193 protein-coding genes, 1 tRNA gene and 1 other RNA gene (2 of these 195 cut by a window edge) are annotated in these 230,686 nt (G+C 58.3%); 103 read left to right on the forward strand and 92 right to left on the reverse strand.

Going from position 1 to position 230,686, the window contains the following annotated elements; all coding sequences use genetic code 11:
- The 3 genes from topA to OHL20_RS15245 all read left to right on the forward strand — a co-directional run.
- Nucleotides 1-1,921, forward strand: the 3' portion of a protein-coding gene (gene topA / locus OHL20_RS15235; RefSeq protein WP_263384032.1) for a type I DNA topoisomerase. It extends 1,004 nt beyond the left edge of the window; the window shows 1,921 of its 2,925 coding nt (coding positions 1,005-2,925); its start codon lies beyond the left edge, outside the window; its stop codon occupies nt 1,919-1,921.
- Between the two features lie 172 nt (nt 1,922-2,093).
- Nucleotides 2,094-2,378, forward strand: a complete 285-nt coding sequence (locus OHL20_RS15240; protein ID WP_263384033.1) for a DUF427 domain-containing protein — start codon at nt 2,094-2,096, stop codon at nt 2,376-2,378.
- Nucleotides 2,379-2,615: 237 nt separating this feature from the next.
- Entirely contained in the window at nt 2,616-3,911 is a 1,296-nt protein-coding gene (locus tag OHL20_RS15245; protein ID WP_263384034.1) for an acyltransferase family protein, read from the forward strand.
- A gap of 1 nt (nt 3,912) precedes the next feature.
- On the opposite strand, the gene OHL20_RS15250 is transcribed toward OHL20_RS15245, so the two are convergent.
- Together OHL20_RS15250 and OHL20_RS15255 are read right to left on the reverse strand one after the other, a co-directional pair.
- Nucleotides 3,913-5,403, reverse strand: a complete 1,491-nt coding sequence (locus OHL20_RS15250) for an ATP-binding protein (protein WP_263384035.1) — start codon at nt 5,401-5,403, stop codon at nt 3,913-3,915.
- Between the two features lie 91 nt (nt 5,404-5,494).
- On the reverse strand, nt 5,495-6,280 hold the full coding sequence (locus OHL20_RS15255; RefSeq protein ID WP_263384036.1) for a DeoR/GlpR family DNA-binding transcription regulator: 786 nt from the start codon (nt 6,278-6,280) through the stop codon (nt 5,495-5,497).
- Nucleotides 6,281-6,509: 229 nt separating this feature from the next.
- Between OHL20_RS15255 and OHL20_RS15260 the strand changes: the two genes are divergently transcribed.
- From OHL20_RS15260 to OHL20_RS15275, 4 genes are all read left to right on the forward strand, one after another.
- A complete protein-coding gene (locus tag OHL20_RS15260) occupies nt 6,510-9,917 on the forward strand; it encodes a TonB-dependent receptor (protein ID WP_263384037.1) in 3,408 nt (1,135 codons plus the stop codon).
- A gap of 105 nt (nt 9,918-10,022) precedes the next feature.
- The gene (locus OHL20_RS15265) at nt 10,023-10,763 is read left to right on the forward strand and encodes a copper homeostasis protein CutC (RefSeq protein ID WP_263384038.1); all 741 of its coding nucleotides are present in this window, start codon (nt 10,023-10,025) and stop codon (nt 10,761-10,763) included.
- A gap of 18 nt (nt 10,764-10,781) precedes the next feature.
- Nucleotides 10,782-11,819: a glycosyl hydrolase family 18 protein gene (locus tag OHL20_RS15270; RefSeq protein ID WP_263384039.1), complete on the forward strand. Its 1,038-nt coding sequence runs from the start codon at nt 10,782-10,784 to the stop codon at nt 11,817-11,819.
- 40 nt (nt 11,820-11,859) lie between these two features.
- Complete coding sequence (locus tag OHL20_RS15275; protein WP_263384040.1) at nt 11,860-13,158, forward strand: PQQ-dependent sugar dehydrogenase; 1,299 nt, start codon at nt 11,860-11,862, stop codon at nt 13,156-13,158.
- Between the two features lie 57 nt (nt 13,159-13,215).
- Here the strand turns inward: OHL20_RS15275 and rph are convergent, their stop codons facing one another.
- On the reverse strand, nt 13,216-13,983 hold the full coding sequence (gene rph / locus OHL20_RS15280; RefSeq protein WP_263384041.1) for a ribonuclease PH: 768 nt from the start codon (nt 13,981-13,983) through the stop codon (nt 13,216-13,218).
- 578 nt (nt 13,984-14,561) lie between these two features.
- On the opposite strand from rph, the gene OHL20_RS15285 reads away from it, so the two are divergent.
- From OHL20_RS15285 to OHL20_RS15310, 6 genes are all read left to right on the forward strand, one after another.
- On the forward strand, nt 14,562-15,395 hold the full coding sequence (locus tag OHL20_RS15285; protein WP_263384042.1) for an ATP-binding protein: 834 nt from the start codon (nt 14,562-14,564) through the stop codon (nt 15,393-15,395).
- Complete coding sequence (locus tag OHL20_RS15290; RefSeq protein WP_263384043.1) at nt 15,389-17,014, forward strand: sigma-54-dependent transcriptional regulator; 1,626 nt, start codon at nt 15,389-15,391, stop codon at nt 17,012-17,014. Before OHL20_RS15285 ends, OHL20_RS15290 begins: the two co-directional genes overlap by 7 nt.
- 82 nt (nt 17,015-17,096) lie before the next feature.
- A complete protein-coding gene (locus OHL20_RS15295) occupies nt 17,097-17,351 on the forward strand; it encodes a CDGSH iron-sulfur domain-containing protein (protein WP_263384044.1) in 255 nt (84 codons plus the stop codon).
- A gap of 104 nt (nt 17,352-17,455) precedes the next feature.
- Nucleotides 17,456-19,639 carry a CocE/NonD family hydrolase gene (locus OHL20_RS15300; protein ID WP_263384045.1) on the forward strand — a complete coding sequence of 728 codons (2,184 nt, stop codon included), beginning with the start codon at nt 17,456-17,458 and terminating at the stop codon, nt 19,637-19,639.
- A gap of 4 nt (nt 19,640-19,643) precedes the next feature.
- Nucleotides 19,644-20,210 carry an NUDIX domain-containing protein gene (locus OHL20_RS15305; protein ID WP_263384046.1) on the forward strand — a complete coding sequence of 189 codons (567 nt, stop codon included), beginning with the start codon at nt 19,644-19,646 and terminating at the stop codon, nt 20,208-20,210.
- Between the two features lie 12 nt (nt 20,211-20,222).
- Nucleotides 20,223-21,614, forward strand: coding sequence for a mercuric reductase (locus tag OHL20_RS15310; protein ID WP_263384047.1), 1,392 nt, complete (start codon nt 20,223-20,225; stop codon nt 21,612-21,614).
- Here OHL20_RS15310 and OHL20_RS15315 read toward each other — a convergent pair.
- Nucleotides 21,611-22,402: a HugZ family pyridoxamine 5'-phosphate oxidase gene (locus OHL20_RS15315; protein ID WP_263384048.1), complete on the reverse strand. Its 792-nt coding sequence runs from the start codon at nt 22,400-22,402 to the stop codon at nt 21,611-21,613. The two genes, OHL20_RS15310 and OHL20_RS15315, sit on opposite strands and share 4 nt — an antisense overlap.
- A 560-nt stretch (nt 22,403-22,962) precedes the next feature.
- On the opposite strand from OHL20_RS15315, the gene OHL20_RS15320 reads away from it, so the two are divergent.
- Nucleotides 22,963-25,524, forward strand: coding sequence for a choice-of-anchor D domain-containing protein (locus OHL20_RS15320; RefSeq protein WP_263384049.1), 2,562 nt, complete (start codon nt 22,963-22,965; stop codon nt 25,522-25,524).
- A 181-nt stretch (nt 25,525-25,705) separates the two neighbouring features.
- Nucleotides 25,706-26,974 (forward strand): hypothetical protein, encoded by a 1,269-nt coding sequence (locus tag OHL20_RS15325; protein ID WP_263384050.1) that lies wholly within the window; start codon nt 25,706-25,708, stop codon nt 26,972-26,974.
- Nucleotides 26,975-27,052: 78 nt separating this feature from the next.
- On the opposite strand, the gene OHL20_RS15330 is transcribed toward OHL20_RS15325, so the two are convergent.
- From OHL20_RS15330 to OHL20_RS15345, 4 genes are all read right to left on the reverse strand, one after another.
- The gene (locus OHL20_RS15330; RefSeq protein WP_263384051.1) at nt 27,053-27,493 is read right to left on the reverse strand and encodes a hypothetical protein; all 441 of its coding nucleotides are present in this window, start codon (nt 27,491-27,493) and stop codon (nt 27,053-27,055) included.
- Nucleotides 27,494-27,703: 210 nt separating this feature from the next.
- A complete protein-coding gene (locus tag OHL20_RS15335) occupies nt 27,704-28,948 on the reverse strand; it encodes a vWA domain-containing protein (protein WP_263384052.1) in 1,245 nt (414 codons plus the stop codon).
- Nucleotides 28,945-30,063 carry an alginate lyase family protein gene (locus OHL20_RS15340; RefSeq protein WP_263384053.1) on the reverse strand — a complete coding sequence of 373 codons (1,119 nt, stop codon included), beginning with the start codon at nt 30,061-30,063 and terminating at the stop codon, nt 28,945-28,947. Before OHL20_RS15340 ends, OHL20_RS15335 begins: the two co-directional genes overlap by 4 nt.
- 51 nt (nt 30,064-30,114) lie before the next feature.
- Nucleotides 30,115-31,650 (reverse strand): sigma 54-interacting transcriptional regulator, encoded by a 1,536-nt coding sequence (locus OHL20_RS15345; RefSeq protein WP_263384054.1) that lies wholly within the window; start codon nt 31,648-31,650, stop codon nt 30,115-30,117.
- A gap of 375 nt (nt 31,651-32,025) precedes the next feature.
- Here OHL20_RS15345 and OHL20_RS15350 point away from each other — a divergent pair, with 375 nt between their 5' ends.
- The 7 genes from OHL20_RS15350 to dnaJ all read left to right on the forward strand — a co-directional run bounded on the left by OHL20_RS15350 (nt 32,026) and on the right by dnaJ (nt 37,420).
- The gene (locus OHL20_RS15350; RefSeq protein ID WP_263384055.1) at nt 32,026-32,340 is read left to right on the forward strand and encodes a tetratricopeptide repeat protein; all 315 of its coding nucleotides are present in this window, start codon (nt 32,026-32,028) and stop codon (nt 32,338-32,340) included.
- A gap of 41 nt (nt 32,341-32,381) precedes the next feature.
- Nucleotides 32,382-32,933, forward strand: coding sequence for a hypothetical protein (locus OHL20_RS15355; RefSeq protein WP_263384056.1), 552 nt, complete (start codon nt 32,382-32,384; stop codon nt 32,931-32,933).
- Between the two features lie 48 nt (nt 32,934-32,981).
- Nucleotides 32,982-33,503 (forward strand): acyl-CoA thioesterase, encoded by a 522-nt coding sequence (locus OHL20_RS15360; protein WP_263384057.1) that lies wholly within the window; start codon nt 32,982-32,984, stop codon nt 33,501-33,503.
- Nucleotides 33,504-33,604: 101 nt separating this feature from the next.
- Nucleotides 33,605-34,438 (forward strand): Mrp/NBP35 family ATP-binding protein, encoded by an 834-nt coding sequence (locus tag OHL20_RS15365; RefSeq protein WP_263384058.1) that lies wholly within the window; start codon nt 33,605-33,607, stop codon nt 34,436-34,438.
- A 78-nt stretch (nt 34,439-34,516) separates the two neighbouring features.
- A complete protein-coding gene (gene hrcA, locus OHL20_RS15370; protein ID WP_263384059.1) occupies nt 34,517-35,578 on the forward strand; it encodes a heat-inducible transcriptional repressor HrcA in 1,062 nt (353 codons plus the stop codon).
- Between the two features lie 123 nt (nt 35,579-35,701).
- On the forward strand, nt 35,702-36,241 hold the full coding sequence (locus OHL20_RS15375; RefSeq protein ID WP_263384060.1) for a nucleotide exchange factor GrpE: 540 nt from the start codon (nt 35,702-35,704) through the stop codon (nt 36,239-36,241).
- A gap of 36 nt (nt 36,242-36,277) precedes the next feature.
- Complete coding sequence (gene dnaJ / locus OHL20_RS15380; protein ID WP_263384061.1) at nt 36,278-37,420, forward strand: molecular chaperone DnaJ; 1,143 nt, start codon at nt 36,278-36,280, stop codon at nt 37,418-37,420.
- Between the two features lie 272 nt (nt 37,421-37,692).
- On the opposite strand, the gene OHL20_RS15385 is transcribed toward dnaJ, so the two are convergent.
- Nucleotides 37,693-38,442 carry an RsmE family RNA methyltransferase gene (locus tag OHL20_RS15385; RefSeq protein WP_263384062.1) on the reverse strand — a complete coding sequence of 250 codons (750 nt, stop codon included), beginning with the start codon at nt 38,440-38,442 and terminating at the stop codon, nt 37,693-37,695.
- A 124-nt stretch (nt 38,443-38,566) separates the two neighbouring features.
- On the opposite strand from OHL20_RS15385, the gene OHL20_RS15390 reads away from it, so the two are divergent.
- A complete protein-coding gene (locus OHL20_RS15390; RefSeq protein ID WP_263384063.1) occupies nt 38,567-38,953 on the forward strand; it encodes a hypothetical protein in 387 nt (128 codons plus the stop codon).
- On the opposite strand, the gene OHL20_RS15395 is transcribed toward OHL20_RS15390, so the two are convergent.
- From OHL20_RS15395 to OHL20_RS15420, 6 genes are all read right to left on the reverse strand, one after another.
- On the reverse strand, nt 38,950-39,510 hold the full coding sequence (locus tag OHL20_RS15395; protein ID WP_263384064.1) for a hypothetical protein: 561 nt from the start codon (nt 39,508-39,510) through the stop codon (nt 38,950-38,952). The genes OHL20_RS15390 and OHL20_RS15395 overlap by 4 nt on opposite strands.
- A 77-nt stretch (nt 39,511-39,587) precedes the next feature.
- Nucleotides 39,588-40,652 (reverse strand): AI-2E family transporter, encoded by a 1,065-nt coding sequence (locus OHL20_RS15400; RefSeq protein WP_317890986.1) that lies wholly within the window; start codon nt 40,650-40,652, stop codon nt 39,588-39,590.
- Nucleotides 40,653-40,692: 40 nt separating this feature from the next.
- The gene (locus OHL20_RS15405) at nt 40,693-41,286 is read right to left on the reverse strand and encodes a shikimate kinase (protein WP_263384065.1); all 594 of its coding nucleotides are present in this window, start codon (nt 41,284-41,286) and stop codon (nt 40,693-40,695) included.
- Between the two features lie 241 nt (nt 41,287-41,527).
- Nucleotides 41,528-41,824: a hypothetical protein gene (locus OHL20_RS15410; protein ID WP_263384066.1), complete on the reverse strand. Its 297-nt coding sequence runs from the start codon at nt 41,822-41,824 to the stop codon at nt 41,528-41,530.
- Entirely contained in the window at nt 41,821-42,489 is a 669-nt protein-coding gene (locus OHL20_RS15415) for an RNA polymerase sigma factor (protein ID WP_396272224.1), read from the reverse strand. The genes OHL20_RS15410 and OHL20_RS15415 overlap by 4 nt, the downstream gene beginning before the upstream one ends.
- A 141-nt stretch (nt 42,490-42,630) precedes the next feature.
- Nucleotides 42,631-43,716: a ThiF family adenylyltransferase gene (locus tag OHL20_RS15420; protein WP_263384067.1), complete on the reverse strand. Its 1,086-nt coding sequence runs from the start codon at nt 43,714-43,716 to the stop codon at nt 42,631-42,633.
- A 298-nt stretch (nt 43,717-44,014) separates the two neighbouring features.
- Here OHL20_RS15420 and OHL20_RS15425 point away from each other — a divergent pair, with 298 nt between their 5' ends.
- The 5 genes from OHL20_RS15425 to OHL20_RS15445 all read left to right on the forward strand — a co-directional run bounded on the left by OHL20_RS15425 (nt 44,015) and on the right by OHL20_RS15445 (nt 54,115).
- Nucleotides 44,015-47,248 carry an outer membrane protein assembly factor gene (locus tag OHL20_RS15425; RefSeq protein WP_263384068.1) on the forward strand — a complete coding sequence of 1,078 codons (3,234 nt, stop codon included), beginning with the start codon at nt 44,015-44,017 and terminating at the stop codon, nt 47,246-47,248.
- A 38-nt stretch (nt 47,249-47,286) separates the two neighbouring features.
- Nucleotides 47,287-47,985 carry a peptidylprolyl isomerase gene (locus OHL20_RS15430; RefSeq protein WP_263384069.1) on the forward strand — a complete coding sequence of 233 codons (699 nt, stop codon included), beginning with the start codon at nt 47,287-47,289 and terminating at the stop codon, nt 47,983-47,985.
- Nucleotides 47,982-52,331 carry a translocation/assembly module TamB domain-containing protein gene (locus tag OHL20_RS15435; RefSeq protein WP_263384070.1) on the forward strand — a complete coding sequence of 1,450 codons (4,350 nt, stop codon included), beginning with the start codon at nt 47,982-47,984 and terminating at the stop codon, nt 52,329-52,331. Before OHL20_RS15430 ends, OHL20_RS15435 begins: the two co-directional genes overlap by 4 nt.
- Before the next feature lie 58 nt (nt 52,332-52,389).
- Nucleotides 52,390-53,181 carry a BON domain-containing protein gene (locus OHL20_RS15440; protein ID WP_263384071.1) on the forward strand — a complete coding sequence of 264 codons (792 nt, stop codon included), beginning with the start codon at nt 52,390-52,392 and terminating at the stop codon, nt 53,179-53,181.
- 67 nt (nt 53,182-53,248) lie between these two features.
- On the forward strand, nt 53,249-54,115 hold the full coding sequence (locus OHL20_RS15445) for a UbiA-like polyprenyltransferase (protein ID WP_263384072.1): 867 nt from the start codon (nt 53,249-53,251) through the stop codon (nt 54,113-54,115).
- A gap of 46 nt (nt 54,116-54,161) precedes the next feature.
- On the opposite strand, the gene OHL20_RS15450 is transcribed toward OHL20_RS15445, so the two are convergent.
- Nucleotides 54,162-54,497 (reverse strand): CsbD family protein, encoded by a 336-nt coding sequence (locus OHL20_RS15450; protein WP_263384073.1) that lies wholly within the window; start codon nt 54,495-54,497, stop codon nt 54,162-54,164.
- Nucleotides 54,498-54,566: 69 nt separating this feature from the next.
- Nucleotides 54,567-54,716 carry a lmo0937 family membrane protein gene (locus OHL20_RS15455; RefSeq protein ID WP_263384074.1) on the reverse strand — a complete coding sequence of 50 codons (150 nt, stop codon included), beginning with the start codon at nt 54,714-54,716 and terminating at the stop codon, nt 54,567-54,569.
- Nucleotides 54,717-54,860: 144 nt separating this feature from the next.
- Here OHL20_RS15455 and OHL20_RS15460 point away from each other — a divergent pair, with 144 nt between their 5' ends.
- Nucleotides 54,861-55,691, forward strand: a complete 831-nt coding sequence (locus tag OHL20_RS15460) for a prephenate dehydratase (protein WP_263384075.1) — start codon at nt 54,861-54,863, stop codon at nt 55,689-55,691.
- Here OHL20_RS15460 and OHL20_RS15465 read toward each other — a convergent pair.
- The gene (locus tag OHL20_RS15465; protein WP_263384076.1) at nt 55,676-56,692 is read right to left on the reverse strand and encodes a hypothetical protein; all 1,017 of its coding nucleotides are present in this window, start codon (nt 56,690-56,692) and stop codon (nt 55,676-55,678) included. The genes OHL20_RS15460 and OHL20_RS15465 overlap by 16 nt on opposite strands.
- Before the next feature lie 193 nt (nt 56,693-56,885).
- Here OHL20_RS15465 and lon point away from each other — a divergent pair, with 193 nt between their 5' ends.
- From lon to recO, 9 genes are all read left to right on the forward strand, one after another.
- Complete coding sequence (lon, locus tag OHL20_RS15470) at nt 56,886-59,342, forward strand: endopeptidase La (protein ID WP_263384077.1); 2,457 nt, start codon at nt 56,886-56,888, stop codon at nt 59,340-59,342.
- A 106-nt stretch (nt 59,343-59,448) separates the two neighbouring features.
- The gene (locus tag OHL20_RS15475; RefSeq protein WP_263384078.1) at nt 59,449-59,859 is read left to right on the forward strand and encodes a DUF6321 domain-containing protein; all 411 of its coding nucleotides are present in this window, start codon (nt 59,449-59,451) and stop codon (nt 59,857-59,859) included.
- Nucleotides 59,860-60,052: 193 nt separating this feature from the next.
- A complete protein-coding gene (gene moaD / locus OHL20_RS15480; protein WP_263384079.1) occupies nt 60,053-60,328 on the forward strand; it encodes a molybdopterin converting factor subunit 1 in 276 nt (91 codons plus the stop codon).
- Nucleotides 60,328-60,780, forward strand: coding sequence for a molybdenum cofactor biosynthesis protein MoaE (locus tag OHL20_RS15485; RefSeq protein ID WP_263384080.1), 453 nt, complete (start codon nt 60,328-60,330; stop codon nt 60,778-60,780). The genes moaD and OHL20_RS15485 overlap by 1 nt, the downstream gene beginning before the upstream one ends.
- Entirely contained in the window at nt 60,777-61,733 is a 957-nt protein-coding gene (locus OHL20_RS15490; RefSeq protein ID WP_263384081.1) for a VWA domain-containing protein, read from the forward strand. Before OHL20_RS15485 ends, OHL20_RS15490 begins: the two co-directional genes overlap by 4 nt.
- Before the next feature lie 257 nt (nt 61,734-61,990).
- The gene (locus OHL20_RS15495) at nt 61,991-62,866 is read left to right on the forward strand and encodes an inositol monophosphatase family protein (RefSeq protein WP_263384082.1); all 876 of its coding nucleotides are present in this window, start codon (nt 61,991-61,993) and stop codon (nt 62,864-62,866) included.
- A gap of 139 nt (nt 62,867-63,005) precedes the next feature.
- The gene (locus tag OHL20_RS15500; protein ID WP_263384083.1) at nt 63,006-63,623 is read left to right on the forward strand and encodes a glycoside hydrolase family 25 protein; all 618 of its coding nucleotides are present in this window, start codon (nt 63,006-63,008) and stop codon (nt 63,621-63,623) included.
- A 101-nt stretch (nt 63,624-63,724) separates the two neighbouring features.
- A complete protein-coding gene (locus tag OHL20_RS15505; protein WP_263384084.1) occupies nt 63,725-63,985 on the forward strand; it encodes a 4Fe-4S dicluster domain-containing protein in 261 nt (86 codons plus the stop codon).
- A gap of 72 nt (nt 63,986-64,057) precedes the next feature.
- On the forward strand, nt 64,058-64,795 hold the full coding sequence (gene recO, locus OHL20_RS15510; protein WP_263384085.1) for a DNA repair protein RecO: 738 nt from the start codon (nt 64,058-64,060) through the stop codon (nt 64,793-64,795).
- Here the strand turns inward: recO and OHL20_RS15515 are convergent.
- Nucleotides 64,792-65,298 carry a hypothetical protein gene (locus OHL20_RS15515; protein WP_263384086.1) on the reverse strand — a complete coding sequence of 169 codons (507 nt, stop codon included), beginning with the start codon at nt 65,296-65,298 and terminating at the stop codon, nt 64,792-64,794. The two genes, recO and OHL20_RS15515, sit on opposite strands and share 4 nt — an antisense overlap.
- Nucleotides 65,299-65,372: 74 nt before the next feature.
- Here OHL20_RS15515 and OHL20_RS15520 point away from each other — a divergent pair, with 74 nt between their 5' ends.
- The 3 genes from OHL20_RS15520 to OHL20_RS15530 all read left to right on the forward strand — a co-directional run bounded on the left by OHL20_RS15520 (nt 65,373) and on the right by OHL20_RS15530 (nt 69,559).
- A complete protein-coding gene (locus tag OHL20_RS15520) occupies nt 65,373-66,323 on the forward strand; it encodes a glycine--tRNA ligase subunit alpha (protein WP_263384087.1) in 951 nt (316 codons plus the stop codon).
- 52 nt (nt 66,324-66,375) lie between these two features.
- On the forward strand, nt 66,376-68,466 hold the full coding sequence (gene glyS / locus OHL20_RS15525; RefSeq protein WP_263384088.1) for a glycine--tRNA ligase subunit beta: 2,091 nt from the start codon (nt 66,376-66,378) through the stop codon (nt 68,464-68,466).
- A gap of 130 nt (nt 68,467-68,596) precedes the next feature.
- Nucleotides 68,597-69,559, forward strand: coding sequence for a catalase family peroxidase (locus OHL20_RS15530; protein WP_263384089.1), 963 nt, complete (start codon nt 68,597-68,599; stop codon nt 69,557-69,559).
- A gap of 180 nt (nt 69,560-69,739) precedes the next feature.
- Here the strand turns inward: OHL20_RS15530 and OHL20_RS15535 are convergent, their stop codons facing one another.
- Nucleotides 69,740-70,375, reverse strand: coding sequence for a hypothetical protein (locus OHL20_RS15535; RefSeq protein ID WP_263384090.1), 636 nt, complete (start codon nt 70,373-70,375; stop codon nt 69,740-69,742).
- Between the two features lie 64 nt (nt 70,376-70,439).
- On the opposite strand from OHL20_RS15535, the gene OHL20_RS15540 reads away from it, so the two are divergent.
- The 10 genes from OHL20_RS15540 (at nt 70,440) to OHL20_RS15585 (ending at nt 82,122) form a co-directional block, all read left to right on the forward strand.
- Nucleotides 70,440-72,914 (forward strand): LptA/OstA family protein, encoded by a 2,475-nt coding sequence (locus OHL20_RS15540; protein WP_263384091.1) that lies wholly within the window; start codon nt 70,440-70,442, stop codon nt 72,912-72,914.
- Nucleotides 72,914-73,642 carry an LPS export ABC transporter ATP-binding protein gene (gene lptB / locus OHL20_RS15545; RefSeq protein WP_263385022.1) on the forward strand — a complete coding sequence of 243 codons (729 nt, stop codon included), beginning with the start codon at nt 72,914-72,916 and terminating at the stop codon, nt 73,640-73,642. Before OHL20_RS15540 ends, lptB begins: the two co-directional genes overlap by 1 nt.
- Before the next feature lie 218 nt (nt 73,643-73,860).
- Entirely contained in the window at nt 73,861-75,600 is a 1,740-nt protein-coding gene (locus OHL20_RS15550) for an RNA polymerase factor sigma-54 (protein WP_263384092.1), read from the forward strand.
- A 102-nt stretch (nt 75,601-75,702) separates the two neighbouring features.
- Nucleotides 75,703-76,353 (forward strand): ribosome hibernation-promoting factor, HPF/YfiA family, encoded by a 651-nt coding sequence (hpf, locus tag OHL20_RS15555; RefSeq protein WP_263384093.1) that lies wholly within the window; start codon nt 75,703-75,705, stop codon nt 76,351-76,353.
- 76 nt (nt 76,354-76,429) lie between these two features.
- The gene (rapZ, locus tag OHL20_RS15560; RefSeq protein ID WP_263384094.1) at nt 76,430-77,380 is read left to right on the forward strand and encodes an RNase adapter RapZ; all 951 of its coding nucleotides are present in this window, start codon (nt 76,430-76,432) and stop codon (nt 77,378-77,380) included.
- Between the two features lie 81 nt (nt 77,381-77,461).
- A complete protein-coding gene (locus OHL20_RS15565; RefSeq protein ID WP_263384095.1) occupies nt 77,462-79,324 on the forward strand; it encodes an ABC transporter ATP-binding protein in 1,863 nt (620 codons plus the stop codon).
- Nucleotides 79,321-80,247, forward strand: a complete 927-nt coding sequence (locus tag OHL20_RS15570; protein ID WP_263384096.1) for a YicC/YloC family endoribonuclease — start codon at nt 79,321-79,323, stop codon at nt 80,245-80,247. Before OHL20_RS15565 ends, OHL20_RS15570 begins: the two co-directional genes overlap by 4 nt.
- A 36-nt stretch (nt 80,248-80,283) precedes the next feature.
- Nucleotides 80,284-80,946: a guanylate kinase gene (gene gmk / locus OHL20_RS15575; protein WP_263384097.1), complete on the forward strand. Its 663-nt coding sequence runs from the start codon at nt 80,284-80,286 to the stop codon at nt 80,944-80,946.
- A 57-nt stretch (nt 80,947-81,003) separates the two neighbouring features.
- On the forward strand, nt 81,004-81,216 hold the full coding sequence (gene rpoZ, locus OHL20_RS15580; protein ID WP_263384098.1) for a DNA-directed RNA polymerase subunit omega: 213 nt from the start codon (nt 81,004-81,006) through the stop codon (nt 81,214-81,216).
- Nucleotides 81,217-81,243: 27 nt separating this feature from the next.
- Nucleotides 81,244-82,122, forward strand: coding sequence for a uracil-DNA glycosylase (locus OHL20_RS15585; RefSeq protein ID WP_263384099.1), 879 nt, complete (start codon nt 81,244-81,246; stop codon nt 82,120-82,122).
- A gap of 3 nt (nt 82,123-82,125) precedes the next feature.
- On the opposite strand, the gene OHL20_RS15590 is transcribed toward OHL20_RS15585, so the two are convergent.
- On the reverse strand, nt 82,126-82,989 hold the full coding sequence (locus OHL20_RS15590; protein ID WP_263384100.1) for an energy transducer TonB: 864 nt from the start codon (nt 82,987-82,989) through the stop codon (nt 82,126-82,128).
- Nucleotides 82,990-83,066: 77 nt separating this feature from the next.
- On the opposite strand from OHL20_RS15590, the gene priA reads away from it, so the two are divergent.
- Complete coding sequence (priA, locus tag OHL20_RS15595; protein WP_263384101.1) at nt 83,067-85,550, forward strand: replication restart helicase PriA; 2,484 nt, start codon at nt 83,067-83,069, stop codon at nt 85,548-85,550.
- Between the two features lie 21 nt (nt 85,551-85,571).
- Here the strand turns inward: priA and OHL20_RS15600 are convergent, their stop codons facing one another.
- Nucleotides 85,572-85,865, reverse strand: coding sequence for an HU family DNA-binding protein (locus OHL20_RS15600; RefSeq protein ID WP_263384102.1), 294 nt, complete (start codon nt 85,863-85,865; stop codon nt 85,572-85,574).
- 152 nt (nt 85,866-86,017) lie between these two features.
- On the opposite strand from OHL20_RS15600, the gene dcd reads away from it, so the two are divergent.
- The 6 genes from dcd to OHL20_RS15630 all read left to right on the forward strand — a co-directional run bounded on the left by dcd (nt 86,018) and on the right by OHL20_RS15630 (nt 91,026).
- Nucleotides 86,018-86,572 (forward strand): dCTP deaminase, encoded by a 555-nt coding sequence (dcd, locus tag OHL20_RS15605; protein ID WP_263384103.1) that lies wholly within the window; start codon nt 86,018-86,020, stop codon nt 86,570-86,572.
- An 87-nt stretch (nt 86,573-86,659) separates the two neighbouring features.
- Entirely contained in the window at nt 86,660-87,304 is a 645-nt protein-coding gene (locus OHL20_RS15610; RefSeq protein WP_263384104.1) for a response regulator transcription factor, read from the forward strand.
- A 363-nt stretch (nt 87,305-87,667) separates the two neighbouring features.
- The gene (locus OHL20_RS15615; RefSeq protein ID WP_263384105.1) at nt 87,668-88,366 is read left to right on the forward strand and encodes a lipid-binding SYLF domain-containing protein; all 699 of its coding nucleotides are present in this window, start codon (nt 87,668-87,670) and stop codon (nt 88,364-88,366) included.
- 111 nt (nt 88,367-88,477) lie between these two features.
- Nucleotides 88,478-89,413 (forward strand): lysophospholipid acyltransferase family protein, encoded by a 936-nt coding sequence (locus OHL20_RS15620; protein WP_317890962.1) that lies wholly within the window; start codon nt 88,478-88,480, stop codon nt 89,411-89,413.
- Nucleotides 89,414-89,439: 26 nt separating this feature from the next.
- Nucleotides 89,440-90,396, forward strand: coding sequence for a UDP-3-O-(3-hydroxymyristoyl)glucosamine N-acyltransferase (locus OHL20_RS15625; RefSeq protein WP_263384106.1), 957 nt, complete (start codon nt 89,440-89,442; stop codon nt 90,394-90,396).
- A 9-nt stretch (nt 90,397-90,405) separates the two neighbouring features.
- Nucleotides 90,406-91,026, forward strand: a complete 621-nt coding sequence (locus tag OHL20_RS15630; protein WP_263384107.1) for a hypothetical protein — start codon at nt 90,406-90,408, stop codon at nt 91,024-91,026.
- Here OHL20_RS15630 and bshB1 read toward each other — a convergent pair.
- Nucleotides 91,023-91,739, reverse strand: coding sequence for a bacillithiol biosynthesis deacetylase BshB1 (gene bshB1 / locus OHL20_RS15635; protein ID WP_263385024.1), 717 nt, complete (start codon nt 91,737-91,739; stop codon nt 91,023-91,025). The genes OHL20_RS15630 and bshB1 overlap by 4 nt on opposite strands.
- Before the next feature lie 84 nt (nt 91,740-91,823).
- On the reverse strand, nt 91,824-93,377 hold the full coding sequence (locus tag OHL20_RS15640) for a hypothetical protein (RefSeq protein WP_263384108.1): 1,554 nt from the start codon (nt 93,375-93,377) through the stop codon (nt 91,824-91,826).
- Nucleotides 93,378-93,581: 204 nt separating this feature from the next.
- On the opposite strand from OHL20_RS15640, the gene OHL20_RS15645 reads away from it, so the two are divergent.
- The gene (locus OHL20_RS15645) at nt 93,582-95,468 is read left to right on the forward strand and encodes a bifunctional homocysteine S-methyltransferase/methylenetetrahydrofolate reductase (protein WP_449555758.1); all 1,887 of its coding nucleotides are present in this window, start codon (nt 93,582-93,584) and stop codon (nt 95,466-95,468) included.
- Nucleotides 95,468-95,746, forward strand: a complete 279-nt coding sequence (xseB, locus tag OHL20_RS15650; protein ID WP_263384109.1) for an exodeoxyribonuclease VII small subunit — start codon at nt 95,468-95,470, stop codon at nt 95,744-95,746. Before OHL20_RS15645 ends, xseB begins: the two co-directional genes overlap by 1 nt.
- Before the next feature lie 36 nt (nt 95,747-95,782).
- Here the strand turns inward: xseB and OHL20_RS15655 are convergent, their stop codons facing one another.
- The 3 genes from OHL20_RS15655 to OHL20_RS15665 all read right to left on the reverse strand — a co-directional run bounded on the left by OHL20_RS15655 (nt 95,783) and on the right by OHL20_RS15665 (nt 98,241).
- Nucleotides 95,783-96,772: a polyprenyl synthetase family protein gene (locus tag OHL20_RS15655; RefSeq protein WP_263384110.1), complete on the reverse strand. Its 990-nt coding sequence runs from the start codon at nt 96,770-96,772 to the stop codon at nt 95,783-95,785.
- A 116-nt stretch (nt 96,773-96,888) separates the two neighbouring features.
- On the reverse strand, nt 96,889-97,389 hold the full coding sequence (locus tag OHL20_RS15660) for a YajQ family cyclic di-GMP-binding protein (RefSeq protein ID WP_263384111.1): 501 nt from the start codon (nt 97,387-97,389) through the stop codon (nt 96,889-96,891).
- A 30-nt stretch (nt 97,390-97,419) separates the two neighbouring features.
- The gene (locus OHL20_RS15665; RefSeq protein ID WP_263384112.1) at nt 97,420-98,241 is read right to left on the reverse strand and encodes a TatD family hydrolase; all 822 of its coding nucleotides are present in this window, start codon (nt 98,239-98,241) and stop codon (nt 97,420-97,422) included.
- Between the two features lie 63 nt (nt 98,242-98,304).
- Between OHL20_RS15665 and OHL20_RS15670 the strand changes: the two genes are divergently transcribed.
- The gene (locus OHL20_RS15670) at nt 98,305-98,691 is read left to right on the forward strand and encodes a cupin domain-containing protein (RefSeq protein ID WP_263384113.1); all 387 of its coding nucleotides are present in this window, start codon (nt 98,305-98,307) and stop codon (nt 98,689-98,691) included.
- Between the two features lie 194 nt (nt 98,692-98,885).
- On the opposite strand, the gene metG is transcribed toward OHL20_RS15670, so the two are convergent.
- Nucleotides 98,886-101,204, reverse strand: a complete 2,319-nt coding sequence (gene metG, locus OHL20_RS15675; protein ID WP_263384114.1) for a methionine--tRNA ligase subunit beta — start codon at nt 101,202-101,204, stop codon at nt 98,886-98,888.
- 185 nt (nt 101,205-101,389) lie between these two features.
- Entirely contained in the window at nt 101,390-102,724 is a 1,335-nt protein-coding gene (locus OHL20_RS15680) for an MFS transporter (protein ID WP_263384115.1), read from the reverse strand.
- Between the two features lie 118 nt (nt 102,725-102,842).
- On the opposite strand from OHL20_RS15680, the gene OHL20_RS15685 reads away from it, so the two are divergent.
- Nucleotides 102,843-103,286 carry a DMT family transporter gene (locus OHL20_RS15685; RefSeq protein WP_263384116.1) on the forward strand — a complete coding sequence of 148 codons (444 nt, stop codon included), beginning with the start codon at nt 102,843-102,845 and terminating at the stop codon, nt 103,284-103,286.
- Between the two features lie 161 nt (nt 103,287-103,447).
- Here the strand turns inward: OHL20_RS15685 and OHL20_RS15690 are convergent, their stop codons facing one another.
- Entirely contained in the window at nt 103,448-104,911 is a 1,464-nt protein-coding gene (locus OHL20_RS15690; protein ID WP_263384117.1) for an alpha-L-fucosidase, read from the reverse strand.
- Between the two features lie 277 nt (nt 104,912-105,188).
- Nucleotides 105,189-105,839: an alpha/beta hydrolase family protein gene (locus tag OHL20_RS15695; RefSeq protein WP_263384118.1), complete on the reverse strand. Its 651-nt coding sequence runs from the start codon at nt 105,837-105,839 to the stop codon at nt 105,189-105,191.
- Between the two features lie 29 nt (nt 105,840-105,868).
- Here OHL20_RS15695 and meaB point away from each other — a divergent pair, with 29 nt between their 5' ends.
- The 12 genes from meaB (at nt 105,869) to ssrA (ending at nt 119,842) form a co-directional block, all read left to right on the forward strand.
- Complete coding sequence (meaB, locus tag OHL20_RS15700) at nt 105,869-107,077, forward strand: methylmalonyl Co-A mutase-associated GTPase MeaB (RefSeq protein ID WP_263384119.1); 1,209 nt, start codon at nt 105,869-105,871, stop codon at nt 107,075-107,077.
- Nucleotides 107,077-107,718, forward strand: coding sequence for a tRNA (adenosine(37)-N6)-threonylcarbamoyltransferase complex dimerization subunit type 1 TsaB (gene tsaB / locus OHL20_RS15705; RefSeq protein WP_263384120.1), 642 nt, complete (start codon nt 107,077-107,079; stop codon nt 107,716-107,718). Before meaB ends, tsaB begins: the two co-directional genes overlap by 1 nt.
- Nucleotides 107,715-108,179: a GNAT family N-acetyltransferase gene (locus OHL20_RS15710; RefSeq protein WP_263384121.1), complete on the forward strand. Its 465-nt coding sequence runs from the start codon at nt 107,715-107,717 to the stop codon at nt 108,177-108,179. The genes tsaB and OHL20_RS15710 overlap by 4 nt, the downstream gene beginning before the upstream one ends.
- A gap of 28 nt (nt 108,180-108,207) precedes the next feature.
- Nucleotides 108,208-108,849 (forward strand): phosphatidylserine decarboxylase family protein, encoded by a 642-nt coding sequence (locus OHL20_RS15715; protein WP_263384122.1) that lies wholly within the window; start codon nt 108,208-108,210, stop codon nt 108,847-108,849.
- On the forward strand, nt 108,849-109,709 hold the full coding sequence (pssA, locus tag OHL20_RS15720; RefSeq protein WP_263384123.1) for a CDP-diacylglycerol--serine O-phosphatidyltransferase: 861 nt from the start codon (nt 108,849-108,851) through the stop codon (nt 109,707-109,709). The genes OHL20_RS15715 and pssA overlap by 1 nt, the downstream gene beginning before the upstream one ends.
- A gap of 54 nt (nt 109,710-109,763) precedes the next feature.
- Nucleotides 109,764-110,822, forward strand: a complete 1,059-nt coding sequence (locus OHL20_RS15725) for an Asd/ArgC dimerization domain-containing protein (RefSeq protein WP_263384124.1) — start codon at nt 109,764-109,766, stop codon at nt 110,820-110,822.
- 135 nt (nt 110,823-110,957) lie between these two features.
- A complete protein-coding gene (locus OHL20_RS15730; protein ID WP_263384125.1) occupies nt 110,958-114,188 on the forward strand; it encodes an efflux RND transporter permease subunit in 3,231 nt (1,076 codons plus the stop codon).
- Between the two features lie 11 nt (nt 114,189-114,199).
- Nucleotides 114,200-115,948 carry an efflux RND transporter periplasmic adaptor subunit gene (locus OHL20_RS15735; RefSeq protein ID WP_263384126.1) on the forward strand — a complete coding sequence of 583 codons (1,749 nt, stop codon included), beginning with the start codon at nt 114,200-114,202 and terminating at the stop codon, nt 115,946-115,948.
- On the forward strand, nt 115,945-118,113 hold the full coding sequence (locus OHL20_RS15740) for a TolC family protein (RefSeq protein WP_263384127.1): 2,169 nt from the start codon (nt 115,945-115,947) through the stop codon (nt 118,111-118,113). The genes OHL20_RS15735 and OHL20_RS15740 overlap by 4 nt, the downstream gene beginning before the upstream one ends.
- A gap of 272 nt (nt 118,114-118,385) precedes the next feature.
- Complete coding sequence (locus tag OHL20_RS15745; protein WP_263384128.1) at nt 118,386-118,823, forward strand: CYCXC family (seleno)protein; 438 nt, start codon at nt 118,386-118,388, stop codon at nt 118,821-118,823.
- Between the two features lie 169 nt (nt 118,824-118,992).
- The gene (locus tag OHL20_RS15750) at nt 118,993-119,412 is read left to right on the forward strand and encodes an EamA family transporter (protein ID WP_263384129.1); all 420 of its coding nucleotides are present in this window, start codon (nt 118,993-118,995) and stop codon (nt 119,410-119,412) included.
- 75 nt (nt 119,413-119,487) lie between these two features.
- Nucleotides 119,488-119,842, forward strand: a transfer-messenger RNA (tmRNA) gene (gene ssrA, locus OHL20_RS15755).
- 245 nt (nt 119,843-120,087) lie between these two features.
- Here ssrA and OHL20_RS15760 read toward each other — a convergent pair.
- Both OHL20_RS15760 and OHL20_RS15765 read right to left on the reverse strand, forming a co-directional pair.
- Nucleotides 120,088-121,515, reverse strand: coding sequence for an MATE family efflux transporter (locus tag OHL20_RS15760; RefSeq protein ID WP_263384130.1), 1,428 nt, complete (start codon nt 121,513-121,515; stop codon nt 120,088-120,090).
- Between the two features lie 252 nt (nt 121,516-121,767).
- Complete coding sequence (locus OHL20_RS15765) at nt 121,768-123,717, reverse strand: TPR end-of-group domain-containing protein (RefSeq protein WP_263384131.1); 1,950 nt, start codon at nt 123,715-123,717, stop codon at nt 121,768-121,770.
- 149 nt (nt 123,718-123,866) lie between these two features.
- Between OHL20_RS15765 and OHL20_RS15770 the strand changes: the two genes are divergently transcribed.
- Nucleotides 123,867-125,000 (forward strand): ScyD/ScyE family protein, encoded by a 1,134-nt coding sequence (locus tag OHL20_RS15770; protein ID WP_263384132.1) that lies wholly within the window; start codon nt 123,867-123,869, stop codon nt 124,998-125,000.
- Nucleotides 125,001-125,299: 299 nt separating this feature from the next.
- On the forward strand, nt 125,300-125,749 hold the full coding sequence (locus tag OHL20_RS15775; protein WP_263384133.1) for a group II truncated hemoglobin: 450 nt from the start codon (nt 125,300-125,302) through the stop codon (nt 125,747-125,749).
- Nucleotides 125,750-126,094: 345 nt separating this feature from the next.
- Here the strand turns inward: OHL20_RS15775 and OHL20_RS15780 are convergent, their stop codons facing one another.
- Nucleotides 126,095-126,874 (reverse strand): hypothetical protein, encoded by a 780-nt coding sequence (locus tag OHL20_RS15780; RefSeq protein WP_263384134.1) that lies wholly within the window; start codon nt 126,872-126,874, stop codon nt 126,095-126,097.
- Between the two features lie 1,111 nt (nt 126,875-127,985).
- Between OHL20_RS15780 and OHL20_RS15785 the strand changes: the two genes are divergently transcribed.
- Both OHL20_RS15785 and OHL20_RS15790 read left to right on the forward strand, forming a co-directional pair.
- On the forward strand, nt 127,986-128,465 hold the full coding sequence (locus OHL20_RS15785) for a hypothetical protein (RefSeq protein ID WP_263384135.1): 480 nt from the start codon (nt 127,986-127,988) through the stop codon (nt 128,463-128,465).
- The gene (locus tag OHL20_RS15790; RefSeq protein WP_263384136.1) at nt 128,456-129,877 is read left to right on the forward strand and encodes a S1 family peptidase; all 1,422 of its coding nucleotides are present in this window, start codon (nt 128,456-128,458) and stop codon (nt 129,875-129,877) included. Before OHL20_RS15785 ends, OHL20_RS15790 begins: the two co-directional genes overlap by 10 nt.
- A gap of 155 nt (nt 129,878-130,032) precedes the next feature.
- Here the strand turns inward: OHL20_RS15790 and OHL20_RS15795 are convergent, their stop codons facing one another.
- The 3 genes from OHL20_RS15795 to OHL20_RS15805 are packed head-to-tail and all read right to left on the reverse strand — an operon-like array spanning nt 130,033 to nt 131,581.
- A complete protein-coding gene (locus OHL20_RS15795; protein ID WP_263384137.1) occupies nt 130,033-130,557 on the reverse strand; it encodes a hypothetical protein in 525 nt (174 codons plus the stop codon).
- Nucleotides 130,554-131,327: a hypothetical protein gene (locus tag OHL20_RS15800; protein ID WP_263384138.1), complete on the reverse strand. Its 774-nt coding sequence runs from the start codon at nt 131,325-131,327 to the stop codon at nt 130,554-130,556. The genes OHL20_RS15795 and OHL20_RS15800 overlap by 4 nt, the downstream gene beginning before the upstream one ends.
- A gap of 59 nt (nt 131,328-131,386) precedes the next feature.
- Entirely contained in the window at nt 131,387-131,581 is a 195-nt protein-coding gene (locus OHL20_RS15805) for a hypothetical protein (RefSeq protein WP_263384139.1), read from the reverse strand.
- A gap of 793 nt (nt 131,582-132,374) precedes the next feature.
- On the opposite strand from OHL20_RS15805, the gene OHL20_RS15810 reads away from it, so the two are divergent.
- Nucleotides 132,375-135,053, forward strand: a complete 2,679-nt coding sequence (locus OHL20_RS15810; protein WP_263384140.1) for a beta-glucosidase family protein — start codon at nt 132,375-132,377, stop codon at nt 135,051-135,053.
- A gap of 1,005 nt (nt 135,054-136,058) precedes the next feature.
- On the opposite strand, the gene OHL20_RS15815 is transcribed toward OHL20_RS15810, so the two are convergent.
- Nucleotides 136,059-137,837: a winged helix-turn-helix domain-containing protein gene (locus OHL20_RS15815; RefSeq protein WP_263384141.1), complete on the reverse strand. Its 1,779-nt coding sequence runs from the start codon at nt 137,835-137,837 to the stop codon at nt 136,059-136,061.
- Nucleotides 137,838-138,081: 244 nt separating this feature from the next.
- Here OHL20_RS15815 and OHL20_RS15820 point away from each other — a divergent pair, with 244 nt between their 5' ends.
- The 5 genes from OHL20_RS15820 to OHL20_RS15840 all read left to right on the forward strand — a co-directional run bounded on the left by OHL20_RS15820 (nt 138,082) and on the right by OHL20_RS15840 (nt 143,470).
- Entirely contained in the window at nt 138,082-138,315 is a 234-nt protein-coding gene (locus OHL20_RS15820; RefSeq protein ID WP_263384142.1) for a hypothetical protein, read from the forward strand.
- Nucleotides 138,316-138,376: 61 nt separating this feature from the next.
- On the forward strand, nt 138,377-139,837 hold the full coding sequence (locus OHL20_RS15825; RefSeq protein ID WP_263384143.1) for a radical SAM/SPASM domain-containing protein: 1,461 nt from the start codon (nt 138,377-138,379) through the stop codon (nt 139,835-139,837).
- Nucleotides 139,834-140,784 carry a lysophospholipid acyltransferase family protein gene (locus tag OHL20_RS15830; RefSeq protein ID WP_263384144.1) on the forward strand — a complete coding sequence of 317 codons (951 nt, stop codon included), beginning with the start codon at nt 139,834-139,836 and terminating at the stop codon, nt 140,782-140,784. Before OHL20_RS15825 ends, OHL20_RS15830 begins: the two co-directional genes overlap by 4 nt.
- Nucleotides 140,785-140,884: 100 nt before the next feature.
- The gene (locus OHL20_RS15835; protein WP_263384145.1) at nt 140,885-141,250 is read left to right on the forward strand and encodes a hypothetical protein; all 366 of its coding nucleotides are present in this window, start codon (nt 140,885-140,887) and stop codon (nt 141,248-141,250) included.
- Between the two features lie 642 nt (nt 141,251-141,892).
- Nucleotides 141,893-143,470, forward strand: a complete 1,578-nt coding sequence (locus OHL20_RS15840; protein WP_263384146.1) for an alpha-L-fucosidase — start codon at nt 141,893-141,895, stop codon at nt 143,468-143,470.
- A 326-nt stretch (nt 143,471-143,796) separates the two neighbouring features.
- Here OHL20_RS15840 and OHL20_RS15845 read toward each other — a convergent pair whose 3' ends face one another.
- The 5 genes from OHL20_RS15845 to OHL20_RS15865 form a co-directional block, all read right to left on the reverse strand.
- Nucleotides 143,797-144,876 (reverse strand): 4Fe-4S dicluster domain-containing protein, encoded by a 1,080-nt coding sequence (locus tag OHL20_RS15845; protein ID WP_263384147.1) that lies wholly within the window; start codon nt 144,874-144,876, stop codon nt 143,797-143,799.
- 47 nt (nt 144,877-144,923) lie between these two features.
- On the reverse strand, nt 144,924-148,070 hold the full coding sequence (locus OHL20_RS15850; protein ID WP_263384148.1) for a TonB-dependent receptor: 3,147 nt from the start codon (nt 148,068-148,070) through the stop codon (nt 144,924-144,926).
- A gap of 336 nt (nt 148,071-148,406) precedes the next feature.
- Nucleotides 148,407-148,988 (reverse strand): carboxymuconolactone decarboxylase family protein, encoded by a 582-nt coding sequence (locus OHL20_RS15855; protein WP_263384149.1) that lies wholly within the window; start codon nt 148,986-148,988, stop codon nt 148,407-148,409.
- A gap of 44 nt (nt 148,989-149,032) precedes the next feature.
- Nucleotides 149,033-150,301 carry an MFS transporter gene (locus OHL20_RS15860; protein ID WP_263384150.1) on the reverse strand — a complete coding sequence of 423 codons (1,269 nt, stop codon included), beginning with the start codon at nt 150,299-150,301 and terminating at the stop codon, nt 149,033-149,035.
- Between the two features lie 349 nt (nt 150,302-150,650).
- Complete coding sequence (locus OHL20_RS15865) at nt 150,651-150,881, reverse strand: dihydrofolate reductase family protein (protein ID WP_396272258.1); 231 nt, start codon at nt 150,879-150,881, stop codon at nt 150,651-150,653.
- Between the two features lie 54 nt (nt 150,882-150,935).
- Here OHL20_RS15865 and OHL20_RS15870 point away from each other — a divergent pair, with 54 nt between their 5' ends.
- Complete coding sequence (locus OHL20_RS15870; protein ID WP_263384152.1) at nt 150,936-151,160, forward strand: type VI secretion system tube protein Hcp; 225 nt, start codon at nt 150,936-150,938, stop codon at nt 151,158-151,160.
- 348 nt (nt 151,161-151,508) lie between these two features.
- On the opposite strand, the gene OHL20_RS15875 is transcribed toward OHL20_RS15870, so the two are convergent.
- The 4 genes from OHL20_RS15875 to OHL20_RS15890 all read right to left on the reverse strand — a co-directional run bounded on the left by OHL20_RS15875 (nt 151,509) and on the right by OHL20_RS15890 (nt 156,568).
- Nucleotides 151,509-151,596: transfer RNA gene (locus tag OHL20_RS15875), tRNA-Ser, on the reverse strand.
- Nucleotides 151,597-151,634: 38 nt separating this feature from the next.
- A complete protein-coding gene (locus tag OHL20_RS15880) occupies nt 151,635-153,377 on the reverse strand; it encodes a carboxypeptidase-like regulatory domain-containing protein (RefSeq protein WP_263384153.1) in 1,743 nt (580 codons plus the stop codon).
- Entirely contained in the window at nt 153,377-154,696 is a 1,320-nt protein-coding gene (locus tag OHL20_RS15885) for a carboxypeptidase-like regulatory domain-containing protein (protein ID WP_263384154.1), read from the reverse strand. The genes OHL20_RS15880 and OHL20_RS15885 overlap by 1 nt, the downstream gene beginning before the upstream one ends.
- A 1,188-nt stretch (nt 154,697-155,884) precedes the next feature.
- Nucleotides 155,885-156,568 (reverse strand): hypothetical protein, encoded by a 684-nt coding sequence (locus OHL20_RS15890; RefSeq protein ID WP_263384155.1) that lies wholly within the window; start codon nt 156,566-156,568, stop codon nt 155,885-155,887.
- 265 nt (nt 156,569-156,833) lie between these two features.
- Here OHL20_RS15890 and gnd point away from each other — a divergent pair, with 265 nt between their 5' ends.
- Nucleotides 156,834-157,853 carry a phosphogluconate dehydrogenase (NAD(+)-dependent, decarboxylating) gene (gnd, locus tag OHL20_RS15895; protein ID WP_263384156.1) on the forward strand — a complete coding sequence of 340 codons (1,020 nt, stop codon included), beginning with the start codon at nt 156,834-156,836 and terminating at the stop codon, nt 157,851-157,853.
- 65 nt (nt 157,854-157,918) lie between these two features.
- Here the strand turns inward: gnd and OHL20_RS15900 are convergent, their stop codons facing one another.
- The 8 genes from OHL20_RS15900 to OHL20_RS15935 are packed head-to-tail and all read right to left on the reverse strand — an operon-like array spanning nt 157,919 to nt 168,634.
- The gene (locus OHL20_RS15900) at nt 157,919-158,908 is read right to left on the reverse strand and encodes a radical SAM protein (protein ID WP_263384157.1); all 990 of its coding nucleotides are present in this window, start codon (nt 158,906-158,908) and stop codon (nt 157,919-157,921) included.
- Nucleotides 158,909-158,939: 31 nt separating this feature from the next.
- Nucleotides 158,940-160,886, reverse strand: a complete 1,947-nt coding sequence (locus tag OHL20_RS15905) for a methyltransferase domain-containing protein (RefSeq protein WP_263384158.1) — start codon at nt 160,884-160,886, stop codon at nt 158,940-158,942.
- Nucleotides 160,883-162,352 (reverse strand): B12-binding domain-containing radical SAM protein, encoded by a 1,470-nt coding sequence (locus OHL20_RS15910; RefSeq protein WP_263384159.1) that lies wholly within the window; start codon nt 162,350-162,352, stop codon nt 160,883-160,885. The genes OHL20_RS15905 and OHL20_RS15910 overlap by 4 nt, the downstream gene beginning before the upstream one ends.
- Entirely contained in the window at nt 162,349-163,338 is a 990-nt protein-coding gene (locus OHL20_RS15915) for a class I SAM-dependent methyltransferase (protein WP_263384160.1), read from the reverse strand. The genes OHL20_RS15910 and OHL20_RS15915 overlap by 4 nt, the downstream gene beginning before the upstream one ends.
- Nucleotides 163,335-164,159 (reverse strand): class I SAM-dependent DNA methyltransferase, encoded by an 825-nt coding sequence (locus tag OHL20_RS15920; RefSeq protein WP_263384161.1) that lies wholly within the window; start codon nt 164,157-164,159, stop codon nt 163,335-163,337. Before OHL20_RS15920 ends, OHL20_RS15915 begins: the two co-directional genes overlap by 4 nt.
- Nucleotides 164,156-165,565, reverse strand: coding sequence for a B12-binding domain-containing radical SAM protein (locus OHL20_RS15925; protein ID WP_263384162.1), 1,410 nt, complete (start codon nt 165,563-165,565; stop codon nt 164,156-164,158). The genes OHL20_RS15920 and OHL20_RS15925 overlap by 4 nt, the downstream gene beginning before the upstream one ends.
- Nucleotides 165,565-167,058, reverse strand: a complete 1,494-nt coding sequence (locus tag OHL20_RS15930; protein ID WP_263384163.1) for a B12-binding domain-containing radical SAM protein — start codon at nt 167,056-167,058, stop codon at nt 165,565-165,567. Before OHL20_RS15930 ends, OHL20_RS15925 begins: the two co-directional genes overlap by 1 nt.
- Before the next feature lie 49 nt (nt 167,059-167,107).
- Nucleotides 167,108-168,634, reverse strand: a complete 1,527-nt coding sequence (locus OHL20_RS15935; protein ID WP_263384164.1) for a B12-binding domain-containing radical SAM protein — start codon at nt 168,632-168,634, stop codon at nt 167,108-167,110.
- Nucleotides 168,635-169,025: 391 nt separating this feature from the next.
- On the opposite strand from OHL20_RS15935, the gene OHL20_RS15940 reads away from it, so the two are divergent.
- Nucleotides 169,026-171,041, forward strand: coding sequence for a glycosyltransferase 87 family protein (locus OHL20_RS15940; protein ID WP_263384165.1), 2,016 nt, complete (start codon nt 169,026-169,028; stop codon nt 171,039-171,041).
- A 48-nt stretch (nt 171,042-171,089) separates the two neighbouring features.
- Here the strand turns inward: OHL20_RS15940 and OHL20_RS15945 are convergent, their stop codons facing one another.
- From OHL20_RS15945 to OHL20_RS15975, 7 genes are all read right to left on the reverse strand, one after another.
- Nucleotides 171,090-171,989 carry a sugar phosphate isomerase/epimerase family protein gene (locus tag OHL20_RS15945; protein WP_263384166.1) on the reverse strand — a complete coding sequence of 300 codons (900 nt, stop codon included), beginning with the start codon at nt 171,987-171,989 and terminating at the stop codon, nt 171,090-171,092.
- Between the two features lie 1,080 nt (nt 171,990-173,069).
- Nucleotides 173,070-173,612, reverse strand: a complete 543-nt coding sequence (locus tag OHL20_RS15950) for a DUF4142 domain-containing protein (RefSeq protein ID WP_263384167.1) — start codon at nt 173,610-173,612, stop codon at nt 173,070-173,072.
- A gap of 100 nt (nt 173,613-173,712) precedes the next feature.
- On the reverse strand, nt 173,713-174,795 hold the full coding sequence (gene metX / locus OHL20_RS15955) for a homoserine O-acetyltransferase MetX (protein ID WP_263384168.1): 1,083 nt from the start codon (nt 174,793-174,795) through the stop codon (nt 173,713-173,715).
- A complete protein-coding gene (locus OHL20_RS15960; protein WP_263384169.1) occupies nt 174,792-176,126 on the reverse strand; it encodes a homocysteine synthase in 1,335 nt (444 codons plus the stop codon). Before OHL20_RS15960 ends, metX begins: the two co-directional genes overlap by 4 nt.
- 284 nt (nt 176,127-176,410) lie before the next feature.
- Nucleotides 176,411-177,283, reverse strand: a complete 873-nt coding sequence (locus tag OHL20_RS15965; RefSeq protein WP_263384170.1) for a transglutaminase family protein — start codon at nt 177,281-177,283, stop codon at nt 176,411-176,413.
- Between the two features lie 9 nt (nt 177,284-177,292).
- Nucleotides 177,293-179,779, reverse strand: a complete 2,487-nt coding sequence (locus OHL20_RS15970; protein WP_263384171.1) for a circularly permuted type 2 ATP-grasp protein — start codon at nt 179,777-179,779, stop codon at nt 177,293-177,295.
- The gene (locus tag OHL20_RS15975) at nt 179,776-183,009 is read right to left on the reverse strand and encodes a transglutaminase family protein (protein WP_263384172.1); all 3,234 of its coding nucleotides are present in this window, start codon (nt 183,007-183,009) and stop codon (nt 179,776-179,778) included. Before OHL20_RS15975 ends, OHL20_RS15970 begins: the two co-directional genes overlap by 4 nt.
- A gap of 319 nt (nt 183,010-183,328) precedes the next feature.
- Here OHL20_RS15975 and OHL20_RS15980 point away from each other — a divergent pair, with 319 nt between their 5' ends.
- The 3 genes from OHL20_RS15980 to OHL20_RS15990 all read left to right on the forward strand — a co-directional run bounded on the left by OHL20_RS15980 (nt 183,329) and on the right by OHL20_RS15990 (nt 189,327).
- A complete protein-coding gene (locus OHL20_RS15980) occupies nt 183,329-184,315 on the forward strand; it encodes a transglutaminase-like domain-containing protein (protein ID WP_263384173.1) in 987 nt (328 codons plus the stop codon).
- Between the two features lie 154 nt (nt 184,316-184,469).
- On the forward strand, nt 184,470-185,633 hold the full coding sequence (locus OHL20_RS15985; RefSeq protein ID WP_263384174.1) for a peptidylprolyl isomerase: 1,164 nt from the start codon (nt 184,470-184,472) through the stop codon (nt 185,631-185,633).
- 244 nt (nt 185,634-185,877) lie between these two features.
- The gene (locus OHL20_RS15990) at nt 185,878-189,327 is read left to right on the forward strand and encodes a S53 family serine peptidase (RefSeq protein WP_263384175.1); all 3,450 of its coding nucleotides are present in this window, start codon (nt 185,878-185,880) and stop codon (nt 189,325-189,327) included.
- A 109-nt stretch (nt 189,328-189,436) separates the two neighbouring features.
- Here the strand turns inward: OHL20_RS15990 and OHL20_RS15995 are convergent, their stop codons facing one another.
- From OHL20_RS15995 to uvrA, 3 genes are all read right to left on the reverse strand, one after another.
- Nucleotides 189,437-190,096: an orotate phosphoribosyltransferase gene (locus OHL20_RS15995; protein ID WP_263384176.1), complete on the reverse strand. Its 660-nt coding sequence runs from the start codon at nt 190,094-190,096 to the stop codon at nt 189,437-189,439.
- An 83-nt stretch (nt 190,097-190,179) separates the two neighbouring features.
- Nucleotides 190,180-191,142 (reverse strand): CPBP family intramembrane glutamic endopeptidase, encoded by a 963-nt coding sequence (locus OHL20_RS16000; RefSeq protein ID WP_263384177.1) that lies wholly within the window; start codon nt 191,140-191,142, stop codon nt 190,180-190,182.
- Nucleotides 191,139-194,156 (reverse strand): excinuclease ABC subunit UvrA, encoded by a 3,018-nt coding sequence (uvrA, locus tag OHL20_RS16005; RefSeq protein ID WP_263384178.1) that lies wholly within the window; start codon nt 194,154-194,156, stop codon nt 191,139-191,141. Before uvrA ends, OHL20_RS16000 begins: the two co-directional genes overlap by 4 nt.
- A 239-nt stretch (nt 194,157-194,395) precedes the next feature.
- On the opposite strand from uvrA, the gene OHL20_RS16010 reads away from it, so the two are divergent.
- On the forward strand, nt 194,396-194,569 hold the full coding sequence (locus OHL20_RS16010; RefSeq protein WP_263384179.1) for a hypothetical protein: 174 nt from the start codon (nt 194,396-194,398) through the stop codon (nt 194,567-194,569).
- A gap of 23 nt (nt 194,570-194,592) precedes the next feature.
- Here OHL20_RS16010 and OHL20_RS16015 read toward each other — a convergent pair whose 3' ends face one another.
- Entirely contained in the window at nt 194,593-195,339 is a 747-nt protein-coding gene (locus OHL20_RS16015; RefSeq protein WP_263384180.1) for a hypothetical protein, read from the reverse strand.
- A gap of 186 nt (nt 195,340-195,525) precedes the next feature.
- Between OHL20_RS16015 and OHL20_RS16020 the strand changes: the two genes are divergently transcribed.
- From OHL20_RS16020 to OHL20_RS16030, 3 genes are all read left to right on the forward strand, one after another.
- Nucleotides 195,526-196,554: a hypothetical protein gene (locus OHL20_RS16020; protein WP_263384181.1), complete on the forward strand. Its 1,029-nt coding sequence runs from the start codon at nt 195,526-195,528 to the stop codon at nt 196,552-196,554.
- A 203-nt stretch (nt 196,555-196,757) separates the two neighbouring features.
- A complete protein-coding gene (locus OHL20_RS16025) occupies nt 196,758-197,405 on the forward strand; it encodes a nitroreductase family protein (protein WP_263384182.1) in 648 nt (215 codons plus the stop codon).
- Nucleotides 197,402-198,358, forward strand: a complete 957-nt coding sequence (locus OHL20_RS16030) for an alpha/beta fold hydrolase (RefSeq protein WP_263384183.1) — start codon at nt 197,402-197,404, stop codon at nt 198,356-198,358. The genes OHL20_RS16025 and OHL20_RS16030 overlap by 4 nt, the downstream gene beginning before the upstream one ends.
- 18 nt (nt 198,359-198,376) lie before the next feature.
- Here the strand turns inward: OHL20_RS16030 and OHL20_RS16035 are convergent, their stop codons facing one another.
- From OHL20_RS16035 to OHL20_RS16075, 9 genes are all read right to left on the reverse strand, one after another.
- Nucleotides 198,377-198,976: a UbiX family flavin prenyltransferase gene (locus OHL20_RS16035; RefSeq protein WP_263384184.1), complete on the reverse strand. Its 600-nt coding sequence runs from the start codon at nt 198,974-198,976 to the stop codon at nt 198,377-198,379.
- A 98-nt stretch (nt 198,977-199,074) separates the two neighbouring features.
- On the reverse strand, nt 199,075-199,674 hold the full coding sequence (locus tag OHL20_RS16040) for a YkgJ family cysteine cluster protein (RefSeq protein WP_263384185.1): 600 nt from the start codon (nt 199,672-199,674) through the stop codon (nt 199,075-199,077).
- A 3-nt stretch (nt 199,675-199,677) separates the two neighbouring features.
- Nucleotides 199,678-200,973 carry an adenylosuccinate lyase gene (gene purB, locus OHL20_RS16045; RefSeq protein ID WP_263384186.1) on the reverse strand — a complete coding sequence of 432 codons (1,296 nt, stop codon included), beginning with the start codon at nt 200,971-200,973 and terminating at the stop codon, nt 199,678-199,680.
- 50 nt (nt 200,974-201,023) lie between these two features.
- On the reverse strand, nt 201,024-201,284 hold the full coding sequence (locus tag OHL20_RS16050) for a glutaredoxin family protein (RefSeq protein ID WP_263384187.1): 261 nt from the start codon (nt 201,282-201,284) through the stop codon (nt 201,024-201,026).
- 16 nt (nt 201,285-201,300) lie between these two features.
- Nucleotides 201,301-202,074: an SDR family NAD(P)-dependent oxidoreductase gene (locus OHL20_RS16055; RefSeq protein WP_263384188.1), complete on the reverse strand. Its 774-nt coding sequence runs from the start codon at nt 202,072-202,074 to the stop codon at nt 201,301-201,303.
- A gap of 177 nt (nt 202,075-202,251) precedes the next feature.
- Nucleotides 202,252-202,710: a tRNA adenosine(34) deaminase TadA gene (gene tadA / locus OHL20_RS16060; RefSeq protein WP_263384189.1), complete on the reverse strand. Its 459-nt coding sequence runs from the start codon at nt 202,708-202,710 to the stop codon at nt 202,252-202,254.
- Entirely contained in the window at nt 202,710-203,048 is a 339-nt protein-coding gene (locus OHL20_RS16065; RefSeq protein WP_263384190.1) for a hypothetical protein, read from the reverse strand. The genes tadA and OHL20_RS16065 overlap by 1 nt, the downstream gene beginning before the upstream one ends.
- A complete protein-coding gene (locus OHL20_RS16070; RefSeq protein WP_263384191.1) occupies nt 203,045-204,103 on the reverse strand; it encodes an agmatine deiminase family protein in 1,059 nt (352 codons plus the stop codon). Before OHL20_RS16070 ends, OHL20_RS16065 begins: the two co-directional genes overlap by 4 nt.
- Entirely contained in the window at nt 204,103-205,026 is a 924-nt protein-coding gene (locus OHL20_RS16075) for a carbon-nitrogen hydrolase (protein WP_263384192.1), read from the reverse strand. Before OHL20_RS16075 ends, OHL20_RS16070 begins: the two co-directional genes overlap by 1 nt.
- Nucleotides 205,027-205,357: 331 nt before the next feature.
- Between OHL20_RS16075 and OHL20_RS16080 the strand changes: the two genes are divergently transcribed.
- Complete coding sequence (locus tag OHL20_RS16080) at nt 205,358-206,788, forward strand: glutamine synthetase family protein (protein ID WP_263384193.1); 1,431 nt, start codon at nt 205,358-205,360, stop codon at nt 206,786-206,788.
- A 77-nt stretch (nt 206,789-206,865) separates the two neighbouring features.
- Here the strand turns inward: OHL20_RS16080 and OHL20_RS16085 are convergent, their stop codons facing one another.
- Nucleotides 206,866-207,276 (reverse strand): type II toxin-antitoxin system VapC family toxin, encoded by a 411-nt coding sequence (locus tag OHL20_RS16085; RefSeq protein ID WP_263384194.1) that lies wholly within the window; start codon nt 207,274-207,276, stop codon nt 206,866-206,868.
- Entirely contained in the window at nt 207,276-207,527 is a 252-nt protein-coding gene (locus tag OHL20_RS16090; protein WP_263384195.1) for a type II toxin-antitoxin system Phd/YefM family antitoxin, read from the reverse strand. The genes OHL20_RS16085 and OHL20_RS16090 overlap by 1 nt, the downstream gene beginning before the upstream one ends.
- A 208-nt stretch (nt 207,528-207,735) precedes the next feature.
- Between OHL20_RS16090 and mdh the strand changes: the two genes are divergently transcribed.
- The gene (gene mdh / locus OHL20_RS16095; RefSeq protein WP_263384196.1) at nt 207,736-208,665 is read left to right on the forward strand and encodes a malate dehydrogenase; all 930 of its coding nucleotides are present in this window, start codon (nt 207,736-207,738) and stop codon (nt 208,663-208,665) included.
- A 157-nt stretch (nt 208,666-208,822) separates the two neighbouring features.
- Here mdh and OHL20_RS16100 read toward each other — a convergent pair whose 3' ends face one another.
- Nucleotides 208,823-209,344: a peptidylprolyl isomerase gene (locus OHL20_RS16100; protein ID WP_263384197.1), complete on the reverse strand. Its 522-nt coding sequence runs from the start codon at nt 209,342-209,344 to the stop codon at nt 208,823-208,825.
- 69 nt (nt 209,345-209,413) lie between these two features.
- Nucleotides 209,414-210,193, reverse strand: a complete 780-nt coding sequence (locus tag OHL20_RS16105; RefSeq protein WP_263384198.1) for a peptidylprolyl isomerase — start codon at nt 210,191-210,193, stop codon at nt 209,414-209,416.
- 75 nt (nt 210,194-210,268) lie between these two features.
- Here OHL20_RS16105 and OHL20_RS16110 point away from each other — a divergent pair, with 75 nt between their 5' ends.
- Nucleotides 210,269-211,210, forward strand: a complete 942-nt coding sequence (locus OHL20_RS16110; protein ID WP_263384199.1) for a VWA domain-containing protein — start codon at nt 210,269-210,271, stop codon at nt 211,208-211,210.
- A 72-nt stretch (nt 211,211-211,282) separates the two neighbouring features.
- Nucleotides 211,283-211,582, forward strand: a complete 300-nt coding sequence (locus OHL20_RS16115; protein WP_263384200.1) for a putative quinol monooxygenase — start codon at nt 211,283-211,285, stop codon at nt 211,580-211,582.
- A gap of 69 nt (nt 211,583-211,651) precedes the next feature.
- Here OHL20_RS16115 and OHL20_RS16120 read toward each other — a convergent pair whose 3' ends face one another.
- A complete protein-coding gene (locus tag OHL20_RS16120; RefSeq protein ID WP_263384201.1) occupies nt 211,652-212,800 on the reverse strand; it encodes a dipeptidase in 1,149 nt (382 codons plus the stop codon).
- Between the two features lie 89 nt (nt 212,801-212,889).
- On the opposite strand from OHL20_RS16120, the gene OHL20_RS16125 reads away from it, so the two are divergent.
- Nucleotides 212,890-213,090: a hypothetical protein gene (locus OHL20_RS16125; protein WP_263384202.1), complete on the forward strand. Its 201-nt coding sequence runs from the start codon at nt 212,890-212,892 to the stop codon at nt 213,088-213,090.
- A 60-nt stretch (nt 213,091-213,150) separates the two neighbouring features.
- On the opposite strand, the gene OHL20_RS16130 is transcribed toward OHL20_RS16125, so the two are convergent.
- The 4 genes from OHL20_RS16130 to OHL20_RS16145 form a co-directional block, all read right to left on the reverse strand.
- Complete coding sequence (locus tag OHL20_RS16130; protein ID WP_263384203.1) at nt 213,151-213,603, reverse strand: hypothetical protein; 453 nt, start codon at nt 213,601-213,603, stop codon at nt 213,151-213,153.
- Between the two features lie 141 nt (nt 213,604-213,744).
- Nucleotides 213,745-214,941: a formaldehyde dehydrogenase, glutathione-independent gene (gene fdhA, locus OHL20_RS16135; RefSeq protein WP_263384204.1), complete on the reverse strand. Its 1,197-nt coding sequence runs from the start codon at nt 214,939-214,941 to the stop codon at nt 213,745-213,747.
- A 142-nt stretch (nt 214,942-215,083) separates the two neighbouring features.
- The gene (locus OHL20_RS16140) at nt 215,084-215,479 is read right to left on the reverse strand and encodes a GlcG/HbpS family heme-binding protein (protein WP_263384205.1); all 396 of its coding nucleotides are present in this window, start codon (nt 215,477-215,479) and stop codon (nt 215,084-215,086) included.
- Between the two features lie 46 nt (nt 215,480-215,525).
- On the reverse strand, nt 215,526-217,388 hold the full coding sequence (locus OHL20_RS16145; RefSeq protein WP_263384206.1) for a carboxylesterase/lipase family protein: 1,863 nt from the start codon (nt 217,386-217,388) through the stop codon (nt 215,526-215,528).
- Between the two features lie 621 nt (nt 217,389-218,009).
- On the opposite strand from OHL20_RS16145, the gene OHL20_RS16150 reads away from it, so the two are divergent.
- Nucleotides 218,010-218,234 (forward strand): hypothetical protein, encoded by a 225-nt coding sequence (locus OHL20_RS16150; RefSeq protein ID WP_263384207.1) that lies wholly within the window; start codon nt 218,010-218,012, stop codon nt 218,232-218,234.
- A gap of 64 nt (nt 218,235-218,298) precedes the next feature.
- Here the strand turns inward: OHL20_RS16150 and OHL20_RS16155 are convergent, their stop codons facing one another.
- The 5 genes from OHL20_RS16155 to OHL20_RS16175 form a co-directional block, all read right to left on the reverse strand.
- Nucleotides 218,299-221,223, reverse strand: coding sequence for a ligand-binding sensor domain-containing diguanylate cyclase (locus tag OHL20_RS16155; protein WP_263384208.1), 2,925 nt, complete (start codon nt 221,221-221,223; stop codon nt 218,299-218,301).
- A gap of 297 nt (nt 221,224-221,520) precedes the next feature.
- Nucleotides 221,521-222,276 (reverse strand): succinate dehydrogenase iron-sulfur subunit, encoded by a 756-nt coding sequence (gene sdhB, locus OHL20_RS16160; RefSeq protein WP_263384209.1) that lies wholly within the window; start codon nt 222,274-222,276, stop codon nt 221,521-221,523.
- 88 nt (nt 222,277-222,364) lie between these two features.
- Nucleotides 222,365-224,137: a succinate dehydrogenase flavoprotein subunit gene (sdhA, locus tag OHL20_RS16165; protein ID WP_263384210.1), complete on the reverse strand. Its 1,773-nt coding sequence runs from the start codon at nt 224,135-224,137 to the stop codon at nt 222,365-222,367.
- Between the two features lie 20 nt (nt 224,138-224,157).
- Nucleotides 224,158-224,961 carry a succinate dehydrogenase cytochrome b558 subunit gene (locus OHL20_RS16170; protein WP_263384211.1) on the reverse strand — a complete coding sequence of 268 codons (804 nt, stop codon included), beginning with the start codon at nt 224,959-224,961 and terminating at the stop codon, nt 224,158-224,160.
- Between the two features lie 133 nt (nt 224,962-225,094).
- Entirely contained in the window at nt 225,095-225,733 is a 639-nt protein-coding gene (locus tag OHL20_RS16175; protein ID WP_263384212.1) for a non-canonical purine NTP pyrophosphatase, read from the reverse strand.
- A gap of 83 nt (nt 225,734-225,816) precedes the next feature.
- Here OHL20_RS16175 and OHL20_RS16180 point away from each other — a divergent pair, with 83 nt between their 5' ends.
- The gene (locus OHL20_RS16180; RefSeq protein WP_263384213.1) at nt 225,817-226,248 is read left to right on the forward strand and encodes a secondary thiamine-phosphate synthase enzyme YjbQ; all 432 of its coding nucleotides are present in this window, start codon (nt 225,817-225,819) and stop codon (nt 226,246-226,248) included.
- On the opposite strand, the gene OHL20_RS16185 is transcribed toward OHL20_RS16180, so the two are convergent.
- The 3 genes from OHL20_RS16185 to OHL20_RS16195 are packed head-to-tail and all read right to left on the reverse strand — an operon-like array spanning nt 226,214 to nt 228,077.
- The gene (locus OHL20_RS16185) at nt 226,214-226,957 is read right to left on the reverse strand and encodes a flagellar motor protein MotB (protein ID WP_263384214.1); all 744 of its coding nucleotides are present in this window, start codon (nt 226,955-226,957) and stop codon (nt 226,214-226,216) included. The genes OHL20_RS16180 and OHL20_RS16185 overlap by 35 nt on opposite strands.
- Entirely contained in the window at nt 226,954-227,763 is an 810-nt protein-coding gene (locus OHL20_RS16190) for a flagellar motor protein (RefSeq protein WP_263384215.1), read from the reverse strand. The genes OHL20_RS16185 and OHL20_RS16190 overlap by 4 nt, the downstream gene beginning before the upstream one ends.
- Before the next feature lie 47 nt (nt 227,764-227,810).
- A complete protein-coding gene (locus OHL20_RS16195) occupies nt 227,811-228,077 on the reverse strand; it encodes a flagellar FlbD family protein (protein ID WP_263384216.1) in 267 nt (88 codons plus the stop codon).
- A 258-nt stretch (nt 228,078-228,335) separates the two neighbouring features.
- Between OHL20_RS16195 and OHL20_RS16200 the strand changes: the two genes are divergently transcribed.
- Together OHL20_RS16200 and fliD are read left to right on the forward strand one after the other, a co-directional pair.
- Entirely contained in the window at nt 228,336-229,901 is a 1,566-nt protein-coding gene (locus OHL20_RS16200) for a flagellin N-terminal helical domain-containing protein (protein ID WP_263384217.1), read from the forward strand.
- 141 nt (nt 229,902-230,042) lie between these two features.
- A protein-coding gene (gene fliD, locus OHL20_RS16205; protein WP_263384218.1) for a flagellar filament capping protein FliD crosses the window boundary here: on the forward strand, nt 230,043-230,686 show its beginning. Its footprint extends 727 nt past the window's final position; 644 of the gene's 1,371 nt are visible here — the first part of the coding sequence; the start codon lies at nt 230,043-230,045; the stop codon falls past the right edge of the window.

Consider the following 230,686-nt stretch of genomic DNA (forward strand, 5'->3'; position numbering starts at 1 on the left):
CGAGGCGCGTGAGTATATCGGCAAGCTGGGCGCGGCGTATCTCCCGAAGACGGCGAACGAGTATGCGGGCAAGAAGAAGGAAGTGCAGGCGCAGGATGCCCATGAGGCCATTCGGCCAACACATGTGAGCTTCACGCCGGAGTCGATTCGGAAGCATCTCTCGGACGAGCAGTTCCGCCTGTATCGGTTGATCTGGCAGCGATTTGTGTCGAGCCAGATGACGCCCGCAGTGTTCGACCAAACGACGGTCGATGTGGCGGCAAAGGCTGACCATACGTACGACTTCCGGGTGAGTGGAAGCGTGCTGAAGTTTGAAGGCTTTCTTAAGTTTGAGGAAGAGGACAAGAAGGCTCGGGCGATCGCGAAAGACAAGGCGAGCAAGGAAGAGCAGGCTCTCGTCGACCGCAAGGAAGAGCAGGTTGCGGCGCAGGAAGGTGACGCGGGCGAGAAGGAAGAAAAGGAAGAGTCAGAACGACGGCTGCCGGAGTTGAACCAAGGGCAGGCGCTTGGGCTGACGAAGCTCGATCCGCTCCAAAAGGCGACGGAGCCGCCGCCGCGGTATAACGAGGCCTCGCTGGTGAAGGTGCTGGAGGAGCGTGGGATCGGGCGACCGTCGACGTATGCTTCGATCATCAACACGATTCAGGACCGCGATTATGTGAAGAAGATCGGCGCGAAGTTTGTGCCTACGGAGATTGGAACAGTGGTCACCGGGCTGCTCGTAAAGAACTTCCCGTACATCTTCGATCCGCAATATACGGCGAAGCTTGAGGGCGAGTTGGACGCGGTCGAGGACGGGCAGGAGAAGTGGACGGATCTGCTGAACAGCTTCTATGACCACTTCGAGAAAGAGCTTCTCGTTGCGGGTACGAACATGGAAGACATCAAGCGGATGGAACTGAAGACGGACGAGTTGTGCGACAAGTGCGGCAGTCCGCTGATCATGAAGTGGGGCAAGTTCGGCAGCTTCTACTCGTGCAGCAACTTTACGCGGACGAAGCCGATGACCATCGCGTTGGGGCCTTGGAAGAAGGATCCGAAGGCGGTAACGAAGAAGGTGGTCGACGCGATTGGGTTCCCGATGACGATCAAGGGGATGGTCGAGGACATTACGAACTTCTCGGAGGAGATCGCGGACACGAAGCAGTTGGCCCATGCGGTGGCCGAGGCCGCGAAGTTTGGGAAGAAGGTCGTGGCAGAGCCGTTCTCGTGCGACTTTACGAAGGAGAACTTTGCGGCTAAGCCTGACCTGAGTGCGCCGGGTGCGGATGAGGCTCCTGAGGAGGAGTTCTGCGATAACTGCGGGCGGCAGATGGTGCTGAAGAATGGGCCATGGGGTCCGTTCATGAGCTGCCCGGGGTACAGCGAAGATCCGCCGTGTAAGACGATTCGCAAACTGACGCAGAAGGTACAGCAGAAGCCGCCGGTGCAGTTGGAAGAGGCGTGTCCGAAGTGCGGGAAGCCGCTGCTGCAGCGGGACGGGCAGTATGGTGAGTTCATTGCGTGCTCAGGCTATCCGAAGTGCAAGTATGTGAAGCAGGACCTGCTGGACGTGAAATGTCCTAAGGACGGTGGCGATATTGCCGTGCGGAAGACGAAGCGCGGTGATACGTTCTACGGCTGCGTGAACTATCCGAAGTGTGACTTTGCGAGTAATCTGCGGTTGATCAACGAGCACTGCCCGAAATGCGACAGCACGTATGTACTCGAGGTAACGAACGCTCACGGAACGCGACTGGTATGCCCGAACAACATCGACGGCCTACCGAAGCGTCGGCCGAAGAAGGGTGCACCTGTCGAGGAGCCGGATCACGCTCCATGCAGCTTCGAGCGGGAGATCGACGGGCCGACGGTACTGCCTGCGGAGCTGGTACGTCCAGATCCTGCGGCTACGCGACCGCTGGTGGAGAGTGTGGCTTAGTAGATCCGCCGCTTCCGCTGTGGGATGACAGACGAAGGTCTGTCATTTCCCATGCGGCGGTGCTCTCTGTTACAAATGCGTAATAGGTTCTCAGGTCTCAGGACCTCGACGAGACCAAAATGCGGGCTTGCGTCCGCTGTAACTAATTGAAAAGAATGAGAGTAGTCCGAACATGGCAAAGGCAGTCTGGAATGGGCAAACATTGGCGGAGAGCGAGACATACGAGACCGTAGAGGGAAATGTTTATTTTCCGGACGAGTCGGTCAAGCGGGAGTTCTTCAAGGCCAGCTCCACAACGTCAAGCTGCCCGTGGAAGGGTCAGGCCCGGTATTATACGATTACTGTGGATGGGCAGGAAAATCCGGATGCTGCCTGGTACTACCCTGATCCGAAGCCGGCTGCACGCAATGTCAAGCATCATGTTGCGTTTTGGCGTGGCGTAGAAGTAACGACGTAGACTCTCTCACACAATACAAAGTCGGTCATACGCTTCGTGCTGCTTCAGCAATGACGCCACATCGTTCTTCATTGAGTGAATCAGGTTCTATTTGCGGCTACTTCAAGCATCTCACTGCTGTGTTATGCAGATAGAAGATGATTGGAGCGGATTAGTGTCATCTCATAAGTACTCGGTGCCTGTAGGTTGTCAGTTACACCATGCGCGTGCTGACGAAGCATTGCGCCAGGAGACTATTTGAATACACAGCCGTTGAAACCTGGTGTTCGAGGCAATCGCCAAGCGGCACAGGGACGTCGTGGATTAGAAGCTCTAGATCTCTCGCAACATGGAATCAGCCATTCCGCCACGGTTGAAGTGGTGCGATTTCCAGAAAAGCGTCGGCTATATTTACCTCAATTGGACGTGATGCGGTTCTTTGCATTTCTCAGCGTGTTCTTCTTTCACTCACTGCCAGGCAATGACCTTGCAACGCATGTTGGCAGAGCGCGACTCATTGCGCTCGCCGAGACTACGGTGCATGCCGCAGCAGAGAATGGCGTTGCGCTATTTTTTCTGCTGAGTGCGTTTTTGATCACCGAGTTATTGCGGCGCGAGAAGCTAACTACAGGCACGATTCAGCTCAAGCTTTTCTATGTTCGCCGCTCTCTACGGATTTGGCCGCTTTATTATTTGGCGGTGGTGATTGGCTTATTGGTGCAGCCACTTTCCCCGATATTTCACCTTTCCGGCTTCCAGGTGTTGACGTATCTGTTCTTCATCAAGAATTGGGAGGTCGCACTGCATGGATGGGTATGGAATCCGATCTACATTCTCTGGACAGTTTCGTCGGAGGAGCAGTTCTACCTGCTGTGGCCACTAGCGCAGAAACTGCTGAATGCGCGACGGATGATCGTGATGTGCGTTGTTAGTTTTGTCGCGATCGCGCTGGTATCGTTCTGGCCTGGAGGCGTGTTCTATCGTCACCAGAGTATTCAACAGATCTACCTGTTCCTGTACTTTCCGCTGGGCGCGTTTCTCTCGTTCACGCTACAGGGGCGACGAGGTCAGCAGAGCATGGCACGAAGCCTGGCAATGGCGGGAGCCGGGCTGATGCTGTGGTTACTGGGAACTCGGCTGGGCCTTCCGAATGGGCAGGATAGTGCGACTATTGCCATGCTGGCTACTGGGAAGATGGTGATTCTCGCAGGGACGGTCCTGATCTTCTTCGCGTTTCTCAAGAGCGACCCGGCGCGATCGCCCCAACGCCTGATCTATCTGGGAAAGATCTCTTATGGGCTGTATGTCTTCCACATGATGGCTGTTCTGCTTGCCGCGAAGATGACCGATGAAATGGGATTGCTGCGCCGCGGTATGCACTCGTTTCAGGACTTGGCGCTGGGACTTGGGGTACGGCTGTCGATCGCTATGGCGATCACCATTGTGACGGCTGGCTTTTCATATGAGTTCTTCGAAAAGTACTTCTTGCGATGGAAGGACAAATGGGCAATTGTGCCCTCAGAACCTGTGGAGAGCAGGTCAGCCAGTGCGTGAGCTAGTAAGCCTGCGCCTGATCGATGGGCAGGCGCACCTGTAAACAGGTCGCTCCGGGTTTGGATTCGACGGTGAGAAAGCCGGAGTGCTTGGACACGATGCGCTGAGCGGTATCGAGGCCGAGCCCCAAGCCGCGGCCGGGAGCCTTGGTGGTAAAAAATGGCTCAAAGATTCGGCTTTGCTGGATGGGGTCGATGCCGGGGCCGGTATCCCAGACCTCGACGTAGGCCATCTGGCCGGCGAGGCGCGTGGTCAGGCGAAGGGTGCCATGACCCATCATGGCGTCGAGGGCGTTCTCAATGAGGGCCGTCCAGACCTGGTTGAGTTCGCTGCCGTATGCGCTGATCGGCGGAAGTTCAGGATCGTAGTTTGTCTCGACTTTGATGTTGACAAGGCGCGAACCGAACATGGAGAGCGTGTTTTCAAGAGACTGGGCGAGGTCGATGTCCTGAATCGGCGCCTGGTCCATGTAGGAGTAGTCCTTGATGGCGCTGATCAGGTCGAAGATGCGGACGGTGGAGTCGACGACGGTCTCGGCAAGACGCTCCACGCGAAGGGAGCTGGCGACGGTGGCGAGGGCGATAGGAAGGGTTTCAGGTCGGACCACGGCGGCGAGCTCATCGAGGATGGCTGTGGGCAGCCGAGTCTCAGAAAGTGCCGGGGCGATGGTCCAGGGCGAGGGGATGTTGTGGGACTCGAGCCAGCGGACGAGGACGTCCTCGCGATCGCTGGTGTCGAGAGGACTCGCAGGGGCGACTGCGGCCAGAGAGTAGGCTGCCATGCGATCGCGTGCGCTGGTAACCCAGTTGCGATAGGCCTCAGACTCTGTTTCAGTAAGGCAGAGCTTGCCCAGCTGGTACTTCCAGTCGCCATAGTTGCGAAGTTCACCGAAGAGGCTGGCGGCAGAGCGCTGAGCGGCCGATGCGGGGTTATTGAGTTCGTGAGCAAGGTTGGCGGCCAGCTTCCCGAGGGCAGAGAGCTTCTCGGACTGCTGCTCCATGCGGGTGACTTCGCGGACGCGGTCGAGCAGGGCGGAGACGGAACGCTGGCCCATGGAAGGGATGGCTGCGAGCATGGCTGGGAAGAGCTCTTTATTGATGTCCAGAACCCAGCAGGGGCCAACGGTATAGCCGTCGCCGCCGTAGGCCTTCATGCGCGAGAAGGGCAGGAGGCCGGTCATCTGGCCGGAGCGGCCGATGAAGAAGGCGAGCGGACCGGAGTTGCGACGGCGGACGTGAATTTCACCGCGAAGAATGAAGTTCAGGTGACTGGTGGGCTCGCCCTCGCGGAAGATCATGGAGCCTTCCTCCCCGATGCGCTCTGTCCCGTGAGTGGCGAGCCAAACGTACTCCGGCTCTGTGAGGCCATCGAGCTGCACGATCGTGCGCAGGGCTTCGACAATCTCCGGCAGGGGAGTGGGGTTTTTGGGCGCGTACGAATCTTGATAGGGCCCGTTCTGACTTGGAGGTCGAACGATTGAGGTAGTCGCCATGGTGTTCATTTTACTGCTCTGATGTTTGTGGTGGGGTGTGGATTGTGTCGTAAGCAAAGTATTGCGACGGTAAACGCTTGCCAAACGTTGATTAGACGGTAATTACACGAACGCGCCGATCCTGAAAGAGTTCGATGAGCTCCGGGCTTACGCCATCGTCGGTGATGATGATGTGAATTTGTGTGGTGGTACAGACGTTGTTGGCGCTGATCATGCCGAGCTTGCTTGAGTCGGCTACGGCGATAACCTGACGAGCGTGTTTGACCATCTCGCCGAGGATCAGGGCTTCGTCGGACTCGATGACAGTAAGGCCGTGCTCGGGGTGGATGCCGCATGCACCCATGAAGACCTTATCGAAGTGGAGCTTCTGAAGCGAGTGGAAGGCGGTGGCGCCGACCATCGAAAAGGCGCCGGGCCAGCGAATGGTGCCTCCGGTGAGGGTGACGTTCGTGTTCGGCTGGCTGGAGAGCTCCATGCCGATGTTAACCGCGCTGGTGACGACATGGATGCCTTCGCGGTGGCGGAGACTGCGCGCAACCTGTGTGGTGGTGGTGCCGGGAGACAGGGCGATTGTGTCACCTTCCAGCACCATTTCGGCGGCTGCCAGGGCGATACGGCGCTTCTCATCGGCGAAGCGCTCCTCACGGAGAGGAAAGGCTGCGTCGAACTTGAATGGCTCATAGGTGAGCTTGCCGGCGAGCTCGACGCTGCCATGGGGACGGTTGACGAGGCCGCGCTGCTCCAGCTTGATGAGATCGCGACGGACGCTGGCGGGAGATGCATTGATCTGTGTAGCCAGATCTTCGACGCAGCTCGTTCCTTGCTGCAGCAGCAGGTGAAGGATTTGGGTTGCGCGATCGTCGGTTTTGGTGGCCACGAGAGAACCTTCCTGGGTCGTAGACCAGCTTACGGGAATGTGACGACCTCTGTATTCACTATTGTGAAGAAATTTGAACGGATTGATAAGAAATGTGCAACTTAGTGATTATTTGTATTGACACTAAGCAGGTTGCTTTCTATGCTCGGGCCACAGTTCAGATTTCTACAGTGTGAATGCAATTCAGGATTTCCGAAACGCGGAGAACCGCGTTTACGAAAGAGGACTCATGCGAACCAATCTTTTCTCCAGCGTTGCCCTGGGTACATTTGCCCTTCTGATGGTTCTGCCGACGGCTCTTGGCCAGACGGTGACCGGCTCGGTGACTGGTGAGGTGACTGATCCCAGTGGCGCTCTGGTCCCGAAGGCTCACGTATCTGCCGAGAACATTGCCACAGGCGTGAAGACGCAGGCAGATACGAATGACGCTGGGGTCTATAGCATCCGGTTCCTGCCGATTGGCCGGTACCGCCTGGTGATTGATGCGGCCGGATTTGGTGAATTGACGACGCCGGTGTTCGCGCTCGAGATCAACCAGACGGCAAAGCTGAACGAGAAGCTTGGCATCGGCGCGAGCACTTCGGTTGATGTGCAGGCTGCTGCGCCGATTTTGAACACGAACGATGCTTCGTTAGGCAATACCCTGTCGACAAATGAGATCGCGACAATCCCGCTGAATGGGCGAAACTTCTCGGCTATTACTACGTTTCAGCCGGGCGCGGTGGCTACTGACCCTCAGGGTCTGAGCGGACCGAACGCAATTGAGCGCAATCAGAGTACAAACGGTATCGCTTCGATCAACGGCAATCGCAACCAGGCGAACAACTACACGCTGGATGGCGTGGACCTGAACGAACCGCAGAACAATTACATTGCCTACAATCCGTCGCCTGATGCTCTGGCTGAGATCCGCGTGATCTCGGCGAATGCTCCCGCGTCGTATGGCAACGCGAACGGTGGCGCGATCGTGTCGATTTTGAAGTCGGGTACGAATAGCTTTCACGGCTCTGCGTTCGGCTTTCTTGAAAATTACACGCTGGATGCGAACACATGGTTCAACAAGCATCAGCAGCCGATCATCCCGAAGAATCCATACACCCAGAGCTTGTTTGGAGGCACGCTGGGCGGACCGATCTTCAAGGACAAGCTCTTTTTCTTCATGGACTATGAAGCGGCACGCCGTCACAGCGGAGGATTGAAGAGCGCGAGTGTGCTGACGCAGGCAATGCGGAATGGCGACTTCAGCACGCTATTGGGCCAAGGCAATGGCGGTATTCAGCTCTATGACACGCAGAATGGGTTCGCACCATATGCGAACAACAAGATTCCAGTTCTAAACCCGGTGGTGAAGTATCTGTTCGCCCATCCTGAACTGTATCCGCTGCCGAACGCAGCACCTTCGGATGGTTTGATCGAAAACAACTTTCAGTCCAACCAACGTAGCTTCACCACGAACAACCAGGGCGACATCAAGATCGAGTACGACACGAGCGCGGCGAACAAGTTCACTGCGTTCTATGCGCAGTCGAATGCTAATGATTTCACGACACCGCTTATCCCTGTATCGTTCTCCGGCCCTAATTCCTTTCCAACGAAGCTTGGTGGCGGTAGCTGGATTCATACGTTTTCTTCCGCGCTGGTCAACGAGGCGCGCATTGGTTTTACCCGGGTCCGCTGGGACCAGGGAGTGCCTACCGATCCCTCGGGACTGTTCGGGTTCACGGGAAATCAGAAGGTGGGGATTCCGTTCGGCACCCAGACGTATGTGGGATTCTCGGATCAGAACTTCGGTCAAACTGATGTGGGTACGTCGGCGGACCCGGCGCAGTTTCGGGATAACACCTTCAACTACCAGGACAACCTGACGTGGCAGCGTGGACGTCACCTGATCTCGATTGGGGTTCAGGCTCTTCGCTATCAGCAGAACTATATCAATGCCGTGAACTATGGGTTTCTTGGCTCGCAGATCTACAACGGTGTGTATAGCAGCAACCCGAACGTCGCGACCGGCGGCGGCGGGTACGCGGCTGCTGACTTCCTGCTGGATCGGGTGCTTGAGACGAAGATTGCAGCCTCCGGGCTTGGCGGTGTTGGACAGCGGCAGTGGCGCGATGCCGGATATATCCAGGATGACTTCAAGGCGACCCCAAAGCTGACCGTCAATCTTGGTTTGCGGTATGAGTATGACCAGCCGTGGTATGAGTCGAACAATAAAACAGGGAATGTGTTGCTCGACACCGGAGTGGTGGAGTACGCGGGGTCGGTGCCTGTGGGTGCTCCGGCGGGTTCGACGGTGTGTCCGACGCGTGCCTGCTACAACGCGAACTATGCGCAGTTCATGCCGCGGGTTGGTTTCGCGTTTCAGGCGGCCCCACGGTTTGTGCTGCGTGGCGGTTATGGGGCTACAAGCTTCTTCGAGGGCTACTCGTTCAACCAGCGGCTGACGACCAGCCCGCCGTTCGCAAGCGGTAGCGACGTGGTGGGCAATACGCCTTCGACGACGAGCGCCGGAACTCCGCGACGTGCGGAGGATGGCTTCTCGCAGGTGCTGAACGCAACTGCCGGTTATTACGTGTGGCCGCAGAATACGAAGCCTGCGTACATCCACCAGTTCAACCTGACGACTGAGTTTGAACTCACGAATCATCTGTCATTGAGCGTTGGCTATCTGGGCGAGAGCGGACAGCACCTCGCGGACTATCGCAATGGAAACCAGTTGACCCTGGCGCAGGCGGCGGTTGTTGCGGCGAGCCCTGATCCGAATAATCCGCTGCCGGGTGGCGTGGCTCCGTATACGAAGCTCGTCGGGCAGAGTGGAGCGTTGTTCATCACGGAATCAAACGCGATGATGAACTACAACGGCGGGCAGGCGACGCTGCGCCAACGGGCGAGTCATGGACTTGAGTACACGATCAACTACACGTATTCGAAGTCGATGACGAACTCTGCGGGTAATTACGGACAGCCTGGAGTTTCGGGTCAGAATGGTTCATTTCAGAATGGCTATGATGGCCACGCAGACTATGGTCCTTCGGGATCGGATATCCGGCACAATCTGAATGCGCTTGGCGTGTATGCTGTTCCATTTGGACGCGGACAGACCTATGGAACACACCTGAATCGGCTAGTTGATCTGGTGGCTGGAGGGTGGAAGGTTTCGGGTTCGCTGATCCAGTATTCGGGTCTGCCGATCACGATCAACGGTCCGGGCGGAACGAGCAATACAGGTGCCTATGGGCAGGCGCGGGCGAACCACTACCGGCCGCTTAAGATCGTCAATCGCAGCATCAACAACTGGTGGGGGACTGACCCTTCGGCGCAGGGCTGTACTGGTCCTGACAATGGAGTGTGTGCGTATGGCGCGTCTCTTCCATTTACGTTCGGTACGGCATCTGTGGATAGTGAACGGGCTCCGGGCTATCGGCAGATCGATGGATCTACCTTCAAGGACTTCCACATCACGGAAGGGCATGCGCTTGGTTTTCGCGCAGACTTCTTCAACCTGTTCAACATTGCGAGCTATCAGAACCCTGACAACAACGTGACGGACACGAACTTCGGCAACATCAGCAACCAGGGTACGCCAGTGCGTTCGCCACAACGACAGATCCAGTTCAGCGCACACTACAGCTTTTAGTTGCTACTCTTCTCTTGGCGTTGACTTCTGCAAAGAGTCAACGCCAAGTTGATTGGTGCAAGTTAGAAAGACTGGTATGACTATCTCCGGGCTGGTGTACTGCTGATGCGAACGATTGTGTTTGAGGTGTGTGCTGAGAGTGTGGAAGCGAGCCTGGCAGCTCGCGAGGGTGGCGCGCATCGCATTGAACTCTGCGCAGCATTGAGCGAAGGCGGCGTGACGCCAAGCCATGGATTGATTCGGGAGGTTGTGGAGCGGAGCGGGCTGCCGGTGCATGTGATGATCCGTCCACGTGGCGGCGACTTCGTCTATTCCGACGAAGAGTTCAGGGTGATGCGGCGAGACCTGGAGCACGCCTGCACGCTTGGAGTGGCGGGGTTTGTATTTGGCTTGCTGCATGGTGACCGCAGCGTGGACATGGGCCGGACTGCAGAGCTCGTGCGGATGGCCGGGCTGCGCGAGGTGACCTTTCACCGGGCGTTCGATCATGCGATTGATATCGCCCAGGCACTTGAAGATGTGATCCAGGCTGGATGTGGGCGAGTGCTGACTTCGGGGGGTGCGAGTGATGTGGAGACAGGTGCAAGCTCGCTTGCACGGCTGGTGAAGCAGGCCGCCGGACGAATCGAGATTGCAGTCGGCGGTGGGTTGCGACTGGAGAATGCTGCGGCGCTAGCGCGGTCGACGGGGGCGCGACACTTTCATGGATCGCTGCGACGTTTTCTCACTGAGGCGGCTCCGGAGGGTGAGCACGTGTTATTTGAAGATCCTGATCCAGTCTCAGCCAAGGTATTTGTAGATAGCCGGGATGTCCGGGCGATGATCGAGAACCTGAGTCTAGCCTAAGCGGGCATGTGAGGATTTATGAAGAAGCTGGTCTGTCTCTTTTTATTAAGTGCGCTGAGTGCGTTGGGTCAGAGTCCGAAGACGTTATTCTATATGGGCAATGGGCTGCCTTCTGTGAAGTCGTTTATGGAGCACAAGGACAAGATCGATATCCTGTCGCCCACGTGGTACCAGGTGGATGATGCTGGGCTGGTGACAGGTGAGCCGCAGCCGGACGTGCTGCGTGTGGCGAAGCAGGCACACATCTCCGTTGTGCCGATCTTTGCTTTGTTCGATAAAGACAAGGTGCACAAGCTGATGCTCGATCCCAAGGCGCAGGAGGAAATGAACCGAGCCTTCGTACGGGAGTGCAAAGAGAACGGGTACGACGGTGTGCAGTTCGACTTCGAAGATATTATGTGGACGGACCGGGATGCGCTGTCAGCGATGGTGAAGAACACATCGGAGATCCTGCACAAAGAGCACCTGCAGGTGCAGATTGCGGTGGTTCCGAATGCACCCGGTCATGCAGGCGAGACGGCGTTCGGCAAGTGGATCTTCGAGGAGTGGCGAGCGGCCTTCGATCTTAAGGCGCTTGGTGAATCGGTCGACCTGCTGTGCCTGATGACGTATGACCAGCACACGCGCTGGACGATGCCGGGACCGGTGGGCGGCTGGATGTGGACGAATCAAAATCTTGAGTACGCGTTGAAGGTGGTGCCGAAGGAGAAACTGTCGCTGGGGATCTCGCTCTATGGATACCACTGGTACACGGGTGATCCGGGACTGAACGAGAAGACGAAGAAGCCGAACCCTACGGCTGAGTACATCTCGCAGCCAAATGCGATCTATCTGCGCGATACGTACGGCGGTAAAGAGCAGTGGGACGAGCAGGATCATGCACCCTGGTTCTACTTCTATCGCGACCAGATGCGGGAGTGGATCTTCTATACAGACAAGCGGGCTTTCGGAGATCGATACGAACTGGCGAAGACGAAGGGGCTTGCAGGTGTTTGTTCGTGGGTGCTGGGTGAGGAAGATCCAGCGATCTGGTCGACGCTGCCGATTCGCAAGTAGCTGGTGGCGTGGGTGATGAGAAGTCGGATAGCATCTTGGAATGAAGCTGATGAACCTCCTGCGCTGTGTCGCAGGGTTTTTTCTTACCCTCCCCTTGATTGCTCTTCCTGTTGATGCGCAGTCTCCGTTGTTGCCTCATGCGATTCACCTGTCCGATGGACGTTCACTCACGCTGAATCTGCCTGCTGCGTTTACGATCGATGTTGCGGTCGAGGGCATGCACCGGGTTCGTTTCATGACGAAGTCGCCGGATGATCGGATCTTCGTGACGGATATGTACTCGCTTGCGGATAACACCAAGGGTGCGGTGTACATTCTTGATGGTTGGAATAAAGCTACGCATACGTTCGCGCGACGAGTGGCCTACCTTGAGAACCTGCGCAATCCGAATAACGTGGCGTTTTATACGGACGGTTCCGGGCAAAGCTGGATCTATGTTCCGCTGACCGACAAACTGGTGCGTTACAAGTACCATGCCGGAGACAATGCGCCGACCTCGGCTCCTGAGGTGTTGGTAAGCTATCCAAGCTACGGTCTTAGTTACAAATATGGTGGCTGGCACCTGACGCGTACCGTGGCGTTCGCAAATCTGCATGGGCAGCCAAAGCTGTATGTTGCAGTAGGGTCGTCGTGCAATGCGTGCCAGGAGAAGGAAGAGATTCGGGCTACGTTGTCGGTGATGGACCCGGATGGAAGACATGCGCAGATTGTGGCGCGTGGACTAAGGAACGCAGTTGGGCTCGCAGTAGTTCCTTCCATTGATGGTGGAGCATTGTTCGCGACGAATATGGGTGCGGACCACCTGGGAGACGGAGCGCCGGAGGATACGTTCTTCGAGATGGATAGTGCGGCGCATCCACTGCAGGCCGATGCGAACTATGGGTGGCCAACATGTTATTTCGAGCGTGGGACGCCGCATCCAGATGCGCGGATCTCCGATCCAAAACCGGGAGACCATACGGTACCTGCTCCGCCTGCGGGACCATCTCCTGTCCAGTTTGATTGTCGAAAGGTCCCTGCAGCGTATACGACCTTCGCTTCACATAGCTCACCACTTGGTCTGGCCTGGTTTGGCGACGATTCAAAGTTGCTGAAGGATAGTTTTCTCGTGGCGTTGCATGGTGCGGGCAAGCCGCGTATCGGGGCAGGTTATGAAGTGGTGCGGTTCTCGCCGGACCGGCGGAAACCCGAGGATTTCATAACGGGATTCTTTGCGAAGAGCAATGGCAAGCCTACGGTGGCTGGACGACCGTGCGGGATTTTGCAGGTTGGACCGGACCAGTTTCTGCTCACGGATGATCACGATGGGGCAATCTACTTCATTCATCCAGCAAAGTAGATTGCCCACGTCTCGTCGCGGATTGAGACGGTTTATTTCGTGATTTGGGAAATTGGCCTACTCTGGCTTGAGTGCGGAGGCAAGTGCAGTCTGCTGGGCCACGAGAAGTTTGCGAATGCCTTCCTCGGCGATGTCCAGCATCTGCGTCAGTTCGCTGCGCGTATAGGAGTCCTTCTCGGCGGTAGCCTGCGTCTCAACCAGTCCGCCGTTTGCGAGCATGACGACGTTCATGTCCACGGTGGCGCGCGAGTCTTCTTCATAGCAGAGATCGAGCAGGACGTGACCATCGACGATGCCGACGCTTGTCGCAGCAACCATCTGCTTGAGAGGTGATGTCTTCAAGGTTCCAGCGGCCACCAACTTTCCGAGGGCAATGGCAAGAGCTACGGATGCTCCGGTGATCGCGGCAGTACGGGTTCCGCCATCAGCTTGGAGAACGTCGCAATCGAGGATGATGGTCCGCTCTCCGAGCAGCTTCATATCGACCACAGAACGTAAAGAGCGACCGATCAGGCGCTGAATCTCATGGGTGCGCCCACCAACTTTGCCGCGTTCGCTCTCGCGCGCGGTACGAGTCAAAGTGGCACGAGGCAGCATGCCGTACTCCGCTGTTACCCAACCGCGCCCGGAGTTACGCAGCCATCCGGGCACACCCTGCTCGATCGTGGCATTGCAGAGAACGCGGGTGTTCCCCATCTCAATGAGAACGGAGCCCTCCGGGGTCGAGACGTAGCCTGGAGTAAGTCGAAGGGTGCGCAAGGCATTGGCGGGACGAAGGTCAGGGCGGAAGAGGGTAGCTGCATGGCCGGAAGGCTGAGAAGACATCAGGCGATTATAGCGATCCGCTAGCTGGGCAAAGACGGCCGCCAAATATCTCTTCGAATTCACCTGTCATTTTCGCCCGCATCTGATGTGCCCTTGCGGGGGTCGAAGTCCGCATCGCTCATATCAGGAAGAGGGAGTTGTCTAGGGTTGCAGGGGTTTCTTCCCGGGACATGTACCGATTTGGGAATCTTGTTCCATAATGGGAGACCCCTAGATTTCACAATTCTCGGTGATAATCCCATTTCGGTGCCGACTGCAGTTCCAAACCGGGAATTTGATCAGAAAGGTTCTTTTTCGGAGCTTCCTTTATTAGTTCATTCTTTTGTGTGACTTAGATAACCTTCCCGCTTTGGCACGCAACGTGATTATAGGAATTCACAAGTACTCGGCATCACGGGTGCAAATACAACTCGGAGCACGACACCATGCAGGCACCGCTGAGCAACACCGCCTCGGGAAAGTTCTTTCGTCCTGGATTATTGCTTTCTTCTAAAGCCTTAGTTTCACCAACTGTACTTACGCGTCATGGCAGGCCGGGTTCAGAGCAGCCTGCTAAAACGAGTGGACGAAGAGGAGCCTTGCCAGGACCGTTATCGGACGGTCGGGGTCTGGCCCATGATGCCGGCAACCTGCTGGGAGCGCTTGGGCTTTACTGCGAGTTGCTGGCGCGTCCCGGAGTCTTGCGCGACGAGCACCGCCACTACGCCGCAGAGTTGGGATTGCTCAGTGGTCGAAGCCGCGATCTGATCGATCGGCTTCTGAATCCCGCGACTACAGGCCGTCGCCTTTCCGTCATGCCCGAATTGGTCCAGGTCGGCGATAAAGAGCAAGTGGTCGTTCCGGATGTGATTGAAGGCTGCCGGGGCTTGCTCAATGCTGTGGCACGAAGGGCGGTAGCTGTCGCCTACGAGGCCGGCTCCGCACTACCTGTAGCGATCTCACGCGAGGCGCTGGAGAGGATCCTCGTCAACCTGACAAAGAATGCCGCCGAGGCGATCGATGTTGGGTGTGATCGCTCAATTCTGTTGCGTGTCGTCCACCAGCAGGAGGAAGGTGCGGAACGAATCGTACTGACGATTGAAGATAGAGGGAAAGGGATGAGCAAGGCCGCGGTAAAGGTGCTGATGTCCGAACCACGGAGCATATCCGCGAAGGAGGGGGCACGCGGCATTGGTTTTCAGGTGGTGCGTGAACTCGTGGGCGCCTCAGGTGGCCAGCTTCGCCTGAGAAGCACGGATTGTGGCGAGGCGAGCGGCACGACCGTGGAGATTGCGTGGAGTGTAGCGACACTTGTCCGTCGCTGCGGTGAACTTGCATTTGAAGATACCTCAACTTCGCCCACCGAACGCCTGGCGTTCGTAGTGCCTGCGCAAACAGAGAGCCGCAACGGATCAGGAGGCACGGCATGCTAAGCGCAGATGAGTTTGGAATGAAGCGGCGGCAGACGGCGGCAATCTCGGGCCAGACCATGAGTGACCAACTGGGACCGGCGCTGACTAACTCCCGGCCCTCAGGCGTACTGATCGGCCATACACCAACCCACTTTGCCACACATCCCGGAGCGTTCGATGCCAGGCATGTTGCCGATCAAATTCCCGTTCTGCGCGTCCTTGTCGTCGATGACGATGGGCCGGTGCGTACAGCATGCTGTGAGATCGCTGCGGGTATGGGCTTCCACGTAAGCAGCGCGGAGAGCGTTCCCGAAGCCCGCGCAGTCTTAAGACGCCAAGCGGTCGATATGCTGCTGCTTGACCTGAAGCTTCCAGGCGGTGGGGGGTTGATGCTGCTTGAGGAGGTCAAGGCGCTCCACCCTGAAACGACGGTTGTTGTGATGACGGCCTTTGCTACGGTCTCGTCTGCAGTCGAGGCGATGCGGATCGGGGCGGGAGACTATCTCACCAAACCATTTGCGTTGGAAGAACTGACTACGGTGCTCGATCGGGCGGGACAGCGAAGGAGCTTCGATCTGGAGAGCCGCAAGCTTCGCGATCGCCTGCGGACCCAGAAGGGGATGGGTAATCTGATTGGACGATCGCCGGAGATGGAGAAGCTGTACCGCATCCTCTCAAAGGTCGCCTCGTCGACACATCCGGTGCTGATCCTCGGAGAGAGTGGAACCGGGAAGGAGCTGGTGGCGCGCTCGATCCATTTCAACGGTCCTAACGCTTCGAAGCCGTTCGTGCCCGTAGACTGTGGATCGCTCGTTCCGACGCTCATTGAGAGCGAGTTGTTCGGCTATGTGAAGGGGGCTTTCACTGGAGCGAACCGGTCCAAGGAAGGGCTGCTCGCATCGGCGGAGGGTGGCACGGTCTTCCTTGACGAGATTGGGGAACTGCCGCTTGATCTTCAGGCCAAGCTGCTGCGAGCTCTTCAGGAAAAGGAGGTTCGTCCCGTGGGTGCCACGCACGCTGTGCCGATCTCTGCGCGGGTACTCGCGGCGACGAATCGCGACCTCCTGGCGATGGTCGAGCAGGGACGATTCCGCAAGGATCTTTACTTCCGGCTGAACGTCGTGAACATCAGGATTCCCTCGCTGCGGGATCGGAAGGCGGATGTAGCCGTCCTCGCGGAACATTTCCTCGAAGGGCTGGTGCGCGATTCGGGCATTATGCACACCTTCTCGGATGAAGCGCTGCGCGTGATGACCGAGTACGACTGGCCGGGTAACGTACGCGAGCTTGAGAATGCCATCGAACGCGCGTGCGCTCTTTCGAGCGGTCCAGTGCTGCATATGAGTGATCTGCCAACGCAGCTTCAGGACTTCCGTCTGCAGCACCAGGAGCGGCTGAGGACAGAGTTACCGATTGGCTTGGATGAGCCCAGCGACGTGACCGGGCCAGCCGGAACGGGCCGTGAGTTATCTGAGAATATTGTGTCAATCGCGGCGATGGAGAAGCACGCGATCCTGGTGACGATCCAGCAACTGAAGGGGGATAAGCTCATGGCCGCGAAGCTGCTGGGGATCGGGAAGACGACACTCTACCGGAAGCTGAAGGAGTATGGCATATCCGAGGGCGGTGAACTCGACTGACGAAAGAAGGCAGGTGTCGTGTCTTCGTTGCAGAGGCGAAGTGTTTGCTATTCTGGCTCTATCTAAGAGTTGAGGGAGTTGTATGGCAGACGAAGCAGCAGTTGCGGTTCCAACGGTCAAGATTACGGTTCGTCCGAACGGACCCTTTCGGGTAGAAGGTCTTATCTCCCTGGTGGATGTTGAGGGACGGGAGTGGGACCTGACGGGTAAGCCGGCAATCTCGCTATGTCGCTGTGGCTTGTCGTCGAAGCGTCCTTTCTGCGACGGCACCCACGGCCGTGAGGGATGGAAGTGTGACGCCAGTCCGATTCCACCCGAGCCGGTAGCGCAGGGTTAAGAGACATCCATTAATGAGACCGTCGAGGGCCACCCGCCCTGGACGGTCTTCCAACTTATAGCGCTGCTTTCACAGGCGGCGCGACTTGCAGATCGGGAGAATGCATGAAGCTGCGTACGTCGTGGGTTGCCGGTGTTTCGGCGGTGGTGTTGTCGTGTGGTGTGGCGTTTGGCATGCAGGATGCGACCCCAACTCCGACTAATCCTGTAACGATTACGCTTCCAGCAGGCAAACTCGCGGAGTATGTCGGCACCTACCACGTGAACACCGAACCAGACGTGCTGATCTCGATCTATGTTGAAGGCGGAAAGCTCTATCTTGAGGGCGAGCGATCGCCTCGGGTGGAACTCCAGGCGTCGGCTCCGGATCATCTCTTCTGGGCTGCCAATCCCGCGGGTATCGATTTCGTGCGGGATAGCTCGGGGAAGGTGACGGGTGGCACCGTGAACTCCGGTGGCCGCCGCGGGGGAGCACTGATGGGGCAGGGCATTGCCCGCGTAAGCGATACCGCAACAAAGCTGAACCACTTTCGTGAGTACACGCGGCAGGAGGTCATGATCCCGGTGCGTGATGGAGCGAAGCTGCACGCTATCATCCTGCGGCCGGAAGGATCTGAGAAGGGCGAAAAGCTGCCCTTCCTAATGGAGCGGACGCCGTACGGCGTGGATGGCAGTACCTCGGCCCGTGTCAATGCGGGCAAGCCGGAACTGGCAGCCAGCGGGTACATCTTTGTGTATGAAGATATTCGCGGCAGGTATAAGAGCGAAGGTCAGTTCGTCATGAACCGAGCCATTGTGGCACACACGGCCAAGAACGATGTCGATGAAACCACAGACACACGAGATACCATCACCTGGCTCCTGAAGAACGTTCCAAACAACAGCGGCAAGGTCGGCGTCTTTGGCGTGTCTTATCCGGGCTTTCTCGCGATGAGTGCAGGGATTGATGCGCATCCTGCTGTGAAGGCTGTATCGCCGCAGGCTCCGATGACCGATGTCTGGATGGGTGACGACTTCTTCCACAATGGTGCGTTTCGTGAGACCTACGGGTTCGACTATACCCAGCAGCTTGAGGGTCAGAAGACCGATGTGCCCGTGAACTCAAAGGAAGACACCTTTGACTACTTCCTGAAGAACGTTGACTTTGCAGATGCAGCAAAGACCGCCGGAATGGGCGACCTGCCGACGGCGAAGATGTTTCTGACGCAGCCGAGCTATACGAAGTTCTGGCAGGATATGGCCGTGCAGAAGCGCCTGACGAAGGTCGAAGTGCCGACGCTTGAGGTTGGCGGCTGGTGGGACCAGGAAGATATGTGGGGAACGCAGGCGGAGTACGCCGCACTTGAGCCGCATGACTCGAAACACGAAGTCTTCATGGTGCTTGGCCCCTGGAACCATGGCGGCTGGGGTGGCACAACGCGGCACCTCGGCGTGCTCGACTTCGGCGCAGCCACAGGCGACCAATACCGCAAGACCATTGAGGCACCTTTTTTTGAGAAGTATCTGAAGGGTAAGTCAGGCTTTGAGTTACAGAACACCGCCAGCTTTCGTACAGGTGCAAACACCTGGGAGCGTTATGCAGCGTGGCCGCCGAAGGTCGGCTTCACTCCGGCCAAGCTCTACCTCACCGAGAACAAAGGCTTGAGCTTCAAGGCTCCTGCCGGTGCATACGACACCGTTGCTGGTGCGTATATCGCCGATCCTGCGGACCCGGTTCCATATCGCAATCGCCCCATCCAGCCCACCTATGGCGATGGCTCGAAGTGGCGGACGTGGCTGGTTGAGGATCAGCGCTTTGTAAGCGGTCGCAAGGACCTCGCTAACTTCACGACCCCTGTACTCGATCACGATGTGACCGTGACTGGAGACGTAGTCGCCGACCTGTTTGCTGCTACGACGGGCACGGATGCGGATTGGGTCGTCAAGCTGATTGACGTGTATCCGGATGATGTGCCAATGCCGATGGCTGGGTACCAGTTGATGATCGTAGATGAGATCTTCCGTGGCCGGTATGTGAAGAGCTTCGAGACACCTTCTGCTGTGAAGCCGGGCGAGGTGGTCGAGTATAAGTACAGCCTGCATGGAGCGGACCACACGTTCCTGAAGGGGCACAAGATCATGGTTGAGGTGCAGTCGAGTTGGTTCCCACTCTACGATCGCAATCCGCAGACCTTTGTGCCGAATATCATGTCAGCTCCTGCTAAGACTTATAAGCCGGCAACGCAGACGATCTATGGATCGGCGAAGTATCCCTCGCATCTGGAGTTCCTGATGCCGGAGCAGAAGTAGGCACATGGCTGACGAGAGCTCCATCAAGACGATCAGTAGCCGCGAGGTCTATCGCAATGCGTGGACACGGGTGCGTGAGGATGTGATCGAGCGCGCGGGCGGAGTTCGCGGAATCTATGGCGTCGTCGAGAAGGACCCGGCGTGCATCGTCATTCCCCTCGAGATGACTGCGGAGGGTGAGTTCCTATGGCTGGTGGAGCAATTTCGATATACGGTGCAGGGTCGCTATATCGAGTTCCCGCAAGGTGGATGGGAGACGGCCGATGTTATACCTGAGGAGCTTGCACGCGGCGAACTGCGCGAGGAGACGGGTCTGACTGTCGAACGGATGACACTCCTGGGTGCGCATTGGATTGCCTATGGCGTAATGCGCCAGAAGCAGTTCGTCTTTCTGGCTGAGGGTTTGACCCAGGGGGAGACGGATCGGGACGTTGAAGAGGCAGACCTCACCGTGCGTCGCGTGCGTGTCAGTGAGTTCGAAGATATGCTGATGGACGGCCGCGTGATGGACAACTGTTCTGCGGCGGCGTGGGGCCTGTACAAGGTCTGGCGCGAGCGACAAGACCGGTAATAAGGAGTAGCTATGGCGGCTGAGCGGTTCGATGCGATTGTGATTGGTTCAGGGCAGGGTGGCAACCCGCTCGCTATGGCGATGGCGAAGCAGGGCTGGAAGACCGCCATGGTGGAGCGGCGGTTCGTTGGCGGAACGTGTGTGAACTTCGGCTGCACGCCGACGAAGACCCTGGTTGCGACGGCGCGAGTGGCTTACCTGGCTCGTCGGGCGAAGGACTTTGGTGTTGATACCGGGAGCGTCTCGGTCGATATGGGGGCGGCGATTGCGAGGAAACGGGAGATCGTTGCGAAATCTCGGGGGAGCAACTACAAGGGTTTGACGCAGACTGAGAACCTATCACTGATCGAAGGGCAGGCTGAGTTTACGGGGTCGCATGAAATTCTTATCGCCCTGAACGCGGGGGGATCGCGGACGCTTACGGCGGAGCGGATCTTCATCGATACCGGGGTGCGCAATGCCATTCCGAAGCTTGATGGGCTGAGCGAGGTAGCTGCCCTCGACAACGAGACGATCATGGAGTTGGAGACGCTGCCGAAGCACTTGATCGTGCTTGGCGGCGGCTACATCGCGCTTGAGTTTGCGCAGATGTTTCGACGCTTTGGGAGCGAGGTCACCATCGTTCAGTCGGGTGAGCGGCTGGCTGAGCATGAAGATGAGGATGTGTCGGCGGAGATCCTGAAGATCCTTATAGAGGATGGGATCAGCGTTCATCTGAACGCTCATGCGGAGCGGGTGTCTGGTTCTGCCGAGTTGCGGCTTACTGTTCGCGTTGCTGATGTGGCGCAGGAGATTACTGGAACGCATCTGCTGGTGGCTACGGGGCGCGTGCCGAATACAGAGGCGCTGAAGCTGGCGAAGGCGGGCATCGAAGTGGACGAGCGTGGGTTTCTGAAGGTTGATGAGTGGCTGGAGACGACCGTTGGGGGCGTCTACGGGATTGGCGATGTGAAGGGTGGACCGGAGTTCACGCACATTGCCTATGACGACTACAGGGTGTTGAAGGCCAATCTGCTGGATGGCGGCTATGGGACTACGAAGGGGCGGCCGGTGCCGTACACGATGTTCATCGATCCTGAGCTTGGGCGGATCGGGATGACCGAGGCGCAGGCTCGGAAGGCTGGTAAGAAGATCAAGGTCGCGAAGATGCCGATGACGCGGGTGGCTCGTGGGTTTGAGTCGGCGGAGACGCGTGGGTTTATGAAGGCTGTTGTGGATGCGGAGACGGACCTGATCCTGGGGGCTTCATGTCTTGGGGTGAATGGGGGCGAGGTGGCCACCCAGATCCAGATTGCGATGATGGGTGGGCTTACGGCCTCTGTGCTGCGGGATGGGATCTGGAGCCACCCGACGTGGGCTGAGGCTCTGAACAACCTCTTCTCGAAGTATGAGGCTGAGGGCTAGGTGGTCGGGTTCCTTGCTGCCTGAACCATGGCGACGAGGGCGGTGCGGGTCTCGCCGGGGGTGGTGACCTGGTTGGGGAAGTTGATGCGGGTGCCCTTCATGCCTTCGGCGGTCTTGAGGCGAAGGTGGAAGCCGAGGCGGTCGACGGAGGTCATGGTGGCCTCGGTGGCTTCGAGTTGGGAGTGGGTGTGGGCGAGCAGGATCATGGAGTCGGCGTGATCGGCGTTCATGTGCTCGATGATGCCGGGGGCTGATGTGGCGAGGGGGTCGGGTGTGGCCTCGGCGTAGTCAGGTGCAGTGACCCAGCCCATGACGCCGAAGCCGCCGACGTAGTAGACGTCCAGGATGTCCATGCGGAAGAAGGAGAAGTCCGCGAAATCGACCCAATAGCTGGAGTTCTGATGGCGGGCGAGGTAGAGCTCGCGGACGGCTGGCTTGTCTTGGTCGGGGACCTGGAGGATGTTGCCGACGAGGGTGGCGCGGGCGGCTCCGAGGGGGTCGCCGTCGGCTGAGGGCTGGGTGATGAAGAGGCTAGCCCGGGGGTCACCCTTGATGTTCTGAGTGTGCATGGCCATATTGCTGATGAGGAAGAGAGGCCGTCCGGCGGAGTCGAGGGCGTAGGGCATGAGGGAGCCGAAGGGGAAGCCGGGCTGCTTGCGCGACAGGGTGGAGAGGGTCGCGAGGGAGTTGAGGTGGAGCAGGGTGCGGGTTCGCTCGGCGTGGGTCGGCTCGAGTAGGACGGGGAGGGCTGGACCGGTGTAGGCGTGCTGGCGGGGCGGTGTGGACATGGGCTCTTTTCTTCTGGGGCGGACTTATTGCCCCTTTTTTCCGAATTCGGTGAAGTCCTAAGCTGCTCATTACAGGTCACTTAGATGGATGATTCTATCCAAAGTATTCATTGCAGGCGACTTACAGGCTAAGTCTTCAAAACAGGTGACTTAGCAGGGTATTCTGCCGGCGTGTTTAGGAGTGCTGTACGCGGATTTGCGCCTGTGTACATTCTACCGTTTAGGGCGGGAGTCATTTTCGCTGGTGCTCCAAGGTGTGCAAGAGGTGGGCGGTTTAGCTAGGGGTGGACGCTACGTAGATCGCCTTCGCAGCCCACAGTTTGAGTTCGCAAGGGGTACAACGCTCGTTCGATGACCTTAGTTTTTTGTGCCATGCAATAAACGCATAGCGTATATAGTCGGACCAAGCCCTACAACTCGGATCATTAGATCGGAATATTTTGGAACAGACCTCCGACCTAGCCTCATTTGCGGGCAAAATTCTTCTTGCCTCTAGCTTTTTTCTGCCTTTGATCGGCTGCGCTGTACAAGGGCCTTCGAGCTCCGAAACAGGAAACGTGATGCCGCTGGCGAGCATGACCAGCATGATCTTCTCCGAAGCCTCGCTTCTGCCCATCAGTCAGTCGCTGACGGTTATGGGTCACAATTCAGATGGAATTACGGCGGTGGCCTCGCCCGCTGTATTTACCGTCGCTGCGGTCCAGCCATGTCTTCAAGGTATCGCCGTTTGCCAGCTTGCGATTACCTTCACTCCGAAGGGACCGGGTACCGTTGCAGGATCGCTCTTGTTGACCGACATGGCTACCGGCCTGGTCGCAACTGTTCCCTTGACCGGGACTGATTCCCTTGCGACCTCTGCACCGGTCGTCACTCCGGCGAGTCTTAGCTTTACGGCCCCCATCGGGGGGACCACTCCGCTTCAGTTGGCAATCGTAAACTCCCCCAGCGGTGATCCGATCTCTGCTCAGCTCACTGCTTCTTCGACCAGTTTCCATCTTCCACAGGCGTCGACCTGCGGTTCAGGGGTACCCATTTGTCAGATCCCGGTCCAATTCCGACCGGCGTCTGCAGGGACGTTTGCCGGATCGCTGCTTGTTACAGATACCATCACAGGTCTTTCCAGTGCAGTAAACCTGTCCGGTGTAGGAACGGCACCGCCGCCGCCGCCACCTGTTGCGAAGATTTCGGTTTCGATATCGAGCGTTACGTTCGCCGATACGGGTCTGGGTTCCACGATCGGAGGTCAGCCGATCACGGTGACTTCTTCGGGCACCGCGCCCCTGATCATCTCGGCGATCGTGCTTACGGGGGCTGATGCAGGAGAGTTCGCGGAAAAGGGTAGTTGTCTCGCGACGCTCCAGCCTGGTGCTTCCTGTACGTTGGCTGGATCGTTCTCGCCAGCGGCCTCGGGCACACGTACGGGTGCTATTCAGATCCTCAGCAACGTTGCAGCATCTCCTACGGTCATTCAGCTTACCGGGAACGGAACAGGGGTTCCGACAAACCAGTTGATTCCAGGAGCAATCGCTAACATTCCCTTCACCGAAGGTGCCGGGTCGGTCGCAAGGGATACGAGCGGCTTAGGGAACGACTGCACTTTCTCCCCTGGTGGCAACACGCCTACATGGGTGAACGGCGGCTTGCAGATGAACGACAACCTGGACGGAAACCAGCGATCCTGCGTTTTGCCAGCGAGTTCGACACTAACGGATAGTTCGACCATGAACAGCAGAACGCTGACGATGTGTGCTTACTTCCATCCGCTCGACGCTCCAAACAATGTTGGTTATGCAACCGCCTTCGGAGGAAGCAATCGTCAGAATGTCGGCGCGCTCTGGTTGGCCGGCGCGGCGCACCCTCGAAGTGCTTATTACATGGGAGACTACTTCGGATTTGGCGGTGAACAGACGTACACCAACCAACCTCTTGTCGGTTACAACTGCATCACCTATGCCCTTGGAAGCAACCTGGACGGGACGGTAGATCACTTCTACATCAATGGTGCAGAGGTATCCCAGTATGGAAGCCAACTGAACGTTTGGGATGGGCGCGCGGTTGGAGATTCCTACACCGTCGGAGCGCTGCCATGGGATGGTGGAGGTTTACTCTGGGGGACGGTGTACTACGTTCTGGCTTATCCTACGCAGCTAAACGCGGCGAGCATCGCGCACAACAACCTCATTCTCCAGCAGTCGGCGTTCTACAGTCGCGGACTTGGGGCTCTTCATGTCCAGAGCACCACGACTGCAAATGTATTAGTCGTCGATGGCGACTCGCTCACCAATGAGACGCCAGGGGATGTCACGCCGTACCCATACCTGCTCAACCTAACGACTCCATTTACGGTAACGGATACCGGAGTTGCCGGGAGTCTTCTAGAGACCAATTTTGCAGACGCTCCGCTGGTTGATCTTCCGTTGTACAGCCCGAATTCGAAGTTCGCGATTGTAAGTGATAATGCTGCAATCAATGATCTTGATGTGGGTGGTAGTTCGGCGCCTGCGATTATTGCGAACCGGATGCGGCTCTACGCTCTGTACAAACAGAGTGGGTTCACCGTGATCGCTCCAACCATGTTGTCGTCACTTAATATGGACGTTCCGGTTCAATCCATCAGTGCAGGCGTGAGAGCTATGTCCGTTGCTAACGGATACTACGTCGTGGATTGGCAGAATGAACCGTGCCTTGGTGCAGTGGGAGCTTATGCAAATCCTGTCTGTAATTTCTTCCAAGGCGACGGTATACACCCAAGTCAGGCTGGCGAGAACGAGATGGCTGCCCTGTATTCGAACGTTGTCAACTACATCACGGGAGCAACGGCGGCTGATCCAACCGTCGTAACTGCGGCGACGTACGGTATCGCTCCAGCGGATCGATTCCTGTCGACTCAGGGGACGACCTCACAGGTGCTTACGCTTCCATCGTGCTATGGCTGGAGCACGACGACCCCGTTCACGATCAGCAACGTGAATACCTCTGGAAACGTCACGTTGAGTGCTTCGGGTGGCTTCCTGTTGAACGATGCCTCTGTACCGGTTGTGGTGCCAGGGCGGGGTTCGATCCAGGTGTACGCCGATATTGTCTCGCAGACAGCTTCGGGTTGTGCCTGGCACACGAAGTAAGTCGTCCAGGGCGGAACCAAAGAATGAATAGCCGGGCCTTGTGGCTCGGCTATTCTGCTTTGGATTGACTACGCCGGGCTTGCGATTAATTTGATTTAGGTGAAATCTGGGCTAAGATTGCTGGCGTTCTTTGTGTGTGAAAACTTTTGAGCGGGTTAGCGAAGTTGAATCAAATTTCGATATGACCACGAATACTTTTTCATTTGCGGCGCGATGGAGTCGGACGCAGGTTGTTCTCGGGCTTGTGCTCGTGGTGACTGCGGTGCTCTATGGGATGCGGGTCTCGTCGAGCTTTGGGTTTCCGGATGAGATGGACTACTACAGCATCGCGCTGAACCTGCGGCATCTCCACTTCTTCTCAATCGACGGGGTTGCACCGACGGCGATGCGGCCGCCGGGGTATCCGTGGGTAGTGGCGGCGATCCAGAGTGTGCATGAAGGCGTGAAGTTTGCGAAGTGCGTGAACCTGGTGCTGTGGCTTGCGTGTGCCGGGCTGCTGACGAGCATGACGCGCCGGTTGTTTGGCCAGCGGGCTGCGACGCTTGCGCTGCTGTTCAGCTGGTTCTACATGCTGGAGCTTTATGCTGCCGGGACGCTTTACCCGCAGGCGCTGGTGTCGACGCTGTTTCTGCTGTCGCTGTGGATGCATTTTGTGTGGCGGCGGTCGGGCGAGATGGTCGAGGCGTTGGCGCAGGCGGTGGTGTGGGCGGCGCTGATTCTTACGGTGCCTGTTTTTTTGTTTAATCTTGTCGTCTATGGCCTATGGCTGCTCTGGCGACGGCATCGCGTGAGCGAGGTTGCGGTGATTGCGGTGATCGTTGCGGCTTCGCTGGTGGCGTGGTCGGCGCGGAACAAGGTGGTGTTTCACAGCTTCTTTGTTTCAGATAATGACGGGCTGATGCTGTTGTATGGGAACTCGCCGGAGACGGGGGCGAACACGGGGCCGCGGGTGAAGATCTGGCTGTTTGCGCCGGAGGCTGCGGCGCAGAAGGATGAGCTGGCGCGCGAGAACGGGTATAAGCGCGCGGCGATTGCGTGGATCAAGGCGAATCCAAAGCGCGCGGCTGTGCTGTATGTGGAGAAGACGCTGAACTGGTTCAACTACCAGACGAACCTGGAGACGGCGAAGAAGGACTCCAAGGTGTACCCGCTGCTGATTGCGGGGGTTTATTATCCGCTGCTGTGCGGGGCGCTGGTGGCTCCGTTGCTGCTGCCGGGGAGACGACAGCTTATGCTGCTGTTTGCTGCGCAGTACCTTGTGGCGGCAGGGGCGTATGCGATTTATTTTACGCGGATACGGTATCGGCTGCCGTATGACTACCTTGTGGTGATGCTTGCGGCGGCATCGGCTGCGGCTCTGTATGAACTATGGCGCGAGCGCAGGGGGCGCGGTGGTAAGGTGCATGCCGAACGGGTGGACGCTGTAAGGGCGGAAGGGCTTCGCGGCTAGGGATGATGGGGACGTTGAAATGCCCACCTCCTGCTATGAGGGGTGGGCATTTCGCTGCGGGCGTTGCAGAACCATCGACTAGCGGTGGCCGCCGCCGCCGGGATGGCCGCCGCCCTGGAAGCCGCCGCCGTGCTCGTTGCCAGCGTCATGGCCGGCGTTGCCGATGTGGCCCTGGAAGTCGTGCGCCTCGTTGCCGTGGAAGTGATTGAAGGCCTGCTCTCCACGATTCGGGAAGGGACCGTTATAGCCGTGGTGCGGATCGTAGCGATTGTCGACGTGGCCGTAGAAGCCTCCGCGACCGTGATACCAGGGACCGGCTCCGATGAAGAGGCCGCCGTTGAACCAGTCGGGACCATAGTAGCCGTAGGGCGAACAGTTATACGGGGCGTAGTCGTAGTACCCATAGGGGCATTCGGGCGCTCCCCCACCAACGTTGATGGAAATTTGTGCCGGTGCTGTGCTGACTGCGGCGAGCAGCGCAGCGGCGGAGAGAGCGGAGATTACTTTCCAACGGGACATGTGTCCTCCTCGTGCTTCTTGATTAGAGCAGGTGTGGGTGTGGGAAGTTGTTTTTGGAGGGATTTGACGTTGGAGCACTCCTGGCGAACGCAGGTTCCCTTCGGGAATGACAGAAAGAAGGGTAAGGGCAAACGCAGGTCCTTCAACTCGCTCGATCTCAGTGGATCGTTTTCAGGACGCTGAGCGAGATGACCTTTGTTTCGCTCGATCTCAGTGGATCGTTTTCATGCGGCGGCTCATGAAGTCCATGAGGAGGTAGTTGCCTAGATTTTCGGGGCTGGTGAAGTAGGCCTTGCCGCGGCACATGGCGCTGACCTGCTGGACGAACTGCATGAGGGCGTAGTCCTGGGCGAGCATGAAGGTGTTGATCATGATGTTCGATCGCTTGCAGCGGGCGACCTCTTCGAGGGTTTCGGCGATGACGAGGGGGTCGAGGCCGAAGGCGTTTTTGTAGATGCGGCCATCGGGGAGGGTGAGGGCTGAGGGCTTGCCGTCGGTGATCATGACGATCTGCTTCATGTCCTTGGTCTGACGGGAGAGGATGCGTTGAGCGAGGCGAAGGCCTTCGCGGGTGTTGGTGTAGTGGGGGCCGACCTTGACGCGGGGGAGTTGCGAGATGGGGATCTCTTCGGCGGTGTCGTGGAAGAGGACGAGGTTGAGGGTATCGCCGGGGAACTGGGTGCGGATGAGATGGCTGAGGGCCATGGCGACGCGTTTGGCAGGCGTGAAGCGATCTTCGCCGTAGAGGATCATGGAGTGAGAGCAGTCGAGGAGGACGACGGTGGCGCAGGAGGACTGGTAGTCGGACTGGTGGACGTGGACGTCCGAGTATTCGATGTTGAGGGGCGTGTGCTCTTCGCCTTCTACGGCGGTGGCGATGCCTTCGCGGGCGAAGACGCTGGAGAGGGTGGCGGTGATGTCGAGGTTGAGGGTGTCGCCGAACTCGTAGAGCTTGGAGGAGCCGTTGGTCTCGACCCCGGAGGACTCGTGGCGGGTGTCGTGGCGACCGAGGTTCGATTTGCCGAGCGGGCCGAGCAGTTCGCGAAGAGCCTTGTAGCCGAGGAAGTCCATGCCCTTGTCGGTAACTTCGAACTTGGCGCTTGTCTCACTGTCGCCCTGGTTGCCCTCACCTTCTTTGGGCTGCTCGGCGTTGATGAAGTTCTGCTCCTGCATCTTCTGAATGATCTGGTCGATGAGCTCTTCGACCTGATCGGCGTTGAGGGACTCGTACTTTTCCTGGGCTTCTTCGTCGAAGAGTTCGCCGGAGTCGAGGGCCTGCTTGATGGCTTCGCGGAGGTTCTCCATGGTCTGCTCGCCGTCGAAGTCCTGAAAGCGGGACATGGGGTCCTGAAAGCCGGAGTCGAGGAGGAAGTCGGAGAGGGCCTGCATGAGGTCTTCGAGGCCGAGGGAGTCGGCGAGGTCGCCGGTGAACTTGGTGTAGCGAATGCGTTTCATGAAGTCCTCCGTGGCTGCGATGAGGGTTGGTCAGCCTGGGCAGGCGCGTAGCCGTCGACTACTGTAATGCTGCCGCCGATGCGTGTAGCGACGGTGGGCTGTTCGAGACCCTTGAGCAGGGGAGCGGAGAGCTGCGCGGGACTGACGTGGTGCGCATAGAACTCTGCGAAGGCGAAGAGGTCGGGACCGTCGTTGAGGAGTTGCGGGTCAGGCGTGTAGGCCTTGACGATGTCGGGATTGGCAATGGCTGCTGCGAAGAAGTCGACGGCATCGGCAATTGTGCGACCGGTGGGCGAACGGTACTGATAGAGGGGAACGTGCTGTCGCTCGGCGAACTGTGCGAGTGGAACAAGCGGCTGGAGTGCGAAGGCCTGGTAGTGGGTGGCACGCTCGTGGCGGGCCATCTCCTGCGGAAAGGCGCCGCGCTGGTCAAGCTCGCCGATGGCCTGCTTGTAGACGTCTATGCCCCAGTTGAAGAGGGAGTCGTCGGAGGAGATGATGCCGGTGGAGACGGCCGCAAGGGCTCGCCAGTAGTGATGGTTGTTGGTCTGTGTGCCCGCCTTGTCGAAGTCGACGGTGCGGTGCGCAACCTTGTCCATCCACTGGATGTCGCGCCTGACCAGTGTGGGATCGAGCGAGCTTTCGTTGAGGAGGACAGACTCGCTTATGGCGATGGAGCTGAGAGTCCACTCGACTTGAAACCATGCCTGGGAGCTCTCCCTGGGATCGTAGTCGAGGAGAGTTGCGGCTTGTGCCCAAGCGTCAATCTGCTGCTGGGCACACTGGGCTTCGTCTCTGCTGGAGCTAACGAGCCACTGGTTCATGCCTGCGGTGACGCGGCGCTCGAAGCTGGAGTAGGTGCGCGTGACTTCAGCCTCGGCGGGGTTGATTGGACCATGTCCTCCGCTGATGTAGTGCGGCGGGATGACCATGCGGCCGGTGGGTGGAGGGACAACGGGAAGCTTTGTGCAGAAGCTTAGCGAGGCGATGGCCTTTGCGATACGCGGATCGCTGTTGTGAGCGAGCAGCGCGTGTCGCTGGACGACATCGATGTAAGAGGCTTTGGGATTGGCGACCGACTCTGCATGCGCGACGCATACGAATACCATCGTCATGCACCATGATGAGAGTCTGATCGACATGCGCTTCTGCCTCGTTGGATCGTGCTAGTTAAAGCCGCGGCGGGTGCGGTTCTTGGTGTATTCGTCACGTTCGGATTCGCGTTCCCGTAGCTTTTCGGCGTAGTTGGCGGCTTCGTTGTTGCGCTGCTTCTTTTCGCCTGCGGTGAAGGCGCGCTCCTCGGTGCGGCTGAGACGCTTGTGGGCGTACATGCCTTCGAGGAGGAACTCGGCTGCGCTCACGGCCGTCTCGGGCTTGGACTTGGAGTTAACCTTGAGGGGCGAGAGCTTGTCGAAGAGGCCCTGGATCTGCTGGAGTTCGGCGAGTGAGCCTGCGGAGGGTTGGGCGTCGTTGAGTTGGACGGTGCCGCCGAGGTTGAACCACTGCTCGATCTGTTGGGTGTTGGTCTCTTTGAAGTATTGGTCGAAGACGGTAGCTACGCTGGCGCGGATGATCTCGCGGATGACGGTGTCGGCGCCGCGCATCTCGCCCTCGTACTCAAGCTCGATCTTGCCGGAGATACCGGGGAGGGCAGTGTAGATGTCACCGACTCTTGGGACGACGAGCGTTTCGCCGTGCAGGAAGGCGCGGCGTTCGGCGTTTGAGATGACGAGTTCCATGGTCGAGATGGGGAGGCGCTGGGAGACGCCGGAGCGCTTGTCGACCTTCTTGTCTTCGCGAGCGGAGAAGGCGATCTGCTCGACGATCTGGCGGATGTAGTGGGGGATCTCGATGTTGGAGCTGGGGCGCTTCGACCAGGCTTCCTGGGAGGTGATGCTGATGGCGTCGTCGATCGACTCGGGATAGTGGGTGCGGATCTCGGAGCCGATGCGGTCCTTGAGTGGGGTGACGATCTTGCCGCGCGCGGTGTAGTCCTCGGGGTTTGCCGAGAAGACGATGGCTACGTCGAGCTTGAGGCGGACGGGGTAGCCTTTAATCTGGACGTCGCCCTCCTGCATGATGTTGAAGAGTGCGACCTGGATCTTGCCGGCGAGGTCGGGGATCTCGTTGATGGCGAAGATGCCGCGGTTAGCACGGGGCAGGAGGCCGTAGTGCATGGTGAGCTCGGAGCCGAGGTCCTGGTTGGAGCGTGCGGCCTTGATGGGGTCGATGTCGCCTACGAGGTCGGCCACGGTGACGTCGGGGGTGGCTAGTTTTTCTACGTAGCGGTCGTCGGGGGTGAGCCAGGCGATAGGGGTGTCGTCACCCATCTTCGCGATGAGGTCGCGTGAGAACTTTGAGAGCGGTGTGTAGGGGTTGTCGCGGAGCTCGGAGCCGGCGACGTAGGGGCAGTTGGGGTCGAGGAGGGTAGTGAGGGCGCGAAGGATGCGCGACTTTGCCTGTCCACGGAGGCCGAGCAGGATGAAGTTGTGCTTGGAGAGGACGGCGTTGACGATCTGGGGGACGACGGTGTCTTCGTAGCCGACGATGCCGGGGAAGAGCGGCTCGTCCGAGGTGCCTTTGGCGCGGAGTTTGGCGATGAGATTGTCACGGAGCTCGTCCTTGACGGACCGGGCGAGACGGGCTGGAGTGTATTCGCTGGCGCGTAGGGCGCCGAGGGTGTTCGGAAGAGAGGTCGCCATGTCTAAGTATAGACGGCTGGCGAAGCGGAAGGATTCACGCAGAGGCTTCGGTATGACGCGGTGGAAGTATTGACTTCCCATTTGAGCGCGTCGGTGTGGAGTGCTTGCGGATGCGTTGACCGGAGAGACTCGGACGCTGGTTTCCTTCGGGAAAGAAAGGCAAGGGCAACCGCAGGTCCTTCGACTTCGCCCAGGATGACAATCTTGTGGGCGCGAGGCGAAGGCTGATTACAGGTCAGTGGGAATGCGCGCAAAGCGAGACTGGCGGTCTGACTGCGAACGCATGGGGTGGAATCTCACGTAAGTGTAGCTATGTAAGCAGGGGCGTATTGGCGGCTGGTGGCTGGGCTGGTCGCCAGCCACTAGAATCAATCCATGGACAAGATTGCCGCCTTTCACGAGATTTTGCAGCTCGACCCGAACAACGCTTTTGCACGGTACGGCCTCGCCATGGAGCATATTGCGCAGGGCAGCACGGATCAGGGTCTGGTGGAGTTTACCAGCCTGATCGCTTTGAATCCTGATTACGTTCCGGCGTACCAGATGTCTGCGCAGACGCTTGCCAAGTTGAGCCGGACGGAGGAGGCGCTGGCACGTCTGCACGAAGGGATTGGTGCGGCAAATCGCACTGGCAACCAGCATGCGCTTGCCGAGATGGAAGGGCTGCGCGAAGAGCTGACAAGCTTGTAAGCTTCTACTCTCCAAGCTTCAAGGGTCAGGAGTTTTCGGCTATGGTCAGGTATCTGCTTTTGCTTTGTCTTGCGTTCCCGGCTGGCATTGGTCTTCGGGCTCAGCCGGAACCTGCTTCCTGGCAGGCGAAGGTTGCGGCGACGCTGCCGCTGCTGGGTCATCGGAACTGGATCTTGATTGTCGACTCGGCGTATCCGCTGCAGGTTGCGCCGGGGGTGGAGACGATTGAGACGGGTAGCAGCCAGGTGCAGGTGTTGCGGAACGTGCTTGCGCAGTTGGATCGCGCTCCGCATGTGAGCCCGAATGTGCTGATGGATGCGGAGCTGCCATTTGTGACGGATCAGGCTGCTCCGGGCGTGACGGCATATCGGAGTGATATTCAAGTGATTCTAAGGGGCCGTCCGGTTCAGTCGCTGCCGCACGAGCAGATTCTGAAGACAATTGAGGAGGCCGGGCAAGGTTTCCATGTGCTGGTGCTGAAGACGACGATGACGATTCCGTATACATCGGTGTTTCTGCAGCTTGACTGTAAGTACTGGGGCGCAGATGCGGAGCGGCAGCTTCGCCAGAGTATGGCTGCGGGCCATCCGTAGAGGCCGAGGTCGCGGTGGTTCGTCGTTGTGGGATTTAGACTTGGAAGGATGAGCGAAGAGATCGTATCTCGGACGGTGGTTGAGTCGCAGTCGGAGCGGAGTGAGATCGTGTTTCCGGCAGACTCAAATGCGCTGGGGAACCTGTTCGGCGGACGGCTGATGCAGTATATCGACCTGGTGGGGGCGATGGCGGCGAGTCGTCACGCGCGGGCGATCACGGTGACGGCGAGCATGGATCATCTCGACTTTGTGGCACCGGTGCGGGTTGGGGAGTTGTTGATCCTGAAGGCTAGTGTGAATCGTGCGTTTCGGACCTCCATGGAGGTCGGTGTGCGGGCCATGGTGGAAGATGTGCGCGAGCAGAAGCTGCGGCATGTTTCTTCGGCGTACCTGACGTTTGTGGCCGTGGATCAACATGGGCAGCGCCTGGTGGTGCCGCAGGTTGTTCCGGAGACGGACCACCAGAAGCGGCGATATGAGGATGCGGGGCGGCGGCGCGAGATGCGGTCGGGCGAGACGCAGCGTAAGAAGGAGATGCGGGCGGCGCTGCCGGGCGGATTCCATATTTGAGCTTTGAGGATGTAAGTACAAACGCGGGTCCTTCGACTTCGCTCAAGATGACAATTTTGCTGGCAATCGGCACATAACAGATTCTGTAGAGGAGAAGCACGATGGGACATATGGGAGCAGGAGCGCCGCAGGGACCACAGCCGTTGCCGGGTGTGGCGCATGTTGTGGCGGTTGGTAGCGGTAAGGGTGGCGTTGGCAAGACGACGGTTGCAGTGAACCTAGCCGTTTCGCTGGGCAAGCTGGGGTATAAGGTCGGGCTGATCGACGCGGATATCTACGGGCCGAATGTGCCGATGATGCTGGGCGCGACGCGGCAGCCGAATGTTGTGGGCGAGAACCGGATCGAGCCGCTGCTGGCGCATGGGGTGAAGTTTATTTCGGTTGGGCTGATCTCGCCGGGCGACAAGCCGATGATGATGCGCGGACCGATGCTGCACCAGATCATCAAGCAGTTCCTGACGCAGGTGGAATGGGGCGAGCTGGACTTTCTGGTCGTCGATCTGCCTCCGGGCACGGGTGATGTGGTGATCTCGCTTGTCCAGACGGTTCCGTTGACAGGCGCTGTGGTGGTGTCGACTGGGTCGGGCGTGGCGTTGCAGGACGCGCGAAAGGCGCTTGAGATGTTCCACCAGGTGAAGGTGGAGGTGATCGGGCTGGTGGAGAATATGTCACAGATGACGCTGCCGAACGGTGAGGTGGTTGACGTGTTTGGTGCGGGCGGGACGGAGCGAACGGCTGCCGAATTTGGACTGCCGTTTCTGGGAGCGCTGGATATGGACCCGAAGATTCGGATTGGCGGCGATCGCGGGATGCCGGTGACGCTGGCTGGGCCGGAGTCGGCTTCGGTGAAGGCGTTTTATGATGTGGCACGCAAGGTTGCGGCGAGGTCGATGGAGATCTCGGAGCAGGACGAGGATGTGCTCGAAATTAGCTAGAATATGAGCACAAGTGGCTCAGGTTTGCATCTCAGGGCTTGACGGCTGGCGTATTCTGGATACAGAGGTGGCAAACTGATGGCAGATGCGGAGCGTGTGACGGCGCGGCAGCGGGCTATTTTGACTGCCATTGTCGAGAGCTATATCGATACGGGCGAGCCGGTCGGGTCGGGAACTGTGTCGCGTTTGCCGCAGACGGAGATCTCGGGCCTGAGTCCGGCTACGGTGCGGAACGAGATGGCGGCGCTGGCGGATGAGGGGTTGCTGGAGCAGCCGCATACGTCGGCGGGGCGGATTCCGACGGCGCGGGCGTTTCGGATGTATGTGGAGCAGATCAGCGGGGGCGCGGGGATTTACAAGCTTTCGGCTGGGTCGCGGTCTGAGATTGACTCGAACTTTGCGGGTCTGACGGGAACGCAGGCGGTGCTGGAGCGGACGTCGCATGTGCTGGCTACGCTTACAAGCGGCGTTGGGGTGGCGATTGCGGCGGTTTCGGGTGGGGATGTGCTGGAGCATGTGCATTTCTCCCGGCTGACGGAAGCGCGGGTGCTGGCGGTGGTGGTGACGAAGTCGGGCCTGGTGCGGGATCGTGTGCTGGCACTCGATCGGGATCTGACAGCGCGGGATCTGGAGACGGCTGCAAATTTCCTGAATGAGAACTTTCGGGGATGGAATATTGAAGGAGTTCGGCGGGAGATCGCGCGGCTTGTCGAGCGGGAGCGGAATGAGTATCAGCGGCTGTTGACGTCGGTGCAGCATCTCTGGGCGCATACAGTGCCCGAGAGTGGAGCAACGCGGCAGACGATTTATGTGGAAGGCGTAGCGAACCTGGTGACGAGCCAGGAGGATCGGGAGCGGCTGCGCGAGGTATTGATGGCTCTTGAGGCGAAGCAGCGGCTGGTTGAACTTCTGAATGCGTATATAGATACGCGGCAGGAGTCGGTTCGCGTGGTGTTCGACCTGGAAGAGCAGGCTCCGGAGCTGGCGGGGCTGGTGCTGATCGCGGCTCCGGCAAGGATGGCTGGCGAAAATCGCGGAACGGTTGGGGTGATTGGGCCGAAGCGGATGCAGTATGAGCGGACGATGAGTGCTGTGGGTTATATCGCGCAGGTGTTCGACCGGATGCTGGAGCCACAGTAGTTCTGAAGCAGGAAAAATGCTGGTGGGTGAGGAATGACGAAGGATAACGGGTGGGATCGAGTCGCGCGATGGGCAGGAATCGGCAACAATAGAAGTGAAACCGACATAAGGAGTACTGAAGCAATGCAGGACGAGACGTTAGAGCAGGGATTGCAGGAGCCCGAGATTGTAAGCGGGCAGGATGTTGCGGTGGAGGCTGGGCCTTCCGAGCTGGACCAGGTGCGGGGCGAGCGGGACCAGTTGCAGGATCGACTGGCGCGGCTGCAGGCCGAGTTCGATAATGCGCGTAAGCGTGAGATCAAGGAGCGGTCTGATGCTCGCGACTACACCGTGACGAACACGGTCGAGCCGTTTCTTGGCGTGATGGATAACTTCCAGCTTGCGCTGAAGGCGGATGGAACGGCGGAGCAACTGCGCGGTGGAGTCGAGCTGATCCTGAAGCAGATGGAAGATGCGCTGAAGGGCTTGAATGTGCAGGCCGTGGAGTCAGTGGGAACGCAGTTCGATCCTCGCATCCACGAGGCACTGGGGAACATCGAAACTGCTGAGTTCCCCGATCACCAGGTGCTGGAGGAGATTCGTCGCGGATACAAGATTCGCGAGAAGCTGCTGCGACCTGCATTGGTGCGGATCGCTTCGAACCCGGGACAGGTATCTGAGTAGGGAAGACATTAGGAATAGAAGGCGGAATCCAGAGAGATGGCTACGGCGAACGTGACGAAGATTGATTACTACGAGGTGTTGACGGTTTCGCGGGATGCTTCCGACCAGGAGCTGAAGACCGCGTATCGGAAGCTGGCGATGCAGCATCATCCGGATCGCAACCCGGATAACCCGGCTGCGGAAGAGAAGTTCAAGGAGTGCAGCGAGGCTTATGGCATTCTGAGCGACCCGGAGAAGCGGGCTGCTTACGATCGCTATGGTCATGCGGCGTTTCAGAGCGGCGGTCCAGCGGCTGGCAATCCGTTCCAGGGTGGAGCTGGCGGCGCGCAGGATCTGGGGGACATCTTCGGCGACCTGTTCGGCGAGATGTTCAACATGGGCGGTCAGAAGAAGTCGTCGCGGGTGCAGCGTGGACGCGATCTTCGGTATGACATGACGCTCGAGTTCGAGGAGGCGGTCTTCGGCAGAGAGCAGGAGATCAAGATCCGTCGGGCGGAGATCTGCGACGACTGCAAGGGAAGTGGCGCGGCGAACGGCAAGGCTCCAATTACGTGTACGCAGTGCGGTGGTCGCGGACAGGTTCGCTATCAGCAGGGTTTCTTCTCGGTTGCGCGGACCTGCTCGGTTTGTAACGGAACGGGAACGCTAGTGGTCGATGCATGCAAGACTTGCCGGGGCGAGACGAGGGTGCAGAAGGATCATACGGTCCTGGTGAAAGTGCCTGCGGGTGTTGAGCAGGATACGCGGATTCGGTACCAGGGCGAGGGCGAGACCGGCAAGTTTGGTGGTCCTGCGGGCGACCTTTATGTGGTGCTGAATGTGAAGGCGCATAAGTTCTTCGAGCGCGATGGGGACGATCTGCACTGTGTTCTGCCGATCTCGTTTCCTCAGGCTGCACTTGGAACAGAGTTGGAGATCGAGACGCTGGAAGGAATGGCGACGATCAAGGTTCCGGAGGGAACGCAGAGTGGCAAGGAGTTCAAGCTGCGGGGCAAAGGCGTTCCGCACCTGAATGAGCATGGAAAGGGCGACTTGATTGTTGAGGTTCGGGTTGCTGTTCCGGGCAAGCTGACGAAGTCGCAGCGGGAGCTTTTGAAGCAGCTTGGTGAGACGATGACGGTGGATAATCTGCCTACGTCTCGGGGGCTATTTTCTAAGGTGAAGGATATTTTTAGTTAGTTGTCTAGGTTTTGATATCGAGAGGGGCTCGGACTTTGGTCCGGGCCTTTTTTGTGGGGTACCCCCCTCCCCCATCTAAGTACGAAAGTCTTCATAACATTGGGGTTAGGTGGGTACTTGGGTTGTTGCGCTGTCTGAGTTTTTGCGCGTTGAGGGGTGTTTGGGGTGTGCGTTTGTCAAGTTAGTGGCGGTGGAGAACGGGGCAAGAGCAGCCGCAGGTCCTTCGACTTCGCTCAGGATGACAGTGTTCGGGTGGGGACTGGTGAAGGCAACTACAGTTCGGTGGGTCGGCCGCTAGCTGATGTCAGGTAAGCGGCGGTTATGACTATGGCGGCTATGGCGGCGGTTTCGGCTCGGAGGATGCGGGGGCCGAGGGTTACTGGTTGCCACTGGTGGTGGGTGAAGAGGGACATCTCTTCTGGGGTCCAGCCTCCTTCTGGGCCTATGGCCAGGGCGTAGTCAGGACCGACTGCTGCGGGGACTGCGGCCTTCAAGGCGGCGGTGAGGGTTTGGCTTTGTTCGGTTTCGGAGAGGAGTATGCGGGTGGTGGCGGGTTCGTGTTCGAGGGCTTGCTTGAGGGTTGTCGGGTCGGCGATTTCGGGAATGTCGGTGCGGCGGGATTGTTTTGAAGCTTCGAGGGCGATGCGGCGCCAGCGTTCGACGCGCTTGGTGGCGGCCTGGGCCAGATGCTTTTCGGTGCGGCGGGCGAGGATGGGGGTAATGCGGGCTACGCCGAGTTCGGTTGCTTTCTCGATGGCCCACTCGAGGTGGTCGAACTTGAAGATGGCGATGAGGAGGTGGAGCGGCAGGGCAGAGTCGGCTTCGAGTTCTTCGTGGAGGGTGAAGCGGACCTCGGCGTCGGAGACGGCGGTGATCTCGGAGCGGTGGAGGAAGCCTCCGGCAACGACGTCGTAGATCTGGCCGATCTCGGCGCGGAGGACGTGAGCGAGGTGGTGGGCCTGATCGCCGGTGAGGGTTGCGGTGGTGGGGGTCCAGGTATCGGCGATGAAGCGGCGGCGCATCGTTACAGGATAGAAGATTGCGGGTATAGTGGTGCTCTCGGCGAAGAGATTTGTGTTGTCTTCCTTTGTCCAACAACGGCTGCGCGACGTCTCTGATTGCTGAAGATGAATGGGTGGAGGATCTATGTCGAAATGGATGGTGCGGGTAAGTTTGATGGCGGCGATAGCGTCGGCTGGTATGGCTGCGCATGCCGCGACGCTGGATGGAACATGGCAGGTCAATGGGGACGTGCAGGGTAATCCGGTGGTGACGACCTGTGTGCTGACCGTGGTCGAGAACAAGATCGGTGGGACCTGCCTTGGGACGGATGGCGCGGCGAGGCCGGTCGATGGCACGGTTGCGGATGGCACGATGAAGTGGAGCTATGACTCCGTGTATGACGGCACGAAGATCACGCTGAACTATACGGCAAAGCTGAAGGGTGATGATGGGCTCGAAGGCACGATCTTTGTCGATCCCTATGAGGCAGACGGATCGTTTACGGCCACTCGGAAGAAGGCGACGACCTAGGGTTTCGCAAAGGTGATGGTCTGCGGGGGCTGGTGGTAGAAAGCTACCGTGAGGGTTGCTTCCTTGCGGTGCGTCCAGTCGTCCTGCGTGCCGGGAAAGTGGAGCAGAACCATGCCTTCTGCTGGTTGGGTGGCGGGGATGGTGGTCTCGCGGAGCAGGGGTGGCGAGGCCAGAGGCTTGAGGGCGGGGAAGGTCTCGTAGAGTGGCGGCAGCTCTGTCTTCTGGGCGGCGCTGGTTTCGAGGAGATCGCCGCTGGCGGTGGTGAGGGTGGCGGTGACATCCTTGATGAAGATGGGGATGTGGAGGCGATTGTCTACGTGGAGGGTGGCTAGGACATAGAGATCGTCCTGGGCTTTATCCTGACCGACGACGATGGTGTCGGTTTTGTAGATGGTGTGGGCCTGCCATGTGTTGGTGCGGGTGATGGTGAGGTCCGCGTCGTGGCTTGGCAGACGGTGCAGGATGTAGGCTGCGATGCCAGCTAGTGCCAGGACGGCGATGGCGATGGGTAGGAAGAGGTTGCGGCGCTCGGATTGGGAAAAGTTTAGATCAGCCACCTTTTGAGGATAGCAGTGGTAAAGCAAGACGACCGTGGATCGGCGCGGAGAAGTGCGGACGCTTTGCTACGGCTTTATCAGGCGTGACTGTCTCGTTGGACGGCGTATTCGTCGAGGAGGACGGTGATGAGGGCGGCGGTGGGGACGGCTACGAGGGCTCCTACGATTCCGGCGAGGGCGGTGCCTATGAGGAGGGCTACGAGGACGGTGAGGCCCATGAGGTCTACGCTGCTCTTCATGATGCGCGGGGTGAGCACGGCGTTCTCGATGTTGATGTAGATGGCGTAGAAGATGAGGACACCGAACATCTTGGGCCAGGAATCAAGGGCGGCGACTCCGGCGGCGAGGATGATGGTGATAACACCGCCCGCAATGGGAATGATGTTCAGGATACCCATGAGGACGCCAAGCAGGACGAAGTAGCGGACGTGCAGGATGCCGAAGACGATCACGCTACAGATCCCGAGGATCAGCATGAGGAGACCTTGACCGAGGAGCCATTTGCTCATCTTCAGTTCGGCCTTCTTGAGGGTGGCGTCGAGGCGGCGGCGGGAGTCAAAGCTGAAGAGAGAGAGGAAGAACTCGTACGCATGCTCGCCCTCGAGCATGAAGTAGATGCAGAGGAAGGCGGCGGTGAGGAGGTCGAAGACGTGGGAAAGCCAAAGGGGTAGCGAGGAGAATAGATAGCTGGCGGTCGCGGCGGCGGCGTTTTCGGCGCGGGCGGCGATGCTGTCGATGCCGATCTTGTCGGCCATCGGCACCTTCTTGATCTTAGCGACGATGAGCGGCAGCTTTTGCGGCAGGTCGTCGGAGAAGGATTTGATGTCGCGGAGGACTGGTGGAAGTCCGATGGTGAAGAAGAGGGTGAGAGCGAGAGCGACGGCAGCGATAAGGGCGACTATAGCGACGGGGCGAGAGGGGTGCCAGCCGCGGATGTTGAGCTTCGTAATCTTGACGACGATCGGCATCAAGACGACGGCGAAGAGGGCGCTGACGTAGATAATCTCGAGCTCTTTGCTGAGTTTCCAAGCGAGGGCGAGGAGGAGGAAGACGCCGACGGCGAAGATGATGTTGGCGCGCGCGTTCGTGCGGGTCTGCTCCGGGCTCGGCGTGGGCTGGACAGTGATGGGGGCCAGGGCGATCTCCTATGGGGTACAACCGTGTGATGCGGAGATTTGCCTGTTAGCGGCGGCCTGGAGTGATTTTTTCGAGAGATTGCAGGAGAGAGGTGACTGACTCTTCGGGGGTTAGGGCTTCGGTCTGCAGGGTGAGGCGGGCGAGACGGCGGTATAAGGGCTGGCGTGTGGCGAAGCGCGTGCGGGCGAGTTCGGGGTCGGCGAGGACGGGACGGGAGATGTCCTGAAGGACGCAGCGATCGAAGAGGGTTTCGAAGGAGGCGTCCAGGAAGATGGTAGAGGTGCCGGGCGTCTGCTCGAGGAGAAGGCGGTTGGTGAGGACCTCGGGAGTGCCGCCGCCGAGGGCGATGACGGTGGAGGTGTGGGCGAGGGCAGAGGCGAGGGCGGAGGATTCGAGACGGCGAAAATGAGGCTCGCCGTGGAGAGCGAAGAGGCCAGCGATGGTCGAGTTGGTGCGGGATTCAAGGTGAGCGTCGAGGTCGAGGAAGTCCCAGTTAAGCTGGCGGGCGAGAAGGCGGCCGATGGTGGACTTGCCAGCGCCCATGAAGCCGGTGAGGACGATGCGTTTGAGGTGCAGGGGAAGCTGCGGGACGGGTTTTGGTGGTGCGGCTACTTCGGTGGCGGTCGGGGCGGCAGTCATTGGAGTTCTCCGTGGTGCAAATTGAGGTGGACACGCAAAAGCCGCGACCTTTGGGGTCGCGGCTCGGGAAGTTCGAAGTTCTCTGAAAGGCTTGTATGGTTCTCAGAGATGCATGCGAGTACTCCGCTCGGCCGCGCAATTGCGCCAATAGCGGTAGGTAAACGAAGCGGTCTGGAACGAGTTGCTCATACTTGCTAGACGGTACACCTTGTTGACTGCGGTTGCAAGATATTCCTTGCGCCTATTTTGTTTCGGGTCCTGCTGTCTCTGAGCCCATTTTGTGGACGATTTTGTCCCAGAGACCTTCGCTCGGCTCTTCCACGGTGTTGAACATGCCGCGTGCCTGTTCGGCGATGATCTCCAGATCGCTTACCAATGCTGCTGCGTCTGGATTGTTCGCGAGAAAGCGTTGAAGACGAGGATCAGAGCTTACTTTTCCATTGGAGGAGGCAGCGAAGAAGTCCGGAAGATACTTTTCGAAGTCCGCACGGGTCATTGTGTCGAAATCGGGAAATTCAGGTACGGTAATTTCGGTCATACCGCTACCTCCTTGAGCCCGCCCTGCTGGGAGTTCTGCCCGTTGACTCGGAGCAGTTCGCGGAGCTTGAGTCGTGCTTTGTGCAGTTGGGATTTGCTGTTGCCGGTGGAACACTCGAGCATGGTGGCGATCTCGTTGTGCTCGAAGCCCTCAACGTCATGGAGGACAAAGACCATGCGATAGCCGGGGGGGAGAGAGGCGACGGCACGCTCGAGGGCGACGCGATCGACGGAGCCTGAAAGGATGGGGTCGCGGCTGCCGAAGTCACGCTTCGGTGCGTCCTCTTCGGAGGGGTTGATGGTCTCTTCAAGGGAGACGAGGTTCAGACCCTTCTTGCGGAGGTGCATGAGAACGAGATTGACGGTGAGGCGGTGAAGCCAGGTGGAGAAGGCTGATTCACCTCGGAAGCTGCCGAGCTTGCGGAACAGATGGAGGAAGGCTTCCTGGGTCATGTCTTCGGCTTCGGAGACGTTGCCGAGCATGCGGAGGCAGAGAGTGTAGACACGACGCTTGTGAAGGGAGTAGAGCTTGGAGAATGCTTCAGGATCGCCGTTCTTGGCGGCTTCAATAGCTTCCGCTTCGCCGGCGATCGGAGGATTTCGTTTGAATAAGCCAGAGTTAGGCTTAGCTGGTGCTTGCGTCATCTGAGTGCCTTGGGTGCTCATTGGGCTCGATTCCGGTCTGTATGTTCCTGTTTCGCCGCGTTCTCGCCATTTCCAGCGTATCGCAACCGAGGGTTATTTTCGAATCAGTGCATTAGAGCATTTTGGGTTCAGAAAGGTTGTTCTAGTCGGAGTATGGCGGGATCAAGCGCCGATGAAGCGAGCGTAGAGAGTGCGTGCGACCGTTATGTCTGTCGTGCCCTGGATAACGGCCCGGCCATCAGCGAAAAGAGTAAGGGTGTGGGCACCGCGACGGAAACGCAGCAGGAGATCGTTGAAGCGGAGATCGGCGATGTCGGCATGCTGGGCGAGGCGGGCCTGCATGTAGGTGAAGTTCACAGGGCGGTGGTGCTCGTGGATTTGAACCGAGTTACGACCGCAGAGGGTGATGTGTGGGCGGCCCTCTCCTGCCAGATGGGTGAAGGTGCGCTGCCCGCAGACGGTGCAGGCCGGGTTGGGCCGGGCGTTGCTGATGGCAGAGTGTTCACTGGTCCAGAGGTCGTAGGAGAGCAGGGTGCGGCGCATGGCTTCGGGCTGGCCGGTGAGGAATTTTAGGGCCTCGGTGACCTGGATGGAGGCGGCGAAGTTGACGGCGGTGGAGAGGATTCCTGAGGTGTCGCAGGTTTCTACGGGACCGGTCGGGGGCTTGGGGAAGATGCAGGCGAGGCAGGCGGTGGCGTTTGCGAGCGGGGCGGGAAGGATGTTCATCGTCGCGGCGTAGGCACCGATGGCGGCGGCGTAGATCCAGGGTTTGCCTTGCTGGACGGCGAAGTCGTTGATGAGGTAGCGGGTTTCGAAGTTATCGGTAGCGTCGAGGATGATGTCGGCTGGAGCTAGAAGCTCGGCGATGTTGGCTGGGACGAGATCGGCGATGTGGGGGTTCACGGTTACGTCGGAGTTGAAGAGGGCGATCTTGCGGCGGGCTGCCTCTGCTTTCGGAAGCGAGTTGCGGGCGTCCTCCTCGTCGAAGAGGACCTGGCGCTGGAGGTTAGAGGCTTCGACGAAGTCGCGGTCGATGAGGGTGAGGGTGCCGACGCCAGCGCGGGCGAGGAGCGAGGCCGCTGCGGCTCCCGTCGCTCCAACGCCGACAATCGCGACGTGGGCGGCGGCAAGACGACGCTGGCCAAGGGCTCCGATGGCGGGGAACAGGATCTGGCGAGAGTAGCGATCTTCAGTCGCGATGCCTGAAGAACGCGGTGTATCGAAGGTAGGGGTAGCAGCGTTGGTCATGGGTGGGGAAGCTTCCAAAGCGGAGCTTCATTTCATAGTATAAAGACGGTCGGGGCGACGATTTGTATCCGGGTGACGATGCAGCTACTTTCAGCATCCAAATGCCGAATGACTAAAGCTTGAAGACCAGGCAGCCGTGGTTGCGTTGGCTATGGGTGGGACAGGCCCTGTCACAGGGGCTTTTCGGAAAGAGGAAATAACGGTGGGTGCGCGGTGGTCAGTTGAGAGCGAGCAGGCGGTAGTACCCGTGCGAACTCTTCTGCGTCTTGCGATTGCCTGCTGGTTGGGTTTCCTGTCCTTGTCAATTGCAGCTGGTCAGGGAATTCCAGCGCCATCGAGTCCTGGTCCGGTGGCTCCTGGCGGCCGCCCTGATCTCGTTCCAAACGCTTCTACGCAAGCCCCTGTGCGTCAGGCTGAGCCAGGTGACGCACAGAACACAGCAGCGACTCAAGACGCTCCAGCGGTGCCATCGCTTGCCGCTACGATCTGGCAGTTTAAAGGTCTCCATGTAGATGCGATTCGCTTTGAAGGCGTGACGTTTGATCCGGGCGACACGCTGCCGAACGAGTTAGCGCAGAAGGCGGGCGAGCCGCTTGACCCCCAAAAGGTGCGACTCAGCCTGAGAAGGCTTTTCAAGAGCGGGCGCTACCGGGATATCGATGTTCGGAGTCTTCGGCAGGGTGATTCGGTGACGCTGGTGTTTGGCGGGACCCCGCGCTACTACGTCGGGCGGGTTGTGATTCAGGGGGTCAAAGAAGAGCGGCTGGCGTCGCTGCTGGAGTTTGGAACGAAGCTTGATCCGGGGACGGCGTTTTCTGAAGAGATGATCGATGCTGGCGTCGAAGGGATCAAGCAGGTTCTGCAGCAGAACGGTTTCTTTCAGCCGACGGTCGTGGCCGTATCGACGATCGACGCTGCGAACCAGCAGGTGGATGCGACGTATACGGTGAACATTGGGCCGCAGGCGCGCATTGGCCAGGTAACGCTGCAGGGGAGCGACCCCGGGCTTACGGAGGCCGAGTTCCGCAAGAAGGGTAAGTTGAAGCGTAAGGCGAAGGTGACGCGTGACACGACGAGCAACGCGTTGACGAAGCTGCGAGCGGAGTACCAGAAGAAGGATCGTCTGGAAGCTACGGCGGCGCTCACGAAGTCAACGTATGACCCGACGCGTCGGCAGATTGACTACCAGTTCACAGCGAGCCAAGGGCCGCTGGTGAAGGTTATTACCGAGGGCGCGAAGTTTTCGAAAAGTCGATTGCACCTGCTCGTTCCCGTGTTCGAAGAGGGCACGATCGACAACGATCTGTTGAACGAAGGTACGCACAATATTAAAGATTACCTGCAGCAGCAGGGATTCTTCGATGTGACGGTCGAGGTGAAGGTGATAGGCGGGGGGACGCCGAATGAGCAGGTTGTGTACTCGGTCAATAAGGGCACGAAGCACAAGGTGATGGCCGTTACGCTGAATGGCAATAAATACTTCAACAATGACACCTTGCGGGAACGCATGCGGGTTCAAAAAGCCGATGCCTACATGCCTGCTGGGCGGTTCAGCCCGTCGCTGCTTACGGCCGATGGTAACTCGATTCAATCGCTCTATCGTGCGAATGGATTTAATGAGGCAAAGGTTACTTCGAAGATCGAGGATATTGACGAGGGTCCGCAGGGTAAGCCGCTCAAGGTTGCTGTGATCAAGGTGGCTTTGACGATTGTGGAGGGACCTCAGCAGAAGTTTGGGGTGATTAAGCTTACGGGGGTAGACCCCACGCGCATGAAGGCGGTGACGCCCCTGTTGAATGCACAGGAGGGTCAGCCTTTCTCGCTGATTACGCTTTCGGGTGATCGTGACGAGGTGCTGAGCTATTACGTGAGCAACGGTTTTGACCAGGCACGGATTGAGATCAAGCAACAGAAGGAAGGCGCTGATCCGACGCGGACGGATGTGACGTTGAATGTCACGGAAGGACAGCAAATCTTTATCAATCATGTGCTGCTGTCGGGCGTGATTCGCACGAAGCCCAAGGTGGTGCAGGACCAGTTGCGCGTTCACCCCGGCGACCCTCTGGACGAGAGCGCTCTTCTTCAAACGCAGCGTAATCTTTACAATCTTGCGTTGTTCAACGAGGTTGTTGCAGCTCCGCAGAATCCTGCAGGCGCTGCTCCTGAAAAGAATGTGCTGGTACAGGTTACAGAGGCGAAGCGGTGGGATGTGACGTACGGATTCGGCTTTGAGGCGCAGACGGGAACGCCGACACAAGGCAAAATCTCACCGGCATCCTTGATTCTTCTTTGCGGTGCTAATCCTACTCCGGCCTGCTCAGGGGCGGGACAGCAGGATGGAAGCGCTGGAGTAAGTCCTCGAGTTTCACTCGACGTCTCGCGGATCAATCTTCGAGGCACGGACGAGTCGTTGACGCTCCATACAACGTATGGCCTGCTTGAGAAGGTTGCGACATTGAGCTTCCAGAATCCGCACTTTCTTGGACATCCTCCGCTCAACTTCTCGCTATCGGGTGGGTACTCGAACGTGCAGAATATTACGACCTTCCAAGCGTCGACGCTGCAAGGTGATGTTCGCTTGACGCAAAAGGTTCGTAAGACAGACACGTTTATTTATGACTTTCAGTACAGGCGGGTGTCCGTCAATCCAGCGACTTTGCAGGTTTCTTCGAATCTGATTCCGCAGTTGTCGCAGCCTGTGCGTGTGGGCGGTCCTGGCATTACGTGGTTCCACGATACGCGGCAGCCTAGTCCGCTGGATGCGACAAAGGGTTCGTACACGTCGGTGCAGGAGTTTATTGCTTCTTCGAAGTTTGGGTCGCAGACGGACTTCAACCGGCTGGATATTACTAACTCGACCTACTACCAATTTGGTAAGAAGAAATATGTACTGGCTCGGAACACGCGGCTTGGCTTCGAAAATTCTTTTGGCGTGAATCCAAATATCTCTTCTGATCCAACCTCAGCGTGCTTTGGCATCCTGCTGGCTACGAACGCAAGCTGCAACCCCGTGCCTTTGCCGGAACGGTTGTACGCGGGTGGTGCTACGTCGCATCGCGGATTTGGTATCAATGATGCTGGCCCTCGCGACCTCCAGACCGGGTTTCCGGTTGGTGGATCGGCTGCATTGATTAATACCGTCGAGTTGCGACTGCCTCCACCTACTTTGCCCGTTGTCGGCGACAGTGTTTCGTTCGTGGTCTTCCACGATATGGGTAATGCGTTCAACCATATTGGTGACATGTTCCCCAGCGTGTTGCGTTACCACCAGCCGAATCAGCAGACGTGTGCGAATGTTTCGGGTACGCCTGGCCAGACAAATACCGTCGGAACATGTGACTTTAATTACTTCTCTCATGCTCTTGGCCTTGGCGCGCGATACAAGACGCCGGTCGGACCGATTCGTGTTGACTTTAGTTACAACCTCAATCCGCCGGTTTATCCGGTGATCTTCGACTTCAACGGCAGTAACCCATATGAGGGTAAGGCTGGGCACTTTAACTTCTTCTTCAGTATTGGACAGAGCTTCTAACCATGAGCGTGAGCCGGATCACTTTATCGTGGGTGTCTATGAGTGCAGCGATGCTGTATGCGTTGACGCTCGCGCCTGCTGGCTTTGGTCAAGCTGCCGCTGCGGTGCCGCCGGCGCAGGGAGTGGTCATCGATCAAGTGGTCGCGGTGGTAAATGGCGATCTCGTACTTGAGAGTGATGTGGATGAAGAACGGCGTTTCCAAGCATTCCAACCGTTTCGGGATCAGACCCAAGCCTACTCGCGAGATAAAACGGTAGAGCGATTGGTAGACAGGACACTGATTCTGCAGCAGGAGAAGTTGCAGCCGCAACCTCCGATTACGGACGCAGAGGTTAACGAGCAACTGGCTACGTTGCGTAAGGATATTCCGGCCTGCAAGGAGTACAAGTGCGAGACGGACGCGGGCTGGGATAAGTTTGTCGTGGACCAGGGATTCGTGTTGTCTGAGTTAACGGATCGGTGGCGTGAGCGGATGGAGGTGCTGCGGTTTATTGAGCAGCGCTTCAAGATGGGCATTCGGGTTTCGCCTGCAGAGATCAAGGATTATTACGACAAAACGCTGCTGCCTGAGTATGCGCGGCGGAAGGCGACGCCGCCAAAGCTGGCTACCATCTCGGACCGAATCCAGGAGATATTGCTGCAGCAGCAGGTGGGTGCGTTGCTTGAGGACTGGTTGAAGTCGCTAAAGGCGCAAGGGTCGGTGCGGATGACGACGCCAGGCGAGGTGACTCCATGAGCGTTCCAGAGAACGGTTCGGGTACGACTCGTCATCGGTCGCTGTTGGGCAGGATTACCCGTCCTATTGCCTGGACGCTGCTTGGAATCTTTTTGCTGATCGTTGTGCTTCTTTGTGGTGCTGCCTGGTATACGACAACGGCGGACTTCCAAAGACGTGTGGGCAAGGAAGTCGTTGGTGTTCTCGAGGATGCAACTGGCGGACGCGTCGAGTTGCGGAGTATCAGCTTCAGCCTGCGGCATCTCGCGATTGAGGCGAATGGGTTAGTCATTCACGGGCTTGAGGGTCCGGATGAGCCTCCGTATCTCTCGGCGGATCGCATCCTGGTGCGCGTGCAGATTATCAACTTCTTTGCGCATACTGCGGGTGGGGCGGCAGGGCATATTGGGTTGAATCTGCTGCGCGTCGAACAGCCGCATGTGCATTTGATTATCGACAAGAACGGTAAGACGAACCAGCCGGTGCCGAAGCATCCGAGCACAAGTAATACGCCGGTGATCGATACGCTGCTTGATCTTAAGGCGCACGAGGTTGAACTCGTGAATGGTGTGGCGTTGTTGAACGATCGCGCAATTCCCTTTGACCTGGCTGCGCGGGATCTGAATGCGCAGGTGCAATATCTTTCGGCGTCAGATCACTACGGCGCTACTATCGATTTGAATGATCTTCGGACGAAGATGCAGAAGGAGCCGGAGGCACAGTCGAAGCTGCATATCGAAGCAGAGGTAGGCCGCGATATGGCGGCGTTGAAGAAGTTTGAGTTCAACACGGGTAAGTCTTCGGTGCTGGAGGCTTCGGGGACGATCAATCATTTTGCGCAGCCGGAGTGGCAAGCGAAGGTAAAGGGTGCGCTGGAGCTGACGCAGATCTCTGTGCTCTCGGGTTTTGATGGATTGAAGGCCGGGACGGTAGACATTGACCTGAACGGGCATAACTGCACGACGGCTCCTGCTGTGGCGCAGAAGCATCCGCACTTCTGGGAGTTGCGTCATCGAAAGACAGAGGCGAAGCCAAGTGTGAAGGTGCTGCCGCCTGATCCGGATTGCAAGGCTGGATACCTGCTTGTGGGTTCGGCGAAGCTGCACAATGCGGGCTATGTGGACGAGAATGTACGACTGCACGACATCAACGGTAGTGCACAGCTTCACATCACACCGACAGAGCTGCTGTTCACAGCATTGACCGGCTATCTGCCGGGCGGTGGTAGCGCGGAAGGTGACCTGCGGATTACGAACTGGCTGGGCGAGGTTCCTGCGAATGCGCCTGTGACATCACCTACGGTGGCTGGCGCGACGACTACTGCGAACAAGACTGCCAAGGCTCTGAATGCTGCGCCGGTTGTGACGACGAGTAACAAGTTGCCACCGGTGCAGACGGCGCATGCGTATCTCACCGCTACCGCCTCGAAGATTCCACTGCGGGCGATTATGGAGATTGCCGCTCCTAAGAACTATGGAGATCTTGGATTCGATACGTCGGTCTCGGGACCGATCCAGGTGGAGTGGGGTGGCCCGGCGACGGAGATTGCTGACACGGTTGAGGTTCAGGCTGATCTGAAGCTTGCGCCGACTGGTGTGCGGCGTAAGGGTGCATTGTCGGATATTCCTGTGAGTGGGCAGGTGCTAGGCCACTACACCGGAAAGACAGAGGTTGTGCAGGTGCAGCGGCTTGCGATTCAGACTCCGCAATCGACGCTGACGGCGAGTGGTGTACTGGGCGTAAACAAGGGAGATCCGCTGACAGATTTGCGTGCTGACTTGAATGTGCGAGATCTGTCTGAGTATGACCAGCTCCTGCAGACGCTTGGTGTTGCTTCGAATGGAAAGAAGGGCGTCGCGGCGTTGCCGATTGTGCTGCACGGCGGCGTCTCGTTCAATGGCACTGCCCGGGGGCGGCTTGTTGATCTGGATTTGAAGGGTCACCTCCAGGCTACGCAGCTTGAGGTAAAGCAGGGGACTACAGATGTGCAGGTCGACTCGGTGACGGCGGATGCTGAGTATTCTCCGCAGGCTGGACTAGCGGTCGCGACATCGACGATCAAGCGTGGGACTGCTGTGCTGAATGTGTCGGGCACGGTGCGGCCGCGGCGTGTGGAGCGGCGGCGGGCGGTGACGTATGTCTGGGATGACCAGGTCGCGATTGATGCGAAGGTGCAACTTGCGAACGCGCAGGTTGTGGATGTGCTGACGATTGCTGGACAGCAGGCGATTCCGCTGACGGGTGTGCTGAATGTCAACGCGCATGCTGCGGGAACGATGAAGAACTTGACGGGTTCCGGCCAGGTCTCGCTGGTGAACGGTGTGGCCTATGGCGAGCCGTATGACTCGGTTGCGGTGGACCTGGCGGTGAAGGGGCAGGATATTGAGGCGAGCAACGTCGCCTTGAAGCTGCATGGGATGCAGATCACGGGTAACGGCGGCTACGATATGGCGTCCGAGCATCTGCACGGTCATATCGAAGGTAACTATCTTCAGCTTTCGAAGTTCAAGAGTTTGCAGCAGGCGGGAACGAATGCTGACGGTGTCCTTAGCCTTGTGGCGGATGCAAACGGAACCCTAACGGAGCCTGGGCTTAAGGCCAATGTGAAGCTCGCAAATCTTACTTTTGATAGCCAGCCGCTTGGTGACCTGGCGGCGAACCTTCACAGCGAGGGTAAGGTGCTGACCTTTACGGCGCAGTCGACGCTGGTTGGTGCCAGGCTCGACCTTGCGGGACAGACACAGTTGGTGGGTAACTACGATACGCAGGCGAAGTTGACGCTGACGGGACTCGATATCGGGAAGCCGCTGGTGCTGTTCTCGCCGTCGAGCACGATCAAGGCTAGTTCGGCGATCAGCGGTGTGGTGACGGTAAGTGGGCCGCTGGCTACTCCCAAGGCGTTGAGCGGCAATGCAGAGCTGGATAATGTGGATGTTAAGTTGCAGGGGATTGAGTTAAAGGCGGCAGAGCCGATTCGCGTTAGCCTTCGCGATGGGATCGCGCATCTCGACCAGATTCACATCACCGGGCAGGATACTGACCTCCATGCGAGCGGCACGGCGCAGGTGTTTGGCGCGACCGATCCTAAGGGCGGTGCGTTGGATGTAAAGGCGAACGGCAGCGTGAGTTTCGCGCTGGCGCATACGTTTGACCCCGACATTATTGCGAGTGGTAAAGCGGAGTTCACGGTTGGGGCAGGGGGCCAGGTCAAGAATCCGGCGTTGACCGGCAAGGTGCAGTTCGAAGGTGTCAACCTTGCGATGGATGGTGTTGCCAATGGCTTGACGAATCTGAACGGTACACTTGTCTTCAACGAAGATCGCCTGCAGGTGCAGAACCTGACGGCAACTACCGGTGGTGGGCTGCTGAAGATTGGCGGCTTTCTGACGTACAAGAATGGCATTTTTGCCGATCTGACTGCGACTGGTGACACAGTGCGTGTGCGACTGAACGGGCTTAGTGCTACGGCGAACGTTGCGCTTAAACTGCAGGGTGGACCCGACAATCTCTTGCTGAGTGGCAACGTGTTGCTGACTCGGTTTGGTATCGGCGCCGATGTTGACTTTGCGGCCTTTGCATCGGCGGGTGGTGTGAGTGCGCCGCCTGATCCTGATGCGCCTACGAACAAGATTCGTATGGATGTTCACATCACGAGTTCGCCGCAACTAGACTTCCAGAACTCGTATGCGAAGCTGGCTGGAACGGTTGACCTGACAATTCGCGGGACGGTTGCAGACCCTTCGGTACTTGGTCGGATTCAGATTACGGATGGCAGCGCGACCTTTGCGGGAACGACGTACCAGCTACAGCGTGGTGATATTTATTTCACCAATCCAGTTCGGATCGATCCGGTGATCGACCTGGATGCGACGGCGCGCGTTGAAAACTACGACGTAACCATTGGGCTGCATGGGACGACTACGAATCTGAAACCAACATATCGATCGGAGCCGCCGCTGAGCGAGGCGGATGTGTTTGCGTTGCTGGCACTGGGACGGACGCAGGAAGAGGCGCAGCTTTATCAGGAGCAGCAGGTGCAGGCCGGTACCGACCCGACGACAAGTTCGCTGCTTGGCGGAGCGCTGAATGCAACAGTGAGCAACCGCGTGGAGAAGCTGTTCGGTGTAGGAAGCGTGAAGATCGATCCGGCGTTTGTTGGCACGCTGGGGAACTCATCCGCGAGGATCACGGTGCAGCAGCAGATCTCGAAGCAGATCACGGCGACGTTTGCGACCAATGTGAACCAGTCGGCTCAGCAACTGATCCAGGTGCAGTACAACCTCACTCCGAACAAGTCCGTCGTGGTCACTCGCGATGAGACGGGTGTGTTCAGCATCGTGTATAAGTTGCGTCAGCGCTATCGCTAGATCACTTTTCTTGCCGGTAGCGCGTCTCAAAAAGATGGTGCAACTGCGAGGTGATGTGATGAACGTCGGAATTAGTAAGCGAGTTCTAAGCGCGGGCGTGCTTGGTTTAGTGATGGCATTTGGTGGCATTCGTGTCGCGAAGGCTCAGACCGGTGCGGACATAGCGAGCGGACCTGATGCGCAGATCCAGGCTGATGTGAGTAAAGCGCTCGACAACAAAAAATTCAGGGATGTGAAGGCCAATGTCCAGAACGGCGTGGTGACACTGACTGGTTCTGTTGCCGTGTTCAGCGACAAAGAGGATGCGGATAAGAAGGCACATCACCGCAAGAACGTGAAGGGCATCCAGAACATGATTGAGGTTGCCGGGCCGGTTGTTGAAGATGCGCAGCTGCGAAACAAACTGGGTGAGAAGCTGGCTTATGATCGGGTGGGTTATGGGACGACGGCCTTCAACGCGCTGACGATCGCTGTGCAGAATGGTGTGGTGACACTGGGGGGTACGGCGTATGGACCTACGGACAAGGATTCAGCGCTGAGCCTGGTGGCGAACTATCCGGGTGTGAAGGATGTGGTTGACAACATCGAGGTCGCTCCTACGTCGCCTATGGATGACCGTATTCGGCTGTCGGAGGCTCGCGCGATTTATGGTGCTCCGCAGCTTAACAAGTATGCAATCGATCCGGCTAAGCCGATTCGCATCACAGTGGTGAACGGGAATGTGACACTGTCGGGTGTGGTCGACAACCAGATGGATAAGGACGTCGCAAATATTCGCGCGAATCAGGTTCCGAGTGTGTTCAAGGTCGTCAACAATTTGCAGGTTGCTGGTGGCGGTTCAGATCGATAGCTCCTCAACGGATGAGAAAAGGCCACGCGGCCCGGTTCGCGTGGCCTTTTCAATTTAAGATGGAAGCATGACGAGTGTATGGAAGAACACGGTGGCTACGCTGGAGATGATCAAGTGGGAGCACTCCATCTTTGCTCTTCCGTTTGCACTCACCGGGGCGGTGCTGGCCGCGGGTGGATGGCCACCGTTACGGGCGCTGTTCTGGATTGTGGTGTGCATGGTTGCGGCTCGATCTGCAGCGATGGCGTTCAATCGCCTGGTCGACGCGAAGCTGGATGCGGCCAATCCGCGGACCGCGGCGCGTGCGTTGCCGGCCGGGGCGTTGCAGACGCGCTTCGTTGGTGGATTTGTGGTCGCTTCAGTGCTGCTGTTTCTGCTTGGAGCAGCGATGTTGAATCGGCTTACGCTCGAGCTTGCGCCGATTGCCCTGGCGGTGGTGCTGGCTTATAGCTACATGAAGCGGGTGACACGCTGGTCACACTTCGTGCTGGGGATCGCATTGGGTATTGCGCCGTCGGCGGCGTGGATTGGCGTTCGCGGCTCGCTCGATCCGCGGATTGTGGTGCTGACGTGTGCGGTGCTGCTCTGGGTGGGTGGCTTCGACATTCTGTATGCGTGTCAGGACTTCGAGCACGACCGCAAGGTGGGATTGAACAGTGTGCCGCAGGCATTTGGGCTGACCGGAGCGTTCTGGATGGCGCGCTTGATGCACGTCGGCATGATGGTCCTGCTGGTATGGCTTGTACAGTTGTTCGGATTGGGCTTAATTGCAGAGTCGGGTCTTGCTGTTGTGGCGCTGCTGTTGCTGTACGAGCACAGCATCATTGCTCCGCACGATCTGAAGCGAATGAACGCCGCGTTCTTTACCTTAAACGGCGTGATCTCGGTTGTGTTCTTTCTGTTTATTGCGGCAGCTGAACTGTTCGTCAAATAGCAAGAGCCCGCCTCGGGAGGCGGGCTTCTGCTATCTGGTAGAGAGCCTACCGGCGGTCGTCGCCCTTGAGGTGATCGATACCACGGTTGATGCTGTCCTTTAGGTGCTCGGCAGCAGAGGTAATTGAGTTGCGCGTGTCGTGACCAGCTTGCTCAGCATGTAACTTAGCTTCCTCGGCACGAACATGAGCGTCGGCACTTGTGGAATCATGAGTATCTGAAGCGGCGTCCTTCACATTGCCCCACGCTTCCTTTGCGTGACCCTTGACCTGCTCCGCTGCACCTTCATTGGCAAGCTTTTCGTTGCCAACGGCTTCGCCTACGCCCTGCTTGATCTTGCCTGCAATCTGATCGAACTTTCCGCCTGCGTTGTCCTGATTCATAACCTTCTCCGAAACCTTATGCTGATGGTGTTGATGGAGCCAGCCTGATAATGCCGGGCTGGCAGGTAATCAGAGTGCTCGTCGTCCAGAGAGTAGGTTGAAGATGAGCACGATGATCGCGAGTACGAGGAGGATGTGGATCCATCCGCCAAGGGTGTAGCTGCTGACAAGTCCTACGAGCCAGAGGACGACTAGGATGATCGTGATAGTCCAAAGCATGTTATTTCTCCTGATGAGTCGCCCCGGCATAGGTTCTGCCATAAGCTTGGTAGTTCAGGCTTCTCAGCCTCATGAAGTAGGTTGCGACGCGCAGGAATGAGGTTGCCAATTGTTGATTAAATTTGAAATGGCGGAGAATTCAGGGTGAGAGCTGCAATCCAGGGAGAGCTCGGTTCGAACAGCCACATGGCCGCTCTTGCGATGCTTGGCGATGGGGTCAGACACGTTGAGATCGTGGCGTGTGGTGTGTCGACAGAGGTGTTTGAGCGCGTCGTTGCAGGCGATGTGGATGGCGCGGTGCTGCCGATCGAAAACAGTTTGCACGGTTCGGTTGCCGAGCATTACGATCTGCTGCTGGCGCAACCGGTGCGTATCGATCGGGAGAGCCTGCTGCACATCCGCCACAATGTCATGGCTATGCCGGGCGTGGCTTTCGGCGATATCCGCAGGATCATGTCGCATCCGGTTGCCTTGGCGCAGTGCCGGCACTTTCTCGATCAGCATCGTGATCTGGAGATCGTCCCGTTTTATGACACGGCTGGAAGCGTAAAGCGGGTGATGCAGGATGGTCTGCTGGATGCGGCGGGTATCGCTCCGATACTGGCGGCTGAGCAGTATGGTGCGGCGGTGCTGGTTGCAGGAGTTGAGGATCACGCGGAGAACTTCACACGCTTCCACCTTGTTGTGCGGGATAGTGTTCCTCTGCCGGAGAGCCCGTCCAATCCGGACAAGATGAGCCTGGCATTTGCCATTGAACACAGGCCGGGATCGCTGGTGGCGGCGCTGGAGGTGCTGAACGCTGCCGGGGTCGACTTGACGAAGATCGAGTCGCGGCCGGTGCCGGGAAGCCCGTGGGAGTATGTGTTCTATGTGGACGTACGGTTCGACAGACCAGAGAAGGCTGATGCTGCGGTTGCCGCGCTGCGGGCTCACTGCCGGATGGTGAAAGAGCTTGGTCGCTACACGGCGGCTTGAAGCGGAGGTGGTTCAGTGAAGGCTGTGCGGTGCCGATGGAGCAGCCAGATGAGGTAGCCGTAAAGAATAATCCCGAAGATTCCGTAGATCATGAGTTGCATGTTTGCCTGGTGGATCGCCTGGACGGTGTTCGGGACTGGCAGTGAGAGCCTGGCGCTGAACTGCTCGGTGTAAGCGCGAAAGCGGGCCTGGTACCAAGGTAGGAAGGTCATCAGGGTGTTGATCGTTCCGACCGCGAAGGCGGCCATGGTGGCTATTCGCGCTGCCGGGTTGAGACGGAGAAGGCCGATGCCGATCAGGGCGGAGACGATTGCAAGGCCTGCGTAGAGCGCGTGGCTGGGCATGCCTTCGAAGATGATTCCCATGAAAAAGGCAGGCAGGGGAATAAAAGCCATGATGAGACAGCAGACGGCTCCCATGAGGCTGAGGCACGCGATGATGGTGATGGCAGTTGGGCGGCGGGAGGGATCAGGCGGTGGGAGTATCAAGCCGGTGCTCTCGTCGATGCGGGCGCGATGGACGAAGAGTTCGCGGGTTGTGCGCCGGTTGAAATAGACGAGCCATACGGTGCCGACGGCAGCGACGAAGGCATAGAAGACTGCGATGACGGCAAAGATAAGGTGCGTATAGGCTACAGTCGTTGGCGACTGCGAGCCTGAGGGGGGCAGGAGTTGCCCACTGAGGAGGACGGTAGCAATGCCGAGCAGGGACAGGACTCCGCCTGCGGTCAGCAAACCTCCAAGAATCAGAACGGAATAGCGAGACCAGGGTCGGAGGAAGAGGAGACCGACGACGGTGCAGGTCGACCAGATCGCTACCGCGAGGAAGAAAAAGGCCGCCGCGAGAAGCACAGGCAAGACGAAGGGATGCGGCGCAGGCGTTGTCGGATGGTTGCGCATGAAGAACCCGGACGCGACGATCAGGGCTGTGAAGAGCAGCATGCCGACAGCGAAGATGCCGAGTGTGATTGCGGAGAGTATCAGGCCGGGGGTACGCTTCATGGCGACAAGTGTAGCGTCTGCGGAGTGGACGAAGTGTCTTTTGCGATCGAGCGTCTTGAATCTTGTGGGATGTTCTGTGAAGAGGACCTGTGTGAGGCCGATGATTGAGGGATGGATGGGTCCGGCGATGGGTTTGCGTCCTTCGCTTGACTTGCTGCATCGAATAGCATGAAACTTGATAGAAGGACACTCAATGCCAAACGATTTCGTTAGCGTTATCCAGCCGAAGGCCACCAAAGAATCCACCGGGAGCAGTCAAGGTGAATCCCGCCCAATCCCCGTGCTTCCGGTACGGGATACTGTGTTATTCCCCCATGCCGTCCTGCCTCTAACGGTAGGGCGTGAGAGTTCGATCCAATTGATTCAGTCACTTGGGGAAGAGAAGACGATCCTTGTGGTTGCGCAGCGGGATGCCCGCCAGGACAGTCCTGAGGCGTCCGACCTGCATACGATCGGCACAAAGGCGACAGTTCACAAGGTCGTCAAGATGCCGAACCAGAGTCTCTTCGTGTTTACGGAGGGAAATGAGCGCGTGCGTTTAGGCGAGTTCACGCAGACTTCGCCGTTCATGATTGCCGGAGCCGAGACGATTCCGGAGATTGAGCCGGTCGAGTCGCCTGAGACGGAGGCGCTGCAGCGCAATGTAGTGAGCCAGTTTCAGCAGATTGTGACCTCCTCGCCTACACTCTCGGATGATCTGCAGACGATTGCGATCAACATCGAGGAGCCGGGTCGGCTGGCGGACTTTATCGCCTCTTCGCTGCCATTCCTGACGACGACGGATAAGCAGGAGTTGTTGGAGATGCCCGACATTGCGAAGCGTCTGGAGCGCGTAAACAAGCACTTGGCGAAGGAGCTTGAGGTGCAGCAGTTGCGCAACAAGATCCAGACCGAGGTGCAGGATTCCGTGCAGCAGTCGCAGCGGGATTACTACCTGCGGGAGCAGTTGAAGGCTATCCAGAAGGAGCTTGGCGACGTCGACGATACGCAGAAGGATATTGCGGAGCTGCGGGAGAAGATCGAAAACGCAGGCATGACCGATGAGGTTAAGAAGGATGCGCTGAAGGAGCTTGGACGGCTGAGCCGGATGAATCCTGCGGCTGCGGACTACTCGCTGACGCGGAACTATGTGGAGTGGCTGGCTGTGCTGCCGTGGGGTAAGACCTCGGCGGGCGAGGTTGACATTCTGAAGGCGAAGGAGATTCTCGATGAGGATCACTACGGGCTGAAGAAGGTCAAGGATCGCATTTTGGACTACCTCTCGGCACGGCGCTTGAAGCCGGATATGAAGGGGCCAATCCTGTGCTTTGTTGGACCTCCGGGTGTGGGTAAAACCTCGCTGGGGCGGTCGATCGCAAAGGCACTGGATCGCAAGTTCTCCCGTATCTCGCTGGGGGGTATGCATGACGAGGCGGAGATTCGCGGGCATCGCCGGACGTATATCGGTGCACTGCCAGGCCAGATTATCCAGCACTTGAAGCGGGTCGAGGTGAAGGACCCTGTCTTCATGCTGGATGAGATCGACAAACTGGGGCGCGACTTCCGAGGTGATCCGGCGAGCGCGTTGCTGGAGACACTTGACCCGGAGCAGAACAACACGTTCCGCGACAACTATCTCGATCAGCCGTTCGATTTGAGCAAGGTGCTATTTATTTGCACGGCGAATCAGCTCGATACGATTCCTGGACCGCTGCTCGATCGTATGGAGATCATCGAACTGACTGGCTATACGGAAGAGGAGAAGGTCAACATCGCCATCAAGTACCTCATCCCGCGCCAGATCAAGGAGAACGGGATCGAAGAGGGGCAGATCGAGTTTCCACGGGAGAGCGTGCATCTGATCGCACGGCACTATACCCGGGAGGCTGGCGTTCGTAAGCTGGAGCAGCAGATCGGTACGGTTTGCAGGAAGCTGGCTCGCAAGATTGCAGAGGGTCGCAGCGAGAAGCTAATCATTACGCCGGAGATCATCCATGAGTTCCTTGGTGGCATCAAGGTGCGTGTGGATACGGAGATTGCCGAGCGGACGAAGCGGGCTGGTGTTGTGGTCGGGCTGGCGTGGACGCCTGCTGGCGGCGACATTCTCTTCATCGAGGCGAACAAGATGAAGGGCAAGGGCGGCTTCAACATCACGGGGCAGATCGGCGATGTGATGAAGGAGTCGATGCAGGCTGCGCTGACGTGGGTTCGATCCAATGCTGCTTCGCTGGGGCTCGAGGAGGACTTTACGAAGGATCTCGACCTGCATATCCATGTGCCTGCGGGAGCGATCCCGAAGGATGGTCCTTCGGCTGGTGTGACGATGGCTACGGCTCTCGTTAGCCTGTTGACGAATGTTCCGATTCGGCCGTTTACGGCGATGACGGGCGAGATTACGCTGAGTGGTAATGTGCTGCCGGTTGGTGGGATCAAGGAGAAATTCCTTGCGGCGAAGCGGGCTGGTGTGCGCGACGTGATCCTGCCGAAGGAGTGCAAGCAGCAGGTCGATGAGGACCTGACGCCGGACCAGATCGAGGGCGTGACGATTCACTATGCCACGCATATCGAAGATGTGCTGGCGGTGGCTCTGCCCAAGACGGTTACGGAGGCTGTGGCTGACGAGATCGTTCGGGACGAGGTTTTGAGCGAGGCGGAAGCTGCCATCGCGTAAGTGATGGATGTGGAGGGAAAGGTCCGGGATTGCTCCCGGGCCTTTCTTTTTGGGGGTTGATAAAACCCGGCTGGCTGTCTGCTGCTCCTAGCGTCAGGAGCGTGTGATGACTACAACGAAGAAGAGTGCGGCGAAGAAGATGGCGGCGAATTCGATGCCGGTTAAGGGGAAAGATCCTAAGGGTGGGCTTACGGCTGCAGGTCGGGAGTTCTTCAACGAACGGGATGGGTCGAACCTGAAGCCGGGAGTGACAGGGAAGGCGGACACGCCGCAGAAGATGAAGCGGAAGGGGTCGTTCCTGACGCGGCATTTCACGAATCCTCGGGGGCCTATGGTGAAGGATGGGGAGCCGACGCGGCTGGCTTTGAGCGCGCATGCGTGGGGTGAGCCGGTGCCCAAGACGGAGGCCCAGGCGAAGAAGCTGGCGGCGAAGGGGCGGAAGCTTCTGGAGCAGTTTCATGCGGCTAAAGACAAGGCACCGGCGAAGAAGGCTGCGGCTAAGAAGAAGGCCGGGTGACTTTTGTTTTTTCCCTTCAGGTCCTAAAGTGTTCATAACAATGAACCGAGGTCTGGACTGGTCCGAAGTCTCCGAGGGCGTTCTGGAGGATGGGTGGGGTCTCCGGGGCTGACATTTGTCAACCTGGGTGCTTTTGAAAGTGAGGGTCGTCTAAAGGGTGCGGGCGTTGCTCGCGTATTCTTTAGCGATGTCCATGCGCCTGCGGGTTCTCTATTTCGGAGTATTGAAGGACATCTTCGGACGCGATGGGGAAGAGGTTGAGCTGCCCGCGGGAAGTTCTGTGGAGATGCTGACGAAGATGTTGCGGGAGCGTGCGCGTGGTGGATCGATTGCAGCCGATGATCTCTGGAGATCGGTCGCGGTGGCGGTGAACCAGGAGTATGTTCAGGGTGCGGTGGTGTTGCAGGATCGGGATGAAGTGGCTTTGCTGCCGCCAGTGAGCGGCGGATGGGATGAGGTTTGGGGCTGATGCAGATTGCTATTACGAGAGACGTGATCGAGTCTGCGCGGATCATGGAGGAGATGAAGGCCGGGTCGGATGGGGCGGTCTGCCTCTTCGACGGGATTGTGCGGAATAATACGCGCGGCCGTCAGACGCTGTTCCTCGATTACGAGGCGTATGAGGTGATGGCGCTGCAGCAGATGAAGGGGCTGGCTGCGGAGGCGATTGCGAAGTTCGGCGTGCGGGATGTGGCGCTGGTGCATCGGCTGGGACGGCTGGAGATTGGGGAGTCGAGCGTGCTGATCGTGGTGGCTTCGGCACACCGTGGGGCGGCGTTCGATGCGTGTCGATGGCTGATCGATACGTTGAAGAAGACGGTGCCGATCTGGAAGAAGGAGCAGTTTGTGGACGGCGCGGTGTGGGCGGATGGTGAGCCATTTCCTGAAGAGATCGTACCGGCTGCGGTGGTCGAGGGGTGAAACCTGCCTGTGCTTTTGCGCTGACGTTGGGGTTGGCAGCGACGATGCTGGGGCAGGCTCCGATTGAGCGTCGTGCGCCGCAGAGGTCGACGGAGCAGCCGGTGCAGACGCTTCACGTGGAGACGCGGCTGGTCAACGTTGCGCTGAATGTGGTGGATACGAAGGGTGCGCCGGTGGGCGGACTGCAGAAGGAAGATTTCGAACTGCTTGAGGATGGACATCTGCAGAAGCTTGCGGTGTTCGAGCGGGAGTCGACGACACCGCTGTCGATTGTGCTGGCGATCGATGCAAGTGAGAGTGTGCTGCGCAACGAGCGGCTGGAGAAGGATGCGGCGAAGCACTTCGTGAAGGCGCTGCTGCGGACTCAGGACGAGTTGGACCTGATGGATTTTTCGGATACGGTGCGGGAGATTGTGCCGTTTACGAACGACCCGCGGCGCATCGAGGCCGGACTGAATGAGATTCAGCGGGGCGATGCTACGGCGCTCTATGACGCGATCTACCTTGCAGGGCAGCGGCTGCAGAGTACGAGTGGAGCGAATGGACGGCGGCGGGTGATCGTGCTGATTACGGACGGCGGCGACACGGTGAAGGGCTCGCACTATACGCAGGCGCTGGAGCAGGCACAGCGGGCGGGGGCGATGGTGTTCTCGATCATCATTATCCCGGTGTATGCGGATGCGGGACGGAATACTGGTGGGGAGCATGCGCTGATCCAGATCGCGAACGATACGGGTGGGAAATACTACTACGTGGAAGATCCGAAAGACCTGGAGCCGGCGTTTCGCAAGATCTCGGATGACCTGCGGACGCAGTATCTGCTGGGCTACTACGCTCCGCCACGGGATAGTGAGAGCTCGTTCCGGACGATCAAGATTCGGATGAAGGACCCTGCGATGCAGCAGAAGGTGGATCTGCGGTATCGCACTGGATATTATGGCGACTCGAAGTAAGACAGAGGCTTAACACCGATCAGTGCGGATGACGCCGATTTGCTTGCAATCGCTTATGGGAAGGTGACCACGGAGATTGCGGAGCTACGCGGATCTTCGCGGATAAGGCCAGTACGGGTTTAAATCAAGGACTAAAGGCTAAGAGCTAAGGGGTGGTTTTGATCAGTGTCATCCGCACTGATCGGTGTTAAGCCGCTTCATTTTCTCTGCGGCTGGGATGACGGTAGACTGGGGTTTGTAGAGTGAGGCTGGTCTCCATGAAGAAGTTTGAGTTTGCACATATTGCTGAGGGTATTGCGCGTAAGGCTGGTAGCCTGCTGCGGGGCTTTTACGAAAAGGGTGTGGCGACTGAGTACAAGGGTGATGTGGACCTTGTGACGGAGGCGGATCGGGCCAGTGAGCAGTTGATCAGCGAGCGCCTGAAGGCGGTCTTTCCTGAGCATGGGGTGTATGGGGAAGAGGGAACGCGGGATCGGCTTGAGGGTGAGTATCGGTGGTACATCGATCCGCTGGACGGGACGACGAACTTCGCGCACCAGTTTCCGGTGTTCTGTGTGTCGATGGGTCTGGAGCGGCGTGCGCCGGGGCTGGCTGCCGACCAGGACGGCGAGATGATTGCGGGCGTGATCTACGATCCGCTGCGGGATGAGATGTTTTCGGCGGAGCGGGGGCGGGGTGCATGGCTGAATGGGCGCAAGCTGAAGGTGTCGTCGACGAAGACGCTGGCGGAGTCGCTGACGGCGACGGGCTTTCCGAGCCAGAAGCGGCATAGCAGTCCGAATGTGCATTTTTACCAGCAGATTACGTTGCGATCTCATGGGGTAAGGCGAGCGGGTTCGGCGGCGCTTGACCTGGCGTATGTGGCTTGCGGGCGGCTGGATGGGTATTGGGAGTTCAAGCTGAATCCGTGGGATACGTCGGCTGGCGTGTTGCTGGTGGAGGAGGCGGGCGGCAGTGTGACGCATTTCGACGGCGGGAAGTTTACGCTGGACAGCCGCGAGGTGCTGGCGAGCAATGGTCTGATCAAGGGCGAGCTGGAGCATATCTTCAAGGAGATGTTTGCGGGGCGTAGCCTTGAGCCGATACCGACGCCAGCTGAGTTTGCTGCGCTTCGGGCGGCATCGCAGGGGTAGAAGAAGTTCTGAAGGAATGTCCGGGACAGATGCTACCGTGTCGGATACACTCCTCCCACGTAGAGCAACTTATGGAGGCAGTACGATGGCTTTTCCGAACGACGGGATTCAAGGGATTGATGTGTCTCATTACTAAGGCGTGGTCGAGTGGGCCTCGGTCGCCGCGGCTGGCAAAACATTTGTGTACGCGAAGGCGACGGAGGGCGCGGGTAATACCGACCCATACTTCCATGACAACTGGAACGGGATCAAGCAGGCTGGACTGCTGCGCGGGGCATACCACTTCTTTCATGCGGATCAGGATGCTACGGCACAGGCAAATAACTTTGTGGCGACGCTGGCCAAGGTAAACGGGACGGCGCAGCTGAATCCGGGCGATCTGCCGGCGACGCTTGACCTTGAGATTACGTCGAGCCTTGCGCCACAGGCGATTCTGGAGGCGGCGAAGACGTGGCTGGGGATCGTTGGCGATGCTACGGGGCGAACACCGATTCTGTATACCTATTCGAGCTTCTGGAACCAGACACTTGGGAATCCGAAGAGCATGACGGAGCACCTGTTGTGGGTGGCGCGGTATACGAGCGCGGCGACCCCGGGCCCGGTAGGAGGATGGCCGAGCTGGACGTTGTGGCAGCATGCTTCCGCGGGCAGTGTCGATGGCATTGGCGGGAGTGTCGATCTGAATGTGTTCTGCGGCAGTGCTGACGATCTCAATAGCCTGGCTGGCATAGCGGCTGTTAGTCCGTCTGGATCGTAGGTACACGCGTCGTTCTGCGGACGGACGAAAACCAGAGGACATGGCACAATGGAACTACTGGTAGAATCTGAGTCGCGGAACACATTTTAGGAGAACTGTTTATGGCATATGTAATCGCAGAACCGTGTATTGGAACGAAGGACTCGGCGTGTGTGGACGCCTGCCCGGTCGACTGCATTCACCCGAAGAAGGATGAGAACGGCTACAGCGATGCCGTGCAGCTGTTTATCGATCCTGTTGAGTGCATCGACTGCGGCGCCTGCGTTCCGGTGTGCCCGGTGTCGGCGATCTATGCCGGGGATGATCTGCCCGAGAAGTGGGCGGAGTATTCGGAGAAGAACGCGACGCACTTCGGTCGCTAAATTCAACAGCAGTAGCTTTACAGGACGCGCGGCCAATGAGGCTGCGCGTTTTGTTTTACGCGGGTGCGCGGGATGATGCAGCGACAGGGTGAGGCGATCGTTCTGCGGACCTGGCCCTTTCTAGAGGCCGATCTGCTGGTGAGCCTGTTTACGCGGGACCAGGGACGGGTGAAGGGCGTGGCGCGGCATGCGCTGCGGTCGCGGCGACGCTTTGGTGGAGCGCTTGAGCCGATGACGTATGTGCGGGCGACGTATGCGGAGAGACCGCGACAGGAGCTGGTGCGGCTGGATGCGTTCGAGATACTGTCTTCGCCGCTGGCACGACCGATCGACTATGCGCGGACGGCGGCGCTGCAGTTGATTGCGGAGGTGCTGGAGGAGGCGCTGCCGGAGCAGGCTCCTGAGGATGCGGTGTTCCGGCTGGCGCTGGCGGTGCTGGATGAGTTGCAGGTGGGTCGGGTGTGGATGCCGATTACGTACTTTGCGCTGTGGATGAATCGGCTGATGGGATGGATGCCCGCGCTGGGGCATTGCGTGGTGTGTGGGCTGGATCTGCGCGGCGGGACGGTCTGGCATGCACCGACGGTGGATGGGGTGACGTGCGAGGATGATCGGCGGAACGGGAGTGTGGCGCTTTCGGCGAACGCGGTGATGGAGGCGGACCGGATGTTTCGGGGGACGGTGCGGGGGCTGGCGGAGGAGGAGTGGCCAAAGGGCCGGGCGGCGGATCTGCGGCGGTTTGCTCTGGAGACGCTGGAGCGGCATCTGGAGCGACGGCTGGCGAGTGCGCGGGCGCTGGGGCGGCTTTAGTCTTCCGGCTCTGGCAGGATGCTGACGATATCTGTGTCGTGAATGAGCTTGTTTATGACGGCTTTCATGCTCTCCGGATATTGATAGCGGACGGTGACGGTGAGGTCGTCCCGCTGAATGGTGCGCTGGTAGAGGATCATCCCTTTGCCTGCACCGCTGAGGACGAAGAACGTCGGCTTTAGCAGGCTGTAGCTGACGGTGTAACCATCACTCCTGGCCGCTTCGGTGGCATCCTTCATGGTCTCGGCGAGTGGGGTGGGCTTGCCATCGGGGTCGTTCGAGGCGAACTCACGCCAGACGGCTACGGTGCCTTTGGAGCCTGCGATTTTGAAGGTCTGGCCGTCGCGGCTGCCGGATTCGCCCTGCGGCTTGAGGAGCTTCACGGGATAACAGAAGGCGTAGCTGTAACGTGAGTTGTTGTAGCAGTCCTCGGCAGGTTTTGGCTTCTGAGCGAGGGAGCTGGCGGTCATGAGGCATAGGGTAAGAACGATCGACTGTCTCATCGCTCTCATCTTCTCATTCGGAGAGGTCGCCGGCACCGTTTAGAATCGGTAGATCAGCGAAGAGAAAGAGATGCATGTCCAGTAACGAGAAAAAACCAGCGCTTACCTTTCAAGAGCTTTTATTTACCCTGCAACGCTTCTGGGCGGATCGTGGGTGCGTCTTGCAGCAGCCGTATGACGTTGAGGTGGGTGCGGGAACGATGTCGCCGGATACGTTTCTGCGGGTGCTGGGGCCGAAGCCGGTGCGGATAGCGTATGCGCAGCCGTCGCGTCGGCCTGCGGATGGACGGTATGGGGAGAACCCGAACCGGCTGTTTCGGCATACGCAGTTCCAGGTGATTCTGAAGCCGCCACCGGTGCGGATTCAGGAGATGTATCTTGAGTCGCTGGAGGCGATCGGGATCGACCTGCGAGAGCACGATATCAAGTTCGAGGAAGACAACTGGGAGTGGCCGGTTGGTGGTGCGTGGGGCGTGGGCTGGCAGGTGATGCTGGATGGGTTGGAGATTACGCAGTTTACCTATTTCCAGCAGTGCGGCGGGATGGATCTCGACCCGATCTGCGGGGAGATTACGTATGGGCTGGAGCGGATTGCGGGGTTCCTGCAGGATGTGGATTCGATCTATGACATTGTCTGGGCGGTGGAACCGGATACGGGTAGGAAGGTGACGTATGGCGAGATGCGGCTGGCTGAGGAGGAGCAGTTCTCGGCGTACAGCTTTGATTATGCGGATGTGGGAAGGCTCTGGGAGCATTTGAATTCGTATGAGGCGGAGTGTCTTGCGCTGCTCGACAAGGCCAAGGGCTTTGAGGGCATGGAGGCGCTGGAACTGAAGCGCTTTCCGGTGCTGGGGGCGTATGAGCTGGCGCTGAAGTGTTCGCATATGTTCAATCTGCTGGATGCCCGGGGAGCGATCTCGGTGACGGAGCGGGTTGGGGTGATGGCGCGGATTCGGACGCTGGTGGTTGGTGTGGCGAAGGCGTATGCGGCGCAGGGCGAGGCTCTGCGGACTGTGGCGGCTTAGCGGTTCTAAAGTGATGGACAGGCCGCGTGTGAGCGGGGATTGAGTTGAGCTGATGGCAGAGTTTTTATTTGAGATTGGGTTGGAAGAGATTCCTGCGCGGATGATTGCGGGGGCGCAGGCAGAGTTGGAGCGCCGGGTTGTGGCGCTGCTGGAGCGTGAACGGCTGGTGGCTGCTGGTGTGGCGCATCGGAGTTTCTCAACGCCGCGACGGCTCGCTGTCTGGGTTGGCGAGGTTGCGGAGCGGCAGGAGGATGCTGCCGAGGAGATGCTGGGACCTTCGGCGAAGATTGCGTTCAAGGACGGCGTGGCGACTCCGGCTGCGGTGGCGTTTGCGAAGAAGGCGGGCGTTGCGGTTGAGGCGTTGACGACGGTGACTACGCCCAAGGGCGAGTACCTCCGGGCGACGTCGGTGAGGGCGGGGCGTGGGGCTGCCGAGGTGATTGCGGGTGAGCTGCCGAAGGAGCTTGCGGGTATCTACTGGGCGAAGAATATGTACTGGCGGGCGGGGAAGCCAGAGAAGTTTGTACGGCCGGTGCGGTGGCTGGTGGCGCTGCTGGGGAGTGCGGTGGTGCCGGTGGAGTTCGCCGGGTATACGGCCTCGAATGTGACATATGGGCATCGAGTGCTGTTTGGGGCGAGCGAGACTGTACTGGCTGCTCCTGGAGAGTATGAAGCGCAGTTGAAGGCGGCGTTTGTGATTGTGGATGTTGAGGCGCGGCGGCATACGATCCGCAAGGCGCTTGACCATGTGACGCGGACGGTGGAGGGGATTCGCTGGCGCGAGGACCACGCGCTGGTCGATTCGCTGACGCACCTGGTGGAGTGGGCTTCAGATGCTTCGGTGGTGCTTGGGGGTTTCGAGTCGGAGTATCTTGCGCTGCCCGAAGAGGTGCTGGTGACGGTGATGCGCGATCACCAGAAGTACTTTGCGCTGCAGGATAAGGCAGGCAAGCTGGCTCCGTATTTTCTTGCGGTGTTGAATACGCAGGCGGATGCTGCGGGGCTGGCGGTGATCCGACATGGGAATGCGCGGGTGCTGCGGGCGCGGTTCAACGATGCGCGGTTCTTCTGGGAGTTCGATCAGCGGACGCCGCTGGTGGAGCGGGTGAAGCTGCTGGAGAACGTTACGTTCCAGAAAGATCTGGGGAGCTACGCGGCGAAGTCGGAGCGGGTGCGGCTTGTCTGCGAACGGCTGGGTGATGTTGTGGCGAACCATGGCTTCGCGGTGGATGCGGTGGCGCTTCGCGATGCCGCGCTGCTGGCCAAGACCGATCTGACGGCGGAGTTGGTGAAGGAATTTACCGAGCTACAGGGGCAGGTTGGTGGGCTGTATGCGCGGGCGCAGGGGCTTGGTGCGCAGACCGCAGATGCGATCTACGACCAGTATCGGCCGGAGTCGATGGAGGCTGCGATCGCTCGCACGCCTGAGGGACAGTTGCTGGCGATTGCGGATAAGGCGGATACGATTGCCGGGATGTTCGGGCTGGGTCTCGAGCCGACGGGCTCGAAGGATCCGTTTGCGTTGCGGCGAGCGGCGAACGGGATCGTGAAGACGCTTGCGGAGAGTGCTGTGCCGCTGAAGCTGAGTGAGGTTGCTGCGGCTGCTGGAGCGCCGGAGAAGGTGGCGGGGTTCTTTGGGGAGCGGCTGGAGTTCTATCTTCGCGAGGCGCGTGGGCAGGCTTACGACGTGGTGAAGGCGGTGCTCGCCGTGGGTTCGGACGATGTGCGGGATGCTGTGGCGCGAGCTGAGGCGGTGACTGCGGTTCGTGGGTCGGCTGACTTTGCGGCAGTGTCGGCGGCGTTCAAGCGGATGAAGAATATTCTTGCGCAGGCGGCTGAGAAGGGGATTGCTCCGGCTGCGAGCGTCGAGGCTGGATTGCTGACGGAGCCGACGGAGCAGGTGTTGGCGGAACGGTCGGCTGCGCTTGCGGGTCGTGTTGGTGCGTTGCGAGAGGCGGGGAGTTATGTCGCCGCGCTGGAAGCGATTGCTACGCTGCGGCCGCAGGTGGATGCGTTCTTCGAGGCGGTGATGGTGATGGCTCCGGATGAGGCTGTTCGGGCGAATCGTCTGGCGTTGCTGGCGCGGGTTCTTGGGGACTTTTCGGGGATTGCTGACTTTTCGGAGATTGTGGTGGCGGGGTAGCCAAGGCGCTTCGCCCACGTTCAAAGGTCCTAAAACGGCTCCCGGATTTTTCGGCGGCGGATTGTGTTGAATTAACGATGCCGCGGCTCGTTTGCGGTAAAGTTAGCAACACACCCGAGGAGAACTGACTATGCCCCTTCCGACCGATGAGAAGCTGCTTGCCCTGAGCAGTGACCTGATTGCGCAGTTTGATACGTTGTTTGGCTTGCATCCTTCGTTTCGTCCGGCTCATGCGAAGGGGGTGATGCTGACGGGGACGTTTACGCCTTCGCCCGATGCGGTTGCGCTGACGAATGCGCCGCATGTGATGCGCGCTTCGACTCCGGTTACGGTGCGGTTTTCAAGCTCGACCGGACTGCCGCTGATACCGGACACCGATCCGAATGGGAATCCACGCGGGATGGCGATTCGGTTCCACCTTGCAGAGCATAGCCACACGGATATCGTGGCCCACTCGGCAGATGGATTTCCTACGCGGACGGGTGGCGAGTTTCTGGAGTTTCTGAAGGCGCTGGCGACGAGTGATCTGGCTGCTCCTTCTGATCCTGCTCATCCGAAGCCGGTTGAGATCTTTCTTGGGAGCCATCCTGCGGCGTTGGCGTTTGTGCAGATGCCGAAGCCGTTTCCGGAGAGCTTTGGGCGCGAGGCCTACTTTGGCGTGACGGCGATGCAGTTTATCAACGCCGATGGAGCGGCACGGCATGGGCGATACCGGATTGTTCCGGAGGCCGGTGTGGCTCATCTTGAAGATGCGGGATTGCCTGCGAAGGGGCCGAATTATCTCTTTGATGAGTTGACGGAGCGGCTTGCTGCGGGACCGATTGGATTCCGTGTGGCGGTGCAGTTGGCGAAGGATGGGGATGTGACGGACGACGCGACGATCCACTGGCCGGAGGATCGGACGGTGCTGGAGCTGGGGACGATCTCGCTGACGGCGTTCGTTGCGGATGAGGCGAAGGAGCAGCAGCAGATTATCTTCGATCCGATCCCGCGGGTGGAGGGGATTGCGCCTTCGGATGATCCTTTGCTGGAGTTGCGGGCGGCGATTTATCTGATGAGTGGGCGGCGACGGCGGGCTGCGGTGAGGGAGTAGTTCGGTTGCGTATGGCAGAGGAAGGGGCGTTTTGCGTTCCCATTCCTCTGTCGGGCTATGGCGCACCTTAAGGAAACCGAAGGTCCTTCGACTTCGCTCAGGATGACAGGTCCGGGGGCGCAAGAAGATGCGCGGTTGACGGAACAGCAGTGTGGAATCGAAGAGTTCAGCGCCGAGGTTCTAATTGAGGCGTTGGAGGCGTGCGATTAGTTTTTCGGCGAGGGGTTCACCGGACTCGGTCCAGAGGAGGCGGCTGGAGATGTTGCAGTGCTTCTCGACGGAGAGGGTGAAGGCTAGCAGCATCTCGATATTTTGCTGGATGTGTTTGGTGGCTAGCTCGTCGAGTTCGGCGTCTTCGAGTACCCAGGGGGTGTCGAGGCCGAAGTCGACGCGAATGTGGCCGTTCTGCTCGAAGCTGGCGTCGTCGAACTCGGGGCCGAAGCCGAAGATGCGGACGGTGGCGGGTTCGAGGGTCCAGGTGGTTTCGAGGCCGTCGTCACCGTCGACGAGGCCGGGTGCCCAGAGGCGCCACTGCATCTCGAACTCGTAGGCCATGTCCTCGTGGAGCTGCTCGGTGGCCTCGGCTACGGCGTTCTCGATCGTGGAGTCGGAGGTGTCCTCGGAGCGCTTGTCGTTGACGTAGATGCGCTGGTAGGTGGGGGATTCGGTGAAGCCGATGGGGTAGACGGAGGCTGCGGTGACGCGGCTTTCCTTGCTGATGAGCGCGAACTGGCGCAGGACGGAGACGAGCGCGGCGGGCAGCGCTTCAAAGCGGAAGTTCGGGAACCAGAGGCTCAGGTACAGCTGATCGGCCATACGCCATTCTATCGCCTTATAGGTGCGGGGGCGGGAGGGGTGCAGGGTGAGAAGATAGACGCAGATGTCTACTTCGATCGATCGGCTGCGAGTCTGGCTGCTGGTGGGCGCGGCCCTCCTGGTGCTGGTGATCGCCGGATTCCTGGGCTATGCCCGGTACCGGACGCATCGCTTTCTGGCTGGCCTGCCTGCCAAGCTGGGGATCGATATCCGCCGCGAGACGAATGGGTACACCTACTCGCAATCCGTAAAGGGCAAGACGGTGATGACGCTGCATGCGGCCAAGGCGGTGGAGCATAGCAACGGGAAGCTGACGCTGCATGATGTCGGAATGATCCTGTACGGGCGGAAGCAGGATCGGGCGGATCGGATCTCAGGGAGTGAGTTTGAATACGACCAGGCGTCGGGTGTGGTGCGGGCGATGGGCGAGGTGCATATCGATCTGCAGGCTCCTGCATCGGCGAACGGGAAGGCTAAGGTGGGGCCTCCAGCGAACTCGGTGCCGAATGTGGCTGACGAGATGGGGGACGAAAACAAGCGGGTCATCCATGTGAAGACGAGCGGGCTGGTGTACATCCAGAAACTGGGTGTTGCGGCTACGGACCAGGATGTGGAGTTCAAGTTTGGCGGGATGACGGGCCATGCGACCGGGGCTGAGTACAACTCGGATACGGGCGTGCTGATTTTGCAAGCGGATGTAAAGACCGTGGGGCTGCAACATGGCCGATCGGTGGTGCTGAATGCATCCCATGCGGAGATGCAGCGGGAGAACCAGGTGGCGCTGCTGACGCAGGCGAAGTATGTTTCGCCAGGGCAGACGGCGCGGGGAGACCATGCGATTGTGCATCTGCGGAGCGATGGTTCGCCGGAGCGGATTGAGGCAGAGGGGAACATTGTGCTGGAGGGGCCGGCGTCGGGAACGATTACGGCTCCCAGGGCGGATGTGCTGCTGAATGCGGCTGGGGAGGCGCAGAAGGCGCATTTGTTTGGAACTGGCGGTGTCCACTATGCGGACGTGAGCAGCCTGCGTGTGGGTAAGGGGCAGGCGGAGGATGCGCAGGTGGCGTTCGATGCTGCTGGTCGGCCTGAGAACGTGGTGCTTGTGGGTGCGGTGCATATAACGGAACGTAGCCGGGCGGCGGATAGCGCTGGTTCAGCGTGGAGCGTTCGCGATGCTACAGCGGGCAGGATGACGTTTGCGCTGGCTGGTGACAGCTCGGGCAAGCGAAAGGAGCTGCGCGAGGCTACGGCTACGTCGGCGGCTCACATGACGCTGGTGAGTGAGGCGGACACGCCGGGAGCGGCTACGAGCGAGATCTCGGGCGATACGCTCCATGGCCATTTCACTGGAGCTGGGAAGGCTGTGCTGCTCTCCTCGCTGCAGGCGGTGGGACATACTTCGCTGCATCGGCTGAACGGTAAGGGGGCTGAGCAGACGAGTTCGGGGGATACGGTTGATGTTGATTTGCGGCCTGCTTCGAAGGCCCGGCGGTCTGGAGGCGGGCAGACGGGGAGCGAGGAGATTGTGAAGGCGGTGCAGTCGGGGCATGTGGTGCTGACGAGCCGTGCTGCAGCGAAGGCGGGGGCGGGTCCTCCGGTGCCGACCCATGCTACGGCGGACCTTGCGTTGTATGAGGGCGATGCCGACCACCTTACGCTTACGGGGCATGCGCAGGTCACGGATGCAGGCAGTACTGTTTCGGCGAACAAGATTGTGATGGAGCACGAGAGTGGAGACGCTACGGCGGAGGGTGCGGTGAAGGCGAACTATCTGCAGGCGAACGCGGCGGAGCCGGTGCATGTGCTGGCGGAGCGGGCGGAGTTGAAGCATGACTCCGGGCAGGCGTTCTTTTATGGTGCGGCGGGGAAGCTGCGGCCTGCGCGGTTGTGGCAGGGAGCTTCGCAGGTGGAAGCGCCGGTGCTTGAGCTTGATCAGCAGAAGCGGACCATGACGGCTCATGGGGAGGCGGCTGACGTGGCTCCTGTTCATGCGGTCCTGGTGGGGAAGAGCGCAGCGAAGGCTGGGAGCGAGACTCATCCGTCGGTGGTTCGGATTGCGGCTCGGACGATGGTGTACCAGGATGTTGCCCGGCAGGTGGACTTCGGCGGGGATGTGAAGGTAGAGGATGCGGATGGGACGCTGCGCGCTCTGCAGGCAACTGCGTACCTGCAACCTGCACCGGCGGCAGGGACAGTCGCATCGAAGAAGGATACGAGTAATAGCGCTGGTACGTCAGGTGCCTTCTTCGGCGGGAGTGTGGATCGGATTGTGGCGAATGGGAAGGTTGAGATGGACCAGACTGGGCGGCGTGCCTCAGGAGAGCAGCTTGTGTATACGGCTAACGATGGCATGTTCGTGCTGACGGGTACGCCCACGGTGCTGCCGAAGTTGATCGACGAGGTGCAGGGTACGGTTACGGGAACGCGGCTCAGCTTCCACACAGGCGATGATAGTGTGATGGTCACCGGCGACACGAACGGGAATGAACAGAAGGCAGGGCAGCGGGTGCATACCGTGACGCGGGTGAAACAGAAGTGATACGAACGCTGGAGACGGAAGAGATCGGTAAGGCGTACGGCGGTCGACAGGTGGTGCGCGGGGTAACTCTGCAGATCCAGCAGGGCGAGGTCGTGGGACTGCTGGGGCCGAACGGCGCGGGTAAGACGACGAGCTTCTACATGATCGTGGGACTGGTGCGGCCCGACGCCGGGCGTATCGTGGTCGACGGCACGGACATTACGACGCTGCCGATGTACCTACGGGCGCGGAACTTCGGTATCAGCTACCTACCGCAGGAGCCTTCGGTGTTCCGGAAGTTGACGGTTGAGGAAAATATTCTGGCGGTGCTTGAGGCGCAGCAGTTGAGCTGGGAGACGCGGCGCAATCGGACCGAGAGGCTGATCGAACAACTGAGCCTGGGCCATGTGCGTAAGACGCGCGGGTATGCGCTCTCAGGCGGAGAGCGGCGGAGGGTGGAGATTGCCCGCTGCCTCGCGATTGAGCCGGCATTTATCCTGCTGGACGAGCCGTTTTCCGGCATCGATCCGATTGCGGTGCTGGAGTTGCAGGAGATCATCTTTGCGCTGAAGGCGAGCGGCATCGGGGTGCTGATTACGGACCATAATGTACGGGAGACGCTTTCCGTGACGGATCGGGCGTACATTATCGCGGAGGGAAAGATCTTCCGGACGGGGACACCCCGGGAGCTTGGACGTGACCCGGAGGTCAAGAGGATTTATCTTGGCGAAGGGTTCTCGATGGACTGATTATGGACGGAACCGCCCGGTAATTCTCCTGGTACTCACTTCGATTCTGGCCGGGCGGCACGAAAGGCGCTGGGCGTATAGACTGTCAGCAAATCCCCATGGGACCGATCGACTTGTTTTCCGGCGGAATTTTCCAAAGGAAATCGGTGCGTAGCTAGCCCGCGAACACTGCCGTTCACGTAGACCGCCGATTATCCCGAGCATGTGAAAGGCTGAACGTGTACCTGCAACCCCGACTCAATCTCAAGGTCTCGCAGCGCCAGGTGCTTACCCCTGGACTGGTGCAGATGGTCAGCGTCCTTGCGCTGAATAAGCTTGAGCTGAAAGAGATGATTAACAGCGAGATGATCGAGAACCCGGTTCTCGAGGAGTTGGAGGAGTCCGCTCTCTCGTTGGACGAGCGTGCCGGGTTGGAAGGGGATCGCGAGCGCTCTGCCGAGGCGGTAGCTGCGGAGGGGGAGCGGGTGGAGAAGGACCCCTTCGACGAGATCGATTTCGGAAGCTACTTTCAGGATTATCTTGACCCGGGATTCCGGACGGCTTCTTCGAACTTTGAGGAGTCGGACAAGCCTTCATTTGAGCATTTTCTGTCGCAGCCGAGCCGGCTTAGCGACCATCTGGCGTGGCAGCTTGGCTCGTTGACGCTGCTGCCGGAGGTTCATGTCGCGGCTGAGTTGATCATTGGCAACCTGAATGAGAACGGCTACCTGACGGCCACCGATGAGGAACTGATTGCCGCCCTTCTGGAACTGCGGCAACCCGCGCGCAACGAGCCGATTCCTTTTCAGCGTGGCGTGAAGGCCCCGGTGTCATGGGTGCCGGTGGATGATGACAGCGACGAGCATGAGCAGGTTGCGAAGATTGCTGCGTGCGCGGAGGAGGCATCCGGGGAGAGCGTGGAGTTTGCCGAGGCACGCTGCACGATTGAGGTGGCGCGTGGGGTGATCCACCAGTTTGACCCGCTGGGCGTGGGTGCACGGGATCTTCGCGAGTGCCTGCTGATCCAGATCAAGGCGCGGAGGCGCGATGCGGAGCTTGCGGCGCGGCGACGGCAGGCGCATCTTGTGGCGCAGCCGATTGAGGACGACACGGATGAAGACGAAGACTATGGCGCGGCTCCCAGCGCGCACACGGTTGCGGCTCCCGACCAGACCAGCGTCTTTGAGACGGCTACGCACATCGTTTCAAATTGCCTGCAGCTTTTGCAGAAGAAGGACATGCGCGAACTGACGCGTAGCTGTGGCCGAACCTCCGATGAGGTACAGGCGGCGGTTGATTTTATTCGTACACTCGACCCTCGACCGGGCCAGCGGTATAACCAGAGCGAGACGCGGCTGATCGAGCCGGACGTGGCGTTCGTAAAGCGGGGCGACGAGTATGTCGTGCTGATGAACGAGGAGGATATGCCGGTCCTGCGGCTGAACCAGGGCTATCGCAAGATGCTGCGCCAGAAGCAGACGGAGAAAGAGGTTCGCGAGTACGTCAAGGAGCGGTATAAATCGGCGATCCAGCTGCTGCGGAATATCGAGCAGCGCAAGAACACGATTGTGCGGACGTGCGAGGTGATTGTGCGGCGGCAGGCTGAGTTCCTTGAGTTGGGCGAGCAGTCTTTGAAGCCGATGATGATCAAGGAGGTTGCCGAGGAGATCGGCGTGCATCCTTCAACCGTGAGCCGGGCTGTGGCGAACAAGTATGTCCATACGACGCAGGGTGTGTATGAGCTGCGGTTCTTTTTCTCGGAGGGCGTGAACGGACCGGAGGGAGCCGATCTTCCGCTGGTTCTGCTGAAGCGAAAGGTAAAGAAATTGATCGAAGATGAGGACGAGCGAAAGCCGTTGACGGACGATCAACTTGCGGCGGAGTTGCAGCGGCAGGGCATCCAGGTGACGCGGCGGACGGTGGCGAAGTACCGCGAAGATCTGCAGATTCCGAGCACGCACCAGCGGCGGGTTCGCTGACGGCATCTTGAGGATGTAGCCGTCTAACCTCTGCGTGCAGGATCGCTATACTCGACGTGCAACTCGTCTAACAAGGGTGTAGAACTTGTACCGAGGTGAACGATGAACGTTGAGTACACCGGTCGACAGATCACCATTAACAAGAAGCTAAAGGCCCAGGCGGAAGAAGGACTCGCCCGGATTGCGAAGGTCGTAGGAAGAGCAGCAAGCGCTCACGTCATATTGAGCGAAGACAAGTACCGGATGGTTGCTGAGGTGTCCGTAGTCACGGGTGGACACACCCTGGTGGCGACCTGTAAATCGGCTGAGATGGCGACATCTCTGCATGATGCGTTGGCGAAGGTCGAGCAGCAGGCGATCCGTCACAAGCAGAAGTTCACGACGCTGAAACGCCATCCAAACAAGAATGGAAAGCCGGACAAGAACGACACCAACGTGGCTGCGGGCGAGGCTGACGTGCCCGTGGCTCCATTGAAGCGGGCTGTTGCGAAGAAGGTGGCAGCCAAGGCGAGTGCGGCTCGCAAGGCGGTGTCGATGGTGGTTCATTCTTTCCCATCGAAGATGCCGGTGGTGGAGCCGCACGTGGTGCGCTCGATCGACAGTGCGGCGATGCGGCCGATGTCGTTTGAGGAGGCGGTGAAGGAGGCGGCGTTTCGAGACCGCGATGTCTTCGTGTTTCGCGATCATGCGGGGCAGGTGCTGATCCTGCATCGGAAGCGCGATGGCAAGGTGGAGCTCATCGAAGTTCCGTAGAAGACGCGACCTGTCTCCCAGCGAGACAGGTCGTTCTCTTTAGGGCGCGTGTTCTTCCGGATGCTAGGATTTGCTCATGGCACGTAAGCAGACCGCGAAGAAGGTAGCAGCTGTGTCCAAGAAGAAGCCAGCCGCGCCGAAGAAGACTGCAGCGTTGTTGAAGGATGCGCCGCCGGTTGGCGAGTTGGTTATCCTGACGGGCATGTCCGGGTCGGGTAAGGCTTCGGCTTTGAAGGCATTTGAGGACCTCGGCTACTACTCGGTTGATAACCTTCCACTGGAGTTGGTGCCGCGCTTTGCGGACCTGGTGCGGCAGTCCTCCGAGATCGAGCGTGCTGCGCTGGTAGTCGATGTGCGCGAGGGTATTCGGCTTGACGAGTTTCCAGAGATCCTGAAGAGTGTTCGGAAGGTGCTGCCGACGCGCGTGGTTTTTCTTGAGGCGGATGAGGATGTGCTGGTACGGCGCTTCTCGGAGACGCGGCGGCCGCATCCGATGGGGCGCGGGGAGACGGTCGTCAAGTCGATCAGGGCGGAGCGGAAGCGGCTTGATCCGGTTCGCAATGTTGCCGATATTCTGCTGGATACGACGCGGTTCAATGTTCATGAACTTCGAGCCCACATCAGCGCACAGTTTGAGCGGGGAGAGAGCGATCGGAATTTGACGATCTCTTCGACCAGCTTCGGGTTCAAGAATGGTGTGCCTGCCGATGCGGACCTGGTGTTCGATGTGCGTTTTCTGCCGAATCCCCACTTCGTGCCAGAGTTCCGCAAGCTGACAGGGCGGCATCCGAAGGTGGCGAAATATGTCAGGCAGTTTCCGCAGACGCAGGAGTTTCTGGATAAGACGACGGATATGCTGAATTTCCTCTTGCCGCACTACATCAAGGAAGGGAAGAGCTATTTGACGGTGGCGTTTGGATGCACCGGGGGTCAGCACCGGTCGGTATTTATTGCTGAGGAGATGAAGAAGCGGCTTGCCACGGGTGGGTATCGGGTGAAGACGGCCCATCGAGATATGCCGCGCTAAGTTCGGGACACCAGTGTAATCGTAGAATGAGTTCATGCCCAGTAAGTTGAGCGTCGAGTTAGCGAGAGGGAGCTGCCAGGGATGAAGCGTATCTGGCGATTGCTGCTCTACGTTCGACCGTATGCGCTCTATTCGTTGATCTCGGTCGTTCTGATGGCGATTGTAGGGGCGATGGCGGCGTTTCGCATCCTGCTGGTCAAGCCGATCTTCGATAACGTGTTAAAGCCTGACATGCCGCCGGGACCGGTGCTTGTGTATTCGGTGCCGCACACGCACTTCATCATCAACCTGCAGGCGTTCATTCCGAGCTATTTCCATAATGCGTGGAATGTCGTGGCGATTGCGCTGGTAGGGTCTGCGCTGCTGAAGTCGGTCTGCGACTATGCGGGAACGTACCTTGTGAATCGTGCCGGTTTCGGCATGATTACGGATCTGCGGAACGATCTTTATGACGCGGTGTTGCGGCGCTCTGTTGCGTTCTTTCAAAAGAACTCTACGGGGACGCTTCTCTCGACGCTGATCAACGATATCGAGCGGGTCCAGACTGCGATGTCGAGCGTGTTGGGAGACTTTCTGCAGCAGTTGTTTACGCTGATTTTTACTGCGATTGCGGTGGTGATTGTAGGTGGCAAGCTGGCCTGGGTGCTGCTGCTGTTTGTGCCGGTGGTGATCTCTTCTGCACGGCGCATCGGGCGGAGCGTGCGGGTGACGACGCGGCGGGGGCAGGATAAGCTGGCGGAGATCCAGAACATTCTGCACGAGACGATTACGGGCAACGGCATCGTCAAGGCCTTCGGGATGGAAGTCTGGGAGATGCGGCGGTTTCGCCGGGCTGCGAGCCGGTTGCTTCATGCGAATCTCAAGTCTGTGAGCGTGCAGGCGATCAGTTCACCGCTGATGGATCTGATTGCCTCGTGTGCGATTGCGCTGCTGCTATATCTTGGGCGCATTCGGATTCAACATCATGAGATGACGGCGGGTTCGTTCATCACGTTCCTGATTGCGGTGTTTACGCTGTACGATCCGGTGCGGAAGTTCGCGGCGTTCTACAACAGCTTCCAGCAGGCTCTGGGTGCGAGTGAAGACATCTTCAAATTTATGGACGCGCAGGATGATGTGCGCGAGAAGAAACGGGCTTTCGTTCTGAAGGGATTTTCGGAGTCGATTCGGTTTGAGGATGTTGGCTTTGCTTATTCGACGGATGAGGGGACGAAGCAGGTACTGAGTCATATCGATCTGGATGTGAAGCGTGGCGAAGTCATTGCGTTCGTCGGGCCGAGTGGCGCTGGCAAGTCGACCCTGGTGAACCTGCTGCCGCGCTTCTTTGATGTGAATGAGGGGCGGATCAAGATCGACGGGCATGACCTGCGTGATGTGACGATTGCGAGTCTGCGGGAGCAGATCGGCAAGGTGACGCAAGAGACGATTCTGTTCAACGATACGGTGCGCAACAATATCGCCTATGGGCAGCCGGATGTGCCGCTCTCGCGGGTGCAGGAGGCGGCTACGATGGCGCTTGCGCATGAGTTCATCATGCGGATGCCGGATGGATACGATACGCATATCGGCGAAAAGGGTGTGCGGCTGTCGGGGGGCGAGCGGCAGCGGCTTGCGATTGCGCGAGCGATCCTCAAGAATGCGCCGATCCTGGTGCTCGATGAGGCTACGTCGGCGCTGGATACGGAGAGTGAACACTTCGTGCAGGTGGCACTGGCGAACCTGATGCAGGGGCGGACAGTGTTCGTGATTGCGCACCGGCTCTCGACGGTACGGCGGGCGACGCGGATCGTGGTGATTGAAGAGGGACGCATCGTGGAGATGGGAACGCACGACGAGCTGCTGGATCAATCCGGAAGCTATCGTCGGCTTTACGATATGCAGTTCGCTACGAATGATCTTGCCTATGCGGGTGCTGTTCCCGCGGAACTGGAGGGTATGGCGTGAGTGCTGTTTATTCCATGACTGGCTTTGCGACGATGAGCGGTTCGGTCGGTCCTGATGACGGGGCCGCGCAGCCGCTTGCCTTTACGCTGACGCTGAAGAGTGTCAATCATCGCTTCCTTGATCTATCGCTGCGGCTGCCGCACAATTGCGATCTGCTGGAAGCGCCGATCCGCCGCATGGTGAAGGACGTCGTGCATCGCGGGCATGTGGACCTGACGCTGCAGCTTGTGCGTGGGGAGGCTTCGACGCAGATTCAGTTGAATCATGACCTGCTTGCTGCTCATGTGGAGGCGTTTCGGCAGGCTGCGAAGCGGTACGATTCCGCTGCGGAGCTCGATCTGAACGCGCTGCTTCGGCATCCGGGAGTGCTGCGGGCGGAGACGGCTGCGGTTGTCGAGGATGTCGCTCTATTGCAGGGCAGCGTGCTGACGCTCGTGCCTGAGGTGCTGGCTCGACTTAACGAGGTTCGCGCGCAGGAGGGTGCTTCGCTGGTCGAGGAGCTATGCGCTGCCATGATGCGGCTGAAGGCGCTGGTTGCGACGGTTTCTACGCTGCGGGAGGATGTTCGAGCGACGTATGTGGAGCGTATTCGGACCCGCATGGCGGAGCTTCTTAAGGGCATGAGTATCGGTGAGGACCGCCTGCTGGCGGAGGCTGCGCTGCTGGCGGAACGCAGTGACATCGACGAGGAATTGGTACGACTTCAGACACATATCGCGCGTTTTCTGACGCTGCTTGAGGATGGCGGCGAGTTGGGAAAACGGCTCGACTTCTTGTTGCAGGAGTTGAATCGCGAGGCGAATACGCTGCTTTCGAAGACCAGCGGAGCTACGGCGGGGAACGGGATTCGGATTACGGAGCTAGGGCTCGAAATGAAACTTGAGATCGAGAAGGCCCGTGAGCAGGTCCAGAATCTGGAGTAGGTTGCGGTTCGCAACCGGTACACTTCTATAAAAGCTATGGCAGGCATTCTCTTCATCATTTCGGCCCCATCCGGGTCAGGCAAGTCCACGCTGGTTGAGCGCCTACGCTCTCTCGTAGACGGTCTCGACTTTTCCATTTCTTACACGACGCGGGCACCTCGCGGCTCTGAGACAGATGGCCGCGAGTACCACTTTATCGATCGCCCTGAGTTCGAACGGATGATCGCGGCGGACGAGTTCCTGGAATGGGCCGAGGTCTTCGGCAACTACTACGGCACGGCGCTCGCGGCACTTGGCCATGCGCGTGACGAGGGTAAGGATCTGCTGCTCGACATCGACGTACAGGGAGCCGTTCAGGTGATGCAGAAGCTGCCGGCCGCTACGTCGATCTTTATCCTCCCGCCTAGTCCGCGGATTCTTGAGATGCGCCTGCGGAACCGCAGCGAGGCTGAGAACGTGACTTCTGAGACGGTGATCGAGCGGCGTCTTTCGCAGGCGCAGAACGAATTGAAGCAGATCTGGGACTACCAATACGCGTTGGTGAATGACGTCCTTGACGAGGCTGTGTCGGAGATGCGCGCGATTGTTCTGACGGCGCGCGGTGTACATGATGGAGTCGAGGCGGTGGCCCTAACGTGCCGCACCGATAATCCATCGATACGATTGCAGGCGGCGCTCGGCAGTTTTACTGTTCTATAAAAATTGTTAGCCATTTCTGTGGTGATGCGATAGAGTCAATACACCGAGGAAAACCTAATGACTACGCCTGAAAACCCATTTCAGAACAAGTACAGCTTGGTACGGGGTGCTGCGCGCCGTGCTCGTCAGTTGCAGTCAGGTGCTCTTCCCCTTGGCACGTCCAAGTCGATGAAGGCCTGCCGTGTTGCCCAGGACGAGATCCGCGAGGGCTTCGTCAAGTTCGTGCTGCCTGAAAAGATCGTCGAGCCGACACTCGACATCGCGCACTAAGGTCCGGCATCACGATACGATAGAGCAATGGCAGTCAGTGCAGAGCAGTTGCGGGCGTATGTCGACTACCTCCGCGACATGGGTGTCTACGATCTTTACCGGCACGGTACGCCGGTAGAGGCGGACATCGAGCTTTCTGCCCATGCTCAGGCTGCTGTACCCTCTCCACCACGCCCGGCTGCGCGTCCGCCGACACCTCCTCCTGCAGTCGTCCCAACCAAAGCCGTTGCAGCTATGCCCGTCGAGCCTGCGCGGGCAGAGCCTTTCATGCCAAAACCTGTGAGTTTCAACGAGCTTGCGCCTTTGCCTGAGCTTCGTATCGCCGCGCCGGAACGTCCGGCTGCGCTGACCGCGCTTCGGGAGGAGATTGGGGACTGCACGCGCTGCCCGCTCGCCTATGCTGGTCGCCACACGATCGTGTTCGCAAACGGTGATCCGGGCGCCCGATTGATGTTTGTCGGGGAAGGTCCGGGAGCGGATGAGGATGCGAGCGGCGAGCCGTTTGTCGGCAAGGCGGGTCAACTGCTCAACAACATGATCAATGCGATGGGCCTGCAGCGGGAAGAGGTCTATGTCGCGAACATTGTGAAGTGTCGGCCGCCAGCGAATCGGACGCCTGAACCAGTTGAGGCGAACACCTGCTCACCATTTCTGCTGCGCCAGATCGATATTGTGCAGCCGCAGGTGATCGTTGCGCTCGGCGGTACGGCAGCGATGTACCTGTTGGGCGTGAAGCAGTCGCTCGCGTCGCTGCGGGGGAGCTGGTATGAGTGTCGTGGTGCAAAGCTGGCGGTGACATATCATCCGGCGTTCCTGCTGCGGGACCCCCGCCAGAAGGGCGAGGCATGGAAGGATCTGCAGATGGTGATGAAGGAACTTGGGCTTTCGCCGAAGCGTTCTGCCTGAAGGTTAGAGCTTGTCCGCCTCATCTTCGAGCGTCTTCGCCTTCGCATTCTGATAATTTTTGCGGAGTTCAACCGCGTGGAGGCGCAGGATGCCTTTCAGTTGCGACTGCATGTCTTGCTTTAGGTACGGCGCTTTTTCCTGGTCGAGAAGTCCGCGCAGGATCTGTTCTGCGGCGAGGCAATCTGCAATACTGCGCTTTGGATCGCCTGTGCGTGATCGTGTCTCGGCACGGGTGATGTAGGCGTTGGCGGCGGCCAGAGAGCCGGGGTAGGCATCGGCTATGGTCGTGACCGCGTCTTCGCCGATGGCTGCGGCTTCTTTCTTTTTATCTTCTGCGAGGAGCGTCATGGCTACGTCGTTGAAGGCGACGGCGTGAGCGACCATGTGTCCGGTCGGCGTGAAGCGAGCGGCGATGGAGAGGGCCTGCTGGCAGACTCCGAGGGCAGTGGGATCCTTGGCTCGCTCAAGGGTCTCGCACCGCTCGTGGACGGGTTCGAAGTCCTTCTGTACGAGGTCGTCGGGGGAGGGTGGGGCTTCGTGGAGCGAGAAGTCGACCTTGGTGTTGATGACCGCCGGGATGGCTTTACCGGCGCGCATGAGCGGATGGTAGGCGGCCAGCCCATAGGCGTCGACTGCTGCCTGCCGTAGCTCTTCGGGGCCTGAGAGAGCCCTGACTGCCGTGACGCGGCCGGCTTCGGATACTTTTACCTCAAGCTCGACGATTCCCTGGATGTGCTTCTCTTTGGCAGCAGTCGGGTAAACGATGGTTGGCGGGGTAATGGGTTCATCGTTGACGACGGGTGCCTGGGAGGAGGCGAGAGGCGTGCTAAGGGCAAGGGCGATGAGCAGCAGACGTGCGGGCTTCAAGGTGGTTCCTCCAACTTTGGACAGGATACCGTAGACGTGTGAGTGGCGAATGAAGGCGGCGAGCGATACCCTGAGGTGTGCCCCTGTTTTGCGACGTCGCCCTGCCTGTCCCGCTCGACCAGACCTTCACCTATGCGGTGAACGGCGTGGTGCCGGTCGTTGGGGCGCGGGTGCTTGTCCCGTTCAGCGGGCAGCGGCTAATGGGCGTCGTGCTTCGGATTCACGAGGATGCCTTGCCGGAGGGGATCGAGGCTAAGCCGGTGCAGCAGGTGCTCGACGAGTCGGCACTGTTGCCGGACGAGTTGATGCGGCTGGCGGCCTGGATTGCGCAGTACTACGTTGCGCCGCTGGGTGAGGTGCTGCGAGGAATGATGCCGCTGGCGGCTGAGGTGAAGCGGCAGGTCTTCTACCGGATCGCTGAACAGGGCCGGAAGGTGCTGTATGAAGGGGCGGAGAGGGGCTCGTCGCGGCGGTCGCGGCTGACGCCGGAGGAACAGAATCGCGAGTATGCGGTGCTGAACTACCTGGAGTCTGGCGAGCAGGCGAAGATGTCTGCACTGCGCTCAGCGGCGCAGGCGAACAAGGCGCTGCTTGAGGGAATGGTTCGTAAAAAGTGGCTCGTGCGCGAGGCTGTTGCGGAGGAGAGAGATGCGCGGCGGCTCGAGCGCGTCGCGGTGCTCGTGCCTGAGGCGCGGCTGCCGAAGCTGAACGACAATCAGACGGCGATCCTGGCTGAGCTCGCCGCGGTGGGCGGACGAATGCGGGTCCGCGATCTGCGAGAGTTGCAGGTGCCCGATTCGACGCTCGGGACGTTGGTGAAGCGTGGCCTGGTGGCGATTGAAGAGGTGGCCGAGGCCTTCCACATGGGCGGCGTCGGGAGTGCGCAAGATAAGAAGCATGCGCATGAACACGCGCTCAACGAGGCACAGCTAGAGGCGCTTGGCACGATTGCGGCGGCAATGACTAAGGGTGGATTTCAGCCGCACCTGCTGTATGGTGTGACGGGTTCGGGTAAGACGACTGTCTACTTTGCGGCGATGCAGCGGGCGCTCGATGCGGGCCAGTCGGCGCTGCTGCTGGTGCCGGAGATTGGGTTGACCCCTGCGATGACAGGGCAGCTTGTTGCGGCGTTTGCGGGCGAGGTGGCGTTGCTGCACTCGCAGTTGACGCCGGATGAGCGGGCGGAGCAGTGGCATCGGATTCGGCGGGGAGAGGCGCGGGTCGTCGTGGGGACGCGGTCGGCGGTGTTTGCGCCGCTGGTGAACCTCGGGCTGATCATCGTCGATGAGGAGCATGACTCAAGCTACAAGCAGGAGGACATGCCTCGCTATCATGGCCGCGATGTGGCGGTGATGCGCGCCAAGTTCAACGGGGCGACGGTGGTGTTGGGGTCGGCGACGCCTTCACTTGAGAGCTGGGCGAACTCGGAGAAGGGAAGGTACAAGCGAATCGAGATGCTGACGCGGGTGGCGAATCGGCCACTGCCGCTGGTGGAGCTGGTCGATATGCGGCAGGAGTTTCAGGAGACGGGGCAGGATCAGATCTTCTGCCGACGGCTGGTTGAAGAGGTGCAGGCGACGCTCGATCGCGGTGAGCAGGCGATCATCCTGCTGAATCGGCGAGGATATTCCTTCGTGGCGATGTGTCGAAGCTGTGGCGAGAAGATCGAGTGTGAGAACTGCGCTATTTCGATGACTTATCACAAGCTGGCTTCGCGCACCGATCTGCATGCCCAGCCCGGCGAGCGACTGGAGTGCCATTATTGTGGCTTCCGGCGAGCTGTCCCGAAGACCTGCCCGAAGTGTCAGAGTGAGCACCTGTACTACATGGGCGCGGGGTCGCAGCAGGGAGAGGAGCGGCTACAGGAGATCTTTCCGAATGCAAGGATCGGACGCATGGATCGGGACACCGTGCGTGGGCGCGGAGACATGGAGCGGCTGTTGACGAGGCTGCATGGTGGCGAGATCAACCTGCTTGTGGGTACGCAGATGATCGCGAAGGGGCATGACATTCACGGCGTCACGCTGGTGGGGGTGGTAGGAGCAGACTTTGCGCTGGGCCTGCCGGATTTCCGAGCTGCGGAGCGAGTCTTTCAACTGCTGACCCAGGTCTCAGGACGGGCGGGCAGGGGCGAACTTTCGGGCAAGGTGCTGGTGCAGACCTATCATCCGGATCATTATGCGATCCAGTTTGCGGCTAAGCATGACTATCCAGGATTTGTTGCCAAGGAGATGCAGTATCGGCGGTGGATGCACTACCCGCCCTTTTCAGTTCTCGCGAACGTGCTGATCCAAAGCGACAAGCTCGAAGAGGCTACTGCCTGGTCAGCTATTTTGGGCCGATGGTTTCAGTTGGAACGACTCGAGAAGGTGAGGGTCTTAGGGCCTGCAGCGGCGCCGATTGTGCGGCTGAAACGCATCTTTCGCTACCACTTCGTGCTGAAAGCGGAAAGACGGCAGGTGCTGGGAGAGGTGCTGCGGAGGATGCTCACGCATGCAGCCTCGGAAGGGATTCCTCGACGAAGTCTGACGGTGGATGTCGATGCCGTAAACCTGATGTAGCCCAGCATTCTTTGAGCAAATCTATTCTTTTACTTCTGTTTCTTTGCCGTCGAGCAGGTGAAGTTCCTTGCCAGGCTTGAACCGGACGGCTTTGCCGGGAGCGATGCTGACCTCGGCGCCGGTGCGTGGATTCCGACCGATGCCTGTCTTGCGCGGCTTGACGACGAAGACACCAAAACCGCGAAGCTCGATTCTGTCACCTGAAATGAGACTTTGCTTCATCGTATCGAAGATCGCGTCCACTGCAGCCTCAGCCTTGGTCTTGGGCAGGCCTGTACGGTCGACAACCCTCTGAATGAGGTCCTGCTTGATCAAGTTGACGGCCTTTCTGCGCTACTATTACGAGATACATCTGCCAGCAATACTGATAGCTGTGATCTTAGAAACACTCCTGCAGAATGTCAACGAACGTATGTAACAGTTTCCGTTGCCACTACTTAGGAGAATTTTAGACGTGGTGGGACGAGATGGCAATCAAGAGTGACCGTTGGATTCGGCAACAGGCTATAGAGAAGGGCATGATCTCGCCGTTTAGCGAGAAGCAGGTGAAAGACGGAGTGATCTCCTACGGTCTTTCCTCATATGGGTATGACCTTCGCGTTTCGGACGAATTTAAGATTTTTACGAATGTAAACAGTGCGATTATTGATCCCAAGAACTTCGATGAGCGATCTTTCGTAACCGTAGTTGCGGAGAGCGTCATTGTTCCGCCAAACTCGTTCGCGCTGGCTCGTTCTGTTGAATACTTCAAGATTCCACGTGATGTATTGACGATTTGTGTTGGAAAGTCAACTTATGCACGATGTGGAATCATCGTTAATGTCACACCTTTTGAGCCCGAATGGGAAGGTTTTGTTACTTTAGAAATTTCAAATACGACACCTTTGCCCGCAAAAATCTATGCAAATGAGGGCTTATGTCAGATATTATTCTTTCAATCGGACGAAATTTGTGAAGTCAGTTACGCAGATCGTAAGGGAAAGTATCAACACCAGCAGGGGATAGTGTTGCCGAAGTTATAGTTATCCCTAGACTTCCGAGCATTAATCACAGGTACCTTCGACCGGGCCCTTTATCGCATCTGAATGTGGCAAAGGTTGACGGAGCGCATGATGCAGGAAGCAAATCAACTCGTTGGATTGGTGGCGAGCGATCCCCTACGGATCCTTGGACTACAGGTCATTCTGTCGGAACAGGCTGAGTCAAAGGTCGTCTCCCTGAGTGTTCCGGGTGCACTGCATTCGTTTGAACTCTCGTTGCTGCTGATTGACGCGGATAGTGCTCCCCAGCTTTTTGAGTTGCTCGCCACATTTCGGCGGAATCGGCCTGACTTGCGACTGATTGTGCTGGGACGCGCGAGTGATCAGGAGTTCATCCAGCGGGTGATTGGCGCGGGTGCCAAGGGCTATCTTTCGCACGACGCACGAGAGAGCGACATTCGCTTGTGCATCGAGGTGGTGCGGGACGGCTCGATCTGGGCGCCACGTAAGGTGCTTGCGCGTTTGATCGAGGCAGGCTCAAGTGTGCCTGCGGCTGCTGCCTCCACTCACTCCGAGTCGCGATTCACCGACCGCGAGGGTCAGGTACTGAATCTACTGATCGAGGGCCGTCCTAACCGTGACATCGCGATGATGCTCGGAATCGACGAAGGGACAGTCAAAGCACACATCAGCCGCTTGATGCGGAAGGTCGGTGTGGGAAATCGTACTGCATTAACGATGCACTATTTGAGCTCGAACCAGCAAACTCACTAATTCAGCCATTTATCTCTTTTTATGTTTATCAAATAGTTAACAAAATTATTACCTTTGGTAGCAGACGTGAGTACCGTTGCGGAAACTGCATGAAAGAGTCACATTAGATCAGCAACACAGACCTGGGAGAGGGGGATATAGGAGAGGCGCTGGTATCCAGTAGCCATCGTATAACCCCCATTTTTTCCCTTACCCCACCGAAAACACAACACTTAGTGCCCAGCTTCCAACGTACATGCGTGCCACTTTTATCGTCGAATCGTGCAACCAACTCTAAGGGTAGGCACGTCAGACAATTTGTGACGGTAGTAGGCGGAAGAGCGCCCTGCACCCATGTTTCAACTTATGAGAGGTTTTACTCCGATGAAAAAGATTTCAGCACTTGCATGTGTGTTCGCCTTCGCTGCTTCTTCAGTTGCGGCACATGCGGCCGACGATGCAGCAAAGCTAAGTGAGCGCTTGAGCAATGCGCAAGCTGTCGTGAAAGAAGTTATGGCGACCCCTGATAAGGGCATTCCCACCAGCATCCTTGCTGGCGCTTCCTGCGTGGTGGTGATTCCAAGCTTTAAGAAGGGTGCGTTTGTTGTGGGCGGCCAGTATGGCCAGGGTGTTGCGACGTGCCGTACTCCTAAAGGCTGGAGTGCGCCAGTGTTTGTGCAGCTGGCTGGTGGAAGTTTTGGCTTCCAGATTGGCGGGCAGTCGACCGATCTGATTCTGGTTGCGATGAATCAGAATGGTTTGTCTGACATGCTGAAGAACAAGTTCAAGATTGGTGGCGACGCTGCGGCATCGGCCGGTCCGGTTGGCCGTAACGCGCAGGCTGGTACCGACTGGAAGCTAAATGCTGAGTTCCTTACCTACTCACGCAGCAAGGGCTTGTTTGCCGGTATCGATCTCGATGGCACCGTGCTCTCGCAGAATCAGGACGATACACGCACCATCTACGGCGCGGATGTTCCGTTCGAGACGATCCTGAAGGGTAACAAGGCTACGCCGCCTGCTGCTATTCCCTTCGTTCGCACGGTTGCACACGCCTTCGTCACGTCGAAGGATGCTCAGTAGAGGTAGCCGATTGTTGTTGTGCGAAAGGAGCGGCCCTTGGGCTGCTCCTTTTGTATTGTGCGCTCCATACGCCTGAAAAGCAGTCCTTCAAAGTAGAGATAGACTAGGGGCTTGAGCCCCAGACCACAATCAGAGCAGAAGGCAACCATTCGGCAACTGCTCGAGTTCGCCTTAGTTTGGATTGTGGTGCAATCGCTGAAAGTTTTACCTCGGGCGACCGCTCGAGGTATAGGTGCTTCGATTGGAAAATTTGCATTTAGGCGGCTGGGACGTCTCCGAGAAGTTGGGCTCAGGAATTTAGAACTTGCCCTGCCCGAGTTACCTGAGGCGAAGCGGAATCGTATTCTCGCTTCGGTATACCGCAATCTGGGGTGGTTGCTGGCGGAGTTCTGCCAGATGGCGAAGTATTCGAGCGATGAGGCGAGCGGCTTTATTCGCTATGACGGGCTTGAACATTATCTTGGCGCGCGGGCGCGAGGCAAGGGGGTGCTTGTTCTTACCGGACATCTTGGAGCGTGGGAGCTATCGAGCTTCTATCATTCGCTGAAAGACTACCCGATGGGTCTGGTGATCCGAAGACTCGATAACCCCCTGGTGGACAGATTCGTAAACCGGATACGGTGTCTTCATGGAAATCGGGTCATCCACAAGGATGACTTTGCGCGTGGCTTGATTGCGTCGATGAGGGCTGGCGAAACCGTAGGTATTCTGATGGATACAAACATGACTCCACCTCAGGGCGTGTTCGTGCCGTTCTTTGGCGTGGAGGCTTGTACGGCATCGGGGCTGGCGCGAGTGGCGTCAAAGACGGGAGCGGCGGTGGTACCCGGCTTTCTCCTTTATGAAGAGAGTGAGCAGCAGTATGTCCTGCGCTTTGGTGAGGAGTTGGCCCTGCAGCGTTCGGACGACAACGAAGCGGATGCTCTAGCCAACACAGCACTCTTTACGGCGGTAATCGAGAGGTATGTGCGTCAGTATCCGGAGCAGTGGTTGTGGATGCACCGGCGGTGGAAGACCCGGCCTGTTGGGACTGATCGGATCTATTAGACATGGAACGGGCAGGGTGAAAGACGATGACGTTTGCTGAATTGGCTAACTTGGTTGGGGCGGATGCTGATGGTCTCGGCGGTGGCGAGATCGTGCGTGTGTCACGGCCGCAGGACGCTACGGAGGACGCCGCAGTCTTTGCCACGGAGGTGGCTGCATTAGAGGCGGCGCTGGCCTCCCATGCGGGGTCAATCCTGGCTTCCGCACAACTTTTTGGCGGTGCTAAACCGGACGACCGGCGTGTGCTGTTGGTGCAGGATGCACGGTATGCGTTCGCTTTAGCTGGGAGATGCTTACGCGCAAAGATTGCAAGTGGCGTGCACGCAACGGCGGTGATCGGCGACGGCGTCGTCGTGGGGGCGGGTACGACAGTGGGTCCGCATGTAGTCATCGGCGATGGTGTGGAGCTTGGCGAGGAGTGCTCGATCGGGGCGCGGGTGACGATCTATGCGGGATCAGTGCTTGGGAACCGGGTGGTGGTCCAGGCTGGAGCGGTCCTGGGCTCGACAGGGTTTGGATATGCGCGGGATCAGCAGACCGGAAGGTACCTGCTTTTTCCGCAGCAGGGAACGCTGGTGATCGAGGACGACGTTGAAATCGGTGCGAACACGACGATCGATCGTGGAGCGCTGGCGGAGACACGGATTGGGCGGGGGACGAAGATCGACAATCTAGTGCACGTGGGGCATAACTGCCGGATCGGTGAGGATGTGATTATCGCGGCGCAAACGGGCATCTCCGGATCGAGTGTTGTGGAGGATGGAGCGATCCTGGGAGGGCAAGTCGGCATCGGGGAGCATGCGACAGTGGGTAAGGGCGTCATCCTCGGTGGGGGGGCTGGTGTGCTCAGCGGGAAGAAGATGGCGGGAGCGGGCAAGGTATTCTGGGGGCGCCCTGCGCGTCCCCTGAAGGACTACCTGCGGGGTCTGGCAAGTTTTAGCGCATTGGCGAGGCTGCGCGACGGACGATCTCCAAAGGACTAGGCTGGATGCATGGCAATTGTAGTGGTGGGCGGTAGTACACGAAACATCGGCAAGACGAGCGTTGTGGCCGGGATCATCCGCGCCCTGCCCGAGATGCGGTGGACCGCGTTCAAGATCACGCAGTTTGGCCATGGAGTGTGCTCGGCAAATGGGGAGCCGTGCGACTGCGAAACGGCGGAGCATACGATTGCGGTCAGTGAGGAGCGCGATGCGCTGTCAGGGACGGACTCCGCGCGCTATCTTGAGGCGGGAGCAGTAAAGTCGTTCTGGGTGAGGACGCGGCAAGGGCAATTGGCCGAAGCAATGCCGCGCATTCGCAAGGAACTGGCGGCGACTGAGAATGCGATCGTTGAGTCGAATAGTATTTTGCGGTTTCTGCGGCCAGACGTTTACCTGAGCGTGCTCGATCCGGCGACAGCGGACTTCAAGGATTCGGCGAAGCTATTTCTGGACCGTGCAGACGGCGTGCTGTTGCCGGAGGGAGAGCTGGGGCGGCCTACGTGGAAGGGGGTGTCCCTGCGGCTGCTGGAGGGGACGCCAGTGTTCGCGATGATGCCGCCGATCTATGTCGGGCCGGAGGTTGTGGCGTTCGTACGTGGGCGGCTCGCTGCGGTGGCTGCAGACGTCTAAATCGAGGCTACGGGGAGCATCATGAGGTCGTCTACAAGGCCAATCTCTTTTTGAACGAAGGGCTCTGCGTAGCGAACACCCGCCATGAGTCCGTAGTGGCGGGCGGTGGCGAAGGTAGCCTCGCGGATCGTCTCCTCAGCGGCGAAAAGGCTGCTGCCCTGGGCCTGGGTAGCATACTGCGATGAATAAGCCATCAGGGACTGAAGGCGCTGCTCGGCGAAGGGTGTGATGTCGACGATGAAGGTAGGGCGGACGTCTGCATAGAGGCTGGCATAGAGGATCTTAAAGGGGCGGTGAGGCGGACTGCCGCAGGGTGTCTGGATCTTCGCAAGGCCGCTGACGAAGCAGGCTTCATAACCGAGAGTGGCTGCAGTGTAGTGGTCGGGATGGCGGCCCTGCCAATAGGGAAGGATCACAACTCGCGGACGAAGGCGCCGCAGTACGTCGGCTACTTTGAGTCGGTTTTCAAGGGTGTTCTGGACGTTCCCATCAGGTAGGTCAAGGGCCTCACGGTGAGCAACCTTGAGGATTGCTGCTGCTGTCTCGGCCTCGGCGGCGCGTTCAGCGGCGGTACCGCGTGTGCCCGATTCACCCTGGGTAAGATCGAGTATGCCAGTAGTGTGGCCTTTCGACTGCATGGCGAGGAGGGTGCCCCCGCAGGTCTGTTCTACGTCGTCGCGGTGGGCGGCTATTGCCAGGATGTCGACAGTCATTGGCTTCAGTGTACTCACACAAAAAACCCCTTGTCGCGATACGGCTACGAGAAGGGGATCTTGCGATTAAGTTGTTGGAGCAGGCTAGTTGGCGCCGTTCGTCTGGGCATCCAGATAAGCTACGTCGAGAGCTGTGCCCTGAACGGTGACGAGTGAGTTATCGATCTCCGCGCCGGTTGCCGTGTTGAAGACGTGGACCTGTCCACCGTAGGCTGTGTAGACCTTGTGAAAGGTCTGAACCCAGCAGATGCCTGTAAGGTCGCCGTAGTAGTAGGGGTTCAGGTTGGTGTTTGGGAAGGGGACTGTCGCTGTGCCCCCGGGAGTAACAGCCGGTAGAACAGCGGCGGTCTTGGCGCTTAAGTCGAAGCGCGTGAGGCAGTTGTAGTTCTGACTGAGCTTGGCGCGCTCGCCGGTGGCGCAGAACTGCGAACCGATCCATAGGGTGTTGTCATCGGCGAAGAGCAGCTTGGTGTGGTTGCCATCGGAGATGGAATACTTCGCAGTGATCGCGTTCGTAGCAAGCGAGATCGTACTGAGATTGCCTGCGAAGAGTCCGTCAGGCATAAGCTGCTGGCCGGCAACGTAGAGCGTACTGCCATCGGAGATCGCGGTCGTCACCCCGCCGGGTACAGGCACGTTGGCGATGAAGGCAGTAGCGATGGAAGTGCTGGTTGCGACGTTATTGATGTTGAGAGCGCCCTGAGCCATGAGGGTCACGCTGGCTACTCTGCCACCGCACTCGGGACCACAGTTCAGGATGTAGGCTGTGGTGCCATCAAGCGAGAAGTAAGCGCCGATCGGGCGATCATAGTTGCCGGGGACGGGGACGACGCAGTAGACGGGCAGATTGAGCGGCTGGCAATCGACCGCCCCGATGCCACCCTGTGAGGCAGGCAGGTCGGCCGCAGCTGCGGTCAGGTACTGGTTCGCGTTGAGTTTGACGGTCTGATAAAGAGTGTCTGAGTTGCGCACCATGGCGAGCGCAACCGTATCGCCTACGTTGGCGTAGACCTGGTAGACGTTCGGGAGGTTTAGCGCGTAGGCCTTGGCTGTTGAGTTGTCGAGGATGACCAACTGCCCGGTGTTCTCCTCTGCGGAGAAATAGCGAACGAAGTCTGTCGGAATCGCCAGCGAGGAGGAAGGAGCCGGAAAGGTGCCGGCGGACCCGGTGACGGCCTCGGTGCTGTAGTTGACGATGTTGAGGGCACCATTACCCGCGCTGCTATAGACGTAGCCTCGGGTCTCTTCAGGAAAGCTGATGATCTGTAGCGGCGATCCCGAACTGAAGCCGGAGATCGAGAAGCTGGTCACCGTATTTTCAACGTTGCTGCGGATGTCGCGCAGTGCGTCGACAATTGCGAGCGCGCCGCCGGTTCCGCCGGCTCCGACATTACCCACGGAGATCATGACCCGTTCCGCAAGCTTGCTGGGCGGGATAGGACGATTCGCGAAGGGAAAGACGGGGAACTTGTAGTAGTAGGGGCCACAGGCGGTGAGGCCGAGGGTGGCAACTGCGATCAGAAGGCCGCAGAGTGCGTACTTCCCGAGCGACTTCTTCCGGGGTGCTGACGTGGTGGACGGCAGTTCATTTGACTGCGATTTGCCGAACAACAGGCCAGAGAGACTTCGATTCTTCAACGTGAACAACTCCAACCTGTGATGCGGCGTTCTTATAGCGTTTGCTTGTGCCGAGTATACCAAAGGACTGCAGGTTGCTGGGTGGGCGGCCCGTGTGTGGCATAGGATGGAAGGGATGTGCCGGGCCACGCGGAGTGCGCGGATGAGCGGCGGGGAAGGGTTTACGTGGGAACGGGCATTACTGGAATTGATCAATTGTTTCGCATAGCGGATACGAACGACGAGAGCACTGCGGTAGCCCGACGAACGGTCTTATGCGATGGCGCCATGGGAACGATGCTGTATAGCCACGGCGTGTTCATCAATCGCTGCTATGACGAACTGAACCTTTCGCAGCCGGAGATGGTGCGCGGTGTCCACCAGGAGTATCTCCAGGCAGGCGCAGAGGTGATTGAGACGAATACCTTTGGCGGTAACCGGTTCCGGCTGGAGCGCTATGGGCTCGCGGATCGGGTGCACGAGATCAATGTGGCCGGCGTGCGTCTGGCGCGGGAGTGTGTCGAGGCGATGCGCGAAAAGCAGGCTTCGGACGCATTTGTCGCAGGAGCGATCGGGCCGCTTGGCATTCGGCTGGAGCCGCTGGGGAAGACCGGTCTCGATGAGGCGTTCGCAGCCTTTTCGGACCAGGTGAAGGCATTGGTCGAGGGTGGGCCGGGCGTCGGAGCAGACCTGCTGATCGTCGAGACCATGACGTCGATGGCAGAAGCGGAGCAGGCGATCCGGGCAGCGCGGAGCGAGGCTCCCGGCGTGCCGCTGGTGGTGATGGTGACCGTTGATGAGGATGGAAACTGTCTCGACGGCACGACGGCGGAGACAGCCGCGGCCAGGATGACGGAGTGGGGCGCGAATGCGGTCGGATGCAACTGCAGCGCAGGTCCTGCGACGGTGTTGAGCGTCATTGAGCGGATGCGCAGTGCGACCCATCTGCCGTTGGCGGCTATGCCGAATGCAGGAATTCCGCGTGCCGTGGATGGGCGCATGATTTACATGTCTTCGCCGGAATATATGGCCAGCTTCGCGCGGCGATTTGTACGCGCAGGAGTGACCTTTATCGGCGGGTGCTGTGGCACGACGCCAAGCGATACACGAGCAATGCGAAGTGCCCTTCGCGCTATGGACGCCCAGGAGAGCGCCGTCAGCGTCGTGTCGCAATCGAATGGAGTTCCGAAGGCGAGCAAGGTGGAGCCACCGCCACTGGAAGAACGCTCGAAGATCGGCAGAAAGATCGCGCAGCGTGAGTTTGTGACGATGGTCGAGATTGTTCCGCCGAAAGGCATCGATTGTTCCAAAGAGATTGCCGGAGCGGCGCAGTTGCATGCTCTCGGAGTCGATGCGATTAACGTGCCGGATTCGCCAAGGGCCAGTGCGCGAATGAGCGCGCAGAGCATGTGCGTGCAGATCCAGCAGCATGTCGGCATTGAGACGATCCTGCATTACACATGCCGTGATCGGAACGTGCTGAGTATGCAGAGCGATCTTCTGGGCGCATCGTCCATCGGGCTGAAGAATGTACTCTGCCTGACGGGCGATCCGCCAAAGCTGGGGAACTATCCAGATGCCACGGCGGTCTTCGACGTCGATGCGATCGGCCTTGTGAACATTGTGCGGAATTTGAACTACGGTCTCGATATCGGGAAAAACTCGATTGGGGAATCGACAGGATTTACGATCTCGGTGGCTGCAAATCCGGGAGTGCCGGACATTGAGAATGAGATACGGCGCTTTGCGTTCAAGGTGGAGGCCGGTGCCGAGTTCGCGATTACGCAGCCAGTGTTCGACCTGCGTCTGCTGGAGGAGTTTCTGCGGCGCGTGGAGGCCTTCCGGGTGCCGGTGATCGCGGGCATCTGGCCGCTGACGAGTCTGCGGAACGCGGAGTTCATGAAGAACGATCTTCGAGTCAGCATGCCGGACGAGATCATGTCGCGGATGGGGGCGATGACTACGCCTGAGGCGTCGCGCGCAGAGGGAGTGACGATCGCTAAGGAGATGCTTGCCGAGGTTCGGGGTATGGTGCAGGGTGTTCAGGTGAGTGCACCGTTCGGGAAGTACGCCGCGGCCGCGCAGGTGCTTGGATTAGTGGAGGGTGCTTAGTGGCGAGCTTTGAAGAGCGATTAGCAGCGTTGGAGACGGTGGTGGAGCGATTGGAGCGAGGAGAGCTCTCGCTTGAGGACTCCGTGCGGTTGTTTGAGGAAGGCGTGGGGCTATCAAACTCCTGCAAAGCGGAACTGGAGGCAGCGGAGGGACGGATCCAAGTGTTGCTTGAGCCGGAGAGCAAGGGTATCCGCGTAGCCGACCTGGTGGTGGCAGAGGAGCGGGTCGATGAAGATGACGATGACGAGCCGTTCAATCCGGGGCAGGACGAGGAGTAGAACTACTGCGCTCATGCGCCGCACTAATACTGTCGCTTAGCGGTCGCGGCTGGTGACGAAGCCCGGGACCCAGAGCAGGGCTCGCTTCGCATCCGTATCGGGCAGGTCGGCTATCGAGAGGCGGGCTGCTTCGGCGTAGGCGCAGGCGGTATCCATCGCGTATTCAATGGAGGCGTGGCGATTCAGGATCTCTAGAATCTGCGTATGTGAGACGTGGGTAAAGCTGCGGTCTGCGAGGACGGTTCGGATGGCTTCGCGGTCGGCCCCGGTGCCACGCTCAAGCGCATGGATCACGGCGAGGGTGGCTTTCCCTTCGCGTAGGTCTGAGGCGACCGGTTTGCCTAGAACGTCTTCTGAAGCAGTCAGGTCGAGCACGTCGTCGACGATCTGGAAGGCCAGGCCGAGATTGCGGCCGTATTCGCCGAGAGTCTGGTCATACGACTCGCTGCCAGAGGTGATGGCTGCCCCCAACTGCATGGAGACCTTGAAGAGGCAGGCAGTCTTGCGGAAGATGAGGTCGAAGTACTCTTCCTCATTGATGAGGTGGCCGAGCTTTTGCATCTGGAGGAGTTCGCCTTCGACCATCTGCTGCGTTAGCGAGATGAGAAGGTCCAGGACGCGGAAGTTGCGCTCTTCAAGCGCGGTAGAGAAGGCCTGCATGTACAGCCAGTCGCCTGCCAGGACACACTTAGCATTACCCCAGGTGGTGTTCGAGGAAGGGCGACCGCGGCGCGTGTCCGCCTCGTCGATGATGTCGTCGTGCACTAGAGTGGCGGTGTGAAGCATCTCCACGACTGCGCCGAGTCGGATGCGGGAGTGGGCGGTGCAGCCTAACGCCTTCGAGCTGAGCAGGAGAAGAAGGGGACGAATTCGTTTGCCGCCGCCCGCCATAAGATAGCGGGCAATATCGGTGACGACCTCGACTTCGGAAGCGGACTGGCTGGCGAACTCCTGCTCAATGGCAGCGAGGTCGTCGCGTAGCAAGTCGAACACCTCTTTGGCAGTCGCGATGGAGATCGTGCTCACTCGTTAATCAGACTATCAGGGTGGAGAATCGGATGGATGATGGACGGCCTGCAGGCAGAGGATCGCGTGGGCCATGAAAGTCCTGAGACTTTCATGGCGTGGCGCGGAAATAAGAGCTAGGTAGAGCGGAAGTTGACGAACTGTAGTTCGACGCCGATGTCCTTGCCGCGAAGAAGCGCCATGACCTCCTGCAAGACGTCGCGATCCTTGCTGACGACGCGTACGGTGTCGCCCTGGATGCTGGCCTGCGCCTTCTTCTTGGAGTCCTTGATGGCGGCTACGATGATCTTCGCCTTCTCGGAGGGGATGCCCTGAACGAGCTTGATCTTCTGGCGGACGGAGGAGTTTGAAGCTGGCTCGAGCTTTTCGTACTCAAGATTCTTGAGCGAGACGCCACGCTTCACAAGCTTCTGCGAGAGGATCTCCTTGACGGCTTCGAGTTTGTACTCGTCCTGTGAGGCAAGCTGGATGGTCTCGGTTCCCTCGAGTTCGATCTTGGACTTGGAGTCCTTGAGGTCGAAGCGGGCGTGAACCTCCTTCGAGGCCTGCTCGATGGCGTTCTTGACTTCCTGAAGGTCTACTTTGCTGACTACGTCGAAGCTGTTATCGGATGCCATAGATTCCTTGTGTACTGCTGTCGCTCTCTATTATTGCAGGTCGAAGAGGCGTTTGAAGTTCTCGGTGGTCACTGCTGCAAGTTGTTCTGTTGAGATGCCGCGCAGGTTGGCGAGGTAGGCGGCGGTATGGGTGACGAGGGCGGGTTCATTCTGCTTGCCGCGGTGCGGGATTGGCGCGAGGAAGGGTGCGTCGGTCTCAACGAGGATGCGATCAGGTGGGGCGGCAACTGCTGCTTCGCGGAGATCGGTGGAGCGGGGGTAGGTTAGGTTCCCTGCGAACGAGAGGTGGAAGTTGGCGGCGAGGGAGCGCTGCGCCTGGTCGGGAGTGCCGGAGAAGCAGTGCATGATGCCGCCGGGCCCCTGTACCGGCCAGTGCTTGGCGAGCAGGTCCAGGAGGTCTTCCCAGGCGTCGGCTGTGCCGTACTTCTCCCTGGCTTCTGGCCGGGCAAGCTCTGAGGTGCGGCAGTGGATAAGGATGGGTTTGCGGGCAGCAGCGGCGATGGCTAACTGGGCGATGAAGGCGGCCTGCTGGGTGGGGATGTCGGGGTTGGCGGCGTGATAGTAGTCGAGGCCGATCTCGCCGATGGCGATGCAGCGTGGGTCTTCGGCCAGGGCGGCTAGTTTGGCGAGGGCTTCGGGGGTGGCATTCGCGGCCTCCTGGGGGTGGATGCCGGCGCTGGCGTAGATCCAGTCGTGCTGCCTTGCGATGTCTAACGCCCGGTGCATGGTGTCGGGGCCGTCGCCTATGCCGATGGCGAGGAGGGTCTGGACCCCGGCGTCACGGGCTCGGGTGAGGACGGCATGGAGGTCTTCATAGTCGTCGAGGTGGCAGTGGGAGTCGGTGAGATGCATGGTCTGTTTCAGGGTACAGGGTGAAGGTGACCGATATAGTTCGGGTCGGATAGTATGTCTCGCATGACAACTATGAACCGTCGTGATCTGTGTGTGGCTCTCTCCGCGTTTGCGGCGATGGGCTCTATGATGGCCGAGGCGCAGGCTGGTCCTGCGGCAGGGGCGGATGGCAAGCTATCGAAGTCGGTGGTCTACAAGTACAGCGCGCTGCCGGTGAAGAACTATGCGAATGGCGGGAGCGGGCGGCAGGTGCTTTCGGGGACGCTGCCTACGGGGGAGTTCGTTGAGGTGCACGAGACGCTGCTTCCGGCGGGGCAGATGCCGCATCCCCCGCACAAGCATAGCCATAGCGAGTTCCTGCTGATTCGCGAGGGGCAGCTTTCCTTTATCAACGATGGCATTCCGGAGCCGGTAAGCGTTGGGGATGTATGTTTACGGCCTCAAACGTAATGCATGGGTTGAAGAATGTCGGGACCACAACGGCGAGCTACTTTGTCGTGGCGGTCGGGGTACAGACCAAGGAGACCTAGCGAGAGATTTGTTTTTCCATAAGTCCGAAAGTCTTCATAACATTGGACTTAGATGTGGACCTGTCTCCAGGTATAAGTTCGCCAACATTAACAACTAAATCAACTTTTCCTGAGCTACCGGACGCGGGATCCAAGCGCGAGGTCTTCGGTGTCGGGGAAGGTGGTTAGGACTGGCTTTGTATTGTCGCCTGAGGAGGCGGCGAGGAGCATGCCATGGGACTCAAGACCGCGCATCTTGCGGGGTGCGAGGTTTGCTATGATGACGATCCGTCGCCCGATCAGCTCTTCCGGTGTGTACCATTCTGCGATGCCGGAGAGGATCTGACGTTGTTCATATCCTAGATCAACTTCCAGCCGTAAAAGCTTGTCCGCTTTGGGGATACGCTCGGCGATAGTGATCTTTGCGACGCGGAGATCGATCTTGACGAAGTCGTCGATGGCGATCTGCGGGGTGTCCGGGGTTGCGGTGGCGAGGGCGGCCGCGACGAAGGGGCCTGATGCTGGAGCGTCGGTGTGCGAGGTGTGGAGGCGCTCGGTGGTGACGGCGTGGGAGCCGGCGACGAAGGCCCCGGGATTTGGCTCGGCGAGTGTGGCGGTGCGGGGACCGGCAGCGGGATCGTTCGAGTCGTGGTGCTCAGGTAGGGTGGGGTTGAGTTCGTCGATGAGGGTGGATTTGGGAGCCTTGCTGGCTTCGATGTCGGTCATGATCTGGGCGAGTCCTTTATCTGCTCGGGGGAAGATGGGGCCAAGTGGGCCGAGCTTGGTGCCGGGTTGGAGGCCGCCCCATTTTAGGTCCTTTAGCTTACCGTTTGCAGCGGCTTGTTCTATGTCCCCGAGGCCGAGTTGGAGCCAGACTTTGGCGGTGGCGTTCGGGAGAATTGGGTAGAGGAGGGCGGTGAGAACACGGATGCTCTCACTGGCGGCGTAAAGAACAGTCTCAAGTTTCAGCTTGTCCGTGGGATCTTCTGACTTTGCCAGTTTCCAAGGTGCGGCACTGGAGATTAGTCCATCCACTGCACCCAAAAAGAACCATAGGTCTTGGGTCGCGCCTGAGAAGTCATACCGCTCAAACTTCTTATGAACCTGATCAATGACATCCCATCCCGATGGATCGTTCTGCGCAGCGTCGCCTTTGCCTGGGATTGCTCCATCGAAGTTCGACTTGATCATAGCCAATGTACGGCTAACGAGATTGCCGTAGCCGTTGGCCAAGTCGGCGTTGTAGCGGGTGATCATGGCTTTGAAGCTGAAGCTGCCGTCCTGTCCGAAGGGGATTTCGCGGAGCAGGAAGTAGCGGAGGATGTCGGTGGCGAAGAGGTCCTGTTCGTGCTTCCAGTGTTCGTCGCTGAACTCTGGCCCGGGACCGTCAAGGGGCTTGGGCAGCAGGGTGCCGAAGGCGTCGAGGATTGTTTCGGTGCGGACGATATTGCCCTTGGACTTCGACATTTTGCTGTCGTCGAAAAGGAGCCAGCCGTGGGCTGTGACTGCTTTTGGCAGGGGCAGGTTGGCGGCGAGCAGGAAGGCGGGCCAGTAGACGCAGTGAAAGCGGATGATCTCTTTGCCGACGAGGTGGAGGTCTGCTGGCCAGTACTTCTCAAACTTGGCTATGTCTTCAGGTGCTTCGCTGCCGTAGCCCATGGCAGTCATGTAGTTGGCGAGGGCGTCTAGCCAGACATAGATGACGTGCTTTTCCTGGGTCTCGCTGGCGGCTGGCTCAGGGACTGGGATTCCCCAGGTGAAGGAGCTTCGGGAGACGGAGAGGTCGCGGAGTGCTCCGGGAACGTAGGCTTTGCCTGAGGCGGAGATGGCGAGGACTTCGCCCGCTTCTGTCGCCTCGGCTACATTGCCGCGAAGGAAGCTGAGGACTTCATTTTTGCGGGACTCGGGCTGGATGTGGAGGGTGTCGGACTCGATGAGGTCGAGGAGCTTCTCCTGATACTCGGAGAGCTTGAAGAAGAAGTTTTCTTCGGTGACGGTTTCGGTGGGGCGGCCGTCGGGGCCGATGGTGCCGGGTGGGCCCTCGATGAACATCTCCTCGCCGATGGAGTATTGGCCGGTGTAGGAGCTGAGGTAGATCTGGCCGCGGGCGTGGAGGTCGGCGAAGAGCTTTTGGGCGCCTTGTTTATGGCGGGGGTCGGTGGTGCGGATGTAGTCGTTGTAGGTGAGGCCCATGCGGTCCCAGAGGGTGCGGAAGGCTGCGGAGACTTCGTCGGCGAAGGCTTGCGGCGGAATACCTGCGGCGGCGGCGCTGCGCTCGATCTTCTGGCCGTGCTCATCGGTGCCGGTGAGGAAGAAGGTGTCGTCTCCCATGAGGCGGTGGCGGCGGGCGATGGTGTCGGCTACGAGGGTGGTGTAGGCGTGGCCGATGTGGGGGCGCGCGTTGACGTAGTAGATCGGCGTGGTGAGATAGAACTTTTGTGGGGTGGCAGGCATTGGAATGGTCAGTTTAGCAGTACAGACAAGGCTTAACACCGATCAGTGCGGATGACACCGATCCAAGACAGGGGCTTACCGCGGGTTATCGCGGATGAACGCTGATTTTGGAGGATGAGGGCAAGGGCAAACACAGGTTCCCATCGGGAATGACAAACAAGAAGACAAACGAACACCGGAACCGCTTAGGCGGCTTTGCGGGTTGCGCCGAGGCGTGGGACGAGGAGTTGGAAGATGGCCAGGGCGGTGATGTAGGAGAAGCCGCCGAGGAGGAAGATGAGGAGCGGGTGGAGGGCGAAGTAGTGGGAGACGATCCAGGTGAAGATGGCTCCGCCGACTGCGCCTGCGGCTCCGCCGATGCCGACGACGGTGGAGACGGCTGAGGAGGGGAACATGTCCGTTGGGGTGGAGAAGATATTGGCGGACCAGCCTTGATGCGCGGCGGCGGCGAGGGAGAAGAGGGCGATTGCGGGCCAGGGATTGGTGGCGAAGATGGTGTGCATGTGCGGGACGAGCATGATGGGCAGGACGCAGAGGGCGCAGATGAGCATGGCGAATTTGCGGCCGGAGTTGACGCTGTGGCCCTGCTTCATGCGAAAGCCGGAGAGCCAGCCACCGCCGATGGAGCCGACGCTGGAGACGCTGTAGATGACGATGAGGGGATATTTGGCGTGGTTGAGGTCCAAGCCGTAGTTCTCGTTGAGGAACTTGGGGAGGTAGAAGAGGTAGAACCACCAGATCGGGTCGGTGAGTGCTTTGCCGATGGCGAAGGCGTAGAGCTCGCGGGTTTTGGCGAGGCGGCGGAAGAGGTCGAAGAAGCCGGCGCGTTCGGCGAGGGGAACGACTGGTTCGAGGTTCGCCTGCGTCTGCGTGGAGCCGCGACGGAGACGGTTGTAGGGAAAGAAGAGCCAGAGGACGAGCCAGAGGATGCCCATCGAGCCGGTGCAGAGGAAGGCGGAGCGCCAGCCGAAGCGCGAGGTGACGGCGGCGATGAGGATGGGGGCGATAAAGAAGGAGGCGTTCGAGCCGGAGTTGAAGAGGCCGGTGGCGAGGGCGCGTTCCTCGGAGGGAAACCATTCGGTGGTGGCTTTGATGGCGGCGGGGAAGTTACCGGCTTCGCCTAGTCCGAGGAGAGCGCGGGCGATGCAGAAGCCGAGAACGGAGGCGACGAGGGAGTGGCTGAGCGAGGCAAGGGCCCAGACGCCGATGGCCACGGCGTAGCCGACTTTGGTGCCAACCTTGTCGATGATGCGACCGGCGGTGAGGAGACCGACTCCGTAAGCGATCTGGAAGCAGATGATGATGCGACCGTAGTTGAGGTTGTAGAGGTATTGGAGCTTGGGGTCGACACCGCGAAGCCAACCCATGAAGGGAAGGTGAAGCTGGGGCTCGATGAGGGAGAGGACCGAGCGGTCCATGTAGTTGATGGTGGTGGCGAGGAAGAGGAGGCCGCAGACGAACCAGCGGATGTTGGCGCTCTGGGTATCGTTCGAGGTGAAGCCGATGTTCTGTGTGGCCATTCTTCGGGAGGCTCCAGCGACTGGTCAGGTTGAGCGGTGAGAACGACTTGGGGTGAGGATAGCGGTTGGAGTGCTGCTGCGGCAAGGAAGCCGCATCTTAGCGGGTGAGGTTTGCGCGATGATGTGGTTGAGCTTTCTGGCGGCGCTGGCAGCGGGAGCGGCGAATCCCTTTCAGTCGGGTACGAATGCGGGGTTGAACAGGCAGCTTGGTCAGCCGCTTTGGGCGGGACTGATCGTGTATGTTTCGGGTGTTCTGGGACTGCTGCTGATGCTGGCATTTGTGCGGCAGCCTTTGCCGACGATGGCGCATATTGCAGCGGTAAAGCCCTGGGCCTGGCTCGGTGGATTGATCAGTATTGGTTCAACCTTGGCTGGCTTGGTGTTGGCGCAGCGGTTGGGATCTGCGAACTTTACGGGGCTTACGCTGACGGCTTCGCTGGTGACTTCGGTGGTGCTGGACCAGATGGGCTGGATTGGTTTCAGGCAGCATGCGGCTTCGCCTGGAAGACTAATTGGGTGTGGGTTGATGGTTGTCGGGGTCTGGATGATTTCTCGGTATTAGCTGCTGGAAGTAGTACCCCACCCCCTCCGTACCTGAAGTACCAAAGTATTCATTCGAGGTGGGTTAGGGGGGTACCTGGTATGGACTCGATTGAGGTGCGTACGAGCTTCAGTCAAAAAGGCATGCCTGTGGAGGCATGCCTTTTGTCAAACAGGTTGCTTTTATTTGGTGGTGTTGAGGACGAGGACGGTGGCGATTGGATCGAGGGCCTGGCTGGGTAGGGCTACGTCGATCGCGGTGCCGGTGTGGGTGACTTTGAGGGCTTTGTGGGATTTGTCGGCGAGCAGGTAGGCGCTGGTGACGGTGCGGGGGGATTTGGCGTCCTTCATGTCGAGGTGGAAGGTGCTGCCGGGCCACTTGAAGAGGGTGATGTAGATCTTGTCGGGAGCGGTGGTGCTGCGCCATTCCCAGGTTGTGTTGAATTTGGGCTGGCCCTTCTTATCTTTCTCGGTGGTGCTGTAGCTGCCGGTTTCGGCTCCGAAGAGGGTGGGGTGGGTGCCGTAGAGGGCGGCTCCGTTGACGGCTGTCCACTTGCCGACCTGCTGCAGGCGCTCGACCTCGGGGGCGGGGACGGTGCCGTGGGAGTCGGGGCCGATGTTGAGGAGGTAGTTGCCACCTTTGCTGGCGATGTCGACCAGGTTGCGGATGAGGGTTTCGGTCGACTTGAAGTTGGTGTCGTTGGTCTTGTAGCCCCAGGTGTCGTTCATGGTCATGCAGGACTCCCAGTCGAGACCGGGATAGCCGTTCGGCGGGATGAACTGTTCGGGGGTTTCGGTGTCACCCTTGTAGCCGCCGCCGAGGCGATTGTTCCAGATGAGGTTGGGGTGCTTGTTGAGGAGGGCGACGATTTCGCCGGCGAGGGCGGGGGTCATGTCGTCTGTGGGGGTGTCGAACCAGATGACGACGGGGAAGTCGGTGCTGTAGTTGGTGAGAAGCTCTTCCATCTGGGGGATGGCCTTCTTGTGGAGATAGTCAGCGAAGCTGCCATCCTGGGCAGCGGGATCCCAATGGTGGCTCGGTAGATCGTGATTGCCGGTCTTGTAGGCTGCGCCACCGGGAGCGGTCCAGTCCTGATCCTGCGAGTAGTAGAAGCCGAGTTTGAGGCCCTGCTTTTTGCACTCGGCTGCGAGTTCTTTGAGGGGGTCGCGGTGGTAGGGGGTGGCGGCGACGATGTTGAAGGGGTCGGCCTTGGAGTCGAACATGGCGAAGCCGTCGTGGTGCTTGGCGGTGATGACGATGTACTTCATGCCGGCGGACTTGGCGAGTGCGACGATGTCGTGTGCGTTGAAGGCGGTGGGATTGAATTGGGTGGCGAGGGCCTTGTAGTCCGCTACGGGGATGGACTCGTGGTTCATGATCCACTCGCCGATCTCCGGGTCGGCGTGGCCTTTCCAGACTCCGGCGGGGATGGAGTAGAGGCCCCAGTGGATGAACATGCCGAAGCGGGCGTCGCGCCACCAGGCCATGCGGGCGTCACGCTGGGCTGGCGTTTCGGTGTCCTGAACGGCGGGGACGGGATGGGCCGCGGAGGTGGCGATGCGATTGCCTTCAAGCTGGGCTACGGCGGGAAGGGTGAAGGCGGCCAGGAGAGTGGCGGTGGCGATGGTGCGGCTTGCGATATTCACGGAGGTCCCTCGTGGTCAGGTGATGGCACGGGAATTATATGTGAAAAAGATTGTTTACTGGCGGACGTGTTTGATTGGTGGTGAATGTGGGTGATTTTGGGGTTCATCAGGGAGGGAGACGCGGTTCCCTTTGGGAAAGGCAACTAGAACGGGAGGGCAACGGCAGAGGCAGCCGCAGGTCCTTCGACTTCGCTCAGGATGACAGTTTTGTGGTGGCAACTGCAGGCGTTTCCACTTCGCTCTGGATGACAGTTTGTGATGAATGGGTGTGGGGTGGCTAGAGGCGTTTTCCGAGGAAGGTGGCTGTGGCCTGGAGGATGCGAAGTTGGGCGGTGGGGGAGAAGTGGTGGCCTTCGTTGGGGAAGAGCTGGATCTGGTGGGGGATGTCGAGGCGGGTGAGGAGGTCGTCGAGTGTGCGGGCTCGAGAGACAGGGACTATGGTGTCCTGCTCGCCGTGGAGGATGAGCGTGGGTGGGAAGGTGGCTGTGGCTCCGGCGATGTAGTCTCCGTCGAGACCGCCGGAGACTTCGACGATGGCGCGGACGCGGCGGCGGTTGGGGAGGGTGGCGTGGGCGAGGGAGAGGAAGGCTCCGAGGGAGATGCCGAGGAGGGCGATGCGGCGGGGGTTGACGGTGGGGCGGGCGGCGATGGCTTCGAGGGCGTCACTGAGGGTGTCGAGCCAGAGGGGGACGTGGACGCCATCGAGGATGGTGGCGGTGTCGGCGCGGATGGTGCCGGTTCGCTCGAAGTAGTGGACGGCGTAGAGGGCGACGCCGAGGCGGGTGATGAAGGGAGCGATGCTATCGAGCCAGAAGGAGATGTTGCCGCCTGATCCGTGGACGAGGAGGACAGCTGGGAAGGGACCGGGGCCTGCTGGCTCGATCTGGTCGAGGCGGATAGTCTTGTCTCCGCTTTGGAAGGTGATCATGCAGATGGGATGCCGGGGGTGCGGGGAGGGTGCGCGGTATCATCGCTGACGTGGATGTGCGCGAGTTGGACAGGCAGGCGCGGGGGATGGTGGAGCGGATGCGGGCGGGGGATGTACGCTCGCTGGCCCGGGCGGTGTCTTTGGTGGAGGATCGGGGAGTTGGGGCGGCGGAGTTGCTGGCGGCGTGTGCTCAGTTCGTGGGGAGTGCGGTGCGGGTGGGGGTGACGGGGCCGCCGGGTGCGGGGAAGAGCACGCTGGTCGACCAGATGGCGCGATGGCTCAGGGGACAAGGAAAGACGGTTGGGGTTGTGGCGGTTGATCCCTCGAGCCCGTATACGGGTGGGGCGCTGCTGGGGGACCGGATACGGATGCAGGGGTTTGTGGGGGACGATGGCGTGTTTGTGCGGAGTATGGCGTCGCGGGGGGCGATGGGCGGACTGGCGCAGGGAGCGCGGGATGTTTGCTCGGTGCTGGAGGCGGCGGGGCGGGAGTTGATCCTGATTGAGACGGTGGGGGTGGGACAGGATGAGGTTGCGGTGATGGGGCTGGCGGATGTGACGGTGCTGGTGCTGGTGCCGGGGATGGGGGACGACGTCCAGAGTTTGAAGGCGGGTGTGATGGAGGTAGCGGATGTTTTTGTGGTGAATAAGAGTGATCGGGGTGGGGCGGAGCGGGTGGAGCAGGAGATTCGGGCTGTGCAGGGGTTGGTGGCGAATGAGGGATGGGTGCCGGAGGTGGTGCGGACGGTGGCTACAACGGGTGAGGGTGTGGGGGAGTTGATGGGGGCGGTGGAGCGATTTCTGGCTGGGAAGATCCGGCGGAAGGCGCCGGTGGGGGGAGGTTTGCGGCTGGATCATCTTGGGGTGGCGGTGCGGAGTATAGAGGGGGCTCGGAAATTCTATGAGGCGCTTGGGACTCGGGTGAGTTCCGAGGAGATTGTTGAGCATGAGCAGGTGCGGGTGGCGATGATGCCGGTTGGGGAGAGCCGGATTGAGTTGTTGGAGGCTATGGCGGAGGAGTCGGTGATTGGGAGGTTTGTGGCGAAGCGGGGTGAGGGGCTGCACCATGTGGCGCTGCGGGTCGGCGGGGTGGATGCTCTGTTTGCGCGGCTGACGGCGGATGGGGTGCGGCTGGCGAGTGATGCGGTTCGTGTGGGTGCGGGCGGGCATCGGTATTTTTTTGTGCATCCGTCGAGTACGGGTGGGGTGCTGGTGGAGATTGTTGGGGATGCTGAGTGATGAAGCTGTTGCTGATCGATACGTGTGGTGCAGAGGGTAGTGTGGCGCTGGCGGAGGGTTCGCAGGTGTTGGCGGCGGAAGTGTTGCCAGGGCGAAGTGCTTCGGAGCGGCTGGTGCCGGTGATCCGGCTGGCTCTGGAGGGGCAGGGTTTGCGGCTGGGGGAGTTGGCGGCGATTGTGGTGGTGCATGGGCCGGGCTCGTTTACGGGGGTGCGGGTTGGGCTGAGTGCGGCGAAGGGTTTGAGTGAGGCTGCAGGGGTGCCGCTGGTCGCGGTGTCCCGGCTGGCGGTGCTGGCGCGGGGAGCGGGGCGGGTGCTCGCAGTGCTTGATGCGGGGCGGGGTGAGTTTTATTTTGGGGAGTATGTGGATGGGCGGTGCGTTGGGGAGTCGCTGGTGACGCAGGCAGAGCTGGTGGAGGCGGTTGGTGGGGCGGAGGTTGTGGTGTGTGAGGCGCGGGTGGTGGCTGCGCTTGAGGGAGTGGTACGGGTGCGGGTGGTGGCGGAACCGGTTGCGGGGGATGTGGTGGGGATTGGGATGGAGCGGGTGGAGGCTGGGAGTTTCGATGATGCTGCCGTGGTGGATGCGAATTATCTGCGGCGGACGGATGAGCAGCTATTTGCGCGGCCTAAGGTGGCGGTTTGATCGAGATCGTGATTGCGGCCGCTCGGGCTGAGGATATTGCGGAGGTGGTGCGGGTGGAGCGGGAGGCTGTGGAGGCTCCTCATTGGGCTGAGGGGGAGTATGTGGGGATGGTGGGGGCGGGTGCGGTGCGGTGTCTGTTGGTGGCGCGCAGGGATGGGGAGATCGTTGGCTTTGCTGTGGGGCATCTGGTAGGGGATGAGGCGGAGCTTGAGAGTGTGGTGGTGCGGGCTTTAGAGCGGCGAGGCGGGGTTGGGAGAGCGCTGTGTAGAGCGGTGATCGCGTGGGCGTGGGAGAGCGGTGGCGAGGTGATGGACCTCGAGGTGCGTGCTTCGAGTGGAGCGATTGCGCTGTATCGGGGATTGGGATTTGATGTGGTGGGACAGCGGCGGGGATACTATGCTGCTCCTGATGAGGATGCGGTGTTGATGCGGCTTGTGCGTGGAGTTGTTGATCTTGAATAAGCCTAAGGGCCATATAATGGAATGAATTATGGTTCGTGACGGTTTTCTCTATGCATTTGGGCTGGGAGTGGTGGCGGTACTTCTATGGTGGCTGACGCACATCACCTTGCTGGCCGCGATTCCTGTCGTTCTGGCGATATTTTTCCTTTGGTTCTTTCGTGATCCGAACCGGAAGATTCCTGCAGAGCCGGGGCAGATCGTTTCGCCTGCGGATGGTGTCGTGACCGAGGCCGAGTGGATTGAGACGGTGACGGGCAGCCGGTTGCGCCTGAGCATCTTCCTGAATGTGTTTGATGTGCATGTGAACCGTGCGCCGGTGAGTGGCACGGTGAAGATCGTCGAGCATCGCGATGGGCAGTTTATGAATGCGATGAATCCTGAGTCTGTGCTTTATAACGAGCAGACGCTGGTGGTGATTGAGGGCGACGGATACGATGTCGGCTTCAAGCAGATTGCTGGATTGCTGGCTCGACGGATCGTCTGCAACGTGAAGCCGGGTGATCGGGTTGAGCGTGGACAGCGTGTTGGGTTGATCAAGTTTGGTTCGCGAGTGGATGTGCTGATGCCGGCCGAGGCGAATCTGCGGGTGAAGATGGGAGCCCGTGTAAAGGGCGGCTCGACGGTGCTGGCGGTTGTTCCGCAGCCGGACGACCTGGTGTTGGAGGCCTGATGGCCGACGAGGCGTCGGGACAGATTCTGGATGAGGGCAAGGTGCGGCGTCGTCCAAGCCGCGGCATGTATGTGTTGCCTTCGCTGTTTACTGCGGGGAATATTGCGGCTGGCTATTATGCGATCACGCAGGGGATTCAAGGTACGCTTGCCGATCCGTCGTACTTCGATCGCGCTGCGCTGGCGATCGGGTTTGCGGTGTTGTTTGATGGCGTAGATGGCCAGGTTGCGCGCAGGACACGGACGACGAGCGACTTCGGCAAGGAGTTGGACTCGCTGGCGGACGTGATCACGTTTGGTGTTGCGCCTAGTTTGCTCGCCTATATGTGGGGCTTCCGGATGCTGCCCGCCACGGTGGATGCGTTGATGCGTGCGCGGATACTGCACCTTGGCGGATTTATTTGTTTTTTGTTTCTGATCTGCGGGGCATGCCGGCTGGCGCGGTTCAACATCAGCATCAATCCGCAGCCGCGGAATCCGGGGCGACCGGGGTCGAAGTATTTTGTTGGTATGCCGATTCCTGCGGGAGCCGGTGTGATCGCTTCGGTGATTCACTTCTTTAACGGGCATGCGATCTATAACCCATGGAAGTCGTTGCTGTGGATGGGGCTGATTGCGGGTACGGGATTCTTGATGGTGAGTAGCTGGCGTTTCTGGAGCGGCAAGGAGATCAGCGCTGGGGATCGACATCCGTTCCAGCTTGTAGTGGTGCTGGTGTTTGTGATCGGGCTGCTGCTGCTGTACTCGGAGTGGACGCTGATTTTGCTGGCGCTGGGATACCTGGTGTCCGGCGTGTTTGCGCGACTGGCGTATTCGTGGAGCCGGGATCGCCGTCATGCTTCGGCCTCTGGCGGAGCTTAGATAATCAGATTGCGGCAGACTTGATCTGCCAGCCGTGCTGGGCGCGGAGAATGGATGACAGTGGCAGACGGGGTATACAGGATCGGGATTGTGGGCGCTTCGTCGCTCGCGGGTAAAGAGGTTGCGGACGAGTTGGGTGAGTCGTTGTTTGCGACCTCAAGCGTGGTGCTGCTGGACGATGAGGACGTGACGGGACAGATCGCCGCAGCGGGTGATGAGATCTCGTTCATTCAACGGCTGGATGCGGATTCGTTCCAGCGGATGGACTTTGCGTTCTTTGCAGGAACGGCTGAGGTCACGAGGACGCAGTGGTTCCATGCGCGGAAGGCTGGGGCGAGCATCGTCGATTTGACGTATGCGCTTGAGGCGGAAGCGGACGTACTTGTGCGGGCGCCGTGGATCGAAGAGGCGCTAGCAGGCAAGGGTGCCGGGGCGAAGCTGCCCGACCTCAATACGCCGGGCGTAATTCCAGCGCATCCTGCTGCGGTGATGCTAGCTCTGGTTGCTTCGCGATTGAATGCCGGACCGGGCGTGTCGTCGCTGGCTGCGACTGTGATGGAGCCTGCATCGGAGTACGGACGACTTGCGATGGATGAACTGCACCAGCAGACGGTGAAGCTGCTTTCGTTTCAGCCGTTACCGAAAGATCAATATGACGCGCAAGTCTCGTTCAACCTGCTGCCCTCGTTGGGTGAGAGCTCGAAGATTGATCTTGGCCGGACGCAGCAGCGGATTGCGACTCACTACGAGGTGCTGTCGCAGGGACGACTGCCGGAGATGACGGTGCAGCTTGTCCATGCGCCGGTGTTTCATGGGTATACGGCCTCTGTTCTGGTGGAGTTGACGGAGGCTGCAACGGTGGCGCAGGTTGAGGCTGCGTTGCTGGGTGCGCATATCGACCTCGTCGGTGCGGAATCGGATCCGCCGAGTAATCTGAGTGCGGCGGGGCAGGAGAATGTTCTTGTACGTGTGACGAGCGCTTCGAATGAAGAGGGAGCGGCGAAGCGCTTCTGGCTTTGGCTTGCTGCCGATAATCTGAAGCTAGCTGCGGGCAACAGCGTGGCGTGTGCGCTCGAATTGCGTAGGTTGCGCCCGCGCGGAAAAGTTCAGTAATACTCAGCGCGTGTTTACGGAATGCGCTTTTCTGTTGATGGCTTCGCTTCTTAGAATCTGAAACGATTGAGCTGTAACTGATCGTCTGCAACTTGCATCCAAACGTCCATCGACTTGTTCGAGGGATGAAGCGGCATGTGGATTGTCAGGCTGGCGCTCCGTCGCCCCTATACCTTTGTAGTGTTTTCGTTGCTGATGCTGCTGCTTGGTATTGGGACGTGTATCGAAGCGCCCAAAGACATCTATCCGTACATTGATATCCCCGTGGTGACGATCGTCTGGAGCTATAGCGGTCTGCCTCCGCAGGATATGGAGGGCCGCATTGTTACGGTGTGCGAGCGGGCGCTCTCGACGACGGTCAACGACATTGAGCATACGTCCTCGGAGAGCTACCAGGGTGTGGCGGTTATTCGGGTTTTCTTCCAGCCGACCGTAAAAGTTGAGTTAGCGTTGTCGCAGATTACTGCGGTCGTGCAGACGATTCTGCGTATCCTGCCGCCGGGTACGTATCCGCCAAATATTTTGAAGTATGACGCTTCGAGTGTGCCGATTGTGCAGCTTGGCTTGTCTGGTGAAGGACTGACTGAGGAAGATTTATATGACCTTGGGCTTTCGTTCATTCGGCCACGACTGGCGAATGTTCAGGGTGCTTCTGTACCGCTGCCGTATGGGGGCAAGGTGCGGCAGGTGCAGGTCGATGTCGATCCGAATTTGATGTATGCGAAGCATCTTTCTGCGACAGATGTGTCGACGGCGCTGGGTCAGCAGAATTTGATCCTGCCTGCGGGCGTGGCGCGGATTGGCGACCGCGAATTTATTGTGAAGATGAACTCTTCGCCTACGGTGGTGTCGGCGTTGAACGATCTGCCGATTCGCGCGACGAACGGTGCTGTGGTGCAGATGAAGGATGTTGCACAGGTGCGACTTGGGTACGCGCCGCAGGTCAACATCGTGCGTGAGAATGGGAAGCGGTCGGCGCTGCTGACGGTGCTCAAGAATGGTGAGACGTCGACGCTCGACATCGTGAAGCATGTGAAGGCGATTCTGCCGCAGGTGAAGGCGGGGCTTCCCCCGGCGCTGCAGATTACGCCGCTGTTCGATCAATCAATATTTGTGTCGGAGTCGATCAGCGAGGTGGTGCGAGAGGCCACGATTGCGGCGGCTCTGACGGCTCTGATGATCCTGTTGTTTCTTGGGTCGTGGCGTTCGACTTTGATTGTTTGCGTGTCGATTCCGCTTTCGATCGCAACGTCGCTTGTGATTTTGTATGCGCTGCAGCAGACGATTAATGTGATGACGCTTGGTGGGTTGGCGCTTGCGGTGGGCATCCTCGTCGACGATGCGACGGTGGAGATTGAGAACACGCATCGGAATATGAGTGAGCGTAAGCCGCTGGTGCGCGCGATTCTGGATAGCGCCCAACAGGTGGCTGCACCGGCGTTCGTGTCGACGCTTTCGATCTGCCTTGTGTTTACGCCGGTGGTGTTGCTGAGTGGGCCCGCTCGGTACTTGTTTACACCGCTTGCGATGGCGGTGGTGTTCGCGATGATGGCTTCTTATTTCCTCTCGCGTACGCTGGTGCCGACGATGATGCACTTCCTGCTGGATGCGGAGATCGGGCTCTACCAGGATCCTGAGAAGGCGAAGGAAGAGGAGAACGAGAACTGGATCTGGCGGGTGCATTCGAAGTTCGATCGCTGGTTTGAAGAACGGCGCGAAGGATACAAGAAGGTTCTGGAGTGGACGCTTGCGAGCCGTGGACTGACGATTGCAGTGTTTGGATTGTTTGTTCTACTTTCGCTTCCGCTTGTGTTCATGATCGGCAGTGACTTCTTTCCATATGTGGATTCGGGGCAGATGCGGTTGCATGTGTATCCGCCGCAGGGGATGAGGCCTGAGGACTCTGAGCAGTATTTTGCGGCGATTGAAAAAGAGATTCGCAAGGTCATTCCGGTGGACGAGGTGAAGCTGATCCTCGACAACATCGGGCTGCCGAACGGCGGTATCAACCTTGCGTTTTCGGATAGCTCGGTGACATCAGATTCTGATGGGGACATCCTGATTTCGCTGGCACCGGGTAAGCGGAATACGCAGCTTTACATGCGGCAGTTGCGGCTTGATCTGCACAGTAAGTTTCCTGATGGCACGTTCTTCTTTACGCCTGCAAATATTACGAATCAGATTCTTGATTTTGGTTTGCCTGCGCCGATTGATCTGCAGGTGAGTGGGCGTGGCAAGGGCAACTATGAGCTGGCGCAGAAGTTGCTGAAGCAGGTTCAGTCGATTCCGGGCGTTGCGGATGCGCACATTCATCAGCAGATCGCGCTGCCCACGATTGATGTGAATGTAGACCGATTGAAGTCGCGACAGATCGGGCTGACGCAACAGGATGTGGCGCAGAGCATGTTGATCTCGCTGACGGGTACGGGACAGACGGCTCCGAATGAGTGGCTAAATCCGCAGAATGGCGTGAACTACCAGGTGGTGGTGCAGACACCGCAGTATCGGATCGATTCGCTGCAGGCGCTGGCGCGGACGCCGGTGACTTCGCCGAATGGCAATGCGAGCCAACTGCTTGGTAACGTTGCTAATTTTCAGCGGGACATTACGCCGGTAGTGATCGATCACTACAACATTCAGCCGGTGTACGACATTTATGCGGAGACGGACCAGCGTGATCTTGGGGGCGTGGCCACGGACATCCGCAAGATTATGGCGAACGCCAAGCAGACGCTGCCCACGGGGACGACGCTGGCGCTGCGGGGCGAGGTGCAGACGATGACTGACTCGTTTACGAGGCTAGGCATCGGCATTATTTTTGCGATCCTGCTGGTGTACCTGCTAATGGCTGTGAACTTCCAGAGCTGGCTTGATCCGCTGATTATTTTGATGGCGCTTCCGCTCGCGTTTTCGGGTGTGTTGTGGATGCTGTTTCTAACGGGTACGACATTTAATGTGCCGTCGCTGATGGGCGCGATCATGACGATTGGTGTGGCTACGGCGAACAGCATCCTGATGGTGGTGTTTGCGAATGATGAACGCGCTGCGGGTAAGGACAGTATTGAGGCAGCAATCAATGCCGGGTACACGCGGTTGCGGCCGGTGTGTATGACGGCGCTGGCGATGATCATCGGGATGCTGCCGATGGCACTGGCTCTTGGTGAGGGCGGGGAGCAGAATGCGCCGCTTGGGCGTGCGGTCATTGGTGGACTTCTGCTGGCAACGCTGGGCACGCTTTTTGTTGTACCGATCATGTACTCGTGGCTGCGGACGGCTGCTCCGCGGGACTATGACAAGGAGATTGACGAGGCGTATCACGAAGGCGACGACAAGGAATCGAAGCAGGGACAGCCGCAACCGGCTTGAGTGAATACTTTATGAGTGATGAGCAGCAGGACGACCTACGCGACAAGAAGCATGATGAGCTTGGACGGCGCACGTATCCCGAGGATGAGCGGCTGCGCGAGATCACGGAGTATCCGGATCGGCGGCTGACGCGTGAGGAGTGGGAGCGCGAGGAGTCTGCGGCTCGGCAGGCGGCGCATAAGAAGCATGAGCAGGTCGCGCACGACCGCGAGGTGCAGCAGGAGTTCGATAAGAAGAAGCACCAGAAGCATCGCAACTGGGGAAAGATTCTGCTGTGGGTTGGCGTGGGTGTTGTGGCGATGTTGCTTATCTTCCTGTTGGGTTATCTGCCGCATCGTGCGGAGAAGAAGAAGGCGGATGCGGCGGCGAAGCAGCGGGATGAAGAGCAGCCGAAGGTGCAGGTGATCCAAGTGAAGCGCTCGCATGCGCCCGGTGAGTTGACGGTGCCGGGAACGACGTCTGCGCAGACGGAGGCGTATCTGTATGCGCGGGCTAATGGGTATCTGAAGAAGCGGTATGTGGATATTGGCGATCACGTGAAGAAGGGGCAGTTGATGGCGCTGATCGATGCGCCGGATCTTGACCAGCAGGTGCAGCAAGCGCGGGAGCAGTTGCGGCAGGCGGAGGCGCAGCAGGTCCAGCAGGAGGCGACGCTTGCCTTGAATCGTGTGACGTATGAGCGGTGGCGAACACTGGTGGCGAAGGGAGTTTTTTCGCGGCAGGATGGGGACCAGCGTGAGGCGGATTTTCTGGCGCAGCGTGCGGTGGTTGGGTCCGCTGAGCGAAATGTGGAGAGCTATCGTGCCAATCTCGCAAGGGCGATTGCGCTGCAGAGTTATGAGCGGATTACGGCTCCCTTTGATGGCGTGGTGACGCAGCGGAATACGGATGTGGGCGCGCTGGTGGGGGCTTCGGGATCGGCGTCGATGATGCCTATGGATTCGTCGCAGTCGTCTACGGGCGGCACGGCGAGTGTAGGTAGTTCGAATACCAGTGGTAGTTCGGGGAATAGTAGCCAGGCTGCTTCGCCGTCGACTGGAAGCGCACAGGGTGGCGCGATCTTTGGGGTGGCGCAGTTCGATACGCTGCGGATACTTGTCTCGGTGCCTGAGGGGTATGCGTCGAGTATTCAGCGGGGGATGCCGGCGAAGGTGTTTGTGCAGGAGAGGCCGGACCGACCGATCAACGGGACGGTGACGCGGACGGCAAATTCGCTTGATCAGAACACACGCACGATGCTGGTCGAGGTGGATGTGCCGAACCATGATGGCAGGCTCTATCCCGGGATGTATGCGGTGGTGAGCTTTGTGCAGGTGCGTGGTGTGTCTCCGCTGACTGTGCCTGGAGATGCGGTGGTGGTGCGGCAGGACAAGAACATGGTGGCGATTGTGCGGGACGAAAAGATCCGGATGGTGCCGGTTGAGATTGGCCGGGACTATGGGCCTTCGGTCGAGATCCTGAATGGTCTGCATGAAGGCGACTGGGTTGTGACGACGGTGACGGATAGCGTGCAGCCGGGCGTGAAGGTTCGTCCGCAACAGACGCAGGAGGCGGGAGAAGATAGCGGCGGTGGCGGTGGAGCGCAGCAGGACAAGGCTCCTGACTCTGGACCGAACCAGTACGGGGATCAATCGATTGTGAACTCGAAGAGCGAGAGTACGAACCAGAAGGGCAAGCCGGGGCAGGGGAGTGGCGGCGGCTCGGATCAGAAGTCTGGTGGCAAGCAACAGAAGCAGAGTAAGGATGGGTCAGGGAAATGAAGGGGTCTCGGATAGTTCGGCGATCGTTTGTTGGCGCGCTGCTGACGGCTGGTGCTGCTGCCCAGCAGGGGGTGCAGCCTCCGCCGTTTACTGCGCCTGCGCCGCCGATGCCGAGCATCCGTCAGTCTCCGGGGCAGCAGCAGGTTCCGGCACAGCAGAAGCCTGGGGTTGGTCCGGATGCTCCGCTTCCGCAGCCGGATAAGACTACGGTTGATCTGCGAAACCTCGCACCGTTGAGTATGCAGCCTGCTTCGCCAGCAGAGGGGTCGCAGAGTTTGCAGCGAACCGGGGATAGTTCGGTGCTGCCGAATAAGGAAGCGCCGTCCGGATTCAACACGCGGCTTTTCAGTTTGCGTGGGCCGTATCGGGCGGCTCGTGTGCCGGAGCTTCCTGCGGGATCGATGGTGCGGTTTGGTGGACTGGTGCGGGATGGAAAGCTATACCTGTCGCTGCACGATGCGATTGCGCTGGCGATTGAGAACAACCTCGATGTGGAGGTGAGCCGTTACGGCTTGTCGCTTGCGGATACGGATGTTACGCGAGCGCAGGGTGGGGGAACGCTGCGGGGCATCGACCTCACGGTGCAGCAGACTGCTCCGGGCGTTGGCGCGGCTACGAGTCCATTGCTGATTACGGCTACTACGGGAACTACGGGTTCGACCAATGCGACGATCATCGACCTGTCGCAGGTAACGCAGACGGGCAGTGGCACGCAGCAGAATCTGTCTGAGAATGGGAGTTCGGCGTTTGCTTCGGGTCCGGCACTACCGCTGTTCGATCCGACGTTGATCGCGGAGGCTGGGTATTTGCGGCGTTCGGATCAGTCGTCCCTGATTGATACGACTACAGGCGGCTCTGGAGGAAGTGGCACGGCGAGCCAGACTGCGCCGCTCGACTATGTGAGTACGGGGATCGATTATCAGCAGGGATTCTCTACTGGTGCGCAGATCGATGCGTACGTGAACAACGCTGCGCAGGTGCTGTATGCGAGTGGATCGCAGGTCGATCCGTTCCATGCGCCAAGTACCTCGTTCACGATTACGCAACCTCTGCTTCGCGGTCGCGGGCGCGAGGTGAACCTGCGGTTTATTCGGATTGCGAAGATTGACCAGAAGGTCTCGCGGCTGCTTTTTGAGGAGCAGTTGCTGGAGACGATCTATGGTGTGTCGCGGCTGTACTACGACCTGGTTTCGCTGGGCGAGAACATTGGCGTGAAGGAAGAGTCGCTTGCGGCGGCTCAGAAGCTTTACGACGATGACAAGAATCAGGTAGATGAAGGAACATTGGCTCCGATCGAATTGATTCGGGCTCAGGCATTGCTGTCGTCGAGTCGGCTGGATCTGATCCAGGCTCAAGGCGAGTATCGGCAGGAAGAGGTGATTCTGAAGGAGCAATTGCTGCGAAAGCTTGGTGATCCGACTGCGAATGTGACGACGATTGTACCGACGGACAAGATTATCGTTCCTGATGCTGCACCTGCTCTGGATGTGCCATCGCTGATTACGGATGCGCTGGCGAATCGGCCTGATCTTGCGCAGGCTGGCTTGCAGGTGAAGGCGGATGAGGCTTCGGTCAAGGGCTCGAAGAGCAGCCTGAAGCCGCTGCTGAATGTGTATGCGAATGTGCAGACGCGCGGATCGTCGTTGGTTCCCTATGAAACTCTGGGGTCGATTGGGACTGGCGATGTGACTGTGCCTGCGGCGCTGACGCAGGGCGGGTTGCGGCTATCGACGATCTATCAGGGGGGTGTGCAACTGAATATGCCGCTGCGGAATCGCATTGCACAGGCGGATTACGCGCGCGATGCGATTCAGCTTCGCCAGGCGCAGGGACGGACGGCGAAGCTCGAGAACGACATTCGGCAGCAGATTGAAAATGCGTCGATTGCGCTCGAGAACGCTCATCAGGCTTACGGAGCGGCGGTTGAGAGTCGTAACTATCAGCAGCAGCTTTTGCAGGCGGAGATCGACAAGTTTACGGTAGGGGCGAGCACGAACTTTCTGATCGTTCAGGATGAGGCCTACCTGGCGCAGGCGCGGTCGACCGAAGTGGCAGCGCGGTCGGACTGGATGAAGGCCCAGATTTCACTGGATCGAGCGCTTGGGAACCTGCTGGAGAAGAATAACGTGGTGCTTGAGGACGCGATTCAGGGTCAGCTTCGGTAGGTGTTTTGAAGAAAAGTTATATGAAATATGAAATTTGCAAAATCCGTGCTATGATCTTACATAGACGAGCGAGAGAGATCCGCAGTCGAAGATTTTCGATAGACGCAGGGTGAGCGTTAGTCGATACAAGTTGCGTCACTGGCCTCCCGGCATGAACAAAGGATCGTTCATGCCGTCCTTTTTTTAAGGTGGGCCACAAAACGCGACACTCCGCTTATCTCATGATGACTGCAGGGCAGCGGCGACCGTGTGGGCTGGATTATGATGTTGACATGAAGCGATGGATTGGCTGTCTGGCTCTTGGTCTCCTCACCGTTGTCGCCTCGGCGCAGTGGTCAAACCCTGCTGAGGATGTTCCGGCGTACAACTCTGCTGCTCCTGCGAAGCCTCTCCCTCCTGTTTTGAGCGGCAATCAGTTGAGCGGTCCCTATTTTTCACATCCGTACCAGGTGACTGCGTACAAGATGGCGGCGAAGATTCCGGCGGTTCTGCACCAACAGCCTTGCTACTGCCGATGTGATCGGGAGATGAGCCACAACAGCCTGCATAGCTGCTTTGAGGGGACCCATGGGGCAGCTTGTTCCACCTGTATGCGGGAGGCGGTGTATGCCTACCAGCAGACGAAGAAGGGTCGGACGGCTCCACAGATTCGGGCGGGGATTGAGCGTGGGGAGTGGCAGAACGTGGATCTGGAAGCGGCTGCGCTGTAGGGCGATGAAGGCTTAACACCGATCTGTGCGGATGACACCGATCTAAAGCCAGGGCTACCGCGGCTTGTCGCGGAGGAACGCGGATTAGAGAGCAGACGCAGATTCCCTCTGGGAATGTCAAGAAAAGGGCCTTCAGGGTGGGTTCAGTGTCTGGGCGTAGGCTGGTGGCATGACTTGGGTATTCTGGGCGCTGCTTTCTGCTGGTTTCGCTGCTGCTACGGCCTTGCTGGCGAAGGTCGGCATCGCGGGGGTGGATTCTAATCTTGCGACGGCTATCCGGACGAGCGTAATCCTGGTCTTTACGTGGGGAATTGCGATTGGGCTGGATAAGCACCATGGGCTTGCGCAGATTGGGCGGCGAAGTTGGTTGTTCCTGGTGCTGTCGGGGGTGGCGACGGGGCTTTCGTGGCTATGCTATTTTCGAGCGCTGCAGATGGGACCGGCATCGAGTGTAGCCCCGGTGGACAAGCTGAGCGTGGTGCTGGTGATTGTGTTTGCGGCACTTTTTCTGGGAGAGCGACTGACGCTCTTGAAGGCTGCGGGCGGGTCTCTGATTGCGATTGGGGCATTGATTCTTGCGTTTGCATGAGGCTGGGTATACGGAGGGGGTATACTGAAGATCGTTCTTTGCAAAGCCTAAAGCATCGGCGTTGCTGCTCCACAAGGGGGCGTCACGGCTTCGACGGGATTGCTAGTGGCAGAGAGGCATGCCGGGGTGTGGACACCCGTAATCGCTCACAAAACTATAAGTGCCGAACCTCAGTTCGCTCTTGCTGCTTAATTAAATAAGTGGCCGATCGCTCAAGCTTCGCCTACGGGCCTGTACCGATCGTCGCACAGTAGGCTGGTCCCAACTGCTCCGTCTGAGCGGAAGGGATGAGATCGATCAGACTGGTCGCCGGCGCATCTTCGTCCGTTCTAAGTGCCGGGGACGAGACAAAAATGAACCTGGAAAAAGCATGAAAGCTCTCTGTTGTCGGTAGTTTCGGACGTGGGTTCGACTCCCACCGCCTCCACCATTTCTTCATCCTGTAAGTTCCAATAACGTCTATAAGTCTGACTCTTGCTCTGAGTTACATCGGATCGTATTCCGGTGTGCTCCAGCACGTTTTAGAATCGCCTATTCGCTCATGAGCGTCGTTATCACTCTGCGTTCCTGGTGTTCCAGGAAGCGGCCCATTCCTTGTTGGTCTGCTTCTGAAACTCGGTGAAAAAGTGAGAGGCAATGAGTACGTGGGTGACATCCATGTGACCCAAGGACGACTTATATTTTCTGCTTTGCCCATTTGCCTTGCCTGAAGAGATAAAGGGAGACCAGCACGATGGCAGCTTGGGCTACGACTACGGAGACATACACACCGTTGACTTGCAGTGCGGTGTGCATCGCTAGAACCCAGGCGAGAGGGATTTCAAGTATCCAGAAGCCGAAGAGGTTGACGTACGTTGGGGTGAGGGTGTCGCCGGAGCCATTGAAGGCTTGCAGAAGTACCATGCCGTAGGCATAGGCAATGTTGCCGGAACTGAAGATGCGCAGGCAGGGGATGCCGGTGCGGAGAACCTCGGAGTCGGTGGTGAAGAGGCCGAGGATCCAAGGGGCGAAGACGATAAAAATCAGGCCGACGGTGCCGAGAAAGATCATGTTCCAGAGGCCAGTACGCCAAACGGCGTTGCGGGCACGGTCGGGCTCGCCGGCACCGAGGCTTTGGCCGACGAGGGTAGCGGCGGCGTTGCTGAGACCCCAGGAGGGAAGGATTGCGAAGATGACGATGCGGATGGCGATGGTGTAGGCGGCGAGGGCGGGCGCTCCGAAGAGACTGACGATGCGGACGAGACCGATCCAACTGGCTTGGCCGATAAGGAATTGGAGGATACCGGTGAAGGAGACACGGACGAGTCGCCAGAGAACCGTGGCGTTGAGGCGAAGATGGCAAGCGAGGATGCAAAGCCGCTCCGTGCCGCGGGCGAGGCGATAGAACTGGTAAAGGACGCCTATGCCTCGACCGGTGAACGTCGCGAGGGCAGCGCCGGTAACTCCCATGCGAGGGAATGGGCCTAGTCCGAAGATGAGGCAGGGGTCGAGGATGAGGTTGAGGATGTTCGAGACCCAGAGGAGACGCATGGCGATGGCGGCGTCACCGGTCCCGCGGAAGATCGCATTGTTGAGGAAGAGAAGAAGGACGACGCCCGATCCTCCGAGGGCGATGCGGGTGTAGCCGGTGCCGGTGGCGATGATGGCAGGGGATGCTCCCATGGCAGCGAGCAAGTGGTGCGCGAGGAAGAAGAATGGAATCCCGAGAATTGCTGAGGCGATAAGGCCGAGGAAGATGGCCTGCACGGCGGCGATGGCTGCTCCATTCGTGTCTTTTTCGCCGATGCGGCGTGCCACCATGGCGGTGGTGGACATGCCCAGTCCCATGCCAACGGCGAAGACGAGGGTGAGGACCGACTCGGTGAGCCCGACGGTGGCGATGGCGTTGGCCCCGAGGCGACTCACCCAGAAGACGTCGACGACGGCGAAGAGGGACTCAAGGACCATTTCGAGCACCATGGGAATGGCGAGCAGGAGGATGGACCGGTTCAGGCTGCCGGTGGTGTAGTCCTGATGGCTGCCGCGCAAGGCCTCTTTGATGGACTGCCATAGGGTGGGCGTCGGTTGGCGGGTGGCGGAGGTATCCATTGGGGTTGCGGACATGGTACCTGTTGTGAGGGTTCATGGAATCCGAATCTTGGCTAGGGCGGCTTCGCGGTAGTAAGAGCCTCGACGCTGGACTGGAATGAAGTTGCCGACAACCATGACTTTCAAGGACTCTGGTCACGATCGTCGTGGCCCCGATTCGATTGCGATGTCAGGATGCTGCCGTTCTTGAATGCCGAAATACTACTTTTTTACTCATAGAGTTAGCTGTCTTTCCGGCATGTTTGCTCTCCCAATGTCAGCGAACCACTATTCATCCTTCGTCTGACCGACGCCTATGCGGCGAACGAGGGCCGTAAATTGCCGCTCATTGCGCAGTTGATCAAAGCGGGGATCAGCCTCGACCATCTCCATCCAGAAGCAATGTTGATCGAAAGCCTGCTGCAACTGGGCAATCGTACGGTCCCGTTCTCCGAGGCGGAGGTAGTCCAGGGCTCTCTCGTAGGCTGCACATTCTCGCATCGGCTCCTTCGTTTGTTGTCTAAGGCGCAACTGCCAATACGCCGTCCAGCCCCGAACCTGATAGGTGCGTTGGAGCGACGCGAGTTCATCCGCGGAGCGCATCCGCTGTAAGCCTGCCAGGTCATACTGGATGGCCTCGCGGCGCATCCCTTTCATCTCGTACGTCCAGCTAATCCAATTATCGACAACAGGCGACCGATCCGGCTGAAGCTCTTTTGCTCGATCCAGCTCTCGCAAAGCCTCGTCATATCTTTTCGCGAAATACAGCGCCGAACCAAGGTTTCGGGCGACCCAAAAGGAGAGAGGATCCATGACCTTGGCCTGTCGCATCCGCAGGACCGCGTCTTCGGGACGACGCGCAGCATCCAGAAACAGGCCGTACATCGCCACCGGATAGGAGTCTCCCGGACTCAACTGAATGCCTTGCAGGAGATCCTGCTCCGCATGATGCCAATCCCAGAGCTGCGTGAACTCGATCGTTCCGAGCGCAGCGTATGCCGCGCCACTCTGTGGATCAAGTTCAATCGCCCTGTGTGCCGCTGCGAGTGCCCTGGGCTTCACCGCCTCAGGTGTTGCCATGCCCAGCGTCAGCGCGGCTTCAAGCGCTTCCGCGAGGCCGGCATAGGCCGAGGCAAAGGTGGGATCTAGATCAATCGAACGTTGGAAGTATTCCGTGCTGAGCTTGGAATCGCGTCTATCCAGAAAGTAACGTGCCCGCAGATACGCATCGTACGCCTCGGGTGAACGACGCTGCGCCGGGGCCCCCTCAACCTGTGGCCCCAGGACAAATGTCAGCCGTGCGCGATTCGCGATCTCCCGGGCGACGCTGTCTTGCAGCGCAATCAAATCCGTTGTCTCTCCCTCGAAGCTGGCTGCCCATAGTTGCTGGTCATTCCGTGCGTCGGTCAACTGCGCAGTAATCCGCACCTTGTCACCGTAGCGAAAGACGCTTCCTTCCACGACGGAGTCCACATCCAGTTCCTTCCCAATCTGACTGAGCGATTTACCATTGAGCTTTGCACTCACCACAGAGTCGTGCGAGATGACGCGCAGGTGTGGAATGCGCGCCAGCTCGGTATTCAGTTCGTCCGTCATACCCTCGGCAAGATAGTTTTGTTCAGTCGAGCCGGATAGGTTTCGCAGCGGTAGAACCGCCATGGAGTGGATCGAAGACTTCGCCTCCAATCGCCTGTCACGAAACATTTCGATCCCGACCACGCTACACACGCAGAAGAAGAGTGCCAGGGCGATGCGTAATGAAATCGATCGCGAACGAACGCCTGTGCCGCTCTCTTGCTCCGTAGCTGACGAGCGCATCCTGGATACTGGCGTGACCGGAACCGTATCGGCGTTCTGATGGATGGTCATGTCGTCAGGAGCCGACGCCTCAAACTCCTTCAATGAAAACCTGGCTTCGTAGTGCCCCTTTGGAATGTCGATCAGCACCTTGGCACGTTGGCCCTCATCGAGGTAATACTCACGCAACCTGCTGCGGAGCCGACCGGCTTCGACGCGCACAGTAGCGTCGACAGCGGAATCGTAGCTTGCGGGGCGATCGAAGACATCCAACGCGACAGCGTACTCGTTGACGGAGACGGCGGGGTCGGAGATTGCGGCCTCTACCAGGTAGCTCAGGAAACGCTGACTGCGATTCGCCTTTTGGAAGGCGCGTGACCGCAAAATCCGCCGCAGCTCGGACCTTATCTCGGCGACGTCAGCGTTAGCGACTACTTCCATGCCAGGAATTCTTCTCCATAACTTGCTCTGCACGTAAGCTCTGCGACGTAACTTACGGGAGGCAACTGGAATTTTACGGCTTGTGCGCAGATTCTGTGTGAGGTTTTCGCGAACGCATGCGCTCACCTCAAACATCAAGGAGAATCTTTATGAAAGCTCTCAGTCGAATCGGCGGTTTGACGTCTGCCGCATTGCTGCTCACCCTCTTTGCGGCGCCTTGCCGTGCCCAACTCACTCCAACCTCTGCCACCGTCTCCGCCTCCGGCCTGAACGGTCCTCGGGGCCTGGTATTTGGTCCCGACGGTACGCTTTACATCGCTGAAGCCGGAACGGGCGGCTCGAATTCCACGAACGGGGCATGCGCTCAGGTAGTAGGGGGCCCCGGTCCTTACCTGGGAGGAGCGACGGCAACCATCTCCCAGGTAGATCGGACCGGTACTCTTTCCGTGCTGGCAAAAGGGCTCGCCTCATCCCAAAATGCCGGCGGAGACACCTTCGGGATCGCGGATCTCGCCTTCCTGAACGACTCACTTTATGCACTGGTCGCTGGAGGGGGTTGCTCGCACGGAAACCCTGACCTCCCTAATGGCATCGTCAAGGTCAATCTGAAAAATGGAAAGTGGAACTACATCACGGACCTCAGCCTCTTCTATATCCAGCATCCTGCAGCCTATGTTGATGCCCCCGATTTTGAGGCTGATGGAGTTCCTTATTCCATGCTGTCGTTCAAGAATGCCCTCTTTACCGTGGAGGCAAACCACGGGCAGATCACCAGGACAGCGGTCAGTGGCAGCACGACACTCGTGACCGATCTTTCCGTGTCGCAAGGGCACATCGTTCCGACCGGAATTGCTGCGTCAGGCGGTAACCTCTACGTCGGCAATCTCGGCCTCTTTCCAATCCTCACGCAGCGAGAGCGTGTGATCACGCTCTCAAAGGACCTCAACTTTGTGGATACCACGCCGGGCTTGGAGACCACGCCGGCGGAGGTGTCGAAGTTCCGGGTAGCCGCATCACGTGCCGGCTTTACCACCATCGTCAGCCTGAAGTTCGGGCCTGACGGCCTGCTCTATGCCTTGGAGATCTCCCCGAACGCGGGATACCCGACTCCAGGCGCCGGAGAAGTTGTCCGTCTATCCAGGGCAGGCGTCATCGAAACAGTTGTGAGCGGCTTGACCCTCCCAACGGGCATGGCCTTCGGCCCCGACAACGCACTCTACGTTTCTAACTTCGGTGATGGTCCGATAGGCGGTGGTCAGGTGCTTCGCTTCATGGTGCCGTAAGGCTTGGGAGTTAAGCGGGCGGTAGCGACAGTCTCCACTTCATATCGCCCGCAACACACCCGAGATCTCGACTGGCATGAACAGACCGATGCACTCATTGAGGGATCTCGGATCGTTCTCTGCAAACGGCGACTTCGGAAACAACAAAACGTAGTTGCCGAATACCCGGCTTTCAGAGAAGAGCCTTTCAGAAAGGTGGATCAGGCCTGAAGCTGCCGTGGCATGCGATGATCACGCTCACCGCAAGTCCGTAAGTTTTGCAGCTTGCCTGAACGAGGAAAGCTTGCGAGTATGGACGCATGCAAACGGTCTTTAAGGCCGCAGGTGGGACCGACGGCATGCGTCGCCTTGCGGAAGCCTGGCATCATCGCGTACTGGCCGACGAAGTCGTCGCGCACGCGTTCAGCCATGGCTTCCACTCCGACCATGTCGAGCGCCTGGCTGCGTACTGGGCCGAAGCGCTCGGAGGGCCACCAGCCTATTCCAGCAGCTATGGTGACGAGAGCAAGGTCGTCCGTATGCACAGCGGAAACGGGGAGCATGACGAAATGGACGCCCGTGCGATCGCCTGTTTCGATCAGGCTTTGCTCGATGTCGGATTCGCCAGCAGCGGGACTTTACACCAGGTACTGCACGATTATTTTGCCTGGGCGACCAAGACGACTATGTCACGCTACGCTCGCTCGGCCGACGATGTGCCGAACGGCCTAAGCATCCCGCGCTGGTCCTGGGATGGACTCCAGAAGTAAGACGGCCAAGTGCCGAAAGTAGTTCCCCACAGCGAACATCCTGAAGACTCAGCCTGTCGCCAGTAGGTTTTGAAAAGATGCTCGGTGCAATGAAAATGGCGACTTTGCGGGAGCCTTTGGTTCGCGTGGAGATTCTGCTCAACAGGCAGGGCGCATTGAGAGGTGTTGCTGTAGTTATCCGGTGATGCTCGAAACGAGCAGGATAAAGCACTGCAGAAGCCTCACCTGCTTTGTTGACCTCACGGTCTTTCTTGCCAGCTCCAATATCTCTGAAGATGGGTCTACACCGAGCAACGACCACCTTGGGTTGGCATCCGCGGGAGTTCGATCGGAGGCATTTTAAGGTTATTGCTTGTCCCATATGCTGGTAAAGACTGCGGATGTTTTAACGGCCTTGCTGACGATGGTCAATGTCTTGCCGTCATCCGACACCTTATATTCATCGGTGGTTACAGGACTACCCTTTGTCTGACTTTCCATATGGATAAGATGGTCGTCGATTCTCTCGCCTGACGAAGAATCGACCTTGGTGCCGTCAGCAGCTACATCGAAGTATTGCCTGCCATCGAACTTCATGTCCATGTGATGCCTGCCGGATTCTGAGATAAAGCTAAGCCCGTCTTTTCCAAAAGGCTCGATGATGAACTTCTCTGCGGGCCCGGAAAGTTCAACGTCCATGGAGACCGACTTCCATTGGCCGAAGATACTCCTGCCCGGAGAGGTTCTCGCATACATTGTTGTTGTTTTCTCTCCTGCTCCATCGGCACTCGTAAAAACGTCGACCAGTGTCAGCGAGCGATCGTCGGGCGATACGGTATATGTTCGCTTCATCGATCGGGATTCGACCCGGTCCATCTGCCAGGTATGGTCGTCGAGTTTTCTGAAGGAGACGGTGGCTCCTGAAGGAGACTTGATGGAGATGCCGTCTGCCTTGATCCGGGTCGTCTCCCCGGAGCTTCCGGTCAATGCATACTGGTTTTCGCCAAGATCCTCGATCTGGTAGGTGATGGTGGGCTTAGGACTCTTGTTGACGTTGTAGACCCACGTTCCTAGGAAGGGGTCGCTTGCAACGGCCAAACCGGAGGTCGCGCAAAGAGCGGCGAGCAAAAGGCTGTAGAGTTTCATCAAATTGTCCCCTGGGAATTGGCACGTAGCATAACACGTCGCCTCATGATGAGTCTGTTGTTACTTAGCCCGTGAGAGAGTATCCCGTCACTGACACGGCACACTGCATGCTCACTCCATACCGGGTGCGATGCCTTGGCAGTTGCAGTTCAGCATCGCGGAGAGGCGGGGAGGACGTTTGCAGAATAACTCGGTGAGCTATTCCGTGCGTTCGGGATTCTGATAAGTGCTAAAGGTAGGCAACTGCCGCCAACCTATCTACTCAGAGCTTTTTGTAGAGACCCAAGTCGTGCCTCGACGGCGGCGCGTTGCCATCGCCAGAGCATGTCACCACCGGTCCCAGGCCGGTCCATGTCCCGCCTTCTGTGTTGTGAAACGATTGGCCGCGCAAATTAGCATCCAACGTTTTGACATACTTCCCATCCTCTCTAAGTTCGAGTGTGATGGCTGTTCGGCCCGTGCTGTCGACTACCTCCCGGGACCACGCTCCTATGTAGTAACTTCGGGTACTCTCAGAAAGTTGTCCATCGACCCAAGGAATGGGGACGACCTTTGCTATGGCAGGGATCGCAATTAATCCAAGTGCCAGAAGAGTTGCGTAGGTTCTAAAGCGAGTCATGTGACCTCTCAAATACAAGCTGTATTCGGCCGCAACCGAGTGGGCTGCACCGCGTAAGCAGTAGATTTTCGGCTTACTGAAGCTGCCGTCGTACTTGTAAAGCTCAACATCGATTGGCGGAAAGTAATAGAAAGCCGGAGCGATGTAAAGAGAATTTTTTATGCAGCGTTGAGATTGCGTAGCCATTCCCGGCGCATGAATATAGCGCAGGTGTGCAATCTCTGTGCGTACGGTCGCGCCAGCAAATGCCCGCTCCGACCCTCAACCGGAAGTTACTCTCTATTACGTCAACACGTTGTCTATTTCCACCTTTGATCTGACTAGTGCTTCTCCTCAAGGGACGAACTAAATTGTTGCTTCGTGTTTCTGGCGTCGAACATATGTTCATTAAAAAATGCCGAAGCACGAAGGTTGGCTGTTATATTTGCCTCCAACCGATCGAGCCAGCTTGAAGCTTGCAGCCCGCAGTGTGCTCGTTCTCACAGAGGTCGTATGTGGTTGATTCTTTCCTTTGGCCTGACCGGGATTCTCATAGGGAATCTAATTGCGATGAGCGCCTCCAGCACGGTGCCATCTCTTGTAAGCCTCATCTTCGCCTTTGTGGGCGGATCCCTCGTCGTGATGCTCCATAGGTTGAAGCAGGACGAACAGGTGCTTGCCGGAAAAATTCTGGCATCTCTTTCCTTCTTCTGCCTTGTTGGGGTGTACATGGGTCTGATCGTCAATGAAGGCAGATTGTTGACTCCAGAACGATGGAGGCAAGCACACCCACAAACGTCGCGCGTTCAGGCACCTGGCGAATGCACAGAAACAAAGCTGCAGGACAGCAAGTATCTTGCCAGTGACGGTATTAGCAGAGGCGATGCTATTGACATGCTGAAGACAGCCGGTGCTTTATCCGCGGAGCAGGCATACTTCCAACTGTTTAACGAATATAAGGCGCTCTCCAAGGAGATGAAACAATGCAAGTGACAGCCGGGGTGTTAGTAGGACTGTCGTGTACGCTCTCGTGGATGATATCTGCTTGCCAGGCCCCGGCCCAAGAAGCCAGTTTCCATGAACAAAGCGCCATCGTCACGATCACAGCGACTACTCCGCTCAAGACTCGCATTGGCTCAGGCGCATTTATCGGTCCTGGCGGGTACATCCTAACCTGCTATCACGTGGTGCAGGACGCTCGCAATTTGGTCGTATTCAGCGCCGGAAGCGTCTCGCACGATGTCACCGTTGTGGCCTATGCCCCAGAACGCGATCTCGCGATTCTGCGGCTGAAGGAAGTTCCCAATGTGGTCAGCTCATTGCACATTGCACCCGGTAAACCCGCGCACCTTCTAGGCAGTAAGTTTTATGTCTATGGTCGAATCGAAGGGCTCCAACGCCAGGTGATCGGGGCTTCGGCCACGGACGATGACACGGTGCTCGCAAACGATCTCGCTTTAGACGACGCACCTAAAACGAATAGCGCACTCCGGATCATTCCCATGAATATAGGCGCGGTGAAGGGCATGAGCGGAGGACCCGTTCTCTCGGCAAACGGAGTGATTGGCGTTGTCGCCGGCACGATCCCCGGCCAAGCGACGCTGAGCTGGGCCATCCCGGTCTGGGGTCTAAAAATCAACGAAATGCGTCAGATCAGGCTTACGCCGGACAAGGTCTCATGGTTGCCGCTGGGGACTCGGTTCTCTTCCGCCCTGAATGTCGACTTTGAGGTTCCCTCCTCCATCGCTGGAACCGAGCTGAACTTCGTCCAAGCTTTTGACGAGGCCCAATCGGAGTATCGGCACTTCGTGATCGTCCTGGCGAAGTATCTTGATAACGCAGACCTCATTGTCCGGGCCCTCGATGAGATCCCAAAAGAGAGCCAGGGTCGGTACCCAGCCCAGATCAGAAGCGATCCTGCCTATTCAGAACTCAACGCTCGACTGAGCGGCCTCTTTGCACGATCCAGGGAACTGCAGGCCGAGTGGGATACGGCCCTTGAGAAAGCTCTCTATGCAGGTACTCAAAGCGATCAGGACATTGCAATACTCAAGCAAAGCATCATGCGCAATATGCAGAGCCTGCCTGAATCCGGGCTGCACAGCGAACTGATGACAGAACTTCTGAGTGAGTTCGCATCCTCACAACGATTGACGGAGGCTCACCGCTTCCCAGCGATCAAACAACCGGCAAAGCAACTTATGGATGCGGACAGCGTAACGGTTCGGGAACTGCGTCAATTTATCGTTGAGACGCGAGCGAATTTGGGAGAGGTGCTTTTGCCTGCCTTTACCGATCGGGTCAGTGAGTTCTTTGCCGCGCAACGATCTGTTGCGGAACCTCTCCAGCAACTGCTGGTCGCCGCCGCCAACGGCACACCAACTTCAGATCAACCGCTCCACTGAAAAGGTGCTCTCGGAGCATCTGGTTCGAGCGGTCACGCTGCAAGGACGATTCGCATCAGCCAAGAGCGACGACGACGTTCAAGCAGTTGGATCCAGTTATGCTGGTTTCGCTAGCGATCAGCTGCGGGAGCCTAGAGCTAAATTCTTCAGATCGGCTAAGTCTCCAGGCCGGGGATAGGGCCGACGTAGGCCGTATAGTAGAGGCCGACGAACCGATCACGAACACTGGAGTATGACGACACCGCTTCTTGAAGATAGAACGTGGGCTGCACAAATCCAAAATGAAGGAAGAAACCGAGCTGGATTCGAAAGATTGCATGGTTCAGTCGAGTCGCATCTCTTCGAATCGTTTCAGAAACCAGTTCGCCCTGATCGCGGTTCCATTTTTCAGCGTAAACGGCCAAATTGAGCATCGCCCAGGCGTTCCTCTTCAGCCTTTTGAGGCCGTGCAGGCCACCGATAACCTTCCACATTTCATCGGCTTCAATCCGAACCCGGCCTTCATCCGAGCCATTAAAGTTGTCCGCAATCAATCGAATTCCTTCGAGATTGATTGGTTCCAGCGTTCCAAGCACATCGTTCCAACTCTGCGCGTGAAGCTTTCGTCGCTTGTACCCGGTGTCGATGACATATCCAACACCGCCAAGAAATACAAGAACATATAGAACGAGAAATATCATTTCGGCGGAATCCTATCGGTCGCAGAAAGCCCGCTCGACCGTTGTCCATATTCTAAACGCCCTTTCAGGGCTTCCATCAGATCTTTATTCCCGGGGACGATTTGAGGCGCCGCCGGTTCAGGCAGCCAGAATATGAATGCCCAGTAAATCGCGGCGAGTTGAAATACAGCAATATGTACATTCTCAAGCAAGGTGAAGTGCCCTAACGTGCGCCAATAAGCGTGAAGCCCGTCGGTCAAGAAGCCGATGGTTACCCACGCAATGAAGCCATAACTCTCTCGCATCGCATAGCTTCGCCATCCGAGACCTAATTGACGGGATGCCACTACCACCCCGACGAACATAAGAAAGACAAGAACTGTGGTGAAGACGCTCGCTCGCGCAAATAGGTCGTCTAGCTTGCTATCTGCGGCTGGATGCATGGACAACGCCATTACCAAAGCGATCACCGGGGCGATCGCGCCCATTAAGATAAGCCGGGGGCGAGCACCTGAGACCCATCGCTTGCTTCGCCGAAGAACGATCCCCGCGATCTCCAGGATGACCGCAAGTTGCAGCAGGACGTCCAGAAAGTCACAGGACCAATAAGCGACGGCATAGACGTGCTTTGAGGAAAACCTGAATGCTCCGAATAGAACTATTGTGTACAGACTTTGAGACGCAACCCATAAAGTAAACCAAGGCACGGTCCTGTATCGCCGCTTGTAGATCAGCACAAGTAGGAGAGCTGCGTTTAGAACGAAGCCCGTTCCCCACAAGACCGTTGCCATGACAGATAAATTCACCGTGCACCTCAGCACAGTGATTTTAGCGGCTCCGGGTGATTTTTTTAAAGCCCGAAGTAGGCGAGTACAGCCGAGTACACGGTGTCCACCACCTGCGGACGAGGGTTGGAGCCGCCCATTACCTGCGGACGAGGGTTGGAGCCGCCCATTACCTGCGGGCTAACTTGTTGAGCTGACATCGAGATTGTGGAAGCGGAAAAAGCAACGGTTGCGGCCAGAATAAAGACGAACTTCTTCATGAATGTGATTCTCCTAGAGCGCGAAGGCGCTCTAGTAAGGTTAGTCCACAGTAGGTCCACGTATTTACCAGAGCCTTGCGATAGCGTCACTTCTGCTTTCCCTCTCCAATAGTTGGCCTGCTGCCATCCCGTGAAGGATTTAGACAGCTTTTGTAAAGATGCTTTCCGCAATGTTCCGCTCTGAAAACACCAAAATTCAGCTTTGTGATCTGTCTATTCAAGGTGTTTTGTTGCCTTCATGGGACTTGGCTTGATCGATGGACTGTGGACTTCACGAGAACTTCTCTCTTCCCTCATTGTTTTTCCGATAGTTTTTTTATAAATCTCACATGGGTATCTCTGGCGTGTTCGCTGTCATGCGCCGAACTAACGGGACTTCGGCACGTAGCTAGATAGGCTTCCCCACTTCGTTCCCGCAAAACGGGGTTTTGATAAACTTCGATCCGCTGGGACGGTCGAAAACGTCGTCATTGCCGAAACACCAACTTTGCGGGATTGAAGCGTGCGCAGGACTGCGCCGTTTTCACGCGCTCCGAGTCTCCGGCCGGCAGCAGGGCAGGCCGTGTCAGCCGCATCCGGGGGCGCACGGCGTGGCTGTCCAGCTGGTTCCTTTGGTCCAGGTAGTCTTTGCGGCTTCGCTGGCCAAGCCCTTGCCGTGACGGCGTCTCTTTAGAATCGCTGTTGTCTTGAGATACCAAGCACCAGACCATTTGTGGGTGGCAAACACCTCGTCGATCAGCAGTTAAGGTTAGAATTCGCAGTCGAGAGTTATTTGATTTTTCGAGGAGCAGCGATGAGGCCACTTGCTACAGTATTTCTTTTGCTTGTCACGTCTGCCTATTGGGCGAAGGCGCAGGTTGTTCCAGCTGATAAAGCCGATGAGACCCGTATCGACAGCCTGCTAAAGAAGATGACGCTCGAAGAGAAGATGAATCTGATACGAGGCGATGTAGAGCCGGCGGCGACGAACCAGGGGCAGGCGGGCTATTTGCCGGGCGTGTCACGGCTTGGGATTCCGTCACTGCGCATGGCGGATGGTCCTCCTGGAGTGTTGACCCGGGTCGCAGGGCAGGCGCAGACTGCAACCATGGGCGTCGCCGCAACCTGGAGCGTCAAGGATGCAGAGCAGAATGGCGTGGCGATCGGCCGCGAAGCACGTTCTCTGGGCATTGACGTTGTGCTGCAGCCCTTCATCAACATCGACCGCGACCTCACCTTCGCTCGCGGTTACAACACGCTCGGCGAAGATCCGTTCCTCACCGGTGCTTTGGGAGCAGCCGAGATCCACGGCGAGCAGGCCCAAGGAGTGATGTCGATGGCCAAGCACTATGTGGCCTATGACTCCGATTCCTACAACATCTTCGTCGACCAGCAAACGCTTCACGAGGTCTACGTCGCGCCATTCGACGCGGCAGTGAAGGCTGGCGTTGCGTCGATCATGTGCTCGTACAACAAAATCAATGGCGCCTTCGCCTGCGGCAATCCGGACACGCTCAAGACAATTCTGTTTGGTGAACTTGGTTTCAAAGGCTTCGTCACCTCAGACTGGGGCGGAGTACACAACGTGCACTTCATCAACAACGGGCTCACGATGGAAATGCCCGGTGAGATCGCTGATGACAGCCCGTTCGCTGGAATGATGCACACCTATTTCCGCACCCGTCCTGAGAAGTCGGGGCCGCCCACGAAGCCGAATCTTGCAGCCCTGGCGGGGATGCTTGGCGGCACCATCCCCGAGGAAACCAAAGGAGGCGGCATGGACTTGTCAGCCTTCCCGACCGACTCCGACTCGAAAACCATGCGCGACGCTCTCAAGGATGGTTCCATCACCGAAGCGTCCATCACCGAAGCCGCACGGCGCGTGCTCTATCAGATCGATCGATTTGGGTATCTCGATGGCAAGCAAAAACATGATGTCACGCCGCAGGATCTTGGTGGCAACGGAAGCATCATTGAGAAGACCGCAGAAGACGCGGCCGTTCTACTGAAGAATGAAGACAACATCCTTCCCCTCAAGGGGAGTGGCCGTATCGCCGTGATCGGGCCGACTGCTGGCCAGGTCGCGTCCATCGGCACATTTGGCGAGCGGTCACCGGGCGTTCCTGAACGTCAGGTGAGCCCGCTGGACGCGCTGAGGAAACTCCCGCCCGACGCGAAGGTGACATTCGCCGTGGACGACGACATGACCGGAACTCCAATACCTGCGGCCGCATTCACACACGACGGAAAACCTGGACTTGTGAGGAACACCGAGGCGGGGAGCAGCAGCATAGACCCTTCGATCGACTTCACCAAAACCAACGGAAAAGTGCTGCAACCGAATACTGTCGCAACGTGGAAGGGCGAAGTCACCGTTCCAGCCGACGGCTCCTACTGGTTCTACCTGCAGGCATTGGGTACGCGTGGAATGTTCAGCATTGATGATAAAGAGGTGGGCCGAACCGGCGCCGTGAAAGGAACAGTCCACGGCGATGTCCAACATGCCTCGCAGGATAATGGACTTCCCACAACAGATGGCCTGGATAACGTGCGCCGCGCAGTCCAACTGACCAAGGGCGCGCACAGGATTGAGGTCACGACCTCCGTCGACACATCGAACGCGCCAGTGCAAGTGCGCTTGAATTGGATGACTCCCGAAGCGCGGCAGCGCAATCACGCTACGGCAATCGACGCGGCGCGGAACGCAAAAACAGCTGTAGTATTTGTGTGGACGCGAGACAAGCCGCACTTCGAGCTTCCGGGCAATCAGGACAAACTCATTGAGGAAATTGCAGCAGTCAATCCGAACACTGTCGTGGTTTTGAATACGAGTCAGCCAGTGGCGATGCCGTGGATCGACAAAGTCAAAGGGGTACTGGAGATGTGGTGGCCTGGAGACGAGGGTGGGTCAGCAACGGCGAAAACGTTGCTCGGTCAGAGCAATCCTGCGGGACGGTTGCCTATGACCTGGGCCAAGGCGCTCAGTGATTATGCGGCGACCTCGCCTGCTCACCCTGAGCGTTCCACGCAAGGCGTCGACGGCATAACAACATTCTCAGAAGGCGTGCTCGTTGGGTACCGCTGGTTCGACGATCAGAAGATCCAGCCGCTGTACCCGTTCGGATTTGGACTGTCCTATACCAAATTCGCATTTTCGAATCTGAAAGTGACGCCCACCGTGGATGGCGGTGCGAGCGTATCGGTTCGCGTCAAGAATACCGGCGGCGTAGTAGGCGACGAGGTGCCGCAGGTCTACCTCGATGCTCCCGTGAACAAGCCGCAAGGAGTACAGTTCGCCCCAAAAACACTCGTAGCCTTTGACCGGGTTACCCTGCAGCCAGGCGAGGAGCGCGAGGTGACGCTCGAAATCGCGCCGCGAGCATTTGAATACTGGTCAGTCGACAAAAAAGCATGGGTGAAGCCGGGAGGCAGTCGTATCCTCCGCACCGGATCGTCTTCGCAGGATTTGCCGTTGACAGCGACAGTGCAATAACTCCGAATGCTAAATGGGCAATTGAGCTACTACAGCCACTTCAATGAGTGCAGAATCGCTAATGCGCGTTTCGAGCCGTTTCGGACTGAAAACATACTTTGGCTGGTTGTCGCCAGTCGAGAGTAGTGAGAGCCAGAGATGATCAGCAGAGTGCGACGCTAAAACGGTCCAAATGACCCAGTTGGGAGATGCGCCATTGTTGAGACGCATCCTCGAACGCCTGCATGACGTTATCTAAGCTCTTCGAAGTTGGTTGATCTTGTCATACCTCACATTCGGCGAATTCCGAACGGCGGGTTTCCCTCTCCTTCCTCACGTAGTCAAAGGCATCGGGCCCAGGGATCAGATGTGTTCGTGGGTTCGGCACATTGAGGAAGGTCGCAAGTACTTGGGACATTTCTATCCGGAGAGGGCTAGGACATTGCATTTTGACGTTTGATGAGTACACCGAGGCCAACTGCCGGGCGGAATCGCAGAAGGCCAACACCAGCATCGATGAAATGCGTTGCATGAAACTCGGGGACAAGACACCTTCAACAGGCCGTTTGCGGATGTCATGAGAGGTAGTCAGCGAAGACTGTGCAATCTCTCTCAGACCATCGCGATGCTTAGCTACAGCAGCGGCGGGCCTTGGATACACATCTTGATCGTTGTGCCGAAGTATCGTTGAGGTTCGACGGGATGATGCGATGAGAACAAGGGAAAGCAGGCCACAGGAGATACCTGCCTCCTCATCCTTCTGCCTCCGTCAGTACAGATCGAACAAGGTACTCGGGGATGCTCTGCGGGGCTTTCAGTCGAAGCGAACGCTGGGCTTTCTTCTGCTCGCCTTCGACGCGGTGTTGTTCCAACATGGTGGCTACCTAGCCGGAAGGGGACTCGAGGATGGGCACGACCCGTTGCGTGCAGAAGTTGATGACATCGGACTGACGACTTCTGGATGCTTTCCGCTCAGCGAAATGTTCTCCTAGAGAAAAACGCACAGCGTGACCCACTCAACGCCCGTTAGAACAACGCCCCATACTCCAGCCACTGCCCCTTCAGCTTCGCCATCAAGCCAACGTACCCGGCATCCTCATGCAGGTTCTCCAGGTTGCCGTCATCCACAAATAGCGGATAACAAGGAAACCCGTCCTTCGCTGCAAACTCCAACCACCGAACCGCATCGCCCGGCTCGCTCAGCAGCGTGAACGCAACCGCAATGTGGTACGCCGCATGATGAAAGTGCCCAAACCCCTTCCCCGTTTCAATGGCCGTCTCAATCAGCGCCTTTGCCTCGCCCACCCTTCCCGCAGATGCAGCCAGCACACCCTGCATACTCATGAACAGCGCCCCGTCATCCTCGGATGAATCCCCAAGCAGCGTCTCAATCAGCCTCGACGCCTCATCATTTCGCCCCAGGTTGAATAGTATCCAGGCCGTCTGGTACCCAATCAACGACGGGTTCACGTCCGGCGGAATCGTCTGCAACAAGCCCAGTGCCTGCTCATGCTTCCCCTGAAACACCATCGTCTGCGCCATCCGGTACACCGCCAGATTGTTGTTAGGATTCGTAAAAACGGCCTCTTCCGCCTCACGCAGTGCCGCGTCAAAGTACCCAATGTGGCAGTAGATCAACGCAAGCTGGTTCCGCGCCTCGTCCAGCGTTGCATCCAGCGCCAGTGCCCGCCGATACTCCAGAATTGCCTTCCCATGAGGAAACCGGTTCGCTGGTGTCCACAAGAGCCGGCCCCGCGCAAGATGCGCCGCGGCTAAGTACGGGTCCAGCGATAACGCCTTTTCCACCGCGACAAACGCCTTCTCCTGCCACTGCCGCTCATGCGGATCGAACAAGAACAGCTTCCACACATAAGCCTGCGCCAGTTCCGCATACGCGGCGGCAAACGTCGGATCAATCTCAACCGCGCGTTCAAATGCCAGCCGTGAAATCTCGTTGTCATCCTTGTTCTGCCGATGCGCGTAAAACCTGCCCCGCAGATAGCAGTCATAAGCCTCCGGCCTCACCGTCAGAGTCGCCCGAAGCTGCTGCCGCTCCTGAGGCGTCATCTCCGCCCGAACCTCCGCCGCAATCGTGGCCGCCACCTCCTTCGGCACCGCCAGAATCTCACTCACATCCCGCTCATACTCCTGCGACCAGATCTCCAGTCGCGTGGCCGAATCCATAGCCCGCACCGTGATCCTCACCCCATTCCCAACCCTCAACACGGATCCACCCACCAAGACGTCCGGCCCCGCCTTACCCGTAGCATGACGCGACGGCCCACTCAACGCGCTCTCCGGAAACACCCTCAGCGTATGCACCCGCGCTAGCGCGCTCATCAACGCTTCGGTCAAAACTTCGGCCAGATGAGCCTGCGACCCGTCCCGCGAAGCATCCTCAATCGCCCTCACCGCAATCGACCGTTCCGCCGCAGACAAGCCTTCCCCGCCCTCATTCCCGGCCGCCTTCGCCTCCACCTCCGCAATAAAACGATACCCGCGTCGCGGCACTGTCTGGATGTACTTTGGCGAGCTTGCCGAATCACGCAGCACCTCACGCAGCCGGTTGACCGCATTATTCAGCCCATGGTCAAAGTCGACGAACGTCTCACCAGCCCACAGCTGCGTGCGCAGCTCTTCCCGCGTCACCAGCTCCCCGCGTCGTTCTACCAGCAGCGCCAGCAGCCGGGTCGGCTGCAGCGCAAGTCTCTCCTGGTAGCCCTGTCGCTCCAGCAAACTCGTGTGGAGATCCAGCTCGAACGGACCGAACCTTACCACCTGGGCCTTTTGTCCATGGCTTGCCATAGCATCCCTGAGCTCTAAAAAGAGTTTTTTGAGCATAACTCAGTCTCTGAACCTCGCGAATAAAAACTTCTAAATTTGTCAATAATGGGCAGTTAGTAAGAGAGAAATTAGGGAGATTTTCGGGGTCTTTTCTCCATTGACTTAGTCCTTCGCCGGGAGCAATGTGTCTGCTGTTCCACCCAACACCCTGGCGTCGAACGCGAAATTAAACCGTTCGCGCCTTCCAATGAGCAAAGGAGAAAATATGGCAAAGGAAATAGTCGTTACTGTCCCCCCCGGGTCGCCGCTCGGCAAAATGTCCGATACGGAGATCGAAAAGCTGGTTGAACAGGCAACCGCTCACCTCCCCAAGGGGCAGCATGCCGAATTCGCCGACCACGTCGTCGTCAAACACGCGGCCGAACCCGCCGCAACCGGAGCCGCCGCAAAACCCAACATCGGCGTCGGCGTCACATGGACTCGAGCCTGCCGTAACTAACACAGTCATCTGTTTCACTTCCAGCCTTCGTACAAATACAGCAACGATTCCAGGTGTGCCCATGCTGAATGCGAATAGTTCCACTGACCTGAACCCGGAGAGCGACGCTACTCGCCCATCAAAGCGAGCCTCGCAGCCCTTCGTGTTCCCGATTCTCGACTCGCCCGTATGGTCGCAGCTCTCGTTTCTGGAGTTTGGGCCGGCTACCTTGGTGATGGATCGCGGAAGCGGGCGCTGGGCGGTCATCAAGACCGCCGACGCGCCCCTCCTCCGTCTCCTTCCGGTTGACGTCAACCTGATCCCGCTCACAGTCCGCGAGCGGTGCAAAACCCTCGCAGCCGAACTTCGCGGTCATGGCCTCGGCCGTCCACCGCAGCCTTCAGTCCATCCGCTCAACACCCTCATCTTGAAGCTCACTCAGGCATGTAACTATGCGTGCACCTATTGCTATGACTTCGCTCCGGAAGAGCATGCATCCAGGCTAGACCTCCGCGCCGCCTGCAATGCCGTTGATGAGGCGCTCACCATCGCACCCTCCTCGCTGCATGTCATCCTGCACGGCGGCGAGCCAACACTCGTCTTTCCTCTGCTTCGTGAAATTGTCCTTCGCGCCAGGGACTGCGCCAAGCGCCTGGGCAAACGAGTCACCTTCGGCGGCCAGACCAATCTCAGCCGCATCAACGCAGAGATGGTCGCATTCTTCGCGGAAAACAATGTCGTCTGGGGCATTTCCCTCGACGGTCCGCCAGAGTTGAACGACCGCTTCCGCATCCTCCACACCGGCGGCGGAACCTATCACTTTCTCACCAGCGCCCTGCAGAACTTTCCTAACTTTGTTCGCAGTTGCGGCGTCCTCACCACCGTCACCTCCGTGACGGACGTTCATCTTCTCACCATCGTCTCGCACGTCCGTGATCTCGGCTTCCACGCTTGGGACTGGTCCCTCTTCCAGCCCATCGGCAGGGGACAGTCCGCTGTGGAGCCCCTCAACTTCAACACGCAGGCAGTCATCCAATCCTGGAATGAACTCTTCGAAGCCGTAGAAGCAGGCAGCTTCGAAGGCTTCAACATCCAGGCCATCACCCGTTACCTGGACAACTTCCTCGATGGCCCTGGCGCACATATGTGCCTCCGCAAAGACTGCGGCGCCGGCAGGGATCTTATGTCCGTATCAGCCAACGGCACCATTGAAGCCTGCGACTGTATCGACCCCAAGGGTCCCCTCTCATCCCTCGGCCACATCACTGAAAACTCCGATGGCGCGCTTGCCGCCGCTCGCGCCACTGGCACAGCGGAACTCATCCGCTCGCGCAACGTGGAACTCGGCATGTGCTCTTCCTGCATCTGGCTCGCCATCTGCGGGGGAACCTGCCTCGCCCACTCCCACGGCTCCATTCATGACGTCTGGAAGTCTGAGTGTGCCATCGCCATCAACGCCTTTGACCGCATCGCACGTTCGGTGATTCATTCTGACCGGCTCCGCGACTACCGGCAAAGCTATCGAAAGGCGGTCGCATCATGATCGCAAAAGCCAACGGCAGCGGTACCCAGAGCAGTATCCAGAGCTTGGACAGTGCCCTCATTGATCTCCTTCACAGCCCTGTCGGAGCTCAGATCTTTGCCAGTCTTTCAGAAAGCGAAGTAGCGGATACAGCCCTGCGACTATATCGGCAGGATCTCCACTCCTGCGCCGCGGCCGCTCGCATGGCACTCCAGCTTGTACATGGTACAGACCCCGGCGATGATCTCGTCGCAGCCCACGTCCAGCATCTTCTCTGGTCTTCCTGGCGGACGGCGCAGGCAGAGGCCAGCCTCGGCACCCGACCCTGCTGGACCGCCACCGGCACACACTTCCTGGAGGAGACCAGAGGTAAGCCCACCATCTTCATTACCCCCTTGACCATGCCTTTTTCAGACGTGCAGGTTGTCATCGACCAGCTCATCCCAGATCGTCCGGTCGCCGTCTACGGAGAAGGTCTCGCCTCAGCCCAAACCGACGCCCCCTCCCCAGGCCGACCGCTCACCATCTTCGGAGATGGCTCTCCCCGCACCATGCTCGGCATCGTCCGGATACTCGCCTGTAACGGCGTCTTCTGCACGTATCCGGACTTCGTCTACCGCGGCCACGCAGAGGTCTCCCGCACCCTCTTCGGACGCCCCAGGAAACTCTCCCGCGCCTTTCTCTCCCTGTGTTCCAGGCCCGGAGCCTGCCTGCTTCCTGTTTTGCTCACCCGCGACCCTGGCCTCTGGCACGCCACCATCTATGAGCCGGTCATCCTCCATGACATCGGCTCCTTGCCCAGGGAAAGCTCGGAGAAGCTGCTTGCCACCATCGTTCTTGACATGCTGGAAGGCCTCATCAGCACCAGGCCGGAACAGTGGCTGCTCCTTAGCACTCTGGTCGCACAGGTTTGCGATGAGCTCTCACCCGCTCATCAGTTCATCCCAGAAGGGAAGGTGATCGCATGAACGACTAAAGCCATCGCTGAAGGAACCTACCCCAATTGCCTTCCCCTTACCGGCGGCGCAAACCTCAAACGCAACACCAATCGACAAAATGGAGAACATCATGGCATTGCATCCTGAACTCAACGGACACATCATCCACATCAGCGGCGCTCCTGAGCTCTACTGGATCGACGGCGGTCGCGCTCGTCATATCGCCGACGAAGCGACCTACCACGGCGTCTTCGGCGGCTCCCCACAAAGCGAAGCCTACGACGGCCTCCGCAGCATCACGACCGGCCCCGATGTCGTCCCCGGAACGGTGCTCGTCCGGCCCAACAACTGGTCAGAGATCTACCTGATCGATAACAAGACCAAACGCCCCATCCCCAATGAGCAGCTCAAGGGAAAGTATCAGCTTAACGGCAACGTCCACAGCGTTCCTGTCAATGCAGTGGAAAGCATCCCGGACGGCCCCTCATTTGCCTAGCCTCGGTCCCTGCTTGCAGCGGACGCTCCTCGTGATCCCAGCCACGGCTCAAACTGCCGGCGCGGATGCGGGGACGTCTCGCGTTACAGTCTCATCCCAACGTTAGCCATCCCTGTTATACAGGGAGCAAAACAAACCCAAGAATTATCTGCCAATCGGGAGCCTTTCGACTTTTTGGAGGGGACATCGAGTTTAAGAATTCACCAAAAGGGCAAAATCTAAGGAAGCGCACGTTCGTCGTGGAGGCCGATGCAAAAAGCGCATTCTGCAAGAACTCAATCAGTTGAATGTGAAGGCTCGTACTGCTTTCCCTAGCCTGGAGAGTTCCGCCGCACACCTGAGGTCTGGATAGCATTGGGCTTACAGTCTCATCTAAGCGATTCAGTGTTCTTCTTGTTAGGAAGTTCTTGCCTTAGCTGTTGTTGTCAGGCAGCAACGATGGAATTCAATATGTTCCCTTGATTCATGGCTTCATGCCTTGGAATGCGTACCCGCAGTATCAGAATCGGGCACCTTTGATCGACGGCTGGAATCACGTAGGTGTCGTCGTGTCCGGATATGGCGAGCCCAACTTCCCGGCGCTTCGACTGAAGCACTATAGTGGTTGCGTTGGCAGAACGTCCGCTTCTTGAGAGGTCCTTCATGTTGAACACGACGCGCCGTCAGGCGCTGAAGCTGCTGAGTGGGGCCGGAGTCACTCTGGCGACAAAGAATATGTTTTCCCAGACTGTGACGTCCGGCCCCTTCAAGGCCTCGCTGGATTCTCTCAAGACCTGGACCATTCCCGACTGGTTTGCGGACGCCAAGTTTGGCATATGGGCTCATTGGGGCCCGCAGTCCGCAGTCGGCGATGGCGACTGGTACGCGCGCAACATGTACGTCGAAGGAACGCCGCAGTATGCGTACCATCTGCAGCGCTTCGGCCCGCAATCCAAAGTTGGCTATAAAGATCTGATTCACCTGTTCACCGCGAGCAAATGGGATCCTGAACATCTGATGGACCTGTACGCAAAGGCGGGAGCAAAGTATTTTTTCTCAATGGGCGTACACCATGACGGTTACGATCTTTGGAATTCGAAGTACCAGCCACGCTGGAACTCCGTAGCGAGCGGACCGAAGCGAGATGTCGTCGGGGAGTGGGGAGCCGCGGCCCGCAAACGTGGCTTGCGCTTCGGCGTCAGTGAACACCTTTCAAATAGCTTTGAGTGGCTTGCCCCATCCCACCTGGCAGATACCAAAGGACCATTCGCCGGGGTCCCCTATGACGGGCAGGACCAAGCGTTTGCGGATCTCTACCATGACTATTCGAAGGAGCCGAAGGGCTTCGCACGAAGTATTGCCAAGGATGCGATGGGGCGTAACCAGGCACCGGAGTGGTGGAAGCAGCAGTACTTCAACCGGGTAAAGGATTTAGTGGATCAGCATCAGCCCGACCTGCTGTACACGGATGGAGGCATCGTCCTCGGCGCGTACGGTGCCGGCACCGTCGCTGAGTTGTACAACGTGGGGCCAACGACCTACGACGGCAAACCCGCGACAGTCTACTTCAGCAAGACGAGGACCGACTGTGTAGATGGCCACACCTGCGTGGTAGATCACGAGCGGAACGTCATTGGCGAGATCGACCCGGTGCCGTGGCAGACGGATACCTGTATCGGCGAATGGCATTACAAAGTGGGTGTGGTCTACAAGCCAGCCAAAAAAGTCATCGACATGCTGGTCGATATCGTCAGCAAGAATGGTAATCTCCTGCTCAACTTTCCTCTGCCTGCATCGGGCGAACTTGATCCGGAGGAACTCAAGGTCCTTGAAGGAATTACGGCATGGATCGCCGTGAATGGAGAGGCGATCTACGCGACGCGGCCCTGGAAGATTTATGGCGAGGGTCCGTCCACCAAGGTGGTCATAAAAGCCAGCGGTGAAGAGTTCGATCCAAACGAAGGCAAGAAGCCGGATCTTGGCGCCACCGACATGCGCTTTACCAGCAAAGGCGACACGCTCTACGTCTTTGCTATGGGCTGGCCGCAAGGGGATCTGCACGTTGCGTCCCTCGCGCTCGTTGGCGCTCAACAACCGTCCAAGGCGGTCGATGTCCGTCTCCTTGGTCACGAGCAGCCCTTGCAGTTCACGCATGACGAGCGTGGTCTGCGGGTCAGCATGCCATCCCAGCCAACCGCCACCGCCGCGATCGGTGTCGCGCTGCGCATCCGCTTCGTGTAGCTTCGGGGGCGCCGCTGGCCGCGTTTGTCCCTGTCCGGGGCACTTTGGCTTTATCGATTAGTCCACCATCTCGCATTGCTTCGAGCAGATACGAACTTTGGTACGCAAGCGCACTGCTGCTACGAACTCGCCTAACCTTCTCCATACATCTTATTGCGGAGGTACGTGTTTCTCTAGCAGGTCGGTTGCGCCACTGGGGTATTGCCTACAGCGGTGTTGCATACCCTTTTACCTGCAAAAGTGGCTCTTTCATCGCAACACTTGTTTGGCCATTATTTACGTGACCAGCTCGCCAGGATTGCTGATGATCTGATTTGCGTTCTGGCTTAGTCGTCAACCCCTTGGTGTTCGGAAGGTCCAAGTCCGAGCCGCTTGGCCATGGTAGCGAGCAGCTTGGGGCGTACGTCGGGTCTGGTCCAGGGGCAGTCCGCGATGCAGATGCCGCAGGAAGATGCTTCGGCGAAGTAGGGGATGCATTTGTCAAAGTTGACGTACCAGCGTTCGACGCCGCGTACCAATTGTTTGCTCTCGGTGATGGCCCCGGGAGGGCAGGCTTTTGTGCAGATCTGGCAGGTGGTGCAGAAGTCGTCTGCGCCGAAGCGAACTGGCGCGGTCGCGACGAGAGGCATGTCGGTTGTGACGCCAGCAAGACGGAGGCCGGCGCCGAACTGGTGGTTGATCAAGGAGCCATGCTTGCCAAGTTCGCCGAGACCGGAGGCGATGGCGGGCGGAATGAGGAGGAGCGCGCTGGCGGAAGGGCCGGGATAAGCGGTGGCGTTGTAGCCCTGGGCGCGGATCCAGTTGGCGAGGGCGAAGGAGGCGCGGGTGCCGCGGGCATACTGCTCGCCGATCTCGGTGACGCCGATGCCGTTGGTCTCGTCGGAGGGAAGCTGCTTGAGGCGTTCGTAGTTGGGCGCGAGGGCGAGGATGATGACCCAGGGATCGTCGATGGTGTAGCCACCGAAGACGTAGAGGGGGTCCATGGGCGCGATGCCGATGGCCCCGGCTTCGTGGGCGAGAGCGAAGGTGGTGGCTTCGGCGGATAGTTGAGCGGGCGGGGCCGGGTTGCGCGCTTCGGCGACGGGGACGAGTTCGGGATGGGTGTAGGCCGCGATGAAGGCGGGGCCGGAGCCGGGACATTTGCGGGAGTTGGCGCGGGCGACGTCCTGCAGGGGGCCGAAGGGGTGCTGGTCGGGGGAGTGCCAGAAGAACGGCGAGGCCTGGCGTGCAGCGGTTTCGCCCACGCCATTGATGGCGTTGCCTGAGACCTTGAGCAGGGCGATGGTCTCGGGCCGGGGGGTGTAGGTGCCGGGTTTAGGGCGCCTGGGATTCGGCAGCGAATTGCCCTGGGCGGCGGCAGGTTGGGCGGCGACGGGTTGGGGAGCGGCGAACGGAGCGGTCGACATGGTGTGTGCACCTCTACGGTACTTGCTGCGTGATTCGAGAACGGGGACTAGAACTTCAACTTGAGGGAGAGCTGGATCTGCCGCGCGGCTCCGGCAAAGGTGGGGGTGCCAAAGGTCGGATTGGCGGGGCTGGTCACGCCGTCGCCGTAGCGTTGGGGAGTGGCGCCGCCAAACTCGCCGGCACCGTAGACCTGGTCAACATCCTGCACGTTGACGCGGTTTAAGACGTTGAGGGCTTCGGCGCTGGTGTTGAGTTTGAGGCGTTCGGTGAGTGAGAAGAGGCGCTGCAGGCGGAGATCGGTGTCGTAGTAGGAGGCTCCGCGATAGCTGTTGCGGCCGATGTTGCCGACGCGATCGTTGAAGGGGAAGCCGTCGCCGTTGATGTCGGAGCCGGCGAGGATGCTGTAGGACTGCGGACTCTGCAGGGTGTTGAGCATGGAGAACTGGATGGCGCGAAGAGGCGCGCTCCAGGTGTGGGGGGACTCGGCGAGCAGGGTGAGGACGAGGCGATGGCGCACGTCGTTGTCGCTGGTGGCGCGGTCGAGCTGGGGTCGGAGGTAGTCCTGGGGCTCGTCCTGGAGCTGATTTTCGGTGGCGACGTCGATCGATTTGCTGTAGACGTAGTTCGCGAGGAGGCTGAAGTTCTGGGAGAACTCTTTGCGGAGGCTGATGGAGCCGGCGTTGTAGATGGACCAGCCGGAGGGCGTGGCGTAGAGGACAAAGCCGAAGTTTGAATCGGCGGGCTGGAACTTCTGGCGGCCATCGGAGAGAAGGCCATTCGGGAGGCCGTTGATGGTGTTCGAGCTGAGGAGATGGATGGCGTGCACGTAGTGGTAGGCAGCGGTGAGGAACCATTTGCCGCCGAGTTCATTTTCGACTTCGAGACTGGATTGTTCGGTGTAGCTCGAAGGGAACTTGCGCTGGGTGAAGCCGAGAGGAAACTGCTTGAGAATGCGGGGCGCGGGATAGATGCCGTTGTGGGTGAAGTTTGAAAAGGCGGGACCCGCGAGGGCCGGGCCGGCGGTGCCGACCATGCCGGCGGGACCGAAGCCGACGAGGTCACGCGCGGGATTGGCGAACTCGGGGATCAGGGGCTGGCTCATGGTGGTGAACGGCGAGGCACCATGCCAGCCGTTGACGAGGCTGCTGTACTCAAGCGACCCGGTATAGAGACCGAAGCTGGCGCGAACTACGCCTTTGCCCTGGCGCATGCCATAGGCGAGGCCGACCCGCGGCTGGACATTGCCGAAGTTGGTGGGATTGATTGCGCCGAGGATGTTAAGATCGTTCGCCGAAGGGAGGACGTCGAGATCGTAGCGAAGGCCGGCGGAGAGGACGAGGTTGGATCGAGCCTTCCATTGATCCTGAACGTAGAGGCCGACCAGTTTGTGCCAAAAGGCGACCTGATCGGCGGCTCGATGCGCGGGGCCGTCGGGGCCGTTGAAGAAGCCACCCTGAAAGGGCAGGGAACGCTGCGGGACCTGCCTGCCGAAGTCTGCCCTGGTCTGCTGGAAGAGGAACTGGACCGCGGTGCCAGGGCCAAAGCCTGCGAAGGGGCCGGTGCCGAAGAAGCTCTGCGGGCTGAAGATGCCGACGCCCGGGGTGAAGTAGGGCGTCTCGGCGCTGAACCAGCCGGGTTGGAAGTCGATACCGGTCTTGAGGGTGTGCGCGCCGCGGGTGTAGGTAACGGCCTCTTTGGACTGGAAGTGATGCTCGCTGTAGTAGTCGACGCCGCCGAGGAAACCACCGCTGTAGAGGGTGTCGGCGACGTTGATGGTGGGCTCGAAGCCGTTGCCGACGGAGTTCATGTAGAAGATGCGGCGGCCGACGGAGACGGCGCTTTCGGAGGTCCAATGGCTGCCTGAGACGTGAAAGAAGTTGGCGTAGGCGGTCTGATCGTGGACTTCGTTGTTGCGGTAGCTTGAGGGTAGTCCCTGACCAGGCGATGCGGATGGAGTGTTGCCGTTGTGCACGTTAGCGAAGAGGTAGCCGACGGCGAGGGTGCTGTGTTCGCTGAGCACATCGGTGGCTTTGCCGAAGGCGTTGTTGTAGTCGCCAATCTGCAGGATGGAGCCGAGCGATTCCGGCGAGAGACCGAGCCTGGTCTTGATCTGGTTGATGCTCGGGGATCCTGGCCCCATGCAGCCTGCAGTGTCGATGCACTTGAGGATGAAGCGGGAGTAGATGGGGGACTGCGCGCGGCGCTGGCCTTCGTAGCCGAGGAAGTAGAAGACTTTGTCCTTGCGGAGCGGGCCGCCGATGGTGGCTCCGAACTGGTTGAAGCGGAGCGTGTTGAAGCCGGGAGCGGAGAGAAGGTTGTTGGCATCGGCGACGTTGTTTCGGAGGTATTCGTAGACGGAGCCGTGCAGGTCGTTGGTGCCGGAGCGGGTAATGGTGTTGACGGCGGCGCCGAGGCTGAGGCCGGCACCAGCGGCGTCGGGGCCACTGACGACGCGGAACTCCTGCACCCAATCGAGCGAAGGACTGACGCGCTGAACGCCGGAGACCATGGTGGTGTAGTCGACACCATCGAGGCCGTAGAAGACGCTGTGGGTCTCGCGGAGGCCGCCAAAGCTGACCTCTAAGACCGTCTCCTGAAAGGCGGATTGCGCCCCGGTGCTGGAGTTGCGGCCAACGGTCGCGGTGGGAGTGAGCAGGACGAAGTTGACGAAGTCGCGGTCAGAGGTGGGGAGATCGGCGATCTGCCGGGGGCTGATGACCTGGCTGGATTCGGTCCGCTCTTTGTCGACGCCTTGCAGGGTGTCGTGTACTTCGACCTGCTCGGTGTTGGAGCGGATGCGGAGCGGTACCTGCAGGTCAATGACCTGGCCGAGCGTGAGCACAAGCGGCTGCTGGTAGGGGGCGAATGAATCGGCGTTCACGGTGACGGTGTAGGGACCGGGGCGAAGACCGGGGACGGCGACCGCGCCTCGCTGATCAGAGAGGAGATTTCGCACGATGCCGGTATCGGTGCTGCGAACGGAGACGTTGGCCTGCGAGACGGCGCGGCCTTGCGGGTCGGAGACGGTGAGCGTCAACGTAGCGAACTGCTGGGCGCATGCTGGAGTGAGTGCGAGAAACAGGAGAAGCGGCAGCGAGAGGAGTTGGACACGGAGACCGCGATGCATGGGAGCGGAGGATCGTGGCGGACAGGGCACACGCTTCGTGGAAGCACGATCGAGAGACGAGGTCATACGGTTTCCTCTAAAAGAATGAATGGAGATTAAAGTGGCCTAAGTCGCAGGCCCTCATTATGCGCAGTGAAGAGCGAGGGCGCGTCGGCCAGAAGGATGAAGTGGGCTCAAACTATGGGTGGAGAGAGTGGCTCCTGGAGTAGCCGCGATGGCAGGCTTGAGCGTTGCGCGTCCGGAGCCGCTGCCGCCAGGATGAGTGGCGGCAACGGCTCGGTGGGTGGTCTTGTGGACAGGCGAGTGAGGTGGTTGCGGTCCGCTCTCGGTTGAGGAAGTGGGAACGGCCTCAAGATCCCCAGTCGACACTGATGTGTGGGCCGGCGGTTGAGACGGACGGTGCTATTTGGCAGCCATCTCGGCGGCTTCTGCGTGGATGACGTTGGGAAGGTTGACCGCTACATAGCCGTCGCGCGCGACCATCTTGCCGCGTTCGCGGTAGAGGGCGGGGTCCTCCGGTTGCACGGTCGCGAGACCGTCGACGTAGCGGTTGTACATGCAGAAGGCTGCGGCGATGAGGACGGTGTCATGGATCTCGAGGTCAGTCGCGCCTTCGCTGCGTGCGGCCTGTACGTCGCCGGTCGTCACCTTCTTGCCATCCTGCTGTACCTTGCCAGCGATGGTGAGCAGCGCTTTGAGCTTGGGAGTGATGGCGGCGGAGTGAAAGTCCTGCTTGACGCAGGCAACGAGAGCTTCATCGCCATCGAGATGCGCGGCGGCGATGGCGCCGTGAATGGACTGGCAATAATGACAGGTGTTCAGCGAGGAGACATAGGTTGCGATGAGCTCGCGCTCACCCTGGGTCAGGGAGTTTGGCTGGCGCAGCAGGACGTCGACGAGCTCGTTGAGGGGCTTTGAGCTTTCGGGGCGGAAGGCCATAGGGCCACGGATTCCGGGAAGGTTGGGCAGGTTGATGTGTGGCATGACGTCTCCTTTTGAGGCTGGTGAAGGTGCAAGGACGAGTACCTCTACAGCGGGCTTTCGCGCGCTGTTTCGAGGACCAGGCCTGCGTCGGCTGTCGAGAAAAAAGCGTGGGGATAGCGTGGGAGAAGCAGTTGAACGAAGGCCGCGAGAAAGAGGGGAGCGGCGAGCAGAAGAACCTTCGAGGTGAGATAGGTGCCGGCCTGATCGAAGGCGTGTCCCATCAACACTGGCCCCATGGCTCCGCCGACTGCGTAGGCTGTCCAGCTGAGGCCGTAGAGCGTTGAAAAGCGCGCACGACCGAAGTATTTCGCGATGAGATATGGAACGACATCAGCCTCACTACCAGCGCCGAAGCCGAGTAGGAAAGCTCCAAGGATGCCCATGGTGGCCGTAGCTGCATAGGCGATCGTGATGATGCCAGTTCCTGCGATGAGCAGGACAGCGAGTGAGACGAAAGGCGCGAAGATCCGATCGAGCAGATGGCCGGTGATGAGGCGGCCCACGATGCCGGAGAGCCCGAGCATGGAGAGAGCGAGGGCGGCGCTCGAAGATGTGATCGAACGACCGGTGAGGAGAGCGGCGAGATGGGCGATCGCACCATTGATGCTGAGTGCGGAGAGCATGACAGGGATCGCGATCAGCCAGAAGATACTTGTTCTCAGAACCTGACCAATTTTGAGGTTTTCAGAGACAGTGATTGGTTCGACCTTCGTGACAGGGCTGTTACGCACCATCAACGTTGTGAGCGGAATACCAAGCAGGGCAATCGCGCCAAGCACGAGGTACGCGCTGCGCCAGCCTTGTGTCGTAATCATGTGCTGGGTCAAGAGCGGAAGGAGGATCGAGCCGGTTCCACTTCCAGTCAGAACTAATGCGAGGGCGAGACCGCGCCGCTGGTCGAACCAAGTAAGCACCGCGCGCGAGTAGGCCAGCTGCGCGGTTCCGTTGCCGACGATCCCAATCACCACATACGTTGCATAGAACTGGCCGATGTGTCCCCTGAGCAAAGAGAGAGATGCCAGGGAGGACGCGAAGACGACGATAGATGGCAGGATGATTCTGCGTGGCGGAAGGCGATCGAGAAGCGATCCGATCATCGGGGAGCATGCAGCCACAGTCAGAGCGGTGATCGCGAACCCCCGCGATATGGCTTCACGCTTCCATCCAAACGACAGTTGCAACGGTGTAAGAAAGAGGCTGAAGGTGAAGGGCACGATAGCCGCAAAGCTGACCATCACGCCGACAAAGGCAGCGAAGGTGATTCGCCAGCCTGTGTAGCGCAGTGAGCTTTCGTTGAAGTCATGATCAGGCATGAACGCGGCCGCCGTCGGAAGAGATGGAGTTCTCGACGTTGCTAGATAGATCGGGCGACGCCCATTGCAGCACTAAGATAAACATCGGATCCTTTAGAAGTGACTCTCAAGAACAGGCCCGAGTGTACGTTTCTAAGCGTGCAATGCACTCCGCGCATCGATGTATTTTGATCTCATGCTTTCGGTGTAGATCCGGCTTTGCGACTAAGGGTCGCTTTCACATCGAGTTTTTTGCCCAACTGGTTGACTCTTGGAAGATCTATTTAGCGCTGTTGTAGTTCGCCGGGCATTCTGTAACAGGAGCGTAGGTCAACCGAATCGTGTTTTCGACGTTTAGTTCGGTTGTAATTCAGCGGAGCGCCGGCACAGGGCCCGAGAAGAACGGCTTACCGCCACCAAGCACAGTGGGGCGTAAGTAGATTCGATATTCATCAATTCGACCAAGCTCGATGAGCGTTCCAGCCCGACCCGGGCCTCCGACCTCAATTTCCCCAGCGAATTGTGTCTTTAGTTCGCGGATCATCCCCTCGATGTTATCGGCGACAAGCCTTGCATTGGGCTCGATTGACTTAGTAAACACGAAGACTTCGTCATCACCAAATACCTGGACGTATCGTCGCCGAAGCTGTACGAGATGTATTCGTCCGGCAAGCACATCTCCAGGGTGACCATCGATCTTATGCGAGCCTCAGGTGACACTCCGGTGAAGTATATGGTGATTGAAATGGATCAGGTCGTCATTTCGAGGGTGGCCCACGAAGGGATGATAGGCGAGAGTCGTCCGACAGAGGCTGTGTCGTTCGACTACGGCGTCATCAAGTGGACGTATATTGACCCGCTACAACGTGAAGGGAGCTAAGGCGGCAACGTAAGAGGCGGCTGGAGTCTTATCGAGAACAAGATCCCGGCCCCGTAGGTTGCGAAAGCTGAAGCTCCTCCGAAGGAGCCTGTGTCGAGCGCTAAAGCTGAACCCAAAAAGGGAATCGGTTTGGTGAAGACACCTGCCAACGCGAGTTTGCGAAAGAAGTCAGCTTAGGCGTTAAAAGGTTAGCAAAACCCGCAGTATGTTCTTTTTTGCTCGTGGTAAGGTTTCATCAGATTTGGTGCTGGGTAGGGGTGTCAGCGAGACTGGGAGACAAGAACAAGCTCATCGATCCCTTGTATTTCAGGCTAAATAGTTTATTCTACTTAGTTTAGGGGGAAGTGGTGGCGGAGAGACAGGGATTCGAACCCTGGATACCTTGCGGTATACACGCTTTCCAAGCGTGCGCCTTCAGCCACTCGGCCATCTCTCCGCAAGCGGTGACTTAGCAAATCTAACACAATCCGCAGTTCAGGGTAGTTGCGCCTCCAGGTTTTGGTGCAAGATGGGCGTGGTACTCAGATCGATTGGGATCCCCTGTCCAAGGTAGTGTGCGAGGGTCGCAGGATCTTTCCAGCGCACATTCCATCCGTCCTTGATGGCGACAAGAATATACCGGCCACGCGCGACATCGCGAAGGTGAAAGCCTCCGCTCGTATCAGTCTGCGCACGAAGTATCGTAGCGAAGCTGTCGGGACTACCCAACATTGCAGGCACCAGCAACACCATCGCACCCGGCAACGGCTTCTGCTGCAGGGTTGCGACGCCCTTCACACTTGCATGGCCTGAGACAACGCGGAACGTGAGCTGTGGGTTGCCATCATGAATGGAGATGACGTGCCCTCTGATCTCTGCATGAGTGCCCGACAGACCCAGCAGGTAATCACCCTGTGCGCTCAACACGCTGACTTCATACCTGCCAGGTTCGAGATGAACGAAACCGTCACCCCCATCACGAAATCCTCGAAAGCCTCGTGCTGGTCTCTCACCCTCGCCCTGCTCGATGGTTCTTTCGGCGATCACTGAGCCTTCACGAAGATTCCTGGCCTGTCCTTCAGGAAACACAACACTCCGACCCGTCTCCACGTTCGTGAAGCGCAGCCTTACCGGCCGTGCACCCTCCGTAAGATCAAAATGAATGGCGGTGACGATCGTAGATTCTGCAGAGTTCAGGTCCAGTGTTCGAGGCGAACCCGGTCCGATGTGCAGGATGGATGGCTGTCGTTCCGCTCCACCTGTGACCTCATAGGTCCCTGGCGCTAAACCTCCAACGTCGATCCTGCCCTGTGTATCGACTGTCGGATGAATAGGCTGATTCAGCGACGCTCCATTTGGCAATAGTTGTCGGATTTGGGGCACATTCGCACGGCGGTTATTGTCAGCTTTGCTTGCAGCGCCACTCAGATGGACCGAGGGTACTGGCGCCAGGCGTAGATCCGCTTGAAATGTGTCACCACCTATAAGCGTTACAGTGCCCGCCGCTGCCGAGTCTGTAACACTGGGGTACCAGGTCAACGGATAGGCAACATCGAGGGTACTGTCACTCGGCAGCGAAGCGTCGACACTGCTTCCGCCCTGCGAATCATTAGTGCGAACCGCACTTTCTGCATACCATGGCTGTGCCTGCACCATCACCTGATAGCGACCTGCTGCCAGGGCTGTGAACTCATAGTGCCCCAGATCATCAGGCCGCGTTGTCCCGCGTGTCTGCCAACTGACACTTACCTGGTCCGAAGGCGTTTCAGCAGCCGTGAGCAGCATCACCTGCGCACCACTGCGTACCGCTTCGCCAGCCTCGTCCAGAATGTAGCCGCTGATCGATCCATTGGATGTGATCCGGAACTTTATATCGACCGAAGGCATTGCCACGGTCAGGACTACGCCAGTGAAAAACGTGCCGTGCTCCTCGAAAGCCGCGCTTCGAAATCCTGGAGCGGTCGCAACAAGCTTCCATGTGCCAGCGCTGCTGACAGGAATGACGAAGTTACCGCTATCGTCACTGCTTGCAGATGCAGACTCACTCTCAGAGTTTCTGTTGGCATCAGCGGTCTCTTTGACAAGAGTTGCCGTGACCCGACCATGACGAACCGCGCTCCCGTCGGCGCCACTTAGAACGCCACGGATACTGTAGCTCTGCGCATGACAGATCGTGCCAACTCCGGACAGAGTTAGGAACATCAGGATGAAGGTGAGCAGGGAAGTAGAGGATCTCATCAACGCGATTCATCGAATGGTGCAAGTTCCAGATTGAGTGTGCTCTGATCGGTTGAGTTCAAAGTTACGGATCGCAGCTCGCCACCGAAAGCCGTAAGCGTCTCCTGGTCCTCAAAGTTGAGATCATGCTTGTGCTCGAAAGCAATCACTCGATATGTTCCGGGAGCGATGTTCGGACGACTATACGAACCATCTGCACTCGAATGGATCATGACGATTGGTGTGGCACTCGGTGTACTGCTGATCAGATAAATCCAGGCAGCCACGGGCCGGCCATCGTGCCGCACCGTACCCGTCAGACTGGCAGTCTTGTTGCTCGCTACGATGCGGATCGGCACAGCACCTGCTCCTGGAACAATCACCAGATCTTGCCGAAGCAAATCGCTGGTGCCATAGGTTGCAGATTGGATGAACCACGTTGCCCCTAGGGAGCGAAGTCGATAGGTTCCCGCAGCCGGGTTGAAGAAAGGCATCTGACTTCCTCTTAGCACAGGACGTTCCGAGTTGTAGGAATTATCGCCAAAGTCATCCTGCGTGCTTTCCAGCGACAGATCCAGGTCTGATACACTCGGCGGCGTGTTATTGGACGAAGCCGGATCGGATCGAAGCTCAATGGGTACAGGACTCACGAACGAGAAAAGAAGCGTCAAGCCCCCAATCTCGCGGTCACCAACAGTGATGCGTGTCTCAGCCTCCATACCGAGGTCTGCGCCCTCCTTTCTCGCTTTTACCAGGTAGGTTCCGCTTGGTATATCCATTCGAATAGAACCAGGGGTACCTGTCGGCGTTGCCCGCAAAGGAAACTCGTCGCCATCCGCATCGTAGGCCGTCATCCTCAGGTTGCCGCGGCCCGGATCAGGTTCTAGACGCGCAGTGACGGTGACGGTTCGAGCAAGTTTCGCACGCAGTTCAAAGTGCTGAGTCTCTCCACCGCGGGCAAGGACCGTACGGGCAAATCCGGATGAGCTTTGTTCAGGAAATGATAGTGGCAGCACGACTTCTGCGCGAAGCGAGGTTGCAGGGCTGAAGAGGACTCGCAATACATACTCGCCCGGGTTCACGGCCAATCGGAACGCACCATGATCGTCTGTACGGGTCACAGCAGTTTGCGTCCATCGATGGCCAAGCATGTCATACGAACTTCGTTTTGCCTGGACGAGTAAGCCAGCCAGAATCTCGCCGCTCGGCGCGGTCAGTTCTCCGGTCAGAATCGCCTCCGGGTAAATTCGAAGGTCAATCGTCGTGTCGGGAAATGGAGCATGAAGAGTTATGCTGGCTGACTCGCTCAGATCCGGGCTTGGGTAATAGCCGGGTTTCATGGCTGTGATCGTCAGACTTTGATCTTGCGCGACACATTGAAACCTCCCCTCGGAATCCGTCAAGACACCACGTCCTCCACAACGAATCAGGACGCGATTCACGGGTTGACCTGTTACAGCATTAATTGCACGGCCAGAAATGTTGGAAGTTCCAGCGTCCACACGGGGTGATGAAAGTGGCAAAGGGCTCTGTGCTTGTGAATGCCTGACGTATGCAAACGAAAGAAGTGACAAAAGGCATCCAGCCACCCGCAACGACATGTAGGAAATTGGCGGCAACACTATACGTAATCCCCAGATAGAGCAATCATAAGACGAGAGAGTCAGGGTGTGAGAGAGCAAGCGGTACCGAAAGTCTGCAGACGATAGCCGTTATGTATAGTCGATCTGTAGCGGCTCGTTAGAAATGTCATGGTCTGGCTCGTTAGAACTGTCAGGTTCTAAGGATGGCATGGATTTCTATGAGCGAGCGCGATCTGAGACGGATTGAAATATTGAGCGATGTGCGGTTTGGACGTCGGACCGTGGCTGCAGCTCAGGGCTGACCCACAAGGCGCTTCATCTGAGAGGGAGGAACCTCGATCCAATCTACAGATTAAGGTGGTATGCCGAGCGCCCCGAAAGCCGTTAAGTCCGGCAGGATCGTCGGGGAAATAGTACCCAGCCTTCATGTACGCACGAATTCCTGGCGTAAAGATTGAGGCGGAGGCGCTTGGTGGCATTCCCATTGTCATGAATATGGAGGCCTTTCGTTGTTCCAGAGTGGCGTGCATCGGGTTGTCTCCAGAGCCACCATGACTAACATCAGAGCGGTGATCCGTATGCTCTTACATCTGTACTTCCCGTTCGCGGTGTTTTCGTCCGTTTCGAAATCTGAGAGCATTTGTCGATCCGTCGTATTTACGACTTCTACAAAATCACACTTTGAAGCTGCTGGTCCGCCTATTGCTGTTTCGGGATTTTGCGCAGCGTAGTCTTCTCATGCCGCGTGTCCGGTACCGCTGCACCTATGTCACTGTGGCGACCATCCTTATCGCCATCGCCAGAAACTTTATAAGCTGGGGCATATAAATTACAGAGCTACTCCTAAGTGTTTGATGGCAGGATAGTTGAAGAGTAAAGTCGATTTCCCACCGGCTCCACCATAAAATTTTAGTTGTACCTAAAGACCGAGCGGGAGTTCTCCCGTTACGGTCTTTGTGCGTTTCGGCCAGCTAGTTTTCTGAAGATTACAAGGTGGCAGAGGATGACGGATGGAACGAGGAACGCGGGGAGCAGGATGAACGGGAAGCTGAGGATGGCGACGGTCGGCTGGTGGAAGGCGAGTTGCTGAAAGCGGAAGGGCGCTGAGAGCATGGCGCGAACAAAGGCGTTCAGGACGCTGAGGAGTGCGAGGGAGTTCCAAATCAACAGGCCTCTGCGGCCAACATGGCCTTTGCTGAAGGCCCACCAGATAAGCGGTGCTGTGAGGCCGAAGAGAATGTCGACGTTGCCTGCTTCGAAGGTCATCAGGGCGGGGACCTGCTTGTAGAGAAAGAGCCAGTAGAGATTAATCTCGACGAGGATGCGGATGGAGTGCAGGAGAACCAACCACTTGAGGTCCATAGTGTTGAAGAAACGGTGTCCTAAGGGTGCCAAAAACAGAGCGGCGATCATAAGGACTGGTGGGACGATCGCCAGAATGAGGCGGGGTGGCAGGGTGTTCGTGACCAGGTAGAAGCCGGAAAGAGCGATTTTGGACTGGATCCCCATCCATAGGATTGCACCCAGAATTGCGGGTTTTGAGGCGCGGACGGCTTTGCTGAAGAGGGCCAGTGCAACGACGACGGTCAGGAAAAAAAAAGCGATGATCGGTAGTGGCAGGGGACTCATTTGGGACCTTTCACTTGGGTGGTTTTAATCCCTGATCGTTGGGTTCCGGAATAGTATGTCGAGTGAGCATCATCACTCATGCGGGATTCGCCGTACAGCTACTTCTGCTGACGAAGGTCAGCGAGGTGACTTTTTAGCCGTGATTCAACAAAGTCCGCGGGTGCTTGTTGTAGATTGCTACAGAGATGCAGCGACTTGTTACGGGTTAGCGGCGTGCATCGGAGATAATGGTGCAACGTCAGGACGTTGATAGGAGCTTTGCAATATGCAGATAGCGATGGTTGGATTAGGGAGAATGGGCGCGAACATGGTTCGCCGTCTTCTCAGGGGCGGTCATGAGTGCGTGGTGTTCGATCGTAGCCAGGATGCGGTCGAGGGTCTGGTGAAAGAGGGCGCGACCGGCGCGACTTCGTTACAAGACATGATTGGCAAGCTGAAGACGCCGCGTGCGGTATGGTTGATGGTCCCGGCGGGCGCTGTGGATGCGACGATCGACGAGCTTCATCCGCTGCTCGAGGCGCATGACATCATCATTGATGGCGGCAACTCGCACTATGTCGATGATCTGGAGCGCGCAAAGTTTGTGGGTAAGGACGGCGTCAAGTGGGTGGACGTCGGGACGAGCGGCGGTGTTGCCGGACTCGACCGTGGCTATTGCCTGATGATTGGCGGCGAGGATGAGGCGGTCAACTATCTGGACCCGATCTTTAAGACGCTGGCCCCGGGACGTGGGACGATCGAGCGTACTCCGGGCCGCGACAAGGCTGCGGCGACGACCGCTGAGGAGGGATATCTTCACTGTGGGCCTCCGGGCGCAGGACATTTTGTGAAGATGGTCCATAACGGGATTGAATACGGCATGATGGCGGCGTATGCGGAGGGGTTGAACATCCTGAAGCATGCCAACGTCGGCAATACGCAGGAGAGCTTCGATGCGGAGACGGCACCGATGCGGGAGCCGGATCACTATAAGTACGATCTGCCCATTCCTGAGGTCGCGGAGGTGTGGCGGCGCGGAAGCGTTGTTTCTTCGTGGCTGCTGGACCTGACAGCGACGGCGCTGGTTGAGTCTCCGACGCTTGAGAACTATGGCGGTCGAGTGTCTGACTCTGGCGAAGGCCGGTGGACGTCTATCGCTGCTATCGACGAGGGTGTACCGGCAGACGTGCTGACGGCGGCACTCTTCTCGCGGTTTACGTCACAGGCGAATGGCACGTATGCGAACAAACTGCTTTCGGCGATGCGCTACCAGTTCGGTGGGCACAAGGAAAAGAAGGCAGAGTAGATGTTTTGAAGGCAGGATCGTGCGGCGTCCGGGTTCCATCCTGGACGCCGTCGCTTTTTAAGCCGCTAGACAGGCAGGTTGAGCGAGCAGACGCAGCGTTGGCAGGTAGGGTCTGTAGCTACTTCAAGGCGACTGCGGAAGGCCTGGGCGGTCTGGCTGTTGATGGCTTCTTCAAGAGTGCTGTGGCTGGTGGTGGCTACAGGCGGGTGGAAGAAGCAGGGGCGAAGGGTGCCATCGACCTCCATGACGGTCGAGACCCAGGGGGCGTTGCAGCGCGGGGCGCGGGGCGGGGTGCCTTCGAGAAATTCGCGGAAGCGCGTGGGGATGCGGCGGAGTTTGGCTGGGCTCTCGGCGATGAAGCGGGTGCGGAGGTCATCTGCGTGGGTGGCGATGAGGAATTCGACCTCGGACTCGAGGGTGGCGAGTTCGGATGGGTCAAGGGCTATCTCGCTTTGGCGATTGGGCGACCAGCCCTGTTCTCGGTTGAAGGCTCCTGAGGAGATATCTGCGGGCAGGAAGGAGATGCTGTCGAGGGCAAGGGCGTGGGCGGCTTCGACGGTGGCGCGGAGGTGGGCGTGGTTCTGCTTCTGCACGGTGGTTCGGCAGGCGATGGGCATGGCGGGGTTGAGGGTGCGGACGGTCTGGATACCTCGGGCTATGGTTTCGAAGGCTCGGGGGATGCTGCGGATGGCGTTGTGAATCTCGACGGGGCCGTCGATGGAGATGATGATTTCGTCTATGGCTGCGGCTACGAGGGCGGCCCGTTTGTGAAGGAGCAGCCCGGTGGTGAGGAGGGTGATGCGGATGTTAAGGCTGCGGAAGAAGGCGCAGATGTCGGGGAGATCGCGGTTGAGGAGAGATTCGCCGCCGGAGAGGACAACCTGGCGGGTGGCGAGGGTGCGGAGGGAGTCTCGGTGGCGTTCTAGGGATGCTGCGGAGAGTTCGGTGGAGTCTTTACGCTTCCAGATGTCGCACATGACGCAGCGACAGTTGCATTGCGTATGGATGTTAAGGAGGAGGATGGGAAGCGTAGCGAGGCGGGAGGGCGCACGCACCGGGAAAGGCGTCGGGATTGCGGGCTGGATCTCAACTAAGTGGGAGATGATGCACCTCCTTGTTGCCCAGGCGGAGATTACCCTTGCCGAGAACCTGTTCGGCAGCTTCGAAGAGTGCGGGTAGGGGAGCGCGGACCCAGCGTTGATGGCCGCTTATTTCGAGGAGATGCAGGCCGACGCGGGATTCAGGCACCAGGCGTTTGTAGAGGGATGGTGAGGCAGCATGAACTCGACCGCCGAGGAGGACGAGTTCTACATCTGCAAGGGTGAGGTTGGCTATGGTCTGCGCTGGAGTTTGATGAGTATCGCGGACGGCTATGAGGTCAGCTCTCCCGCCGGGAAGGATGGTGCCTTCGCCCTTGTGGAGGTGCAGGATTGCGGATGGGTTCTCGGTGACGAGGTTGTAGAGGAGATTGGGGTCCAGGCGTTGGGACTGGAGATGGTGGATTTCGTCGAGCAGATCGCCGATGGCTGTGAGAGGTGAGTCGCTGCCTAACGCGGCGTGTTCGATCGAGGTGATGAGGGCGTTCGAAGGCGATTGGGCAAAGAGGAAGAGGTTTGAGGTGGGGCAGAGGACGAGCGAGACGCTGCGCTGGTTGAGGAGAGCTATGTCTGATTCGGTGAAGGCGAGACCGTGGACGAGAACGGTGTTCCGACTGAGTAGGTGGAGGCGATTAAGTTCGTCGAGTTCCTCGCGGCTTGGGTGACCGATGCCTTCTCCGGCATGGAGGATGAAGGGCCGGTCGGCTGGGGTGCTCTCGAAACGCGCGGTTACATTGCGTTCGAAGCTAAGGGAATGAGCCCAGCCGAAGTCAGTGAGGACGCGGACGAGGAAGTCGGGGTGTGTGAGTTCTGGATGGAATGGATTGTGGTGGCAGACGGTGGTGACGCCGCAGAGGAGGTTGCGGAGTGCGCCCCACCACAATCTGGTGGCGAGAGGGATTTGGCGGTGGAGATTGATGGTCGCGGCGTGTACGTTGTGAATCTCATTGGCCCACTCGGCGGAGTTGCTATAGGCGGGGGCGTTTGGAGAGCGGCCGAGGTTTGGGAAGAGGGCAAACTCCAGATGATCGTGCGCGTTGATGAGGCCGGGCAGGAGGACATAGCCGGCCAGGTCGAGCGTGTCGTCGTGGCGCGAGTTGGCTGGTGCGATCTGGTTGCCGTCAATGGTGAGTGGGTGGTGGTTCCAGGTGGTGGCGTTGACGCTCCAGCGTGCGTTGGTGATCTGCGTTCTTGAGGAGACAGGGACGTGTTCCCGAGATGTTGCAGGTGGGGCGCCCGGAACTGTGGGGCTGTAGAGCAGTTTGAGCAGGTAGATTGCGGGGGTGTTCGTGAGGCTTTCGTAGTCGGTTAGCTTGCCTGCCTGCTCGAAGGTGGGTCGTTCTGGAGGACCGAAGGCGGGTTCGGTGAGGGTGCTTAGTTCGAAGCTGTGATTTGTGAATGTGGCGATGATCTCCGTCAGCGTGCGGCAGTGTGCGGGGATGTTGATTGTGGTCTCGGCGGTGCGAAAGCTGCGGGTCCAGCCACGCTCGGCTGCAGTGGCGGGATGCATGTCTGAGAGGAGGATGTGGCCGCCGGGCCTGAGAGTGCGGGCGCACTCGCAGGCGAAGGCGGGTAGGTCGTCCACGTAGCTCAGGACGAAGGAGGCGAGGATGAGGTCGTAGGAGTTGGTGCTGCCGGGTAAGTTGGTAGCTTCGCTCTCGTGCAGAACGGTGGCTTGGCTTAGCTTTCTGCGGGCTTGCTCCAGCATGGTGGTAGAGCAGTCGGTGCCGGTGAGCGAATGGGGGGCGAGCGCTTCGAGGCGGACGAGCCAGCGGCCTGTGCCGCAGCCTACGTCGAGGATGTTGTTGTCTTTGATCGGGGGCAGGAGGCTGGGCGCGGTGCGCTCCTCGAGCATGAGCAGGGGGTTGGACTGGGTGTCGTAGACCTCGGCCCATTGATCGAAGATGCTGCCAGGAGCGGCAGGCCGCGTGCTCACAGGCTCTCTCGTTTGGGCTTGCGCAGGGCGATGAACTGATTGGCGAGATGAAGCTCGAAGGGGAAGCCGTAGACGCGAAAGGTATACCGCCAGGCGCTGAGGGCCTGGAGGAAGAGACGGGTCCACTTGGGGGCGCGGATATCCTGCACGGTTGGCCAGCGAGAGGCGACGACGGTCTCGAAGTTGTCGATGAGGTTCTTGGTCTTCTGCTTGAGCCAGGGAGCGTTGGTGTCGATCCGAAGGGTGTAGTTCATCCACTCCTTGGTGGCCCAGCCGGCGGGGGTGTCCGGAAAGGGAACCTCGATGTTGCCATACATCTCACCGCCTGCCTTGTGAGGCTGTGGGGTGGGGGTGTAGTGCTGGATGATGATCTCGGAGTCAGGGTTGATGCGCTTGATCTTGCGGATGAAGTTGAGGGTCTCGCGCGTGTCGCGTTCAGGATCGTTCGGGTTGCCGACGACGAAGGAGAACTCGGGGATAATGCCGAACTGGTAGGTGCGGCGGGCTATGTCAAGGGTCTGCTCGGTGGTGATGCCCTTCTGCATCTCTTCAAGGACCCAGTCGGAGCCGGACTCGGCACCGAAGAAGATCATGGTGCACCCGGCGCGTTTGATGGCGGCCCAGGTGTCGTCGGTGTAGCGGGACATGATGTCGACGCGAGCCTCACACCACCAGCGAAGGTTGAGGTGGGCCATGCGGTCGCAAAGGTCGCGGGCAAGATCTTCGCGAAGGAAGAAGTTCATGTCGTAGAACTGGACGGAGTCTGCACCGTACTGATCGACGAGGTGGGTGAGGATGGCCACGGTGCGTTCCGGTGACTCAAACTTTTCCTTGTTGCCATAGGCTGCGTGGACGCCGCAGAAGCTGCAGTTGAATGGACAACCGATGCTGGCATGGTGGACGGCGGTGCGCTTGCCGAAGAACGAGGGGCGCATGTACTTCTCGACGGGCAAACGATGGAAGGGTGACCAGGGAAACTCGTCGGGACCCTTCATGGGGCGCTCGCCGTTGTCGTGACGGAGGCCGAAGATGTCTTTGTAGAGGAGGCCTTTGACGGAGTCGAGGGAGCGATTGCCGCGAAGGGCATCCAGCAGTTCGAGGAGGGTGTCTTCACCCTGTCCACGGACGACGTAATCGACATAGCGGGCGTTGAGAGCGGCGTCTGGGTAGAGGGAGGGGAAGTACCCGCCCCAGCAGATGGTGACCTCAGGGTGCAGGCGGCGAACCTCGCGTGAGGTCTCCATGGCGGCTACCATCTGGGGGCCGGGCATGGCAGAGACGCCGAGGAGTTCGACGTGGTGTTCGCTGATGAGTTTGAGGATGCTTTCGGTGGCGCCATCTTCGAGATTGCCATCGACGATCTCGTACTCCTCTTTACCTTCAAGTGCTGCGGCGAGGGCGAGTACAGCGAGAGGAAGACGGCGGTTGCGCGGCTTGGTAGCGCGAGGATGGTAGAGGATGATCATGAGGTGACCTCTGCCATGTAGATACGGAACTGCGAGGGGGTGCGGCGATTGCGCAGCCGGGCGCGGACTGGGCGCAGTGCCCAGTTGAGACCGTAGTAGGGCTTATAGACTTGCCACGTTATTCCGAGAGTGGCTGCCATGTCTCGGAGGCGTTCCGGAGTGAGGAATTCGAGGCTTGGTCGTGAGTCGGAGGCGATGCCGTAGGTGGCGCGGAAGTGATTGTGCTTCTCTTCAACCATCTTTCGGCCACTCTCTTCGAGTTTGTACCAGGGGGTGTCGGCGATGACGACGGCACCGCCACGTCGTGTGCAGCGGAGAGCCTCGGCTAAGGTCTTGGTGTAGTTCTCAGCGTAGTGAAAGGAAGCGTTGAAGATGGCAAGATCGAATGTAGCGTCCGCGAAGGGAAGCTGGTTGAGGCTGGCCTGGACGCGGGGGAACATGGTGGCGAGGTTCGCGGCGTAGTGTGAGGCTGCGCCGAGGCCATCGTCATCGTTGGTGAGGAGGTCGACGGCGACGGGGACATGTCCGAGGAGCGAGAGACGGTAGCTCAACCAGCCGTTGCCTGCGCCGAGATCGAGGATGCGAAGAGGGCGGACCTGGTGGGATGCGAGACGTGTGAGGATGCAGCGTTCGATGTTGCGGAAGGTGCGGGCGCGGATCATCCACTGGCCGGGCATTCTGCCGGAGCGATCTTCGTAGGGCAGAGCGAGATAGTAAGCGGGGTCATCGCTGGCGCGGCCTTCGGCAGCACGGATGAACTCATAGTCGCGGATAAAGGGTTCGAATAGTTGGGACTGCTTGGGTGAGAGGGAGCGCCAGATACCTTTGTCGCAGAGAGTCTCGGCGTTACAGTGCGAGCAGGAGGTGGAGGTGGTTGCGTCGAGCGTCGTGAGAACGGAGGAGCAACGACAGCACAGAAGTACTGGTTGCCCGCTTAGCGATGTGGCTGGATTCGAAAGAGAAGGTATGAGTTGAAGTGTTGTCATGAAGACACCTTCTCGAAGGTGAGCAACCTATGGTCACCGGTGCTGCGCAAGATAGGGAGGGTCGACAGGGTAGCTTCGAGGCGACACAGGATGCTGAAGATTGTAGGGTGCCGACGAACCCACGGCTCGAGGTAGGACGGCGGGACGGCGACTCCTATGCCGATATGGGAGCTTAGGCGAAAGTTTGGCGCAAAGCTGCGGCGTAGCTGGCGGAGTGTGGGGTAATAGATCGTCAGGGATGCGCCGTCCAACGTGGCTTGAGCCTGTCCTCGGCACCGGCGAAGGCTTTTCCTGAGATTTCCGCGAGTGAGATAGTAGAGGATTTCGGTGAGGCAGAAGCGGGTAGAGAAGCAGAGGAGTAGCTTGTCGCCGGGCTTGATGAGGCTTGCAAGTGAGTTGGCGACGGCGTCCAGGTCGGCGCTGCAGTTGAGGCCGGAGAAGTTTGAGAAGATGCCGTCGAAGCGCGGGGCGGGATGGAGTTCGGCGATGCGCTCCGTGGGGAGATGGCAGAAGACGATTGGGAGTGCTGTGGGCTGATACTTCAGGCGGTGTTCAGCTCGCACGATCATCTGCTGCGAAGCGTCGCAGGCGAAGACGGAGATGTTGTTCTGTGCGAGGAACAAGGCGTCTTCGCCGGTGCCACAGTTCAGTTCGAGGATGTTGTTACCCGGGTGAAAGGTCTTACGGACAATCCTCCAAACCGCATGGCGCTGGGCTCGTCCGATAAGGGAGTTGGTGAAGTCGTTGTCATAGGTCGCGGCGAGGCGATCGAAGACGAGGCCGGCCAATGTGATGGGGTTAGTTGGATGGGTAGAACTCATGCTTCTACCTCGTTGTGAGTGGCGACGAGCGCCTGGCGAGAGGCTATGATCTGTGCGCTGAGTTCGTTGAGCAGGAGAGCGTCATCAGTGCCGCTTGCGCTAAGCTTGGCGCGCTGTACTTCATCGCGAAGGAGCTTGTCGGCGTGGGCATAGTAAGCGCGGGAGTGACGACCGGTGATCTTGATCTCACGGTCGGAGCTTTGTCCCCATGGTTTGAGTTGAACGAGCCTATCCTGTACCTGCTGGTAGTAGGGCGTGCCTTTGATGGGATACGAGACGGTTGTGAAGAAGACGTCCGGCCTGGATCTGCTGACGTGTTGAATGGTGGCCTCGATGTCTTCCATCTCTTCTCCCTCGTAGCCCCACATGAGGAACATGCCGCTCTGGATCTTACGGGAACGACTGCCTTCGATGGCGCGCTGGACCTGCTCGACCTTGACACCGCGATCCATGGAGTCAAGTAAGCGCTGCGAACCGCTTTCGGAGCCGATCCAGATGCGGAAGCAGCCTAGTTCGGCAAGGAGGTCGAGCATCTCGTCGTTGAGGCGGTCGGCGCGGGAGATGCACTCGAAGGGGATGCGGAGGTTGCGGCGGCGCATCTCGGCGGCGTACTGACGAATCCACTCGTGGTTGATGGTGAAGACGTCGTCGGAGACCCAGGCGATGTCAGGGGTGTACTCGTTGACGAGCCACTCGACCTCGTCGACGACCTTGACGGGATTGCGGCGGCGGTGAGTCTGGCCGTAGACCTGATGTGAGCACCAGCGACACTTGTAAGGGCAGCCGCGTGCGGTGATGAAGTTTACAGAGCCCTGCTGGTGATGGGTGCGCCAGGTATCCACGTAGCGCTGAAGGTCGATGGCGTGGCGGGCGGGCCAGGGTTGCGCGTCCAGATCTGCAATCTGGGATCGCGGTGGATTCTGGCGGAACTGGCGAACGTCATCGAGGTACGCTACACCGGAGATCTTCGATTTCCAGGCCGGATCGGTGCGGTCAGCGCGCTCGCGGAAGGCGGTGAGAAGCTCCTGCATGGTGGCTTCCCCCTCGCCAAAGACGACGAAGTCTGCGCCAGCCTCGAGGTATTCCTGTGCGTAGGCCCCGGGCTCGGGACCGCCGACGATGACGCGCCATCCGGCCTCGTGGGCTACCGACATGATTTCGACGGCGTTGCTGCGGGTCATGAGGTTGGCATAGATGCCGAGGACGGAGGGCGTCTCGGTGCGGAGGTGCTGGAAGAGTGCGTCACGGGTGGAGAATGTTGTGTCGAAGACTTCTACATCAAAGCCATTGTTGCGCAGATGGGAGCAGAGATAAAGGATGCCCAGAGGAGCGTAGGGCTTCATGATCTGGATCTCTTTAGGATCTTCGTAGAGGAAGTAGCCGTGCGTGAGGAGGAGGTCAGGCATCAGGCTCTCCTTGCTTCGACGATCACGTCTGCGAGCGGTACGAAGGCGCTGTGGGAGCCTGAATGGGATGCTTCATCCGGGACGACGAGGACGTTTGTGTTTCGGCTGATCGGCTCAAGCGCGTGGACCTGCGCCCAGAGCGATTTGCAGGCTGCCGTAATGGCTGAAGGATAACCTGCGGCTACTTCGGCGTGGAGTGCGTTGCGCAGTGCGTGGTAGAACTCGTCCTTGTAGGCGGCGGTGTGAATGGTGCAGAGATCGTCGCTGTTGGTCCAGTTGCGCTTGGTGCCGAGTTCCTTGCGGACGCGTTCGTAAAGAACGGTGCCGGGAAGTGGGTAGGAGAGAGAGACGCCTATATCGTCGGGGCGGGTGTCGCGGAGGAGTTGGATGGTCTCACAGATCTCTGCCCAGCCCTCGCCAGGGTAGCCAAATTGCAGGAAGTAGGCAGCGCGGATGCCAGCATCAGCGAGACGAAGACGCGCGGTGTGGACGGCTTCGAGGCTCAGGCCTTTGGTCATGGCGTTGAGGATTTTTTGAGAGCCGGATTCGACACCCATCCAGATCTCGGTGCAGCCAGCGCGCTTGAGGGCGGCGACGGTTGCGTCGGACATAAGGTCGGCTCGCGACTGAATTTTGAAAGGCAGTGGCTCCTCGCCGTAGGATTCAACTGCGACAGCGAAGGCTTCCACCCATCTGTGGTCGAGTGCGAATACATCGTCGCCGAACCAGACGTGTTCTACCCCCGAAGTGATCTTAAGGTCATGCATTTCTGCGGCTACGAGTTGCGCCGGACGCAGATGAAAGCTGTTGCCGGAGATGGGCTTGGCGCACCAGTTGCAGCCGTAGGGACAGCCTCGGCTGGAGACTACGTTGGTCGAGAAGAAGCCGTGCTTTGCGGTCCATGCGGCGCGATAGGGTTTGAGATCGATGAGATCGCGGGCGGCGACAGGGAGGGTGGCCCAGTTCTGATTCTTGGGTGCTGGAGAGGAGACGAGCAGGGTGCGATCCGGGTCTGAGTAGCGAACGAGGCCGGGGATGTTTTGTGGCTGCTGCATTTGAAGGAGCGACGTGCAGAGTTCGAGAAGTGTCTGCTCGGCTTCGCCGTTGAGTATGAAGCTGACACCATGATTGAGGTAGACCGCGGGATGGTCGGTCGCATCGGAGCCGTGAGCGATGACAGTCAGCCCAATTGCCTGCGAGATGCCGGCGAGCTTGCAGGCCAACTCGCGCATGTGAGTGAGACACATCTTCGTAACGAAATTGAAGTCGTCCTCGTAGATCACGACGAGCTTCGACTGATGCTGTTCGAGAGCTTGCGAAAAGCCGGAGAGAGGATCGGCGAACATGGGATCGAAGACGGCAACCGTAATGCCCGCGGCGCGCAGAGCGGTGGCGGCATATAGCGTTCCGAGAGGCGGATATGGCTGCATTTTTCGCCATTGCTTGGCATCGTGAGCGAGATGGTAGGAGTGGGTGAGAAGAACGTCTACCATTGGCTACCTGTCGAGCCAGCAGAGAGCCTGGCCGTCGTCGAGATGGTTGTCAGCATGCTGCCTCCGCTGGCGTGCGTGCGAGCCGTTTGGCGTCGATGCTGGGCTTGTTGGCTGCGGCTGATAGCTTCTTTATCTTGTTATTGAGCCAGATCTCGACGGGGTACTTATAGACGTCGTGATCGAGACGCCATCGGGCCGGGATGGAGATAGACTTTTGCGCAAGTCGCGTGATGGGGCTGCGTGTGTCGGCGGCTATCGGGATGCGGTCGAAGGCGATGCGCAGGTAATCGCGGGTGACCTGCAGGCGTTCATGCTCAGCTCCTTTGAGCCATGGAAGCGTAGTGTAGCGCGGGAAGTAGTCGGCCCAGCCTTCCAGGGTGGTGGGAACTTCAATGCCCATCTCTTCGGCACGCTTCATGATGGGGGAGCCGGGATAGGGGGTGAAGATGTTGGTCCAGAACTCAGCGCCGGGGAAGCGCCGGCAGACATCCATCATGAAGTTGATGGTCTCTCGACGTTCCGTTGGACCTTCGCCGGGAAACGCAAAGATGATGTTGAAGGAGGGGCGTATATCGGCGGAAAGACAACGTGCGGCGCTCTCGTAGATCTGATCGAAGTCCTGAAAGGTCTTGTTCATCAGTTGCAGGATCTTCGGAGAGCCTGAGTCGACGCCTTGGCAGATCTGGTGAAGACCGGCTCGGCGGAGAAGCTTGAGATCTTCGCGTGAGAGTCGCGCGACCATGTTGGTGGTGGCTTGAACGCTCCATTTGAACTGCGACTCTGCACGCACGAGACCTTCGGCGATACCTCGAACGCGATCAAGGTCGACCATGAAGTTGTCGTCGACAACCCAGAGCATCTCGAGACGGTAACGGCGCGTGAGGTCTACGGTCTCTTCAACGAATTGCTCGGGAGGGAGCGCGTTCCACTTGCGGCCGTAGACGCCTGCGTTAGTACAGTAGCCGCAGTTGAAAGGGCAGGCGAGCGAGGAGGTATACATCGCCCATCGCTTGCCGCAACCTCTCTCGTAGGCGTCAAAGTCGGCGATATGATAGGCCTTCGGAGGCATGTCGACGAGCGACTTGAGTGGCCGCTCCTGCGTCATGATGAGCTTGCCACCGCGCTTGAAGCCGATGCCGGGGATGAGATCGGGTGCGGAGTGGCTCTCGAGGTGCTGGACGAGTTCGAGCAGGGCATCCTCCCCCTGACCGCGAACTACGTAGTCGACACAATCTGCCTGAAGCGTTTGATCGGGCAGGAGAGAAGGATGCCATCCACCAAGGATGATGGGAAATTCAGGGTTCCATTCTTTGACGGCACGCGCTATTTCGACGGTCTCGCGAATCATGGGCCCGGTGACCAGCGAGATGCCGAGACAGACAGCGTCGCGGACTTCTTCAAGGACGCGCTGCTTATAGTTTGGCGTGATGGTGGAGTCGATGAGGACGATCTGATAGCCGTCCCGGATGAGCGGCGTGGCTACTGCGAGGATGCCGAGAGGTGCCGTCGCCTCAGAGCTTGCGAAAGAGGGAAAGAAGAAGACGACTTTTCTGGACGAACCAGTTCGTTTAGGCATGATGAGCGTCAGTAAGCTTTCTCTTCCTCAGTCTGCCTAGTGACGAGTGCAATTGTGTCAGGATGTTGTCACCACTTTGTCACTTCGCTGTTGTATCGCATGATGAAGCAAGCATCCATGCGGTGTGCCGAAGGAATGACAAAAGGCTGACGAGACGGTGACATGGCTGAGGTGCGATCTTTCTTATGCTCAGGAGCAGGCGTGTGCCTGAAGTCCCATTCTTGGAGAAGCATGTTGAATTTCTTCCGCGCTCGTTTCCGGGAACGCTCTAGTCCCGTAGATCAAAGTGACGCTAAGGCGCAGTTGGTTGCAGAGTGGTTGCTGCTCGTTGTGTTTTCCTGCTTCCTTTTTCTGCACACGATGCCACGCGCGTGGAAGATTTCTGCACACGATGCCACGCGCGTGGAAGACGCTCGATACGGATTTTCCGAACTACTATCTGACCTCCCGGCTCGCGCATGAGGGCGTCGACATGTCGCGAGCGTATGAGTGGCGTTGGCTCCAGCGGCAGAAGGATCACCGAGCGATTGATCAACGGGTAGTCGGCCTTGTGCCAATTACCCCTTTTTCTACATTGTTCTTATGGCCGCTGGACGGTTTGCAGCCACTTGCGGCAAAGCATATCTGGCTGCTGCTGCAGATGTTTGGATTGGTTGCGATTGCGGGTGTGCTTCGAGCGATCACAGGTCAGCCACTTCGTCGCATCGCGATGCTGATCGTGATCTGCTTTCCGATCTATCGCAACTTTCTCTATGGGCAGTTCTACATTCTGCTTCTTGGAATGATTGTGGGTGGGTGCTGGGCTTATCAGCGAGGACACTCGAAGTTGGCAGGAACTCTTGTCGCTTTAGCGACAGCGACTAAGGTCTTTCCGGTGATCTTTGTGTTGTATTTTATTCGAAAGCGGGACTGGCAGGCGCTGTGTGCGGCTATGCTAACCGGGGCTGCTGCGGCTCTGATCTCCGTCCACGTGTTTGGATGGCAGATGCATCTCGTCTACCTGCGGGAGGTGCTGCCGTGGACACTGCGCGGCGAAGCCCTGCCGCCGTACATGCTCGCGGGTTCGTCCATCTCGACGCTACTGCATCGGCTCTTCATCTATGAGCCGCAGTGGAATGCTCACCCGTGGTGTCCCGCGCCGGCGATGGTTGCTATTCTCCAACCGTTGTTGCAGGCTGTGATCCTCGCACCGGCGCTGCTACTCGTGCGGCGAGGTGTTCGAAGTCGCTTGCAGATCGCCATGGAATGGTCGGCAGTTCTGACTGCGAGCCTTGCGATATCGACGGTGCCGGCCTCTTATAATTTTGCGTTGCTGCTTCTACCGATCGCGGTCCTATGTTCCTATCTTTTGCCGCATCGGCGGCTTGCGGCGCTTGGCGTCGTGTTGCTGTATGTCGGTATCGGGTATCCGGGATGGAATGCTGCAAACGTCGATGGGTTGCGAGCTTTACTTCACGTTCCTAGGTTGTACCTTGTGCTTGCGTTTACTTTAGTTCTGTATCGAGCGTTGGGCCTGCGATTAAGGTGGAGACGCGGGGTAGCGCGGGAGGATCTGATCTGGTGTGGTGCTCTTGCGCTTGTCGTATCCAGCAGCATCGTTTCAGGCCTTCTCCGACAGGATGGTTTATACGACGACTATGCATATCGCATTCCAGCGGATGCAGGCGTGTTTCTGGCGGGTTCCCCGGTGGAGTGGAAGGGAGTCGTCTCAAGCGTATCGCTGGTTGCTGAGGGATATCACATCTGGCCGCACGCACCTGGATCAGCTTTGGACGAAGGAAACGCTCGGCTGGGATTCGATGATCTCGCGTTAACGAGCGATGGGACGACAGCGTGGACGGAGGAGGTTTCCACCAGATCACGCTTAGTCTCTTCCGATGTTGGTGGTCCTGGCTCGATTGAGGAGGCCGAGTCCCCGGTGCTTGCGGCTGATGGTCGCCATCTTGCATATCTGCGTGAAGAGGGCGGGGGCTACCGGCTTTTCACACGGGCGCTCATGTCGCCGGAGTTAGCTGAAGTCGCTACGACACCAAAGGAAATGGATGTCGATGGAGCTACGTTCCTTCCAGACGGATCATTGATTGTTTCGGCGTTCGCAAAGGAAAGGTCTTATCAGCTGTTTCATGTACGGATCGGAGCTGAGCCACAGCAATTGAAGCTTGGGAAGGCGCGCTATCCAGCGGTTTCACCGGACGGTCATTGGCTGGCATACAGCCATTTCGAAGCGGGCGTCTGGAACCTCTGGCTTATGGATCGGGGTACCGGATCAACGCGCCGCATCACACACGCAGCGTGCAATCAGACAGACGCTTCCTGGGAGCGAGACTCGAAGACCCTGTTGTATGCGAGCGATTGCGGACGCTCTCTCTGGTTCACAGCGATATGCAGACGGCGGGTCATTCCTTGACACCTGTAAGCCCGCCGTCTGCGCTAGTAAATCGCCCGGAATTAGATCTCAGACTTTAAGATTTTGTATGTAGTCTGCGTCGACTTTGAGCGATTGCATGTAGGGCATGTCAAATGCTTCCTGCTCCACAAACATATGCTTGATCTTCTGAGTCTTGGCGGCTTGCTGAAGGATCGGGCGGTAGTCGATGCTGCCGAGGCCCAGTTCGGTTACCGTTGGTTCCGGTGAGTCAGGGCCTGCTGTTGTGCCCGCGGGAACCTTGAAATCTTTTACGTGCAGCATGGAAAAGCGGTTGGGGTGATCGCGTAATACTTCTACCGGTTTGAATCCGCCGACAACAGTCCAGCCGCAGTCGAGTTCCAAGGTCACCTTTGCGGGATCGGTGATGCGGAGGATCTCCATGTAGGGAACAACACCGTCCACGGCAATGAACTCATGGAAGTGGTTATGGTAGCCGAAACGTATCCCTGCCGCGTTCGCCTTCTCGCCCATAATGTTGAACTGTTCAGCGTTGTAACGCCAATCATCCAGGGTGAGAGAACGACGGGTCGTATTGGGGCCTTCAGATGGAGTCTTCATGCCGGGACTGGAGCAGATGAGGAACTCGACGCCTAGCTCCTTGCTGTAGGCGAGGTGGTCGTCAAAGTGCTGGTGCAACTCGCCGAAGGGAACATGGGAGCTGACGCAGCGAAGGTTAGCTTTCTGCATCGCCAGCTTGACGTCCGCGGCGCTACGTTTGTTGAAGCCTGCGGCTTCGACTTCGCGATAACCGAGACTGCTGAGTTGGGCGAGCGTGCCTTCGTAATCCTGCGTCAACTGCTGACGGACTGAGTAGAGCTGGATGCCGAGTGGAAGGCCAAGAGGTTGAGCAACTGCGGGACGCCCTGCAATGGCTACATAGGCGGCTGTGGCTGTAGCACTGGAAAGAAAGCTTCTTCGCGAGATCATAAAACTCCTTTGACTAATAAGACCGTAGTGCAGGCTAAACATTCTTCTTGCGCATCTCTTCAGCAAGATGTTCTGAAGCTCGCATGGAGAGTGAAAGGATAGTCATGACCGGATTTCTGCCAGCCTGCGCTGGGAAAGTCCGCTCCATCGACAATGAAGACATTCAATCAGGCCCTCCAGGATTCCCATCTGGGTCGGGTCAAACAGGCGAAGGCTGGCCCAGGCGACAGCACTTCTTTCTTGTGCTGGGGTAATCTGCCTTTCGCCATTCAACCAGAGGGCCCAAGGGCCCCGAGGATGGGGTACCAGACCGGCTGCCTTACCGTCCGCCTGCGACACGAGCATCTTCGGTGCCGCTACTACTACAGCCGTCGCTCTAACAAGGTCACGTCGCCGCATAGGTTTCATTGTTGTTCTCGAGAGAACGATACTCCGCAGATACGTCCACAGTCCACTTCCTTGGAAGGTCTCCTTCGATGCACCATAGGCAAGGCGAATCAGTAAAATTGCTTCTGTCGAGGCGGAGTGGTTTGCTATCGCGACTAAGTTTCGCAGCCGAAGCTGATTGCCATACCAAAGCGAATGACTTAGAGCAGGGCGCCTAAGCAGCCAAATGCACAGCTGGTATTAAAGATCTGCGGAATCGGTGTGGACAAATGGAACTGCTTCGATGGATGAGGCAATGATGTTTCTAAACTTGGTTGTTCACCCAGTATGCGCAGCTATGGTTAACCAGCATAGGTCGAATGCAGTGGTGAAAGGAGCCCTTCGGTACATTGGCGAGATCAAGCACCTCCTTAACCCCATGGCGGTATACCCTGTGGCACGAGTTGTTTGAGGCCAACCTCGGGGATATGTTCACACGTAGTTGGGCCGGAAATCATACCTAACAGCAGATGGATCCGTTAGCAAAAAGGTTCTAAGTGACTAATAGGTCGCCGAGTTGGGGAGGTAGTCTGCTTCATCGTTACACATACACCGACTGTCTAATCGATGGCTTCGACCTATCATGAAAAAGCGACCGGCATCTAAGGCCGGTCGCTCATTTCGCCCCACGGAGTATTTATTTGATTCGATGCGTTACGCACCAGCCGGCATGGGCGGGGTTGGAATTCCTCCCATGTGAGCAATACCGTCGATCATCTCTGTATGCCTCTTAATCACGGTCTCACCCTTAGCAACGGCCGCCTTCAACTCTGGATCGGCTGTCTTGTTCATCTCATCCATGAACTTCTGGAGATCGTCATGATGGTCTTTTACCATGGCCTCAACATAGGCTCGATCAAAGTCAATACCTGACTTCATCTTGAGCTCTGTATATTTCGCATGATCCACTAGAGCTGGGCCGCTCGGCGCCTTGACCCCTAGTTTTTTTGCAAACGGCTTCATGCTGTCGATCAGCATCTCATGATCCTTAATCATCTTGCTTGCGAACTCTCGTACATTTTTGTCCTGGCTCTTTTGCAGCGCGAGCTTGGCATAATTGATTTCTGCAAGACTGTCCTGCGCCGAATCAGCAATAAATGTTTTGTCTGTCGACTTTGTATCTTGTGGCTCCGCTACGCAGTAAACACTTGCCGCTGCCAACGTAAAAGCTACGACGCCCGCCTTATACCTTTTCATGTATCTCTCCTAGAAATCTGCAATCAACCTCCTCTCTGAGCTTATGTTTGTCCGTAGAGTTGCCTGAGCCTAATCAAAGACGACGGTCTGGCGCTTGCGCTTATTGAAGCAGTGAAATCAGCAGGTCGGGTTCGGCAAGAAATGCGTCGTGTCCGTGATCAGATATCAACTCGCGATACGTACAGTTCACACTTGCATCCTGCATATCCTGTGCCATCGCTTGAATGTCAGCAGATGGAAACAACAAGTCGGAGGAAATGCCCACCAGGAGCACCTCCGCTCTTATCCTTCCCCAGGCTTCCGCGGGCGAATGGTACCCGCGTACGGGATCGAAGAGGTCCATGATACGGGTGATCATCAGATAGGTGTTGGCGTCAAAGCGTTCGTTAAATAACTTGCCCTGGTAGTCCAGAAATCCAGCCACATCGAATCGGCCCCCCAAAAAACCGCTCCATGGATCTTCGCCACTTCGATCAGCTTTACGGTTGAATCGTTCGCGAAAGAGAGCGCTGGATTTATAGCTGCACACCGCAAGGCCCCGTGCTAACGCCAGGCCCGTTAGCGGCGGAGTGACCTCGGTGTACCGTCCAGCCTCCCACAAGGGGTCAAGCATGATCGCCTGACGTTGAAGATGATTGAGTCCCAATCCCATGGGCCCGAGCGGGGCGACCCCGATGGCGACTACCTTCTTGACTCGCTCAGGAAAGAGGATTGCCCATTCCAATGTTTGCATGCCACCTATAGAAGCTCCGATAGCAAGCTTGAGGCAGTAAATGCCTAAAGCGTCCAGCAACAACGCCTGGGCCTGTACTGTGTCTCTGATCGTTACTAAGGGAAAATGAAGTCCATACCGCTCTCCGGTGTCAGCCTGAATCGATGCTGGTCCAGTCGAGCCGTAACACGAACCTAGGATGTTGATTCCGAGCACTAGATCCTGCTCTGCATCGATTAGCCCTTGCATCTCCCAAATTGCTGGCCACCATTCGGCCACTCGGGCAGACCCAGAAAGCGCGTGGCACACGAGAACTACGTTGTCTTTAGCCGGATTGACGTCGCCGTAAAGCACATAGCGCAAGCTGGCGTTTCGCAGTACCTCTCCTGATTCAAGGATAAACTCCGCGGGTAAGACGAAGTCTCCTTCAAAGCTAGCGATGCGTTTTCTTCGTTCGATGGCAGCGTTCATTGCGCTGCTAAAACTTCGTGTTGAATGGCCCTATGTCCGTTAGCACTTTCGATAGCCTGATCCAGATCAGCGATGATATCCCGCACATCCTCAATGCCCACGGAGAGACGAACAAGCTCTGCTCGTGTTCCTGTCGATTGTTGCTCTTCCTCTGTAAGTTGCTGGTGCGTTGTCGAAGCGGGATGAATGACAAGAGATTTTGCATCGCCAATATTCGCCAAGAGAGAAAATAATTTAAGTGAGTTAATCACCTTCTTACCTGCCTCGTACCCACCCCGGATACCAAAGGTGACGAGGCCACCCTGACCATCTGGCAGATACTTTTTTGCACGCTCATAGTAAGTGCTCGAGGGCAGCCCCGGATAGTTGACCCACTCAACACCCGGATGCTGCTCCAGAAACTTCGCCACGGCAAGAGCATTTTGTGAATGACGCTCAAGCCGGAGATGCAGCGTCTCCGCTCCCTGCAAAAGGAGAAACGAATTAAATGGTGACAAGGCTGCACCCATATCCCGCAAGCCCTGCGTCCTCGCCTTCAGGATGAATGCGAGCGGACCAAAGGCCTCTGCAAAGATCAGCCCATGATACGAAGGGTCGGGCTCGGTAAAGCTTGCAAATCGCCCGGATGCCGCCCAATCAAACTTGCCAGCGTCGACGATGATGCCTCCGATCGAGTTGCCGTGCCCGCCAATGTACTTCGTCGTCGACTCAACCACGATGTCTGCGCCCCATTCGATCGGCCTCGACAAAGCAGGTGATGCGCTTGTGTTGTCAATGATGAGCGGTAGGCCATGCTCATGAGCAATGGAAGCCAGGGTCTCGACGTCTGCGATGTCCAGCTTCGGATTGCCAAGTGTCTCCGTGTAAATCGCTCGCGTCTTATCGTTGATTGCAGAGCGTATTCCATCGAAATCGTCTGCATCTACAAAGCGCACATTTATGCCAAATTTTGGCAGCGTGTAGTGGAACAGATTATATGTGCCGCCGTAAAGGGAAGTGGTAGAGATGATCTCTTCGCCCGCGCTGGCAAGAGTCGTGATCGCCAGCATCTCCGCAGCCTGCCCGCTTGCCGTCGCCAGCGCGGCGGCGCCTCCTTCAAGCGCTGCAATTCGCTTCTCTAGAACATCCGTAGTCGGATTCATGATGCGCGTATAGATGTTCCCAAACTCCTGCAACCCAAACAGGCGGGCAGCATGGTCCGCATCCTGAAAGACATACGACGTGGTCTGGTAGATAGGAACCGCGCGCGCACCAGTAGTGGGATCTGGCACTTGGCCGCCATGAACTGCAATCGTTGCCAGGTGCTGCTTCGGTACTTCACTGCTCGACATAGAAATCTCCTAAGCTGCTGAATATAAGTAGATCGAATGCACTGAAAGGACTTCAGTGACATGCTGACTGCATCAAAGAAGTTTGCTGCCCCGCCAGCAGGAGTTACAGGCACACTATTCAGCAGCAATTGATCCATCGAATTCAACCGCGATGGGCCGGTGCCGATGACACAAGCCAGTATTTACAAATCAGTGTTGAGACGCAAGGGGCAAAACTCAATTTCTTCCATGTAGGTCGACTTTGGCCCGCTACAGGTTCCGTACTTGCAAGATCCTTTGTCAGCTTACGTTTCGATCGGCTCCATATCGACTTCGACATTCAATGTATGACTGCCGCCGCCCAGAATCAGGCCGCGTAGTGGGCTGACATCGCTGTAGTCTCGCCCCCATGCGAGAGTTACGTGCCCATCTGACGGTGCGACGTTGTTGGTCGGATCCATGTCGAGCCAACCAAGATCCTTACAATATGCGGAGACCCAGGCGTGTGACGCATCGGCGCCAATCAGTCTCGCTTTGCCAGGCGGAGGGTATGTCCGCAGGTAACCGCTCACGTAGCGTGCAGCAACGTTGATCGAGCGGAGGCAGGCGATCTGGACGTGGGCGAAGTCCTGGCAAACACCACGCCTCTTCTTGAAAACCTCCTCAGTTGTCGTTCGAACCGTCGTGACCTTAGAGTCAAAGCGGAAATCCCTGTGGATGCGGCTCGTCAAATCGAGCAGCGCCTCACGCATCGGGCGTCGAGGAGTAAACGATTGAAGTGCGTATGCTGCGAACTCGGGACGAATGCGAATGCGCGGTGATTCGAACTGGAACTGATAGGCGTCCAGGCCTTCGAGGGTGTGATCTTGAGCGAGCGCCACCGCGGAATCTTCCCAGGGGAGCGATTCTCGTTCAGCCGCGGCTATGTCTGTAATGACTTCGCTTTCCGCCTGCACAATCAGTTCTTTATGTAGCTCCTGCACTGTAAAGAAGCAGAGGATATTGCCAAAGTAGTCGACACGCTCAGTCAGGGTGACAGGGGTCGGATGGATGACGAGAGAATTTTCGATCAGGCGATTGTGCGGAAAGGAACGTGGCTTCAGGCACGCAACATGGTTTCCTACTGAGACCGGGTAAACATACTTGTATGTGGTGCGATGGGTAATTTTGTAGACCATGATCCCCGTCTATGAACCCATCGTGATGGGCAGGGTACGTGCGTGGCTGAAGTAGCGGCTCGATAGGTTATTCGACCACGCAGGCAGCGTTGCTTCCAATTCTGCGAGGTAGCGATCAAGTTGCGCAAGGCCGCTTACGCGCCGCTTACCGGGAGCAGCGAGGCGCATGGCTTGCAGGTCGATATTTCGCAGAGCTTGAAGCGCATCCTGCAGCGTCTTCAGATCATCCGGCACGTGTCGAGGAAGCTTCTCGTAGAGTTCGGCCAGGTGATCCAATTGGAAGTCCAAAGACCTTGGATTGGTTTCGTCTGACATTAAGACATCGAGCACGGCGAGTGGCTGTATGGTCGTGTAGTACCGCGTTCGGTAGGTCACTGAACTGTCGGCAACCTCAAGCAGGTGTTCGAGAAATGACCAGTTTTCAAGTGCGAGCGGTTTTGTGATCACACGCAATTGTCGAGTGAGATAGATGGCACGTTCGAGGCGGCGGCCAAGACTCATAAACAACCAACCTGAACCTCGGTTGACGTTCTCGCGCTCCATACCGGAGAAGGCAGAGAGTCGCTCCAGGCATGCCGTTAGCATGACCGAGTAGTCGGGCAGTCGGTTGCCCGGCTTGCTCTCCATAGCATTCCGAAGCTGGCCGATCAGGAGCATCATGTCCGCCGACAGACGTTCGCGCACGTTGCCACCGATGCGTGCAACTTCTTCTAGTGTGCAGGGCAAACTATCCGAACGGTTTGTATCGGTCAACAGCGAGATCAACTCTTTCTCAAGTGTTGGATAGGTAGTCGCTGTTCGCTTCGTTTTCGGGAGTTTACTCTTCCGCGTGCCCAGACAACCGTGCAGAAGAAGCAGGCTGCCAAGCTCTGCTTCTTCCTCGCGTCCGACACGCGGCAGCATCGACCGCAGGATACGTGCGATGTTCTCTGCTCGCTCGACATAGCGGCCCAGCCAGAACGTGTTATCGGCGACGCTGCTGGGAACGACGCGAGAGACCCGGCGCAGTTCAAGGGGCTCGTCACGTGGCGGCAGCATGCTGAAGGTGTCTACCGGCTGATCCCAAAGAACCCAGGCATCCTTGCTATGACCACCGCGCTGCATAGAAACGACTGAGCCGTTCGCTTCGGCAACACGGACGAGTCCGCCAGGGATCACTTGCCAACCGTCTGCTGTATTGAGGACGTACGTGCGAAGAACCATGCTGCGAGAGCTGAGGTTACTGTCTTCCCATACGGGAGCCGTCGAAAGGGCGACCTGCTCCTGTGCGACATACTCATGAGGAAAGGCCCGAAGGCGCTCAATAAATTCGGCACGTTTGTTCTGAGGCAGCTCAGACCCAAAGACGGGCTCGATGCCGCGGGATGGGAACGCTGGTTTAACCACTACTGATTCCAAATGGTCAAGAACCCAGGCAAGCGCTTGGGGCTGACCGCACCACCAGGTCGCCACCGATGGCAGCTTTAATTCTTCGCCGAGGAGGTGCCGCGATAGCCCGGGAAGAAACGGCATGATGGCTGCTGACTCGATCAGACCGCTGCCGAGCGCATTCGCAACCTTGACATTGCCAGCAACGATCGCGTCGACCAAACCAGGGACACCGAGGAGTGAGTCGCTGCGCAGTTCGAGCGGATCACAGAAACCATCATCGACGCGGCGCAGGATGACATCGACCTGCTCCAGGCCTCCCACCGTCTTGAGGTAAACGCGCCGGTCGCGCACCATCATGTCGGCACCCTCGACGAGGGTGAAGCCGAGATACTTGGCAAGGTAAGCATGTTCGAAATATGTCTCGTTATGAGGACCAGGGGTCAGAAGAACAATGCGCGGGTCTTCACGCTGACCCATACTGATCAACGCATCGCGCTGTGCACGGAAGAAGGGAGCGAGGCGGAGCACGTTCGAGTTGCGGAAGAGTTCGGGGAGCAGATCGGAGACGATGGTGCGGTTCTCAAGCGCATAGCCGCTGCCGGAAGGTGCCTGCGTACGATCGGCAAGGACCCACCACTGGCCGTCTGGGGAGCGCGCGAGATCGACGGCGAGCATGTGCAGATGGCTATGCGGAGGTACCTTAACTCCGACCATAGGGCGAAGAAACGCAGGATTGCCGTAGAGGAGCGCCGCGGGAAAGTGGCCGTCTTTGAGGAGTTCTTGCGATCCATAGAGATCTTCAAGCATGAGGCTCAGCAAGCGGGCGCGTTGTTTGACGCCTGCCTCGATAAAGCGCCACTCCTCGGCTGAGATGAGAAGGGGAACGAAGTCAGTGCGCCAGGGGCGGTTCGCGCCAAGTGGATCGCTGTAAATGTTGTAGGTGATGCCGTTCTCGCGAATGCGGCGTTCGGCCAGAGTCCATCGGCGACCCAGCTCCTCTGCGCCGAGGTCGCGGAGGGATTCCATTAAGTGGACCCAGTGTGGCCGAGGGTTCAATCCGTCAGCGGACGATTCCTCATAGGTTGCACCATAACGAAGGTGGGACTGGTAGAGGTCGCCGATCATGGCACAACCCTTCTCAGCTCTGTGGAAGCCTTGCCATCCGGCGTCGGCCATCGCATGTCCAGGGTCATGGGGAAGATGGGGTTGTCCTCTAAAGCGGGTGCGGTCATCGGTTCAGTCGACGGATCGGAAGCTTGGAATCGTTGCAGTCGGCGTTCTCGCGCCTCATTTGCGTCCGCTGGTCTAGTTTGATGCGCGGTCCCGTCTGGCGGTCCAGCATAGTACGTGCAATGACCGATCGAGCGATCCGTTGAGGTGTCGATCAGGTCGAAGACTAAAGGAGTATGGACAGGGATTGATGGATGCAGCGCGGCGGAGAGCTTGCGCGCGCGATAGCGTATTCCGGCTACAGCTTCACCTGGTTCGCCGGTTGGATGGAGCGGCACCCGGCGGCCGTTGCAGGTCACAACGTAGCGGGAGTCAGAGGTCAAGCCGGTCACCTTGACCTGCATTCGCTCGAGCGATGAATCGACGCTGCGTCCGGTGCGGCCCGAGTTGGTCTCCTCGGCAAGAACGTTCCAGGGTTCAAGAGCTTGACGAAGTTCAAGTTCGACGCCGTTGGCGGTAATAGAACCGATCTTGGGAAAGCGGAATTCCAGGTGCGCAGCGAACCACGAATCTTCAAACGCCAAACCAGCGACGCGTAATGCCCTGAGTACCTCGGCAAAATCGTCCTTGACGAAGTGGGGCAGCATGAATCGATCGTGGAGGGTCGTACCCCAGCGAACCAAAGGAGCTGTGAACGGCTGTTTCCAGAACATCAGGACCAGCGCGCGGATAAGCAGCATCTCGACCAGACCCATGCGGTAATGGGGTGCCATCTCGAAGGCGCGAAGCTCAAGCAGACCAAGCCGTAAACCCTGACCTTCAGGTGGATAGAGCTTGTCGATGCAGAACTCCGCACGATGGGTGTTGCCGGTGACGTCGACGAGGAGGTTCCGGAAGAGTCCATCAAGAATATACGGGGGACATTCGCCCAGAGGCAGATGACTGAAGGCTACTTCAAGCTCATACAAAGCGTCGGCGCGGGCTTCGTCCACGCGAGGGTACTGACTCGTCGGGCCAACGTACATGCCTGAAAAGAGATACGAGAGTGAAGGATGATTTTGCCAGAACGTGACCATGCTGCGAAGCAGATCCGGGCGCCGCAAGAGGGGGCTATCTGGTACGGTCGCTGCGCCCAGAACAATATGGCTGCCGCCACCAGTCGCGAGGTGACTACCGTCGTAGGCGAACTTCCCGGCGATCAAGCGATTGCCGAGGGCCTCTTCCGAAAGGATGGCGTTGAGTTCTTCAAGCTCGTCCCAATCGCTGGTAGGCGGCAGGTTTACCTCCAGAACGCCAGGGTCGGGGGTAAGGCTGAACGCGCGGAGGCAAGGGTCAGAGGGTGGTGTATAGCCTTCCACCCAGACCGCCCTGCTCAGGTATTGGCAGGTGTCTTCGATCGCCGCGACGAGGTCGAGATAGTCAGGAAGTCCCGGAACATAGGGGAGGAAGATGCAGAGGTGTCCATCGCGAGCCTGGACGCAAAGGGACGGGCGAATCAACTCGGTCGCGGTCTCTGAGGTGCTGGAGAGCGGCGGCAGCAGATCAGGCTGAGGCTCAACCCTGAAGAGGTCCCTGCGCCGTGCTGGATGAGCAGGAATCTTGACACGGTCGCTTGGAACATCGCCATCCATCTCGTACTCGTAAACGAGTTCGTCCGGCGCAACGAACGGCATTGCTTCGACCGGGATACGGTAGCCAATGGGCGAATCGCCGTAGGAGAGTACAAGCCGAGTAGGGCGCTCAAACCAAAGCTGGCTCGACCATGCCAGCCCACTCGCAGGCTGGCGGCGGCGGAGCGGAAGGATGTACCCGGCTGGCTCCGACGGGTCTCCCGCGCCGGTATCCGGATCAAATCCGGGAAGGATGTTTTCGCCACTGACCTGCAAGCGATGCGCGAGGGCCTGCATGAAGGCGAGGCTGTCGGCAATGCCGAAGCTATACTCCTGTTCCTCCGTGGCGATAAGGTCGCCGTCCTCCCAGACAGGAACGCCGTCCATGCGGGAGATACAGTGAAAGGCCCATCGAGGAAGCTGCTCGCCGGGGTACCACTTCCCCTGTCCAAAGTGAAGGAGAGCGCCGGGAGCGGTTCGCTCTCGAAGGCGGCGGATCAGGGTGAGGCCGCGCGTGCGCTTGATCGGACCGAGCGCTTCGATGTTCCACTGCATGCTCTCGGTGTCATCGATCCCGACGTAGGTGGGTTCGCCACCCATCGTGAGGCGTACATCTTCTGCCTGAAGTTCACGGTCGATGCCGTGGGCGACCTCCCGCACACGGGTCCAGGCCTCATCGCTGAAGGGCTTGGTCAGGCTGGGCACCTCATTCAACCGGCGCACCGACATCGCGTAGCTGAACTCCACGCGGGCGTTTTCGACTGTACCGGCGATCGGGGCTGCCTGTGAAGCTTCAAGGGTGCAGGCAAGAGGGATATGACCCTCCGCAGCCATCAGGCCCGATGTTGGGTCCATGCCGATCCAGCCTGCGCCGGGTAGAAAGACCTCTACCCAGGCGTGCAGATCTGCCGAATCGATCCTGGGTCCGTCCGGGCTACCCTCTTCGGCAGCCATTTGAATCAGATAACCCGAAGCAAAGCGCGCAGCGATACCCAAGTGACGGAAGATCTGAACGATCAGCCAGGCGGAGTCGCGACAGGAGCCTAGCTTGTCTGCAAGTGTCTGTTCGCAAGTCTGGATGCCATCTTCGAAGCGGGTAACGTATTTGATCTCGTTGCTGATGCGCTGGTTAAGGCCGAGGAGAAAGGCGATTGTGCCTTGCTTCTGTCTCGAAACGCTTGCAACGAAAGCTCTCAGAAGCGGCCCGGCAAGTTCAGGAGAGTAGTAGGGTGCCAGGTTCCTGGCCAGATCGGCAGGATACGTGAAGGGATATGTTTCAAAACCTGGTTCAAGAAAGAAGTCGAAGGGATTGTAGGGAGCCAGATCCGCGACGAGGTCTACTTCCACCACAAACTCGTTGGTTTTACCTGGGAAGATAATGCGCGCCAGATGATTGGCTACTGGATCGAACTGCCAGTTAAGGATACGGTCATCGGGGGTTACTGCGAGGGAGTAGCTAAGGATAGGGGTTCGACAGTGCGGCGCAGGACGCAGTTGGATGACCTGAGGCCCGAGTGATACAGCCATGTCGTACTGATACTGGCTTCTATGGTGCAGCGCAACCTGATTACCCATTGATCTCTGATCCTAATACGACTCGTTGGCAGCGTTGGCGTCTCTTTGCGAGGACTGCATCCCCGTAAGGCATGCAGTCTGACCTGCGATGGCCCGGAGAGCAGTTGCAATCAATGTTGGGACTTGACGATACTCTGATCTTAGCGTTCAAAACGGCCATTCGTCACTCGATAGCGTGACAAGCTTGAGCAGCGTCTGGTGAATTCGTAATTGAAGCTGTCAAATCGGATGCAAGCCTCTCGGGGGCCTTCCCGCACCGGTACGCTAAACTGAGCTTCTTACGCGAATACTTGAGCGAATTCAAAGTCTATGGAGTTTCATGCGTATCTTGTCTGAGTTCGATATCCAATTCAACCTTCCCGGTCCGATCGCTATGGTCGCTTTGCTGCACCTGCATCCATCGCTGCAGCCGCAGATCCTCTCCGGCAACGATCTTCTTGTGGAGCACCTTACCACCCCGGCACCCGATGCCTCGCCGACCACGAACCACCCAAAGACCATCGTTGCCTCGACGGAATACATCGATACCTTTGGCAACCGGTGCGCTCGATTTCTCGCGCCCGCAGGTCACCTGCGCCTGTCCGGCACAAGTATTGTCGAAGCTGATTCTCATCCCGACCAGCTCTTTGAGTCTGCCGAGCAGGCGCCGATCGAGCTCCTTCCCTCCGAGGCCCTGCAATTCCTGCTGCCCAGCCGTTACTGCCAGGTAGACCAGTTCGGCGCAATTGCCCAGGATCTCTTCGGCTCCTACAAGCCTGGCTGGGAACGTGCCGTAGCGATTCGCGACTGGGTTCACGACAAGGTAACGTTCAATTACAACGCTGCACGTCCGACCAAGACGGCCATGGATGTCTTCACGGAACGCATTGGGGTCTGCCGCGACTTCCAGCACCTCGCCGTTACGCTGTCACGATGCCTGAACATTCCCTCCCGCTATGTCACCGGCTACATTGGAGACATCCGCAGGCCCTACAGCGGCCTTGGAGATTTCAGCGCCTGGTACCAGGTCTTTCTAAACGGCCAGTGGATCAATCTCGACGCTCGCCACAACTACCCACGGTTGGGTCGTCTTTTGATGGCTGTCGGGCGCGATGCCGCTGACGTTGCCATTACCACCAGCTTTGGCGCGGCATACCTCACCAATTTTTACGTTGAATCAAACGAGATTGATGCCGACGGAAACAAGATTCCTCCATCGCAAAACTTCGCGTACAACATGACCCCACCGACCTTGCACGATTCAAACACGCCTACACAGACCAACAGCCAGGCCAGCCCAACCCAGACACAGTCCGCGGTATCGTAATCAAAGCACAAGGCCTTCGTCCCTCCTGAGGGAAAGCCTTGTGCCGTATGTCGCAATATCTCGCTAAATAACTCTGAAACCGCCAGCGGAACGCTCGCCGCCTCAGGTGTATACCTTGTGCATGCCGCCCTTGCGCTCTCTAATAGCCGTCTTTATGTTTGTTTCCCCGATCCTTGCTCACTGCCAAACTGCCGACCCCATTGCAGTCATCGACACCACGGCGGGCAGGATAACCTGCAAGCTTCTTACCCATCAGCGACCTGTAACCACCGCTCACTTCATCGCACTGGCCAAGGGGACTGAGCCTTGGACCGCACCAGATGGATCAGCAGGCGGGAGCATACCGTTCTACGACGGCACCCGCATCAGCGCGCAGACCTCCGGCATCGCCGCTGGCACCCGCGCCACACCCGCGCAACAGCCTGCCGGTTTACCATTCGCAGTCGAAGTGGCACCGCCTTTGCTCTTCGACCGCCCCGGCCTTCTCGCCATGATCGCCAGCAAAGGTAAAGCTGGACCCTCACGTTTCCTCATTACCGACCATGCGAACAGGGAAGTGGACGGACACGCGGTGGTCTTCGGTACGTGTGACGACGACTCGATCAAGCTGGTAGCCACCTTACGACACACGCTGCAGAGCACAGATAACCATCCCGCCACTCCGTTCGCGATCAATCACATTGCCATCGTCCCGGCAGGAGACCCGCTGCCACCGCCAGCGGCGCAAATCCCCCTCGATGCCATCCTCCCTGCGGAAACGATCACGCCACTGGCCGCACCCTCGGGCCCGGAACCATCTGGGCCTATGGCTGTTCTGGAGACGACAGTCGGCAATATTCGTTGTCGCCTTTTCGTGCGAGAAAGCCCCATCGCCACCAGTACGTTTATTGGACTGGCAAACGGCACGAAAGACTGGACCGATCCCAGGACCAGGGTCGTCCAACATCAGCGCCGCTTCTATGACGACATGCCGATAGATCGCGTGCTCCCCGACTTCTACATTCAGTTCGGAGACATCACCGGAGACATCAGCGGCAAGACAGACATAGGCTTCCGTTTCAAGAATGAAAGCACCCCCGGCCTGACCTTTGATCGACCTGGACGGCTCGCCTTCGGCAATGGCGGCCCTGACACGAACAACAGCGAGTTGTTCTTCGCACTCAATCCTATGCATGTTCTCGACGGGGGCTATCCGATCATTGGGCAATGCGACTCAGCTTCAGTGGCTATCCTTGAGCGTATCGCGCATCTGCCACGAGACGCCTCGAATCACCCGCTTACCCCGGTCGTCATTCGGCACATCGCGATCCAACCCTGATAGGCTTCGGCGGAAAACAATGCGCCTCGCTGCTATGCTTTGCGGAACAAACAGGCGTTGAGCGCTGGGTATCAGAAGGCAGATCAGCGCTGAGATGTCTGTGGCGCAGACGGCGACAGTAGATTAGAGCTGAAGCTGCGAAGTTTTGACCTTTGGTAACGTTTCCAGTAATGTGATCCCACTCGATCCATTTAGAACGCGATGTGTGCTCCATCCAAATCTGTATCTGGAGAAGCTATAACGTATGCGCAAAATTACGTTTTATCGGCCCGCCTTCACGAAGACATCCACCACTCTGGCGCTGCTTGCCCTAACAGCACAATTGGTTCTAGCGCAGCAACGGCATGCTATGCCCTCTGCCGAGACCGCACCCGCCTCTGAACCGGTGGTGGCTCCAGTACCCGCCGGCCAGTCAGTTCCTTTCGGGCTGACCTTGCCGCTCAGGAACGTCGCCAACCTTCAGGCTCTCTTGCATGCGCAGCAGGACCCAAAGAGCGCCCAGTATCATCAGTATCTTTCGCGGCAACAATTCCTGGATCAGTTTGGGCCGACCGAGGCAGACTACGATCGCGTCGTAGCCTTCGCGAAGGCGCAGGGCATGTCGGTCACCAAGACCTTCCCGAATCGTCTGCTCGTCAACGTCACGGGAACGTCCAAACAGATCAAGAGTGCTTTCGCGGTTAATCTCCAGGTTCACCAGAACAAGACTGAAAATCACACCTACTATGCTCCGGACGTCGAGCCGAGTGTAGGCGGTTCTCTTCCAATCCTGAGCGTAGTTGGCCTGAGCACGCGCGAGCGTCCGCACCCCATGCTGGTGCATGCCAACACAGTCGTTGCGAACACGACTGGTTCAGGGGCAAGCGGCCAATTCCTCGGCAGTGACATGCGTGCTGCTTACGCTCCTGGCGTAAGCCTCGATGGCGCAGGCCAGACGGTCGGCCTCATCGAACTCGGGCCCTACAACCTCAGCGATGTACAGGCTTACTTCAAGGCAGTCAATCAGCCACTCAACGTGCCGATCTACAACGTTCTCCTCAACGTTGATGGAGTCTGCTCCGGTACATCGGCCACAGGAGGCTGTGACGATGGCGAAGAAGTGATCGACATTGAGCAGGCTATCTCCATGGCACCGGGCCTGAGCGGGCTTATCGTGTACGAAGCCTATGGCTCCGGCAGTGACGCCCTCACCGCGTTTGCCCAGGCGGCCAGTGACAATGTGGCGAAGCAGCTAAGCCTCAGCTTCGGTTTTGGTGGAATTCCATCCACGATGCAGGGATACGAACAGGTCTTCATGGAACTGGCAGCGCAGGGACAGAATCTCTTTATTGCATCCGGAGATTCGGGTGCCAACGTGGGTGGTGTAGGCTACCCGGGCAATAGCCCCAACGTGACAGATGTTGGTGGCACGGATCTGGTAACCGCCGGCCCTGGTGGTGCCTGGCAGGCTGAATCGGCATGGGTCGGCAGCGGTGGCGGCTGGAATACTCAATCACCTATTCCTGGCTATCAGCTTCCTGTTATCAACAACAGCAACGCTGGATCCCCAAGCTTCCGCAACATCCCCGATATCGCCATGGAAGCCAACACGGACAATTTCTTCTGCGCGAACGGAAGCTGCCAGGGCGGCATCGGCGGTACAAGCCTTGCAGCACCCAGATGGGCTGGTTTCCTCGCTCTTGCGAATCAGCAGGCAAACGGCAACCCTATCGGCTTCGTCAATCAAACCTTCTACGCACTTGGTCAGACCTCGAACTACACAAGCAGCTTTCACGACATCGTCATGGGCAACGACTTCAACACAGGCAGTCCGAATCTCTTCCAGGCAGTACAGGGCTACGACCTGACGACGGGCTGGGGTAGCCCAACGGGGCAATCCATGCTCGATACTCTGGCTCCGCCAAGCCTCAGCTCTGCTCCGAACTTCTCCCTCACTGCAAGCCCAGCCACGGTCAACCTGACGCCTGGCGGTTCCGCAAGCGGAACGGTCACGCTGCTTCCGGCCAATGGTTTTGCCGGCACCGTGGATCTGACAGTGACCGCGATTGGATCGCCAGCCGGGGTGACCGCGACGCTTGTTGCCAACTCGCTCACAGGCTCTGGACAGACGACACTGAACATCGAAACGACGGCGAGTACTCCGGGTGGAAATTTTGTTGTCGCTGTCACAGGCAGCAGCAACGGACTGATGCACACCGCCTATGTCAACGTAGCGCTGCCGGACTTCAGACTTATTGCCACCCCATCCAGCCTGTACGTCAATCAGAGCAACAAGACGAAGGGTACGATCACGGTGAACGCGATCAACGGATTTACAAGTCCGGTTGCGCTTTCGCTGGCGAACACACCACCATTCGTTACGGCAAAGTTCTCGTCCACCGCAACTCCTGACGTAAGCCAGTTGTTGCTCAAAGCCGGTGTCACTGCACCGACCAGCAGTGGCTCAGTATTGGCGGTCTCCGGCACCTCGGGGGCAACCACGCGCACGGTCTCTTCGCTCACCGTTGCAGTCAACGCCGGACTCGGTGACTGCGGTCTTGGTACAGAGGTTAATCTTGCAAGCAGCTATAACCTCGCGGCTATTCGTTCCGATGGAACGACGTTTACCGACGGTGGTCTCGACGGTGGCGGCTCTGCCTACTCCGCGAAGTTGCTGACGAGGGCACGTGTACTCAACGGCATTCATTTCCAGATCGGCCCACCGAATGTTCTGGACGCTGTAAGCGGAACCGGGCAGACGATTGCGCTCCCCCGCGGACGGTATAACCTGCTCCAGCTTCTCGCGACGGGGATCGATGGGAATCAGACCAGCCAACCCCTCACAGTCACCTATGCAGACGGGTCGACGACGCAACTGACACCAGGCTTCAGTGACTGGTTCACCCCATCTGTAAACGTAAACGAGGGCGAAGCAGTCGCTATGCCCTATCGCAACACCAGCAAGGGAACTCCAGACAATCGGCAGTTCAATGTGTACGGATACAGTCTGCCGCTTAACAGTGCTAAGACTATCGTGAGCATGACGCTTCCCAACAATCGCGCTGTGATCGTGTTGTCCGCGACCCTGTCGGATCTGCCGCTTGGGAACGAGGTCGACCTGAGCAAGGCCTACAACGCAACCGGCATCTATACGGACGGCACGACCTTCGCGCCCGACGGTGGCCTCGATGCGGGCGGTACGGCGTACTCCGCCAATCTGCTCAATGGACTTACCGCAAACGGACAGGAGATCGTCGTTGGACCTTCAAACTTCCGTCTTGGCGGCAGCAATGTTCCTGACGTCGTATACGGAGCAGGTCAGACGATTGCTCTTCCTGCCGGTTTCTATTCCGAACTAAAGCTGCTCGGCACAGGAGTACAAGGCGACCAGCAGAGCCAGGTCCTCACCGTGCACTATGCTGATGGTTCCAAAGAGACCTTCAACCAGAGCTTCAGCGACTGGTCTTCGCTCACAGGCTATTCAAATGAGTCATTGGCAATCAAGACGGCTTACAGAAATAACAATGACGGCACAGAAGATCAACAAGCCTTCAATGTGTATCTCTACTCACTCAAACTGAATCCGCTGAAGCTCGTCAAGAGCATCACACTTCCAGACAATAGAAATGTGGTCCTTACCTCCATCACGCTTGCGCCCCCATCACTTGTCGACCTTGAACCCTTGGTATGTCCATTGATCGAAGAGATCAAATAGCGACTGTAACCTTCGATGATCCGTCGCGCCGCTCCCATTCATTTGTATGAAGGAAGCGGCGCCTCTAGTTCCTGTGCATTGAGCGAAATACGACGAACATCAGAAACCTTTACTTAAACCCCTGTGCAGCGACATGCGCCTTTCTCACATCACTGGCCGTATAGAGCGCCAGAAACGGAGCGTCTCCGGCCGCAGCTTCAATCGCCGCCCGTCCACCCTGCTCCCGATCGACAAGGCACAACACTCCAACCACCACCATGCCCGCCTCGCGCGTTGCCTCAATGGCCGTAATGGTTGACCCTCCAGTTGTACAGACATCATCAACGATTACGACCGAAGCGCCAGCCTTCAGGAATCCCTCAACCCGCCGTCCCGTCCCATGCGCCTTCTCCGCCTTCCGCACAAGGAAGCCGTGTACCAGCGTCGGCTCCGGACCTGGATCATCATCCTCTTCGAACTCGAGCGCCCCCGAAAGCTCAAGAATCTCCCGATAGTCTGCCAGTGCCCACGCACTCGCGCTCGCCGTATTGGCCACCAGCGGATCAGCACCCATCGTCAGCCCACCTACCGCCTCAGCCTCCGGAAACTGCTCACGGATCAGTTCATACAGCAACAAGCCGGCAAGCCGTCCGCCCTCAGCATGCAGCGTTGTTGTTCGGCAATCGATGTAGTAGTCACTGCGTCTACCACTCGCAAGCAGAAAGTCGCCAAGCTTGAACGAGTGTGTCGCAATCAGGTTGAGCAGGGAAGTACGATTGTCCAAAGGCATAAGCCGATTGTAACGAACCAGTGGGAGGTGTTCACGCATGTGTCACGCGATTGTACGCGGCGGAGAGCATTGCTCCACAAGCTTCAACGCGCAACTTTATCCAGATGCCTGTAGCCGCCAGTCGCAATAAAAAGTACCAGGAACACCGAAAAGTTATAGCTCCCATGCACCAGCACCGAGCAGGCCAGCGAGCGCGTCTTCACCCGCACCGCCGTGAGTAATATCGACACCGCTCCAAGCAGCAGCACCGCAGCCCAGGTATAGCCAAGTTGTTGCGCGTGCAGTAGAGCAAAGCAGGCGCTCGTAACCAGGCTCGAGATGAGGACCGCAGGCAGACTGCGGAACGTGATGTTGCCAGTCTCTGGTGCCAACCCAGCCGAGCGCTCCTCACGAAATGTAACGAAGTGTTGCGGTGGTTCTTCACCGCGCAAGCGGCAGACTGAGAACTGAAAAACATACCGCACCATCGGTCCAAGCCAATCGAAAGCGATCGCAAACGCGGGAAGCAGAAAGCCTCGGAAGCAGACCTCTTCAAACAGCGGAGCGAGCAGTGTCCCAAAGAAGGTAACAAGCCACACGTCGGAAGTCGATTTGAAGAAGTCATCCATCGGCACAGTCTTTGGCATGGAGATCAGGCTTGAAATTCCCTGAACAGTCCATCCGCTCAGGATCCCAAGCGGAATCAGCTTCGCAGCCAGAGTGAGCGCCTTACGACCGTTCCACTCGATACCAGCCAGAAAGCTTCGATGCCAAAGCAGCGGAAAGACAAACCAGCAGACTGCCAGCGTCACCACGTACGTTGCGCCTTCAGATGCCAGCAGCAGCTTCGGATGCTTCAAACTTACGGCCACCGGCGAACCGCCGTGCATCAACGGCAGCAACACGACAGCCTGCGACAGGAGCAGCAGCAGTCCGGCAATCAGTAGAAATAGCAGTGCATAGCCAAAATGCGGAACTCGAGCAGAAGGCAACTCGTGTTCTGGGGAGGCAAGCTCCCACTCCCCAACCTTGATCTCACCCAGCGACTCTGGCGATTCTTCGCTCATACCTTTTTCTTCGGCCTGCCAACAGCTTTCTTCGCCGTCTTTTTTGCCGGAACGACACGAGCCGTCGGAACGCCAGTCTTCTTCTCAGGAGCCACGAACTTCCCGCGAGCCACCTTCTGGCGATCCGCCGCCGCGACGATATCGTCAGGCTGAGCACCTGCATGGCCCGCACCACCAGAACCGTTTGTCCCGGCAGAGTTGGTAGCGTAATGCCTAGCCAGAAAGCTCCCCGTATGCGAAGCCGCAACCGTCGCAACCTGCTCCGGAGTTCCGTGCGCGATCACGCGACCGCCGCCTTCGCCACCTTCAGGACCCATGTCCAGCAGGTAGTCTGCATTGCGGATAATGTCTAAGTTGTGCTCAATGATGATGACCGTATTGCCCAGATCCGTCAGGCGATGCAGCACCTCCAGAAGCTTGCGCACATCGTCAAAGTGCAATCCGGTTGTCGGCTCGTCAAGCAGGTAAAGCGTTCGACCCGTCTGCCGCTTCGAGAGTTCACGGGCCAGCTTCATCCGCTGCGCCTCACCGCCCGAAAGCGTCGTCGCCGACTGCCCAAGATGAATGTAGCCAAGCCCAACATCGACCAGCGTCTGCAGCTTGATCGCAACCGTAGGAATGTCCTTCAGGATCGGCACAGCGTCCGCAATCGGCAGTTCCAGCAGATCTGCAATCGAGTAGCCGTTGAACTTAACCGTCAATGTTTCCTGGTTGTAACGCCTCCCGTTACACACATCACACAGCACATAAACGTCCGGCAGGAAGTTCATCTCGATGCGCCGCTGTCCCTCGCCCTGGCAAGCCTCACATCGACCGCCCTGCACGTTGAACGAGAATCGTCCCGGCTTGTACCCGCGCTCACGCGAGTCCGGCAGCATCGCGAACAGGTCGCGCATCGCCGTAAACACGCCTGTATAGGTCGCAGGGTTAGACCGTGGTGTCCGTCCAATCGCCGATTGGTCGATCTGGATCACTTTGTCTAACTGGTCGATGCCGCGCACCGCGCCATGCTGTCCCGGTTCTTCCCTAGAACCGTAAAGCTCCTTCGCAAGTGCGCGATAGAGAATGTCATTCACCAGCGTGCTCTTACCCGAGCCACTTACACCGGTCACAACCGTCATCACGCCGATAGGGAAGTGCGCCGTCACATGCTGCAGGTTGTGCGAATGTGCATCCTCAACCGTCAGCCACTTGCCCGTCAACGGCCGCGGCTCAGCCCGCGCTACAATCTCGATCTTGCCCGCAAGATACTGCCCGGTCAGCGACTCAGGATTGTCCATCACCTCCTGCGGCGTTCCACTCGCAATCAGAAAGCCGCCGTTCTTTCCAGCGCCCGGCCCAAGGTCAAGCACGTAATCCGCCTTGCGAATTGTGTCCTCGTCATGCTCCACAACCAGCACGGTATTGCCAAGATCCCGCAGCGCCTCAAGCGCCGTAATCAACCGCTGGTTATCCCGCTGGTGCAGCCCAATCGAAGGTTCATCAAGTACATACAACACGCCGCGCAACTTCGAGCCAATCTGCGTAGCCAGTCGAATCCGCTGCCCTTCGCCGCCCGAGAGTGTAGCCGCCGAACGATCGAGCGAAAGGTAGCCAAGACCGACAGCATTTAGAAATTCAAGCCGTTCGATCACCTCACGCTGCAGACGATCCGCAATGATGCGGTCGCGTCCCGTGAAATGCATCGCCCGCGCTCCGGTGAGAGCCCGCTCCAGCGGCAATGCCGTAAAGTCTGCGATCGACGCATCATTTACCGTCACTGCAAGCGACTCCGGCCGCAGCCTCTTACCCTTGCATCGCGGGCACGCCGTCGCCGACATGAACTGCATCATGTACTCGCGGTAACCCTCGGACTTCGTCTCCTCGAGGTTGCTGCGCAAGTACGCAAAGATTCCATGAAATCCAGTCCGGCTCGTTTCGCCCTTCGGCGGTCCATAGAGCAGCAGGTCCTGTTGAATCTTCGTCAGATCGCTGAACGGCTGCTTCAGGTTGATCTTGTACTTTTCAGCTGCCAGCTTGATCAGCCGCAGCAGATATTGCGACGCCGATCCTGGTCCCATCGCGCCATCGAGCAGCGGCTTCGACCAGTCAGCAATCGTCTTCGCCGGATCGAAATCGTAGATGCTGCCAAGTCCGTGGCACTCCGGGCAGGCACCGTAGTTCGAGTTGAACGAGAAGCTGCGCGGCTCCAGCCGAGGCACGTTGATCCCGCAGTCAGGGCAAGCCATGGACGAGGAATACAGCGTCTCCTCCATCCCATGAATCGCCACCAGCACAAGACCGTTCGCCATTTGGAGCGCCTTCGTCACCGAGGTCTCCAGCCGGCGCGTGTCGTAGATTGGTGCCGCTCCAACCTCAGCCGCCGCGACACCCGCCACAGGCTTCAGAATGATCCGATCGACGACAGCCTCAACCGTATGATTCTTGCGCTTCTCAAGCCGCATTCCTTCGGTGAGTTCCGTCATCTCGCCGTCGATGCGCGCACGAAAACCCTGCTGGTCCAACGCTTCCAGCTCTTCGCGAAATTCTCCTTTGCGCCCACGAACAATCGGCGCATATACGGTGATCCGCTCACCGGGAGCGAGTGCCACGATGCGCTCGACTATCTGCTCCGCCGACTGCCGCGAGATGGTCCGACCGCAGTTCGGGCAGTGTGGCTGACCAACCGATGCATACAGCAACCGGAGGTAGTCGTAAATCTCCGTGATCGTCCCAACAGTGGAGCGTGGGCTACGGCTCGTAGTCTTTTGTTCAATCGAAATAGCGGGAGATAGACCGTCTATCGCGTCAACGTCGGGCCGTTCCATCTGGTCGAGGAACTGCCGCGCATACGCCGACAGGGTCTCGACGTAACGCCGCTGGCCCTCTGCATAGATCGTGTCGAACGCAAGCGAAGACTTTCCCGAACCGGAAAGGCCGGTCACAACAGTCAGCGTATTACGCGGAATGCTGACGTTGACATTGCGCAGATTGTGCTGCCGTGCGCCGCGAACGGTAATGTGAGTGATGCCCATAGAGGTTTCTGGCGAGATACAGCCAAGTCTCTAGAATACGGCATCAGGGTCGATAATGCGTCATCGGCCCAGGCCGCCAACTTGAAATACAACTTCCCGTCCCGGAACGTGTATCCAATCAATCAATACCGATTTGCAGGTTGTGCAAGCGCAATGGCGCAGTATTTGTAAAATGGATCTCGGGAGACGAGCATCGGCCCAGAAGTCGATCTTCGTTAATCCAACTCAAGGGGTGTTGCGTGAGTACTTCGATCGTGCTGGTATGTGCAGTTCTGGCGTCAATGGCGGCAGGAGTTTTGATAGCCTATGGCGTCTGCAACGCAATGTTTGCACTTTTCCGCATCCACGCTCGTCAGGTAGCCACTCGAACGTCCACCAGCGTAGTTGCTGCGGCAAGCATCGTCGAGGGTTAGAACCCCGCCCCGTCTCTACTCATCTACTGCTGTGGCGGCAGCTGTTGCTGGCGTAGACGCTGCAGCTGCTCGTAGATCTGCTGCGGAGTCTTGACAGCATTGGGGTCGGTAGCCGGATCACCCGTAGTCGCGGGGGCCGCACCAGGTTGATTATTTGCAGAAGCGGGCGGCACATTGGCCGGCGGAGCAGCCACCGGTTGGGCGGCAGGCTGTTGCACCTGGGGCTGCTGCGCATCATCTCCCGAACCCTCGTCGTCAAACCCCGGAGCATTCGGATTTGGCGGAGTCACCCCACCCTGTCGCGGCGTCAGGATCAGTTCGCCGGGTGAAGCGGCATCGCTCTGTAGCATCAAAACATTGCTTGCAGTCCCATCGAGCAGCGCGGCCAAAACCGCAGACGGAGCAGACGGTCCATACTTCCCAAAGACCCGCTCCTCGGCGACACCACCCGTGATCTTGATGCCCGTCTGCCGTCCGATCTCCCGCAGAATCTGGTTCAAGCTCGAGTTATCAGCATCAACCGCAAGCTGGCCGTCCGCAAACGTCACATCGGCTCGCCGGGCAGGTCGCTGTGCAGGTGTTTGCGAAATTGAGTTAGTCGTTGAGGCCGAGTCGGTGGCAGTCACAGACGTCGGCGGAGTCCCCGGAAGCATCGCCGACGGCTTAGGCCGAGGAGTCACTCCGATTTGCCCAAACACTACAGCGCACGGCCACAGCCCTGCAATCAAGGTGAAGGTGACAACGACCCGGGCTGAATTAGGAAAGCGCATCTGTACTATAGGACGCCGTGAATGCATCGAAGGTATCACGACGTGTGCCGAACACAGTCTACCGTGTTCTTAGAAGTAAAAGGCTTTGCGCACGTATCGAACTGCCCGGTTCTTAGCGATGCTGCTCTACTTTGTATAGACTGACAGGGTCACCGGTCCAACCGGAACGAGAGGTCTGCTGGATCTATGCTGCACCTGACCAAATCCGCCATCACAGCCGTGATTGCCCTGATCCTCGGCCTATCCGCGACGCGCATGCATGCTGAGATCTGTACCACCCAGTCGCTTATGGCACCCGCCGACCGCGACACACTCGCCCAGGTTGCGAAAGATTTAGCCCTCAAGATGCAGATGGCGGACGCCGCGGGTCTGCGCTCCGAGAGCGTAGCCGAGGTAGCCAAAGACTTCGCCGGTATCTCGGAGGTCGTCGCAAGTACGGCTCCAAAGCTCAAGGGCACCAGCCTCGCCGTGGATCAGGTGTATCTTCTCGACGCTTCAACTCTCAAGCGAAATGCCGACGGTGGCGCTGCCGACGCTCAGTTTTTCTGCACCCTGAACAAGTCCACGGCAGAGGCTGACTTCCTCATACCGGCGCTGCCTCCCGGTAAATATGCTTTCGCCATCGTCGACGCAGATAGCCCGACGGCTCCGTGGCGGCTCTCGTTTCTCCTTCGGCAGGAGCAGGGAAAATGGCTGATGGCTGGCCTCTACCCCAAAGCAACCACCGCTGGCGGCCACGACGGTCTCTGGTACTGGACGCAGGCTCGGCAGATGGTCTCCCGCAAAGAGCCCTGGAGCGCCTGGCTCTACTATCAGCAATCTGCCTCGCTCCTGCAGCCAGCTGGCTTCGTCCAAAGCTCGCATCTCGAGAAGCTTCGTAATGAAGCGACCGCTGCCGCCCCGCCAGCGCTGTCAGAGGGAATCACCAATGACATTCCCCTCGTCGTCAAGGCCAAAGACGGCGTCGAGTATCGCTTCACCAGTCTTGGAACGGATGACTCCCTCAACACCCCGAGCGTCGACCTCGCCGTGCATCTCAAGGCCGATCCAATCGCCGATCAGGCAGCCGCTCGCAAGCGGAATATCGCCGCTATGAGCGCTTTGCTGGCTGCCTATCCTGAGCTTCGCAAGCCCTTCCACGGCGTGTGGGTCTTTGCCGATGTAGCCGGCCAGAACCCCTATGCGACCGAGCAGGCCATCGCAGATATTCCGTAACACTGTTCTTCTGCTGCCATTTGCCGTTCTAATTTGATCCGATAGTGCTATCGTCAATCTCGTTCCCGCAGCACGTTAAGTCAGACGGTCAATGCACCATCGCTCGATCCAGAAGCCATGGAACTTCGTTGATTCCTCATGACGAATAAACTTAATGCGAGAGAAATAATGTCAATGGTTAAGCCCGAATTGAGAGTCCGATCTTGAGCAAGCCCGAGAAGAAACTCAGCGAAATCGTCTTCGGCCGCAGGGCGACCCCAAGCTTCGATGGCGAGCCCATTCCATCTGAAGATCTCCGGGCCATCCTCCAGGCCGGCCTCCACGCACCCAGCGGCTACAACATCCAGCCTTGGCGCTTCATCGTCGTCCAGTCGCCAGAGCAAAAGAAACGTCTCCGCGCTGCCAGCTACAACCAGGGCAAGGTGGAAGAGGCCTCCGCCGTCATCGTTGCCTGTGGCGACGCAGACGGCTGGCGCAAAGACCTCGACGAGATGATTGCCCAGGGTCGCGAGGGCGGTATGCCCGAGAGCTACGCCGATCAGGCGCGCAGCAGCGTCCCCAACTATCTATCGAGCTTTACCAGCGAACAGATGCACGGCTGGCTGAATAAACAGGTCATGCTCGCCTACACCCACATGATGCTGATGGCCGAGGTCCTCGGCTACGATACCGCCCCCATGGAAGGCTTCGAGCAGGACAAAGTTCACGAAATGCTACGCCTGCCGCTCAGTTATTGGGTGGTCGCCCTTCTCGCCGTCGGCCATCTTAAAGGGTTAGATAAGTTCGACGGTGGCCGCTTCGACATGAAGCGAACTGTCTTCGGCGAAGAGTTCGGTAAGCCGCTCAAGTGAAGAAACTCGCCGCACGTATAGCCGCAGCGCTTGTGCTGCTTCTCATCGTTACCGGCGTTTTCTTCTATCGTCATCCAGTCTGGTTCCTTGATCGCGCCATCTACTATCGCCTCTGGCGTGGCCACGTAGTCGGCAAGTACATCGACGTCGGCACCAATCGCCTCCACTACTACGAGGCAGGCGATCCCAACGGCACGCCACTCCTTCTCATTCACGGTCTCGGCTCCCGTGGAGAGGATTGGTCCACCCTCATCCCCACTTTCGCCGCCGCAGGCTTCCACGTCTACGCGCCCGACCTACTTGGCTACGGTCGTTCCTCACGCCCCGACGTGGATTATTCCATCGCGCTCGAAGAGTCCGTCGTCGTGCAGTTCATGCAGGCTGTCCACCAGCCAAGAGCCAGCGTAATCGGCTGGTCCATGGGTGGTTGGATTGCCATGAAGTTAGCCCTCGACCATCCAGCAATGGTCGACCGCCTCGCCGTATACGACAGCGCCGGAACGTACTTTGCCGCGGTTCTGCCCCCGAACCTCTTCACGCCCAACGACGTCGACGGCGTCAAACGGCTCTTCGACGTTCTCGAGCCCGAGCCCCGCACCGTACCCGCCTTCATCGAGCGCGACTCCCTCCATAAGCTTCAGAAGAATAGTTGGATCATCAACCGCAGTCTAAGCTCCATGATCAGCGGCCGCTACCTGCTCGACTTCCGCCTCGGCAGCCTGAAACAGCCCATGCTCATCATGTGGGGAGGTGCAGACCATCTCATCCCGCCCGCCGTTGGCGAGGAAATCCACAAGGCAGTCACGCACTCCGTCTTCGGGCTAGTGGAAGGCTGCGGCCACCTCGCCCCCGCCGAGTGCTCAAAGCCATTCCTCGAAGGCACCATCGCCTTCTTAAAGTCCCAGCCGCCCATGTCCTCCGGCGAAACGACCTACCCTAAGCCAACCCAGTAAGAAGAAAAGCCAGCTGAATTAATCAGCCCGCCACTGGTAAGCACCCGCTTGCGGCAGTCCCACATGCGCCAGCACGCGATTCACAAACTCCCGAGCCATAGCCGTCGTACTCTGCGGCAGGTTGTAGAGCGTGGGAATTACCGGGAAAATGGTAGCGCCCGCATCCGAAGCAAGCTGCATATTCCGCAGATGAATTCGGTTTAGTGGCGTCTCCCGCACGCAAAGAACCAACGGTCGCCGCTCCTTTAAACAAACATCTGCCGCACGCTGGATTAGGTTCGCCGCCATCCCGTTTGCGATACCAGCAAGCGTTCCCATGGAGCAGGGAAGCACGATCATGCCGTCTGACGGGTAACTTCCACTCGCCACATTCGCCCCGATATCGCTCTCAGGATGCTGTTGCGTCTTCACCGCCGCGACCCCAAGCAGCTTTTCGACCAGCCCCGTCCGCCCGCTCAGTTGCATCTCCTCGGCGAACACCCGCAGCGCGTTCTCAGAAGCAACAAAGTTGACCTTGCCCACTCGTGCATCAGCCTCAAGCGCCCGCAGCATCTCCGCAGCATAGATGCTCCCACTCGCACCGGTCACCGCCAAGGTAAGATTCCGCAACTCACTCATCTCTCGATTATCGCCGACCGGCCCGCGTCCTCCACCTGAAACACCTCCGGGTGCCCCATCCTTTGTAGTCCTATCGCAAAGGGTGGGATCGTAAACCGCTAAGCTCCCCGCAACGCATACGCAATCAGGGTCTCACCCCGCCGCCCGGTCTCTGCGTCATAAGCCGCATTGCTCTCCTCCTCCAACCCGGGGATCGCAGGATCAAGCTCACACCGCGCAGTCTCCTCCGTGTCCGCTCCAATAAAACAGAGCTCACACGTAGCCAGATTTCCCTCCTCAGTCCGCATCGGAGGCCCAAACGTCCGGCAAAGAATAGGCCGCGTCTCATAGAGATCACACGTTCCCGTATCGAGATCGAGCGCCGGACAAGGCTCGTTGTTCGCAAACTCCTCAAACAGAATCGCATCCTCATACGACTCGCCGAGTACGCCGCTCACCACGTCTCCCGGAAACCAGGGGTCAAGCCGAACCAGCGCGGAAGCTGCCCGTCCCCGCACCCGCTCCGCCCTCTCAGGATCACTTGCCCCAAGCTCAATCAGCCCAGCCCGCAGCCGATCCGCATCCTGCCACCCAATCGGAAACACACCGACGCAGCACTGCGAACACCCCGGCCGGCACGCCAGCCATCGCCCGCCCCGCTTCGTGGCATCCGCCAGCGCCGCATCGGCAATCTGCACCAGCGACAACGCGGCCGTCATCAACTAAGCGCCCAGCACACGCGCAAAGATCGCATCCACATTCGCCAACTGCCGCCGGTAGTCAAACGCCCGCGCCAGCTTCTCCGGCGACAGTCGCTCCGTAATCTCGGGCACCTTCGCGATCTCATCCCGGAAGATCAGATCTTCCTTCCACGCACGCATCGCATGGCTCTGCACCAGTCGATACGCATCCTCACGCAGCATGCCCGACTCAGCAAGGTCCAGCAGCAACTGCCCCGAAAAGATCAGCCCACCCGTCGATTCAAGGTTTTTCAGCATCCGCTTCGGATACACCATCAACTTCTCGATCAGCGTGGCCGTCTTCGCCAGCAGATAGTCCGCCAGAATCGTCGAATCCGGCAGGATCACACGCTCTGCCGAAGAGTGCGAGATATCGCGCTCATGCCACAGCGCAATATCTTCAAACGCAACCTGCGCATTCGCCCGCACCACCCGCGCCAGCCCACTGATCTGCTCGCTCGTAATCGGATTTTTCTTATGCGGCATGGCGCTCGAGCCCTTCTGCTTCTCCGAGAAGAACTCCTCCGCCTCGCGAACCTCGGTGCGCTGCAGGTGCCGCACCTCCGTCGCAATCTTGTCCAGCGTCGACACTAGCACCGCCAGCGTAGCTACATACGCCGCATGACGGTCGCGCTGGATTACCTGCGTCGCCACATCGACCGGCGTCAAACCAAGCGCTGCGCAGATAGCCTCTTCATGCTCTGGCTTCAAATGCCCAAAGGTCCCCACCGCGCCTGAAAGCTTACCCACACGGAGGTCTTCCGCCGCAGCATCGAAGCGCGCCAGATTACGCTGTGTCTCGGAGTACCAGAGCAGAAGCTTCAACCCGAAGGTCGTCGGCTCCGCATGAATGCCATGTGTCCGTCCAATAGAAGGCGTGTGCTTGAACTCCACCGCCCGCGCCTTCAGCACCTCACCCAGCCGTACAATCCCAGCCCGAATGATCGCCGAAGCCTCCTTCAACTGCAACGCCTGCGCCGTATCCACCACGTCGGTCGAGGTCAAGCCATAATGCAGCCAGCGTGACTCCGGCCCGATGTATTCGGCCACCGTCGTCGTGAAGGCAATCACATCGTGCTTCACCTCGTCTTCAATCGCTTGGATGCGCTCGACCGTGAAGTTGCCTTTATCGCGAATCGCGTCCGCCGCTTCTTGCGGCACCATGCCTGCCTTGGCAAGCGCCTGCGAAGCCGCGACTTCAACAGCAAGCCAGCAGCGGTACTTATTCTCATCGGACCAGATGCGGCCCATCTCAGGACGGGTATAACGAGCGATCAAGTGAAACTCCTTGCAATAGACTCCAGTCTATCGGAAGGCGCTTCGTGCGTTCAGCCTGCCTCGGTCACGCCCAGCAACTCCGACATCTCGTCGTGCAGAAAGCCGAACCCGGGTCGATAGGGCTGCACCCACTTGCCGTCGATCACGAACTGCGGAATCGCTCGTTTGCCCACATGAGCAATCACCTGCTCCGCAGCACCGGGAGTAGCTTCGATATCAATTTCTTTGAACGGAATATTGTGTTTGGTCAGGAAGCGCTTTGCTTCACGACAGTCGCGGCACCAGGAGGCAGAATACAGAAGCAGGTCCATAGTTCCTATTTTAGCGTTATTGCTCGTGATAGTTACGCATCAGCCCACCGTCCACCACATAGGTCGAACCTGTGACATAGCCAGCCTCGTCAGAAGCGAGAAACGCCGCCAGCGAAGCGACATCGGCGGTGCTCCCCAACCGACCCAGAGGAATATTCGCTAAGAGGGCATTTAGCTTCGGCTTGTCTGCCAGCAGCGCCGTGTTGATCGGCGTATTGATCGCACCCGGAGCAATGTTGTTCACCGTAATGCCAAGCGGTCCAAGCTCAACAGCAAGATCACGCATCACCATCCGCATGCCGCCCTTTGACGCGCAGTAGGTCGAAAAGTTCGGAAACACCATGTCCTCATGCACCGAACTCATATTAATCACGCGCCCGGGCTTCTTGGCGTCCCGCAGCTTTCGAACAAATGCCTGCGTCAGAAAGAACGCGCCCTTCAAATTCACGTTCAGCACCGCATCGTAGTCCGCTTCGGTCACATCCCAGAAGGCAGCATTCTTCTCAATCCCGGCATTGTTCACGAGGATGTCACAGCCTCCAAGCTGCTCCCACGCCTGATTCACAAGGTTCTGCGTATCTGCCAGGTTCGAGACATCGGCCTTCACCATCACCGACTTGCCACCCGCCGCCTCGATCTTCGCCTTCGTCTCCTCAGCCGCCGCCACGTGGTCGCGAAAATCGATCACAACATCCGCGCCCTCCTGCGCAAACCGCTCCGCAATCGCCTGACCGATCCCCGATCCCGAACCCGTAACAATCGCAACCTTACCCGCAAGACGACCCGCCATGAATATCCCTCATTCTCAAAGGTTGTGCTTCTCACATACATAGATGCGAAGCCGACACTTCGGCGCAACAACTGCAGCAAAATTCATCGTCAGCCACTACCCCTTGGCCAAGCCACAACTCATCGGGTGCCCCATCCTTTCGCACCGTTAGCGAAAGGGTAGGATCGTAAACCTTCCCTAAACCACCCGCCCCCGCCGAGCCCTGAAGAACTCCGTCAGCATCGCCCCGCACTCCTCCGCCAGCAGCCCCGCGCTCACCTCCACCCGATGGTTCAGCCGCGGATGATTCATCACCTCCAGCACCGACCCGCAAGCTCCAGCCTTCGGATCAGCCGCCGCATACACCAGCCGCGCAATCCGGGCATGCAGGATCGCCCCCGCACACATCGCACAAGGCTCCAGCGTGCAGTAGAGAACACAGCCCTCCAGCCTATAGTTGCCGATGGCCAGCCCCGCCGCCCGAATCGCCACCATCTCCGCATGCGCCGTAGGATCTGAGTCCGCAATCACCCGGTTGCGTCCCACCCCAAGCACCTCGCCATCCCGCACCACCACTGCCCCAACCGGCACCTCACCCGCAGCCTCCGCAGCTCGCGCCTCGCCAATCGCCAGTTCAAGATGTGCGAGATCCGTCATCACTGCCCACGCGTCTGCGGCTTCGCTTCCGCTCCGAAGAAGCGCGCAATTTGCGCTGCAATCCCCTCGAGCCCCGGTCGCCGCTCCGCCAGTTCCGCATCGTCATCCACGAGATTCTTTCGCCAGATCGCCTCAATCAGCGGCATCAGCCGACCTACCGTAATCTCCTCACTGACGAGGTGAGCGATCCCCTCGTGAAGCTCCTCGGCCTCCGTATCGTATTCATCCGCCGGAGAACCGTCCGCGATGAACCCCTCCACATCGGCATCCCGCACAAGCTCCTTGATCGACTCAAGATCAGGCGGCGGCGGCCACGCGGCTATCGAAGATGTACTCATGCCGGCTCCTGTTGCGTCATGCAGTGCAGCGTCCCTAGTCCCCAGACCAGGTCCACCGCATGAATGCCCACAACCTCGCGCGTCGGAAAACAGTCCGCAAGGATATTCAAAGCCCGCCGATCATTACGGTCATTAAACGTAGGAACCAGCACCGTCTCGTTCGCGATATAGAGGTTCGCATAGCTCGCCGGCAGCCGCTGTCCCTCAAAGATCACCGGCGAAGGCATCGGCAGCGTCAGCACCTCAAACGCCTCGCCCTTCAGATTCGTCGCCGACCGCAGCCGATCAAGATTCTCTGCCAGCGGAAGGTGGTTCTCGTCCGCCGTATTCGGCTCGACCGCCGTAACAATCGTGTTCTCGCCGACGAACCGCGTCACGTCGTCTACATGCCCATGCGTGTCGTCGCCCGCACAGCCGCGATGCAGCCAGATCGTCTTCTCAATCCCCAGGTATTCCGCAAATGCGTTCTCAAGCTGCTCCCGTGACACACCAGGATTCCGCTGCTGCACCTCGCTCAGCAGGCACTCCTCAGTCGTCAGCAGGATGCCGGCCCCGTTCGTATCGATGCTCCCACCCTCAAGCACCAGTCGCGTTCCCTCGATCTCTGGCTTGAACTCCACCATGCCGTAGTGGTTTGCTACATGGTGCGGAATCTGGTCGTCCCGCCGCCAGTTGTCATACTTGGCCCAAGCGTTGAACTTCCAGTTGGTCACCGCCAGCCGGTCCTCCGCATCCTTCACGAAGATCGGCCCCGAGTCCCGCAGCCACACCCGATCCGTCTGCCATGAGTGGAAGTGGAGCCGCGCCAGGTTCGCTCCCGCCCGCATCAGCATCCCGTTCGCCCGCTTCTCAGCCGCAACGTCGTTCACCAGGATGTGCACGTCCTCGCAGCACGAAAGATGGCGCACAATCTCGGCATACACCCAAGGAATCGGCTGAAACTTGCCCGGCCAGTCCTCCGCATTGTGCGGCCACGCGATCCATGTAGCGGCATGGGGTGCCCACTCTGCAGGCATCCGGTATCCAAGTTCCAGGGGCGTTTGCGCAGTCGTCATTAGTCCAGAAACCTGCTCGTAATCCCGTTATACGAATCGATGCGGCGGTCCCGCAGAAACGGCCAGTTCCGCCGCGTATCCTCCAGCAGCTTCAGGTCGATCTCCCCGATCAGAATATCCTCGCGGTCATGCGGAGCTTGCAACACCACGCGCCCGAACGGGTCCGCCAGAAAGCTTCCGCCCCAGAACTGCAGCCCCGCCCCCTCCGGCCCCTTCATCATTACGCCGTCGTGCAGCACGTCTCCCTGCTCATGCCCCACCCGGTTTACCGCAGCCACATACACGCCATTCGCGATTGCATGGGCCCGCTGTATCGTCTGCCACGCAGAGTACTGGGCTTCCCCAAACTCCTCTTTCTCACTCGGATGCCAGCCAATCGCCGTCGGATAGAAGAGCGTCGTCGCCCCGCGCAGCGCAGTCTCCCGCGCCGCCTCCGGATACCATTGGTCCCAGCACACCAGCGTCCCCACAGACCCCTGCGTCGTAGCGAATGCTTTATATCCAAGGTCCCCCGGCGTGAAGTAGAACTTCTCGTAATACAGTGGATCGTCCGGGATATGCATCTTCCGATACTTACCCGCCAGCGAGCCATCCGCCTCCAGAACCGCCGCCGTATTGTGGTACAGCCCCGCCGCCCGCCGCTCGAACAGGGAAGCGATCACCACCACGCCTTCCTCCTTCGCAATCGCACCCAGCCGCTCCGTGCTCGGCCCGGGAATCGCCTCTGCGGTATCGAACAGCGCATGCTCCTCACGCTGGCAGAAATACTGTGCCCGGAACAGCTCCGGCAGGCAAACCACATTCGCCCCGGCCCGCGCCGCCTCCCGCACCTTATCCGCTGCCTTGTCCAGATTGGCCGCCGTATCCACGCCGCACGCCATCTGGATTAGTCCCACCCGTTTGTTCTTCATCGCCTGCGCCATCAACACTCCTCTAACCCGCACCTTCAAAGAAAAGGACGCCGCACACTGAGGCGTCCGCTCACAAACCTTCGCTAAATCCCTACACCATCTGCATATACATTTTAGCGTCTTTGCCGCGACCCGGAACCGACACGCCCGCTTCGACAGCGGAAGCTCGCAAAAACATATAAGGAAGCCATAAAGGTCCGATGAATGGCCCTGAATTTTATCGAAAAATCTGATACTTTTAGGGCATCCATAGATCGCTCACAGCTCGGCTTTCACTCACTTCCACCGCAGACTGTCAAAGCATGTCGCGGCACCGGTGCACCTCAGATTCAGAAAGGATTTCATGTTGAACGAATTTCGCAATTTTTTGGAACTCCCCTACGCTGAGCTCGAAGACCTGAACCTCATGGCAAAAGACCAGCGGAAGAACCGCGTCGCCGCCGATGTCATCCAGGAAGAGCGTCTGAAGTACCTGACGGACGAGCCGCGCATCAAGGCCGTCACCGTCGTCTTCTCAGACCTCGAAGGCCGGCTGCACATGCTCGACTACGACAAGAAGTTCTTCGTCAAGGGCTGGGATAACCTCACCTTTGATGGCTCGTCGATCCGCGGCTTTACCGCCCAGCGTGAGTCCGACCTCCGCCTTGGCATCGACTGGTCCGCGTTCTACTGGGTCCCCGCAGACATCTTCGGCGCTGGCAAGGTCCTCGTCTTCGGCGAAGTCGTCGACAAGAACGGCGGCACCTACTCTGCCGACATTCGCGGCGTCCTTAAACAGTTCGCCAACGAGCAGTACGCCACCAACGGCTACACCCTCAACGCCGCCAACGAGATCGAAGGCTTCCTCTTCGACGGTATCGATGCCGAGCGCAACTTCCACGAGACCGGCAGCTTCGAGTACGTCAACACCGGCGGCTACTACTACTCGCTCCCCGGCGATCCCCTCCGCGAGTTCATCGACACCGCCGCCGAAGTCCAGCGCGCCATGGGCTTCGAGAACGAAAAGGACCATCCCGAGGTCGCCCCCTCGCAGTTCGAGATCAACTACACCTACGGCGATGTCGTCACCGCTGCCGACCAGATCCAGCTCTACAAGCTCATCTGTAGACAGGTCGCGACCCAGATGGGTATGACTGCCAGCTTCCTGCCCAAGCCCGTCACCGGCGTCAACGGCTCCGGCATGCACACCAACGTCTCCATCACCAAGAACAAGAAAAACCTCTTCTGGGACCCTAACGGCAATGAGAAGGTCTCGAAAATGGCCTGGCAGTTTGTCGACCGCATCCTCACCCACGGCAACGATATCTGCCTCCTGCTCAACGCCAGTGTCAACGCCTACCGCCGCCTCGACCCTCACTTCGAAGCGCCAAACCAGATCAAAGCCTCCGCAACCGATCGCGGCTCCATGGTTCGCATTCCCATCGGCAATGAGAAGTCGGCCCGCGTTGAAGTTCGCTCCGTCGGACCCGATGCAAACCCCTATCTTGTCCTCTACTCCGTCTTCAAGGCTGGCCTTCACGGCGAGACCTCGAAGATCAAGAACCTTCGCCAGGCCGAGCGCTACCTGCCCGACAACGTCTACACCGCTCTCGAGCACTTCCGCGGCGCAGACTTCGTCACGACCATGCTCGGTGAAGATGTAAAAGCCCGCTACGCCGACCTCAAGCAAGCATCTGCCGACCGCTGCGCCCGCCTCCTCGGCACCATCGTCAAGGCCCCCGAGGTTCAGTTCCACCACGATGTCTATAACCAGCTTCTGTGGAACAAGTTCTAGTAGGTCTGCAGGAACGATAGCCCAGTCTGCCGCAATCTTTGCCGCAGATTGGGTTTTCTATTTGCATTCGACCTCTGCTACATAGGGAAGCTGAACGGATCGACAATCGCGACGTTAAACACTTTGAAATGGCGGACGTTGCGAGTCGCTACGGTCAAACCGTTCACCTTAGCAATCGCGGCAATCATGGCGTCTTCGAACAGGTCCGGAGACTGCCCATGCATCAGCTTTGCTGTCATGCGGGCGGAAACTGCATCAAGGCTGACGATGCTAGCGGTTGTCACGATGCGATCGATCCATGCCTCGATCTGATCTGCTTTTGCTTGGTCTTGGGTTCGTGTTCTTTCGACACCGGCTTGTAGTTCGTAGAATGCGACGGCAGGCAAGTAGAAACTTTGAGGCGTGTGAGATCCGTACCAGGCTAGAACTCCGCCGTGTGGTCGAGTCTTTCGCATCTCCGAAACTACGTTTGTATCAAGTAGAAACACTAGAACCGGACCGCCTTACGCATACGCACAAGGCCTCTGGGCGGAATGTTCAGGTCAAACTGTGGTCCGGATTGAAGCACCTCCAGCAGCGTCGGCTTTACGGAGCGAGTCAGTTCTTTCCATTGGTCGATGGGCACAACAACAGCCTCTTCTACGCCGCGTCGAGTGATAATCTGCGGCCCATCGCGCTTCGCAGCATTTACAACTTCACTTAGTCTAGCCTTCGCATCCTGCAGTGGCCATGAAGCCATTGAATCCCTCACAGACTAGTCAGGAGACTAGTCTGTTCAATCGTACTCTAGAAGTTTGTGCAGCATGGGACGCGGGTTAGCCCTCAGCACAGTTTCGGCGCAGTCGATAACCGCCCGCCCGGTCCGCTTACCGCTAGCCCGTCATGTCTCCACGGACGTATCATGGTCAAGTCGAAATACGAGCCACCAACAAGGGAGAGAACACGCAATGCGTAAGAAAGTAACCATCGTCGGATCGGGCAACGTAGGCGCAACCGCCGCTCACTGGATCGCCGCAAAGGAACTCGCTGACGTAGTCCTGCTCGACGTAGTCGAAGGCGTACCCCAGGGCAAGGCCCTCGACCTCCTCGAAGCCATGCCCATCGAGAAGCGCGACTGCAACATCATCGGCACCAACGACTACGCCGACTCCGCCAACTCGGATATCGTCGTCATCACCGCAGGCATCGCCCGCAAGCCCGGCATGAGCCGCGACGACTTGCTCAACACCAACGCCAAGATTATGGCGGATGTCGTCGGCAAAGTCGTAGCCGCGTCGCCGAACACCATCATCATCGTGGTTTCAAATCCCCTCGACGCCATGGCGCAGGCTGCGTTCAAGCACTCCGGCTTTCCCCGCGAGCGCGTCATCGGGATGGCCGGTGTCCTTGACTCCGCCCGCTTCCGCACCTTCATCGCGCAGGAACTGGACGTCTCCGTCGAGAACGTCACGGCCTTCGTCCTCGGCGGCCACGGCGACACCATGGTGCCGCTCTCCCGCTACTCCACCGTCGCCGGAATCCCGATCACCGAACTCATCGCCCCCGACCGCCTCAAAGAAATCGAGACCCGCACGGCAAACGGCGGTGCCGAGATCGTCAAATATCTCAAGACCGGCAGCGCCTACTACGCCCCCTCAGCAGCCGCGACCGAGATGGTCGAGGCCATCCTCAAAGACAAAAAGAAGATCCTTCCCTGCGCCGCCTACCTTCAGGGCGAGTACGGCATCACCGGACTCTTCGTCGGCGTTCCCTGCAAACTGGGCGCAAAGGGCCTCGAAAAAATTATCGAGATCAAGCTCACCGCCGAGGAGCAAGCTGCCCTCCAGAAGTCCGCCGACTCGGTCAAGGAACTCTGCACCGTTATCGACGTCCTCTAAACCACCGGCAACAACTTGACAATCAGAGGCGACTTTCACCCCCTGCAACGCAGAAGTCCCCGGCAAGTGCCGGGGACTTCTGTCGTACAAGTACAGACCTAACCCACGTGTTTTGAAGACTTTCGTACTTCAGGTACGGGGGGAGGGGGTACTTCGATTAAGCAACCCGCTCGATCGTGACACTCTCCAGAACAACCGGAGTCTTCGGACGATCCTGCCCATCCTTGCTCACCTTCGAGATCTTCTCCACAACGTCATATCCCTCGACCACTTCGCCGAAGATCGTGTGCTTCCCCGTCAGCCAGCTTGTATCGGCAACCGTAATGAAGAACTGCGAGCCATTGGTATTCGGACCCGAGTTCGCCATCGCCAGCTTGCCCTTCTCCTGAAAGCCATGCTTCGACCCCTTCGTCTCATCGGCAAACTTGTAACCAGGTCCGCCCATTCCGGTACCTTCCGGATCGCCGCCCTGGATCATGAACTGCGGAATTACGCGATGAAAGATCGAGCCGTCATACAGCTTCGCACCCTTCTTGGTGCGGCTGTTCCACTCCTTCGTTCCCTCGGCAAGACCGATGAAGTTGGCAACCGTCTCTGGCGCATCCGCCTCAAACAGTTCGCAAACCACGGTTCCTTCCGATGTCTTGAATGTTGCATAAGTGCCTGGCTTCGTTGGCATGTCATATCTCCTTACAGGTTTATCCAGCTCAAATAAGATGCACCCTCGCACGTCGCGAGGGCAAAAGGTCTAATGAGGAAGCGGAAGATTCACAGGAGCAGCCGGAGCAGCTACAGCCGGCTTGGCGATCGGCGGCTCTGGTGGAATCTGCTGTCCATCGCGCACCACGGTGATCTTGGTGATAATCACAGGCACAGTCGGCTTGTCGCTCGAATCCCGATCGACATGCGCAATCAGCGTCTCGACCGAAACACTATGATCGTCACACTGGCCAAAGATCGTATGCTTCCCGTTCAGCTCTGGAACCGGCACTTCGGTGATGAAGAACTGCGATCCATTCGTTCCCCCGCCCGTCGGTCCAGCACCAGCATTCGCCATCGCGAGCCGTCCCGGAACGTCGAACTGCAACGAGGGGTCAATCTCATCCTGGAAGAAGTAGCCTGCATCGCCCGTGCCTGTTCCCATCCGGTCGCCACCCTGGATCATGAACCCAGGAATGACCCGATGAAACGTGACTCCGTTGTAGAACGACTTACCCTTCACCTTCTTCAAGGTATCCGGATCGATCCACTCCTTCGAGCCATCAGCAAGCCCAATAAAGTTGGCCGAAGCAATTGGAGCCTCCTTGTCGAACAGCTTGCACGTCATCCGTCCCATCGTCGTATCGATCACGACCGTTGGACCGGTAGGGACAGCCGGAGCCTTCGCCTGGGTCGTCGTGCTCGGTGCATCCGGGAGATCTGGCAGAGTTGCTGCAGGTGGCGTACGAGGTGGAGTAACCGGCGTTTGACCCAGTGCAACAGCACTGAATCCCAGCGCAAACGAACAAAACGCACTTCGAAGAATCATTCCGTCACATGCTCCATGGATTAGGCTACCGCAGGCACGCCCCGGAGGCAAAGCGCTCGCTATACTGATCGGCAGATGCGTAGCCGCCTCATCGCCCTCAGCACCGCCCTCTACGCTCTCGGCGTGTTGTGTGCGGCAGCCGTAAGTCAGGCGGTTCAAACCACTCCCTACACCCTCAACGTAGCCGTAGACGAAGTAAGCGTCACCTTCCACGCTGCCGACTTCAACGGCATTCCCATGGATGACCTGACCCTTGCTGATCTCCGCATCCTCGACAACGGCAGGCGTCCCGGCCAGATACTTTCCTTCGAGTCCTACCGCAATCTACCCGTCCGTGTCGGCTTTCTGATCGACACCAGCCGCTCGATGCTGTCGGATCTCAGCCGCAACCAGAATCTCGCCAGCGAGTACATCAATCATCTCCTTCATGCCGAGACGGACCACGGTTTCGTCATGCGCTTCGACTCCCAATCAAAGCTATTGCAGGATTGGACCGGCGACCGAAAACTCCTTGTCCCTGCCATTAGCAGTGTCGCAAGCTTTCAAGCCAGCCGTCTCGGCGGAACGGCCATCTTCGACTCCGTCTACATCGCCTGCCGCGACCAATTCCGCAAGACCAGTGACGTGGGAGCCGGCAACTTCATCCTGCTCTTTTCGGATGGCACCGACAATGCCAGCCACGCGCTCCTCGAAGATGACATTCGCATGTGTCAGTCGAGCAACACGGCGATCTACGTCTTCAGCAACGAGCCTAGGTCGGTGCTTGCCGCAAGTGAAGGTCAGCGCACCCTGAAGGCCCTCGCAGCCGGCACCAATGGCCTTATCTTCTACGAGCAGAAGCAAGCCGACATTTTGGCCGATCTCCGCATGATGGATCGCAATCTGCGCAGCCAGTATCGCCTTGTCTACAGGCCCACTCGATTCAAGCACGATGGCAGCTTTCATCGACTAAAGGTGGATAGTCCAAATCGTGGTGGCGTCATCACTGCCCGCTCAGGCTACTATGCACCGCGCTAGCACGGATGCTCGGCAACGAAGTCTGCGTCAGATCCTTGATCCAACGCATCCAACCGCCTGGAGGAACTATCCATGGCAAAGTACGCGCTGTATGTCTCACTCGAAGCAAAGCCCGGCAAGGAAGCCGATGTAGAAGCTTTCCTCAAGCAGGGAGCCCAAATGTCCGAAGCAGAGAAGGGAACTGTCTCCTGGTACGGCTTCAAAGAGGATGACGGCAACTATGCCGTATTCGACACCTTCGACGACGAGGAAGGCCGCGACGCACATCTTAGCGGCGACATTGCCAAGGCTCTCATGGCGAATGCCGACACCCTGTTCGCCAACACTCCGCTCAAGATTCACAAGATCCGCATCATCGCTGACAGAATCTAGCCCTGTAATCTAACACTCTAAGCCTACCCGTTTCCATGTCTCCTGGAAACGGGGGGGCTTGCACTATGCTTATCGCGCCAGATTCTGAACTGCACTAAACACTCGCAACAGATTTCCCCCGAGTATCTTCCGCACATCCTCACCTGAGTATCCTCGCTGCAAAAGCGCCGCTGTGATCTTTGGCAGGTCTGCCGCCGAATCTATCCCCTCAGGCAAACACGGAATCCCATCAAAGTCCGTCCCGATACCCACATGATCGATCCCGGCGACCTGCGCCACATGATCGATGTGGTCGATCAGCGATGCCAGCGGAGCCCGTCCAAGCCGCGCGGCAAACTCGCGGTCAATAGCGTTCGAGACATGATGCGGCATTGGTCTGCCAAGCGCCCGATACTCTCCCGCAAGCTCATTGATAGCGATCTGCCGCTCTTCCTTCTGGGCCATCCACGCCGCACGCCATCCCTCATCGATGAATGCAGGAAAGAAATTTACCATCACGATCCCGCCACGCGCCGCAATTGCTCGCAACCATTCATCCGAGAGGTTTCGAGGCGAGTCCGTGAGCGCCCGCGCAGATGAGTGCGACGCAACAATTGGTGCAGAACTCACAGCCATCACGGTTGCAAGCGTTGCATCGGAGACATGGGAGACGTCCACCATCATCCCAAGCCGATTCATTTCGATGATTACCTCGCGCCCAAATGCAGTCAGTCCTCCATGATGTTCAACCTGCTCGTTCCCAAGGTCACCCGACGAGTCCGCCCACTCGTTCGTGTTTGACCAGGTCAGCGTCATATACCGCACGCCAAGCCGATGGTACGCCCGCAACAACTCCAGATCGTTCTCGATGGAGTGCCCGCCCTCCACTCCCATCAATACGCCAAAACGACCCTCGGTATGGGCCGTGAGAATGTCCTCAGCCGAAAGGCAAAGCCGCAGCACAGTGGAGTGTTTTCTCACCTGCTCCAGCACACCTTCGATCAGCGCTAACGTTCGCTCCGCAAACCGTCCCGCCCACTGCGAAGGTTCCACCCAGATTGCAAAAAACTCCGCTCCGAGACCACCCTGCCGAGCAGTATCGAGCGATAGCATTCCGCCATCAATACTTCCGGTGAATTCCCATCCTTCATCAACGAATCGTTGCGGCGTATCCGCATGACCATCAATCACGATGGCACTCTCATGCACCCGCGATGCCTCATCTCTTTTCTCGCTCATCACCCTCAAAGTGTAGCAATCTAACCATCGCTGTAGCGGCAGAGCAACCCTCACCTCGTGCCAGCTATCTCATCTTCAAGAGGTGCAACATGGCACAAGGTATTGACTCAACGAAAACCCCGGCACGTCCCTCCCACGAAGCTATAGAGTCCGAGCATCATGACACGGATACCGAAGAGTCCAAGCAGCATAAACTCGACCAGATCGGTATGGAGAGCGCCAAGCGTGGCGAAAATCGCATCCATTCCAACGAAGAAGTAACGCGCAAGGAATCTATCTTTTCGAAATAACGCGACTCCTAATAAAACGAAGCCCCGCTCTAGAGCGGGGCTTTCGGTTGCTACTCACAACTAGCGCCCTGAGTTATACGCACTCTCGAGATCGGTGACACAGCCTATACCGGCCTTCTTCTTGGAGTCACCCGTCGACGTTTTGAAGAAAGGCAAAACAGAACCTTTCAGCACGGCCTTCATATAGGTGGACGATCCGAAGGTCATGCCGTAGCTCGTGTTTGGCTTTCCATCATCTCCGGTCGTTGTCTTGCTTGTACCCTCATGTTCGCTGCGCTTATCGAACGTTAGCGTCACATCAGCCACGTCCGAATCATCGATCACGGTGAGTTTACCCCGGCGCTTCAACGCCTCAATGGCGCCCTGTTCCACCTGATCGTTGTGCGTGTTGTTTACGATCGCTACGGTCTTCGCTGTGAAGACCTCCTTTGGCATCGCCCCTATATCCCGCTGTGCCAGAGCTAGTCCTGGCAAAATAGCGAAAGTCACAGCCATTAACACGCGCTTCAACATGGAATCTCCCCAGATTAGATCAGGCAGCGTTGCCGCCCTCGCACCGCAGCTTAACAGTCCACACAAACGGTGTAAAGCTGCAAAACAAAAGGGCCTTGCATGATTGCAAGGCCCTTCCAACTTCATCGCAACCTGAACGCCTTAGTTGACTTTGCCAAGCAGCCCATGCGGATCAAGCACGAACTTCTTCGCCACGCCTGAATCGAATGACTTATAGCCTTCCGGCGCATCGTCGAGCGAGATTACCGTTGCATTCACGATCTTCGCAATGGGCAGCTTGTCATACAAGATCGCCTGCATCAATTGACGGTTGTACTTCAACACCGGAGTTTGCCCTGTGTAGAAACGGTGTGACTTTGCCCAGCCAAGCCCAAATCGCATCTTCAGGTTGCCCTGCTTGCCAGCCTCGTCCTTCGCGCCCGGATCTTCCGTTACATACAGCCCCGGAATCCCGATGCCGCCTGCAGCCCGCACAATCGACATCAGCGAGTTCAGCACTGTTGCCGGAGCCTCTTCACCATCCTTGCCCTGCGCCTTCGCCTCAAATCCGACAGCGTCCACTGCCGCATCCACCTCAGGCTTGCCAACCACCTTCGCAATCAACTCTCCCAGGTCATCGCCATCTCGAAGATCGATCGGTGTAAAGCCGACGTTTGCCACATGCTGCAGCCGTTCCGTATTCATGTCGCCGACCATTACGAGCGCCGCACCGAGAATCTGCGCCGAGGCTGCCGCCGCCATGCCGACCGGTCCAGCACCAGCGATGTACACAATAGAGCCCACTCCTACGCCTGCCATCACCGCCCCGTGAAACCCCGTCGGCAGAATGTCCGACAGCATCGTAAGATCCTGGATCTTCTCCATTGCCTGCGCTTTATCCGGGAACGGGATCAGATTGAAGTCGGCATAGGGCACCATCACATACTCCGCCTGTCCACCGATCCAGCCACCCATATCCACGTATCCATACGCTCCGCCAGCGCGGCCCGGATTCACGTTCAGGCAGACACCCGTCTGCTGTTCGCGGCATGTTCTGCAGCGTCCACACGCCACGTTGAAGGGAACTGTACACAAGTCTCCAACCTTGATGTACTCGACGTCCGATCCGGCTTCGATTACCTCGCCGGTAATTTCGTGCCCTAACACCATACCGGTGGGCGCTGTAGTGCGGCCGCGAACCATGTGCTGGTCCGATCCACAGATATTCGTCGAAACCACCTTCAGAATGACGGCGTGCTCAATCTTCTTTCCCTTTGGATTCTGCATCTTCGGGAAATCAATGGATTGCACTTCAACTTTGTTCTGTCCCAGAAAAACGACTCCGCGATTCTCAGCCATACGAACCTCATATCAACAGCAATTTGACAATGCATTCAAGACAAACGACGGTGCTGCGAACGAGCCCCAGAATTCGGTAGCGCCAGCCTTCCCAGCATCGTCGTAAGGGGTGGGGTTGCTGTAATCCCCACCCACCTTCGCGCTAGTAAGCCGCTACACCAGCCTCAGCAACTTCGTGATCTTGCACGCCGCTGCCACCACTCACGCCGATAGCTCCGACGACCTGACCATCCTTCTTGATTGGTATGCCACCAGCAAAGATCATTACCTTGCCATCATTCGAAGCATGTATCCCAAAGAACTGGTCGCCCGACTGTGAGTTTGCGCCAAGATCCTTTGTCGTGATGTCAAACGCGCGCGAGGTCCATGCTTTCTTCTGAGAGATGTCGATTGAGCCCAGCCATGCGTTCGTCATTCGTTCAAACGCAACCAGGTTCCCGCCCGCATCCACAACCGCAACGTTCATCGGCTGACCAATCTCTTCTGCCTTCTTCTCCGCCGCCGCAAGGATGCGGCGTGCGTCTGCAAGCTGAATCATGTAGTTCTCCTTGATCCAATCTTAACCCTCGCGGATGAAAGCTGCATTACCGCGCGGGCAGCGGAGCATTGTTCTCCATGAACAGATAACGCCCACGCCTCGAATCGGGCTTGGCCATTGAATCTGCATTCAAGTTCATCACCTGCCACCCACCGCTCGCGTCGTACTTAGGCCAGTTTGGCAGTCCGGGCCCATTAGGGTCACCTGTCTTCGCAAAGTTCGTCCAGTACTGCCCCATCTGGTCCGAAAGCTTGCGATCCTCAGGCCGCCACACTGCTTCCTGCCGCGAATCGAGCGCGCCAAAGACATATTCAATATCGTCCGAGTGGAACGCCCCGATCTCAGCCTTGTGGAACTTGTCCCCCGGTGAGCCAAGCGTAAAGAAGTAGCGATATACCGGAGCCTTGCCCGTCTCTACCTGCGCCTCAAGCCACTTCCAGGTCGAGTACGCGATGAACTTGTCTCCTGCATAGTCCGCAGCCGAGTTCAGCGCCTCCTCATCGGTTCCGCCTCCGTAGACCGCAAGAAAATCCTGCGACTTCGGTCCATATTCCTTCTCTGCCTGGGTCGCAAAGCTCGCCGAAGTCGGAGGATTTGCCAGCACTCCGCCGCGGCCCTCGTCTGCGTTCCAGCCGGCCATCATCGGTACATGCGCCTGCTTTCCCGCCTTGTAGATATTCGGTACTGAATCCGGCAGGAAATATCCATCGATGTCCGGTCCAAACCGAGGCGGCGCTGGCGTAGTCTTCGCCGTAGCAGCCTTCACCAGATCGTCAGCCGAAATCTTCCGCAACTCCGCTAGCTTCGTCGTCCCGAATGCCGACTGTGCGAAGTTCGTATCCGTCAGCTCCCGTTCTGACAGCGTTCCATAGCTCAGCCCGCTCCGTCCAAACGCCCCGCCGCTCTCCCCGATCGCCTTTGAGACCATGTCCTTCGACAGCGGCGAAGCCATCAGTGTGCTTACGGCAAACGATCCAGCAGACTCGCCGAAGATCGTCACATTTTTGGGATCACCGCCAAAGCCAGCAACATTCTTCTTCACCCATGCAATCGCCGCCATCTGGTCCATCAGCCCGTAGTTGCCGGACGCGTGATGTGCCGACTCTGCCGCCAACTCCGGGTGCACGAAGAAGCCAAATATTCCAAGCCGATAGTTCATCGACACCACTACTACGTCACGATGCGCCAGGAACTCCCCATCCTGCCGACCCTCCGACGTAGCGCCTGTCGTAAACCCGCCGCCGAAGACCCATACCATAACCGGCAGGCTACCCTTCTTCGCTCCGGCGGGCGTCCACACATTCAACGTCAGGCAATCTTCGCTCGGCCCTGGATCATGAAATGCCATGTCCGCATTGAAACCAGACTGCACGCATCGCGAACCAAACTCCTTTGTCTCCTTCACGCCCTTCCATGGCATAGCCGGCTCCGGAGCCTTCCACCGCAAGTCTCCGACCGGTGGTGCCGCGAACGGAATTCCCTTGAACGCTACGACCTTCCCATCCGTCGTCACCGCTCCAACGACGCTGCCTTTATCGGTCTTCACCTGCAAAGCATCCGAGGCCCGTGCCTGTCCAGCAAGAAGACTCCCGCAAATCGCAGCAGCCGATATCATCTTCAGCGAGAAGTATGCAGCATCAAAATTCATAGATTTTCCCCGAAGCCAACTTACCATATGGCCTGCCTCGCGGGTCTTCGTCGGCAGCATGAGCTTGTCGGTAACGCTGTGGAAGCTGTCAGATCCTTGCGCCTGAGAAGCCTCAAGATCCCAGTGGAAAATCTGACGTTTATCTTGAGTCTGAATGCCTTCAGATCTCTCATGCATCCGCGCCGCGCCGGTGACCTGATCACGATGGCCTATCGTACCTGCCGCTCCAATCGGCTGGTCATAACGGACTGGTGGAGTCACAAACTTCTTAGCCGGATTTGGGTTCGCAGCACCTGCCCGTCTTGTGCCGCGCAAACACAGTACAGAGGCGAGCGAACACCTCGAAGGTTGCGTCCTAGCCGCTTGATTGCAGACTGTGTCAACTTGATCGCTGATCTCATTTGTGAATTGCGTCAGCCGATGGAAGCCGACTTCAAGAAGATCAGTGGTTGAAATTCTATTAGCAGCATTCTCAAAATTGATCTTCCTCTTCTTTGATTGCGTCTCCACAACTCCTGCCCGTTTCGAGCGAGGCGGATCTGCAGAAGAAGCTGCTGCGAGTTGTTTCCGCAAGGTCTTTAGTCACCATTACGGTTACCTGCTTCCTCTCGCCTACGACCTTGCAAACACTACCTTGACTTATGACCCGTTGAGGGTATGGGACTGTTTATGCCGCGCTCGAGAACGCTTTGTAGCTCTGTAAGTCACTACTACTCGATAAACTATTTTCTCGTTTTGGGACTAAATATATTTATCAAGCTGATAAGTTACTAAGGAGTTATGAGAGTAACTCCAATAAATGTGGATCATAGTTACAGAGTTGCTGCGCACGCTATTAGTACCTGCAGAATCTCGATCTTCATTTCTCTAGGAGTCCCATCCATGTCCTTCAAGAAGCTCGCTCTCACCGCGGTAATTCTCGGTTCCACGATGTCCGCTTTCGCGGCTCCAGTCGTCACTCGCCCTGGTGGATACCAGCCTGACTCTGCTATCGCAAAGAAAGACCCGTATCACCTCTCGATCACGATCGGCGGTATCGCGATCTACACCTTCTACGCCGCAACCTCAGAACAAATCTTTGCGATCGTTCACCTCCTTGGCTTCTAAGTAAACGAACGATTAGTGGTCGCTAGTAAGCTAACCGGAATGCCGCTGGATAGCTGCATTCCGGTTAGCTTTTAGGGCTATGGTCTACATAGCATCCTTGGTCTCGAACAGGATTTCTTGATGCCTCCGGTGAAGTAGATAGTACGCAATTTCGCCCTGCGCGCTTCGCTTTGTACAGTGCGTTATCAGCATCCCGGACCAGTCTTTCAACTCTCGACAAGTCGCGTGACGCCGCCACTCCGAAGCTGCACGTAATTTGTAACGAAGCTGTCTCAGTTACAAACGGCGTGTTTGCGATTGCCGCACGAAACTCTTCCGCTCGCATATAGCCGTCCTCCAAAGAGCAACCCGGCAGAATGATCAAGAACTCCTCGCCTCCGTATCGCCCGGCAGCGTCATAAGTGCGCGTCAACTGTGTGATTCTTCTAGCCACTTCCTGCAGCACGCTGTCACCGTCCATGTGACCATTCAAGTCGTTCACCACCTTGAAGTGATCCACATCCGCCATGAGGACGCAAACTGGCGAGCGATCGCGAGTCGCTCGCGCAGCCTCTTTGTGCAAAATCTCAAAGATGGTCCTTCGATTCCAAAGTTTGGTTAGGCCATCCTTCATCGCCAAATCGTGTAACGCCTGGTGAGCGGCCTCCGTCACGCGCACTGCCTCTTGTAACTCCTGAGTGCGTTCTTCTACCTTCTTTTCAAGAAGCTGTGTACGCACCATCAGGTAGCGGATACGCACCCGGTAGCAAGATACGAAGATCAGCAGGAGAAGCAGCCCACAAAATCCACGGAACCATACTGTCTGCCATAGGTGGGGTTCGAGCATAATTGTTATAGGGACCGCTGCTGCGTTCCAGTCCGCATCGCCAACCGTCGTCTGCACTCGAAAGCTATAGTGTCCGGGAGGCAACTTTGTGTAATACGCGATCCGCCGGTTATCGATGTCGATCCAGTCGTTGTCAAACCCCTCGAGCCGGTAGCGGAAACGAAGTCGATCTGGCATCTCGAAGTTTGGTGAGGTAAATCGAAATTCAAGATCGCCGCTACCATGGACATAAACCGATGAGTTCTGAACAACAACAGGAGCGTGTCGATAGAGCACCTCTTCGACCAATACCGCTGAAAGCGTATCCTGCGCGACGATGCGTCTCTCGTCGGCAGAGGCTATTCCAGCCGTTGTAGTGAACCACAAATGACCGTCCCTGGACTTCCAAGCAGACGGTTGTCCGAAATTGCATTCAGCCTTTCGCATACCATCCGCCGTGCCATAGACCTCGCTGTGGACCGCTTTAATCTTGCCGTCCGCATAGTCGTTCAGTTCCTTCTTGCTGACACGAAAGATGCCCTTGTTGCACGTCATCCAAAGATTGCCAAAGTCATCTTCGACGATTGCTCCAATGGTCAAGCCGTAGAGGCCTTGCGCGACCGAGTACGTCGTCACGCGGCCGTTCTTGATCCGGTTCAGCCCTCCCGGCGATGTGCCAGCCCACAAGACGCCGTCACGATCCAGATAAAGTGTCTGAGAGAAATTGCTGAGTAGTCCGTCCTTTGTCGTGTAGTTGGTAAGTTTGTCACCTTGGATATGAGTAATCCCGCTATGGTCAGCTCCTACCCATATCGAACCATCGCTTGCAATAACAGAAACATTCAACATCCCAGGTAGCTTGTAGTGTTGAAAGCTTCCATCACGAAAGCGAACGAGCCCGTCCTCTTCGTGAAAACCTAGCAGCAAGTCTCCCGTTGCTTCCTGCCTGATCGAGATGAGGTAGCCCCTCTGACTCTTGGGATCGCGAAACACTGTGAAGTGGCCATCTTTAAAGTGTGCCAACGCTCCATCTTCAAAGCCCATCCATAGGCTGCCGTCCCGTGCCTCCATCAAACTGTAAACGGGGCCTGCCGGCAGGCCATTCTGAGTTGTAAAGTGATGGATCGCGCCTGTCGTAGTGATTTGCTCGAGGCCCTTGCTGTTGGTTCCAACCCACATCGAACCATCCTGCGTCTCTATGACGGACCACACCCTATCTTCGGCCAGGCCCTCACGCACACCGAGGTTGCTGAAGATTCCGTCACGCAGCTCAGCGACCCCATTCTGAAGCATGCCAATCCATACATGACCCGAGCCATCCTCAAAGAGGCTGCTGATGTCCTGACTCGGCAATTCTTCATGTGAGCCAGATCGAATCCACCCGCCATTTCGGTAGACTGCTAGGCCGTTGTGAGTGTATCCAACCCAAACCGCGCCATCGCGGTCCGCCAGCATCGCGCCGATCCGTGCATCCTTCGGCACACCCGGAGGAACCCACGAGCCCAGCAGGGAGCCCTTCCAGTGAAGGACATTCGATTGCATGCCAAGCCAGAGCGATCCGTTACGACACATGGCAAGTGCCATCACCGGTTGATTTGGCAGGCCTTCTGCCGGCCCGTACGTGTGGAAGACCTTATGCTTAAAGTCTCCCAGGCCAACCAATCCCTTATCCGTTCCCAGCCACAGGGTCCCATCTGGCCCTTGCGCAATAGCGTAGATATGTACATCAGGCAGGCCGTCTCGTAACCCGAAAAGACGAACTTGGCCATCCTTGATCACGTACAGCCCATTCATACTCGCGACCCAAATTCGTCCGTCGCTACTTTCAAAAATGGAATTGATGGTTGAGGCCGCAGAGATATATGGGCGGAAGACGCCGTCTTTGTAGCGGCTGACACTGCTTCGCGTGCCTACCCAGAGACTTCCATCGCGACTCGCTCTGAGAGCTAGTACGAGATTGTCCTTCAGCTCCTTATGACTGGCCGTATCGAAGACCGTGACCCGAGTGCCGTCATATCGCGCCAGCCCCTCCTCGGTGCCGAACCAGAGATAACCATCCTTGGTCTGCGCGATGGCCGACACCGAGCTCTGAGGAAGTCCGTTCTGATCGGTGAGCCGCGTCTGCACATATTGGCTGAGTGCCTTATGGGCATCCAAGCCGAGCAGCGCAGAAGGCGCAGCCAAACTGCAAATCAGAAAAAGGGCAGCGCGCAAATTCAGCCACAACGGCAAACCGAGCCTGTAAAAGTTCGCCGGATCGCAAGAATCTTTCACCGGGTCTGTTCTCACCGGCAAAGCACTGCTTGTTCTGTTTCCTGCCTGCATGGCTGCTCTCGATCAAGTGTGTGAATATAGCGGTCACACAGATCATCGACAGAGCTTGGCAGAATATGAGTCTAGGTACAGCTCCAGAGGAACAAAAGCTATTTAGTCACACAGTTACTGACTGCGCAGATGCTCTTTCCTGGACTAACTTCACAGCTAACGTACAAAAAAGTCTTTTACCTGCTGAAGAATAACGTCCCTGCTCACGTCCGAGATCGCCTCGGTCAGGGGCAATTGTTTCGGGCAGGCTTCGACGCAATTCTGTGCGAACCCGCACTCCTGCACGCCTCCATCCCCAGCCAGTGCCCGAAGTCGCTCCTCCTTCAACACCTTTCCCGTGGGATTGCTGTTGAAGAGCTTCACCTGTGCGATCGTAGCCGCGCCTACGAAGTTTGTCTGATCGTTGAACTGCGGGCAGACCTCCATACAAATCGTGCACGAGATGCAATTCGATAGCGGATATTGCTCTTCCTGCAACTGCGGAAATTGCTTCGGTCCAGCACCGAGATCATACGTCCCGTCGATCGGAACCCAGGCCTTCACAGCTTTGAGATTCTGGAACAGCACTGACCGGTCGACCGACAGGTCGCGCACCACGGGAAATTTGGATAGAGGAGCAAGCGAGATGGGCTGCGTTAACTTGTCAACGAGCGCCGAGCAGGCCATCCGGGCCTTGCCATTAATCAGCATGGCGCACGAACCGCAAATCTCTTCCAGGCAGTTGGCGTCATAGGTGATCGGCGTTGTGGCTGCGCCGTTTGCCGTCACGGGATCGCAGGCGATCTCTCCCAGCACGGACGTGATGTTCATATTCGGACGATAGGGAATCTCGAACTTCTCAATCACCGCTGTGCCGTCCGGTCCACTCTGCCGCTTGATCTCGACCTTGATCGTCTTCGCTGCCGTTGCCATTGCTGCCTCCATCCTGTACTTGAAACTTCTCAACCTTCGGAAGACAACGTCACTTCCGGGTACCGCCTGCTGCTACCAACTACTCAACCTAAGCCGTAGCCGCATAGTTCCGGGCGCGTGGCGTAATGTGCGATGTATCGACCTCTTCATACTCGAACTTGGGTGCCCCGTCGACGAAGCTTGCCTTTGTTGTTTTGAGGAATTTTTCATCATTTCGTTCTGGAAAATCGGGCTTATAGTGCGCGCCGCGAGATTCATCCCGCAGCGCCGCACCTTGCACAACCACTCGCGACAGTTCCAGCATGTTGAGCAACTGCCGTGTAAAGGCGAAGCTTGTATTCGCCCACTGGCTTTTGTCCGAGAGATTGATGTTCCGATATCTCTCTTTCAGCTCCACGATTTTGGCATCGGCCTCGGCCAGCCCGGCGTTATAGCGAATGATTGTGGCGTGCCGCGTCATCGTATCCCCAAGCTCTCGCCACAGCTTGAACGGGTTCTCGGTTCCCGTAGCGCTCAACAGCTGCCCATTCAAACCTTGCTGCCGCGTAAGCTCGGCTGCATGCCCACCATCACCTTCCTGTGGAGCCAGACCCTTGGCGTAAGCCATCGCATTCGGCCCAGCTACAAAGCCACCATAGATGCAGGAGAGCAGTGAGTTGGCTCCAAGTCGATTGGCGCCGTGGATCGAGTAGTCAGCCTCACCTGCCGCGAAGACGCCCGGAAGGTTTGTCTGCTGCTCGAAATCGACCCAGAGCCCGCCCATTGTGTAGTGCATGCCCGGGAAGATCTTCATGGGAACTTCGCGAGGATCATCGCCTACGAACTTCTCGTAGATCTCAAGAATGCCCTCAAGTTTGCGGTTCAAGGTCTCGCGATCGATATGGGTCAGATCGAGATACACCATGGGCTGGCCATCGATTCCCATGCCGTGCTCGTAAACCACCTTATGGATTGCCCGCGTAGCTACATCGCGCGGAACCAGGTTTCCATACTTCGGGTACCACTCCTCAAGGAAGTACCATCGCTCTCCCTCGGGAATCGATTTCGCAACCCGCTTATCGTTCTTGTCCCGTGGTACCCAGACCCGCCCACCCTCACCTCGGGCCGACTCAGACATCAAGCGAAGCTTATCTTCGCCGGGAATCGCCGTAGGGTGTACCTGGATGAACTCGCCGTTCGCGTAGACAGCCCCCTGCTGATACAGAGCAGCTTGCGCTGATCCGGTGCAGACGACTGAGTTTGTCGACTTGCCAAAGATTGCGCCGATGCCGCCGGTGCAGACGATAATGGCGTCCGCAGGAAAGCTTCGGGTCTCCATAGAGCGAAGGTCCAGAGCCGCGATGCCTCTGCAGGCACCCTTCGAATCGAGTACCGCCGACAGAAACTCCCATCCCTCGTACTTCGTTACCTTGCCCTCAGACTCGTACCGCCGTACCTGCTCATCCAGCGCGTACAGCAGTTGCTGGCCGGTAGTCGCTCCAGCGAACGCGGTCCGCTGATAGAGTGTGCCACCGAAGCGACGGAAGTCCAGCAGCCCTTCAGGCGTTCGGTTGAACGGTACGCCCATCCTGTCGAGCAGGTCGATGATCGCGGGCCCCTGCGCCGTCATGTTCTTGACTGGCGTCTGGTTGGCGAGGAAGTCACCACCATACACGGTGTCGTCGAAGTGCTTAAGGACGGTATCGCCCTCACCCTTTAGGTCCTTGGCGGCGTTGATCCCACCCTGTGCGCAGACGGAGTGAGACCGCTTGACCGGGACGATCGAGAACAGGTCAACCTTGCCGCCGGCCTCAGCGATCTTGATGACCGCAGCGAGACCGGCGAGACCGCCACCAACCACAATGATTCTTGGACTTGCCATGACGTGCGCGGCCTTTCTAGCTACTGAAGCGGAGAAGGTGAGGGATTAGTCGAGCCCGGAACCGGGTACTCAGGGGCAGGCTCTGTGACGCCGGGAGGCTGTGCTGACATGACATCAGCAGGAGCATTCTTGTATTTCGGTCCGACAAATGCGTAGATACTGGCCAGACCCATTACGGTCAGCACAATACCAAGAGCAGTGCATACATAACCTGAGCGTCGTCGTGCGCGATCGCCGGGCGTGATGCCCCACTTTGCGGCGAACAGCCAGATCCCATAAGAAAAGTGGAAGCAGGTCGCAATCATCGCGATAATGTAGATCGCCAGCATCCAGGGGTTCGCGAGTTCGTGCTGGACCTTGGCGAAGGCTGCACCGGGATGTTCCGGCAGGCTGACACCGCTAAAGCGCTGACGCCAGACATGTTGCACAATGTAGGCCAACGCGATGAGGCCTGTGACGCGCTGCATCAGGTACATCCAGTTGCCGGCCCAGGGATAGACATTGACGCTCGCACGTCCACGAAAGGCGATAAAGACGCCGTAGAGAGCATGAAACGCTAGGGGGATGAAGATAAATGCCCATTCCAACACGCGGACCAGCGGGAGGGAGTTGAGAAATTTGACCTGCTGGGCATAGGCGAGAGGACCGTTTAGAGCCTCGAAGTTCGAGAGGATGTGCTCCAGCAAGAACGCGCCAATGGGAACGATGCCCGAGAGCGAATGCAGCTTGCGCCACAGAAAGGAGTGACCTTGGCCCGCGCGCAACGGTTGCACGCCGCGTAACGGCGATGTGGCAGGGGGTGCTGGTGGGGCGGCAGCGGCCATCGTTCTAACTCCTGGGGGACTACATGTACTCGATAGCAAACAACAGACAGCACGATTATTCAGCCCGGCTTTCATGAGCGTCAAGGAAAGCTGAACTATTCGTGCGATTAGCGTTACCTTTGTGCGATATGAGCTATCCCGTGGACGAAACACCCTCGTTGTTTCGAAGAAGAGGTAGAAGCCGGCGTAAAGCATCGCCGCGATGGCTGCAGGCGAGCCGGGCATCGGGATCCAGTTCGGCCATAGTCTTCTGGTAGGAAGACAGATAGAAGAGCGGGTCGTAGCCGAAGCCGTTCTTGCCGCTGGGTTCAGTAAGGATATCTCCTTCGACTGTTCCATTCGCAACTTTGACAATCTGCCCATCACGCGCTGCGGCTAGGCTGCAGCGGTATCGTCCCGTGCGCAGACCCTGTGGAATACGGAGCAACGCGTGCAGGAGGCAGGCATTGTTGCGCCCGTCCACACTCAGGCCCTCGGGCGCAGCGTAGTGCATATCGTCGGCATAGCGCGCGGATCGAACGCCGGGAGCGCCGTCAAGCGCATCGACTTCCAGCCCTGAATCATCCGCAATTACGATCTGCCCGGGGGCGTGTAAGGAGTAGTAAATAGCCTTCGCACGCGCGTTGCCGTCAAAGGTCGGCGCATCTTCGGGTGGGGCAGAGATCGTCGCCAGACCTGCCAGGGTTTCCAGATCGACATCGGGTCCGCTGGCCGATGCGAAGTCGCGTAACTTTCCGGTATTTGAGGTGGCTACATACAGCTTCAAGAGCATCTCTCCGTTCCGTCGGCGGCATCCTGCGAGGGCACGCTGGCTTCATGCCAGTATAGAGATTGATTCGCAGGAGACATGCAGCCATGGCAGGCATGAAAGCGCACACCGAGTACCTTACCTTCAACACGCCTGAACGGTACGAGATGGTTCACATTACGCCGGACGTCGAGCAGATCGTCAGGCGAAGTGGCATTGTGGACGGGCTTTGCTTCGTCTCCCCAATGCACATCACAGCCGCTATCTACGTCAATGACAACGAGGACGGTTTGATCGAGGACATTAGCGCATGGCTTGAGAAGCTTGCACCGTCGCAGCCAAACTACAGGCATCATCAAACGGGCGAGGATAACGCGGACGCTCATTTGAAGGCGTTGCTGCTACATCACGAGACGACTCTGCCCATCACAAAAGGCAGACTCGATCTCGGAACCTGGCAGCGAATCTTCTACGTAGAGTTCGATGGACAGCGGCGTAAACGGGTCATCGTAAAGCTGCTGGGTGTGACAGAAGAATAATGTCCACTCGCCGATTTCGCGCTCGGCCCTCAGGGGTTGCGTTACTGGCTATCGGGTGAAACTCCGCGTAGCCAGTCACCGCAAGATCGGCAGGACTTACCGGGCCGTTCTCGAAGAGGTACCGTGCGATGACGATGGCTCGCTCCGAGGATAGCTCCCAATTGGTGGCAAACTGTTCCGTGTGGATCGGGACGGTATCTGTATGTCCTTCGATCCGCATCGGTCCGGCGGGAAGCGCGGCCGCGATCTTCATGAGAACCTGCCGAGACTGCTGCTGCACCTCGGCAGAACCAGAGGTGAAGAAGCCTGCTTCCTGCAGAGAGATCACCAGTCCTTCGCTGGTCGTGTGCATGGTGAGACTGCCGGGAGGTAACCCTGCAGATTTTTTCTGCTCCTCCAATATCTTGCGCACACCCGCGGCCGTCCGATCCATTGAGTGAGGAGATGGAACCGGCGGAGCGACAGGCTCGATCGTCTCAGCCGCTGCCGCACCCTGGGTGAGGGCAGGCTTCTTGGAGTGAGGCTCAAACATCGACACAGGGCTGAACGCTGCCTGCATGGCCGCAGCAAGTTGCGTCTGTTTCTTCTTATCCGATTGACCCGATGCGAAGAGGACGACAAAGAAGGCGAAGAGGAGCGTAATGAAATCCGCGTAGGAGACTAGCCAGCGTTCATGGTTGACGTGTTCGGGGTGCTTCTTCCTGCTCACGCCGTTGCCTCCGCGGCTTTGCCGGATGTCTTGCCGGATGTCTTGCCGATGCTCTCCGGCTTGGAGTCAAAAAGATAGGTCCGGAGCTTGGTTTCGATCATGCGCGGATTCATTCCTTCCAGGATGGAGATCACGCCCTCAAGCATCATCTCCTTAATCATCTGTTCCTCACGATGGCGAAACTTCAATTTCCCGGCAGCGGGAAGGAAGATCAGGTTGGCGAGAGCTACACCGTAAATGGTAGCGACAAAGGCTGTAGCGATGCCTCGTCCAACCTCGTCAATGTTATCGAGATTCTTCATAACCTGGATGAGACCGAGCACCGCGCCGATAATCCCAACGGTGGGTGAATATCCACCCGCAGCCTCAAAGACGGCAGGGATCTTCTCTTCGATCTCGGACTTGTTGTCGAGCTCAAGCTGCATGATCTTACGAACTTCATTTGGCTCGGTTCCATCGACAGCAAGCATGAGCGCCTGCTTCAAGAAGGGGTCATCGATCTTTCCCAGTTCCGAGTCGAGCGAGACGATGCCGCTCTTGCGGGCCTTATTCGCAAAGGCCACAATCTGTGCCAGCACTGCCTCGCCTTCAGGGCCTTTGTGCATGAAAACCTTGACGATGCTCTTCATCGCGGCAAGAAAGATGCTCATAGGGAATTGCAGCATCACCGCTCCCATGGTGCCCCCTATGACGATCATCGCGGCGGTCGGCTGGGTGATCTGGGAGATGCTGCCGCCCTCGATCATCATGCCCGCCAGAATGCCGATCAGCGCCAGTGCGATTCCGCCAAAGCTTGCAATATCCATCGGTCCTGTCCTCGTTCCTGCTGTGATCCGTTATCGATGGCGTCGAGCTAGTGCTTATGTTGCTGAGAGACGCATTCCGCTGCATCGTAGGCGGCTTTAGCCGTAAGCGATGCAGCCGCATCAGGCCACGCCTGCCGGAGGATCTCGGCACGATAGCTCAGCGCCAACTGCCGAACCTGGGCACACGTCTCAAGCACGACCAGCTTCTCGCCAGTGATCAGGGTAAGAACAGTGTCAGGAGAGGCTTCGGCGTACTTGATGAGATCGCAGCTGACGCTAAGGCAGTTGCCATTCAGGCGAGTCAGTTCGATCATGGGGTCGTTCCTCATTGTCCTCATCGACTGAAGGAACGTGTTCTATAGTCCCGTGCTGCAGGATAGAAACCGAAGAAATGGTGTTGTGTTCGTGGGACTAATGCGGTGTGGCAGAACGCCGATGATGTGTGGGAACGCGGAGCCGTCCGCCGGTTGGGTTCGAGGTTGGCCAGCACATCAAGTGGTCCTGGCTTCGAATCTGGCACCCGGGACAGGCGTCGCGGTAACTCAAACCGAGCAGCACAGGAGCGGACTGATATGTCTTTGGGTGTCCTTAATAACATTGCAGCAATCTACGCGAACAACAACATCAACAACACGCAGGCGAGTCTGCAGAACACACTGACGCAGCTCTCCTCGGGTTCACGTATCAATAGCGGAGCCGACGATGCCGCCGGTCTCGCCGTAGCGGATGGTCTCCACGCCAACGAAGCCGCACTGACGCAGTCTGCACAGAATGCACAGCAGGGTATTGGTCTATTGCAGACCGCAGACGGTGCGCTCTCGCAGGTGACCAACCTCCTCAACCGCGCAGTAACGCTGGCAACAGAAGCAGCGAACAGCACGCTTAACAGCAGCCAGGTAAGCTCGGCGAATCAGGAGTACCAGAACATCATCACGGAGATCGGCAACATCGGATCGACGACCAACTACAACGGCAATACGGTCTTCTCGAACACGGCCACAAACCTGTTCGTGAGCGACGGCACGACCTCGGGCGCGAATGTCTATAGCGATGTAGTGGGTGCTCTCAGCGGAGCCAGCGTCGGTGTAGTCGCCGCACTTGGAACCACGACGTCCACGACATTCCAAAATCCAGTTGCGAATGCTTCAACCGCAACTGTGAAGTCAACGGTGACGTACGCCGCGGCCACCAGCTCGGATGCTCTTTCGGGCACGCTCACCATTGCGGTCGGTGCGGGCACAGCCTTCTCGGTCAGCATTACAGCCGGTAGCACCATTGCGCAAACAATCGCGCAATTGACGTCAAGCACCGCCTTCACCACCACAAACAGCCTCGTTGCGACCCAAGGTACGGGCGCGAATGCAAACCAGCTGATCATTACCGGTGCAGTCGGCGCGGCAGGAGCTGCTACTCTCTCGCTTTCCGGATCGGCACTCTCGGATACAACCGCCACTGCAGGTGTAGCGGTCGTCAACCCCACTCCAACTGCCTCCACGACCACCACCGGCGCGACAGCAACCTTCGCGCTGGCAGCAAAGACCGACACCCTCAATGGAGCTTTCAGCGTAACGGTTGCAGGTGGTACGGCCATCACGGCGACCTTTGCATCGGGTACCTCTCTTGCGGCAGCGGCAACCCAGTTGAACGCACAGACAACCTTCAAGGCCGCAGGACTCGTAGCCAGTGTCGGAACGGGTGTCAATGCCAACAAGCTGATCGTCACTGGGCCGGCGGATACAGGTACTGCTGGAACCAATGCTCTGGTGTTGACCAGCACCGCGATCAAGGATGAAACCACCCCTCCTGCTGGTGCTGGCATTGACTTCACCTCAGCGAAGATTGCGACGCTAAGCAACGCGACTGCACAGGACGTCCTGACCAGTGTTACCTCGGCGATCGGCGATGTAGCCTATCAGCGCGGTATCCTCGGTGCCAACATCAACGAACTCACCGCAGCGTCGAACGTTGCCAGCTCCGAGTCGGAGAATCTTACCTCCGCAGAGAGCAACATTCGTTCGACCAACTACGGTCAGGCAACCAGCGACCTTGCCAAGTATCAGGTGCTCAGCCAGACCGGTATCAGCGCACTGGCGCAGGCGAACAGCGTACAGCAGGAAATTCTGAAGCTGCTGCAGTAGCACTTTAGGCGGCTGCCGCTGGAGTGTTCCTACTCTGGCTGCAGCCGCATTTTTCTTTCTGCTTAGAGTTTTCTCAGGATTGACACAAACGCTGGTCACCCGATTGCTATAGAGACGCTTGCTGCACCTGGAGAGAACAACATGAGCACGGTTGGCATCAACTTTGGCGCCGCGAGCAGCGGCCAGGGCTTTGACGTTGCGGCAACGGTAACGGCCATCCTGGCGAATGAGTCGGGAATCGAGACGCCCTGGAAGAGCCAACTCACCTCGCTGCAGGCGCAGGACGCCGTATTTACTTCTCTAGGTACGGATCTCTCGACTCTCACGACAAGCCTTCTGGCGCTGACAGACTTCACCGGGGTGCTGGCTGCGAAGGATGGATCGAGCTCTGATACGACCGTGCTGAGTCTATCCTCTGCGGCTTCAGGAGCGGTTGCCGGCAGCCATACCATCGTAGTGAATAAGCTTGCCTCGACATCGTCTCAGTATTCGGATGCGACGCCCGCGACTGACGTGATCTCTGGCAGCCTGACGATCCAGGTTGGATCAGGGCAGAGTAAGACCATCACAGTAGACAGCAGCAGTAACACGCTCGCTTCCCTCGCGGCAGCCATCAACCTTGCTGGAGTCGGCGTAACCGCAAATATTATCTCTGACTCAAGTGGCTCGCGATTATCGATTGTGAGCGGTACGGGGGGAGGCGCCGGGGAATTAGCGGTGACGAGCGCCCTGACCGACACGACGAACAATGGCGGCGCACTTGCATTTCATGTCGGCCAGGACGG

This window comes from Granulicella arctica (assembly GCF_025685605.1).
Classification (GTDB): Bacteria; Acidobacteriota; Terriglobia; order Terriglobales; family Acidobacteriaceae; genus Edaphobacter; species Edaphobacter arcticus.

Coding starts and splice junctions, on each gene's coding strand:
- OHL20_RS15240 (WP_263384033.1), top strand. CDS start 2,094: ATGGCAAAGGCAGTCTGGAATGGGCAAACATTGGCGGAGAGCGAGACA.
- OHL20_RS15250 (WP_263384035.1), bottom strand. CDS start 5,403: ATGGCGACTACCTCAATCGTTCGACCTCCAAGTCAGAACGGGCCCTAT.
- OHL20_RS15260 (WP_263384037.1), top strand. CDS start 6,510: ATGCGAACCAATCTTTTCTCCAGCGTTGCCCTGGGTACATTTGCCCTT.
- OHL20_RS15265 (WP_263384038.1), top strand. CDS start 10,023: ATGCGAACGATTGTGTTTGAGGTGTGTGCTGAGAGTGTGGAAGCGAGC.
- OHL20_RS15270 (WP_263384039.1), top strand. CDS start 10,782: ATGAAGAAGCTGGTCTGTCTCTTTTTATTAAGTGCGCTGAGTGCGTTG.
- OHL20_RS15275 (WP_263384040.1), top strand. CDS start 11,860: ATGAAGCTGATGAACCTCCTGCGCTGTGTCGCAGGGTTTTTTCTTACC.
- rph (WP_263384041.1), bottom strand. CDS start 13,983: ATGTCTTCTCAGCCTTCCGGCCATGCAGCTACCCTCTTCCGCCCTGAC.
- OHL20_RS15290 (WP_263384043.1), top strand. CDS start 15,389: ATGCTAAGCGCAGATGAGTTTGGAATGAAGCGGCGGCAGACGGCGGCA.
- OHL20_RS15295 (WP_263384044.1), top strand. CDS start 17,097: ATGGCAGACGAAGCAGCAGTTGCGGTTCCAACGGTCAAGATTACGGTT.
- OHL20_RS15300 (WP_263384045.1), top strand. CDS start 17,456: ATGAAGCTGCGTACGTCGTGGGTTGCCGGTGTTTCGGCGGTGGTGTTG.
- OHL20_RS15305 (WP_263384046.1), top strand. CDS start 19,644: ATGGCTGACGAGAGCTCCATCAAGACGATCAGTAGCCGCGAGGTCTAT.
- OHL20_RS15310 (WP_263384047.1), top strand. CDS start 20,223: ATGGCGGCTGAGCGGTTCGATGCGATTGTGATTGGTTCAGGGCAGGGT.
- OHL20_RS15315 (WP_263384048.1), bottom strand. CDS start 22,402: ATGTCCACACCGCCCCGCCAGCACGCCTACACCGGTCCAGCCCTCCCC.
- OHL20_RS15320 (WP_263384049.1), top strand. CDS start 22,963: ATGCCGCTGGCGAGCATGACCAGCATGATCTTCTCCGAAGCCTCGCTT.
- OHL20_RS15325 (WP_263384050.1), top strand. CDS start 25,706: ATGACCACGAATACTTTTTCATTTGCGGCGCGATGGAGTCGGACGCAG.
- OHL20_RS15330 (WP_263384051.1), bottom strand. CDS start 27,493: ATGTCCCGTTGGAAAGTAATCTCCGCTCTCTCCGCCGCTGCGCTGCTC.
- OHL20_RS15335 (WP_263384052.1), bottom strand. CDS start 28,948: ATGAAACGCATTCGCTACACCAAGTTCACCGGCGACCTCGCCGACTCC.
- OHL20_RS15340 (WP_263384053.1), bottom strand. CDS start 30,063: ATGACGATGGTATTCGTATGCGTCGCGCATGCAGAGTCGGTCGCCAAT.
- OHL20_RS15345 (WP_263384054.1), bottom strand. CDS start 31,650: ATGGCGACCTCTCTTCCGAACACCCTCGGCGCCCTACGCGCCAGCGAA.
- OHL20_RS15350 (WP_263384055.1), top strand. CDS start 32,026: ATGGACAAGATTGCCGCCTTTCACGAGATTTTGCAGCTCGACCCGAAC.
- OHL20_RS15355 (WP_263384056.1), top strand. CDS start 32,382: ATGGTCAGGTATCTGCTTTTGCTTTGTCTTGCGTTCCCGGCTGGCATT.
- OHL20_RS15360 (WP_263384057.1), top strand. CDS start 32,982: ATGAGCGAAGAGATCGTATCTCGGACGGTGGTTGAGTCGCAGTCGGAG.
- OHL20_RS15365 (WP_263384058.1), top strand. CDS start 33,605: ATGGGACATATGGGAGCAGGAGCGCCGCAGGGACCACAGCCGTTGCCG.
- hrcA (WP_263384059.1), top strand. CDS start 34,517: ATGGCAGATGCGGAGCGTGTGACGGCGCGGCAGCGGGCTATTTTGACT.
- OHL20_RS15375 (WP_263384060.1), top strand. CDS start 35,702: ATGCAGGACGAGACGTTAGAGCAGGGATTGCAGGAGCCCGAGATTGTA.
- dnaJ (WP_263384061.1), top strand. CDS start 36,278: ATGGCTACGGCGAACGTGACGAAGATTGATTACTACGAGGTGTTGACG.
- OHL20_RS15385 (WP_263384062.1), bottom strand. CDS start 38,442: ATGCGCCGCCGCTTCATCGCCGATACCTGGACCCCCACCACCGCAACC.
- OHL20_RS15390 (WP_263384063.1), top strand. CDS start 38,567: ATGTCGAAATGGATGGTGCGGGTAAGTTTGATGGCGGCGATAGCGTCG.
- OHL20_RS15405 (WP_263384065.1), bottom strand. CDS start 41,286: ATGACTGCCGCCCCGACCGCCACCGAAGTAGCCGCACCACCAAAACCC.
- OHL20_RS15410 (WP_263384066.1), bottom strand. CDS start 41,824: ATGACCGAAATTACCGTACCTGAATTTCCCGATTTCGACACAATGACC.
- OHL20_RS15415 (WP_396272224.1), bottom strand. CDS start 42,489: ATGAGCACCCAAGGCACTCAGATGACGCAAGCACCAGCTAAGCCTAAC.
- OHL20_RS15420 (WP_263384067.1), bottom strand. CDS start 43,716: ATGACCAACGCTGCTACCCCTACCTTCGATACACCGCGTTCTTCAGGC.
- OHL20_RS15430 (WP_263384069.1), top strand. CDS start 47,287: ATGAGTGCAGCGATGCTGTATGCGTTGACGCTCGCGCCTGCTGGCTTT.
- OHL20_RS15435 (WP_263384070.1), top strand. CDS start 47,982: ATGAGCGTTCCAGAGAACGGTTCGGGTACGACTCGTCATCGGTCGCTG.
- OHL20_RS15440 (WP_263384071.1), top strand. CDS start 52,390: ATGAACGTCGGAATTAGTAAGCGAGTTCTAAGCGCGGGCGTGCTTGGT.
- OHL20_RS15445 (WP_263384072.1), top strand. CDS start 53,249: ATGACGAGTGTATGGAAGAACACGGTGGCTACGCTGGAGATGATCAAG.
- OHL20_RS15450 (WP_263384073.1), bottom strand. CDS start 54,497: ATGAATCAGGACAACGCAGGCGGAAAGTTCGATCAGATTGCAGGCAAG.
- OHL20_RS15455 (WP_263384074.1), bottom strand. CDS start 54,716: ATGCTTTGGACTATCACGATCATCCTAGTCGTCCTCTGGCTCGTAGGA.
- OHL20_RS15465 (WP_263384076.1), bottom strand. CDS start 56,692: ATGAAGCGTACCCCCGGCCTGATACTCTCCGCAATCACACTCGGCATC.
- lon (WP_263384077.1), top strand. CDS start 56,886: ATGCCAAACGATTTCGTTAGCGTTATCCAGCCGAAGGCCACCAAAGAA.
- OHL20_RS15475 (WP_263384078.1), top strand. CDS start 59,449: ATGACTACAACGAAGAAGAGTGCGGCGAAGAAGATGGCGGCGAATTCG.
- moaD (WP_263384079.1), top strand. CDS start 60,053: ATGCGCCTGCGGGTTCTCTATTTCGGAGTATTGAAGGACATCTTCGGA.
- OHL20_RS15485 (WP_263384080.1), top strand. CDS start 60,328: ATGCAGATTGCTATTACGAGAGACGTGATCGAGTCTGCGCGGATCATG.
- OHL20_RS15495 (WP_263384082.1), top strand. CDS start 61,991: ATGAAGAAGTTTGAGTTTGCACATATTGCTGAGGGTATTGCGCGTAAG.
- OHL20_RS15505 (WP_263384084.1), top strand. CDS start 63,725: ATGGCATATGTAATCGCAGAACCGTGTATTGGAACGAAGGACTCGGCG.
- recO (WP_263384085.1), top strand. CDS start 64,058: ATGATGCAGCGACAGGGTGAGGCGATCGTTCTGCGGACCTGGCCCTTT.
- OHL20_RS15515 (WP_263384086.1), bottom strand. CDS start 65,298: ATGAGACAGTCGATCGTTCTTACCCTATGCCTCATGACCGCCAGCTCC.
- OHL20_RS15520 (WP_263384087.1), top strand. CDS start 65,373: ATGTCCAGTAACGAGAAAAAACCAGCGCTTACCTTTCAAGAGCTTTTA.
- glyS (WP_263384088.1), top strand. CDS start 66,376: ATGGCAGAGTTTTTATTTGAGATTGGGTTGGAAGAGATTCCTGCGCGG.
- OHL20_RS15530 (WP_263384089.1), top strand. CDS start 68,597: ATGCCCCTTCCGACCGATGAGAAGCTGCTTGCCCTGAGCAGTGACCTG.
- OHL20_RS15535 (WP_263384090.1), bottom strand. CDS start 70,375: ATGGCCGATCAGCTGTACCTGAGCCTCTGGTTCCCGAACTTCCGCTTT.
- OHL20_RS15540 (WP_263384091.1), top strand. CDS start 70,440: ATGTCTACTTCGATCGATCGGCTGCGAGTCTGGCTGCTGGTGGGCGCG.
- hpf (WP_263384093.1), top strand. CDS start 75,703: ATGAACGTTGAGTACACCGGTCGACAGATCACCATTAACAAGAAGCTA.
- rapZ (WP_263384094.1), top strand. CDS start 76,430: ATGGCACGTAAGCAGACCGCGAAGAAGGTAGCAGCTGTGTCCAAGAAG.
- OHL20_RS15565 (WP_263384095.1), top strand. CDS start 77,462: ATGAAGCGTATCTGGCGATTGCTGCTCTACGTTCGACCGTATGCGCTC.
- gmk (WP_263384097.1), top strand. CDS start 80,284: ATGGCAGGCATTCTCTTCATCATTTCGGCCCCATCCGGGTCAGGCAAG.
- rpoZ (WP_263384098.1), top strand. CDS start 81,004: ATGACTACGCCTGAAAACCCATTTCAGAACAAGTACAGCTTGGTACGG.
- OHL20_RS15585 (WP_263384099.1), top strand. CDS start 81,244: ATGGCAGTCAGTGCAGAGCAGTTGCGGGCGTATGTCGACTACCTCCGC.
- dcd (WP_263384103.1), top strand. CDS start 86,018: ATGGCAATCAAGAGTGACCGTTGGATTCGGCAACAGGCTATAGAGAAG.
- OHL20_RS15610 (WP_263384104.1), top strand. CDS start 86,660: ATGATGCAGGAAGCAAATCAACTCGTTGGATTGGTGGCGAGCGATCCC.
- OHL20_RS15615 (WP_263384105.1), top strand. CDS start 87,668: ATGAAAAAGATTTCAGCACTTGCATGTGTGTTCGCCTTCGCTGCTTCT.
- OHL20_RS15625 (WP_263384106.1), top strand. CDS start 89,440: ATGACGTTTGCTGAATTGGCTAACTTGGTTGGGGCGGATGCTGATGGT.
- OHL20_RS15630 (WP_263384107.1), top strand. CDS start 90,406: ATGGCAATTGTAGTGGTGGGCGGTAGTACACGAAACATCGGCAAGACG.
- bshB1 (WP_263385024.1), bottom strand. CDS start 91,739: ATGACTGTCGACATCCTGGCAATAGCCGCCCACCGCGACGACGTAGAA.
- OHL20_RS15660 (WP_263384111.1), bottom strand. CDS start 97,389: ATGGCATCCGATAACAGCTTCGACGTAGTCAGCAAAGTAGACCTTCAG.
- OHL20_RS15665 (WP_263384112.1), bottom strand. CDS start 98,241: ATGCATCTCACCGACTCCCACTGCCACCTCGACGACTATGAAGACCTC.
- OHL20_RS15670 (WP_263384113.1), top strand. CDS start 98,305: ATGACAACTATGAACCGTCGTGATCTGTGTGTGGCTCTCTCCGCGTTT.
- metG (WP_263384114.1), bottom strand. CDS start 101,204: ATGCCTGCCACCCCACAAAAGTTCTATCTCACCACGCCGATCTACTAC.
- OHL20_RS15680 (WP_263384115.1), bottom strand. CDS start 102,724: ATGGCCACACAGAACATCGGCTTCACCTCGAACGATACCCAGAGCGCC.
- OHL20_RS15685 (WP_263384116.1), top strand. CDS start 102,843: ATGATGTGGTTGAGCTTTCTGGCGGCGCTGGCAGCGGGAGCGGCGAAT.
- OHL20_RS15695 (WP_263384118.1), bottom strand. CDS start 105,839: ATGATCACCTTCCAAAGCGGAGACAAGACTATCCGCCTCGACCAGATC.
- tsaB (WP_263384120.1), top strand. CDS start 107,077: ATGAAGCTGTTGCTGATCGATACGTGTGGTGCAGAGGGTAGTGTGGCG.
- OHL20_RS15715 (WP_263384122.1), top strand. CDS start 108,208: ATGGTTCGTGACGGTTTTCTCTATGCATTTGGGCTGGGAGTGGTGGCG.
- pssA (WP_263384123.1), top strand. CDS start 108,849: ATGGCCGACGAGGCGTCGGGACAGATTCTGGATGAGGGCAAGGTGCGG.
- OHL20_RS15725 (WP_263384124.1), top strand. CDS start 109,764: ATGACAGTGGCAGACGGGGTATACAGGATCGGGATTGTGGGCGCTTCG.
- OHL20_RS15730 (WP_263384125.1), top strand. CDS start 110,958: ATGTGGATTGTCAGGCTGGCGCTCCGTCGCCCCTATACCTTTGTAGTG.
- OHL20_RS15735 (WP_263384126.1), top strand. CDS start 114,200: ATGAGTGATGAGCAGCAGGACGACCTACGCGACAAGAAGCATGATGAG.
- OHL20_RS15740 (WP_263384127.1), top strand. CDS start 115,945: ATGAAGGGGTCTCGGATAGTTCGGCGATCGTTTGTTGGCGCGCTGCTG.
- OHL20_RS15745 (WP_263384128.1), top strand. CDS start 118,386: ATGAAGCGATGGATTGGCTGTCTGGCTCTTGGTCTCCTCACCGTTGTC.
- OHL20_RS15750 (WP_263384129.1), top strand. CDS start 118,993: ATGACTTGGGTATTCTGGGCGCTGCTTTCTGCTGGTTTCGCTGCTGCT.
- OHL20_RS15760 (WP_263384130.1), bottom strand. CDS start 121,515: ATGTCCGCAACCCCAATGGATACCTCCGCCACCCGCCAACCGACGCCC.
- OHL20_RS15765 (WP_263384131.1), bottom strand. CDS start 123,717: ATGGAAGTAGTCGCTAACGCTGACGTCGCCGAGATAAGGTCCGAGCTG.
- OHL20_RS15770 (WP_263384132.1), top strand. CDS start 123,867: ATGAAAGCTCTCAGTCGAATCGGCGGTTTGACGTCTGCCGCATTGCTG.
- OHL20_RS15775 (WP_263384133.1), top strand. CDS start 125,300: ATGCAAACGGTCTTTAAGGCCGCAGGTGGGACCGACGGCATGCGTCGC.
- OHL20_RS15780 (WP_263384134.1), bottom strand. CDS start 126,874: ATGAAACTCTACAGCCTTTTGCTCGCCGCTCTTTGCGCGACCTCCGGT.
- OHL20_RS15785 (WP_263384135.1), top strand. CDS start 127,986: ATGTGGTTGATTCTTTCCTTTGGCCTGACCGGGATTCTCATAGGGAAT.
- OHL20_RS15790 (WP_263384136.1), top strand. CDS start 128,456: ATGCAAGTGACAGCCGGGGTGTTAGTAGGACTGTCGTGTACGCTCTCG.
- OHL20_RS15795 (WP_263384137.1), bottom strand. CDS start 130,557: ATGATATTTCTCGTTCTATATGTTCTTGTATTTCTTGGCGGTGTTGGA.
- OHL20_RS15800 (WP_263384138.1), bottom strand. CDS start 131,327: ATGGCAACGGTCTTGTGGGGAACGGGCTTCGTTCTAAACGCAGCTCTC.
- OHL20_RS15805 (WP_263384139.1), bottom strand. CDS start 131,581: ATGAAGAAGTTCGTCTTTATTCTGGCCGCAACCGTTGCTTTTTCCGCT.
- OHL20_RS15810 (WP_263384140.1), top strand. CDS start 132,375: ATGAGGCCACTTGCTACAGTATTTCTTTTGCTTGTCACGTCTGCCTAT.
- OHL20_RS15815 (WP_263384141.1), bottom strand. CDS start 137,837: ATGGCAAGCCATGGACAAAAGGCCCAGGTGGTAAGGTTCGGTCCGTTC.
- OHL20_RS15820 (WP_263384142.1), top strand. CDS start 138,082: ATGGCAAAGGAAATAGTCGTTACTGTCCCCCCCGGGTCGCCGCTCGGC.
- OHL20_RS15825 (WP_263384143.1), top strand. CDS start 138,377: ATGCTGAATGCGAATAGTTCCACTGACCTGAACCCGGAGAGCGACGCT.
- OHL20_RS15830 (WP_263384144.1), top strand. CDS start 139,834: ATGATCGCAAAAGCCAACGGCAGCGGTACCCAGAGCAGTATCCAGAGC.
- OHL20_RS15835 (WP_263384145.1), top strand. CDS start 140,885: ATGGCATTGCATCCTGAACTCAACGGACACATCATCCACATCAGCGGC.
- OHL20_RS15840 (WP_263384146.1), top strand. CDS start 141,893: ATGTTGAACACGACGCGCCGTCAGGCGCTGAAGCTGCTGAGTGGGGCC.
- OHL20_RS15845 (WP_263384147.1), bottom strand. CDS start 144,876: ATGTCGACCGCTCCGTTCGCCGCTCCCCAACCCGTCGCCGCCCAACCT.
- OHL20_RS15850 (WP_263384148.1), bottom strand. CDS start 148,070: ATGACCTCGTCTCTCGATCGTGCTTCCACGAAGCGTGTGCCCTGTCCG.
- OHL20_RS15855 (WP_263384149.1), bottom strand. CDS start 148,988: ATGCCACACATCAACCTGCCCAACCTTCCCGGAATCCGTGGCCCTATG.
- OHL20_RS15860 (WP_263384150.1), bottom strand. CDS start 150,301: ATGCCTGATCATGACTTCAACGAAAGCTCACTGCGCTACACAGGCTGG.
- OHL20_RS15870 (WP_263384152.1), top strand. CDS start 150,936: ATGTATTCGTCCGGCAAGCACATCTCCAGGGTGACCATCGATCTTATG.
- OHL20_RS15880 (WP_263384153.1), bottom strand. CDS start 153,377: ATGAGATCCTCTACTTCCCTGCTCACCTTCATCCTGATGTTCCTAACT.
- OHL20_RS15885 (WP_263384154.1), bottom strand. CDS start 154,696: ATGAAACCCGGCTATTACCCAAGCCCGGATCTGAGCGAGTCAGCCAGC.
- OHL20_RS15890 (WP_263384155.1), bottom strand. CDS start 156,568: ATGAGTCCCCTGCCACTACCGATCATCGCTTTTTTTTTCCTGACCGTC.
- gnd (WP_263384156.1), top strand. CDS start 156,834: ATGCAGATAGCGATGGTTGGATTAGGGAGAATGGGCGCGAACATGGTT.
- OHL20_RS15910 (WP_263384159.1), bottom strand. CDS start 162,352: ATGATCATCCTCTACCATCCTCGCGCTACCAAGCCGCGCAACCGCCGT.
- OHL20_RS15915 (WP_263384160.1), bottom strand. CDS start 163,338: ATGACAACACTTCAACTCATACCTTCTCTTTCGAATCCAGCCACATCG.
- OHL20_RS15920 (WP_263384161.1), bottom strand. CDS start 164,159: ATGAGTTCTACCCATCCAACTAACCCCATCACATTGGCCGGCCTCGTC.
- OHL20_RS15925 (WP_263384162.1), bottom strand. CDS start 165,565: ATGCCTGACCTCCTCCTCACGCACGGCTACTTCCTCTACGAAGATCCT.
- OHL20_RS15930 (WP_263384163.1), bottom strand. CDS start 167,058: ATGGTAGACGTTCTTCTCACCCACTCCTACCATCTCGCTCACGATGCC.
- OHL20_RS15935 (WP_263384164.1), bottom strand. CDS start 168,634: ATGCCTAAACGAACTGGTTCGTCCAGAAAAGTCGTCTTCTTCTTTCCC.
- OHL20_RS15940 (WP_263384165.1), top strand. CDS start 169,026: ATGCCACGCGCGTGGAAGACGCTCGATACGGATTTTCCGAACTACTAT.
- OHL20_RS15945 (WP_263384166.1), bottom strand. CDS start 171,989: ATGATCTCGCGAAGAAGCTTTCTTTCCAGTGCTACAGCCACAGCCGCC.
- OHL20_RS15950 (WP_263384167.1), bottom strand. CDS start 173,612: ATGAAAAGGTATAAGGCGGGCGTCGTAGCTTTTACGTTGGCAGCGGCA.
- metX (WP_263384168.1), bottom strand. CDS start 174,795: ATGAACGCTGCCATCGAACGAAGAAAACGCATCGCTAGCTTTGAAGGA.
- OHL20_RS15960 (WP_263384169.1), bottom strand. CDS start 176,126: ATGTCGAGCAGTGAAGTACCGAAGCAGCACCTGGCAACGATTGCAGTT.
- OHL20_RS15965 (WP_263384170.1), bottom strand. CDS start 177,283: ATGGTCTACAAAATTACCCATCGCACCACATACAAGTATGTTTACCCG.
- OHL20_RS15970 (WP_263384171.1), bottom strand. CDS start 179,779: ATGATCGGCGACCTCTACCAGTCCCACCTTCGTTATGGTGCAACCTAT.
- OHL20_RS15975 (WP_263384172.1), bottom strand. CDS start 183,009: ATGGGTAATCAGGTTGCGCTGCACCATAGAAGCCAGTATCAGTACGAC.
- OHL20_RS15980 (WP_263384173.1), top strand. CDS start 183,329: ATGCGTATCTTGTCTGAGTTCGATATCCAATTCAACCTTCCCGGTCCG.
- OHL20_RS15985 (WP_263384174.1), top strand. CDS start 184,470: ATGTTTGTTTCCCCGATCCTTGCTCACTGCCAAACTGCCGACCCCATT.
- OHL20_RS15990 (WP_263384175.1), top strand. CDS start 185,878: ATGCGCAAAATTACGTTTTATCGGCCCGCCTTCACGAAGACATCCACC.
- OHL20_RS15995 (WP_263384176.1), bottom strand. CDS start 190,096: ATGCCTTTGGACAATCGTACTTCCCTGCTCAACCTGATTGCGACACAC.
- OHL20_RS16000 (WP_263384177.1), bottom strand. CDS start 191,142: ATGAGCGAAGAATCGCCAGAGTCGCTGGGTGAGATCAAGGTTGGGGAG.
- uvrA (WP_263384178.1), bottom strand. CDS start 194,156: ATGGGCATCACTCACATTACCGTTCGCGGCGCACGGCAGCACAATCTG.
- OHL20_RS16015 (WP_263384180.1), bottom strand. CDS start 195,339: ATGCGCTTTCCTAATTCAGCCCGGGTCGTTGTCACCTTCACCTTGATT.
- OHL20_RS16020 (WP_263384181.1), top strand. CDS start 195,526: ATGCTGCACCTGACCAAATCCGCCATCACAGCCGTGATTGCCCTGATC.
- OHL20_RS16035 (WP_263384184.1), bottom strand. CDS start 198,976: ATGAGTGAGTTGCGGAATCTTACCTTGGCGGTGACCGGTGCGAGTGGG.
- OHL20_RS16040 (WP_263384185.1), bottom strand. CDS start 199,674: ATGACGGCCGCGTTGTCGCTGGTGCAGATTGCCGATGCGGCGCTGGCG.
- OHL20_RS16050 (WP_263384187.1), bottom strand. CDS start 201,284: ATGGACCTGCTTCTGTATTCTGCCTCCTGGTGCCGCGACTGTCGTGAA.
- OHL20_RS16055 (WP_263384188.1), bottom strand. CDS start 202,074: ATGGCGGGTCGTCTTGCGGGTAAGGTTGCGATTGTTACGGGTTCGGGA.
- tadA (WP_263384189.1), bottom strand. CDS start 202,710: ATGACGGATCTCGCACATCTTGAACTGGCGATTGGCGAGGCGCGAGCT.
- OHL20_RS16065 (WP_263384190.1), bottom strand. CDS start 203,048: ATGAGTACATCTTCGATAGCCGCGTGGCCGCCGCCGCCTGATCTTGAG.
- OHL20_RS16070 (WP_263384191.1), bottom strand. CDS start 204,103: ATGACGACTGCGCAAACGCCCCTGGAACTTGGATACCGGATGCCTGCA.
- OHL20_RS16075 (WP_263384192.1), bottom strand. CDS start 205,026: ATGGCGCAGGCGATGAAGAACAAACGGGTGGGACTAATCCAGATGGCG.
- OHL20_RS16080 (WP_263384193.1), top strand. CDS start 205,358: ATGTTGAACGAATTTCGCAATTTTTTGGAACTCCCCTACGCTGAGCTC.
- OHL20_RS16090 (WP_263384195.1), bottom strand. CDS start 207,527: ATGGCTTCATGGCCACTGCAGGATGCGAAGGCTAGACTAAGTGAAGTT.
- mdh (WP_263384196.1), top strand. CDS start 207,736: ATGCGTAAGAAAGTAACCATCGTCGGATCGGGCAACGTAGGCGCAACC.
- OHL20_RS16100 (WP_263384197.1), bottom strand. CDS start 209,344: ATGCCAACGAAGCCAGGCACTTATGCAACATTCAAGACATCGGAAGGA.
- OHL20_RS16105 (WP_263384198.1), bottom strand. CDS start 210,193: ATGATTCTTCGAAGTGCGTTTTGTTCGTTTGCGCTGGGATTCAGTGCT.
- OHL20_RS16110 (WP_263384199.1), top strand. CDS start 210,269: ATGCGTAGCCGCCTCATCGCCCTCAGCACCGCCCTCTACGCTCTCGGC.
- OHL20_RS16115 (WP_263384200.1), top strand. CDS start 211,283: ATGGCAAAGTACGCGCTGTATGTCTCACTCGAAGCAAAGCCCGGCAAG.
- OHL20_RS16120 (WP_263384201.1), bottom strand. CDS start 212,800: ATGAGCGAGAAAAGAGATGAGGCATCGCGGGTGCATGAGAGTGCCATC.
- OHL20_RS16125 (WP_263384202.1), top strand. CDS start 212,890: ATGGCACAAGGTATTGACTCAACGAAAACCCCGGCACGTCCCTCCCAC.
- OHL20_RS16130 (WP_263384203.1), bottom strand. CDS start 213,603: ATGTTGAAGCGCGTGTTAATGGCTGTGACTTTCGCTATTTTGCCAGGA.
- fdhA (WP_263384204.1), bottom strand. CDS start 214,941: ATGGCTGAGAATCGCGGAGTCGTTTTTCTGGGACAGAACAAAGTTGAA.
- OHL20_RS16140 (WP_263384205.1), bottom strand. CDS start 215,479: ATGATTCAGCTTGCAGACGCACGCCGCATCCTTGCGGCGGCGGAGAAG.
- OHL20_RS16150 (WP_263384207.1), top strand. CDS start 218,010: ATGTCCTTCAAGAAGCTCGCTCTCACCGCGGTAATTCTCGGTTCCACG.
- sdhB (WP_263384209.1), bottom strand. CDS start 222,276: ATGGCAACGGCAGCGAAGACGATCAAGGTCGAGATCAAGCGGCAGAGT.
- sdhA (WP_263384210.1), bottom strand. CDS start 224,137: ATGGCAAGTCCAAGAATCATTGTGGTTGGTGGCGGTCTCGCCGGTCTC.
- OHL20_RS16170 (WP_263384211.1), bottom strand. CDS start 224,961: ATGGCCGCTGCCGCCCCACCAGCACCCCCTGCCACATCGCCGTTACGC.
- OHL20_RS16175 (WP_263384212.1), bottom strand. CDS start 225,733: ATGCTCTTGAAGCTGTATGTAGCCACCTCAAATACCGGAAAGTTACGC.
- OHL20_RS16180 (WP_263384213.1), top strand. CDS start 225,817: ATGGCAGGCATGAAAGCGCACACCGAGTACCTTACCTTCAACACGCCT.
- OHL20_RS16190 (WP_263384215.1), bottom strand. CDS start 227,763: ATGGATATTGCAAGCTTTGGCGGAATCGCACTGGCGCTGATCGGCATT.
- OHL20_RS16195 (WP_263384216.1), bottom strand. CDS start 228,077: ATGATCGAACTGACTCGCCTGAATGGCAACTGCCTTAGCGTCAGCTGC.
- OHL20_RS16200 (WP_263384217.1), top strand. CDS start 228,336: ATGTCTTTGGGTGTCCTTAATAACATTGCAGCAATCTACGCGAACAAC.